General features: G+C 69.1%; 160 protein-coding genes and 1 riboswitch. Of the genes, 51 read left to right on the top strand and 109 right to left on the bottom strand.

The features are described 5' to 3' along the window. Nucleotides 1-282 precede the first annotated feature (282 nt). Nucleotides 283-753, bottom strand: coding sequence for a hypothetical protein (locus JL108_RS12280; RefSeq protein WP_205198555.1), 471 nt, complete (start codon nucleotides 751-753; stop codon nucleotides 283-285). A gap of 96 nt (nucleotides 754-849) precedes the next feature. Between JL108_RS12280 and JL108_RS12285 the strand changes: the two genes are divergently transcribed. From JL108_RS12285 to JL108_RS12300, 4 genes are all read left to right on the top strand, one after another. Next, nucleotides 850-1,674, top strand: a complete 825-nt coding sequence (locus JL108_RS12285) for an aldo/keto reductase (RefSeq protein WP_205198556.1) — start codon at nucleotides 850-852, stop codon at nucleotides 1,672-1,674. Nucleotides 1,675-1,757: 83 nt separating this feature from the next. Next, nucleotides 1,758-2,573 carry a hypothetical protein gene (locus JL108_RS12290; protein WP_205198557.1) on the top strand — a complete coding sequence of 272 codons (816 nt, stop codon included), beginning with the start codon at nucleotides 1,758-1,760 and terminating at the stop codon, nucleotides 2,571-2,573. A gap of 81 nt (nucleotides 2,574-2,654) precedes the next feature. Next, nucleotides 2,655-3,074, top strand: a complete 420-nt coding sequence (locus JL108_RS12295) for a MarR family winged helix-turn-helix transcriptional regulator (RefSeq protein WP_205198558.1) — start codon at nucleotides 2,655-2,657, stop codon at nucleotides 3,072-3,074. Next, the gene (locus JL108_RS12300) at nucleotides 3,061-4,356 is read left to right on the top strand and encodes an MFS transporter (RefSeq protein ID WP_205198559.1); all 1,296 of its coding nucleotides are present in this window, start codon (nucleotides 3,061-3,063) and stop codon (nucleotides 4,354-4,356) included. Before JL108_RS12295 ends, JL108_RS12300 begins: the two co-directional genes overlap by 14 nt. A 901-nt stretch (nucleotides 4,357-5,257) precedes the next feature. Here the strand turns inward: JL108_RS12300 and JL108_RS12305 are convergent. Further along, the gene (locus JL108_RS12305; RefSeq protein WP_205198560.1) at nucleotides 5,258-7,648 is read right to left on the bottom strand and encodes an immune inhibitor A domain-containing protein; all 2,391 of its coding nucleotides are present in this window, start codon (nucleotides 7,646-7,648) and stop codon (nucleotides 5,258-5,260) included. 416 nt (nucleotides 7,649-8,064) lie between these two features. Here JL108_RS12305 and JL108_RS12310 point away from each other — a divergent pair, with 416 nt between their 5' ends. Next, nucleotides 8,065-8,268 carry a cold-shock protein gene (locus JL108_RS12310; protein ID WP_143913213.1) on the top strand — a complete coding sequence of 68 codons (204 nt, stop codon included), beginning with the start codon at nucleotides 8,065-8,067 and terminating at the stop codon, nucleotides 8,266-8,268. A 241-nt stretch (nucleotides 8,269-8,509) separates the two neighbouring features. On the opposite strand, the gene JL108_RS12315 is transcribed toward JL108_RS12310, so the two are convergent. Beyond that, complete coding sequence (locus tag JL108_RS12315) at nucleotides 8,510-9,661, bottom strand: sorbosone dehydrogenase family protein (RefSeq protein ID WP_240191016.1); 1,152 nt, start codon at nucleotides 9,659-9,661, stop codon at nucleotides 8,510-8,512. Between the two features lie 243 nt (nucleotides 9,662-9,904). Between JL108_RS12315 and trxA the strand changes: the two genes are divergently transcribed. From trxA to JL108_RS12355, 8 genes are all read left to right on the top strand, one after another. Continuing rightward, a complete protein-coding gene (gene trxA / locus JL108_RS12320; RefSeq protein ID WP_205198561.1) occupies nucleotides 9,905-10,279 on the top strand; it encodes a thioredoxin in 375 nt (124 codons plus the stop codon). 61 nt (nucleotides 10,280-10,340) lie between these two features. Then, on the top strand, nucleotides 10,341-11,846 hold the full coding sequence (locus JL108_RS12325; protein ID WP_205198562.1) for an acetyl-CoA hydrolase/transferase family protein: 1,506 nt from the start codon (nucleotides 10,341-10,343) through the stop codon (nucleotides 11,844-11,846). Between the two features lie 53 nt (nucleotides 11,847-11,899). Continuing rightward, nucleotides 11,900-14,476, top strand: coding sequence for a DEAD/DEAH box helicase (locus JL108_RS12330; protein WP_205198563.1), 2,577 nt, complete (start codon nucleotides 11,900-11,902; stop codon nucleotides 14,474-14,476). Between the two features lie 36 nt (nucleotides 14,477-14,512). Further along, nucleotides 14,513-16,015: a molybdopterin-dependent oxidoreductase gene (locus tag JL108_RS12335; protein ID WP_205198564.1), complete on the top strand. Its 1,503-nt coding sequence runs from the start codon at nucleotides 14,513-14,515 to the stop codon at nucleotides 16,013-16,015. Nucleotides 16,016-16,244: 229 nt separating this feature from the next. Next, nucleotides 16,245-16,883: a fasciclin domain-containing protein gene (locus JL108_RS12340; RefSeq protein ID WP_205198565.1), complete on the top strand. Its 639-nt coding sequence runs from the start codon at nucleotides 16,245-16,247 to the stop codon at nucleotides 16,881-16,883. A gap of 21 nt (nucleotides 16,884-16,904) precedes the next feature. Next, entirely contained in the window at nucleotides 16,905-17,495 is a 591-nt protein-coding gene (gene sigK / locus JL108_RS12345) for an ECF RNA polymerase sigma factor SigK (protein WP_205198566.1), read from the top strand. A gap of 2 nt (nucleotides 17,496-17,497) precedes the next feature. Beyond that, a complete protein-coding gene (locus JL108_RS12350; protein ID WP_240191017.1) occupies nucleotides 17,498-18,196 on the top strand; it encodes an anti-sigma factor domain-containing protein in 699 nt (232 codons plus the stop codon). Nucleotides 18,197-18,377: 181 nt separating this feature from the next. After that, nucleotides 18,378-19,238 carry a ChuX/HutX family heme-like substrate-binding protein gene (locus JL108_RS12355; RefSeq protein ID WP_205198568.1) on the top strand — a complete coding sequence of 287 codons (861 nt, stop codon included), beginning with the start codon at nucleotides 18,378-18,380 and terminating at the stop codon, nucleotides 19,236-19,238. A gap of 169 nt (nucleotides 19,239-19,407) precedes the next feature. On the opposite strand, the gene JL108_RS12360 is transcribed toward JL108_RS12355, so the two are convergent. From JL108_RS12360 to JL108_RS12375, 4 genes are read right to left on the bottom strand one after another with little or no spacing between them, the layout of a single operon-like run. Further along, nucleotides 19,408-20,241: an ABC transporter ATP-binding protein gene (locus JL108_RS12360; RefSeq protein WP_205198569.1), complete on the bottom strand. Its 834-nt coding sequence runs from the start codon at nucleotides 20,239-20,241 to the stop codon at nucleotides 19,408-19,410. After that, the gene (locus JL108_RS12365; protein ID WP_307837255.1) at nucleotides 20,238-21,263 is read right to left on the bottom strand and encodes an iron chelate uptake ABC transporter family permease subunit; all 1,026 of its coding nucleotides are present in this window, start codon (nucleotides 21,261-21,263) and stop codon (nucleotides 20,238-20,240) included. Before JL108_RS12365 ends, JL108_RS12360 begins: the two co-directional genes overlap by 4 nt. Then, a complete protein-coding gene (locus JL108_RS12370; protein ID WP_307837256.1) occupies nucleotides 21,260-22,306 on the bottom strand; it encodes an iron ABC transporter permease in 1,047 nt (348 codons plus the stop codon). The genes JL108_RS12365 and JL108_RS12370 overlap by 4 nt, the downstream gene beginning before the upstream one ends. Next, entirely contained in the window at nucleotides 22,303-23,322 is a 1,020-nt protein-coding gene (locus JL108_RS12375) for an iron-siderophore ABC transporter substrate-binding protein (protein WP_205198570.1), read from the bottom strand. Before JL108_RS12375 ends, JL108_RS12370 begins: the two co-directional genes overlap by 4 nt. A 152-nt stretch (nucleotides 23,323-23,474) precedes the next feature. Between JL108_RS12375 and JL108_RS12380 the strand changes: the two genes are divergently transcribed. After that, the gene (locus JL108_RS12380; RefSeq protein WP_143913203.1) at nucleotides 23,475-23,798 is read left to right on the top strand and encodes a putative quinol monooxygenase; all 324 of its coding nucleotides are present in this window, start codon (nucleotides 23,475-23,477) and stop codon (nucleotides 23,796-23,798) included. Further along, nucleotides 23,795-24,724, top strand: a complete 930-nt coding sequence (locus tag JL108_RS12385) for an ADP-ribosylglycohydrolase family protein (protein ID WP_205198571.1) — start codon at nucleotides 23,795-23,797, stop codon at nucleotides 24,722-24,724. Before JL108_RS12380 ends, JL108_RS12385 begins: the two co-directional genes overlap by 4 nt. 16 nt (nucleotides 24,725-24,740) lie before the next feature. Here JL108_RS12385 and JL108_RS12390 read toward each other — a convergent pair whose 3' ends face one another. The 13 genes from JL108_RS12390 to JL108_RS12450 all read right to left on the bottom strand — a co-directional run bounded on the left by JL108_RS12390 (nucleotide 24,741) and on the right by JL108_RS12450 (nucleotide 40,132). Next, the gene (locus JL108_RS12390; protein ID WP_205198572.1) at nucleotides 24,741-25,031 is read right to left on the bottom strand and encodes a DUF2510 domain-containing protein; all 291 of its coding nucleotides are present in this window, start codon (nucleotides 25,029-25,031) and stop codon (nucleotides 24,741-24,743) included. Nucleotides 25,032-25,345: 314 nt separating this feature from the next. Beyond that, a complete protein-coding gene (locus JL108_RS12395; protein ID WP_205198573.1) occupies nucleotides 25,346-26,905 on the bottom strand; it encodes an NAD(P)/FAD-dependent oxidoreductase in 1,560 nt (519 codons plus the stop codon). 111 nt (nucleotides 26,906-27,016) lie between these two features. Next, complete coding sequence (gene pgm, locus JL108_RS12400) at nucleotides 27,017-28,651, bottom strand: phosphoglucomutase (alpha-D-glucose-1,6-bisphosphate-dependent) (protein WP_205198574.1); 1,635 nt, start codon at nucleotides 28,649-28,651, stop codon at nucleotides 27,017-27,019. Nucleotides 28,652-29,091: 440 nt separating this feature from the next. Beyond that, entirely contained in the window at nucleotides 29,092-30,822 is a 1,731-nt protein-coding gene (locus JL108_RS12405; protein ID WP_205198575.1) for a pyruvate dehydrogenase, read from the bottom strand. A gap of 98 nt (nucleotides 30,823-30,920) precedes the next feature. Beyond that, the gene (locus tag JL108_RS12410; RefSeq protein WP_205198576.1) at nucleotides 30,921-32,102 is read right to left on the bottom strand and encodes an NAD(P)/FAD-dependent oxidoreductase; all 1,182 of its coding nucleotides are present in this window, start codon (nucleotides 32,100-32,102) and stop codon (nucleotides 30,921-30,923) included. 46 nt (nucleotides 32,103-32,148) lie between these two features. Next, nucleotides 32,149-32,622 (bottom strand): DUF6328 family protein, encoded by a 474-nt coding sequence (locus JL108_RS12415; protein WP_205198577.1) that lies wholly within the window; start codon nucleotides 32,620-32,622, stop codon nucleotides 32,149-32,151. A 61-nt stretch (nucleotides 32,623-32,683) separates the two neighbouring features. Next, on the bottom strand, nucleotides 32,684-34,099 hold the full coding sequence (locus tag JL108_RS12420; protein ID WP_205198578.1) for an NAD(P)/FAD-dependent oxidoreductase: 1,416 nt from the start codon (nucleotides 34,097-34,099) through the stop codon (nucleotides 32,684-32,686). Between the two features lie 277 nt (nucleotides 34,100-34,376). Then, on the bottom strand, nucleotides 34,377-35,327 hold the full coding sequence (locus tag JL108_RS12425) for a zinc-binding dehydrogenase (RefSeq protein WP_205198579.1): 951 nt from the start codon (nucleotides 35,325-35,327) through the stop codon (nucleotides 34,377-34,379). A gap of 14 nt (nucleotides 35,328-35,341) precedes the next feature. After that, on the bottom strand, nucleotides 35,342-36,436 hold the full coding sequence (locus JL108_RS12430; RefSeq protein WP_205198580.1) for an alpha-hydroxy acid oxidase: 1,095 nt from the start codon (nucleotides 36,434-36,436) through the stop codon (nucleotides 35,342-35,344). Next, nucleotides 36,433-37,383 (bottom strand): dihydrodipicolinate synthase family protein, encoded by a 951-nt coding sequence (locus JL108_RS12435; RefSeq protein ID WP_205198581.1) that lies wholly within the window; start codon nucleotides 37,381-37,383, stop codon nucleotides 36,433-36,435. Before JL108_RS12435 ends, JL108_RS12430 begins: the two co-directional genes overlap by 4 nt. Before the next feature lie 37 nt (nucleotides 37,384-37,420). Beyond that, nucleotides 37,421-38,287 (bottom strand): ABC transporter permease, encoded by an 867-nt coding sequence (locus JL108_RS12440; protein WP_205198582.1) that lies wholly within the window; start codon nucleotides 38,285-38,287, stop codon nucleotides 37,421-37,423. 7 nt (nucleotides 38,288-38,294) lie between these two features. Then, nucleotides 38,295-39,314 (bottom strand): ABC transporter substrate-binding protein, encoded by a 1,020-nt coding sequence (locus JL108_RS12445; protein WP_205198583.1) that lies wholly within the window; start codon nucleotides 39,312-39,314, stop codon nucleotides 38,295-38,297. Beyond that, nucleotides 39,314-40,132, bottom strand: a complete 819-nt coding sequence (locus tag JL108_RS12450; RefSeq protein ID WP_205198584.1) for an ABC transporter ATP-binding protein — start codon at nucleotides 40,130-40,132, stop codon at nucleotides 39,314-39,316. Before JL108_RS12450 ends, JL108_RS12445 begins: the two co-directional genes overlap by 1 nt. 108 nt (nucleotides 40,133-40,240) lie before the next feature. Between JL108_RS12450 and JL108_RS12455 the strand changes: the two genes are divergently transcribed. After that, nucleotides 40,241-41,164 (top strand): LysR family transcriptional regulator, encoded by a 924-nt coding sequence (locus JL108_RS12455; RefSeq protein WP_205198585.1) that lies wholly within the window; start codon nucleotides 40,241-40,243, stop codon nucleotides 41,162-41,164. A 270-nt stretch (nucleotides 41,165-41,434) separates the two neighbouring features. Further along, complete coding sequence (locus JL108_RS12460) at nucleotides 41,435-42,436, top strand: NAD-dependent epimerase/dehydratase family protein (protein ID WP_205198586.1); 1,002 nt, start codon at nucleotides 41,435-41,437, stop codon at nucleotides 42,434-42,436. A 51-nt stretch (nucleotides 42,437-42,487) separates the two neighbouring features. Here JL108_RS12460 and JL108_RS12465 read toward each other — a convergent pair whose 3' ends face one another. Further along, nucleotides 42,488-43,675 carry an alcohol dehydrogenase catalytic domain-containing protein gene (locus JL108_RS12465; protein ID WP_205198587.1) on the bottom strand — a complete coding sequence of 396 codons (1,188 nt, stop codon included), beginning with the start codon at nucleotides 43,673-43,675 and terminating at the stop codon, nucleotides 42,488-42,490. Nucleotides 43,676-43,819: 144 nt separating this feature from the next. Here JL108_RS12465 and JL108_RS12470 point away from each other — a divergent pair, with 144 nt between their 5' ends. Further along, on the top strand, nucleotides 43,820-44,305 hold the full coding sequence (locus JL108_RS12470) for a hypothetical protein (RefSeq protein WP_205198588.1): 486 nt from the start codon (nucleotides 43,820-43,822) through the stop codon (nucleotides 44,303-44,305). Here JL108_RS12470 and JL108_RS12475 read toward each other — a convergent pair. After that, complete coding sequence (locus tag JL108_RS12475) at nucleotides 44,299-45,378, bottom strand: aromatic acid exporter family protein (protein ID WP_205198589.1); 1,080 nt, start codon at nucleotides 45,376-45,378, stop codon at nucleotides 44,299-44,301. The genes JL108_RS12470 and JL108_RS12475 overlap by 7 nt on opposite strands. 71 nt (nucleotides 45,379-45,449) lie before the next feature. Between JL108_RS12475 and JL108_RS12480 the strand changes: the two genes are divergently transcribed. Continuing rightward, a complete protein-coding gene (locus JL108_RS12480; RefSeq protein ID WP_205198590.1) occupies nucleotides 45,450-46,034 on the top strand; it encodes a flavodoxin family protein in 585 nt (194 codons plus the stop codon). An 87-nt stretch (nucleotides 46,035-46,121) separates the two neighbouring features. Here the strand turns inward: JL108_RS12480 and JL108_RS12485 are convergent, their stop codons facing one another. Together JL108_RS12485 and nrdR are read right to left on the bottom strand one after the other, a co-directional pair. Further along, nucleotides 46,122-49,034, bottom strand: coding sequence for a vitamin B12-dependent ribonucleotide reductase (locus JL108_RS12485; RefSeq protein WP_205198591.1), 2,913 nt, complete (start codon nucleotides 49,032-49,034; stop codon nucleotides 46,122-46,124). Between the two features lie 55 nt (nucleotides 49,035-49,089). Then, nucleotides 49,090-49,596 carry a transcriptional regulator NrdR gene (nrdR, locus tag JL108_RS12490; RefSeq protein ID WP_143913178.1) on the bottom strand — a complete coding sequence of 169 codons (507 nt, stop codon included), beginning with the start codon at nucleotides 49,594-49,596 and terminating at the stop codon, nucleotides 49,090-49,092. A gap of 350 nt (nucleotides 49,597-49,946) precedes the next feature. Between nrdR and JL108_RS12495 the strand changes: the two genes are divergently transcribed. Continuing rightward, on the top strand, nucleotides 49,947-51,137 hold the full coding sequence (locus JL108_RS12495; RefSeq protein ID WP_205198592.1) for an RNA polymerase sigma factor: 1,191 nt from the start codon (nucleotides 49,947-49,949) through the stop codon (nucleotides 51,135-51,137). 55 nt (nucleotides 51,138-51,192) lie between these two features. Here JL108_RS12495 and JL108_RS12500 read toward each other — a convergent pair whose 3' ends face one another. From JL108_RS12500 to JL108_RS12510, 3 genes are all read right to left on the bottom strand, one after another. Continuing rightward, nucleotides 51,193-51,588 (bottom strand): LysM domain-containing protein, encoded by a 396-nt coding sequence (locus tag JL108_RS12500; protein WP_205198593.1) that lies wholly within the window; start codon nucleotides 51,586-51,588, stop codon nucleotides 51,193-51,195. A 282-nt stretch (nucleotides 51,589-51,870) separates the two neighbouring features. Next, nucleotides 51,871-52,440, bottom strand: a complete 570-nt coding sequence (locus tag JL108_RS12505) for a molybdenum cofactor guanylyltransferase (RefSeq protein ID WP_205198594.1) — start codon at nucleotides 52,438-52,440, stop codon at nucleotides 51,871-51,873. 22 nt (nucleotides 52,441-52,462) lie between these two features. After that, a complete protein-coding gene (locus JL108_RS12510) occupies nucleotides 52,463-52,819 on the bottom strand; it encodes a cupin domain-containing protein (RefSeq protein ID WP_205198595.1) in 357 nt (118 codons plus the stop codon). 78 nt (nucleotides 52,820-52,897) lie between these two features. On the opposite strand from JL108_RS12510, the gene JL108_RS12515 reads away from it, so the two are divergent. Next, the gene (locus JL108_RS12515) at nucleotides 52,898-53,854 is read left to right on the top strand and encodes a YihY/virulence factor BrkB family protein (protein ID WP_205198596.1); all 957 of its coding nucleotides are present in this window, start codon (nucleotides 52,898-52,900) and stop codon (nucleotides 53,852-53,854) included. Between the two features lie 135 nt (nucleotides 53,855-53,989). Then, the gene (lexA, locus tag JL108_RS12520; protein ID WP_205198597.1) at nucleotides 53,990-54,700 is read left to right on the top strand and encodes a transcriptional repressor LexA; all 711 of its coding nucleotides are present in this window, start codon (nucleotides 53,990-53,992) and stop codon (nucleotides 54,698-54,700) included. Between the two features lie 124 nt (nucleotides 54,701-54,824). Here lexA and galE read toward each other — a convergent pair whose 3' ends face one another. The 5 genes from galE to miaA form a co-directional block, all read right to left on the bottom strand. Next, complete coding sequence (gene galE, locus JL108_RS12525) at nucleotides 54,825-55,781, bottom strand: UDP-glucose 4-epimerase GalE (protein ID WP_205198598.1); 957 nt, start codon at nucleotides 55,779-55,781, stop codon at nucleotides 54,825-54,827. Between the two features lie 25 nt (nucleotides 55,782-55,806). After that, the gene (locus JL108_RS12530) at nucleotides 55,807-57,744 is read right to left on the bottom strand and encodes an ATP-dependent DNA helicase (RefSeq protein ID WP_205198599.1); all 1,938 of its coding nucleotides are present in this window, start codon (nucleotides 57,742-57,744) and stop codon (nucleotides 55,807-55,809) included. Nucleotides 57,745-58,015: 271 nt separating this feature from the next. After that, nucleotides 58,016-59,428, bottom strand: a complete 1,413-nt coding sequence (gene hflX, locus JL108_RS12535; protein WP_205198600.1) for a GTPase HflX — start codon at nucleotides 59,426-59,428, stop codon at nucleotides 58,016-58,018. A 67-nt stretch (nucleotides 59,429-59,495) separates the two neighbouring features. Further along, nucleotides 59,496-60,320 carry a diaminopimelate epimerase gene (gene dapF / locus JL108_RS12540; protein WP_205198601.1) on the bottom strand — a complete coding sequence of 275 codons (825 nt, stop codon included), beginning with the start codon at nucleotides 60,318-60,320 and terminating at the stop codon, nucleotides 59,496-59,498. A gap of 12 nt (nucleotides 60,321-60,332) precedes the next feature. Further along, nucleotides 60,333-61,253 carry a tRNA (adenosine(37)-N6)-dimethylallyltransferase MiaA gene (miaA, locus tag JL108_RS12545; protein ID WP_205198602.1) on the bottom strand — a complete coding sequence of 307 codons (921 nt, stop codon included), beginning with the start codon at nucleotides 61,251-61,253 and terminating at the stop codon, nucleotides 60,333-60,335. A 61-nt stretch (nucleotides 61,254-61,314) separates the two neighbouring features. Here miaA and JL108_RS12550 point away from each other — a divergent pair, with 61 nt between their 5' ends. Both JL108_RS12550 and JL108_RS12555 read left to right on the top strand, forming a co-directional pair. After that, nucleotides 61,315-61,596 (top strand): antitoxin, encoded by a 282-nt coding sequence (locus JL108_RS12550; RefSeq protein WP_307837257.1) that lies wholly within the window; start codon nucleotides 61,315-61,317, stop codon nucleotides 61,594-61,596. 124 nt (nucleotides 61,597-61,720) lie between these two features. Next, nucleotides 61,721-62,542: a hypothetical protein gene (locus tag JL108_RS12555; RefSeq protein WP_205198603.1), complete on the top strand. Its 822-nt coding sequence runs from the start codon at nucleotides 61,721-61,723 to the stop codon at nucleotides 62,540-62,542. A 296-nt stretch (nucleotides 62,543-62,838) separates the two neighbouring features. On the opposite strand, the gene JL108_RS12560 is transcribed toward JL108_RS12555, so the two are convergent. From JL108_RS12560 to trpC, 5 genes are read right to left on the bottom strand one after another with little or no spacing between them, the layout of a single operon-like run. Beyond that, on the bottom strand, nucleotides 62,839-63,348 hold the full coding sequence (locus JL108_RS12560; protein ID WP_307837258.1) for a DinB family protein: 510 nt from the start codon (nucleotides 63,346-63,348) through the stop codon (nucleotides 62,839-62,841). Further along, complete coding sequence (lgt, locus tag JL108_RS12565; protein WP_205198604.1) at nucleotides 63,345-64,214, bottom strand: prolipoprotein diacylglyceryl transferase; 870 nt, start codon at nucleotides 64,212-64,214, stop codon at nucleotides 63,345-63,347. The genes JL108_RS12560 and lgt overlap by 4 nt, the downstream gene beginning before the upstream one ends. Then, a complete protein-coding gene (trpA, locus tag JL108_RS12570) occupies nucleotides 64,211-65,005 on the bottom strand; it encodes a tryptophan synthase subunit alpha (protein WP_205198605.1) in 795 nt (264 codons plus the stop codon). Before trpA ends, lgt begins: the two co-directional genes overlap by 4 nt. Next, the gene (gene trpB / locus JL108_RS12575) at nucleotides 65,002-66,237 is read right to left on the bottom strand and encodes a tryptophan synthase subunit beta (protein WP_143913163.1); all 1,236 of its coding nucleotides are present in this window, start codon (nucleotides 66,235-66,237) and stop codon (nucleotides 65,002-65,004) included. The genes trpA and trpB overlap by 4 nt, the downstream gene beginning before the upstream one ends. Before the next feature lie 40 nt (nucleotides 66,238-66,277). Beyond that, nucleotides 66,278-67,093, bottom strand: coding sequence for an indole-3-glycerol phosphate synthase TrpC (trpC, locus tag JL108_RS12580; protein ID WP_205198606.1), 816 nt, complete (start codon nucleotides 67,091-67,093; stop codon nucleotides 66,278-66,280). Nucleotides 67,094-67,236: 143 nt separating this feature from the next. On the opposite strand from trpC, the gene JL108_RS12585 reads away from it, so the two are divergent. Further along, nucleotides 67,237-67,656 (top strand): DUF4190 domain-containing protein, encoded by a 420-nt coding sequence (locus JL108_RS12585; RefSeq protein ID WP_185973071.1) that lies wholly within the window; start codon nucleotides 67,237-67,239, stop codon nucleotides 67,654-67,656. A gap of 56 nt (nucleotides 67,657-67,712) precedes the next feature. Here the strand turns inward: JL108_RS12585 and JL108_RS12590 are convergent, their stop codons facing one another. The 8 genes from JL108_RS12590 to hisF all read right to left on the bottom strand — a co-directional run bounded on the left by JL108_RS12590 (nucleotide 67,713) and on the right by hisF (nucleotide 74,669). After that, nucleotides 67,713-68,138 carry a DUF2752 domain-containing protein gene (locus tag JL108_RS12590; RefSeq protein WP_205198607.1) on the bottom strand — a complete coding sequence of 142 codons (426 nt, stop codon included), beginning with the start codon at nucleotides 68,136-68,138 and terminating at the stop codon, nucleotides 67,713-67,715. Nucleotides 68,139-68,299: 161 nt separating this feature from the next. Continuing rightward, nucleotides 68,300-68,791, bottom strand: coding sequence for an RDD family protein (locus JL108_RS12595; protein ID WP_205198608.1), 492 nt, complete (start codon nucleotides 68,789-68,791; stop codon nucleotides 68,300-68,302). Continuing rightward, on the bottom strand, nucleotides 68,791-68,991 hold the full coding sequence (locus JL108_RS12600; RefSeq protein WP_087623686.1) for an HGxxPAAW family protein: 201 nt from the start codon (nucleotides 68,989-68,991) through the stop codon (nucleotides 68,791-68,793). Before JL108_RS12600 ends, JL108_RS12595 begins: the two co-directional genes overlap by 1 nt. A gap of 41 nt (nucleotides 68,992-69,032) precedes the next feature. Then, nucleotides 69,033-69,605, bottom strand: a complete 573-nt coding sequence (locus tag JL108_RS12605; protein ID WP_205198609.1) for a Trp biosynthesis-associated membrane protein — start codon at nucleotides 69,603-69,605, stop codon at nucleotides 69,033-69,035. Continuing rightward, nucleotides 69,602-69,946 carry a phosphoribosyl-AMP cyclohydrolase gene (gene hisI, locus JL108_RS12610; RefSeq protein WP_374190850.1) on the bottom strand — a complete coding sequence of 115 codons (345 nt, stop codon included), beginning with the start codon at nucleotides 69,944-69,946 and terminating at the stop codon, nucleotides 69,602-69,604. The genes JL108_RS12605 and hisI overlap by 4 nt, the downstream gene beginning before the upstream one ends. Nucleotides 69,947-70,329: 383 nt before the next feature. Next, a complete protein-coding gene (locus JL108_RS12615; RefSeq protein WP_205198611.1) occupies nucleotides 70,330-72,102 on the bottom strand; it encodes an ABC transporter ATP-binding protein in 1,773 nt (590 codons plus the stop codon). Beyond that, nucleotides 72,095-73,918, bottom strand: a complete 1,824-nt coding sequence (locus JL108_RS12620; RefSeq protein WP_143913156.1) for an ABC transporter ATP-binding protein — start codon at nucleotides 73,916-73,918, stop codon at nucleotides 72,095-72,097. The genes JL108_RS12615 and JL108_RS12620 overlap by 8 nt, the downstream gene beginning before the upstream one ends. Beyond that, nucleotides 73,908-74,669, bottom strand: a complete 762-nt coding sequence (gene hisF, locus JL108_RS12625; protein WP_205198612.1) for an imidazole glycerol phosphate synthase subunit HisF — start codon at nucleotides 74,667-74,669, stop codon at nucleotides 73,908-73,910. The genes JL108_RS12620 and hisF overlap by 11 nt, the downstream gene beginning before the upstream one ends. 33 nt (nucleotides 74,670-74,702) lie before the next feature. On the opposite strand from hisF, the gene JL108_RS12630 reads away from it, so the two are divergent. Then, nucleotides 74,703-75,320: a hypothetical protein gene (locus JL108_RS12630; protein ID WP_143913154.1), complete on the top strand. Its 618-nt coding sequence runs from the start codon at nucleotides 74,703-74,705 to the stop codon at nucleotides 75,318-75,320. 116 nt (nucleotides 75,321-75,436) lie between these two features. On the opposite strand, the gene priA is transcribed toward JL108_RS12630, so the two are convergent. Then, complete coding sequence (gene priA, locus JL108_RS12635) at nucleotides 75,437-76,162, bottom strand: bifunctional 1-(5-phosphoribosyl)-5-((5-phosphoribosylamino)methylideneamino)imidazole-4-carboxamide isomerase/phosphoribosylanthranilate isomerase PriA (RefSeq protein WP_143913153.1); 726 nt, start codon at nucleotides 76,160-76,162, stop codon at nucleotides 75,437-75,439. A gap of 166 nt (nucleotides 76,163-76,328) precedes the next feature. Between priA and JL108_RS12640 the strand changes: the two genes are divergently transcribed. Then, nucleotides 76,329-76,973 (top strand): YitT family protein, encoded by a 645-nt coding sequence (locus JL108_RS12640; RefSeq protein ID WP_205198613.1) that lies wholly within the window; start codon nucleotides 76,329-76,331, stop codon nucleotides 76,971-76,973. A gap of 10 nt (nucleotides 76,974-76,983) precedes the next feature. Here JL108_RS12640 and hisH read toward each other — a convergent pair whose 3' ends face one another. The 4 genes from hisH to hisD form a co-directional block, all read right to left on the bottom strand. Next, nucleotides 76,984-77,625, bottom strand: coding sequence for an imidazole glycerol phosphate synthase subunit HisH (gene hisH, locus JL108_RS12645; RefSeq protein WP_205198614.1), 642 nt, complete (start codon nucleotides 77,623-77,625; stop codon nucleotides 76,984-76,986). A 212-nt stretch (nucleotides 77,626-77,837) separates the two neighbouring features. Further along, nucleotides 77,838-78,440: an imidazoleglycerol-phosphate dehydratase HisB gene (gene hisB, locus JL108_RS12650; protein ID WP_205198615.1), complete on the bottom strand. Its 603-nt coding sequence runs from the start codon at nucleotides 78,438-78,440 to the stop codon at nucleotides 77,838-77,840. Then, on the bottom strand, nucleotides 78,437-79,516 hold the full coding sequence (locus JL108_RS12655) for a histidinol-phosphate transaminase (RefSeq protein WP_205198616.1): 1,080 nt from the start codon (nucleotides 79,514-79,516) through the stop codon (nucleotides 78,437-78,439). The genes hisB and JL108_RS12655 overlap by 4 nt, the downstream gene beginning before the upstream one ends. 1 nt (nucleotide 79,517) lies before the next feature. Further along, nucleotides 79,518-80,825, bottom strand: a complete 1,308-nt coding sequence (gene hisD, locus JL108_RS12660) for a histidinol dehydrogenase (protein WP_205198617.1) — start codon at nucleotides 80,823-80,825, stop codon at nucleotides 79,518-79,520. Between the two features lie 294 nt (nucleotides 80,826-81,119). Between hisD and ybaK the strand changes: the two genes are divergently transcribed. Beyond that, nucleotides 81,120-81,608, top strand: a complete 489-nt coding sequence (gene ybaK, locus JL108_RS12665; RefSeq protein ID WP_205198618.1) for a Cys-tRNA(Pro) deacylase — start codon at nucleotides 81,120-81,122, stop codon at nucleotides 81,606-81,608. Here the strand turns inward: ybaK and JL108_RS12670 are convergent. From JL108_RS12670 to JL108_RS12705, 8 genes are all read right to left on the bottom strand, one after another. Further along, nucleotides 81,552-82,091, bottom strand: coding sequence for a hypothetical protein (locus JL108_RS12670; RefSeq protein ID WP_205198619.1), 540 nt, complete (start codon nucleotides 82,089-82,091; stop codon nucleotides 81,552-81,554). The two genes, ybaK and JL108_RS12670, sit on opposite strands and share 57 nt — an antisense overlap. Next, nucleotides 82,088-85,627: a DNA polymerase III subunit alpha gene (gene dnaE, locus JL108_RS12675; RefSeq protein WP_205198620.1), complete on the bottom strand. Its 3,540-nt coding sequence runs from the start codon at nucleotides 85,625-85,627 to the stop codon at nucleotides 82,088-82,090. The genes JL108_RS12670 and dnaE overlap by 4 nt, the downstream gene beginning before the upstream one ends. Before the next feature lie 128 nt (nucleotides 85,628-85,755). Next, entirely contained in the window at nucleotides 85,756-86,559 is an 804-nt protein-coding gene (locus JL108_RS12680) for an ABC transporter permease (protein WP_143913146.1), read from the bottom strand. Further along, a complete protein-coding gene (locus tag JL108_RS12685; protein ID WP_205198621.1) occupies nucleotides 86,556-87,539 on the bottom strand; it encodes an ATP-binding cassette domain-containing protein in 984 nt (327 codons plus the stop codon). The genes JL108_RS12680 and JL108_RS12685 overlap by 4 nt, the downstream gene beginning before the upstream one ends. A gap of 96 nt (nucleotides 87,540-87,635) precedes the next feature. Then, nucleotides 87,636-88,859, bottom strand: coding sequence for a pyridoxal phosphate-dependent aminotransferase (locus JL108_RS12690; protein ID WP_205198622.1), 1,224 nt, complete (start codon nucleotides 88,857-88,859; stop codon nucleotides 87,636-87,638). Nucleotides 88,860-88,968: 109 nt separating this feature from the next. Next, on the bottom strand, nucleotides 88,969-89,901 hold the full coding sequence (locus tag JL108_RS12695) for an RluA family pseudouridine synthase (RefSeq protein WP_205198623.1): 933 nt from the start codon (nucleotides 89,899-89,901) through the stop codon (nucleotides 88,969-88,971). Continuing rightward, the gene (locus tag JL108_RS12700) at nucleotides 89,898-90,371 is read right to left on the bottom strand and encodes a signal peptidase II (protein WP_240191022.1); all 474 of its coding nucleotides are present in this window, start codon (nucleotides 90,369-90,371) and stop codon (nucleotides 89,898-89,900) included. The genes JL108_RS12695 and JL108_RS12700 overlap by 4 nt, the downstream gene beginning before the upstream one ends. A 50-nt stretch (nucleotides 90,372-90,421) precedes the next feature. Further along, the gene (locus tag JL108_RS12705) at nucleotides 90,422-90,823 is read right to left on the bottom strand and encodes a TraR/DksA C4-type zinc finger protein (RefSeq protein WP_143913141.1); all 402 of its coding nucleotides are present in this window, start codon (nucleotides 90,821-90,823) and stop codon (nucleotides 90,422-90,424) included. Between the two features lie 61 nt (nucleotides 90,824-90,884). Between JL108_RS12705 and ileS the strand changes: the two genes are divergently transcribed. Further along, nucleotides 90,885-94,055: an isoleucine--tRNA ligase gene (ileS, locus tag JL108_RS12710; RefSeq protein WP_205198625.1), complete on the top strand. Its 3,171-nt coding sequence runs from the start codon at nucleotides 90,885-90,887 to the stop codon at nucleotides 94,053-94,055. Nucleotides 94,056-94,189: 134 nt separating this feature from the next. On the opposite strand, the gene JL108_RS20260 is transcribed toward ileS, so the two are convergent. The 23 genes from JL108_RS20260 to metF form a co-directional block, all read right to left on the bottom strand. Beyond that, on the bottom strand, nucleotides 94,190-94,987 hold the full coding sequence (locus tag JL108_RS20260; RefSeq protein WP_143913139.1) for a DivIVA domain-containing protein: 798 nt from the start codon (nucleotides 94,985-94,987) through the stop codon (nucleotides 94,190-94,192). 135 nt (nucleotides 94,988-95,122) lie between these two features. Further along, nucleotides 95,123-95,416 (bottom strand): YggT family protein, encoded by a 294-nt coding sequence (locus tag JL108_RS12720; RefSeq protein WP_143913138.1) that lies wholly within the window; start codon nucleotides 95,414-95,416, stop codon nucleotides 95,123-95,125. 3 nt (nucleotides 95,417-95,419) lie between these two features. Then, the gene (locus JL108_RS12725) at nucleotides 95,420-95,935 is read right to left on the bottom strand and encodes a cell division protein SepF (protein WP_143913137.1); all 516 of its coding nucleotides are present in this window, start codon (nucleotides 95,933-95,935) and stop codon (nucleotides 95,420-95,422) included. 43 nt (nucleotides 95,936-95,978) lie between these two features. Further along, on the bottom strand, nucleotides 95,979-96,707 hold the full coding sequence (locus tag JL108_RS12730; protein ID WP_307837259.1) for a YggS family pyridoxal phosphate-dependent enzyme: 729 nt from the start codon (nucleotides 96,705-96,707) through the stop codon (nucleotides 95,979-95,981). Further along, the gene (locus tag JL108_RS12735; protein WP_307837260.1) at nucleotides 96,704-97,372 is read right to left on the bottom strand and encodes a polyphenol oxidase family protein; all 669 of its coding nucleotides are present in this window, start codon (nucleotides 97,370-97,372) and stop codon (nucleotides 96,704-96,706) included. The genes JL108_RS12730 and JL108_RS12735 overlap by 4 nt, the downstream gene beginning before the upstream one ends. Before the next feature lie 2 nt (nucleotides 97,373-97,374). Further along, a complete protein-coding gene (gene ftsZ, locus JL108_RS12740; protein ID WP_143913134.1) occupies nucleotides 97,375-98,571 on the bottom strand; it encodes a cell division protein FtsZ in 1,197 nt (398 codons plus the stop codon). 370 nt (nucleotides 98,572-98,941) lie between these two features. Beyond that, nucleotides 98,942-99,658, bottom strand: a complete 717-nt coding sequence (locus JL108_RS12745) for an FtsQ-type POTRA domain-containing protein (protein ID WP_205198626.1) — start codon at nucleotides 99,656-99,658, stop codon at nucleotides 98,942-98,944. After that, nucleotides 99,655-101,055 carry a UDP-N-acetylmuramate--L-alanine ligase gene (gene murC / locus JL108_RS12750; RefSeq protein ID WP_205198627.1) on the bottom strand — a complete coding sequence of 467 codons (1,401 nt, stop codon included), beginning with the start codon at nucleotides 101,053-101,055 and terminating at the stop codon, nucleotides 99,655-99,657. The genes JL108_RS12745 and murC overlap by 4 nt, the downstream gene beginning before the upstream one ends. Beyond that, nucleotides 101,052-102,131 carry an undecaprenyldiphospho-muramoylpentapeptide beta-N-acetylglucosaminyltransferase gene (gene murG / locus JL108_RS12755; RefSeq protein WP_205198674.1) on the bottom strand — a complete coding sequence of 360 codons (1,080 nt, stop codon included), beginning with the start codon at nucleotides 102,129-102,131 and terminating at the stop codon, nucleotides 101,052-101,054. Before murG ends, murC begins: the two co-directional genes overlap by 4 nt. Nucleotides 102,132-102,133: 2 nt before the next feature. Continuing rightward, on the bottom strand, nucleotides 102,134-103,345 hold the full coding sequence (gene ftsW, locus JL108_RS12760) for a putative lipid II flippase FtsW (RefSeq protein ID WP_205198628.1): 1,212 nt from the start codon (nucleotides 103,343-103,345) through the stop codon (nucleotides 102,134-102,136). A gap of 55 nt (nucleotides 103,346-103,400) precedes the next feature. Next, nucleotides 103,401-104,852, bottom strand: coding sequence for a UDP-N-acetylmuramoyl-L-alanine--D-glutamate ligase (gene murD / locus JL108_RS12765; protein WP_307837261.1), 1,452 nt, complete (start codon nucleotides 104,850-104,852; stop codon nucleotides 103,401-103,403). Beyond that, nucleotides 104,849-105,913: a phospho-N-acetylmuramoyl-pentapeptide-transferase gene (gene mraY / locus JL108_RS12770; protein ID WP_205198629.1), complete on the bottom strand. Its 1,065-nt coding sequence runs from the start codon at nucleotides 105,911-105,913 to the stop codon at nucleotides 104,849-104,851. Before mraY ends, murD begins: the two co-directional genes overlap by 4 nt. Before the next feature lie 31 nt (nucleotides 105,914-105,944). Beyond that, a complete protein-coding gene (murF, locus tag JL108_RS12775) occupies nucleotides 105,945-107,336 on the bottom strand; it encodes a UDP-N-acetylmuramoyl-tripeptide--D-alanyl-D-alanine ligase (protein ID WP_307837262.1) in 1,392 nt (463 codons plus the stop codon). Next, nucleotides 107,315-108,751: a UDP-N-acetylmuramoyl-L-alanyl-D-glutamate--2,6-diaminopimelate ligase gene (locus JL108_RS12780; RefSeq protein WP_374190852.1), complete on the bottom strand. Its 1,437-nt coding sequence runs from the start codon at nucleotides 108,749-108,751 to the stop codon at nucleotides 107,315-107,317. The genes murF and JL108_RS12780 overlap by 22 nt, the downstream gene beginning before the upstream one ends. Nucleotides 108,752-108,884: 133 nt before the next feature. Then, nucleotides 108,885-110,627, bottom strand: a complete 1,743-nt coding sequence (locus JL108_RS12785) for a penicillin-binding protein 2 (RefSeq protein WP_205198630.1) — start codon at nucleotides 110,625-110,627, stop codon at nucleotides 108,885-108,887. Continuing rightward, on the bottom strand, nucleotides 110,627-111,043 hold the full coding sequence (locus JL108_RS12790) for a septum formation initiator family protein (protein WP_143913127.1): 417 nt from the start codon (nucleotides 111,041-111,043) through the stop codon (nucleotides 110,627-110,629). Before JL108_RS12790 ends, JL108_RS12785 begins: the two co-directional genes overlap by 1 nt. Before the next feature lie 75 nt (nucleotides 111,044-111,118). Further along, the gene (rsmH, locus tag JL108_RS12795) at nucleotides 111,119-112,078 is read right to left on the bottom strand and encodes a 16S rRNA (cytosine(1402)-N(4))-methyltransferase RsmH (RefSeq protein WP_205198631.1); all 960 of its coding nucleotides are present in this window, start codon (nucleotides 112,076-112,078) and stop codon (nucleotides 111,119-111,121) included. Continuing rightward, nucleotides 112,075-112,239, bottom strand: a complete 165-nt coding sequence (locus tag JL108_RS12800; protein WP_185973068.1) for a hypothetical protein — start codon at nucleotides 112,237-112,239, stop codon at nucleotides 112,075-112,077. Before JL108_RS12800 ends, rsmH begins: the two co-directional genes overlap by 4 nt. A gap of 53 nt (nucleotides 112,240-112,292) precedes the next feature. Continuing rightward, complete coding sequence (mraZ, locus tag JL108_RS12805; protein ID WP_143913126.1) at nucleotides 112,293-112,742, bottom strand: division/cell wall cluster transcriptional repressor MraZ; 450 nt, start codon at nucleotides 112,740-112,742, stop codon at nucleotides 112,293-112,295. 247 nt (nucleotides 112,743-112,989) lie between these two features. Then, nucleotides 112,990-113,379 carry a DUF3040 domain-containing protein gene (locus tag JL108_RS12810; RefSeq protein WP_185973067.1) on the bottom strand — a complete coding sequence of 130 codons (390 nt, stop codon included), beginning with the start codon at nucleotides 113,377-113,379 and terminating at the stop codon, nucleotides 112,990-112,992. Nucleotides 113,380-113,400: 21 nt separating this feature from the next. Next, complete coding sequence (locus JL108_RS12815) at nucleotides 113,401-114,132, bottom strand: bifunctional 2-polyprenyl-6-hydroxyphenol methylase/3-demethylubiquinol 3-O-methyltransferase UbiG (RefSeq protein WP_205198632.1); 732 nt, start codon at nucleotides 114,130-114,132, stop codon at nucleotides 113,401-113,403. A gap of 190 nt (nucleotides 114,133-114,322) precedes the next feature. Further along, nucleotides 114,323-115,588 carry an FAD-dependent oxidoreductase gene (locus JL108_RS12820; protein WP_205198633.1) on the bottom strand — a complete coding sequence of 422 codons (1,266 nt, stop codon included), beginning with the start codon at nucleotides 115,586-115,588 and terminating at the stop codon, nucleotides 114,323-114,325. A 102-nt stretch (nucleotides 115,589-115,690) separates the two neighbouring features. Beyond that, complete coding sequence (gene metF / locus JL108_RS12825) at nucleotides 115,691-116,584, bottom strand: methylenetetrahydrofolate reductase [NAD(P)H] (protein ID WP_307837264.1); 894 nt, start codon at nucleotides 116,582-116,584, stop codon at nucleotides 115,691-115,693. A gap of 23 nt (nucleotides 116,585-116,607) precedes the next feature. Between metF and JL108_RS12830 the strand changes: the two genes are divergently transcribed. Both JL108_RS12830 and pknB read left to right on the top strand, forming a co-directional pair. Further along, nucleotides 116,608-117,651, top strand: coding sequence for a polyprenyl synthetase family protein (locus JL108_RS12830; protein ID WP_205198635.1), 1,044 nt, complete (start codon nucleotides 116,608-116,610; stop codon nucleotides 117,649-117,651). A gap of 105 nt (nucleotides 117,652-117,756) precedes the next feature. After that, the gene (gene pknB, locus JL108_RS12835; protein ID WP_205198636.1) at nucleotides 117,757-119,727 is read left to right on the top strand and encodes a Stk1 family PASTA domain-containing Ser/Thr kinase; all 1,971 of its coding nucleotides are present in this window, start codon (nucleotides 117,757-117,759) and stop codon (nucleotides 119,725-119,727) included. A gap of 142 nt (nucleotides 119,728-119,869) precedes the next feature. Here pknB and JL108_RS12840 read toward each other — a convergent pair whose 3' ends face one another. Beyond that, nucleotides 119,870-121,228 (bottom strand): class II 3-deoxy-7-phosphoheptulonate synthase, encoded by a 1,359-nt coding sequence (locus JL108_RS12840; RefSeq protein ID WP_205198637.1) that lies wholly within the window; start codon nucleotides 121,226-121,228, stop codon nucleotides 119,870-119,872. Between the two features lie 23 nt (nucleotides 121,229-121,251). Continuing rightward, nucleotides 121,252-122,001: a 1-acyl-sn-glycerol-3-phosphate acyltransferase gene (locus JL108_RS12845; protein ID WP_205198638.1), complete on the bottom strand. Its 750-nt coding sequence runs from the start codon at nucleotides 121,999-122,001 to the stop codon at nucleotides 121,252-121,254. Between the two features lie 55 nt (nucleotides 122,002-122,056). Between JL108_RS12845 and JL108_RS12850 the strand changes: the two genes are divergently transcribed. Then, nucleotides 122,057-122,506, top strand: a complete 450-nt coding sequence (locus JL108_RS12850; protein ID WP_143913117.1) for a hypothetical protein — start codon at nucleotides 122,057-122,059, stop codon at nucleotides 122,504-122,506. Here JL108_RS12850 and JL108_RS12855 read toward each other — a convergent pair. Beyond that, nucleotides 122,394-123,449 (bottom strand): ROK family glucokinase, encoded by a 1,056-nt coding sequence (locus JL108_RS12855; RefSeq protein ID WP_205198639.1) that lies wholly within the window; start codon nucleotides 123,447-123,449, stop codon nucleotides 122,394-122,396. The genes JL108_RS12850 and JL108_RS12855 overlap by 113 nt on opposite strands. Continuing rightward, nucleotides 123,442-123,894, bottom strand: coding sequence for an SRPBCC family protein (locus tag JL108_RS12860; RefSeq protein ID WP_205198640.1), 453 nt, complete (start codon nucleotides 123,892-123,894; stop codon nucleotides 123,442-123,444). Before JL108_RS12860 ends, JL108_RS12855 begins: the two co-directional genes overlap by 8 nt. Before the next feature lie 104 nt (nucleotides 123,895-123,998). Between JL108_RS12860 and JL108_RS12865 the strand changes: the two genes are divergently transcribed. Next, the gene (locus tag JL108_RS12865; protein WP_205198641.1) at nucleotides 123,999-125,735 is read left to right on the top strand and encodes a long-chain fatty acid--CoA ligase; all 1,737 of its coding nucleotides are present in this window, start codon (nucleotides 123,999-124,001) and stop codon (nucleotides 125,733-125,735) included. Between the two features lie 142 nt (nucleotides 125,736-125,877). Here JL108_RS12865 and JL108_RS12870 read toward each other — a convergent pair whose 3' ends face one another. From JL108_RS12870 to JL108_RS12880, 3 genes are all read right to left on the bottom strand, one after another. Next, nucleotides 125,878-127,110: a hypothetical protein gene (locus JL108_RS12870; RefSeq protein ID WP_205198642.1), complete on the bottom strand. Its 1,233-nt coding sequence runs from the start codon at nucleotides 127,108-127,110 to the stop codon at nucleotides 125,878-125,880. 12 nt (nucleotides 127,111-127,122) lie between these two features. Continuing rightward, a complete protein-coding gene (locus JL108_RS12875; RefSeq protein ID WP_205198643.1) occupies nucleotides 127,123-128,103 on the bottom strand; it encodes an NlpC/P60 family protein in 981 nt (326 codons plus the stop codon). Between the two features lie 11 nt (nucleotides 128,104-128,114). Beyond that, a riboswitch (cyclic di-AMP (ydaO/yuaA leader) is annotated at nucleotides 128,115-128,258 on the bottom strand. Between the two features lie 65 nt (nucleotides 128,259-128,323). Beyond that, on the bottom strand, nucleotides 128,324-128,584 hold the full coding sequence (locus JL108_RS12880) for a hypothetical protein (RefSeq protein WP_240191025.1): 261 nt from the start codon (nucleotides 128,582-128,584) through the stop codon (nucleotides 128,324-128,326). A gap of 110 nt (nucleotides 128,585-128,694) precedes the next feature. Between JL108_RS12880 and JL108_RS12885 the strand changes: the two genes are divergently transcribed. Next, entirely contained in the window at nucleotides 128,695-130,371 is a 1,677-nt protein-coding gene (locus tag JL108_RS12885; protein WP_307837266.1) for a DEDD exonuclease domain-containing protein, read from the top strand. Further along, complete coding sequence (locus tag JL108_RS12890) at nucleotides 130,368-130,646, top strand: Lrp/AsnC family transcriptional regulator (RefSeq protein ID WP_087624002.1); 279 nt, start codon at nucleotides 130,368-130,370, stop codon at nucleotides 130,644-130,646. The genes JL108_RS12885 and JL108_RS12890 overlap by 4 nt, the downstream gene beginning before the upstream one ends. A 115-nt stretch (nucleotides 130,647-130,761) precedes the next feature. On the opposite strand, the gene trpD is transcribed toward JL108_RS12890, so the two are convergent. Both trpD and JL108_RS12900 read right to left on the bottom strand, forming a co-directional pair. Beyond that, the gene (trpD, locus tag JL108_RS12895) at nucleotides 130,762-131,802 is read right to left on the bottom strand and encodes an anthranilate phosphoribosyltransferase (RefSeq protein ID WP_205198645.1); all 1,041 of its coding nucleotides are present in this window, start codon (nucleotides 131,800-131,802) and stop codon (nucleotides 130,762-130,764) included. Beyond that, a complete protein-coding gene (locus JL108_RS12900; protein WP_374190851.1) occupies nucleotides 131,799-132,206 on the bottom strand; it encodes a hypothetical protein in 408 nt (135 codons plus the stop codon). The genes trpD and JL108_RS12900 overlap by 4 nt, the downstream gene beginning before the upstream one ends. 87 nt (nucleotides 132,207-132,293) lie before the next feature. Between JL108_RS12900 and JL108_RS12905 the strand changes: the two genes are divergently transcribed. The 4 genes from JL108_RS12905 to JL108_RS12920 all read left to right on the top strand — a co-directional run bounded on the left by JL108_RS12905 (nucleotide 132,294) and on the right by JL108_RS12920 (nucleotide 136,639). Continuing rightward, entirely contained in the window at nucleotides 132,294-132,869 is a 576-nt protein-coding gene (locus tag JL108_RS12905) for a heme-copper oxidase subunit III (protein WP_281281104.1), read from the top strand. A 77-nt stretch (nucleotides 132,870-132,946) separates the two neighbouring features. Next, nucleotides 132,947-133,789 carry a c-type cytochrome gene (locus JL108_RS12910; RefSeq protein WP_246065143.1) on the top strand — a complete coding sequence of 281 codons (843 nt, stop codon included), beginning with the start codon at nucleotides 132,947-132,949 and terminating at the stop codon, nucleotides 133,787-133,789. Between the two features lie 76 nt (nucleotides 133,790-133,865). Continuing rightward, nucleotides 133,866-134,939, top strand: a complete 1,074-nt coding sequence (locus JL108_RS12915) for a ubiquinol-cytochrome c reductase iron-sulfur subunit (RefSeq protein WP_143913106.1) — start codon at nucleotides 133,866-133,868, stop codon at nucleotides 134,937-134,939. Then, the gene (locus JL108_RS12920; RefSeq protein WP_143913105.1) at nucleotides 134,936-136,639 is read left to right on the top strand and encodes a cytochrome bc complex cytochrome b subunit; all 1,704 of its coding nucleotides are present in this window, start codon (nucleotides 134,936-134,938) and stop codon (nucleotides 136,637-136,639) included. The genes JL108_RS12915 and JL108_RS12920 overlap by 4 nt, the downstream gene beginning before the upstream one ends. A 179-nt stretch (nucleotides 136,640-136,818) precedes the next feature. On the opposite strand, the gene JL108_RS12925 is transcribed toward JL108_RS12920, so the two are convergent. Further along, complete coding sequence (locus JL108_RS12925; RefSeq protein WP_205198646.1) at nucleotides 136,819-137,535, bottom strand: MerR family transcriptional regulator; 717 nt, start codon at nucleotides 137,533-137,535, stop codon at nucleotides 136,819-136,821. 112 nt (nucleotides 137,536-137,647) lie between these two features. Between JL108_RS12925 and JL108_RS12930 the strand changes: the two genes are divergently transcribed. Next, nucleotides 137,648-138,283: a nucleotidyltransferase domain-containing protein gene (locus JL108_RS12930; protein ID WP_205198647.1), complete on the top strand. Its 636-nt coding sequence runs from the start codon at nucleotides 137,648-137,650 to the stop codon at nucleotides 138,281-138,283. 3 nt (nucleotides 138,284-138,286) lie between these two features. Here the strand turns inward: JL108_RS12930 and JL108_RS12935 are convergent, their stop codons facing one another. The 11 genes from JL108_RS12935 to JL108_RS12990 form a co-directional block, all read right to left on the bottom strand. Then, on the bottom strand, nucleotides 138,287-139,462 hold the full coding sequence (locus tag JL108_RS12935) for an Ig-like domain-containing protein (protein WP_307837267.1): 1,176 nt from the start codon (nucleotides 139,460-139,462) through the stop codon (nucleotides 138,287-138,289). A gap of 38 nt (nucleotides 139,463-139,500) precedes the next feature. Further along, nucleotides 139,501-139,896 (bottom strand): cytochrome c oxidase subunit 4, encoded by a 396-nt coding sequence (locus JL108_RS12940; protein WP_205198648.1) that lies wholly within the window; start codon nucleotides 139,894-139,896, stop codon nucleotides 139,501-139,503. Nucleotides 139,897-139,899: 3 nt separating this feature from the next. Next, nucleotides 139,900-141,585, bottom strand: a complete 1,686-nt coding sequence (gene ctaD, locus JL108_RS12945; RefSeq protein WP_240191052.1) for a cytochrome c oxidase subunit I — start codon at nucleotides 141,583-141,585, stop codon at nucleotides 139,900-139,902. 71 nt (nucleotides 141,586-141,656) lie between these two features. Further along, nucleotides 141,657-142,499 carry a cytochrome c oxidase subunit II gene (gene coxB / locus JL108_RS12950; RefSeq protein WP_246065212.1) on the bottom strand — a complete coding sequence of 281 codons (843 nt, stop codon included), beginning with the start codon at nucleotides 142,497-142,499 and terminating at the stop codon, nucleotides 141,657-141,659. A gap of 106 nt (nucleotides 142,500-142,605) precedes the next feature. Continuing rightward, nucleotides 142,606-143,598: a carbohydrate kinase family protein gene (locus tag JL108_RS12955; protein WP_205198650.1), complete on the bottom strand. Its 993-nt coding sequence runs from the start codon at nucleotides 143,596-143,598 to the stop codon at nucleotides 142,606-142,608. 370 nt (nucleotides 143,599-143,968) lie between these two features. Then, nucleotides 143,969-144,334: an iron-sulfur cluster assembly accessory protein gene (locus JL108_RS12965; protein ID WP_087623992.1), complete on the bottom strand. Its 366-nt coding sequence runs from the start codon at nucleotides 144,332-144,334 to the stop codon at nucleotides 143,969-143,971. 99 nt (nucleotides 144,335-144,433) lie between these two features. Next, a complete protein-coding gene (locus JL108_RS12970; RefSeq protein ID WP_205198651.1) occupies nucleotides 144,434-145,552 on the bottom strand; it encodes a glycerate kinase in 1,119 nt (372 codons plus the stop codon). A gap of 7 nt (nucleotides 145,553-145,559) precedes the next feature. Continuing rightward, nucleotides 145,560-146,813, bottom strand: coding sequence for an aminotransferase class I/II-fold pyridoxal phosphate-dependent enzyme (locus JL108_RS12975; RefSeq protein ID WP_205198680.1), 1,254 nt, complete (start codon nucleotides 146,811-146,813; stop codon nucleotides 145,560-145,562). Nucleotides 146,814-146,876: 63 nt separating this feature from the next. Continuing rightward, complete coding sequence (locus JL108_RS12980) at nucleotides 146,877-147,443, bottom strand: hypothetical protein (RefSeq protein WP_205198652.1); 567 nt, start codon at nucleotides 147,441-147,443, stop codon at nucleotides 146,877-146,879. A 1-nt stretch (nucleotide 147,444) separates the two neighbouring features. Next, nucleotides 147,445-148,293 (bottom strand): zinc metalloprotease HtpX, encoded by an 849-nt coding sequence (gene htpX / locus JL108_RS12985; RefSeq protein ID WP_240191026.1) that lies wholly within the window; start codon nucleotides 148,291-148,293, stop codon nucleotides 147,445-147,447. Between the two features lie 19 nt (nucleotides 148,294-148,312). Then, nucleotides 148,313-149,029 (bottom strand): PspA/IM30 family protein, encoded by a 717-nt coding sequence (locus JL108_RS12990; RefSeq protein WP_205198653.1) that lies wholly within the window; start codon nucleotides 149,027-149,029, stop codon nucleotides 148,313-148,315. Between the two features lie 91 nt (nucleotides 149,030-149,120). On the opposite strand from JL108_RS12990, the gene JL108_RS12995 reads away from it, so the two are divergent. Then, nucleotides 149,121-149,669 (top strand): DUF3043 domain-containing protein, encoded by a 549-nt coding sequence (locus JL108_RS12995; RefSeq protein WP_185973209.1) that lies wholly within the window; start codon nucleotides 149,121-149,123, stop codon nucleotides 149,667-149,669. Nucleotides 149,670-149,823: 154 nt separating this feature from the next. Here JL108_RS12995 and JL108_RS13000 read toward each other — a convergent pair whose 3' ends face one another. Together JL108_RS13000 and gcvT are read right to left on the bottom strand one after the other, a co-directional pair. Further along, a complete protein-coding gene (locus tag JL108_RS13000; RefSeq protein WP_143914688.1) occupies nucleotides 149,824-150,018 on the bottom strand; it encodes a hypothetical protein in 195 nt (64 codons plus the stop codon). 2 nt (nucleotides 150,019-150,020) lie between these two features. After that, nucleotides 150,021-151,121, bottom strand: coding sequence for a glycine cleavage system aminomethyltransferase GcvT (gene gcvT / locus JL108_RS13005; RefSeq protein ID WP_205198654.1), 1,101 nt, complete (start codon nucleotides 151,119-151,121; stop codon nucleotides 150,021-150,023). A gap of 32 nt (nucleotides 151,122-151,153) precedes the next feature. On the opposite strand from gcvT, the gene JL108_RS13010 reads away from it, so the two are divergent. Together JL108_RS13010 and JL108_RS13015 are read left to right on the top strand one after the other, a co-directional pair. Continuing rightward, complete coding sequence (locus tag JL108_RS13010) at nucleotides 151,154-152,590, top strand: leucyl aminopeptidase (protein WP_205198655.1); 1,437 nt, start codon at nucleotides 151,154-151,156, stop codon at nucleotides 152,588-152,590. Beyond that, complete coding sequence (locus JL108_RS13015; protein ID WP_205198656.1) at nucleotides 152,587-153,915, top strand: serine hydrolase; 1,329 nt, start codon at nucleotides 152,587-152,589, stop codon at nucleotides 153,913-153,915. Before JL108_RS13010 ends, JL108_RS13015 begins: the two co-directional genes overlap by 4 nt. On the opposite strand, the gene JL108_RS20610 is transcribed toward JL108_RS13015, so the two are convergent. Together JL108_RS20610 and JL108_RS20265 are read right to left on the bottom strand one after the other, a co-directional pair. After that, entirely contained in the window at nucleotides 153,912-154,214 is a 303-nt protein-coding gene (locus JL108_RS20610) for a DUF222 domain-containing protein (protein ID WP_374190853.1), read from the bottom strand. The genes JL108_RS13015 and JL108_RS20610 overlap by 4 nt on opposite strands. A 97-nt stretch (nucleotides 154,215-154,311) precedes the next feature. Next, nucleotides 154,312-154,884, bottom strand: coding sequence for a DUF222 domain-containing protein (locus tag JL108_RS20265; RefSeq protein ID WP_205198658.1), 573 nt, complete (start codon nucleotides 154,882-154,884; stop codon nucleotides 154,312-154,314). 381 nt (nucleotides 154,885-155,265) lie between these two features. On the opposite strand from JL108_RS20265, the gene JL108_RS13030 reads away from it, so the two are divergent. Continuing rightward, nucleotides 155,266-155,898 (top strand): Ltp family lipoprotein, encoded by a 633-nt coding sequence (locus tag JL108_RS13030; RefSeq protein WP_205198659.1) that lies wholly within the window; start codon nucleotides 155,266-155,268, stop codon nucleotides 155,896-155,898. 222 nt (nucleotides 155,899-156,120) lie between these two features. On the opposite strand, the gene JL108_RS13035 is transcribed toward JL108_RS13030, so the two are convergent. Further along, a complete protein-coding gene (locus tag JL108_RS13035; protein ID WP_205198660.1) occupies nucleotides 156,121-156,675 on the bottom strand; it encodes a hypothetical protein in 555 nt (184 codons plus the stop codon). Nucleotides 156,676-156,793: 118 nt separating this feature from the next. On the opposite strand from JL108_RS13035, the gene lpdA reads away from it, so the two are divergent. From lpdA to JL108_RS13050, 3 genes are read left to right on the top strand one after another with little or no spacing between them, the layout of a single operon-like run. Continuing rightward, a complete protein-coding gene (lpdA, locus tag JL108_RS13040; protein ID WP_205198661.1) occupies nucleotides 156,794-158,176 on the top strand; it encodes a dihydrolipoyl dehydrogenase in 1,383 nt (460 codons plus the stop codon). Nucleotides 158,177-158,193: 17 nt separating this feature from the next. Continuing rightward, the gene (gene sucB, locus JL108_RS13045; RefSeq protein WP_205198662.1) at nucleotides 158,194-159,993 is read left to right on the top strand and encodes a 2-oxoglutarate dehydrogenase, E2 component, dihydrolipoamide succinyltransferase; all 1,800 of its coding nucleotides are present in this window, start codon (nucleotides 158,194-158,196) and stop codon (nucleotides 159,991-159,993) included. A gap of 5 nt (nucleotides 159,994-159,998) precedes the next feature. After that, nucleotides 159,999-160,889, top strand: a complete 891-nt coding sequence (locus JL108_RS13050) for a TIGR01777 family oxidoreductase (protein ID WP_205198663.1) — start codon at nucleotides 159,999-160,001, stop codon at nucleotides 160,887-160,889. 131 nt (nucleotides 160,890-161,020) lie between these two features. Here the strand turns inward: JL108_RS13050 and JL108_RS13055 are convergent, their stop codons facing one another. Continuing rightward, complete coding sequence (locus tag JL108_RS13055; RefSeq protein ID WP_205198664.1) at nucleotides 161,021-161,434, bottom strand: hypothetical protein; 414 nt, start codon at nucleotides 161,432-161,434, stop codon at nucleotides 161,021-161,023. Nucleotides 161,435-161,514: 80 nt separating this feature from the next. On the opposite strand from JL108_RS13055, the gene lipB reads away from it, so the two are divergent. Genes lipB through JL108_RS13070 form a run of 3 tightly spaced genes read left to right on the top strand, consistent with a single transcriptional unit; the run spans nucleotide 161,515 to nucleotide 163,918 of the window. Beyond that, nucleotides 161,515-162,237, top strand: coding sequence for a lipoyl(octanoyl) transferase LipB (lipB, locus tag JL108_RS13060; RefSeq protein WP_205198665.1), 723 nt, complete (start codon nucleotides 161,515-161,517; stop codon nucleotides 162,235-162,237). An 11-nt stretch (nucleotides 162,238-162,248) separates the two neighbouring features. Beyond that, nucleotides 162,249-163,184, top strand: coding sequence for a lipoyl synthase (gene lipA, locus JL108_RS13065; RefSeq protein WP_205198666.1), 936 nt, complete (start codon nucleotides 162,249-162,251; stop codon nucleotides 163,182-163,184). A 29-nt stretch (nucleotides 163,185-163,213) separates the two neighbouring features. Continuing rightward, complete coding sequence (locus JL108_RS13070; protein ID WP_143914677.1) at nucleotides 163,214-163,918, top strand: DUF4191 domain-containing protein; 705 nt, start codon at nucleotides 163,214-163,216, stop codon at nucleotides 163,916-163,918. A gap of 112 nt (nucleotides 163,919-164,030) precedes the next feature. Here the strand turns inward: JL108_RS13070 and JL108_RS13075 are convergent, their stop codons facing one another. Next, nucleotides 164,031-164,417, bottom strand: a complete 387-nt coding sequence (locus JL108_RS13075; protein ID WP_143914676.1) for an RDD family protein — start codon at nucleotides 164,415-164,417, stop codon at nucleotides 164,031-164,033. A 192-nt stretch (nucleotides 164,418-164,609) separates the two neighbouring features. On the opposite strand from JL108_RS13075, the gene glnA reads away from it, so the two are divergent. Next, nucleotides 164,610-166,031 carry a type I glutamate--ammonia ligase gene (glnA, locus tag JL108_RS13080; RefSeq protein WP_205198681.1) on the top strand — a complete coding sequence of 474 codons (1,422 nt, stop codon included), beginning with the start codon at nucleotides 164,610-164,612 and terminating at the stop codon, nucleotides 166,029-166,031. Nucleotides 166,032-166,179: the final 148 nt, after the last annotated feature.

Here is a 166,179-nt window from a genome sequence, read left to right on the forward strand (position 1 = left end):
AACGCCCAGGACAGCCTGAACGCACGTCCCCGACCTACCCTTGACCTCGACACCCCAGCCACCCGGCTGAACAGGCTCCTCACCCAGGCAGCCTGACCACCCGTTGCTTCGACCACTAGAACCAGCCGCCGGTGAGAGGTGCCTAGGTCACCGCTCACGCAAGCGCGCACGGTGAGATGGCCTGGCAATGGACATGGTTGGCCCCTGACCGCCCCGTCCCTGGACACACGACCGCCCTTCACCGGCTGACCGGCGAAGGGCGGTGTGTGCCGTCGGACGGACTCAGTTGTCGTCGGCGGGCTTCTGACCGCTGAAGTCGGGGAGCTTCTCGCCCGTGGCGCGCGAGTCGAGCACGGCGCACACCGTCAGGACGATACCGGCCACGAACAGCAGCCAGCCCGACCATCCGGGGCCGATGTTGACGTCCAGGCCCGCCGGCACGCTGCCGCCGCCGGTCAAGGCGCGCAGGATGAGCAGGAAGGTGCCCACACCGGCCAGTACGGCGCCGACGAGGAACCAAGGCGCCACCGGCGGCAGGACCTGACCCGCGAACACCCGGACGGCGATCAGCGCGGTCGCGGCGATGACCAGCAGCATGCCGAGAGTGGCGAAGCTCGTCCACGCGTTGGTCCCCGCGGAGCCGAATCCCCCGGCCGACACCGTCACATAGCTATCGAACAGTGACAGGATGAAGGCCACGATGCCCGCACCGAGTGCGCCCAGGCTGAACGGGCTCACGTTCTTCAGATCCACAGTGGTACCTCTTCTTATCTTCTCTTAGCGCCTTCTCAGAATTGCTCGGCCTGAATGTACCGCAGCAGCGCTCAGATAGCGAAGTACCGTGGAGACATGACCCTTTCTCCCGTACTCGAGCTGAACGACGGACACCGGATGCCACAGCTGGGCTTCGGCACCTACTCGATCCACGATCCGGGAGTCTTCGATGCCGCCATCGACGTCGGCTACCGGCTGCTGGACACCGCCAAGCGTTACGAGAACGAGGAGTCTGTCGGACAAGGCATCACCGCGTCGTCCGTGCCGCGCGAGGAGCTCTTCGTCACCACAAAGGTGCCCGGGGACGACCAGGGATATGACTCGACGATCGCATCACTGGAGGGCTCACTGGAGCGTCTCGGGCTGGACTACGTCGATCTCTATCTCATCCACTGGCCGCTGCCGCGACTCGACCGCTATGTCGACACCTGGAAGGCCATGATCGAGCTGCGCGAGCGGGGTCTCACCCGGTCGATCGGCGTCTCGAACTTCCAGTCCGAGCATCTCGACCGGATCATCGCCGAGACCGGCGTGACCCCGGCGGTCAACCAGATCGAGCTGCACCCCTACTTCCCGCAGTCCCAGCAGCGGGAGATCGACGCGCGCCTGGGCATCGTGACCCAGTCGTGGAGCCCGCTCGGACGGGGCTCGGACCTGTTGGAGAACCCCACGATCACCGAGATCGCGGCAAAACACGATGTCGATGCCGGCCAGGTCGTCCTGCGCTGGCACGTACAGATCGGCGCCGCACCCATCCCCAAGTCGGCGACACCCGAGCGATTCGCCGGGAACCTGGCGATCTTCTCCTTCGAGCTCGACAACGAGGACCTGCAGCGGATCTCCGCGCTCGATCGCGACGGGCGCATCGGCGGCGACCCTGCCACCCACGAGGAGTTCTGACGCGCCCTCCGGGCTCGGATGACATCACGGCCTGATCTGTTCTAGATTGTGGTAGAGCAACGATCGACCGAGAGGACGAGCGCATGTCCGGCCACTATCCGCCGCCCGACGATCCCGGCGCGGAGCGCCCCGGGGACCAGCCGCCAGAGCCACCACCCGGCGGCTACCCGCCGCCTCCCGGCGGTGGTTATCCGCCCCATGACCCGGCCGCGGGCTACCCGCGCCCGTCCGGCAGCTACGAGGTCGGGGCCGCGTTCTCCTGGGCATGGGAGCGGTTCAAGCAGAATCTCGGCCCCCTGGTCATCAGCGTGTTGATCATCACCGCGATCTCCGGTGCGATCAGCGGGGCCACCACCCTGCCCACCCTGGGCCAGGACTCCTCGACGATGACGACGGGCGATGCTCTGCGCTTCAGCGCCGCCACCGGCGTCTGGAATATCGTGGGCGGCTTACTGACGGCGATCATCGTCGCGCCGCTCTCGCTGAACCTGGTGCGCATGTTCCTGGCGATCGCCGATGGGCACCGCGCCGATATCGGCGATCTGTTCAAGACCGATCTCATCGGTCCGGCCATCCTGCTCGGCCTGCTGACCTGGGTGCTGACGATGGTCGGTCTCGTTCTGTGCATCATCCCGGGGCTGATCTTCGTCTTCGGCGCGGCCTATGCGACCTACATGATGGCCGACCGCGGCCTCTCCCCGTGGGAGTCGATCAAGGCCAGTTTCGGCGTCTACCAGACCAACTTCGGCATGGCGCTGGTCGGCGTGCTGCTGGGCGGCATCATCGCGGGCGTCGGTGTGATCGCGTGTTTCATCGGCGTGCTGTTCACCGCCCCGATCGGCGGGCTGTTCATCACCTATGCCTTCCGCCGCCTCACCGGAGGTGTCGTCGCCGGCTGAGGTCCGCACCGTCGAGGCCCCCGTCGTCGTGGCGGGGGCCTCGCTCGGCTCATATATATAACTACGTGATATAATGACATTATGCGAAACGCTGGCAGCGAGATCGTTCTACGCCAGGTGGCCCATGCCATCGTGCGCCGGACACCCCGCGGCTCACTCAGTCGAGCCGCAGCCAGCAGCCTGGCGCGTCTCGACGACCACGGCCCGGAGAGGATCACCGCCCTCGCCGAGCGCGAGGCCGTGAGCCAGCCCGCCATGACGGCGCTCGTGCGCCGCCTGGAGAACGCGGGCCTGGTGACGCGCCACGCGGACGCCGAGGACGCGCGGGCGACCCGCATCAGCATCACCGAGCAAGGACGCGCGACCCTCCACGAGCGCCTCGCCCAGTACGACACGTTGATCGGCGAGGCGCTCGATCGACTCTCCGACGACGACCGGGCCTCGATCGCCGCCGCACTCCCCGCACTCGAGAACTTTGTCAGGACCTATGACTTCCACTGACCATTCCTTCACCGACATGTTCCGGCAGCCCCGGGCCGTGTATGCCGTCGCCTTCGCCTGCGTCGTGTCCTTCATGGGCATCGGCCTGGTCGACCCGATCCTCCCGGCGCTCAAGAGCCAGCTCGACGCGACTGAGAGCCAGGTGACGCTGCTCTTCACCAGCTATCTGGTCGTCACCGCCTTCGCGATGCTCGTCACCAATGCCGTCTCCAGTCGCCTCGGCGCCAAGAAGACGCTCATCACCGGGCTGATCATCATCGTGGTCTTCTCCGCCCTCGCCGGATCGGCATCGTCGATCGACGGCATCGTGGCCTTCCGCGCCGGCTGGGGACTCGGCAACGCCCTCTTCATCGCGACCTCGCTGTCGGCGATCGTGTCGAGCGCCCGGGGCGGATTCGCCGGCGCCATCATCCTGTACGAGGCCGCCCTGGGCCTGGGCATCGCCGCCGGCCCCCTCGTCGGCGGCTCCCTCGGCAGCATCAGCTGGCGCGGACCCTTCTACGGCGTCGCCGGACTGATGACGATCGCGCTCATCGCCATCGTGTTCCTGCTGCCGGCCACGCCTCGTCCCGATCACACCACGTCGCTGCTCGCCCCCATCAAGGCGCTCTCGCACCGTGGGTTGCTCACCGTCAGCATCGCCGCCCTGCTCTACAACTGGGGCTTCTTCACGATGCTCGGCTACGCCCCGTTCCCGCTCGAACTCGGCATCATGGAGCTCGGCTGGGTGTTCTTCGGCTGGGGACTGCTGGTCGCCTTCTTCTCGGTCGTGGGCGCACCGCGCCTGCAGGCGGCCTTCGGCACCGCGCCGACGCTGTACGCGGCCTTCGCGCTGTTCGCTGTCGACCTCGCCCTCATGGCGGCCTTCACCACGACGGCACCGGTCATGATCGCCTGCGTGGTCGCCTCCGGCATCTTCATCGGCATCATCAACACGCTCGTGACCCAGGCGGTCATGCTGGTCTCCCCCGTCGAACGCCCCGTGGCGTCGGCGGCCTACGGTTTCGTGCGTTTCATCGGCGGCGGCCTCGCCCCGTTCGCCGCCGGCCACCTCGCGGCGGCCTTCAGCGTGCACGTGCCCTTCGCGGTCGGTGCCGTGGCCGTCGTCCTCGCGATCGGCGTCCTGGCCAGCGCCCATCGGATCATCGCCGCGGCCGATGCCGGACTCGACGAGGACGGCCACGAGATCACCGAATCCGAGGACGAGATCGCGTCCGAGGTCGCCGACGAGTTCGGCGGCGCCCCCGGCGCGATCGACGAGGAACTGCACCTCCGCCGCTGACCCCGTCCCCCTGTCGCGACCACCGAGGATCCAGCCCGGTGGTTGAGTAGGAAGCTCGCTCAGCGAGCACGTGCCGTATCGAGATCACCTCCCCCAAGCGCGGCCTCGCTGAGCAACCTCCACTACTCGACCACCGACGGTCCGGCCCGGTGATCGAGTAGGAAGCTCGCTCAGCGAGCGACCGTATCGAAACCACCACCCCCAACGTGGCCTCGCTCCAGCGCGGCTACGCCCCTGGTGCGCTGGCTCCATTGCCGCGCCCGCAGAGCGGACGAGGCTACTCGACCACCGAGGGTCCGGCCCGGTGATCGAGTAGGCACGGCGAGCCCTGCGAGCACGTGACGATGGAGCCGTGACCCGAGGGGCATAGCCGTCACGTATCGAGATCAGCTTTCCGTAAGCGTGGCCTCGATACGCGTCGGCCGCGGACGGCCTTGGGCTACTCGACCACCGAGGTGAGGGATCGGTGATCGAGTAGGGACGGCGAGCGCAGCGAGCGCGTCACGTATCGAGATCACCTTTCCGTAAGCGTGGCCTCGATACGCTCCGGTCGCTGAGCGACCTCCACTACTCGACCACCGAGGGTCCGGCCCAGTGATCGAGTAGGCATGGCGAGCCCTGCGAGCACGTGCCCTATCGAGATCACCTTTCCGCAAGCGCGGCCTCGCTGAGCGACCTCCACTACTCGACCACCGAGGGTCCGGCCCGGTGGTTGAGTAGGCACCGCGAGCCCCGCGAGCACGTGCCCTATCGAGATCACCTCCCCCAAGCGCGGCCTCGCTGAGCGACCTCCACTACTCGACCACCGAGGGTCCGGCCCGGTGGTTGAGTAGGAAGTTCGAGAGCATGGCGAAGGGGGCGCGCTGTCCCCCCGGATGCGCGCCCCCTTCGGTCGGGTGGGTCAGTTGAACCTGACCTTCAACGAGGTGCCGTTCTCCTCCACCACCCGGGCCTTGAAGCCCGTGGCGGGAAGCTTGACCCCGTGATTCGGCAGCTCCTCGAAGAAGTGCTGCTTCGTGTCGTCGAACACCGGCTTGGCCGCCTGACCGCGGATATAACTGGGCTGACCGTCGGTGTGCAACGTCATCGAGTCGGACTTCCGCGTCGAGAACGGTGCATCGTACATCTGGATCCTGGCCCGCCACGGCTCACCGGTGACGATATTGATCATCGGCCGCGGGTTGGCGTCGACGATCAGATTGCGGCCCTCACCCGGGTGCTGGCTGACATTGTTGTCGGCCTGCGAGGTGTCCCAGTAGGAGACGAGCAGCCCCGTCTGGTAGGCGTAGTGCTCGACCCAGTCCGGCTTGGTGTCCATGAAGCCGAAGTTGTACGGGCCCGTCTTCAGGTACTGGTCGTAGCCGGTGTACGAACGATGGCCCATGACGTAGTAGTTGCTCGCCTGGGTCGTCGTGGTCTCGCCCACGATCGAGAAGCCGTCGAAGGTCCACGCCCCCGAATCGGTCTCCGCGTCATCGCTCAGGATCTCCGTGTCGCCCGCCGACACCACGATGTCGTCGAGGAAGAGGCCCGGCATCGTCAGGCCGCCGTCTGTGCGGTACAGCACCCGGAAGGAGATCTGCTGACCGTCGAACGCGTCGAGCGGCACCACCAGATCGGCCCAGTCCTCCTGTTCCCCGTCGATCGCCGGACGACCTGACGCATCGGTGCCGATCGGCTCACCGCCGACGGTGGCGTCCAGGTCGGTCCAGGACGTGCCATCCGCCGATGCCTGCAGGTAGGCGTAGTCGTAGCCTTCCTCGATCGAGAACCGGGCCTTCGCCGTCAACTGCGTCCCGGAAGCCTCGCCGAGGTCCAGCTCGGTCGTCATCGTGTTCGACAGGTCGTCTCCGGCACCGGAGAAGAACTGCTTCTCTCCCGAGGCCGGCGCCCCGTTGTCGTTGACGATCTCCTTCTTCGGCAGGACCACCACGGCACCCTGCGGCTTGTCGCTGTTGTACTCCTGGGGCCCGAGTTCGAGTGTTCGCTTCTCGGTGTGCGTCTGCGCCTCGTAGTCCAGCCAGCCCAGCTGGAGCTTCTCCCAGGCGCCGAGGTCGCCCGGGCGTGTGCCGAGGGGCTCTCCCTTCGCGTTCAAGCGGCTCTGAGCCATGAGCGTCCAGAACTCGTTGCTGTTGTCGCCGGCGCCTGTCGTGTCGTAGCCGTCCGGCAGGCCGAGATCGTGGCCGTACTCGTGCACGAAGACCGAGAGTCCGCCGTTCTCCGGCTGGACGGTGTAGTCGCCGACCCAGACGCCGGTGTCGCCGATCTCAGCACCGCCGAGGGGATTGTCCGCCGGGCCCGTCAGGCCGGCATCGGTGCCGAACGCATACCAACGGTGCGACCAGATCGCGTCCTCGCCGTAGGTCGGATCGCCGTCCTCCTCGCCACCGCCGGCGTGGACGATCTGGAAGTGGTCGATATAGCCGTCCGGCTCGTCGAAGACGCCGTCACCGTCGTAGTCGTACCGGTCCCACTGGTCGTACTCGGACAGCGTCTTGGCGATGTCCTCGTCGCTGCGCCCCTGGGCCTTCTGATCCTCGACCCACTGGTTGACAGCGTCCTGCACGAGATTCCAGGCGCCGGCGTCCTCGCGGCCGTACCGGGCCTGGTTGTACGGGACCTTGACCCAGTCGGACACCTGCCCGTCCACGGTGTACCGCCCGGACGACTGCGTCTCGTAGTAGGTCTTGACCGACTCGGTCTTCTGGCCGGTGGCGAAGTACATGTCGTCGTAGTGCTCGGGGCTGAAGTCCTCCTGCCAGACGGTGGAGTTGTCATTCGGTCCCGGTTCGGGGATCTGATTGTGCAGCGGCCCGTCGAAGCGCTCCGGGCCGGGTGTGTCGGGATCCGTGTCCTGATCGGGGTAGTCCGGGTGACGTTCGTCACCGAACTCCGCGAGGATGACGAAGACCTTGTCGGCGCGCTCCTGCTCCAGTTCGACGTACTGGTCCTGTTCGCCACTCGCTCGCGCCAGCCGCTGCTGGGTCTGCGGATGGCCGTTGGCCTCGGCGGCCGCCTGCGCCGGGGACGGCGCCTGGCCGACCTTGGCGACCGCACCGCCCTCGCGCTGCTCCGGCGTGAGCTCGCCGTCGATCACCTGGGAGACGGCTGCCTCACGCAGCTCGCGGCGCTTGTCCTCCAGCGGATGCGGGAAGTCGTCGGTGCGCGGCGCGGCGCCGTCCTGGCCCGGAGCGGCCGGTGGAGCCGGGTCAGCGCTCGTCGGTGCGGCGGCGACCAGCGAGCCGGTCGCCACGAGTCCGAGCCCGACCAGGCTCGTCATGATGCGTTTCACAATTCCTCCTCATGAGGATCCCCCCGATGGGTGGTGGATCTCCCGGATCAGGGGCCGGCTCCTGTCGCCGGCTCCACCAGCGCGCCGGCCTTGTGAGTCACCGCGCCTCCGGTCACGCTACGACCGTCCACACCCCGAACGGCAGTCTTGACTTCCTGGAGAAATAGTTATAGCGAACTAGTTCCATCGGGCTATCGGCACTGATTTCATCAGATGTTCACAGCTGTCGGCCGGTCGCGGTATCCACCGGCACCACCCGTGGCATAAGGTAGGAGGCAGTTGCACGACGTTGGACCAGATGAATGCAGTACCCGTCCTGATTCGGGGTGTGGTTCCTCTCGAGGTTGGATGTGCGTCGCGACCGTCGCCTCCGGCCGGAGGCGGCCTTCGCCAAGAAAGTTAATGAGGAGAACACCATGGCAACGGGAACCGTCAAGTGGTTCAACGCTGAAAAGGGCTTCGGATTCATCGCCCCCGACGACGGCAGCGAGGACGTCTTCGCCCACTACACGGCGATCCAGTCGTCCGGCTACCGCTCGCTGAACGAGGACCAGAAGGTCGAGTTCGACGTCGAGCAGGGTCAGAAGGGCCTCCAGGCCGCGAATATCCGCCCTCTCTGAGTGAGCAGCACAGCGCCCCCGTCCTTCGCGGACGGGGGCGCTGTCGCATCCTGCTGACGACGACGCCCCCGTCCGCGAAGGACGGGGGCGTCTTCAGCGCCGGGCGACGCCAGGAGGGAGCCGACGCCGTGACGCTACGGCGGCACATGTGGCCCATCGAGGGAGTGAGTGGGGCCACCTGGCATCGCCAGAACATGAGGATAGCCTCAGGTTCTTTCGGGCGCAAGCGCCCACGGCCTCCCTACTGCTGTGTCACGGTGAGCCGGAGCAGACGATCGTCGTCGCCGGCCGGATCGGCTCGACCGTCGGTATTGCTCGTCCCGATCCACAGCGACCCGTCCGGGGCCGCGGCGACGGCGCGGATCCGTCCGTACTCCTCGACGAGATGCGCCTTCGGCTCCCCCGTCTGCTCGCCGTCCAGCGGCACCGTCCAGAGTCGCTGACCGCGCAGGGCCCCGAGATAGGCGGTGTCGTCCACGATCGCCAGGCCCGAGGGCGACGCCTCGTCCGTCGGCCAGGTGACCTTCGGCGCCGCGAACCGCTCGTCGTCGCTCTCCCCCTCGACGACCGGCCAGCCGTAGTTGGCCCCGGCCTCGATGAGATTCAGCTCGTCGGCGCCCTTGTCGCCGAACTCGCTCGACCACAGCCGTCCGTCGTCGTCGAAGGCCAGTCCCTGGACATTGCGATGCCCGATCGACCAGACCTCGTTGTCGAACGGATTGCCGGGGGCGGGCTCGCCATCGGGGGTCACCCGCAGGATCTTGCCCTCCAGCGCCGAGGAATCCTGAGCGAGATCGGGCTGCAACGCGTCACCGGTCGCGACGAACAGGACATCGTCGGCGGGGTCGTACAGCAGGGCGCCGCCGTTGTGATTGTTCGCCTTGTCGATGCCGGTCAGCACCGGCTCCGCAGGACCGAGCGAATCGTCCTCCACCACCATCGAGACCACCCGATTGTCCTCGGCCGAGGTGAGATAGGCGTAGAGCGTCGAACCGTCCGGTGACAGCGCCAGGCCGAGCAGTCCCCCTTCGCCACCGGGCTGCACGCCCTCCACGACACCGAGATCGGTCACCGTGCCGTCGGGCTCCACCGCGAGGATCGACGCATCGTCCCGCTGCGCCACCAGGGCCGTGCCGTCCTCGTCGAAGACCATCCCCCAAGGGACGTTCACTTCCGTGACGATCTCGGCGTCGACGGTCGGCGGCACCGTGGTGGGCGCCGTGCTCTCGCTGGCGGTGGTCGGCGCCGGCGACGGTGCCGGGTCGTCCTCCTCGCCGGCGCTGCACGCGGCGAGGGCGATCACGAGGGACGACGCGGTGACCACGCCGGAAACCCTCATCCTCCGGTGCTCGCCCGCCGCTGACAGCCGATATTCCTCGATGCGCTCACCCATAGGTCGATGATGCCCGCCCGGCGGTGACACACCGAGGCCCCGGTGGCCGATGATGATGCGTTACGGCTGCCATGACCGCCGTAACGCATCGGCATCGGTTCGAACCGGCTTGGAACTCGATGCCTTCGGGTCGTCATAGCAACCGCGATGCATCATCATCCGTCCCCCACCGACGCGACCGACGGGGAATGTTGTGCCGAGCCCCGACGTTGTACCCATGAACGCTTCCGACGAGAGGTATCTATGAGCACCATCGACCTGACCAAGGAGACCTTCGAGTCGACCGTCACCGGCGAGGGCATCACGCTCGTCGACTGGTGGGCCTCGTGGTGCGGTCCGTGCAAGCAGTTCGCCCCGGTCTTCGAGGCCGCGAGCGAACAGCACCCCGACATCACCTTCGGCAAGATCGACACCGAGGCCGAGCAGGAACTCGCCGCCGCGGCGCAGATCAGCTCGATCCCCACCCTCATGGCCTTCCGCGACGGCATCCTGGTCTTCTCCCAGCCCGGCGCCCTGCCGGCCGAGTCGCTCGACCAGGTCGTCACCGCGGTCAAGGACCTGGACATGGACGACGTGCGGCGCCAGATCGCCGAACAGCAGGCGGCGACACCGGAGTGATCCGGCCGGCGTTCCGTCACCCTGGAACGCGCTGACCCACGGGGCAGGGCACGATCGTCACATGACGCGCGTGTCCTGCCCCGTTCTCCGTTCCCGCTTGACGACCGCCCACGAAGCCGCCACCCACATCGGTCCGGGCGACAACGTCGGCATGAGCGGCTTCACCGGAGCGGGTTATCCGAAGGCCGTTCCGGTGGCGCTCGCCGCGCGGATCCGGGCCGCGCACGAGCGTGGCGAGGACTTCCGGATCGGCCTGTGGACGGGTGCGTCGACGGCCCCGGACGCCGACGGCGTCCTCGCCCGCGCCCACGGCATCTCCACCCGACTGCCCTATAACTCCGATCCCACCCTGCGCGATCTCATCAACACCGGCGAGGTCGACTACGTCGACGCGCATCTGAGCCATACCGCGCAGCAGATGTGGTTCGGGTTCTACGGTCGGCTGAATGTCGCCGTAGTCGAGGTGACCGCCGCGCTGCCGGACGGTCTACTGGTGCCCAGCAGCTCGGTGGGCAACAACAAGACCTGGCTCGACCAAGCCGACCGGATCGTGCTCGAGGTCAACCGCTGGCAGCCCCGTGAGTTCGAGGGCTTCCACGATGTCTACTACGGCACCGCCCTGCCGCCGCATCGTCGTCCGCTGCAGCTCACCGGGCCGATGGAACGCATCGGCGAGCCCTATCTGAGGGTCGATCCCGAGCGGGTCGTCGCCGTCGTGGAGACCGACGCCCCGGACCGCAACTCCCCCTTCAGCCCGCCCGGGGAGGAGTCGCGGGCGATCGCGGATCATCTCCTGGACTTCCTGCGGCACGAGGTCCGAGCCGGGCGCATGCCCCCGGAGCTGCTCCCGCTGCAGTCCGGCGTCGGGAATGTCGCGAATGCGGTCCTCGCGGGACTGGACGACAGCGAGTTCACCGGACTCACGGCCTTCACCGAGGTGCTCCAAGATGCCATGCTCGACCTGCTCGACTCCGGGACCCTGCGCGCCGCGTCCGCCACCTCCTTCGGGCTCTCCGACGAGGGCGTCGCCCGCTTCATGGACCGCATCGACGCCTACAAGGGCCGCATCCTGTTGCGCAGCGAGGAGATCTCCAATCACCCCGAACTCATCCGGCGCCTCGGCGTCATCGCGATGAACGGGATGATCGAGGCCGATGTCTACGGTCATGTGAACTCGACCCATGTGATGGGCTCGGCGATCATGAACGGCATCGGCGGCAGCGGGGACTTCACCCGCAACGCCTACCTGAACTTCTTCCTCTCGCCCTCGACGGCCAAAGACGGCGCCATCTCCACCATCGTCCCGATGGCCAGCCACGTCGACCACACCGAACACGATGTCCACGTCATCGTGACCGAGCAGGGACTGGCCGACCTGCGCGGCCTCTCCCCGGCCGATCGCGCCGACCGCATCATCGAACGCTGCGCGCATCCGTCGTATCGCGAGGCGCTCCGCGACTACATCGGGCGCGCCAAGGCGGCCCGGCCCCAGGCCCGTCACACGCCGCACCTCCTGGACGAGGCTCTCAGCTGGCACCAGCGGTTCGTGGAGACCGGCCACATGTGAGATCACATCGACCTCGCGGCGGGAGTCTTGGGCCCATGCCCGACAATGGAGGGATGCCGACCCCCACGCAGCTGATGATCGTGCTGCGGCATCCCGTGCGCTTCGTGGCGCACGAGGACCCTGCCCTCTCGCGCTTCGTCTTCGACGCTCCGCAGGGCCCGATCGAGGCCACGGCCAATGAGGCCATCGGCCCGCTGTCGGGCGGAATTCGGGCGATGAACGCTCATGCATCCGTGCGCGCCTGGGCAGGACCGGCGATCATCGCGCTGCGCCTCATGGCGTCGGGCTCGCTCGCGCAGCCGTCCGATGGCGACCAGCAGCAGCTGCGGGCCGCCGCCGAGCAGCTCGACATGCCCGCGCGCGAAGCCCATGCCCTGATCGACGCGTTCCTCGCCGCACTCGCGGTCGACGCCCCCGCGGTGGCCACCACCCCGCAGCGTCGACACGGGCACGAGCCGGAGCAGCCGCGCCCGCGGATCGAGCCCCCACGCACCTTCGCGTACCGCTTGGTCGTCGCCTTCGAACGCGGCGAGGACACGATCGCCACCGCCTCCTTGCGGGTCCGCCCGACCGACCGCACCTGGGGTGAGGCCTCCGCCCACGAGATGTTCGCCCGCGAGGACCACCACTTCGGCGAGGGGTCCCGCACCGCGCTGCGTGCCATGCTCGAACGGCTGGGTGCGAGCTGGCCGCCCGCCGCGCGTCTGCTGCCCGGTGGCGACGCGGCTCCGGCCAGCATCGCGCTGACTGCCGACGAGCTCGGCGCTCTCGCCGCGGCGACCCTGGTGACCTCGCTCATGGCCAACCGGGTCGAGGTCTCCTGGCCGAGCGAGCTCGTCCGCGATGTCACCGCCACACCCGTCGTCAGCCGTGTCGACGGTTTCGGCGACCGGCCGCGCGCCTTCGGCCGCGACCAGCTCTTCCGCTTCGACTGGAGCGTGAGCGTCGGCGGTGAGCGGCTCACTCAGGACGAGCTCGACGAGCTCGCCGTGAGCCACAGCGGGCTGGTCCGGCTCCGCGACCGCTGGGTCTTCATTGAGCCGCGCCGCATCGACGAGCTCCTGCGCGGCGAAGGCCAGGAGCTCGACGCCTCCGAGGCTCTGCAGGCCGCGCTCACCGGCGAGCTCCAGATCGACGGACGACATGTCCGCGTCGACACCATCGGCTGGCTCGAGGACGTGCGCGACCGCCTCGCGAGCCTCGGCGAACGCTCGAGCGACATCTCCCAGCCCGATGAGCTCGACGGCGAGCTGCGCAGCTACCAGCTGGACGGCCTGCGCTGGATGAGCCAGCTGGTCGATCTCGGGCTCGGCGGCATCCTCGCCGACGACATGGGCCTCGGCAAGACCATCACCCTCATCTCGCTGCACCTGCACCGCGCGGCGGCCGCACCGACCCTCGTGGTCTGTCCCGCCTCGGTCCTGGCGACGTGGGAGCGAGAGATCGCGCGGTTCGCGCCAGGCGAGAACGTCCACCGATTCCACGGACCAGGGCGTAGCCTGCACGAGGCCAAGGACGGCTTCGTGGTGACCACCTACGCGACGATGCGGCAGAGCGTGGACGCGCTCGCCGAGCACGACTGGAGCATGGTCGTGGCCGACGAGGCCCAGCACGTCAAGAACGCCGGCTCGGGCGTCGCCCAGGCGCTGCGGCGCATCGAGGCCGATGCCCGGATGGCGCTCACCGGCACCCCTGTCGAGAACGCGCTCTCCGAGCTGTGGGCGATCCTCGACTGGACGACCCCCGGGCTCCTCGGCAATCGCGAGCAGTTCCGTCGCGACTGGTCGCGTCCGATCGAGCGCGACCGCGACGATGCGACGGCCGGCCGGCTCTCCACCCTCATCCGCCCCTTCGTGCTGCGGCGTCGCAAGAGCGATCCGGGCATCGCGCCCGAGCTCCCGCCCAAGATCGAGACCGACCATCATGTGCAGCTCACCCGCGAGCAGATCGGCCTGTACGAGGCCGTCGTCCGTCGCACGATGGCCGAGATCGAGGAGAGCCGTGGCATCCAGCGCCGCGGCCTGGTGGTCAAGCTGCTGACGCAGCTCAAGCAGATCTGCAACCATCCGGCCCAGTTCTTGCGGCAGGCCGAGGGCGAGCTCGAGCGTCGGTCGGGCAAGCTGGAGGTCTTCGACGACCTGCTCGAGGAGATCCTCGCCGAGGGCGGCCGGTCACTGGTCTTCACGCAGTACGCCCAGATGGGCCATCTGTTGTCACGGCATCTGACCGCGCAGGGCATCGACCACGCGTACCTGCACGGCGGCACCTCCGTTCGCACACGCGAGGAGATGGTCCGTCGCTTCGGGGAGGGCGATTTCGATGTCTTCATCCTCTCGCTCAAGGCGGCCGGCACCGGCCTGAACCTGACGCGCGCCGACCACGTGATCCACTACGACCGTTGGTGGAATCCCGCCGTCGAGGATCAGGCCACGGATCGTGCCCACCGCATCGGTCAGACCAAGACCGTCCAGGTGCACCGGCTCATCGCCGAGGGCACCATCGAGCAGTCGATCTCCGAGCTCATCTCAGCCAAGCGCGCCCTGGCCGATGCCGTCGTCGATTCCGGGGAGGCGGCGCTCACCGAGCTGAGCGATGCCGAGCTGGCGGCGCTGGTGCGTCTGCGGCGCTGACGCATCCGATTCGCCGTCGGCAACGAAGTACCGGGTATGACGGCACATCATCTCCCGCGCGATGCGACGGTCGGCGTCATCGCGGCGACCGCCGGTATCGGCATCGGCCACCTGGTCGCGGCCCTCACGGTTCCCGCCGCGTCACCGGTCCTGGCCATCGGATCGACGGTGATCGACGCGACTCCCACTCCGGTGAAGGAATGGGCCGTCGCCACCTTCGGCACCGCCGACAAGATCATCCTCATCGGGTCGGTCGCGCTCGGCACGCTCGTGCTCGCGGCGCTCGGCGGGATCGTCGCGGCGCGACGCTTCAGCATCGGCGCGCTGATACTCATCGCTCTCGTCGCCATGGCAGGTGCCGCAGCATTCACACGTCCGGCCGCGACGGTCGCGGATCTGCTTCCCGCTCTCGTCACCGGTGTCGCGGCACTCGCGGTGCTGTGGTGGCTCCTGCGGGCGCGCCCGGCTGCGGAGACCGCGACCGTCGGCCCGACCCGCCGCCGGATCCTGGTGGGCGGTGGGGCTGCTCTCGTCGCAGCAGCCCTCGCCGGTGCCGCCGGAGAGGCGATCATCCGCGGCGGTAGGCGCCTGGGGAATATCGTGCTGCCGCGGCCCGCCGACCCCCTTCCCCCGCTCGCCGACGGGCTCGATATCGAGGGGATCAGCCCGTTCCGCACTCCGACGGGGGACTTCTATCGCGTCGATGTCAACCTGAGCGTGCCGGTGGTCGATGTCGATGACTGGACCTTGACCATCGACGGCGATGTCGCGAATCCCTACACGATCACGTGGGACGAGCTGCTCGCGATGGACATGATCGAGCGGGACATCACGATGACCTGCGTCTCGAACGAGGTCGGCGGCGGCTATGTGGGAGCGACTCGCTGGCTGGGCGTGCCGCTGGCGGATCTGTTGGAGCGTGCTCGCGTCGGTTCGAGAGCCGACCAGATCCTGAGCACCGCTGTCGACGGCTTCACCATCAGCACACCCTTGGATGTCGCGACCGATGGCCGTGATGCGATGGTCGCGGTCGCCATGGACGGCGAGCCGCTGCCGCGTGAGCACGGCTTCCCGGCGCGGCTCATCACCCCGGGACTCTACGGCTATGTCGGTGCCACGAAATGGGTGGAGCGGTTGACCCTGACCACCTATGCCGAGGATCGGGCGTACTGGACCGAGCGCGACTGGGATATCGACGGTCCGATCAAGATCTCGACCCGCATCGACACGCCGCGGGGTCTCACGGAGCTCGATCCGGGTGATCTGGTGATCGCCGGTGTCGCCTGGGCGCAGCATCGAGGCGTCGAGGGCGTCCAGGTGCGCGTCGACGACGGCGACTGGACCGACGCCGAGCTCGGGCCGGATGCCGGCGTGGACTACTGGCGCCAGTGGTATCTGCCGTGGAAGGCGACCTCGGGTCGCCACACGGTGCAGGCGCGCTGCATCACCGACGACGGCGAGGTGCAGACGGCGGATCGCGCGAGCCCGTTCCCGAACGGGTCGAGCGGTATCCACGACATCGTGGTCCGGGTGGGCTGACGACCTCAAGGCCCTGTCCCGATCCTGGTGCGAGCCACGGGCCTTCGTCGGTGAGCTATCCCGCAGGAGGGCGCCTGACCTGCGGGATAGCCCACCGATCAGCGGCCCAGTGCGGGATGACCCACCGCCCCCGGCAGAGAGAGATCGAGAAGACGACCCATCCGGATCGCCGCCCACGCCGAATCACCGATGAACGTCACACAGAACGTCACCGAGGAAAGGCACCACCATGAAGAGCACGATCGTTCGCCGCGCCGGCCTCGCCTCTGCGGCCCTCACCCTGACGCTCGGACTCGCCGCATGCAGCGGGTCGGACGACTCCGACGAGCCCGCGGCATCCGAGCCCACCACCAGCGAGGAGTCCTCGGGCGCCGACGACATGGGCGATAGCGACATGGACATGATGGGCGCCTTCGGCCCCGGATGCTCCGCGATCCCGTCCGACGGCGCCGGATCGCTCGAAGGCATGGCCGAGGAGCCCGTCGCCACAGCGGCCAGCAGCAACCCGCTGCTGACGACGCTCGTCTCGGCGGTCACGGAGGCCGGTCTCGTCGACACCCTGAACTCCGAGGAGTCGCTGACCGTCTTCGCCCCGACCGATGACGCCTTCGACAAGATCCCGCAGGATCAGCTCGACGCGCTGCTCGCCGACACCGATCAGTTGACGACCGTGCTGACCCACCACGTGGTGGCCGGGGAGCTCGGTCCCGATGAGATCGCCGGCGAGCACGAGACCTTGGCGGGCGACACCATCACCGTCGAAGGCTCCGACGAGGACTTCACGGTCGGCGACGCGAGCGTGATCTGCGGCAATGTGCCCACAGCGAACGCCAAGGTGTATGTCGTCGACAGCGTGCTGATGCCCTGACCATCGGGAAGACTCAGTACCGTGACTCACCTGACACCCGTGCCCTCCGGCCCCGAGCCGGAGGGCACGGATCGGCTACCGGGGCTCCTCGCCCGCTGCGCGCGCAGCGACGAGGGAGCCTTCGCGGAGCTCTACGACCTCACCGCCTCTCGTGTCTTCGGACTCGTCCGACGTGTGGTGCGCGATCCCTCCCACGCGGAGGAGGTGACCCAGGAGGTCTACCTCGAGCTGTGGCGCCACGCGGCCCACTTCGATCCTTCACGTGCGAGCGCGATCTCCTGGATGTTCACCATCGCGCACCGCCGCGCCGTCGATCGCGTCCGCTCGGCCTCCGCAGCCAGCCGCCGAGATATCGCCTACGGCCATGGTCACCACGAGGTCGAGCACGATGCGACCAGCGAGCTCGTCGTGGACCGTCTCGAGGCGACCCGCGTCCGATCGGCCCTCGATCAGCTCACCACCACGCAGCGCGAGGCAGTCGATCTGGCCTTCTTCGGCGGCTACACCCACACGGAGGTCGCCGCCCTCCTGGACATCCCCCTCGGTACGGCCAAGACCCGTATCCGCGACGGTCTGATTCGACTGCGCGACGCGTTGGGAGTAGAACGATGACGATGCCCGATGACATCCACAGCCTCTCCGGGGCCTACGCGGTCGACGCGGTCGACGATATCGAGCGCGCCCAGTTCGAGAACCATCTCGAGCACTGCGCGGCATGCCGTGAGGAGGTCGCCTCCCTCCGGGCGGCAGCGGCCGAGCTGGGAGCGTTGACCGCCGAGGAACCGCCGCCGTCGTTGCGCGGCGACGTGCTCGACCTCGCCCGGACGATCCGCCCCGATCCGCCGCTGGTGAGCGAGCGATCGCGGCGCACGCGTCGGTGGGGGTGGGTGATCGCCGCGGCCGCGGCCGTCGTCGCGGTCATCGGGGTGGGCGTCACCCAACCCTGGGGCACCTCCCCCGAGCAGCTGACCGTCGCCGAACAGGTCGACCGGGCTCAGGACGCCGATCGTGTCGCGCTGTCCTTCGACGACGGCAGCGAGGCCACCGTGGTCCGCTCAGCCAGCGTCGGGCGGGCCGTGATCGAGACACGCGACATGGCTCCGCCGCCCGAAGGCCACCACTATGTGGTCTGGCTCCAGAGCCCGGACGGGGAGATGCACGCCGCCGGGGTCATGCCCGATGACGAGTCCGATGCCTCGATGGTGCTCCGCGGTGACGCCACGGAGTCGGTCGGGGCGGGCATCACCGTGGAATCCGATCCCGAGGTGACGGCTCCGACGAGCGAGCCGATCGCGCTGTTCCAATTCACCTGACGACGAGCACTTGACGAGACAGGTAAGCCTGACCTAAGTTAGGCGTACTGCCGCTCGTCGGTCGACCCACGGACGGCGGCAGTCCAGGCTCATACAGTGCCGTGTGGCCTGACCCCGGGCCTCGTCCACGCCACGGCGTGGCCCGGGGTAGCCCTGACCGTCCTTCGTCGATCGAGAGCCGATGACCGCTGAGCCCGCCTCCGTCTCCCCCGCCGAGCTGTGGAACGACGACCTCGCGGTCTTCGGGTCCCTCGTCGGCGCTCTCGACGACACCGCCCTGTGCGCCACCGCCAACGCCGGCGCCGCAGTCAGCGCCCCCGGTCGCTACGCGCGGATCGGCGCGCTGGGCGGACCGTGGCCCCAACATCACGCCGGCGAGGTCGTCCTGCGCCTCTGCCCCAGCGTGCTCGACGCCTTCGCCCTCGATGAGCAGGAGCGCACCCTTCGAGTGGTCAACCACCACGGCGACGTGGTGCACCGAGTCGCCCTCGGTGGACCTGCCGCCGTCCGGCGCTCCCGCTGCGGAACCACCCTCGGCACCAGCCCCTGGTCGGCCCACGGCGACGCTCCCTGCGCCGCGGGGGCCTTGCTCGATCTCAACACCCAGGCGCATCTCGACACCCTCGTGCACGACGCCGGTGTCCAGCGCCGACGTGCGCTGGAACAGCTCGGGGGACGCAACGAGGTCTCGGCGCTGTCGGCGCCGCTCGCGCTGCACGCCCTCGATCACCTCCACCGCGATCGCCTCGACGTGACGCTCGCCGTACCCACCGACGGCTGCGTGATGGCCGTCGGCGGAGCCGTCACCGGCTTGCGCGGCGCGGCGGACACCCTCTTCGTCCACCTCGAGGGCGGCACGGTCCGTATCGACACCTCCACGGTGCATGAGGGGTGGGTGGTGCGCCCACGCCACGGCTCGGCCACGCTCGAACTGTACGACCGCACCGGCCGTTGCGTTCTCGCGATCGCGCAGCCCGGTCGTCGCGAGCCGGTCGCCGCGGCCCGTTGGGAGCATCTGACCGCGATGCTCTCCATCAGCTAGACGCCCGGCACGCACGACGCGCCACTGACAGAGACATCCGGCGGCGGGGCCCACGCACGATGTGATTCCGTGGCTGCTGGGGCAACCTCGGAATCACATCCTCCGTCGGCCGCTCACGAAGCATGTGACTCGGTGGTCGCCATGGCAACCACCGAGTCACATCTTTCGTCTATCCCGCCTCAGTCGCGGTCGCCGGCTGGACCTGCCGCGCGTGGTACCGCCCGATCGGCAGCATCATCGGCTTGCCCGAGGTCGGATCGGCCACCACCTCGCTATCCAGCCCGAAAACCTCCCGCACCGTCGCGGCCGTCAGCACATCGGCAGGCGAACCCGCGGCGTGCAGCGCACCCCCGGCGACCGCGATGAGGTGATCGGCGTACCGAGCGGCCAGATTGAGATCGTGCAGGACCATGACGATGGTGGTGCCGCGCTGCCGATTGAGATCGGTCAGCAGATCCAGCACCTCGATCTGATGGGTCACGTCGAGGAAGGTCGTGGGCTCGTCGAGGAGCAGCAGATCCGTCTGCTGCGCGAGCGCCATCGCGATCCACACCCGCTGGCGCTGCCCTCCGGACAGCTCGTCGACCGAGCGATCGGCGAGCTCGGTGGTCCCGGTCGCCTCGAGCGCCGACAGCACCGCCGCCTCGTCCTCGCGGCTCCACCGTGCGAACACCTTCTGATGGGGATGCCGTCCACGGCCCACGAGATCGGCCACCGCGATGCCCTCAGGCGCGATGGGCGACTGCGGCAACAGCCCGAGTGTCCGCGCGACCTCCTTGGTCGGCAGCCGATGCAGGTCCTTGCCGTCCAGCACCACACGCCCGTTCCGGGGAGCGAGCAGCCTCGCCATCGCCCGCAGCAGGGTCGATTTGCCGCAGGCGTTCGCTCCGACGATCGTCGTGATCCGTCCCGTGGGGATCGTCAGATCGAGCGAGTCGACCACGACCCGATCCCCGTACCCCAGGCTCAGCTGCTCGGTATGCAGGGTATGTGCGTCGGTCATAGCGAACCTCCCGCGCGATTGGTGCGGATCAGCAGATAGACGAGATAGGGGGCGCCGAGGACGCCGGTGATGACCCCGACGGGGTAGCGCGTGCCGAAGGCGAACTGACCGAGGAGATCGGCGGTCAGCACCAGGAGGGCCCCGACCAGCGCCGCGGGCACCAGCACCGAACCCGTCGGCCCGACCAGCCGTGCGGCGATCGGTCCGGACAGGAACGCCACGAAGGCGATGGGGCCGGCGGCGGCGGTGGCGAAGGCGATCAGGCCGACCGCGGCCACGATGACCACGAGGCGGGTGCGCTCGACCCGCACGCCGAGGGCCGAGGCGGACTCGTCGCCCAGTTGGAGCAGTTCGAGCTGACGCGAGTGCGCGAGCAGGATCCCGCCCAGCACCACCACCGCGCACACCAGCGGCAGCGCCAACGACCAGCTGGCGCCGTTGATGCTCCCGGTGATCCACCGCATCGCCACCTGCAGGTCCCAGGTCGACGCCCGGATGAGGAGGTAGGACACGACGCTCTGCAACATCGCGGCGATACCGATGCCGATGAGGATGAGCCGGGTCCCGACAACACCGTCTCGGAAGGACAGCACGTAGATCGCCATCGCCGTCGCGAGCGAGGCCACGATCGCCACGAAGGAGACGGCCGCACCGGAGACCGTCAGCACCGTGATCGCGAAGACCGCCGCGGCGCTCGCCCCGTGCGAGATGCCGATGATGTCGGGGCTGGCCAACGGGTTGCGCAACATCGTCTGGAAGGTGGCACCGCCGAGGGCGAAGGCGATGCCGGTCAGGACCGCGAGGGTCGCCCGCGGGAGGCGCAAGTCCCCCACGGTGAACGAGGCGCCGGGCACGGTCTGCCCGGCGATGACCCGCGCGACATCGCCGGGAGAATAGAAGGTCTGGCCCACCATCAGCGTGACCGCGTACATGCCGATGACCGCCACGACGAGAGCACCGATGACGGTCCGGCGTTTCGCCAGGCGCCGTGACCTGCCCGCGGCGATGGCCCCGACGCTCACAGCGCGCGCACCTTCTGCCGGCGGACGACGTAGATAAAGAAGGGGGCGCCGATGATCGCCGTCACGATGCCGACGTCGATCTCCGACGGGCGGGCGACGATCCGGCCGACCACGTCGGCGACCGTCAGCAGAATGGCGCCCAGCAGCCCAGCCGAGGCGAGCAGCCAGCGATGGTCCACGCCGACGAGCAGCCGGCAGACGTGCGGCACCACGAGCCCGACGAAGGCGATCGGCCCGGCCACCGCCGTCGCGGCGCCACACAGCGTCACAGCACCGAGGAAGGCGACGATCCGTGTGACCATGACCCGCTCGCCGAGCCCACGCGCGAGATCGTCGCCGAGCGCCAGTGTGTTCAGGCCGCGGACGCACACCAGGCAGAGCAGCGCACCCACGACGAGGAACGGCAGCACCTGCCCGATCCTGCTGTAGGACGCGCCGCCGACACCGCCGACCTGCCAGAACCGGAAGACGTTCATGACATCGATGCGGGGCAGCAGGATCGCGCTGATGAGCGAGGTGAACGCAGCGGTGGTCGCGGCGCCGGACAGGGCGAGCTTCAGCGGCGTCGGTCCCCCGCGGCCGAGCGAACCGATGGTGTAGACGAAGGCCGAGGCTAACGCGGCTCCCACGATGGCGACCCAGATATAGCCCGTGGCCGTGCTGAGGCCGAAGAAGGCGATGCCCGAGACGACGGCCAGCGAGGCACCCGGCGTGATGCCGAGGATCATCGGATCGGCGAGCGGATTGCGCGTCAGTCCCTGAAGCACGGCTCCCGCCACGCCGAGCGAGGCTCCCACGAGCATCGCGAGCACCGTGCGGGGCACGCGTTGGCGTACCGCCGCCTCCGCGATGCCGTCCGCGCTCGTGGTGAAGGCGCTGACGATGTCCTGCCAGGCGACGATCCTGGTGCCGAAGGCGACCGACAGCGCAGCCGCCAAGACGAGCACGACCACGCCGGCGAGCAGGACGAGCAGACGCACCGGGACCGGGCGACGCATCATCGCGTCGTCCGGTCCCGGGCGCGTGAGGAGGGTGGCGCTCACTGCGCCTTGTCGGCGGCTTCGGCCAGCAGATCGAGGTACTGGTCGAGGCCCCACGGGATAGAGAGTGCCGAGGGGTTCCCCGCCGCCGCCAGCGGCGTGTTGTCCTCGAACATGACGATGGCGTCGTTCGCGATCGCCGGGATCTGGGAGATCAGCGGATCATCGCGCAGCGTCTGACGTAGTGCCTCGTCGCCGTAGGTGATGAAGATATCGGCGTCGTCGAAGGCATCGGCCTCCTCGGCGCTCTGCGTGAGGTAGAACTCCTCACTGGAACCGGAACCCTCTTCGACGATCGACGGGGTGCCGAGACCGAGGTCGGCGAAGAACTGGGCGCGAGGGTCGTGCGTCGTGTAGTAGCCGATCTCGCTGAGATCGGTGGGCTCGAGATAGCTGAACACGGCCGTCTTGCCGTCGAGCTGGGGGCGCTCGGCGACGCCGTCGGCGATCTGCTGCTCGAGGTCGGCGACGAGCTCCTTGCCCTCGTCCTCGCGCCCCAGCGCCTTGCTGTTCATCTCGATCGTCTCGCGCCAGCCGGTGGCCCAGGGCGTGTCGGGGTACGCGACGACGGGAGCGATCTTGCTGAGCGTCTCGTAGTCCTCCTCGGACATGCCCGAATAGGCGGCGAGGATGACGTCCGGCTGCGTGTCGGCGACGGCCTCGAAGTCGATGCCCTCGGTCTCGTCGAACAGCTCCGGCGTATCGGCGTCCAGCTCCTCGAGCCGGTCCTCGACCCAGGGCAGCACGCCGTCGCCGTCGTCATCGCCCCAGACGGCCTCGGACATGCCCACCGGGACGATGCCGAGCGCCAAGGGCACCTCGTGGTTCGACCAGGCGACCGTGGCAGCCCGCTCGGGCTCGGACTCGATGGTCGTCTCGCCGAAGGCGTGCTCGATGGTGACGGGGAAGTCACCGGATCCCCCGCCTCCGGAGGTGTCGTCCTGTGAGGACTCGCCGCAGGCGGCGAGGACGAGGGCGGCCGAGAGGCCGGTGACCGCCAGAAGACGCGAAGAACGCATGAAGACTCGACTTTCAGGATGAGCAGGTAAGGCTTGCCTAGCCTAGACCGTGACCCCCCATGCAGGGCAAGGCCTCCGACGATCGGACACATCACACCCGCCACCCGGTCCGGAGAACGGCGGGCGGCCGCGCCGGACGGCACACTGGAGGGATGATCTTCATCGCCGTCAAGTTCACCGTGAAGCCCGAATGGTCCGAGCGCTGGATCGAGCATGTCACCCCCTTCACCGAGGCCACCCGCGCCGAGCCCGGGAACCTGTGGTTCGACTGGTCTCGCAGCGTCGAGGACCCGAACGTCTTCGTCCTGCTCGAAGCCTTCGCCGACGGCGACGCCGGAAGTGAGCACGTGCAGTCCGAGCATTTCGCCCAGGCCATGCGCGATCTGCCCCCGGCCCTCGTGCGCACCCCGCAGATCATCAGCGAGCAGATCGAGGCCACCGACTGGAACCTCATGGGTGAGATGACGGTCGAGTGACCTCGCTGGCCGATCGCGCCCAGGGGCTCCTCATCGCCCAGGCGTGCGGCGACGCGCTCGGCGTCCCCTACGAGTTCGGTCCGCCCCTGCCGGAGAATGTCGTCCCGCAGATGGTCGGCGGCGGACCGGCCGAGCGGGCGCCGGGTGAGTACTCCGACGACACGGCGATGTCCGTGTGCGTCGCGGAGGCGCTGCGCGATCATCCCGGAGCCGAGGACCGCGCTCTCGATGCCGCCGCCGGCTCCTTCGTCGACTGGGTCAAGACCGCGCCCGATGCGGGCCGTCAGACCCGTCGCGTCCTCGACAGCGCATCGGCGCCCACCGCCGCCGCCGTCTACGAGGCGGCGCAGGCGACGTGGCGGGCCGAGCCCGAGGCGGCCGGCAACGGAGCGCTCATGCGGACCGCGGTCATCGCCCTCGCCCGCCCCTCCGACCGCCGGGCCGTAGCCCGGCTGGCACGCCGGTTCGCCGAATTGACCCATCCGCATCCGGACTGCGTCGAGTCGTGCGTGCTGTGGACCGAGGCGGTACGCCGGGCCCTGACCGGTGGTGGGCTCGACGTGCTCTCCGGTCTCGATCTGATCGACGAGGACCACCGGGACATCTGGCGCGATCGCCTCGATGCGGCGACAGGCGCTGATCCGCGTCGATTCGCCCCCAACGGGTACACCGTGACGGCGCTCCAGACGGCGTGGGCGGCGATCAGCTCGGCCCCCGGGGACGGCGCGGTCCAGCTGACGATCGCGCTGATGGCGGCCGTGCGCAGCGGCCATGACACCGATACCGTCGCCGCCATCACGGGCGGTCTCGTCGGCGCCCGATGGGGAGCCTCCGCCGTCCCCCGCGAATGGTCGCGACTGCTGCACGGATACGGCGGCTACGACGCCGAGGGCCTCGGCCGGCTCGCGACGTCGGTACTGCCCTAGGGGCTCAGCACCTGCGCTAGCCGGAGTGCACGACCGACAGAGGCGCCGAGGAGGTCGACGAGTCTGCCGGGATCTGGCCGAGCACGGCGAAGACGGCGACGACCACCACGACACCGACGGGGCCGAGGATGCGCTTCTTCTTGTACCAAGGGCGGTGGGTCTTCGCCTCGGCCAGCTGACGGCCGAGATCGAGCGGCGCCACATGCGTCGTCCAGGACTCGCCGTCCCAGTAACGCAAGGGCGCCTCGGACCGCGGATCGGGATACCAGTCAGGGATGGTGGGCCGGGCGGATACCGGATTCGTCATACAGACTCCTCGACGAAGCTTCTCCCTCGACGGTAGCGCGCCGGAGGGTCGATCGGTCAACCCCTGGTGAGAGATACGCGACATGGCGCGCCGACAACCGGGCGACGCTCAGGGCGGTGAGCAGTCAACCACCGCTGAGCATGCCGAGTGGTCGACAGGTCACCGCCCCAGCACCCGATGACGGTGTACCACCAACCACACGACAGCGGCTGGTGTTCAGCAGCCACCGATGACGCGCACGACGAGAAATTCGGTGCACGGTCGACCACCGACCCCACCGCTACCGAGCGCGGCGCCACCGGATGGTTGACAGCTCACCGCCCGAGACGGGCGTGGAAGAGCGCCGCCCTCGCCGCGTTGTCCCCCGGTGCGCCGTGGACGCCCCCGCCCGGATGCGCCGAGCTCGACGCCAGGTAGAGCCCGCGCACGAAGGTCTCGGGCCTGGCCAGGCCGGGGATCGGCCGGAAGACGAGCTGTTGATGCAGCTGCTGGGTGCCGCCGCCGATCGCTCCCCCGACGAGATTGGCATCGCGTGCCTCGAGCTCACGCGGACCGAGGACGCGCCGCGCCAGGACCCGTGTGCCGAAGCCGGGTGCCCGTGCCTCGATCCGCGCTTGCATCCGGTCGGCGAACCGTTCGAGCTCATCGTGGTCCCACCGTCCGGTCAGCTCGCCGGCCGCGTCCTCGTGCACCCGCTGCGGCACGTGCGTGTAGGCCCACATGGACTCGGTGCCCCGGGGTGAGCGGTCGGGGTCGGTGGTCGACATCTGACCGGCAAGCAGGAACGGGGACGCCGGCAGCACGCCCGCAGCGACCTGGGCGACCGAGGCGGTCATCTCCCCGGCGGAGTCGGCGACGTGCACCGTGCCCGGCGCCGCTGCCGGCATGGTGCTCCACGGCACGCCCCGGTCGAGAGCCCAGTCCACCTTGACCGTGCCCGGGTCCCACTGGAAGGTGGCCATGGCCCGGCGCACGCGCGGCGGCAGCGAGGAGGGCGGGAGCAGCCGGTCGTAGAGGGCGGGAGCGCTGACATCGGCCAGCACCCGGCGGGCGGCGATCCTGCTCCCATCGGCCAATCGCACGCCCGCGACCCGCCGCCCCTGCAGTTCGACGGCGGCCACGGCCGTCCCACGAACGATACGGCCGCCCGACGCCTCGAACCTGCGCGCCAGCGCCCGCGTCAGCTCTCCGGCGCCACCGGACGGCACGGGGTAGCCCACCGTCTGACCCAGCATCGTCATCAGGACACCCATGAGACCCGAGCCCGGGGCGTCCAGTGGGATATCGGCGTGCGCGGCGTTGCCCGCCAGGACGGCAGCCGGGCCGCGTCCACCGAAACAGGTCCGGGCGAGCTGCGTCACCGGCATCGCCAGCAGTCGCACCGACTCCGTGCCCCCGGCTCGCGGCAGCCGGCGCAGCAGGCCGAGTCCCTTCCGTACCGGCGGGAAGGAGGTGAACAGCGTGCCGATCAGGTCGTCACCCACCCGGTCCCAGAGATCGCACAGCCGGAGCCAGGCGTCGCCGTCGCCACGGTGCTCGTCGTCGAAGCGCTGCGCGGTCGCCTCCCGATCGCGTACCTGCATCGCCCAGCGTCCGTCGTCGAAACAGTGCCCGAGGACCGCCGGCGCATGTCTCCAGCGCAGACCCCAGCGCTCGAGCTCGAGGGCGCGCATGACCGGCGAGGCCGCCGCGAGCGGATAGAAGGAGCTGAAGGTGTCGTGGACGAAGCCCGGATGCACCGCGCTGTCATGGCGCACTGCGCCCCCGATCTCGGGCTGCTGCTCGATCACCAGCACCGACCAGCCGGCATCGGCCAGCCGGTTCGCTGCCACCAGCCCATTGGGCCCGGCGCCCACCACGATCGCGTCGTCCATGACCCCAGTCCACCAGATTCGGCCCTCCGAGCCCGGCTTTTGCCAGGTTCGGGCCCTCGACACGCCGCTACGAGGGGCCAGAACCCGGCGAAAGGCGGCCTGAGGCGGTGATCAGCCGAGGACGCCGTCGACCAGCGCCTGCGCCTCCTGCTGCACCTGGGCGAGGTGCTCGGCGCCGCGGAAGGACTCGGCGTAGATCTTGTAGACGTCCTCGGTCCCCGACGGCCGCGCGGCGAACCACGCCGAATCCGTGGTCACCTTGACGCCCCCGATCGCCGCGCCGTTGCCGGGCGCCTCGGTGAGCACGCCGGTGATCCTCTCCCCCGCCAGCTCGGTGGCCGTCACATCCGAGGCGGCGAGGCGGCCGAGCCGCGCCTTCTGCTCCCGGGAGGCCGGGGCGTCGAGCCGGGCATAGGCCGGGTCGCCATGGCGGCGCGTCAGCTCCGCGTAATGCTCGCTGGGCGTGCGACCGGTGACCGCGAGGATCTCCGCGGCCAGCAGGCAGGCGATGATGCCGTCCTTGTCGGTCGTCCACACGCTGCCGTCGCGACGGAGGAACGAGGCGCCGGCGGACTCCTCGCCCCCGAAGCCGAGGCTGCCGTCGACCAAGCCGTCGACGAACCACTTGAACCCGACCGGCACTTCCTCGACCCGTCGGCCGACCGCCGTGGCGACCCGGTCGATCATCGACGAGGACACGAGGGTCTTGCCGATCGCGGTGCCCTCGGGCCATCCGGGACGGGCGCCCCCGAACAGGTACTCGATCGCGACGGCCAGGTAGTGATTGGGATTCATGAGCCCGGCATCGGGGGTCACGATGCCGTGCCGGTCGGCATCGGCGTCGTTGCCGGTGGCCAGGTCGAAGCTGTCGCGCTGCCGCACGAGCGAGGCCATCGCGGCGGGACTGGAGCAGTCCATGCGGATCTTGCCGTCGCGGTCGAGGGTCATGAATCCGAACGTGCCGTCGACCCGGGGGTTGACGACCTCGAGTCGTAGCCCGTGCGTCTCGGCGATGCGCTGCCAGTAGGCCACGCTCGCGCCCCCGAGCGGATCGGCGCCGATATGCACACCGGCTCGGGCGATGGCCTCCAGATCGATCACCGAGGGGAGGTCGTCGACATAGGTGCCGAGGAAGTCATAGCTCTCGCAGGCGGCGCGTGCCGCCTCGAAGGGCACGCGCCGCACCCCGGTGAGGTCTCCGGCGACGAGCTCGTTGGCCCGACGGGCGATCCATCCCGTCGCGTCCGACCCGGCCGGGCCACCGTGCGGCGGGTTGTACTTGAAGCCTCCGTCGCGGGGCGGGTTGTGCGACGGCGTCACCACGATGCCGTCGGCGGTGCCGCCTCCCCGGTTGGCGCGCAGGATGGCGTGGGACACCGCGGGCGTCGGCGTGTAGCCGTCCTCGGCGTCGACGAGCACCGTGACGTCATTGGCCACCAGGACCTCGATCGCCGTCGTCCACGCGGGCTCGGACAAAGCGTGGGTGTCGCGCCCGAGGAAGAGCGGCCCGTCATAGCCCTGCTGTGCCCGGTACTCGCAGATCGCCTGGGTGATCGCCGCGATGTGCGCGTCGTTGAAGGCGCCGTCGAGGCTGCTGCCACGATGCCCGCTGGTGCCGAACACCACCTGCTGTGCCGGGTCTTCGGGGTCGGGGCGGCGCGTGTAGTAGGCGGTCACCAGGTGCGACAGATCGATGAGGTCCTCGGGGCGGGCGGGCTGTCCGGCCCGAGGGTGCGTGGCGCTCATGCCCCTATCGTGTCATTTCGTGGCCACCCCGGCAGCAGCCTGCGGACCCGATCCCCTCGCCCGGCGGCGGTAGCGTCCCGTGCGGCGGTGGCGGTACGTCATCAACCCTTCCCTCGGGGTCCGCGGTACGTCATCAACCCCATCGAGCACGAATAACGTTGACCGCCTACCGCCACGCCCGGGCCCAGCGGCACGCAGGTGGCGGTACGTCATCAACCCTTCCCTCGGGGTCCGCGGTACGTCATCAACCCCATCGAGCACGAATAACGTCGACCACCTACCCCCGCGCCCGGGCCCAGCGGCACGCAGGTAGCGGTACGTCATCAACCCCACCAGGCACGAATAACGTTGACCACCTACCGCCACGCGGAAGGAAACGTTGATGACCTACCTCCCTGCCCGAGGGAAGGGTTGATGGCCTACCGCCACGGGTGGGCGGGTTATCTCGGGATGTTGCGCAGGTTGCTGCGGGCGAGGTCGATCATCCGGCCCACTCCCCCGTCCAGCACGGTCCGCGTCGCGGCGAGCGCGAAGCCCTTCACCTGACCGCCGGTGATCGACGGAGGCAAGGACAGAGCGTTCGGGTCCGTGCGCACGTCGACGAGGGTCGGACCATCGTGGGCGAAGGCCTCGGTGAGCGCGCCACGGACCTCGCCGGGCTTCTCGACCGTCCAGGACGCGATCCCGGCACCCTTCGCGATCGTGGCGAAATCCGGCGAGGGGTGGTCGGTGCCGAAGTAGGGATACCCGGCCACGAGCATCTCCAGCCGCACCATGCCGAGCGAGCCGTTGTTGAACAGCACGACATTCAACGGCAGATCGTGCTCGCGCGCGGTCAGCAACTCGCCCAGCAGCATCGACAGCCCGCCGTCGCCGGACATCGAGACCACTTGACGGCCCGGGTACGCGGTCTGGGCCCCGATCGCGTGCGGCAGCGCATTGGCCATCGTGCCGTGACGGAACGAGCCGATGACCCGGCGGCGGCCGTTGGGCGTGATGTAGCGGGCGGCCCAGACATTGCACATACCGGTGTCGACCGTGAAGATCGCATCCTCGGCGGCCACGTCGTCGAGGATGGCCGCGACGTACTCGGGATGGATCGGCACGAGCTTCTCGGCCTTCTTGGTGTAGGCGTCGACCACCCGGGTCAAGGCCTTCTCGTGCCGACGCAGCATGTCGTCGAGGAAGCTCTCGTCGGTCTTGGGCGTGATCTTGCCCATGACCGCGCGCAGTGTCTCCCCCACGTCTCCCACGATCCCCAGCTCCAGCACGCTGCGGCGGCCGAGACGCTCGGGCGCGATGTCGATCTGCACCGTGTTCCTCTGTGGCAGGAAGTCGTCATAGGGGAAGTCGGTGCCGAGCAGGATCACCAGGTCCGCCTCGTGCAGGGCCTCGTGACACGCCCCATAGCCGAGCAGCCCGCTCATCCCGACGTCGAAGGGATTGTCGTACTGGATCCACTCCTTGCCACCGAGGGAGTGCCCCACCGGGGCCTTGACGAGTTCGGCGAACGAGACCACGGTGTCCCTGCTCCCGGCGACGCCCGCGCCGGCGAACAGCGCGATCTTCTCCGCATCGTCGATGAGGGCGGCGAGACGATCGACGCGTTCGGGGTCCGGAAGCACCGTGGCGGGCGGGACGGGGCCGTCGCTGATGGCCGTCGGATGTGCCGCGTCCTGCGAGCTCACGTCACCGGGCAGCACCATGACGGCCACCCCGCGCTGCCCGACCGCCGCCTGCATCGCGATACGCACGGCGCGGGGCATCTGCTCGGGACCGTTGACCATCTCGCACCAGTGACTGCACTCGACGAACAGCCGCTCGGGGTGCGTCTCCTGGAAGTAGGTCGTGCCGATCTGGGCCGACGGGATGTGCGAGGCGATGGCCAGGACGGGCGCGCCGGTGCGATGCGCGTCGAACAGGCCCTGGATCAGGTGCGTGTTGCCCGGGCCGCACGATGCCGCGCAGACGGCCAGTCGACCGGTGAGCTGTGCCTCGGCCGCCGCGGCGAAGGCCGCCGCCTCCTCGTTGTGGCAGTGCACCCACTCCATGTCGTCGTGATCGCGGATCGCGTCCGTGACGGGGTTGAGGCTGTCCCCGACGAGGCCGTAGATGTGACGGACCCCCGCGGCGTAGAGCGTGTCGATGAGTTGTTCGGCCACGGTCGGCATGGAGACTCCCTTCCAGAGGTTCTGCTCTCAGTCCACCATCGACACCGCCCCCGCGCAGGCCGAGAACGTGTCCGATGCGTCACGGAGCCGAACGGCTCTCAGCGCAGGTCGGTCAGCGTCGTCCGGTCGACCCGCGTGCCGATCATCGACCGCAGCTCGTCGTTGACGTCCCAGATGCCGACATTCATCGCGGCGGTCAGCCGGCCGTCCCCGTCGAGCCAGTAGGCGATGAACTCCTGCGTGTCGAGGTCGCCGCGGATCTCGACCTCGTCCTCGGGCGAGCCGTGCCCCACGTACTCCATCGAGAACTCGAACTGATCGGTGAAGAAATAGGGCGCCCAGTCGTAGGCGGCGGTACTGCCGAGGACGGTCTTGCCGACCAGTTCGCCCTGCCGCTGCGCATTGTCCCAGTGCTCCACTCGCAGCCGCGTCCCCAGCAGCGTGTTGTGGGCGTTGGCGAGATCGCCGATCGCGAAGACCCGATCGTCGCTGGTCCGCAGCCGCTCGTCCACCAGCACGCCGTCGTCGACGCGCAGGCCCGCGCCCTCCGCCAGACCGGTATTCGGCACGGCGCCGGCGGCGACCACGACGATATCGGCCGGGATCGTCTCATCTGCCGTCCGCACGCCGCTGGTCCGGCCGCCGTCGTAGAGCACCTCCTCGACCTCGGTCCGGGTCCGCAGATCCACGCCGTGTGAGAGGTGCAGCTCGCTCACGTGCCGTGCCAGCCGTTCCCCCAGCACGCGCAGCAATGGCAGCTCGCCCGCTTCGACGATCGTGACTTCCAGACCGGCGCCCCGTGCCGCCGCGGCGACCTCGAGGCCGATCCATCCGCCGCCGATCGTCACCAGGCTGCGGGCGTCCTCGAACGAGCGCTTGAGCCGTTCGGCGTCCTCGATCGTCCGCAGATAGTGGGCGCGCTCGCTGCCGGGGATGTCGAGCACTCGCGGCGCGGCGCCGGTGGCCAGCACGAGGGCGTCGAAGCCGAGCGTCTCGCCGGTGTCGAGCCCGATGCGCGAGGCCTCGAGGTCGAGGCGGCGTGCGGTCGCGCCGCTGCGCAGTCGTACGTCGTGCTCGAGGAACCAGTCGGCGCCGAACACGAAGGCGTCGTCGATCGGACTCTGCCCGGTGAGGAACTCCTTGGACAGCGGTGGCCGCTCGTAGGGGCGATGACGCTCCTCGCCGATCATCGTCAGTTCCCCGACGAAGCCCTCCTCGCGCAACGACTCCGCGGCCTTGGCTGCCGACAATCCCGCACCGATGATGACGATCTCGTCCATGTCCTCCATGCTGACCCGCTCGGCCCGGCGCGCAAGCCGAGCGGCCTCACGCTCGATGCGAGCGTCTGGTGAGCATCGGCATCGCCCACCACAGGACGACGGCGAGCAGGCCCATCAATCCGGCGACCACGAAGGCTTCGACCGTCCCCAGCACCACGTCGACGACGAGCCACGCGGCACCCACGTTGGCGACGGCGAGCAGTCCCAACCCGACGAGCGAGAGCCGGTTCGCCGCGGCCACGAGCCATGGCCGTTCGCCGCGGTGGAAGAGCCGGCGGTGCAGTGCGACCGGCGTCATCAGCAGCAGCATCGAGGTCATCGCCGAGACCAGCACCCCGACGTAGACGATCCGGCGGTCGTGGGTCAACGTCTCGAAGGCTGCCGAGAACGGCACCGTCAGCAGGAACGCGGTGAGGATCTGCACACCGGTCTGCGCGACGCGCAGCTCCTGCAGCAGCTCGTTCCAGTTGCGGTCCAGGAGCGCGCCTCTGGGGGTTCCTGGAGCGGTCGAACCCGACATCCTTCCATGCTCGCGTCAGCGAGACGAGCCGCAAGCCGAGCGGCGGCGCGATGCAGGAGGCTCAGCGCCCGAGCACCGTCAGTGCCCTTCTCGCCGCGAGGTGGCCCGCCATGCCATGCGCTCCGGCACCCGGAGGGGTGGCCGCCGAGCACAGGTACGTTCCTGGCGCTCCGGCGTCGTACGGATGGAGCGTCATCCGCGGGCGGAACACGAGCTGGCGCGGTGTGTTGGCGCCCGTCAGGATGTCGCCACCGGTGAAGTTCCGGTTGTCGGCGGCAATCCGTCGTGACGGGCGCACCGCGCTGGCCACGATCCGGTCGCGGAATCCTGGAGCGAACCGCTCGATCTGAGCGATGATCCGCTCAGTGGCGTCTCCGTCGTAGCCGAGCGGCACGTGGGCGTAGCAGTCGACCGGATGCACGTCGCCGACCGACCGGGAGGGGTCGGCCAGGTACTGCTGCCCCAGCAGAACGAAAGGGCGATCGGGCAGGTGTCCCCTCCAGACCGCCCGCTCGGCCTCGACGGTCTCCTCCAACGAACCGGAGAGGTGCACCGTCCCGGCGCGTGACGCCGGATCGTAGGCCCAGGGAATGCCTCCCTCGACCGCGAACGCCACCTGATAGGCCGCCGGCCCGTGCCGGAATCGCCGGTAGGCGCGAGCCACACCCGGTCGCTGGGTCCCGTTCAGGAGGGCGGCCGCCCCGACCGGGGAGGTGTCGAGCATCCGCAGGTCGTACTCGCCGAGCTCGGCCACGGAGGTGACCTCGACCCCCGTCTCCACTCTGCCGCCGTGGGCCTCCAACAGCGCGATCATCGCCGCGGCGATGGACGCCGATCCGCCGACCGCCACCGGCCAGCCGAAGCGATGGGCGGCAGTGCCGAGGGCCGTGCCGATCGCGGATGACATCGGCGATCCCAACGGCCGGAAGGCGTGCGCAGCGACGCCGCCCCATAGCGCTCTGGCCTCCTCGGTGCCGAACCGTCGCGCCACCCACGTGGCCGGTGCCGTCGCGTAGAGGCCGAACCGCCCGAGCGCCACCGGATGCCGAGGCGCATGCACGACGGGCTGGAGGAACTCCGTGGAGATGTCGTCGAAGTGTCTCGTCAGCGGGCCGAACATCCGCGTGTAGGCGCGGGCGTCGGATCCCAGGGCGGTGGCGGTGTCCCCGACCGAGCGCCACACTGCCGCGCCCCGGCCCGCGTCCAGCGGATGGGCGTACTGCACCTCGGGCCAGGCCCACTCGAGCCCTTGAGCGGTGAGGTCGAAGCGGCGGGTGAAGGCGGTGTCGAGCGCCAGCGGGTGAAAGCCGGAGCACTCGTCGTGCAGGAGACCGGGCAGCGTCGCCTCCACGGTGCGCGTGCCGCCGCCGGGCGCGTCGGACGCCTCCAGCACGGTCACGTCGACGCCCGCGTCCGCGAGGGTCACGGCGGCCGCGAGCCCGTTGGGACCGCTCCCGACGACGACAGCCTTGGTCATACGCTCACCCTAGGGCGTGTCTGACAATTCGTGGCCGTAGCGAGCGGCGTATCCGCGGGATGCCTCGCAATCCCCCAAGCACTCCGCTGCGCTCCGTGCAGGGAGGTACCCCCACGCCGGAACGAAGCCATACCGGGTGGGGGCACCTCCCGCTTGCGGGGGATTGTCTTGCGAGTGACGGCAACGTAGCGAGGCGCCCGCGGGACGTCGCGCAGTAGGTCGGGAATTGTCAGACATGCCCTAGGCGGTCTCCGTCGTCCGGGATCACACGGACAGGTCAGGGCACGAGGGCGATCTTCAGACGTCCCGGCGCCGGCGTGGCATAGCGACGGTACGCCTCGGCGGCGTCGGCGACCGGATAGACCTCCGTGATGTAGCCGGTCCGGAGCACCTCGTGCTCGAGCACGTGGCGCTCCGCCTCCGCGAGGTAGCGCTCCCAGTCCTGGGTCGCCCCGGCCCACAGCGTCAGGCTCTTGCGGAAGAAGGTGCGCATCGGGAACACATAGTGATCCTCCGGCAGACCGAAGACCAGGATCTCCCCGCCGAACCCGGCAGCCGTCACGGCATCGGCGACGATCTCCTGGCGGTGACCGATGGCGTCGATCACCAGCTCGGGCCGCTCATCCTCGCTCAGCGAGGAGGCCCACGCCCGCACCTCGCCGGTGACGACCTCGTCGATCCCGAAGACCGCACCCACGTCGGACCGGTCGACACGGTCCACGCCGGTGACGTGACGAGCTCCCCTGGCCTTCGCGATCTGAGCGAAGAGGATCCCGAGCGGGCCGAGTCCGAGCACGGCCACCGACCGTCCCGCCACGTCGCCGACATTCCCGAATGCGCTGAGCACCGTGGAGACCGGCTGCACGACCGTGGCCTCGACATCGCTCAACCGGTCGTCGAGGCGGTGCACGAAGCGCGCGGGGTTCACGACATATTCGGCGAGGCCGCGCGACTGGGCCACGATCCCCACGACGCGATCCCCCGGCGCGAAACGAGCGCTGGTGCTTGCCTCGACCCGCGCGACGAGCTCGTGCAGCGGCACGCCGGGCATGCCCGTGTACGGGTTGTCCGGGTCGAGGTGTCCCAGGAACTTCGGGATATCGCTCCCGCAGATCGCTCCGCAGGCGAAGCGCAGCAGCACCTCGTCCTCGCCGAGGTCCTCGGCTGTCGGCGCCGGCACCGACAGCCGGTCGAAGGCCGCCGGCCCGGGTTGTTGCAACTGCCACATCGTCGAGATTCCCTTCAGCCGTCCGTCGAGAGGAGGTCGGTATCGATATCGGTCACAGTGTTCACCCCGCACAGCGCCATCGCCATCGCCAGCTCGCGGCCCAGGATGTCGAGGACCGCGCGGACCCCGGAGGACCCCGCGACGGTCAGGCCCCACAGGATCGGACGTCCGACGAGGACGGCCGATGCGCCGAGCGCGAGTGCGATGAGCACATCGGTGCCGCGGCGGATCCCGCCGTCGAGGAGGATCGGCACCCTCCCGGCCACGCCTTCCACGACTCCCGGCAGGGCACGGACCGTGGACAGACCCGAGTCCAGGTTCCGCCCTCCGTGGTTGGAGACGATGACGGCCGACGCCCCCGCGTCGATCGCCGCCCGGGCGTCGTCGCCCCGCACGATCCCCTTGACCACGACCGGCACCGAGGACTCCTCGACGATCCTGGCGAGGTCGTCGAGGCCGAAGGACGCGTCGAGTCCCGTGCGATAGATGCCGCGGCCCGCCTCGGGACGCAGCTCCAGGCCGTCGAGCAAGGGGAAGCTGAGCCCCGGAGGCAGGGTGAGGCCGTCCCAGGTCTGGGACTCGCGAGCCCCGACCACCGGCGTATCGACCGTCACGACGAGCGCCGCGTGCCGTCCGGCGCGTTCGACGATCCGATCGAGCACCGCACGCACCGGCGGGACGTTGACCTGGAGCCACATCGAGCTCGTGTCGACCTCCAGATCGTCGGGATCGGTGGTGGAATACCCGCTCATGACGTATCCGCACCCGGCGTCGGCGGCTCCCCGCGCCGTCGCCTTCTCCCCTTCGGCATGGAAGAGCGCGTGCGATCCCGTGGGAGCCACGAGGATCGGACTCGCGAAGACGTGCCCGAGCAGCTCGGTGACCGTGGAGACCGCCGAGACGTCGCGCAGCACATGCGGAGCGATCCGATGGCGCTCGAAATCGCGTTCGTTCGCGACGACCGTGCGCTGATCGGCCGCGCCGGTCTCCAGATACTCGATCGTCAGCGGATCGAGCCGCGCGTGTGCCAGTTGGCGCATCCGGGCGAGCGTGACGCGGTCGGGCAGCTCCTCGGGGCGCGGCACCGCACGCGGCGGGACGGCCGTCATGCCGGCGGGGCGGTCACCGTCAGGCCGGCGTCGCGCAGGGCATCGGCGATCGCCGCCAGCGCAGTGGGGTCGTCCACCGGCAGCTTGGGCTCTCGCGGGTAGCCCGCCGGCTGGCCGAGGAGGTTCATGGCGGCCTTGAGGGTGGGTTGCATGCCACCGAAGGCCCAGTTGTAGCCGTCGACGCGATCGCCGAGCATGACCTCCATCAGGGCGTCGTAGCGGTCGGCGATGGCCGCGGCCTGCTCCGTCTCTCCCGCCCAGGCGTGCTCGAAGAAGCCGGGCATGTCGCGGCCGAGCAGCAACCCGCTGCCGAAGTGCCCGTCGCCTCCGTACCCCGAGGAGATGAGCGCGAGTCCGAGTCGTCCGAGCATGTGGCCGAACACGACGAGACGATCGCCGACGCGATCGATGGTGTCGAGCAGCGTCTGCGTGCCCGGGGCGCTCTGCTTGATGGCGACCACGTTGGGCAGATCCGCCAGCCGCTCGATCTCGTCGATGCCGATGAGGTGGCCGTTGTCCTGCGGGAAGTTGTAGAGCCAGCCCGGCAGGTCCGTCGCGGCGAAGACCGTCGAGTAGTAGGCGTGCAGTTCCGTGGCCGTCGGGCGCGCCATCGGCGGGGGTGAGGCCATGATCGAGGACGCACCGGCGTCGGCCGCGTGCCGCGCGAGCTCGACGGTGTCCGAGGCCCGCGTGCAGGTGACCCCGACGACCACCGGCACACGCCCGGCCGACTCCTTGACCGCGATCTCCGCGAGGCGGCGGCGCTCGTCGGTGGTCTGGCTGAACCACTCGCCCGTGCTCCCGTTGACCAGGATGCCGTGCACGCCCTCGTCGACGGCGATCTCGACGATCCGCGCGAAGGCGCCCTCGTCCAGCTCGCCCGTCGCGGTGAACGGCGTCACGACGGCCGTCCAGTAGCCCTTCCAGTCGACATCGTGTCGATCCATGTCTATTCAGTCTCCCTGTGTGAGGTGGGGTGGTCGGTCAGCGATCGGACCAGCGCAGGGCATCGGCGAAGACCCATTGCAGGAGGCGGTCGGTGACGTAGCCGAGAAGGCCGAGCGTGGCCATCGCGGCGATGACGTAGTCGAAGCGGAATTGGTTGTAGGAGTCGATCAGCACATAACCGACGCCCGACTTCGCTCCGAGGATCTCCGCGACGACCACGGTCGTCCAGGCGATGCCCGAGGCCACTCGCAGGCCGGTCACGAGGCTGGGCGAGGCCGCCGGGAGGACGATGTCGCGCACGGTGCGGGCCCGGCTGGCGCCGAGCATCGCGCTCGCCCGCAGCAGGCCGGCGTCCACCCGGCTCACGCCCGCGAAGGTGTTGACGTAGACCGGGAAGAAGGTCGCGAGGGCCGTCAGGAACACGGCCGGCTTGTCGCCGATGCCGAACACGATGAGCGCCAGCGGCACCCAGCCGGTCACCGAGATGGGACGGATCGCGTTGATGGTGGGATCGACCATCCGGCGCGCCACGGAGCTGACCCCGGCCAGGACACCGAAGGTGATCGCCAGCACCGCGCCGAGCACGAAGCCGGTCAGGACGCGCCCGACTGAGGCGCCCACATGGGTCAGCCAGGTGGCCGAGTAGACATTCGAGGCCACGAAGCCGTCGATCGGCAGCTGCCAGCCGGCGACCCAGTTCGCGAGCGCCGCGACACAGGAGCTGAGCGGTGGGAAGAGCCCGTTCGCGATCCAGTTCTGCCGCCCCGCGATCTCCCAGGCGATCGCGATGATCACCGGGAGCACGAGGGCCAGGCCGAGACCGCTCGCCGAGGTGCGCCACCGGCCGGTCAGGACCGACGGACGTGCGGAGCGGGTACGCGCCGAGGTCATGGTGTTCGTCATGGTCGCCTCACTCGTTCTTTCCGAGCTGCTCGGCCGACTCGTCGGTGATCGACTCGAGCAGCGAGTAGTCCAGGAGCTCGGCGAGCTGATCGCCCGTGTCCTGGTCGATGATGCCCATCTGGGAGAGCACCGCGGGGACGCTGACGATCTCGCTCATCGGCATGACCGTCTCGGCACGGATGTACTCGCGTTCCAGGGCGTTGGCGATGCCGGCGCCACTGCTGCCGGTCACCGCGGCGAACTCCTCTTCCCATCGCTGCGGGTCCGCGCGGAGGGTCTCCATCTGCCGGTAGTACGCGCCCAGCACGGTCTCGGCGTCGTCACGGCGCTGCTCCAGGAAGGTGTTGTTGGCGAGGATGCCGCTGGCCACCGAGAAGGAGCCGTCGTAGATCTCGCTCTGGATCTCCTCGACCGTCACACCCGAGCCGGCTTCCTCGGCCTCCCCCGACAGCGGCGGGAAGGTCACGATCGCGTCGACGTCCCCGCGATCGAGGGCCAGATTCAGGTCCGGGAATGCCTGCATGTTGACGTAGGTGGCATCGGTCTCGATATCCAGGCCGTGCGCCTTCATGCCGGTCGCGAGGTTGACGTACTGCGTCGAGCCACGTACCGAGCCGATCCGCTTGCCGCGCAGGTCCTCCCAGGACTGGATGCCGCTGTCGGGTCGCGCGAGGAAGACCGATCCGTTGCCGCTGATCCCGGACACGAAGGTCACCGGCGGGGTACCGGAGGTGAGGAGCGCGGCGACATTGTTGTACCCCACAGGGGCCATGTCGATCGATCCATTGGACAACGCGGTCAGCTCGTCATTGGAGCTCTTGAAGGGCACGAGCTCGACCGTGGTGCCGTCGGGGAGCTCCTGTTCGAGGGTCGCCCAGGGCACCCAGGAGGCCGCGGCCACCCAGCCGATGCGGATGCGGTTCTCATCGGTGGCCGAGTTCTGCGCTCCGTAGAGACGCCCGCTGGCCACCACGGCCACCATGAGGACGATGGCGATGACCGCCCGGGTCTTCCAGTCGCGCATCATCAGTGACCCGCCTTTCCGCCGGCGAGGCCCTCGAGCTGGTCGGCTCGGTGCGATTCGTCGCGCAGCTCCTCGAACAGCTCGTGGCGCAGCGACACATAGGCGGGGTCGGTGATCAGCTCGTGGCTGCGCGGGCGGGGCAGGTCCACGTCGATGGTGTGTCGGATCCGACCCGGCCGGGCGCTCATCACGACGACGCGATCGCTCAGGATCAGGGCCTCGTCGATGTCATGGGTCACGAAGAGCACCGTCTTGCGGTCCTTCTCCCACAGTTCGAGCAGCAGCTCCTGCATCGTGATGCGAGTCTGCGCGTCCAGAGCGCCGAAGGGCTCGTCCATCAGGAGGATCGGCGGATCGTTGATGAGCACCCGGGCCAGGCCCACGCGCTGGCGCATGCCGCCGGACAGCTCGTGCGGCAGATGATCGCCGAAGGCGCCCAGACCGACCCGCTCGATGTACTCGTCGACGAGCGCCTTGAGCTCTGCGCCGCCGGCCCCCTTGCTCACCTTGGGACCGAAGGCGACGTTCTCCCGCACCGTCATCCACGGGAAGATCGTGGCGTCCTGGAACACCACGCCGCGCTCGGGACCGGGGCGGCGCACCACCTCGCCGTCGACGGTGACGCTCCCGGAGGTCGGCTGGGTGAAGCCGGCGATGAGATTGAGCGCCGTGGACTTGCCGCAGCCGCTGGGCCCGAGCAGGCACATGAACTCCTGATCGCGGACCTCGAGGTTCAGATCCGCGAGCGCGTGCACGGTGGTCGCGGGGTCGCCCGGTTTCGGGAACTCGACCTCGACTCCGTCGAGGGTGATCGTGTGCATGGGTCTCCTCCGTGAGATCTGTGACACGGTGCCGTGAAGGTGGGTTCGACCTTAGGCGCGGAAAAGAATTGCTGTCCAATGCATCTTTACGGAAGACTGATACCCATCATGGCATCAGACTTCACCTTCCATCAGCTCCGCTCCTTCGTCGCCGTGGCCGAGGAGGGCAGCTATCGGCGTGCCGCCGAACGCCTCAACATCAGCCAGCCGCCGCTCTCGCGACAGGTCGGGTCGCTCGAGCGGAGTCTCGGGACGGAGCTCTTCGAGAGGACCGGCCGCGGCATCAGCCTCACGGCCGCCGGCGAGGTCTTCCTCATCGAGGCGTCGGCGCTCATCGCCTCGGCCGATCGAGCCCGGAATCTGGCCCGGGACGCCCACCTGGGACGGGTCGGTTCGATCCGGGTGGGCTACGCCGAGCCGGCGGCCTTCGATGTCCTGCCCCATGTGCTCGGCCGGTTCCGTGAGGCCTATCCGCGGGTCGACCTGGAGCTGCATGAGATGCACTCGCACGAGGCCGTCAGACAGCTCGAACAACGCACCATCGACGTCGCCTATCTACGTCCGCCGATCGACTCCCTACAGGTGGCTCTCACCATGCTCCACCCCGACCCGCTGATGGCTGTGGTCCCGCAGTTCTTCGAGCACGCCGAAACAGAGATTTTACTCAGCGAGCTGCGCGACCAGCCCTTCGTGACCTACGCCCCGGGGATGGGCGCGGGCATCAGCAGCTCGACCCTCCAGGCGTGCGCGGCCGCCGGCTTCTCCCCACGCATCAACCACACCGCGACGAGCACGCCGATGCTGATGAGCCTGGTCGCCGGCGGTGGTGGGGTGGCACTGGTCTCGCACCAGTTCTCGCAGATCCCCTATCTCGGCGTCAGGTTCATCGGCCTGCGCGATGATCGGGCAGAGAGCTATCTGGCCTTCGGCACACGCGTCGGTGAGACCCTCCCCTCGATCCGGCAGCTGCGCGAGATCTCTCTCGACGTCTCACGGGATCTCTACCCCGCCGCGCATCGCGAGGACGGCTGACGCCGGTCCTTGCGACCGCGCGTGGCCTCGGGCGTGCCGACCCGGACACGGCACGTCGGGCGTGGCGGACGCCCGCGCTAAGGGAGTTCGATGTCGAAGAGCATCCACGAGGGTGCTGGCACCCGGACCGTCACGTCACGGTTGAGGAGCCGATCGGCCCCCCTCGGCGATTCACCGAGCCCGCACGGGGCACCACCATGACATGAATCTGTCACAGCCCACCTCCGCAGCTCGCTGCCTCGACGATGCGGTCCTCGGACGGGAGCCACGATGAGGACGGCCGTCATCGGCGCCACCGGGAATGTCGGATCGGCGGTCGTTCGCGAGCTAGCCGCGCGCGGGCACGATGTCGTCGGTATCGCGCGTCGTCGCCCGGACGTTCCCGCCGGAGGCTCCGTCACATGGCGAGATGCGGATGTCTCACGTGACGATCTCGCTCCGCTCCTCGATGGAGCCGATGCCGTCGTCCACCTGGCGTGGATGTTCCAGCCCACCCATCGGCCCGAGATCACCTGGAGCGCGAATGCGGTCGGCACCCGGCGGGTGCTGGAGGCGGTCGCGCGGGCGGGCGTCGGACGCGTCGTCGTCGCCTCGTCGATCGCCGCCTACTCCCCCTACCGAGGTGATGAACTCGTCGACGAGCGATGGCGGACCGATGGCGCCTCCGCGGCCGCCTATGCTCGCGAGAAGGCCTATACCGAGCGAGTCCTGGACGCCTTCGAGGAGGCGCGACCCGACACGGCCGTGGTGCGACTGCGCCCTGCTTTCGTCTTCCAGCGGTCGGCGGGGAGCGAGCAGCGGCGCATCTTCGCCGGGCCGCTCGTCCGTCCTTGGCTCCTCGACTCGCGCTGGATCCCGGCGCTGCCGGTGCCGCGCGGCCTCCGGCTGCAGGCCGTCCACTCAGGTGATCTGGCACAGGCCTACGCCGAGGCCGTCGAGCGACCCGTCCGAGGTGCCTTCAACATCGCCGCCGACGATGTCGTCGACCGGGACGTCCTGGGACGCATCCTCGACGCTCGCACCGTCGACGTGCCGCCTCGGTCAGTCCGCGCCGTGCTCGACGCCGCCTGGCGCGCCCGCCTCGTGCGTGCACCCGGTGACCTCTTCGACGCCCTGATGTCGCTCCCGCTGATGTCCAGCGAGCGAGCGCTCCGCGAACTCGACTGGCAGCCACGGCACAGTGCCGCCCAGGCCGTCACCGAGATGCTCGAGGGAGCACGTGCCGGACACGGCACGGGAATGCCACCACTCCATCCGGACGGCACGCTCTGAGACGCGATCGGTCACCGGTGGGCCGGCGCTGTGCCGGCCCACCGGGCTCGCTCACTGACCGAAGGGATGGAACAACACCTTCACCGCGCCCTCAGCCTTGCGCTGGAAGATGTCGTACGCGTGTGGCGCCTGCGCGAGGTCGAGGTGGTGGGTCGCGAAGGACCCGAGCCCGAGCGGGTCGGCGGAGTCCTCGGCCAGCGGCAGGAGGTCATCGACCCAGCGGCGGACATTGGCCTGCCCCATCCGCACCGTGAGCTGCCGATCGAACATGGTCTGCAGCGACATCGGATCCATCGTGCCGGCGTAGACCCCTGAGAGCGAGACCGTGCCGCCGCGGCGCACGAGCGAGAGAGACAGATCGAGGGCACCCATCCGGTCCACGCTGACCCTCGTCATGGCGGCGCGCGCCACCGGGCCGGGCAGGTATCCCACAAGCTTCTGCGCGGTCTCCGCGATCGTGGAGCCGTGCGCCTCCATGCCGACGGCATCGATGACACCGTCGGCGCCGCGGCCTCCCGTGGCCGCCTGGACGATCTCGACAGGATCGGCGCGGTCGATATCGGCCACCTCGATCCCCCGGTCCCGCAGTCGAGCCAGCCGCTCGGGCACACGGTCGAAGCCGATCACCCGGATGCCCGCCTGGGTCGCCAGCCGGGCCGCCATGTCGCCGATCGGTCCCAGGCCCACGATGGCCAGCGTCTGATCGGCGCCGACCTCGGCGTACTGCACCGCCTGCCAGGCGGTGGGCATCACATCGGAGAGATACACATAGCGTTCGTCCTCAAGATCGCCCGAGACGACGATCGGCCCGTAGTCAGCATGCGGCACGCGCAGGTACTCAGCCTGCCCGCCGGGCACGCTGCCGTACAGCTGGCTGTAGCCGAAGAGCGCCGCCCCCATGCCCTGTTCGCGGACCTGGGTGACCTCGCACTGTGTCTGCAGACCGCGCTCGCACATGAAACAGTGCCCGCAGGCGATCTGGAAGGGCACCACCACCCGGTCGCCAAGCTCGACACCAGTCACGTCAGGGCTCTTCTCCACGACGACGCCCATCGTCTCGTGGCCGAGGACATCACCCGGTGTCATGAAGGGGCCGAGAACCTCGTACAGGTGCAGGTCCGAGCCGCACAGGCCCGTGGTCGTGACCTGCACGATGATCTCCCCCGCCCCACGCAGTGTCGGATCGGGGACCTCGTCCACGCGGACGTCGCGGCGTCCCTGCCAGGTGACGGCCCTCATCGGCGACCACCCTCGGGGCTCGTGCTGTCGATCGTGTCCATCGTCGACTCCTCTCGTAGGTTGAGGGGGACGTACCCAGTTCGGCACCGAACCATTCACCGGGCATCTCATGGGGTACACCACAGGAGTCGAGAGGAGACACCCGTGAATCCACTGAGCCACTATCTCCGTACGCATCTGGTGGGCGCCGCCGCCGGGATCGAGTTGGCCGCCCGCGGCCGTCAGCAGCTCGATCCGGCGGCCCGGGCGATGATGACCGAGCTGCGCGACGAGCTGGAGTCCGAACAGCGCGACTTGCGCGAATTCGCCCGACGCACCGACACCACCATCCCGAGCGTCGGAATGACCCTCGCCCAGGTGGGCGAGCGGCTCGGGAGGCTGAAGCCGAACGGGAGTCTCACCCGCCGCACGCCCCTGACCGATCTCGTCGACCTGGAGGCGATGCGCGATGCCGTCGCCGGGAAGATCGCCGGCTGGCAGGCCCTGATCGCCGCGGGTGACGAACGGCTCGACACGGCGCGCCTCGAAGAGCTGCTCGAGCTCGGTGAACGCCAGCACGACCGTCTCACCGAGGCACATGCCCGGGCGGCTCACCGGGCGTTGAGCCGGCGCCAGACACCTCCTCACTGATCGGAGGAACGGACACTCGCGCCGTCGAGATGCGCCCGGGCTGCCCGTACGATGTCCCGCAAGACCGTCACGACCATCCCAGCGATGAAGAGATCACCCGCCTCGTCCCGCATACCGAGCGTGCGTTCCTCCAGCTGCGCGACGGAACGCTCCGCGGTGTCCAGGAGAGTCGGGTCGGCATGCAGGGACTCGGCGCATCTCAGCAACTCGGCGCAGTCACCGAGCGCGTCGGCGACCAGGGGGCGCAGTGCGGGGCCGAGCGCACGCCGTGAGTGATCCTCGCACTGGCGCGCATCGACCACGAGCGGGAGGTCCTCGACGAGGAGCGACAGTCGTTGCAGCTCGGCGGCGTATTCCCTCTGCCGGTCCGTATCCCCGGTCCAGTGGCGCGCCCGCCAGTTTCCCCGGCGGGCGTCGTTCAGCTCCGTCACCAGCTGCCGGGCGTGCTGGCGACGCGGGTCCAAGGCGACCTCCGGCGGTGCGCTTTCCTCGTCCCCGGGGTCGGTCCGCAGGCGACCGGAGAGTCGTTCGAGTTGATCGGCCGTGGTGGTCCGCAGATCGTCGAGCGCGCGCCTGAGGGATCGCACCGGCAGGGGCGGGAAGGCGGCGTTCATCGCGATGCCGACGAATGCTCCGAGCGCCGTGAGGCCGGCATAGGAGGCGATGTAGTCGACTCGCGCCTCCTGATCGACGACGAGGACGAAGAGGGATGCGAGCGGCACCCACTGTCCGGCGGCACCCAACCACGGCACCGCGGAGAGGAGGACGCCGACGGCGATCACGATCGTCAGGACGATCACCCCTGGCCCGGGCAGAATCCACGCGACCGCCGCGGTGAGCGCGCTACCGATCAGGATCGCCGCCACCGTCTGGATCGACCGCCGTGAGGAGCGCGCCACGGTGGCCGACACCGCGATCACCGCGCCGAGCGGGGCGTAATAGCCGTAGTCCGGTCCCCCGGCCCCGAAGGGCAGCACGATCAGCCAGGCGAGTGAGGCCGCTGCCGCCGACTTGAACGCCATCGCCAGCCGGGGCAGCCACATCTGCCAGCGGTGACGCCACCTCGATTCCATGGGAAGTGCGTACCCGGACCAGCTGAGCCCGACGCAGTGTGAACGTCGCCCGCACGGGGTACGTCGACTCCATGAGAGCCGTATTCGTCAACTGCACGCTCAAGGCCTCGCCGGAAGCGTCGAACACCGCCGAACTGGCCGAGGTGGTGGCTTCCAGCCTGCGCGACCAAGGCGTCGAGATCACCGGGTTCCGCCTGGCCGACCTGCGCCTGGACCACGGCGTGGAGACACGGATGTCGAGCGAGGACGAGTGGCCGCGCGTGCACGACGCCATCGTGGACGCCCAGATTCTGGTCGTGGCCACCCCCACGTGGGTCGGGAGGCCTTCGTCCTATGCCCAGCAGCTGCTGGAGCGCCTCGACGCGATGATCGCCGAGACCGGAGCGGACGGTGAGCCGATCGCCTACGGCAAGGTCGCCGGCGTGGTGGTCACCGGCAATGAGGACGGCGCCCACCATGTCATCAGCGAGATCAGCGGCGCCCTCGTGGATATCGGCTTCACGATCCCCGGCCAGTCCTGGACCTACTGGAACCGCGGACCCGGCCCTGGGCCGGAGTACCACGAGACCGGCGAAGGGCACGAATGGTCGGCGCAGACCGGGCGGACGATGGCGACGCACCTCGCACACGTCGCCCACGCCCTCGGCGCCGACTGACCGCGAGCGGGAACGGGAACGGGAACGGGAACGGCCGGAGGGTGACTACCCTCCGGCCGTTCCCGTTCGCGGTTCTGCTGCGAGCGATCAGCTGCAGCCGCTGGTGCTGCCGCAGCCCTCGCACACGTGGCAGGAGCCGGCCGGCCGCATCTTGGTGCCGCAGGTCATGCAGAGCGGGCTGTCGATCGCCCCGCCGGTGATCTCCTCGAGGAGCTCGGCGGAGGTATGTGCCGAGCTCGGAGCCGGCTTGGCCGACTCGACCTGCACCTGCGCGGAGGCGCTGTCGACATCGGACTCGGCCGTGACCTCCTGTGCCACCTGGGCCTCGGCTGCGGGCCTGGCCGCGTTGACCAGTTCCGCGGCCGTGCTGCCGTCTCCCTCAGCGGGCTCGTACGAGCCGGTGTCGAGGTAGCGCTGACGCTCATCGGCCGAGTAGATGCCGAGCGCCGAACGCGTGTCGAAGTCCAGGTAGTCCAGCGCCAGACGACGGAAGACGTAGTCCATGATCGACTGCGCCATCCGGACATCGGAGTCGTCGGTCAGACCGGCGGGCTCGAACTTGAGGTTCGTGAACTTGCTGACGAAGGTCTCCAGCGGAACCCCGTACTGCAGGCCGATCGACACGGCGATGCTGAACGCGTCCATGACACCCGCGAGGGTCGAACCCTGCTTGCCGAGCTTGAGGAACAGCTCCCCGAGGTCACCGTTCTCGTGGGCACCGGAGGTCATGTACCCCTCGGCGCCGCCGACGCTGAAGCTCGTCGTGATCGACTGACGCTTCTTGGGCAGGCGACGACGGATCGGCTTCTCGACCACGACGGTCTTGACCTCGACCTCGGCCTGCGCGGACGCCGACGTCGCCTTGTCCTGCGCCTTCTGGCTGGACAGCGGCTGACCGACCTTGCAGTTGTCGCGGTAGACCGCCAGCGCCTTCAGACCGAGCTTCCAGCCCTGGAAGTAGATGTCCGCGATGTCCTCGACGGTCGCGGTCTCGGGCAGGTTGACGGTCTTGCTGATCGCACCGGACAGGAACGGCTGAGCCGCTGCCATCATCCGCACGTGGCCCATCGGCTTGATGGCCCGCTCACCGACGGCGCAGTCGAACACCTCGTAGTGCTCGGGGCGCAGGCCCGGAGCGTCGACGACGTGACCGTGCTCGGCGATGTACTCGACGATCGCCTCGATCGTCTCGCCGGTGTAGCCGAGACGCTTGAGCGCGACCGGGATGGTCTGGTTGACGACCTGCAACGAACCGCCGCCGACGAGCTTCTTGAACTTGACCAGCGAGAAGTCCGGCTCGATGCCCGTCGTGTCGCAGTCCATCATGAAGCCGATCGTGCCGGTGGGCGCGAGCACCGAGGCCTGGGCGTTACGCCAGCCGCTCTTCTCACCGATCTTGAGGTTGTCGGCCCACTGCTTGGTGGCCTCCTTCTGCACGGCGATGTCCATCGCGTGCTTGGTGCGGATGTCGTCATTGGCCGCGAGGTGCTTGCGCATGACGCGCTGGTGCGGCTCGGTGTTGGCCGCGTAGCCCTCGTAGGGGCCGACGATGCCCGCGAGCTCGGCGCTGCGGCGGTAGGAGGTGCCGGTCATCAGCGAGGTGATCGACGCGGCGAGCGCGCGCCCACCGTCGGAGTCGTAGGCCAGGCCCGAGGCCATCAGCAGCGCGCCGAGGTTGGCGTAGCCGATGCCGAGCTGGCGGAACTTGCGCGTGGTGTCGCCGATGGCCTCGGTCGGGAAGTCCGCGAAGGTGATCGAGATGTCCATCGCGGTGATGATCAGCTCGACGCTCTTGACGAACTCCGCGGTGGCGAAGGAACCGTCGTCGTTCAGGAACTTCAGCAGGTTCAGGCTCGCGAGGTTGCAGCTGGAGTTGTCCAGGTGCATGTACTCGCTGCACGGGTTGGAAGCGGTGATGCGCCCGGACTCCGGCGTGGTGTGCCAGTCGTTGATCGTGGAGTCGTACTGGATACCGGGGTCGGCGCAGGCCCACGCGGCCTTGGCGATCTTCTCCCACAGCTCGCGCGCGTCGATGCTCTCGATGACGTCGCCGCTGGTGCGGCTGGTCAGTCCGAAGGCCGTGCTGTTCTCGACGGCCTCCATGTACTCGTCGCTCACGCGCACCGAGTTGTTGGCGTTCTGGTACTGGACACTGGTGATGTCGCTGCCACCGAGGTCCATGTCGAAGCCCGCGTCACGGAGCACGCGGATCTTCTCCTCTTCGCGCTCCTTGGTCTCGACGAACTCGACGATGTCGGGGTGGTCGACGTCCAGCACGACCATCTTGGCCGCGCGACGCGTGGCACCACCGGACTTGATCGTGCCGGCCGAGGCGTCGGCGCCGCGCATGAACGAGACCGGGCCCGAGGCGGTGCCGCCCGAGGACCGCAGCAGCTCCTTGCTGGAGCGGATGCGCGAGAGGTTGAGGCCGGCACCGGATCCACCCTTGAAGATCAGGCCCTCCTCGCGGTACCAGTTGAGGATCGAGTCCATCGAGTCGTCGACGGCCAGGATGAAGCAGGCGCTGACCTGTTGCGGGCTGGACGTGCCCACGTTGAACCACACCGGGGAGTTGAAGCTGAAGATCTGGTGCAGGAGCATGTACGTGAGCTCGTGCTCGAAGATCTCGGCGTCGGCATCGGAGGCGAAGTAGCCGTTCTCCTTGCCGGCCTTGGCATAGGTGAGCACGACGCGGTCGAGCAGCTGCTTGAGGCTGGACTCGCGCTGCTCGGTGCCCACGGCGCCCCGGAAGTACTTGGTGGTGACGATCGTGGAGGCGTTGACACTCCAGAAGTCGGGGAACTCCACGCCCCGCTGCTCGAAGACGTTCTCGCCGGTCTTCCAGTTGGTCTGCACCACGTCGCGGCGCTCCCAGGTGACCTCGTCATAGGGGTGCACGCCCTCGGTGGTGTAGACCCGCTGCACCGTCAGGCCCTTGCTGGCCTGCTTGCGGGACCCGCCTCGTGCGGATCCTCGGCTGTTGCTGACCGTCTCCGTCATGCCTTGCGCTCCTGTTTCAACTGGTGGTGCTTCAACTGGTGTGGTGGGTGGTGTGTCAGTTCGTGGGGTCGACGCCGGGTGCCGACCGGGCCGCCTCCTCGGCGAGCTCGCCGTCGGTGGCGGCCGCGAGCAGAGTGGCGATCTCGGCGACGAAGTCGTCGGCGGAGTCGAAGGCCTTGTAGACGCTCGCGAACCGCAGATAGGCCACCTCGTCGAGGGCCCGTAACGGCTCCAGGACCGCGAGCCCGATCTCGTGGGCCGGGATCTCGGCCGAGCCGCTGGCGCGGAGGGCATCCTCGACCTGCTGGCCCAGACAGGCCAGATCGTCGGCGGAGACCGGGCGTCCCTTGCAGGCCTTGGCCACCCCCGCGACGGCTTTGTCGCGGGCGAAGGGCTCGGTGGCGCCGGACTTCTTGCGCACCGTCAGCTGCATCTGCTCCATCGTCGTGAAGCGCTTGTCGCAGGCCGAGCAGGCACGGCGCCGGCGGATGGCGCCACCATCATCGGAGACACGGCTGTCCAGGACCCGGGTGTCGTCGTTCTTGCAGAACGGGCAACGCATCGCAGGGCTCCTCTCACTGTGGACGACGTGGTGGACACGAGTGTGGAAAACAGGCGGATCTGTGGGAAACGCCGATCGACTTGTGGGTCTATATGTGGAGAACTACACGAGTGTAAGTACTACATCTAGTGTTTAGCCTACGTCGCCCGACGGGCTCATGCAAACAGCCTGACAGGCGGGTCTGACAGTCTGCGTTTACGCAGGTCAGCACACCTCGGCGTGCGGCTCCCCGGCGTGTCGGCCAAGATCGTGTCGACCACCTCGCCACCCCGGGCACGCCCCCGAAGCACCGAGAGGACTCGCATGAGCACCGCGTCACCCGAGCCCGCCCTCCAGGTCGACGCCATCGCATGACCACCCTCGCCGAACGACGGATCGTCCGGACGTTCCGCGGCGCCCACGCCGTGGCAGCGGCCGCGGTGCTGCACGACAGCGGCGACCTGGACCTCGTCGAGGCCGCCACCGATGCGGCCTTCGCGGAGGCCTCCGAGTCGTGGGACCGCGACGGCATCCCGGAGCAACCGGACCGCTGGGTCCTCGCCACCGCCCGTCGGGCGGCGCTCGATCGACTGCGCGGCGCCGATACGCCCCGGCCTCGAGCGCTGGCAGCACTGGTGGAGGACACCGCCGAAGATCATCGACTGGCCCTGGTGTTCACCTGCTGCCACCCCGCGCTGCACCTGCCGGCCCGTGTCGCCCTCGTCCTGCGCTTCTGTGCCGGCCTGTCCCTCACGGAGATCGCCCACGCCTTCGGCGTCGATGACGCCACGATGCGGCGCCGACTCGACCTGGCGAAGCGTCCGATCACCCGGGGCGACATCTCCTTCGCCGCACCGGCGGTCGCGGATCTCGACGACCGGCTGGATGCCGTGCTCGCCGTGCTCTATCTCATCTTCAACGAGGGCTATGTCGGCTCGCGCAGTGCGACGCTGACCGGTGACGATCTCTCCGAGGAGGCCATTGGGCTGACCCGTTCCCTGCTGTCGCAGCTGCCTGATCACGACGACATCCGCGGCCTGCTGGCTCTGATGCTCTTCATCCGCTCCCGCCGCCGGGCGCGCATCGGACTGCACGGCGATCTCATCGCGTTGTCGCATCAGGACCGCGGGCTGTGGGAGTCCGACACGATCGCCGAGGCCGGGTTCCTCCTTCGCCAGGGCCGGCGCTCCCCCAGGCTGTCGCGGTACACGGTCGAGGCCGAGATCCAGGCCCTCCATGCCGCGACGGCTGACGGAACGCCGGCCGACTGGCGTGCCGTCCTGGCGCACTACGACACCTTGCGCATCATCGCCCCGGGCCCGTCGGTCGACCTCAACCGGGCCGTGGCGCTCGCAGAGGTCGAGGGGCCCGCGATCGCGCTCGAGGTCGTCGACACCCTGCCGGCCGACTCCCATCTGTGGCACGCGGTGCGAGCCGAGCTGCTCGAACGGCTCGGACGTTTCGAGGAGGCCCAGCGTCAGTGGCAGGTGGGCTCCGCTCGCGCCGAGCCCGGGGCCGAGCAGGCCTATATGGCCACCCACGCGACTCGCCGCTCACTATGACGAACCCGCCGCCCGCCCTTCCCCGGGGCGTGACGGCGGGCTCGGCACCGAGGCGTCAGTCCGCGTAGACCGGAACGGCGAGCGAGGTGCCCATCTGCAGGCCGCTGGCATTGGGGAGCGCGTTGAGACGCACGATCTCATCGACCGTGGCCCGCACGTCGCCTCCCGGGTTGGCCTCGGCTGCGATGTGCCACAGGGTCTGCCCGGGCTGCACCTGCACCGTAGTGGTCGCGACCGGAGCCGAATCGCTCGTGGCGGCCACGGACGCACCCATGACGACCGCGCCGAGCGCCAGGATCAGGCTCACCGCGGCGAACACGACCACGCGACCACGACGGGTGAGCCGCACCGGTGCCGATCGGTCGGGTACGGCCGGAGACGGCACCGCCCGCAGATGACGCTGCGGACGCGGGGTGGTCAGGGTCAGGTCCTGGTAAGCGATAGCGCTCATGATGTCCTCCGTGGGGAAGCCGAGGTCAAGGTCTGGCGTGTCCGACCGAACCTCGTTCGGCGATGTCATTCGAGACGAACATCCGTTCGATCGAACACATGAGCGACTATACGCGAGCCCACTGACAAAACAAGTACCGATCGAACATCTGATCGAAAAAATCCTCGTGCCGCCCGCCCCGGCGGAGCGCCGAGTGGTGCATATCCGCCAGGTTTTCAGTGAATTAGAGGCGAAGATGCACCGCTCGCGATCGCGATCGCGTTCGCACCACTCGTCGAGCGGTCAGGGGCCCTCGAGATCGGCGGGGGTGTCGATATCGCGCACCAGATCATCGCCGACCACCACCCGGTCCGGTTCGAACACCCCCAGGACGCGTCGCAAAGCCTGATCGCGGTGATCCCCGGTCAACGAGCCGCGCAGCACCTCCGTGCGCCAGCGGGACGCGAGCCACTGATCGGCTCCCGAGCCGTCGACGAGCACGACACCGGTGCGCGGGCGCGGCAACGAGGCGAGCCGCCGCGCCACGCCGGCGGCGTTCCGCAGGTCGACGGCCATCAAGAGCACGTCCTCGGACCGGAGCCGCCCGAGCGCCGCGGCCAGCGCCGCCACAGGCCCGCCGTACGCGGGCTCCTCCCGCACCTGGACGATCTCCTCCCACCCCGCCCGGGGCGGACCGACCACGACCACCTCCCGGCATCCGGCCGAGCGGGCGCCGTCCACGGCCCGACGCAGCAGCGACTCTCCGTCGACCTCGATCGAGGCCTTGTCACGGCCGCCGAGCCGCGAGCCGCGGCCGCCGGCCAGGATCACCGCATCGAGCGTCCCGGCCGGATCCGTCCACGGCTCGCTCACGTCTCTTCGACGGCACACATGTTCAGGACTCCTCGGGCACGATCGTGGTCAACGGCACGATCGTGGTGAGCAGGACGGCGGCGTCCTCGAGTGCGTGAAGATCGTGGCGCTCGGCCGGGATGATCACCAGGTCTCCCGCCGATGCCTCGGTGGCCGAGTCGGCGCTGGAGAGGCGCACCCGGCCCCGCAGCACCTGCAAGGTGGCCTCCCCCGGAGCCTGATGCTCGCCGAGCGCGGTGCCCTCGACCATCGCGATGAGGGTCTGCCGCAGTTGATGCTGGCGGCCCGGATGCAACGCCTGGGCACTGCGGCCGTGATCGTGGCGCCTCGCCTCGGCGAGGTGGTCGTCGACGAGATCGGGCAAGCGAACGGCATCCATACGGTGACGCTACGCCACGAGAGGCTCATCACCCGTCCCCACCAGGCGGAGCACGGCCTTCACCGATAGTTTCGGGACATGCGTTCGACGATCGCCACCGCGAAGCTCGCCTGGCAGCAGGCGTCCTCCCATCAGGCGCCGCTCCTCGCCGCGGGTGTCGCCTTCTACACCTTCACCTCGCTGTTCCCGGCGGTGATCGCGGGCATCTCGCTCTACGCCCTGTTCGCCTCGCCCCAGACGATCGCCGGTCAGGTCGACCGCATCCAGGACGTGCTGCCAGCGGATGCCGCGTCGATCGTCACCGACCAGATCCAGCAGGTCGCCGAGACGTCCTCCGGGGCGCTCGGTGTCACCACCGTGATCGCGCTGGTCATCGCGCTCTACAGCGCATCCGGCGGTGTCAGCAACCTGCTCACCGCCGTCAACACCATGTACGGACTGGGCGATGACCGCAGCTTCGTCAAGCGCAAGGCGCTCGCCTACGGCATGACGGCCGCGGCGATCGCCTTCGCGATCGTCGCCGTGGCACTGGTGGCCGTGGCGCCCGCCCTGTTCTCGATCATCGACATCGTGCCGGGCGTGCGCATCGCGGCCGAGGTGGCGCGCTGGCTCATCCTGATCGGTCTCGTGATCGCCCTCATCGCGATGATGTATCGCGTCGCCCCCAACCGCCCGAGTCCACAGCGCTTCGTGACACGCGGGGTGCTCGCCGCCGCCGGGTTGTGGATCATCGCCTCGGTCGGCTTCTCGGTGTACGTCAACAACTTCGGCAGCTACGGCGAGACCTACGGTGCGCTCGCCGGCGTGGTGGTCCTGCTGCTGTGGCTGTGGGTGGGCCTCTACGCCGTGTTGTTCGGTGCCGCGCTCCAGGCCGTCGAGGAGAATGTCGTCAACCAGCGCACCCTCACCGAGGACCTGGACACCGCGCAGTCCCGCACCGATGCCGAACGTGCCCAGCTGCAGATCGAGGACGAGATCACCACCTTCATCAAGGTGATCGACGACACCCAGGGCCGCCGTCACGACACGCACTGACCCATTCGAACAGATGTTTGATATGGACGGTCGATCCCGCTACCGTGGCGGTATGAGCGAGCGCAGCGAGCGACCGAAGACAGTCACCTCATGCCGGCACCGGCCTACCCTGCTTCTCCTCCAGGCGGTGGCGGCATGAGCGAGCGCAGCGATGACGTCACCGAACTGCCCGACGGACCTCCCGATGCGAGTGGGCTGACCCCGCGTCAGCGCAAGGTGCTGGAGTTCCTGCGCAACAGCCTGCGCGATCGCGGCTACCCGCCCAGCATGCGTGAGGTCGGGGCTGCCGTCGGCCTCGCCAGCACGTCCTCGGTCTCGCACCAGTTGCGCATGCTCGAGCGGATGGGTTACATCAAGCGCGATCCCAACCGCCCGCGTGCGCTGGAGATCCATCTGCCGGAGGTGCACCGCTCGCTCGGCAGCACCGCCGAGGATCTCGCTGATGTCACCGATCTCGGCAACGAGCGTCCGGCGGCCACCTATGTGCCGGTGGTGGGACGGATCGCCGCCGGCGGTCCCATCCTCGCCGAGGAGCGGGTCGAGGAGGTCATGCCGCTGCCGAGCTCGCTGGTGGGCGACGGCACCCTGTTCCTCTTGGAGGTCAGCGGCGACTCGATGGTCGATGCGGCCATCTGCGATGGCGACTATGTGGTCATCCGCCAGCAGCCGGTCGCGGAGAACGGCGAGATCGTGGCAGCGCAGATCGACGGCGAGGCGACGGTCAAGACCTTCCAGCGCAAGGACGGCCAGGTCTGGCTGCTGCCTCATAACGACGCCTACGAGCCGATCGACGGCACCCACGCCACGATCCTCGGCAAGGTCACGGCGGTCCTGCGCCGCGTCTGACCGCCCCGCGCCCTCTCCCCATCGTGGGCGGTGAGTAGGCGTCCGTTCACACGATACGGCGGTGCATCAGCGTCCATCTCAGGTGACAGACGGACGCTGACTCACCGCCCGTCGAGGGGCGGTCTCACTCCCGGCCGGCCTGCCAGGCGCTCGTCACCATCTCGTCCAGGGTGTGCCGCATGGCCCACTGCAGGTCGCGCGCGGCCCGCTCCCCCGAGGCCACGATCCGCGCCGGGTCCCCGGGACGGCGATCGACGACCTGCGGCTCGAAGTCGATACCCGTCGCACGAGCCACCGCGGTCATGATCTGTCGTACCGAGACACCGTCGCCGCTGCCCAGGTTGTAGACCGGCTCGAGCGGCTCGCCGGCCAGCAGCTTCTGGGCGGCCACCACGTGCGCCTGTGCGAGATCGGCGACGTGAACGTAGTCCCTGACGCAGGTGCCGTCCGGGGTCGGGTAGTCCGCACCGAAGATCTTCGGCCGGTGACCCTCGCTGAGCGCGCGGATGACGAGCGGGAACAGATTGTGCGGGCTGGAGTCGTACAGGTCCGGTGTGCCCGAGCCCACCACGTTGAAGTACCGCAGCGAGGTGTGCCGCAGACCCGTCGCCCGGGCCTGATCGGCGATGACCCACTCCCCCACGAGCTTGCTCTCGCCATAGGGTGATTCGGGCGCCGTCGGCGTGTCCTCGGTCACGAGGGCGATATCGGGTGTGCCGTAGACCGCCGCGCTGGAGGAGAACACGATCGTGCCGATGCCGTGCTCGGCCATCGCCCGCAGCAGGCTGACCGTGCCCTGCACGTTCTGCTGGTAGGTGTGCAGCGGCCGCTCGACCGAGACACCGGCGTACTTGAAACCGGCGAGATGCACGACCGCCTCGATGTCGTACCGGCGCAGCGCCTCGGTGAGCTTCTTGGTGCGGGTGATGTTGAGATCGATGAAGGGCACGTCATCGGGCACGAACTCGCGGTGCCCGCTCGACAGGTCGTCGACCACCACCGAATCAAGTCCTGCCTCGCCGAAGGCACGCACGATATGCGCGCCGATGTAGCCGGCTCCGCCGGTCACCAAGATCGCCATGACCTCAGCGTACTGAGACCGTCGCTCAGGATGCGGCACGCTCCACGGCAGCTGCGTCGAGTCGTCCCAGCGCCGCCATCACGGTGGCGCGGTCGGTGGTGCGCCAGAGCGGCGGCATCGACGCCGCGAGGAAGCCTCCGTAGCGCGCCGTGACGATGCGGGGGTCGAGCATCGCGACCACGCCGCGGTCGTCCGCGCGCCGGATGAGACGGCCCGCTCCCTGCGCCAGCAGCAGCGCCGCGTGGTGGGCGGCGACCTGCATGAAGCCGTTACCGCCGCGTTTCTCCACCAGCCGCTGACGAGCGCTCATCAGAGGGTCGTCGGGGCGAGGGAAGGGGATGCGGTCGATGATCACGAGCGTGCAGGTGTCACCGGGAAGGTCGACTCCCTGCCAGAGGCTCAGCGTGCCGAACAGGCACGTGCTCGGCTCCTCGGCGAAACGGCGCGCGAGCTCGGGAAGCTGCGCGTCCCCCTGGCACAGCACCTCGATATCCGGTAGGGCCATGCGCACATACTCAGCGGCACGTTCGGCGCCTCGCCGCGAGGAGAACAGCCCGAGTGTTCGCCCACCGGCCGCCTTGACCAGGGCGGTGATCTCGCCGAGCTGATCCTCCTCCAGACCGTCCCGGCCGGGGGCGGGCAGGTGGCGAGCGACGTAGAGCATCCCCTGCTTGGCGTAGTCGAAGGGCGAGCCCACGTCCAGTCCGCGCCACTGCGCGTCCTCCCAGAGCCCGAGGGACCGCGCGACCGGATCGAAGGATCCGCCGAGCGCGAGGGTCGCACTGGTCAGGACGACGGTCTTCTCCCCGAAGAGCTTGTCGCGCAGCGCGCCGGACACGTCGATCGGCGCGATCCGCAGTTGCTGGCCGGTGCGCAGCTCGCCGAGCCACAGGACATCGGTGTCGCTGCCGCGTGCCATGCGCTCGGCTACCTGTCGCAGCTCGTCGACGGCACTGCGCGCCTGCTGGCGCGCGGGATCGGGCTCCTCGCCGCCTCGCTCCTTGCCGAAAGCCGAGAAGCAGGCGCGGGCGGTGTCGCGGACGAGGTCGAGCGCGGCGCGCAGCGGTTGGGGCGGCTCCTCGATGCGGCCGGGCGAGACATGGGTGAGTGTGTCAGCCAGCGCATCGGCGGCATCGCTCAGATCGTCGGCGGCCTCCGGATCGGTCAGGTGCGGACGGGCCCGGCGCGCCGCCCGCTCGATACCGGCGGGGTCCAGTTCCTGGGTGGCCGCCTGCGTGACCCGGGCGGCGAGCTCGTGTGCCTCGTCGATCACGACGGTTCCGAACTCCGGCAGCATCGGCACGCCGTCGATCGCGTCGATGGCGAGCATCGCGTGGTTGGTGACCACGATGTGGGCCTGCTGGGCGTCCTCGCGCGCCCGCTCGGCGAAGCATTCGAGGGCGTAGGGGCAGCGCTGGGCGCCCAGGCACTCCCGCGCGGTGACGCTGACCTGACGCCAGGCCCGCTCGTTGTGCGAGGGCGCCGCGTCCCGGTCGCCCACGTGACCGCCGTCGGCCTGCTGCTCGGCCCACTCACGCAGGGCGACGACCTCGGCACCCAGGGTTCCCTCCGGCACCTCGATGAGCGTGCCCTGGTCGTCCGGGGCGCCCTCGCGGACGCGATGCAGGCACGCGTAATTGCCGCGTCCCTTGACCACAGCGTGGTGCGGGACCTCGTCCAGCACCTCGCGGGCCGCCTCCTTGAGCGCGGGAATATCCCGCTCGACCAGCTGATGCTGCAGGTTGAGCGTGGCCGTGGCGATCACCACGCGCTGATCGTGGAGCAGGCTGGGCACGAGGTATCCCAGCGATTTCCCGGTGCCTGTGCCGGCCTGGACGAGCAGGTGCTGTTCGGTGTCGAAGGCCTGTTGGACGGCCTCGGCCATCGCGATCTGGCCGGGTCGTTCGGTGCCTCCCACCGCGTCCACCGCGGCCGACAGGACATCGCGCACGTCAGAGGCCATGGCCGCAGGCTACCGGGTCATCGCGCGCGGCTCGGCCGCGGTCCACAGGCACCCTTCCGGATCGAGCGGGGGCGGGCGGTGCGGCCTCACGCGCTCCTGGGAGAGGTGGGTTACGCACGTCTCGGACCGCGGGAGGGGTGCCTCGCTCACCTGCCACGCGCACGAGGGGTGCGTACGTCACCGCCCACGGTGAGGGCTGTCAGTTGGACCGGGCGCGACACAGGATGTGCGTGCGTGGTCGCTCCAGCAACCGCGCACGCACATCGATCGTCTACTCGACGAGATACGGAGCGAGCTCGGCCGCGAGACCGGCCCCGACGCGCGCGGCGACCCGGGTGCCGTCGGAACGGTGCTCCACCTCGTCGATCTCGCCGGACTCATGGATCCGATTGAGCAGGTCGCCGCGCTCGTACGGCAGCACGAGATCCACCGCGACCTCGGGCCGCGGCAGCTCGCTCTCGATGAGTCCGAGCAGCTCGTCGATCCCCTCGCCCGTGCGGGCGCTGACCACCACGGCGTGCGGCTCACGGGCGAGCACCTCGCGTACCACCGCGGGGTCGGCGGCATCGGCCTTGTTGACAACGATGACCTCGCGGACGCCCTCGGCGCCGATCTCGGCGAAGACCTCGCGCACCGCGGTGATCTGCCCGAGCGGGTCGGGATGCGAGCCGTCGACGACATGCACGATCAGGTCGGCATCGGCGACCTCCTCGAGGGTGGACCGGAAGGCTTCGACGAGCTGGTGCGGCAGATGCCGGACGAAGCCGACGGTGTCCGACAACGTGTACACACGGCCGTCGGAGGTCTGAGTGCGCCGGGTCGTGGGATCGAGGGTCGCGAACAGGGCGTCCTCGACCAGCACGCCGGCATGGGTGAGCCGGTTCAGCAGACTCGATTTGCCGGCATTCGTGTACCCCGCGATCGCCACCGAGGGGATCTGATGGCGTTGGCGATTGGCGCGCTTGGTGTCGCGCGTGGTCCGCAGCTCGGCCAGTTCGCGGCGCAGCTTGGCCGCGCGCGACTGGATCCGCCGACGATCGGTCTCGATCTTGGTCTCACCCGGTCCGCGACCGCCGATGCCCTCACCGCCGGCGGCACGGCCACCGGCCTGGCGGGACAGATTGCCGCCCCACCCGCGCAGTCGCTGGCTCTGGTACTGCAACTGGGCCAGCTCGACCTGCGCCTTGCCCTCCGCGCTCTTCGCATGCTGCGCGAAGATGTCGAGGATCAGGGCGACCCGGTCGACCACCTTGACCTTGACCCGATCCTCCAGATTGCGCAGCTGGCTGGGCGCGAGCTCGCCATCGCAGATGACCGTGTCGGCGCCGGTCGCCTCCACCGCCTCGCGCAGCTCGTCGACCTTGCCGCTGCCGATGAACGTGGCGGGGTCCGGACGCTGGCGTCGCTGCACCAGCGCGTCGAGGACCTCCGAGCCCGCCGTCTCGGCCAGCAGCTTCAACTCCGCCAGCGAGTTCTCGGCATCGGCCGCGGTGCCATCGGTCCAGACGCCGACGAGGACGACCCGTTCGAGCCGCAGCTGCCGATACTCGACCTCGGAGATGTCGGTGAGCTCGGTCGAGAGCCCCGCGACGCGGCGCAGCGAGGACCGCTCCTCCAGGTCAAGCGAGCCGGAGTCCACGATCTCCTCGTTCCGCTCAGTCAGCCCGTTGTTCCGCTCGCTCATGCCACCACCGCCTGAAAAAGACCACCATAGGCCGATGCCGGCATGAGCAGCCCATCTTTTCGCTCGCTCATGCCATCCACTCCATCTCGCCGCGGGCCACGATCTCGGCGGGTCCGGTGAGGACCACGTGGTCGTTCTCGTCCAGTGTCACGTGCACCGTGCCCCCTGGGACGTCGATCCGATACTCGGTCGGCCGCGCTGTGTCACCGTCGGCGAGCGCAGTGGCGATCCCGACGGCGCAGGCCCCGGTGCCGCACGAGCGCGTCTCCCCTGAGCCCCGCTCGTGCACCCGCATGCGCACGTGTCCGGGGCCACGACGGGCGACGAATTCGATGTTGACGCCCTCGGGATAGACCTCACGGTCGAAGTGCGGCTCGGTCAGCAGCGTTCCGGCTTCGTCGACATCGTCGACGAAGGCGACCGCGTGCGGATTGCCGGTGTGGACCTCGCGCGCGGTCACGGCGAGACCCTCGCTCGTGCGGACCTCGCTGTACCCGCCGATGCTGAAGGCGCCCATGTCGACGGCGATCTGCCCGTCCGCGCCGACGGAGACGAGCTTGTCGCCGTCGCGCGTGGCGACCGCGAAGCGATCGGTGTCGACCAGCTTCTCGTCCAGCAGATGGCGGGCGAAGACCCGCACGCCGTTGCCGCACATCTCGCTGATCGATCCATCGGCATTGCGATAGTCCATGAACCACTCGGCCTCGGACGTCACTCCCGCCGCGGACGATCGGATCACGCGCAGCACGCCATCGGCGCCGATCCCGCGGCGCCGATGACACAGGGCCGCCACGAAGCTCGGATCGAGGTCGCCGTGGACGGTGCCGTCGTGGTCGGGCAGCAGCACGAAGTCGTTCTCCGTACCGTGCCCCTTCTGCCAGGAGAAAGTCATGAGACGTCCAGTCTACGGTGCCTCCGCCAGGGCCACGGCGCGCTCGACCAGATCGGCGGCGTCATAGGGCAGCCACCGCACCCGCGGGTCCTTCCTGAACATGCGGTCCTGGCGACGCGCGAACCGGCGCGTGCCGGTGATCGTCTGCTCACGTGCCTCGTCCTCGCCGATCTCCCCCCGTCCGTGGGCGAGCAGCTGCTGATAGCCCAGCGCTCGGCTGGCGGTGAGCCCCTCCTCGATGCCCTCAGCTCGCAGCCTCTCGACCTCCTCGACGAGCCCGTCGTCCCACATCTGGTCGACCCGGCGCCTGATCCGGTCGTCGAGCACGTCACGCGGCACGTCGAGTCCGATCATCACGAGGTCGTCGTAGATCGACGTGAAGTCCGGCATCGTCGCTGTGAAGGGCGCGCCGGTGAGCTCCCCGACCTCGAGGGCCCGCACGATGCGGCGGCCGTTGGTGGGCAGGATCTGCTCGGCGGCTGCGGGATCGCGGCGGCGCAGCTCCGCGTGGAGAGCCTCCGCGCCGAGCTCGCTCAACCGCTGATCCCAGCGCGCCCGCACGTCCGGGTCGGTCCCCGGGAAGTCGAGCGGGTCGATCACGGCGCGCACATACAGTGACGAGCCGCCGACGAGCACCGGCAGCGCTCCACGACCACGGATCTCGTCGATGGCACGTCGCGCGGACCGCTGGAACACGGCGACATTGGCCTCTTCTCGCACGTCCAGCACATCGAGGAGGTGGTGCCGCACGCCGGCGCGCTCGGCCTCGGTGACCTTGGCGCTGCCGATGTCCATGCCGCGGAAGAGCTGGACCGCGTCGGCATTGACGACCTCGCCACCGAGACGCCGGCTCACGGCCACCGCGAGCGCCGACTTGCCCGATGCGGTCGGTCCGACCACGACGACGACTCGATCCTGACGCTGAACGGGCACGCGGCCAGTCTCGCAGGTACCGTGAGATCGCAGACGTCCGTGGTCACAGAGGAGACAGACCGTGAGCTTTCTCAGCAAAATGCTCGGCCGAGGCAAGATGGCCGGTGAGGATCTCAGCCAGAAGGCCCAGGACGCCAAGGAGCGTGCTGGCGAGGCTATGCAGGGCCGCGAGGACGATATCCATTCGGCCGTGGACAAGGTGCGCGATCTCGCCGACCAGGCGACGGGTGGCAAGTTCACCGGCAAGATCGACGAGGCGGCCGACCGTCTGAAGCAAGCCGCCGACGACATGGCCACCGATGACGGTGGCGAGAACGACCCGAAGGACGGCTCGGAGTCCTGACCCCTCCTGGGCGGTGAGTCAGCGTCCGTCCTGACGTCCGCCCGGTGACTCAGCGTCCATGGCGCCGCGTGAATGGACGCCTACTCACCGCTGACGGAGTGGCCGGCTGGTTAGGCTCGGGACCGTGACGACCCGATGGGCCTTCGTGCCGAGTGCGCCGCTGCTGGCCGTTTCCCACGATCGGCTGCTGGCCCCCGCCCGCGATGCCGCCCGGGCTGCGGTCGGCTGGCTCGTCGACGGGGCCGCCGAGGTGGTCGTCCTCGACGGGTCGGCATCGGATGTCGACGGTGACGAGCGAGCCGGCGGCAGCCTGCGCGGATTCGGACTCGATATCCGAGCTGGCGGCCCGCGCGAGGAACTCGGCCTCGCGCACACCCTGGGCGCCTGGTTGCTCGACGATGCCGGTTGGTCCGGCCCGCGCCGCTATACGTCATCCCTGGCCGACGTACCGCCGGCCCTCGTGGTCGTGGCCGACGGATACGCCTGCGTGAACGAGCTGTCCCCGCTGGGCTTCGATCCGCGAGGTCCGAAGGGCCAGGCGGAGATCGTCGGCGCCCTCGCTTCGGCCGATCCCGATGCTCTGCGCGTCCTCGACACGGAGTCCGCGCTCGATCTGGGCTGCTCGGGCGCGCCGACCCTCGCGCACGCCGCGAGCGCGGCCGCCGACCTCGACTGGCGAGGAACGGTGACCTACGACGATGCTCCCCTCGGCATCGGCTACTGGGTCGCGTCGTGGGAACTCAGCTCCGTGGGCGAGCACCCGCGTGGTTTCGATACGCGCCGGCCGCGAACGGCCTCACGCTACTCAACCACCGGGACATCGATACATGCCCAGCCACGGACGACGACCGGTTCCCGCCTGGGCCCCTCGGTGGTCGAGTGCGAGGGAGCGCCAGCGACCGAGCGTATCGAGACCACACTACGGAAACCTGATCTCGAAACATAACGGCCAACCCCACTCAACCACCGGAACATCGAGACCCGCCGGCCACGGACGACCACCGGCCCCCTCGCTGGTCGAGTGCGAGGGAGCGCCAGCGACCGAGCGTAGCGAGACCACACTACGGAAACCTGATCTCGAAACATAACGGCCAACCCCACTCAACCACCGGAACATCGAGACCCGCCGGCCACGGACGACCACCGGCCCCCTCGCTGGTCGAGTGCGAGGGAGCGCCAGCGACCGAGCGTAGCGAGACCACATTGCGGAACGTGATCTCGATACGTGACGGCTATCTCCGCTCAGTCACCGGCGGGGCCGAGATCGCGGCGAGCGATGAGCTGCTCCTTGAGGATGTCGCCGTGGCCGCAGTGCTGGGCCAGCTCGCGCAGCACATGCAGGTAGACCCAGCGCAGCGGCAAGGGCCCACGCCGGTTGCCGGTGAGCACATCGTCCATCGTCAGGCCCTCGACGGCCGAGCGTGACCTCGCGACGGTCGCGCGGTACGCCTCCGCTACCGAGACGATCGTGTCCTCGGGGCACAGGTCGAAGGACTCGTCGGGTTCTGCCTGAAGCCCCAGCTCGGATCGGGAGCGGCCCGTGACCGCCTCCTCGAACCAGACCCGCTCGACGAAGATCGCATGCTTGACGAGGCCGAGCAGGGTCGTCTTGGAGGGCACCAGCACAGTGCGCGCCTCGCGCTCGTCGACCCCGTCCAGCAATCCCGCGAGCATCTGCCGGTGCTGATCGACGAAGGCCGCCAGCTGCACCTCGAGGGGCGCGTCGAAGACCTCCGGGGCGTCCGGATTCACCGGTCGGACGAGGAGTCGTCGGCCACCTCATCGACAGCGGACGGATCGGTGCTGAGCACCTCGGGCGAGTCCTGGGCACGCCGACGGGCCCACAGGAACAGGACCAGGCCGCCGGCGAAGACCAGGATCGTCGTCCAGATGTTCAACCGGAAGGGGCCGATGTGGTTGACGGTGTCGATCCGCAGAGCCTCGGTGACGAGGCGGCCCATCGTGTACAGCATCACGTAGAGCGCGAAGGCACGTCCGTGGGTCAGTCGATAGCGACGATCGAGCCACACGATCAGGGCGGCGGCCAGCAGATTCCAGATCAGCTCGTAGAGGAAGGTCGGATGGAAGGTCGCGAACTCCAGATATCCCTCGGGACGGAACTGCGGCGCGATCTCCAGACCCCAGGGCAGATCGGTCGGCCGACCGAAGAGCTCCTGATTGGCGTAGTTGCCGAGACGCCCGACTCCCTGGGCGACCAGCAGGCCCGGCGCCAGCGCATCGGCCACCGGCCAGAACGCCACCTTGTAGCGACGGCAGGCGATCCAGGCGCCCAGAGCGCCGAGGGCGATGGCACCCCAGATGCCGAGCCCGCCGTTCCAGATCTTGAGGGCGTCGAGCGGATCGCGCCCCTCGCCGAAGTAGAGCTGCGGGTCGGTGGCGACGTGATAGAGCCGGCCGCCGATGATGCCGAAGGGCACCGCCCAGATGGCGATATCGCCGATGGTGCCGGGCTTGCCGCCCTTGGCCCGATAGCGCCGCTCACCGATCCAGATCGCGAGGATCGCGCCGAGGATGATCGCCAGGGCGTACGCCCGGATCGGCAGAGGGCCGAGGTGCCAGACGTTCTCCGCGGGGCTCGGGATCGAGGCGATGATCATCGCTCCACCCCCGCGCGCAGATCGGCCACCAGCGCGCGCAGCGCGGCGAGGGCATCATCGGGTTCGTCGTGGTCGAGCAGACAGCGCACCAGCGCGGAGCCCACGATGACCGCATCGGAGAAGGCCGCGACCTCGTGGGCCTGCGCGCCGTTGCTGACGCCCAGGCCGACGCCGACCGGCTTGTCGGTGACCTCGCGCAGGCGGGCGACCAGCTCCGGGGCCAGGTTGCTGGTCTGCTCGCGCTGCCCGGTGACGCCCATCACCGCCGTGGCGTACACGAACCCGCTCGCGGCCTCGGCAGTCATGGCCAGCCGCTCGTCGGTGGAGGACGGAGCGACCAGGAACACCCGGGACAGCTCATGCGCCGTGGAGGCGGTGATCCATTCCTCGGCCTCGTCAGGAGTCATGTCGGGGGTGATGAGCCCCGCTCCCCCGACCGCGGCGAGGTCAGCGGCGAAACGCTCCACGCCGTAGCGTTCGACTGGATTCCAGTAGGTCATCACCACGGTCGGCGCGCCGGTGGCGGCACTCGCCTTCACGACATCGAACACGTCGCCGATGCGCGTACCCCCGGCGAGCGCGACATCGGCTGCCGCCTGGATCGTGGGACCGTCCATGACCGGATCGCTATAGGGCAGCCCGACCTCGACCAGGTCGACACCCGCGTCGACCATCGTCTCGATCGCCCGGATCGACAGGTCCTTGGAGGGGAACCCCGCGGGCAGATAGCCGACGAGCGCCGCGCGGTTCTCCGAGCGGGTGCGCTCGAACAGCGCGTCGATCGAGCTCATTCCTCGGTCCCTTCGTCGAGCACGACCGGCTCCTCGATGAGGCCGAAATACTGCGCCGCGGTGTGGACATCCTTGTCCCCGCGGCCGGAGAGGTTGACCAGGATCGTGGCATCGGAGCCCATCTCCTCGGCCAGCTCGATCGCCCCCGCGAGCGCGTGAGCGGACTCGATCGCCGGGATGATCCCCTCCGTGCGGCACAGCAGCTCGAATGCGGACATCGCCTGCGCGTCCGTCGCCGGTCGGTACTCGGCACGCCCGGTGGCGGCGAGATGCGCGTGTTCTGGGCCAACGCCCGGGTAGTCCAGTCCGGCCGAGATGGAGTGCGAGTCGAGGGTCTGGCCGTCCTCGTCCTGGAGCAGGTACGAGCGCGCCCCGTGCAGCACGCCGATATCGCCGCCGGTGATGGTGGCGGCGTGACGTCCGGTCTCGATGCCGTCGCCCCCGGCCTCGATGCCGACGAGGCGGACCTGCTCATCGGCCACGAAGCCGGTGAACAGGCCGATCGCATTGGATCCGCCGCCCACGCAGGCGACGGCGACGTCCGGCAACCGACCCAGCAGCTCCAACGACTGGGCCCGGGCCTCGTCGCCGATGCCGCGGGTCAGATCACGCACCATCGCCGGGAAGGGATGCGGGCCGGCAGCGGTGCCGAAGAGGTAGTGGGTCGTGTCGACCGTGCTGACCCAGTCGCGCAGAGCCTCGTTGATCGCATCCTTGAGGGTGCGGCTGCCGGTGGTGACCGGCACCACCTCGGCACCCAGCATCCTCATGCGGGCGACGTTGAGCGCCTGGCGCTCGGTGTCGACCTCGCCCATGTAGACGGTGCAGTCGAGGTCGAGGTAGGCGCAGGCGGTCGCCGAGGCCACTCCGTGCTGACCCGCGCCGGTCTCCGCGATCGCACGCGGCTTGCCGAGACGTTTGGCCAGCAGCGCCTGGCCGATGACATTGCGGATCTTGTGGGCCCCGGTGTGATTGAGATCCTCGCGTTTGAGCAGGATACGAGCCCCGACCGCCTCGGAGAATCGATGTGCCTCGTACAGCGGGCTGGGAACATTGGCGTACTCGCGCAGCATCCGCGCCAGCTCGGCCGTGAACGTGGGGTCGGCCTTCGCGTCCTCCCACGCCTCGGTGATCTCGTCGAGCGGGGCGATGAGCGCCTCGGGCATGAAGCGGCCGCCGAAACGGCCGAAATGGCCTCGGGCGTCGGGTTGGGCAGGGGGCGAGACGGTCATGGGCGTGCCTTCGGTGCGACGTGGAGCGGGACGGGAGAGCTCAGGACACGTGCCATCGGTGCTGCAGCGCCGGATGCTGGCCGGCGGCCACGAGATCCGCGACCGACTGGCGTGGGTTCTCTCCGCGCACGAGCGTCTCGCCCACCAGCACGACATCGGCACCGAAGCGCGCGTACTCGATGACATCGTGCGGGCCTCGGACGCCGGACTCGGCGACCTTGACGACGGAGTCCGGGATCTTGGGAGCGACCCGCTCGAAGGTGCCGCGGTCGACCTCCAGGGTCTTGAGATCGCGGGCGTTGACACCGATCAGATCGGCATCGGCCGCGACGGCCCGTTTGACCTCGTCCTCGTCGTGCACCTCCACCAGTGGGGTGAGACCGATCGAGCGCGCCCGCTCGATCAAGCTCTCCAGTGCCGGCTGCTCGAGTGCCGCGACGATCAACAGGGCCATATCGGCACCGGCGGCGCGCGCCTCCCACAGCTGATAGGACGTGGTGATGAAGTCCTTGCGCAGGACGGGGACGTCCACCGCCGCGCGGACCGCCTTCAGGTCGGCGATCGAGCCGTTGAACCGGCGCTCCTCGGTGAGCACGCTGATCGTGTGGGCACCGCCGCGCGCATAGTCCGCGGCGAGCGCGGCGGGATCGGTGATCGGGGCGAGATCGCCCTTGCTCGGGCTCGCTCGCTTGACCTCGGCGATGACCGAGACTCCGTCGGCGCGGTAGGCGGGCATCGGGTCGAGGGCCGGGTTCTGGCGTCCGGCACGCTCCTTGAGTTCCTCGATGGAGACCTGTGCCTGGCGGGCCTCCAGGTCGATGGCGACTCCGGCGAGGATGTCGTCCAGTACGGTCACGTCCATCCCCTCCTTTCGCGTGGTGACACCGGGGCGGTCCTCACCAGGGTAAACCCGCGCGATCGGCCCGGTCAGCGCGCCCCGTCGCCACGCGCGATCACCCGACACCAGACAGCGGGGCGCTTTCGCCCTAGGCTCGTCCTATGAGCACTCAGTACCCGCCGCCGGGCGGCGACCAGAACCCCAACGAGCCCTCGTCCGATCTGCCGTCCTACGGTTCCACCGAAGGCACGTCCGGCGGGTACCCACCGCCACCGCCGGGAGGAGGCTACAACGCTCCCGGTGGCTACGCAGCGCCCCAGGGCAACAACACCAAGGCATTGTGGTCGATGATCCTGGGCATCGTCTCGATCGTCTGCTGCGGCCTCTTCGCGGGCATCCCCGCGTTCATCCTCGCCCAGATGGCGCGCAAGGAGATCGCTCAGACCGGCCAGGGCGGTAGCGGCATGGCGACCGCCGGCTGGTGGCTCGGCCTCATCAGCATCGTGCTCTCGGCGATCTCGCTGGTGCTCTACGCGACCGGCGTGCTCACGTTCGACTTCAACTCCAGCACCACCTACTGACGACGACCGCACGAGGCCGGGAGGACCGAACGGCGGTCCTCCCGGCCTCGCCATGTTCAGGGCGCGAACCAGGCTCCCGCGGGGGTGAGCCGGAAGATCCAGAACGCCACGGCGATCGCCAACACGACCCAGGCCCAGGTGGCCGTCGAGGGCAGCAGCGCGACATCGCGCCCACGGGCCCGTCGCACGAGCCACACGCCCCACGCGAGGATCGCCGCGGCCACCAGCCCCAGCGCGAAGACATTGCTCGACACCGCGGCGGTCCACTCGCCGTCCGTGGCGAGGTTGATCGCTCGCAGGCCACCACACCCCGGACACGGGATGCCGGTCAAGAAGAGGAAGGGGCAGGTGCCGTAGGAGCCCTGCTGATGGGGATCGCGCAGGTGGAGCACGGCGATGGCGGTCGCCCCGACGGCGCCGGTGAGGAGTGGACCGCGCACCAACTGCCACCGGCTGCGCTGCGTTGTCGTCACGGTGGCCATGCCGTTCACTCTAGTACCCGGCCCAGTACCCGCTGAGTGTGACGTTTGGACGGTGAATTCGTGGATCCCGCCGTCCGAACGTTCCCCAAGCACTCCGCGGAGCGGAGGGGGAAAGGGCGGGACCCCCACACTCAGCGGGTGCTGGGGTCGGGATAAGGGCGTCAGTCACGGACGACGAGGGATCCGGCGATCAGGTCGTGCCACGTGCGGCGACGAGGATCGATGATCGCCCAGAGATAGGTGAGGAGGCACAGGGAACCGAGGATCCCCGCCGCCAGCCACCGCAGGACCCCGCGTGCGGCCCCGATGGGCTCTCCGCTGCGCGGATCGACCGTCGCCAGCCCCAGCGTGGACTTCGCGATCGAACGTCCGGTGCGGCCTTGCCGCAGGCCCTGGTTCCACAGCGACACGAGCAGCTGGACGATCACGCCGACGCCCAGCAACAGCAGCCCGATCGCGGGCGCGGACTCCAGGGCGACGGTGCCGTCCGTCTGCTCGGCCCAGGTGCCGCGCGTTCCCACGATCCACAGACCGGGCAACCAGGCGATCGCACCGGCCAGCACGGCCACCGCGAGATCGAGGATCCACGCTCCGACCCGGGTGGCCAGCGGGGCGAGCGCGAGCGGGGGCGCCGCGGACGGGCCCCCGGACATCAGTGCTGCTTCTGGCGGTCGATGCCGAGACCGGCCATCGACATGATCTTGCCCAGCGGGGCGGCACCGACGGCGAGCACGCAGCCGATCGTGAAGATCGTCCAGTTCGGCTCGGGGATCAGGGCCACCGCGCCCACGGTGAAACCGACGAGGCTCGTGATGACGGCGGTCCAGGCGGCGGGCGACGATCCGTGCGACATGTGCTGGCTCCTCGAGATGGGGGTCTGACGTCGGGCACAGCCTACTCGGTCGGGTCCCTGCCATCGTCGAATGCCTTCCACATGTCCGTCTCGTCCTCCGTGGTAGCCCGACCGGCGGGAGACTCGTAACGCGATGACATGGTCGGCCAGGCCCCGGCGAAACGCGCGGTCGCCGCACCGCAAGCAAAGGCGAGCGCCAGTGCCGCCGCGGTGGCCCACCGCCACGGCGAGACCGCGACATCACCGGGCGCGTTGTCGCCGGTGAACGACGCCGATTCGCGCACCGCCGACAAGACCGCACCGCTCACGGCATCGCCCGAGCCGGCCACCACCCAGACGAGACATCCCGCCGCGACGAGCGCGACGAGCACCCCGAGCACCTGCCGCACCCGGCGGGAACCAGCGAGCACCGCGAGCCCGGAGGCCAGGAGGACGATGCCGAGCGCCGACACGACGGGCATCGCCTCCGACCCGGTCACGGCGATCTGGTCCTCGGGGAGCCCTTCGGCCCGCACGACCGTCTCACCCCACGTGCGCGTGAGGCTGGCGAAGACGCCGGCCCCGGCCAGGACGAGGCCGAGGACCACGGGTGCGTAGAGACGGCGGGGGTTCATCGCAGCCGGTCGGCGTCGAAGCAGGTCGTGGCACCGGTGTGGCAGGCGGGTCCGACCTGGTCGACGACGATCAGCAGGGTGTCGCCGTCGCAGTCCAGCCGGACCTCGCGCACCGTCTGCGTGTGGCCGGAGGTCTCACCCTTGACCCAGTACTCCTGGCGGCTGCGGCTCCAGAAGGTGGAACGCCCGGTGGTGAGCGTGCGATGCAGGGCCTCGTCATCCATCCAGCCGAGCATGAGCACCGCACGGCTGGTGGCGTCCTGGACGACGGCCGGCACCAGGCCGTTGTCGTCGCGCTTCAGCCGGGCGGAGACCTGAGGGTCGAGGGAGGTCGAGGACACGGCATCCATTGTCCACCCTCCTCCTGACCCACTCTGCCCTCGGTGGATGACGGACCCTGGTCCGTTGCGCGGACGGCCGGTGCCGGTGCCGGTGCCGGTGCCGGTGCCGGTGCCGACGAAGGATGTGCTTCTGTGGTCGCCCCGGCTGCCGTGGAAGCACATCCTGCGTGGATCGTGGACGAAGGATGTGCATTCACGGTCGCCCTAGCAACCGTGGAAGCACATCCTTCGTCACCTCACGGCTCATGGACCCCCAGAGCGACCGACGGTTGACGACCCACCGCGATGTGTCCGCACCCGAGTCCGGTGAGCAGTCAACCACTCCCGGCGACGGAGGTTGACCACTCACCGCCCTGCTGCGGACGGGGACGGATGCTGAACGGTCACCTGTCGAGGGAGGCCTGAGCGACCCAGCTCGCGTGCAGACGCGCGTACACGCCCCCGGCGGACACCAGCTCGCGATGCGTTCCGTCCTCGACGAGCCGTCCCCCGTCGAAGACCAGCACCCGGTCGGCGTTCTCGGCCGTCGAGAGCCGGTGGGCGATCGTCACACTCGTGCGTCCGGCGAGCAACCGGTCCAGCGCGCGCGTGGCGCGGAGCTCGGTCTGCGGGTCGACCGCGCTGGTCGCCTCGTCGAGCACCAGCAGGTCGGGGTCGGCGAGAGCCGAGCGCACGAGTGCGACCAGCTGCCGCTCGCCCGCCGACAACGACTCGCCGCGCTGCCCCACCGGGGTGTCGAGGCCGCGCGGCAGGCCCGCGTACCAATCGGCCAGGCCGAGGGCCGCGATCGCCTGCTCCAACTCCTCGTCGCCGGCCTCGAACCGGCCGTAGCGCAGGTTCTCACCGAGCGTGGCATCGAACAGGAACCCCTCCTGCGGCACCATCAGCACGTGACGGCGCAGGTCGGCGAACCCGACCCTGCTGATGTCGACCCCGCTGAGCAGCACCTGTCCGTGAGTGGGATCCATCAGCCTGGTCAGCAGCTTGGCGAACGTGGTCTTGCCCGATCCGGTCTCCCCCACCACCGCCACACGTTGTCGAGCGGGGATGGCGACCTCGATGTCACGGAGCACGGGAGGCCCACCCGGGTAGGCGAACTCGACCTGCTCGAAGCGGGCATCGAGTTCGCCATCGGGGAGCCGGGTGCCGGACGATCCGGGATCGACGACATCGGCCGGGGTCTCCAGCAGCTCGATCACCCGACGCCAGGAGGCGATCGCGTTCTGCGCATCGGCGATCACCTGCGTGGCCTGCTGGGCGGGACCGGTGAACAGGCCGACCAGGAAGATGAACGCCACCACTGTGCCCATCGTCAGCTGGTCGAGCATGCCCAGCCACAGCCCGACGCCGAGCACCGCGGCATTGGCGATGCCGCCGACGATGATGGCCGAGCCGAAGGTGCCCGCCGTGATCGTCTGAGCGCGGACGTTGTTGCGGTAGTTGGTCCGCACCGCGTCATCGATGCGCTCCTGGGTGCGGTCCTCGACCCCGTAGGACCGCACCACGGCCGCGCCGACGACGGGCTCGGCGATGACCGCGAGCATGTCCGCGATGCTGGCACGCACGCGATCGTAGGCGCGCGACATCGCCGAGGCGAAGAAGCGCAGAGCGAGCACCAGCGGCACGAAGGCGACCATCACGACGAGGGTCAGCTGCCAGGACAGCGCCGCCATGACGACGAGGGCGACCAGCATCTGACCGACGCTGGTGATCATCATCATGCCGGCGAACTGCAGGAACTGGGAGATCTGGTCGACATCGGAGGTCACCCGGGACACCAGCGCGCCACGGCGCTGAGTGTTCTGCGTGAGCGTGGAGAGATCGTGCACGTGCCGGAAGGCCGAGATCCGCAGCTCGGCGAGGCCGCGCTCGGTCGAGGTGAAGATCCGCACCTTCGACCACCAGCCGGTGACCATGATCGCGACGATCACCACGGCGGCGATGCTTACGGACCTGATGATCGCGTCGGTGTCGACGCCGCCGCCTCCGGCGAGGCCGTCGTCGATCGCCCGGCGGACCACGAGCGGGATGATCGCTCCCCCGGCGGTGCTGATCAGAGCCAGCACCATCGTCAGTCCCAGACCGTCGGTGATCGAGGGCGACATGGACAGGCCACGGCGGATGACCTTCAGCCCGCCCTCGCGCGACTCACTCATGGTCGACCTCCTCACGTGCCTGGTCGTAGGCGTCGACGATGTTGCGATAGGCGCGCGAGCGCTCGCGGAGCTCGGCATGGGTTCCGCGGTCGGCGATCTTGCCGTCCGCGAGGAAGATGACCTCGTCGGCGAGGCCGATCGTCGCCTTACGGTAGGCGACGACGAGCACGGACGGCCCAGATCCGGACTCGCTGCGCTCGGCGAGGGCACGCAGGATGCGCTGCTCGACATCGGGATCCAGGGCGCTCGTCGCGTCGTCCATGACCAGCAGGCGCGGCTCGCGTACGAGTGCGCGGGCCAGGGCGATGCGCTGTCGCTGACCGCCGGACAAGCTCGTGCCGCGCTCGCCCAACTGCGTGTCGAGACCCTGCGGGAGCTCGGAGACGAAGCGATCGGCCTGGACATCGCGGAGCACCGACCAGATCCGGTCCTCGGGCACCTCGCGATCGAGGACGATATTGGCCCGCACGCTGTCATCGAAGAGGAAGGTCGACTGGGCCACCAGGGCCGCCGTGCCGGTGAGCGCCGCCTGCGAGAACTCCTGGACCCCGACTCCGTCGTAGCGCACCGCGCCGGCATCGGCGTCGACGAGCCGGGTGACCAATGAGGCAAGCGTGCTCTTGCCGCTGCCGGTCGCTCCGACCACGGCCACCACCCGGCCCGCGGGCACGCTGAAGTCGACATCGCGTAGCACCACGGTGTCCGGCTCGTCGGGATGGGCGTAGTCGAGTCCGGTCACGTCGAGGCGCACCGCGCCGCTGCCGGGCAGGGCGTGCTCGCCGTAGGCCATGTGGTCGTCATCGTCCAACACGCGACGCACCCGCTGCCAGCCGATGACGGCGCGCGGCAGTTCCCCGAGCACCCAGCCGAAGGACCGCACCGGCATGGCGACGACGGTGAACAGGAAAGCCACCTGGACCACGTCACCGGGTGCCGCGGCACCGCTGGCGATCCGCTGGGCTCCGACGCCGATGACCAGCAGGACCCCGAGATTGGGCAAGGCCTCGATCACCGGGTCGAACACGGCGCGCACCCGGCCGACCGCGACATTGGCGTCGCGGAGCCGCTCGCTGATCCGTGCGAAACGAGCCGTCTCGTCGCCCTCGCGGCCCAACGACTTCACCACGAGGGCGCCGTCGAAGGACTCGTGGGCGACGGACGAGACATCCCCGCGCAGGCTCTGCGCGAGGGCGAGTCGCGGCCCCTGCCAGCGCTGGTACACCGCGTTCACGGCGAACAGCAGCGGAAAGACGACCAGGCCGATGAGCGTGAGCACCGGATCGGCGGCCGCCATCGTGCCGATCGCGGCGAGGAGCATCGCGATGACGCCGAGCGCCATCGGCAGCGGCATGAACACGCTCCACGTCGCCTCGACATCGGCATTGGCATTGCTGAGCAGCTGCCCCGCCGGATGTCGGTGATGCCAGCGCAGTGGGAGCTGGAGGTACTGACGCGTGACCCGCAGCCGGTCGTCGCGCACGAGACGGTAGAACACGACCCCGCCCGCGAGCCGGCGCCCGATGACGCCGATCATCCGCAGCAGCGCCGCGGCGATGAACAGGACGATGCCGGTGTTGAGCGCTCCCCGTGCCACCTCGCCGTCGGCGAAGGACGGGGTGATGACGTGGTCGGTGGCCCATCCCAGCACCCAGGCGTCCGCGACCGTCATGACGCCGAAGAGCAGCGAGAGGATCACGGCGAGCGTGAACATCCACGGCTCGCGCCGGATGCCGACGCCCATGACGCCGAAGCCCCGGCGGGTCAGCTGACGGGTGTCACCGCTGCCGAGGGAGTCCAGCGAGGCATCAGCGGACATCGTGACCCGCTGAGCGCAGCGCCTCCTTGACCTGACCGACGGTGAGCTCCCCGAAGTGGAAGACGCTGGCGGCGAGGACCGCGTCGGCACCGGCGTCGACCGCGGGCGCGAAGTGCTCAGCACGTCCGGCACCGCCGGAGGCGATGAGCGGAACGTGCGTGGCCTCGCGAGCCGCGCTGATCATCGCCAGGTCGAAGCCCTGCTTGGTGCCATCGGCATCCATCGAGTTCAACAAGATCTCCCCTGCCCCCAGTTCGGTCGCGCGGCGCACCCACTCCACCGCGTCGATACCGGCTGAGCGGCGGCCACCGTGTGTGGTCACCTCGTAGCCGCTGGGCTGGTCAGGGCTACGCCTGGCGTCAACGCTCAGCACGAGCACCTGATTCCCGAAGCGATGGGCGATCTCCGCGATGACCTCGGGGCGGGCGATCGCGGCGGTGTTGATGCCGACCTTGTCGGCGCCCGCGCGCAGGAGGCGATCGACGTCCTCGGCGGTGCGGACCCCGCCGCCCACGGTGAGCGGGATGAAGACCTGCTCGGCGGTCTGACCGACGATGTCGTAGGTGGTGGAACGGTCCGAGCTCGATGCCGTGATGTCGAGGAAGGTCAGCTCGTCGGCGCCCTCGGCGTCGTAGACCCGAGCCATCTCGACCGGGTCGCCCGCATCGCGCAGATCGACGAAGTTGACGCCCTTGACGACGCGGCCGGCGTCGACGTCCAGGCAGGGGATCACGCGGACGGCTAGGCTCACAGTCCGAGACTATCGGTGCGAGCAGGAGGAACGATGAGGAAGGTCATGGCCCTCGCGGCCGCGGCACTGGTCCTGGCGGCGTGCGGCGACGGCGGCGGGGACGACGATCCCACGCCGACCACCCCCGCCCCCACCACCTCGGAGCCGAGCGAGGAGCCCTCGCCCGAGCCCAGCGAGGACGTGCCCGAGGCCAGTGAACTGCTCATCGCTCCGGGGTCGATCGGTGACGCGCGGGTCGGGATGACGATCGATGAGGCGCTCGCGACGGGACTCTTCGTCGACGAGGGACCCGAGCGATGCGAGGACGCGCCCGATCAGGGCCTCGACTGGAAGCCGCCCTTGAACGACACCTTCGATGTCTATGTCGCCGACGGCCGCATCGCCTCGATGGGTGTCAGCGCGGCCGGCCCGACGAATGCCGAGGATCTCGGGATCGGCAACACCCTCCTGGACTTCCGGGGCGTGTACGAGACCGCGGAGATGCGCGAGGCCGGCTACGGGCAGACCGGGCTCTTCCTGAGCGATGGCGACAACTGGCTCGGCATCCTCTTCGACGCGCCACTGGACACCATCGAGGAGACCACCGAGGTCACGTTCATGGAGGTCACCGGCAGCGACAGCCGCCCGAGCCTGCAGCGCGACGGCTGCTGACCTCGGGCAAGGGCGGTAGACCATCAACCTCTCGCCCACGTGAGCGGTAGACCCTCAACGCCATCGTCGATCGATGAGGTTGATGGTCTACCGCTGAAGGGCGGGGCTTCGGTCGGTCAGGCCTCGGCGACGGCGGCGAGCGCCTCGGGCAGCGTGAAGGAGCCGGCGTAGAGCGCCTTGCCGACGATCGCTCCCTCGACGCCGATATTCGTGAGCGAGGCGATCTGGCGCAGGTCCTCGACGCTGGAGACGCCGCCGGAGGCGACGACGGGCTTGTCGGTGCGCTCGCACACCAGCTGCAGCAGCTCGAGATTGGGGCCGCGGAGCGTGCCGTCCTTGGTGACATCGGTGACGACGTAGCGGGCACAGCCGTCCTGCTCCAGCCGATCGAGGACCTCGAAGAGGTCCCCGCCCTCGCGCGTCCACCCGCGGGCGGCGAGCTGCGTGCCCCGCACGTCGAGGCCGACGGCGATCCGGTCGCCGTATTCGGCGATCGCGCTCCGGCACCAATCGGGGTTCTCCAAGGCGGCCGTGCCGAGGTTGACTCGGCGGCAGCCCGTGGCGAGGGCCGCTTCGAGGGAGGCGTCGTCGCGGATGCCCCCGGAGAGCTCGACCTTGATGTCGAGGCGCCCCACGACCTCCGCGAGCAGCTCGCGGTTGTCCCCCTTGCCGAAGGCGGCATCGAGATCGACCAGGTGGATCCACTCGGCGCCGTCGTTCTGCCATTGCAGCGCCGCATCGAGGGGGGCGCCATAGGCGGTCTCGCTGCCGAGCTCGCCTTGCACCAGCCGGACGGCCTGACCGTCGGCGACATCGACCGCGGGGAGAAGTTCGAGAGTCACGCGCTCGATCGTATCGCCTGACCCGCCTCCGCCAACTTTTGGCCACTTGTGGCCCTTCAAACGGCCTAGGAAGGGCCACAAGTGGTCAAAAGTCGGGCCCGGAGGGGTAACTGTCCGCGATACGAGACGGCGACATAGAGTAGGCCGGTCGCCCCGAGGAGGAACGGTGAAGGCACCGCGCCACGAGAACGCCCACGACGAGATCGAGCCCAGCGCCGTGACGCTGCCGCATACGCCCGTCGAGGACCTCCTCGGCGTGCTGACCGGGACCTTTCTGGCCGCCTTCGGGCTGCACCTGCTGCACACCGCCGAGGCGGTGACGGGTGGCACCGCGGGTCTGGCGCTGCTGGTCACCTATGCGACACCGCTGCCCTTCGCGATCGTGTACGCGCTCGTCAACGTGCCCTTCTTCGCCCTCGCCGCGTGGAAGAAGGGATGGATCTTCACCGCCAAGTCCATCGCGGCGGTCGCCCTCGTATCGGGATTCGCGGAGATGCACGCGCGCCTGCTGCCGCTGCCCGAGATCGGACTGGCCTATGCGGCCATCGCCGGCAACCTGCTCGCCGGTGTCGGACTCCTCATCCTCTTCCGGCACGGGGCGAGCCTCGGCGGATTCAACGTGCTGGCGCTCATCGCGCAGGAACGGTTGGGGCTGCGCGCGGGCTATGTGCAGATGGGGCTCGACACCGCTGTGGTGATCGCCGCCCTGGCGGTGGTGCCACTCGGCAATGTCGCGCTCTCCGCGGTCGGAGCGGTGGTCCTGAACATCGTGCTGGCCTTCAACCACCGGCCCGAGCGCTACAGGGCCTGATCGAGTCGGATCAGAGCGTCGCGATCCAGTTCTCGAGCAGACGGCGGCCCGCATCGGCGGACTTCTCCGGGTGGAACTGGGTCGCCCACAGCGGGCCGTGCTCGACCGCGGCCACGAATCGATCCGGCGGATAGGACGTCCAGGTGGCGCTCGGCGGCGCGAGGGGCCCGTCCGCGGTCACCTCCCACCGCCGCACGCCGTAGGAGTGCACGAAGTAGAACCGCTCGCTCTCGATGCCGGCGAACATCCGCGAGCCCTCGGGGGGCTCCACCGTGTTCCAGCCCATGTGCGGCACGATCTCGGCCTGAAGGCGCTCGACCGTTCCCGGCCACTCCCCACAGCCGCGGGTGCGTACCCCGTGCTCGATCCCCTCGGCGAAGAGGATCTGCATGCCCACGCAGATGCCCAGCACCGGGCGTCCCGCGATCAGTCGGCGTTCGATGATGCGCTCGCCGCCGACCGCTCGGAAACCCTCCATGCACGCGGCGAACGCCCCCACACCCGGCACGAGCAACCCGTCGGTCTGTTCGGCGATGGCCGGATCCGAGGTCAGCTCGACCTGGGCCCCCGCCCGCTCGACCGCGCGGACCGCCGACCGCAGATTGCCCGACCCGTAGTCGAGCACCGCGACGGTCGGCCCCCCCGATGTCACAGCACGCCTCCGGCGTTCCTCTGGGTGATCGAGTAGCCCCGTCCGCTCCGCGGGCGCGGCGTATCGAGATTCACAGCACGCCTCCGGCGTTCCTCTGGGTGATCGAGTAGCCGCGAGGCACGAGCGGCGTATCGAGATTCACAGCACGCCTCCGGCGTTCCTCTGGGTGATCGAGTAGCCCCGTCCGCTCCGCGGGCGCGGCGTATCGAGATTCACAGCGCGCCCTTCGTGCTGGGGACGCCGGTCTCGCGCGGGTCGAGGGCGATCGCCTCGCGCAGGGCACGCGCGAGGGCCTTGAACTGGGCCTCGGCGATGTGGTGCGGATCGCGCCCACCCAGCAGCGTCATGTGCAGGGTGATGCCGGCGTGGTGCGCGATCGACTCGAAGACGTGTGCGGTCAGCGAGCCGATGTACCGGTCGCCGATCACCGCGGTGATCTGACGCTCGGGTTCCCCGCTGTGCACGAAGTACGGGCGGCCCGACACGTCCACGACGCAGGCGGCGAGCGCCTCGTCGAGTGGGATCGTGGCATTGCCGTAGCGACGGATACCGGACTTGTCGCCCAATGCCTCGCGGAGCGCGTCGCCGATGACGATCGCCGTGTCCTCGACCGTGTGGTGCGCATCGATGTGCAGGTCGCCCTCGGTGCGGACCGTGAGGTCGATCAGTGAGTGCCGCGCCAGCGCCGTCAGCATGTGGTCGTAGAAGCCCACGCCCGTGCTGATGTCGGCGCGGCCGGTGCCGTCGAGGTCGAGCTGCACGGAGACGCGGCTCTCCGATGTCTGACGCTCGATAGTGGCGGTGCGATTGCTCACCGGGGATCGACCTCCGAAAGTGCGGTGTAGAAAGCGTTCATCTCCTCGGGCGTGCCGACCGAGACGCGCAGCCAACCCTCGGGACCAGTCTCCCGGATCAGCACGCCGCGGTCCACGAGACCCTGCCATACGGCGTGCCGGTCGGCGAAACGCCCGAACAGCACGAAGTTGGCATCGGACTCGGCGACCTCGTGTCCCCTGCCGCTCAGCCACGCGGACAGCTCGTCGCGAGCGGCGCGCAGGGCCTCGACCTGAGCCAGGAGCTCGTCGCGGTGGCGCAGGGCCGCGAGCGCCGTCGCCTGGGTCACGGCGGACAGGTGGTAGGGCAGGCGGACGATGCGCAGCGCGTCGATGATCGCCGCATCGGCGGCCGCGTAGCCGAGCCGGCCGCCCGCGAGCGCGAAGGCCTTGCTCATCGTGCGGCTGACGATCAGGCGCGGGTGGGCCGCCAGCAGCTCCAGCGCCGTCGGCGTGCCCTCGCGGCGGAACTCCGCGTACGCCTCGTCGACGACGACGACGCCGGGAGCGACGGCCAACACCGCCTCGACGGTCGACAACGGCAGCGCCGTCCCGGTCGGGTTGTTCGGCGAGGTGAGCAGCACGACATCGGGACGCTCGGCCTCGACGAAGGCCACCGCCCGATCGGGGTCGACGGTGAAGTCCTGCTCGCGCGGGGCGGTGATCCAGCGCGTGTGCGTGTCGCGCGCATACTCCGGATACATCGAGTACGTCGGCGCGAACGACACCGCGGTGCGGCCGGGTCCGCCGAAGGCCTGCAGGATCTGCAACATGACCTCATTGGAGCCGTTCGCCGCCCAGACCCGCTCGGCGCTGAGACCGTGACCGAGGTAGTCCGCGAGCGCTTCGCGCAGCGCCGTCGCTTCGCGGTCGGGGTAGCGATTCAGACCGAGAACGGCCTCACGCACCGCGGCTGCGATATCGTCCGCGATCGCCGCGCTCGGCGCGTACGGGTTCTCGTTGACATTGAGCATGATGACATCGGCGAGCTGCGGAGCTCCGTAGGGCTCGTAGGGGCGCAGATCGTCGCGGATCGGCACCCAGGAGGGCAGGGGCATGTCAGCGCTCCGTCCGGATCGAGACCGCGGCGCCGTGCGAGGGCAGGTCTTCGGCCTCGGCGAGGGTGACGACTTTGCCCCCCACCTCGTGGAGCGCCTCGGCGGAGTAGGTGACGACGTGCATGTTCTTGCAGAAGGCCCGCACGGAGAGCCCCGAGGAGTGGCAGGCGCAGCCCGCCGTCGGCAGCACGTGGTTCGAGCCGGCGGCGTAGTCGCCGAGCGAGACCGGCGTGAAGTCGCCGACGAAGACGGCGCCGGCGTTGACGATACGGGCCGCGACGGCAGAAGCGTCGCGGGTCTGGATCTCCAGGTGTTCAGCGGCATAGGCATTGGCGACGTCGATCGCCTGATCGACATCGCGCACCAGCACCGTCGCCGACTGCCGGCCCCCCAGAGCGGTGGAGATCCGCTCCTGGTGCTTGGCCTCCGGCACCTGCCGGGTCAGCTCGGCGTCGACGGCCTCCGCGAGGGCCTCGCTGTCGGTGATCAGCACGCTCGCGGCGAGCGGATCGTGCTCGGCCTGGCTGATCAGATCCGCCGCGACATAGGCGGCATCGGCGGAGTCGTCGGCGATGATCGCGATCTCCGTGGGACCGGCCTCGGAGTCGATCGCCACCGTCCCCTGCAGATAGCGCTTCGCCGCGGCCACGAAGATATTGCCCGGGCCGGTGACGAGGTCGACGCTCGGGCAGTCCTCGGTGCCGTAGGCGAACATGGCGAGCGCCTGCGCTCCCCCGGCGGCATAGACCTCGTCGATGCCCAGCAGGGCGCAGGCGGCGAGGATCGTGGGGTGCGGCAGGCCGCCGAAGTCGGCCTGCGGCGGGCTGGCCAGGGCGATGCCCGGAACGCCGGCGACCTGGGCGGGCACCGCGTTCATGATCACCGTGCTGACCAGCGGCGCCAATCCACCCGGAACGTACAGTCCGACGCGCTGCATCGGCACGATCCGGCGCTCGACGCGGGCGCCCGGCGCCACCTCGGTGGTGACGGACTCCTCCAGCTCAGCCTCACACGTCGTGCGGAGCCGGGTGATCGACTCCTCCAGCCCCGCGCGGATCCGCGGATCGAGCTCCGCGAGCGCCCGTTCCATCGTCTCGGCCGGGACACGGAGCCGGTCGGGGCGGACGCGATCGAATCGTTCGCCCGCCTCCAGGACGGCGACCGATCCGCGCTCGCGCACGTCGGCGCAGATCGGTGCGACGGCGGCCAGCGCATGCTCGACATCGACCTCCGCGCGCGGCACCGCGTGGCGGTACTCGGCCGGGGTCGAGGGGTCGGCGGAGCGCAGGTCCAGACGTCGAAGGTTCACGGCAGAAGTCTACGGAACGGCGGCACCGCCAGACCTCGCCCCGCCACCGGGCCCCGGGGGGGGGGGGGGGGGGGGGGGGGGGGGGGGGGGGGGGGGGGGGGGGGGGGGGGGGGGGGGGGGGGGGAGGCGGGGGGGGGGGGGGCGCGGCGGCGGCCCCCCCCCCCCGCCCCGCGCCCCCCCCCGGCCCGCCCCGCCCCCCCCCCCCCCCCCCCCCCCCCCCCCCCCCCCCCACCACTCGCGGGCACGATCGCACCACTCGCGGACGAGGTCAGCCGCGACGTCTACGGTGGGCGGATGGCCAAGAAGACGAGCCCGGAGAGCACGCCTGGTTTCCTCGCGCTGCGACGCGCTGGGGTGCGCGCCACCGCGCACTCCTATGAGCACGATCCGCGGGCGGAATCCTTCGGTCTCGAGGGGGCCCAAGCGCTCGGACTCGACCCGGCCCGCGTGTTCAAGACCCTGGTGATCGACCTCGGCGGGAGTCTCGCGGTGGCGGTGGTCCCCGTGTCTGCTCGACTGGACCTCAAAGCGACTGCGGCGGCACTGGGAGCGAAGCGCGCGACGATGGCCGACCCGGAGGCCGCGCAGCGAGCGACCGGCTACGTGGTCGGCGGAATCTCGCCCTTCGGCCAGCGCACGCGGCTGCGGACGGTGGTCGACGAGAGCGTCACCGGCTGGCCGACCGTCTTCGTGTCCGGCGGACGCCGCGGGCTCGAGGCCGAGGTGTCACCGAACGATCTGATCGGCGTCACCGACGCCGTCGTCGCTGCCATCGCCCGCTGAGTCGCGCGGGGCGGCGGGACGCACGTAGACCGAGGCGGCCAGCCCCAATAGCCCGCCGATGACCCACGACAACATCGGCGAGAAGGCATCGAGGGTGAAGCGCAGCGGGACACGGTCACCGACCTCGATGCCCGTGACACCGGCCGGGTCCGGCGGCCCGAAGGCCAGCCCGACGCGCGAGCAGAGCAGCCCGGCCACGAGACCCGCGACCACCACGAGTGGCACGAGGATCCAGCCGTCCTGCGTGCGCCACCGCTCGACCGCCCAGCCGCCGATCAGACCTGCGACTCCCCCGATCACCACGAACCAGGCGACGATCCCGAACTGGTGACCCGCCGCGGCCTCATCGAGCACCAGTCCTTGTTCGGTGTACAGCCACTGCGCCGGCTGGGCGATCAGCAACCACAAGAATCCGCTGGCGATCCCCGCCAACGCCGCGAGGACGACGACCAGCAAGGCAGCACTGAGCCGGGTCCTGGTCATCCGAGGCATCCGGGGCCGAGCAGCTCCTTGAGATCCGCGAACAGCGCCGAGCTGGTCGACACGCGTAACGAGGTGTCCAATCGCATGGTCTTGACGGTGTCACGGCCGGCCAAGCGCAGATGCACCTCCGTCACCCCCGGATGCGAGGCGAGCACGCTCTTGAACGAGGACACCGTCTCCGGTGTGCACAGCCCGACCGGCATCGTCACCGTCAGCGGAGCATCCGTCCGGCCCTGGGTCATGGAGGGACGGGTGATCTCCTGGGCCGAGAGGTCGATGCCGTCGTCACCGCGTCGTAGCCGTGCTTTGACCACCACGACCGAGTCCGGAACGAGCACCGGGGCCGCGAGATTGTAGGCCGCCGGGAAGACCATGACATCGACCGAGCCCTCGAGGTCCTCGATCGTGACCGATGCCCACGTATCGCCCTTCTTGGACAAGCGGCGCTGCACATTGGTGATGAGACCGCAGATCTTGACCGAGGTGCCGTCGGGGCGCTCGGTGTCCTCGATCAGGTCGCCGACCGAGACATCGCTGCTGGCCCGCAGGACGTGCTCGAGCCCCGCCAGCGGGTGATCGGACACATACAGCCCGAGCATGTCGCGTTCGAAGCTCAACAGCTGTGTCTTGTCCCACTCGCCGACATCGGGCAGGACGATACTGACGACCTTCTGATCGTCCTCCCCTCCACCGAACAGCGAGTCCTGGAACTCCGAGCCCTTCTTGAGCGCGGCGTAGCTGTCGACCGCCTCCTCGGCGACCGCGTTGAGCGCCCTTCGCCGGTGGTTCAGCGAGTCGAACGCCCCGGCCTTGATCAGCGAGTCGACGAGCCTCTTGTTGCAGACCTGCCCGGGCACCTTGTCCAGGAAGTCCGTGAAGCTCGTGTAGTGCCCCTTCTCCCCGCGCGTGCGCACCATCTCGTTGACGACATTGGTGCCGACATTGCGGACCGCCGTCAGACCGAAGCGGATATCGGTGCCGACGGTGGTGAAGTTCTGGAAGGACTCGTTGACATCGGGGGGCAGCACCTTGATGCCGAGCCGACGGCACTCGCCGAGATAGATGGCCGACTTGTCCTTATCGCCCTTGACGCTGGTGAGCAGCGCGGCCATGTACTCGGCCGGATAGTGCGCCTTCAGGTAGGCGGTCCAGTAGGACACCACGCCGTAGGCGGCCGAGTGGGCCTTGTTGAAGGCGTAGTCGGCGAAGGGGACGAGGATGTCCCAGAGCGTCTTGATGGCCTCCTTGGAGAAGCCCTTCTCCATCATGCCGCCCTCGAAGCCCACGAACTCCTTCTGCAGGACCTCGCGCTTCTTCTTGCCCATCGCGCGGCGCAGGTTGTCGGCTTGTCCGAGCGTGTAACCGGCCAGCTCCTGCGCGATACTCATGACCTGCTCCTGATACACGATCAGGCCGTAGGTGGTGCCGAGGATGGGCTTGAGCGCCTCGGTGAGTTCGGGGTGGATGTAGTCGATCTTCTGCCGGCCGGTCTTGCGCTTGGCGTAGTTGGTGTGGCTGTCCGCGCCCATCGGGCCGGGACGGTACAACGCGATGACGGCCGAGATGTCCTCGAAGTTGTCCGGCTGCATCATGCGCAGCAGCTGGCGCATGGGGCCGCCGTCGAGCTGGAAGACGCCGAGGGTGTCGCCGCGGCCGAGCAGCTTGTAGGTCTCGGGATCGTCGAAGGGGATGTCCTCGAGCACCAGTTCGTGCTCGCGGTTGGCCTTGATGTTCTCGACCGCGTCGTCGAGGACGGTCAGGTTGCGCAGGCCCAGGAAGTCCATCTTGACCAGCCCGAGCGACTCGCACATCGGGTAGTCGAACTGGGTGATGATCGCGCCGTCCTGCTCGCGCTTCATGATCGGCACGATGTCGAGCAGCGGCTCGCTGCTCATGATGACGCCGGCGGCGTGCACGCCCCACTGGCGGATCTGGCCCTCCAACCCGAGCGCGACCTCGAAGACCTTGCGGACATCGGGGTCGTTCTGGTGCAGCTCGCGGAAGTCCTTGCCGTCGCCGTATCGGCTGTGCTTCTCGTTGAACAGCTCCGACAGGGGCACCCCCTTGCCCATGACATCGGCCGGCAGCGCCTTGGTGATCTTCTCGCCCATCGCGAAGGGATAGTCGAGCACCCGCGAGGCGTCCTTGATCGCGGCCTTGGCCTTGAGCCGGCCGAAGGTGGCGATCTGCGCGACGCGATCGGAGCCGTACGCATCGGTGACGTACTGGATGACCTCGCCGCGCCGACGCTCGTCGAAGTCGATGTCGAAGTCGGGCATCGAGGGGCGTTCGGGGTTGAGGAAGCGCTCGAAGATCAACCCATGCCGCAAAGGGCACAGATCGGTGATGCGCAGCGCGTAGGCGGCGATCGATCCGGCACCCGAGCCACGGCCCGGCCCCACGCGGATGCCGTTGTCCTTGGCCCACTGGATGAAGTCGGCGACCACCAGGTAGTACCCGCAGTAGCCCTTGGTGCGGATGACCTCGAGCTCCTTCTCGGTGCGCTCGCGTACGTCATCGGAGAAGTCGTCTCCGTAGCGCGCCCGGATGCCGTTCCAGACCTCCTTGACGAACCAGGACTCCTCGGTCTCGCCCTCGGGGATCTTGGCGCGCGCCATGTAGCCGCCGGTGGACTCGGTGAAGTCGATATCGCAACGCTCGGCGATGAGGAGGGTGTTGTCGCACGCCTCCTTCATGTCGTAGGTGTCCTCCCAGATCTCGCGCATCTCGGCGGCCGACTTGATGTAGTAGCCGCCGCCGTCGAACTTGAGGCGCTTGGGATCGCTGAGCGTCTTGCCCGAGGCGATGCAGATCAGCGCATCGTGGGCCTGGGCATCGTCGGGCTGGGTGTAGTGCGAGTCATTGGTGGCCACCGGTGGGATGCCGAGCTCACGGCCCAGGCGGAGGAGATCGTCGCGGACCACCTTCTCGATCCCGAGGCCGTGATCCATCAGCTCCAGGAAGAAGTTCTCCTTGCCGAAGATCTCCTGGTACTCCCCCGCGGCGCGGCGGGCCTCCTCGTACTGCCCGAGCCGCAATCGGGTCTGGACCTCGCCGGACGGGCAGCCCGTCGTGGCGACGATGCCCGAGGCGTACTCCTGCAGCAGCTCGCGGTCGGCGCGCGGCTTGTAGTAGAAGCCTTCCTGGCTCGACCGCGAGGAGATGCGGAACAGGTTGTGCATGCCCTCGGTACTCGTCGCGAGCATGGTCATGTGCGTGTAGGCACCGCCGCCGGCGACGTCATTGCCGTTCTCCTCGGCGGTGTCTCCCTTGCCCCACCGGACCCGGCGGCGCTCGCCGCGATGCGTGCCCGGTGTGAGGTAGGCCTCCATGCCGATGATCGGCTTGACCCCGTGATCGCGGGCCTTGGACCAGAAGTCATAGGCACCGTGGACATTGCCGTGGTCGGTCATCGCGATGGCCGGCATCCCCAGCTCGGCGGTCCGTTCGAACAGCCCGTCGAGCAACGCGTGCCCGTCGAGCATCGAGTACTCGGTATGGACGTGCAGGTGCACAAAGCTCGAGTTGCTCGGCATCGCGGTGGTGGCCTCCAGACATGACGTGGCTCGGTGCCCACGGGGGCGGCGTCGGGGAAGGACTTCAGCCTACGCCCACGGACTCGGTGGATCGGCGAGGCGCTCCGGGCGCGGGCGGCGCGGAACGCTCACTTGCTGGTGCTGCGCTGGTATTGACGCACCGAGAGCGGCACGAAGACCAGCAGGATGAGGGCGATCCAGAGCAGCGTGTAGAGCACCGGATGCTGCATGGACCAGACATCGGGGACCTCCATGCCCTCGGGAACATTGCCGAAGAGTTCGCGGACTCCCTGGGTGATGGCCGAGACCGGGTTCCACTCCACGACATGGCGCAGACCCGATGGGAAGGACTCCAACGGCACGAAGGCGTTCGAGACGAAGGTCAGCGGCATGATGACCAGGAAGGAGGCGTTGTTGATCACATCGACACTCGGCACGATCAGGCCGATGAAGGCCATCACCCAGCTGATCGCATAGGCGAACACCAGCAGCAGAGCGAAGGCGGCGATCGTCTCGGCGATCGATCCGTGCGCCCGCCAGCCCACGAACAGCCCGGTGATCGCCATCACGGCGAGTGACACGATGTTGTAGACGACATCGGAAGTGGTACGCCCCACGAGCACCGCCGAACGGGACATCGGCAGGGAGCGGAACCGGTCGATGAAGCCCTTCTGCATGTCCTCGGCGAGGGCCGCGCCGGAGTAGGTCGCGCCGAAGACGACGGTCTGCGCGAAGATGCCGCCGATGAGGAACTCCTTGTAGTCCAGTCCGGGCCCGGCGTCGATCGCCCCGCCGAAGACATAGGCGAACAGCAGCACGAACATGATCGGCGACATGAGGACGAAGACCATGATCTCCGGCACACGCTTGATCTTGATCAGATTGCGCTTGGCGACGACCCAGCCGTCGGTGGCGACCCGCAGCGGGCTCATCGGGAGACCTCCTCGGTCGCGTCATCGGTCTGGGTGTCGTCCGCCTCGGCCACGTGACCGGTGAGCTCTAGGAAGACATCATCGAGAGTGGGTCGCCGCAGGCCGATGTCCAGCAGGGCGATATCGGCCTGCGCGAGACGGTCCAGCAAGGCGCGCAGCTGACCCGCGCCGTCCCCGCTCGCCGCGGCCGACAGACCGCGATCACGGCGGATGACGTCCCCCGCGGCGATCTCGGCCAGCAGCCGGGCGGCATCATCGGTCCGGGCCCCATCGGCGACGACCAGCTCGATCCGCTCTCCGCCGGTCTGCGACTTGAGCTCATCGGCCGTGCCCTCGGCGATGGCGCGGCCCTGGTCGATGACGATGATGTTGTCGGCGAGGAGGTCGGCCTCCTCGAGATACTGCGTCGTCAACAGGAGGGTCGCTCCCGAGCCGACGAGATCCCTGATGACGTCCCACATCTGCTGTCGGCTGCGGGGGTCCAGACCGGTGGTGGGCTCGTCCAGCACCAGCACCGGAGGCTCGGCGACCAGGGCGCCGGCCAGGTCCAGCCGGCGTCGCATGCCTCCCGAGTAGGTCTTGGAGGGGCGATCGGCCGCGTCGGTCAGTCCGAAGCGCTCGAGCAGCTCCTTGGCCCGCGCTCCGGCGCGTTTGGCGCTCATGCCGTAGAGGCGCCCCACCATCTGCAGGTTCTCGAAGCCGGTGAGGTACTCGTCGACAGCGGCGTACTGCCCCGACAGGCCGATCCGGCGGCGCACACCGTTCGGGTCCGCGATGACATCGACTCCGGCGACCTCGGCCTCCCCGTCATCGGGTTTGAGCAAGGTGGTCAGGATCCGGACGGCGGTGGTCTTGCCCGCTCCGTTCGGGCCCAGCAACCCCAGCACGGTGCCGCGCGGCACCGTGAGGTCGAGACCGGACAGTGCCTCGACCTCGCCATATCTCTTGACCAGGCCCCGAGCCTGGATCATCTCACCCATCGGGTCTCCTCATCGTGACCACGGCACCGCCGACCGACGACACCTCGCTCTGCACACGCTAGACCCGGCCGCCGACAGAATCGGTCGGTACGAGATTCAGCGCGGCTGGTAGCTCGACAGGAAGTTGCCCAGACGTTGGATGGCCTCGGCCAGGTCGCGCGCCCACGGCAGCGTCACGATGCGCAGATGGTCCGGCTGCGGCCAGTTGAACCCGGTCCCCTGCGTGATGAGGATCTTCTCGCTGACCAGCAGGTCGAAGGCCAGCTGCTGGTCGTCCTCGATCGGATAGATCTCGGGGTCCAGGCGTGGGAAGGCGTACAGGGCGCCGCGGGGGCGCACGACGCTCACACCGGGGATCTTCTCCAGCTCGTTGACGGCGGTGTCGCGCTGTTCCAGCAGCCGTCCGCCGGGCAGGATCAGCTCCTTGATGGACTGGTAGCCGCCGAGCGCGACCTGGATCGCGTTCTGGGCCGGGACATTGGGGCACAGCCGCATCGAGGCCAGCAGCGTGATGCCCTCCAGATAGTCGTGAGCGCGTTCGAGCGGACCGGTGACGACCAGCCAGGCCGAACGGTATCCGCACACGCGGTAGGCCTTCGAGAGGCCGTTGAAGGTCAGCGTGAGGACATCCGAGGCGATGCTCGCCATGGGAATGTGCACGGCATCGTCGTAGAGGATCTTGTCGTAGATCTCATCGGCCATCAGCACGAGATCGTGCCGCCGGGCCAGGTCGGCGATCCGCGTGAGGGTCTCGCGGCTGTAGACCGCTCCGGTCGGGTTGTTGGGGTTGATGACCACGATCGCCCGGGTGCGATCGGTGATCTTGGACTCCAGATCGTCGAGGTCGGGGTTCCAGCCGTTGTCCTCATCGCAGAGGTAGTGGACCGGTACGCCGCCGGCGAGATTGGTGACCGCGGTCCACAACGGATAGTCCGGGGCCGGGATCAGCACCTCGTCGCCGTTGTTGAGCAGCGCCTGCAGGGCGATCTGAATCAGCTCGGACACGCCGTTGCCGAGCCAGACATCGTCGATGTCGATCGCCGGGAAGCCCTCCTGCAGCTGATAGTGGTGCACGACGGCTCGGCGGGCGGGCTGAATGCCACGGGAGTCGGAGTAGCCGGCGGAGGTGGGCAGCGCGGCGATGACGTCCTGGAGGATCTCGCTCGGAGCGTCGAATCCGAAGGGCTGCGGGTTGCCGATGTTCAGTTTGAGGATGCGGTGGCCCTCCGCCTCCAAGGCCGCGGCGCGGGCGCTGACGGGCCCTCGGATGTCGTAGAGGACATCGCGCAACTTCTCGGACTGACGCACCACAGGACTCATGACCACATTCTGTCACCTCCCCCACCAGGCCCGGGAACCCGTTGAGCGTGGACGTTCCCCCTACTCGCTGCGCTCGTGGGAGGTGCCCCCACACTCAACGGGTTCGGGATCAGGAGAGGTCGCGGACGACGTCGAGGGCGTGCTGGAGGTCGGCGGGGTACGGAGACTCGAACTGCACGTATTCGCCCGAGCGGGGGTGATCGAAGCCCAGCCGCACCGCGTGCAGCCACTGCCGCTCCAGACCGACCTTCGCGGCAAGCGTCGGATCGGCACCGTACTGCAGATCACCGACGCACGGATGCTTCAAGGCGCTCATGTGCACGCGGATCTGGTGCGTACGCCCCGTCTCGAGCTTGATCGTCAGCAGCGAGGCATAACGATGCGCTTCGAGAGTGTCGTAGTGCGTGATACTCGGACGCCCGTCGCCGCGGACCGTGAACTTGAAATCGTGCTTGGGATGGCGGGCGATCGGCGCATCGATCGTGCCGGTGTGCGGATCCGGATGGCCCTGCACGAGCGAGTGATAGGTCTTGTCGACCGTCCGATCGCGGAAGGCCTGCTTCAGCACCGAGTACGCCTGCTCGGACTTCGCGACGACCATGAGCCCACTGGTGCCGACATCGAGGCGCTGCACGATGCCCTGGCGCTCCGGGGCACCGGAGGTAGAGATCCGCACCCCTGCCCCGGCGAGATGCCCAGAGACGGTCGGGCCCTCCCAGCCGACACTCGGATGGGCAGCGACCCCGATGGGCTTGTCGACCACCACGATGTCGTCGTCCTGGAAGACGATGTCCATGCCCTCGACGACCTCGGCCACCACCTCGGCGACACGTGCCGAGGGGATCTGCGCCTCCAGCAGCACGCCGGCGTCGACACGTTCGGACTTGACCGGGGCCACCCCGTCGAGGAGCACGAGACCCTCCGCGATCAGCTCACCCCCACGAGTGCGCGACAACCCGAACAGCCGTGAGAGCGCGACATCGACACGCTCCCCCGCCAGCCCCTCGGGCACATAGACCGACCTGCTCTCGTGCTCGCTCATCGCTTCGCCTCCTCCCGGGTGCCATCCAGACCGATGCCCTGGAAGGCGCGGATGACGATCATCACCGCAGCGATATTGAGGGAGAGGTCGGCGATATTGAACACGAACCAGTCGAACAGCTTCAGGAAGTCCACCACGTGCCCGTGCAGGGCCCCGGGGGCCCGGAAGATCCGATCGGTCAGGTTGCCCAGCGCTCCGGCGAGGAAGAAGCCGAAGGCCACCGCCCACCACCGGTCCCGCAGACGGCGGGCCATGAACAACAGCACCACGGTGGCGATGATCGCGATCACGCTGATGACGATGGTGAACTGCGCTCCGGTGCCGAAGGCGGCACCGGGGTTCCGCAAGAAGGACAGCCACAGCACACCGGGCACGACGGTGATGCTGTCGGCGCCCTCGAGATAGGCGACCGCGAGGATCTTGGAGATCTGGTCGATGCCCCAGACGACGGCAGCGACGATAGCGAACAAGCCGATGCGCGATCGGCGGGGACTCGGGGGCGTGGCGCTGGCTGCGTTACTCAGCGGCGCTCTTCTTTCCTCTTGCATTCCATGCACAGCGTAGCCCGTGGGAAGGCGAGGAGCCGCAACTTGCCGATCGGCTGGCCGCAGTTCTCGCAGATGCCGTAGGTGCCGTCGTCGAGTCGCTCGAGCGCCTTCTCGGTCTGGCTCAGCAGTTCCTGCTGGTTGGCGGCGAGGGACATCTCCGCATCGCGCTCGAGGCTGGTGGAGCCCACATCGGCCTGATCGTTACCGGCACCGTCGACTCCGGACGCGAGCAGATCGCGCAATTCCGCCGCGGAGGTCTTCAGCTCGGCGGCGAGTCGATCCAGGCCACCGAGAAGCTCGGCGCGGACCTGCTCGATCTCCTCATCGGTCCACGGATCCTCGTCGGCACGAACCGTCAATGACGTACTGGGCATGCGGGGACAGTAGACCGGAGCCGCCACCGAGGCAAGTCCACGGGTCCGTAGAATCGACCGTGTGACTTCGAACGCCGCGACCCCGCCCGATTCCGCCCGGAGCTACCAGCCCGTTCCGGCCCAGATCGACCTGCCGGGGGCCGAGCGCGAGATCCTCGACTTCTGGCGCCAGAACGGCACCTTCGCCGCCTCCCTCGACACTCCCCCGGATGCCCCGCGCTGGACCTTCTACGAGGGTCCCCCCACGGCCAACGGCACGCCGGGCACCCACCATGTCGAGGCGCGCGTCTTCAAGGACGTCTTCCCGCGGTTCAAGACGATGCAGGGCTATCACGTCGACCGCAAGGCCGGATGGGACTGCCACGGTCTCCCGGTCGAGATCGCCGTGGAGAAGGAACTGGGCTTCAACGGCAAGCCCGATATCGAGGCCTTCGGCATCGCCGAGTTCAACGCCCGCTGCCGCGAGGCGGTCCTGCGGAACGTGGACCAGTTCGAGGAGATGACCGACCGGATGGGCTACTGGGTCGATATGAGCGACCCGTACCGCACGATGGATCCCGAGTACGTCCAGAGCGTCTGGTGGGGGCTCAAGCGGATCTTCGACCAGGGCCTGCTCGTCGAGGACTACCGGATCGCCCCCTACTGCCCTCGCTGCGGGACGGCCCTGAGCGATCACGAGATCGCGCAGGGCTACGAGACCGTCACCGATCCATCCGTCTACGTGCGGCTGCCGTTGACCTCGGGCCCGCACGCCGGAGACGCCTCACTGCTGATCTGGACCACCACTCCGTGGACGCTGCCGAGCAACGCGCTGGTGGCGGCGCGGGCCGATGTCGAGTACGTCACCGCGACCGACGGCACCGAGACGGTCGTCGTCGCACGTGAGCTGCTGGAGGCCGTGCTCGGCGAAGGCTGGGAGGTCACCGATACCTTCACCGGCGCCGATATGGCCGGCTGGACCTACGAGCGTCCCTTCGGCATCGTCGAGTGGCCGGGCGAGGCGCACTTCGTCGTGACCGAGGACTACGTCACCACCGATGACGGCACCGGGCTGGTCCACCAGGCCACCGTCTTCGGCGAGGACGACTTCGCCTCGGTGCGCCGGCACGCCGTCGCGCTCGTCAACCCGATCACCACGGAGGGCCGGTTCGAGGACGGACTCGATCTCGTCGGCGGCATGTTCTTCAAGGACGCCGATCAGGTCATCATCGCCGACCTGCGCGAGCGCGGTCGGCTGTTCCGCTACCTCGACTACGAGCACTCCTACCCGCACTGCTGGCGCTGCCACACGCCGCTCATGTACTACGGGCTGCCCTCCTGGTACATCCGCACCACGCAGCGCAAGGATGATCTCCTCGCCGCCAACGAGTCCACCACCTGGTATCCCGAGCGGGTCAAGCACGGCCGCTACGGCGACTGGCTCGAGAACAATATCGACTGGGCGCTCTCACGCAATCGCTTCTGGGGCACGCCCCTGCCGATCTGGCGCAATGACGAGGATCCCGGCAAGCTCGTGTGCGTCGAGTCCCTCGCCGAGCTGTCCGAGCTGACCGGCCGAGACCTGTCCGAGCTCGACCCGCACCGTCCCTTCATCGACGAGGTCACCTTCACGGTCGACGGCGAGCCGGGCACCTACCGGCGTGTGCCCGAAGTCATCGATGCCTGGTTCGACTCGGGATCGATGCCCTTCGCTCAATGGGGTTACCCGCACGCCGAGGGGTCGAAGGAGCGCTTCGAGCGGGCCTTCCCCGCGCAGTACATCTGCGAGGCGATCGACCAGACTCGCGGCTGGTTCTACTCGCTCATGGCGGTCAGCACGCTCGTGTTCGGCCAGAACAGCTACGAGAACGTCGTCTGCCTGGGACACATCCTGGCCGAGGACGGCAAGAAGATGAGCAAGCACCTGGGCAACATCCTGCTGCCCATGCCGCTCATGGACGAGCACGGCGCCGATGCCGTGCGCTGGTTCATGGCCTGTTCCGGGTCGCCCTGGTCCGCTCGCCGGATCGGCAACGCGGCGCTGACCGAGATCGTTCGCAAGGTGCTGCTCACCTACTGGAACACCGTCGCCTTCCACGTGCTGTACGCCCGCGCCGAAGGCTGGGCTCCAGGGGCGTCGGAGGCGCCGCCGGTGTCCGAGCGCCCGGTGCTGGATCGCTGGCTGCTGTCGCAGACGCACCGGCTCATCGGCGATGTCACCGAGGCGCTGGAGGACTTCGACACCCAGACCGCCGGGCAGCGGCTCGCGGCCTTCGTCGACGATCTGTCGAACTGGTACGTGCGACGCTCACGCAAGCGCTTCTGGCGTGGCGACGCGGCCGCGCTGTCCACCCTGCACGAGGTGATCGACATCGTCACGCGGCTGCTCGCGCCGTTGGTGCCGTTCATCGCGGAGCGGGTGTGGCGTGATGTCATCGTCCCGGTCACCCCGGACGCGCCCGCGTCGGTTCACCTGGCCGACTGGCCGGTCGCCGACACCACGCTGATCGAGGAGGGACTGGCCGAGCGCGTCGACCTCGCCCGCCGGGTCACCGAGCTGGGCCGCGCCGCGCGCGCCGAGGCCAAGGTCCGCACGCGCCAGCCGCTGCGCCGCGCGCTGATCGGCTCGGCGCCGTACGAGGCCCTGAGCCCGGATCTGCGCGCCGAGGTGTGCGAGGAGCTCAACATCCGTGCCATCGAGTCCCTCGCGAGCGTGGGCGGCGATCTCGTCGACTACAGCGTGAAGGCGAACTTCCGCGCCCTCGGCAAGCGTTTCGGCAAGGGCACTCCCGCAGTCGCCGCGGCGGTCGCGAGCGCCGATCCCGCCTCATTCGCCGGACTCGGCGACGGCACGGTGACGGTCGAGGTGGAGGGCGAGAAGCTCGAGATCGGCGCCGACGACGTGATCATCACCGAACGTCCTCGCGAGGGCTGGGCCGTGGTCAACGAGCAGGGCGAGACCGTCGCGCTCGATCTCGAACTCGACGACGAGCTCCGGCGGGCCGGGCTGGCCCGCGAGATCGTGCGCGTGATCCAGGAGGCCCGCAAGAACTCGGGTCTGGAGATCACCGATCGTATCCAGGTGCGCTGGAATGCCGGCGAGACGGCGTCCGCCGCGATCGACGCGCACGCGGACTCCATCGCCGAGGAGGTGCTGGCCTCGTCCTTCGTCCAGGACCCGGCGGTGGACGATCAGGACTCGGCCGTGCGCGACGCCGACCTCTCCCTCACCTTCACCGTCATCCGCGCCTGAAGCCCGACTTGTGCCGGGTTGTGGCCCTCAACCGACGTGGAAAAGGGCCACAACCCGGCGAAAGTCGGCCCGGAGGGCATAACGCAGCAGGCCCCGCACCGATCGGTGCGGGGCCTGCTGCGTGATACCTGGTGTCAGCCCTTGTCGACGGGTGTCGAGGCGATGTCGTCGGCAGCGAGAATGCGGTTGCCGCCACGACGCACCTGCGAGGTGGGCTCGACATTCTCCTGCTCCGAGAGCTGCTTGAGCTGGTTCTCGAAGTAGGCCTTCAGACGCGCGCGGTACTCGCGCTCGTAGGCGCGCAGGTGGTCGACCTCGGTCTGCAGCTCCTGCCGCTGACGCTCGATATCGGCCAGGATCTGCTGACGACGCTGGTTGGTCTCTTCGTCGAGCTTGTGCGCGCGCATGCGGGCGACGGCCTCGACGCGCTCGGCCTTCTCCTTGGACTCGGTCTCGAGCCGCTCGGCCTCGCTGCGGGCATTGCCGAGCAGCTGGTCGGCCTCTTCCTTGGCCGAGTCCATGAGCTGATCGGCGTTGGTGGACGCGATCTCCAGCAGTCGGGCGGCGGCGACGGACGCCTCGCTGACCGTGGCGACCTTCTGCGGCTCCGGCGTGGGCTCCGCCTTGACCGGCTCCGGGGTGGGCTCCGGCTCGGGCTCGGGCTCCTTGACCGGCTCGGGCTTGGCGGGCTCGGGCTCCTTGACCGGCTCGGCCGGCTGCGCCACCTGCAGACGGGTCTGCTCGGCGGGTGCGGGAGCGGCACCGCCACCGGCCTCCAGCTTCGAGCGCAGCTCGGCGTTCTCGGCGAGGAGACGCTCGAGCTCGGCCTCCACCTCGTCGAGGAACTGGTCGACCTCGCCCATGTCATAGCCTTCACGCAGCCTCACGGCTGTGAAGCGCTTCTCGCGCACGTCTTCCGGCGTCAAGGGCATCGATTCACCTCTAGGTATGTATCCATCTCTGGGGCTCACCGGACGGGACCGGCGGTGTCACCCTCCACCGTACTCTGTGGCAGTGCAGGGCTGCTACGCACCTACCGCATCGGCGTCCAGTCAGCGCGATCCAGCCTAGTACATGAGGCCGCGCGCCACGCCCTGAGCGATGACCAGGACGATGATGAGGATCATCGGCGAGAGGTCCAGCATCACCTGCCCCAGTCGGATCGGGGGAATGACCTTGCGCAGGGCCCGCAACGGCGGGTCCGTCACGGTGTAGATCACCTCGCAGATCACTGCCACGAAGCCACTCGGTCGCCACTGGCGCGCCAACACCTGGATCCAGTCGACCACGAAGCGGGCGATGACCAGCCAGATGGCGACCTGCAGGATGATCCAGATGATCTGTGCGATCGTCGAGCCCATCGATCAGCTCTGGTTGTAGAAGCCGCCGGCCACGATGGCCTGCTTGTCCTCCTCGGACACCACGATGCTCTCCGGGGAGAGCAGGAAGACCTTGGCGGTGATGCGGTTCAGGGAGCCGTGCGAGGCGAAGACCAACCCGGCGGCGAAGTCGACGAGGCGCTTGGCGTCTTCGTCGCTGATATCCGACAGGTTCATGATCACCGGCACACCGGAACGGAAGTGCTCGCCGACCGTGCGGGCATCGTTGTAGGTGTGCGGGGTGACCGTCTCGATCCGGGAGAGGTCCGTCGGGCCGACGAAGTTGGCGGCGCGTCGCTCGTCGAGATCGGCGACCGGGCGTACCGAGGGCCGGAAGGTCTGCTGCTCGGGCTCGGCGACCTGCGCACGCGGCGCCTGGGCACGCGAGGTGCGGGCGGGAGCGTTCCGGACGGGCCCCGACTCCTCGAAGTCGACGTCGTCGTAGTCGGCCTGCTCGACGAGGCCGAGGTACTCTCCGACTTTCCGCATTGCGCCTGCCATGGCTTCTCCGTCAGTGTCGTGCGTTGGGTGGTCTAGTGCGAGGTTACTGCAATGAACGGCGTTCCCCGAGGATCGAACGACCGATCCGCAGGTGTGTCGCGCCGTGGGCGATCGCCGCGGCGAAGTCACCGCTCATGCCGGCCGACACGATGTCGGCCGCCGGATGGTCCTGACGCAGCCGATCGGCGATCCGCGCCAGGTGCTCGAAGCTCGGGGCAGGGTCCGCCCCGAGCGGTGCGACGGTCATCACACCGCGGAGCCGGAGGCCTGGCAGGTCGGCGATGGCGTCGGCGAGCCCGGGCACGTCGGCGGGCTCGGCACCGGCTCGCCCGGCGTCGTCGCCGCCGAAATCGACCTGCACGAGCACCTCGATCTCCCGCTCGGCGGACTCGGCCCCTCGCGAGAGCGATCGGGCGAGTTTGGCCCGGTCGACGCTCTGCACGACATCGGCGTACCGGGCGACCTGGCCGGCCTTGTTGGTCTGCAGCCCGCCGACGAAGTGGAGCCGGGGCATGGTCACGCCCTCAGGGAGGATCGTCTCGAGCTCTTCGCGCTTGTCCCTCGCCTCGGGATGCCGGTTCTCCCCTACGTCGGTGATCCCGAGCGCGGCGAGCGACGCCACGTCCGAGGCCGGATAGGTCTTGGTGATCGCCACGAGGGTGAGGTCCTCGCGGGAGCGCCCCGCGGCCGCACAGGCGGCCGCGATCTCGTCCTCGACGACACCGAGCTGCCGACGCAGCTGCTTGTCTCGCGTCGCGGATCGATCGGTCACCGGGCCTCCTCGTCGTGCATCGTCAGGAGCATGGCGAATCGTCCCGCCCGCTCGCCGTCGCGTCGGTAGGAGTGGAATCGCTCGTCTTCGAGCGTGCAGACATCGAGATCGGTGATCGCGACGCCCTCGGCGGTGAGCTGCGAGGCGACTGCCGCGCCGAGGTCGATCGACGGGGTGCCCCACGACGTCGTCGAGGACGCTCCGGGCACCCGCTCATCGACCTCTGCCGCCAACGCGGCGGGCACCTCGTAACAACGGCCGCAGACGTGCGGGCCGATCCATGCGTGCAGCGATGTGGCGCCGTCGGCCCGCAATCGGGCGACGGCGGCCGGGACGATGCCCTCGGCGGTGCCGGCTCGACCGGCGTGGACGACGGCCCCCAGCGGGAGGTGATCGTCGGCCAACACGATCGGCACGCAGTCGGCGACGCGGACGGCAGCCACCACACCCGGACCCTCGACGAGCAACGCGTCGGCGGCCGGCGCCGAGGCCGGGTCCGCGATGGCGATACCGACACCGTGTACCTGGCGCATCAGCGCTACCGGGACGCCGGCGAAGGCCTCGGAGACGCGTTCGAGGACACTCGGCTCGCCCGCACGCAGGTCGCTGCGGGCGTCCGTGACGGCGAACTCGGCCAGGCCGTGACGCTCGCGATGCCAGAACACCGTCAGCGCAGGAAGTCCGGGACGTCCAGGCCGTCGTTGAAGTCGCTCTGCGAGGCCGGCTCCGGCTCCGGTCGTGGAGCGGGCTCCGGGGAGGCCGCCGGGGGTGCCTGATGACGGGCCGGCTCCTGACGCGGCGCCGAGCCGCCCGGCTGCGAGGACGGCGCGGCGGGTGCCTGGCGCGGCTGCTCCGCTGGGGCGGGCTGCGTGGGCTCGCCCCGCAGGAGCGCGGGCTGCGAGGCATCGCGGGCCTTGGGCTCTCCGCCGTCGAAGCCGGCCGCGATGACGGTGACGCGCACCTCGTCCCCGAGCGAATCGTCGATGACCGCGCCGAAGATGATGTTGGCCTCGGGATGCACCGCATCGCTGACCAGGCCGGCAGCCTCGTTGATCTCGAACAGGCCGAGATCCGAGCCGCCCGCGATGGACAGCAGCACGCCCCGGGCACCCTCGATGGAGGCCTCCAGCAAAGGACTCGACACGGCCATCTCGGCCGCGACGGCCGCGCGCTGCTCGCCGCGAGCCGAGCCGATGCCCATCAGCGCGGAGCCGGCATCGCTCATGACCGACTTGACGTCGGCGAAGTCGAGGTTGATCAGACCCGGCGTGGTGATGAGGTCGGTGATGCCCGAGACGCCCTGGTAGAGCACCTGGTCGGCCTGGCGGAAGGAGTCGAGCAGGCTGACATTGGGGTCGCTGATCGAGAGCAGGCGGTCGTTCGGGATCACGATGAGGGTGTCGACCTCCTCGCGCAGCCGCTGGATCCCGTTGTCGGCCTGATTGGAACGGTTGCGTCCCTCGAACTTGAAGGGGCGCGTGACGACGCCGATCGTCAGGGCGCCGAGCGAGCGGGCGATCCGCGCGACGACGGGTGCGCCACCGGTGCCGGTGCCGCCGCCCTCGCCCGCGGTGACGAAGACCATGTCGGCGCCCTTGAGCGCGGCCTCGATCTCGTCGGCGTGGTCCTCGGCGGCCTTCTGACCGATCTCGGGATTGGCTCCGGCGCCGAGGCCGCGCGTGGAGTCGCGTCCGACATCGAGCTTGACATCGGCATCGCTCATGAGCAGTGCCTGGGCGTCGGTGTTGATGGCGATGAACTCGACACCCTTGAGACCGACCTCGATCATGCGGTTGACGGCGTTGACGCCGCCGCCCCCGATGCCGACCACCTTGATCACCGCGAGGTAGTTCTGAACCGCCATCTGCCTTGCCCTTCGTTCGCTGACTGCCCTGGAGTGAGACTGTGAACCTTAACCCTCAGGTCGAGGTTTATAGTTATGTCAACCTCTCGATGATGAAACTCTAGGTGTCGCCCCGCGGTCGATCCCGCCAACACGCCGGACGATCGGCGACATCTGCGATCGGGTCGAGTCCGGACGTGCCTCGCGTCACGCGCGTCGGCGGGTCACGTCACGCCGAGTGGTGCGATCCCGACCGCGAGTGGTGGGGGGGGGGGGGGGGCCCCGGCGGGGGGGGGGGGGGGGGGGCGGCCCCCCCCCCCCCCCGCCCGGCGCGGGGGGCCCCCCCCCCCCCCCCCCCGCGGAACGGGGACGACGCGGGTGACGGGGAGATTCACTCGCGCGTGGTGGGGCGGGTGGGGACGCTCACGTCGTACTCGCTCGCGGGGAGGTTCAGCAGCACCTTCAGCACCCGCAGCTTGGCCTTCGCCTCGCCGGCGCTCCCCCACATGATCATCCGGCCGTCGGCCAGCGCCAGCTCCACCGAATCCACCGTCTCGGCCCGCACCTGGGCCACGCCGTTCGCGAGTGCCGGGTCGATGCTCCGCACCTCGTCGGCGACCTGAGCCGCGGCGGCGAGGACATCCTCGTCATCGGTATCGACCTGGAGCTCCAGCAATCCCTCGGGCGGCGGATCGGCGGGCAGGAAGACCACGCCCTCGCCGTCGACGAGCCATGGACCGGCACCCTGCTGGACCCAGGCGACCGCCTCGCGCTCGGTGACCGAGACGCTCACGGCATCGGGCCATCCCCGGGAGACATCCACTGTCAGCGCCGGAGGCAGCGCATCGGTCACGCGCTCCTCGATAGCCTCGGTGTCGAGCCGGGCCAGCGGCGTGCCGAGCGGCACCTCGGCGGCCTGGACCACCTGCTCCTCGGTGAGCTGCTCCACACCGCTCACCCGGACCTTCTGCGCCACCAGCAGATCGGAGAACCAGATCGCCCACACGGCCGCCCCCACGAGGGCGACCACCAGCGCGGCCAGGAGTCCACGCTTCCAACGGCGGCGGCGCCGCTGGCGCATCCGCTCCTCGAAGGCTGTCCTCGTCACCGGCTCTCCAGCGACGCCAGCAACCGCGGCCCGACCTCCGTGATGTCACCGGCGCCGAGGGTGACCACGACGTCGCCGGGGCGCACGAGTGTCATGAGCCGATCGGCCGCTTCGCCGACCGGTCCGATCGCGTGCGCGGGCACACCGGTCACCGCATCGGCCACGAGTTGAGCCGTGACCTCCGGGTCCGGATCCTCGCGGGCCAGATAGATGTCGACCACCGCGACCTCGTCCGCTGCGGAGAGGGCCTGTCCCATCAGCGAGCCGAAGATCCGGGTCCGGCTCACCAGGTGGGGCTGGAACACCGCCACCAGACGCGCGCCATCGGCCACCTGCCGCGCCGCGGCCAGGTCCGCCACGAGTTCGGTCGGGTGATGCGCGTATGAGTCGTACACCCGCACTCCCCCGGCCTCGCCCTTGTACTCCATCCGTCGCGCGGCCCCGGCATAGGTGCCGAGACCGCGGGCCAGCGCGGACGGCTCGTGGCCGAGCACCGAGCCGGCGGCCAGGGCCAGCAGCGCGTCCTGGGCGTAGTGGCGTCCCGGCACCGCGAGCTCGAGCGGCACCGAGACACCGTCGACCATGGCGGTCAGCAGCGTGCTGCCCCCCTCGACCCGCAGGCCGTGCGCGGTGACATCGGCCGGGGTGTCGAGGCCGACCGTCACGACCCGCAGCCCGGCTGAACGGGCCACCTCGGCGAGCCGTTCGGCTCCTGGATCGTCGATCGCCAGCACCACCGCGGTCTCGACCGTCGCGATGAAGTCGGCGAAAGCCCGCTCGTACGCCTCGACGCTCCCCCACACGTCGAGGTGGTCGGCGTCGACATTCGTGACCAGTGCCACCTGCGGGTGGTAATGCAGGAACGCGCCGTCGCTCTCATCCGCCTCGACCACGAAGATGTCGTCAGCACCTGCGCGCGCATTGGTGCCGAGGGAGGGGATCTCGGCCCCGATCGCGAACGAGGGATCGGCGCCTGCGCCCTGCAGCGCGCAGGTCAGCATCGCCGTGGTGGTGGTCTTGCCGTGCGTGCCGGCCACGGCCACGGTGACCGCGGGCGGGGTCATCAGCGAGGCGAGGCCGGCCGAGCGCGGCCAGAGCCGCACGCCGGCCCGCTGAGCTTCGAGGATCTCCGGATTGTCCTCGCGGACCGCCGTGCTCGCGATGACCGTGTCGACACCGGCGAGGTGCTCGCCGTTCTGGCCGACGAAGCACTCGATGCCCTCGGCCCGCAACGACGCCAAGACATCCGAGTCACGCGCGTCCGATCCCTGCACCCGCAGGCCCCGCTGCGCCATGATCCGGGCGATGGCCGACAATCCGGCACCGCCGATGCCGATGAAGTGCACGGTGCCGAGCTCGGCGGCCGGCAGGACGTGCTCGGGGACCGGGATCCTCACCGGCGCTCCCCTCCGGCCAGGTGGATCAGCTCGGCGAGCCGCTCCGCGGCATCCGCGCGGACGATGTCCGATGCCGCCCTCGACATCTGATCGAGTGCGGACGGATCGGTCACCAGCGGGATGACGGCCTGCTCGACCCAGGCGGAGGTGAACGCGGCATCGTCGATGAGCACGCCGCCTCCGGCCTCGACGACGGGATGGGCGTTCAAGGCCTGCTCCCCGTTGCCGATCGGCAGCGGCACGAAGGCCGCGGGAAGCCCCACGGCGGCGACCTCCGTGACCGTGTTGGCACCCGACCGGCACACCGTGAAGTCGGCGGCGGCGTAGGCGAGGTCCATGCGCTCGATGAACGGGATGACCCGATAGGGCGGGGCGCCGGGCGCGGTCTCGACCGGCACCTCGTCGGGACGACCGGCGGCGTGCAGCACCTGCACGCCTGCCGCGGCGAGCGCGGGAGCGGCACCCGCCATCGCCTGATTGATGCGACGCGCGCCCTGGGATCCGCCCGTCACCAGGATGGTCGGACGGTCGGGGTCGAGCTCGAAGAATCGCCGCGCCTCGGAGCGCTCGGCATGCCGGTCGAGGGACGCGATCTCACGGCGGATCGGCAAGCCGAGGTACTGGGCGTGCGGCAGCACCGTGTCGGGGAAGCTCGTGGCCACGTGCTGGGTGAACCGGGCGCCCAGCTTGTTGGCGATCCCCGGCAGCGCGTTGCCCTCGTGGACGACGATCGGCAGTTTGCGGCGGCGCGCCGCGAGATAGGCCGGCACCGAGACATAGCCCCCGAAGCCCACCACGACGTCCGGGGAGAACCGGTCCATCACGTCGAGGGTCGCCTTGACCGTGCGCCGTAGCCGGACGGGCACCTTGACGAGATCCGGGCCCGGGCGGCGTGGGAGCGGCACCGGCGGCACCAGCTCGAGCTCGTAGCCGGCGGCCGGAACGAGCTCGACCTCGAGACCACGCGGAGTGCCGAGGCACACCAGGTCGTCGCCGGCGGCGCTCAGGACGGCCGCGGTCGCGAGCAGCGGTGAGGTGTGTCCGGCGGTCCCCCCGCCGGCGAGCAGCACGCGCATCGTCACACCGCCGCCTTACGACGACGGCTGGTGGCCAGCGCACGCGCGGCCCCGGGTTCGGTGGTGGCGCACTTGGCGAGGAAGCCGAGTCCGACGAGTGTGGCGAGCAGGCTGGACCCTCCGTACGAGATGAGCGGCAACGGGATGCCGATGACCGGCAGCAGACCGACCACCATGCCGACGTTGATGATCGCCTGCGACAACAGCCAGATCGTGATGCCCGCCGCCGTGTACCGCGCGAAGCGGTCGCGGGCGCGCATGGCGATCCGGAAGCCGACGAAGCCCAGCATGACGAAAAGCGCCAAGAGCACGAGGGTTCCGGCCAGGCCGAGCTCCTCGCCGATGACGGCGAGGATGAAGTCATTGTGCGCCTCGGGGAGCGCGCCCCACTTCTGCCGGCTCTGCCCGAGCCCGACCCCGCCGAAGCCGCCTCGCGCGAAGGCCATCATCGCCTTGATCGACTGGTGACCGGCTCCCTCGGGGTCCGCGGTCGGGTCCAGGAAGCTCAGCATGCGCGTCACACGGTGCGGAGCCGTCGCGACGAAGAACACCGAGACGACACCGATCGCCAGCCCCAGGAACCACATGTACCGGGCAGGCAGGCCGGCCACCCACAGCATGCCCACGATCACCGCGAAGAGCACGAGCGCGGTGCCGAGGTCGTCCTGGGCGACGACCATCGCCGAGACCGCGCCGGCCACGGGGAGCATCGGCGTGAGGATGTAGCGCGGTGTGCCGAGGTACTTGTGCCGCCGGTCGTACAGGTCCGCGATCCACAGCACCAGCACGAGCTTGGCGAGCTCGGACGGCTGCAGGTTGAATCCGCCGAACAGCGGCAGCCAGTTGCGGTTGCCGTTGACCTCCAGGCCGAGAGGCGTGAACGTCAAGACGATGAGCACGACGACGATCAGCAGCACGGGGCGGATCAGCATCCGCAGCTTGTCCATCGGCATCCGCAGCACGATCAGGAAGCCCACCACGCCGAGCCCGGCGAAGATCACCTGGCGCGTCACGATGTAGAAGGAGTCTCCGTAGGTGCGCAGCGCGAACACCGAGCTGGCGCTCAGCACCATGATGAGGCCGAGCCCCAGCAGGATCGCGGTGAGGCCGAGGACGAGCTGATAGGAGGCGAGCGGGCGTGCCAGCACCTGGCGCACCGATTCCATCGCCGCGGACGCGCGGCGGGGTCGAGTGCTCGTACGAGACTCACTCATGGGTAAATCCTTCAACGAGGCGGGGAAGATCGGGGAAGGAGAAAGCTGGTCGGGACTACGTGCGCTCGGCGAGACGTCGGACCGCCTCGGCGAACAACTCGCCACGTTGCGCGTAGTCGGTGAACTGGTCCATGGAGGCGCAGGCGGGTGCAAGGAGCACCGTGTCACCGTCGACGGCGAACGACGACGCGACCTCGACCACACGATCCATGAGGTCATCCTCGCCCGTCTCGACCTCGACCACCGGCACCTCGGGCGCGTGTCGCGCCAGCGCTTCGGCGATCAGGGACCGGTCCCGGCCGATCAGGACGACCGCCCGCAGGCGGTCGCGGGCACCCTCGACCAGCCCGTCGAAGGTCGCGCCTTTGGCGAGCCCACCGGCGATCCAGACCGCGCTCTCGACCGCGGACAGCGCAGCGCCGGCCGCGTGCGGGTTGGTGGCCTTGGAGTCGTCGACATAGCGGATGCCGCCGATCCGGCCGACCTCCGCGACCCGGTGCGGTCCCGGGCGGAAGGCACGCAGTCCCGCACGGACGGCGGCGGGCTCGACGCCGTGGGCCCGAGCGAGCGCGGCGGCGGCGAGGGCGTTCTCGATCACATGGGGCGCGTCGGCATAGAGATCGTCGAGCGATCCCAGCTCGGCCGCCTGCTCGGCACGGTTCTCCACGAAGGCGCGGTCGGCCAGCAGATCGTCGACGACCCCGAGCTCGCTGAGTCCGGGGACACCGCGGGTGAAGCCGATCGCCCGCGCGCCCTCGATCACGTCCGCCTCCTCCACGAGCCGTCGCGTCACCGGATCGGCCACGTTGTAGACGCAGGCGCGCTGCACGTTCTCGTACACGCGGCCCTTGGCAGCCGCGTAGGCGTCCGCTCCCCCGTGCCAGTCGTAGTGGTCGGGAGCGATATTGAGGACGGCCGCCGCCTCGGCGGACATCGAGGAGGTCCAGTGCAGCTGGAAGCTGGAGAGCTCGACCGCGAGCACGTCGTAGCCCTCGGGATCCATGACGGCCTCGAGGACAGGCGTGCCGACATTACCGACGGCCCGTGCTCGCAGTCCCGCCGCGAGCAGGATCTGCTCCAGCATCTGGACCGTGGTGGTCTTGCCGTTGGTGCCGGTCACGACGAGCCACGGCGCGGCGTCGGGACCGCGCAGCCGCCAGGCGAGCTCGACCTCGCCCCAAATCGGGATGCCGCGCTCCGCTGCCTCCGCCAGCAGCGGGGTGTCGGGGCGCCAACCCGGCGAGGTCACGACGATGTCGATGTCGTCGGGCAGGGCGTCGGTGGCCCCAGGGCCCAGACGGACATCGGCTCCCAGGATCCGCAGGAGCGTGGCCTGCTCCCGCCGCGCGGCGTCGCCCTCCGAGGAGTCGACCGCGATGACCGAGGCACCGAGATGCGTGAGGGTGTCGGCCGCGGCGAAACCGCTCACACCGAATCCCGTGACGAGGGCACGCACGCCCTCCCAGGAGTCGTCCCGTCCGAGCGCGTCCACGTCGATCCCGCTCACTGGCGGCTGATCCAATCCCAGTAGAAGACCGCGACTCCGGCGAGGACGCACAGCCCGCAGATGATCCAGAACCGGACCACGATGGTGATCTCGGCCCAGCCCTTGAGCTCGAAGTGGTGCTGCAACGGCGCCATGCGGAAGACCCGCTTGCCACCGGAGATCTTGAAGTAGCCCACCTGGATGATCACCGAGAGCGTGATGATGACGAACAGTCCGCCCAGCAGCACGAGGAGCAACTCGGTGCGCGTCATCAACGCGAGTCCGGCGATCGCGCCGCCGAGCGAGAGCGAGCCGGTGTCGCCCATGAAGATCTTGGCCGGCGACGTGTTCCACCACAGGAATCCGAAGCAGGCGCCGGTGAGCGCCGCGGCGATCGTGGCGAGATCCATCGGATCGCGGACCTCGTAACAGCCGGCCGCCAGGTCGTAGGCGCAGTTCTGGTTGTACTGCCAGACGTTGATGACGACATAGGCCCCGAACACCATGACCGAGGCCCCGGTCGCGAGGCCGTCGAGACCGTCGGTGAGGTTGACGCCATTGGACGTGGCCGCGATGAGCAGCAGCACCCACACGATGAGCGCCACCGTCGGCAGTGTCCACCCCGGGATGTCACGCGCGAAGGAGATCGCATGGGTGATCGGCGTCTGCCCGCGGTCGTCCTCCCAGCCGATGGCGAGCACGGCGAAGATGAGGCCGACCGAGACCTGCCCGATCATCTTGGCCTTGCTGCGCAGGCCGAGGGAACGTTGCTTGGAGATCTTGATGTAGTCGTCGAGGAAGCCGATCAGGCCGAGACCGACGAACAGGAACAGCAGCAGCCACCCCGAGGGGCTCGGCCAGAAACCGGTGGCCAGCTTGGCCACCGCGTAGGCGAGCACCACCGAGAAGATGATGACGATGCCGCCCATCGTGGGCGTGCCGCGCTTGGTGTGGTGCGAGGTCGGACCGTCGTCGCGGATGAGCTGCCCGTATCCCTTGGCGACGAGCACGGAGATCGCCCACTTGGTCCCGACGAGCGTGCCCAGGAGTCCGAGGGCACCGGCGATCAGGACAGCAAGCACGGGGCGGTTTCCTTTCGAAGACAGGTCGTCGTCATCGGTCAGCGGCGAGCAACGCGTCGGCGACACGCTCGAGCCGTTCGCCCCTCGATGCTTTCACGAGCACCACGTGACCGGGCCGCAGGCTCCTGTCGAGTGTACGGATGGCGTCCGCGGGCGTCGCGGCGACCTCGGCGATCGCTCCCGCCCCGCGCGCGATGTCCTCGGCGTGGTCGCCGACAGCGACCACACGTCCGATGCCCAGGCTCGCCGCCAGGGCGCCGACCGCCTCGTGGTCCTCGCGCGCCCGCTCTCCGAGCTCCAGCATGCTGCCCAGGACCGCGACCGAGCGGGCGGTATCGGCCAGGCCGGCCAGGGCGCGCAGCGCGGCCTCCATCGACTCCGGATTCGCGTTGTAGGCGTCGTTGACGACGACGACCCCGTCGGCGCGCTCGTGGCGTTCCATCCGCATGGGCGACCGCGGCCCGGCGGTCGCCAGCGAGGCGACGGCCGCCTCGGTCGCGATGCCCGCGGCCCGGGCGGCGGCGAGCGCCGCTGCCGCGTTGAGCACCTGGTGCGGTCCCAGCTGCGCGACCGTCAGATCGCGATCGGCTCCCTCGACGCGGGCCAGGACATGCGGATGGCCAGCGGCGTCCGTGGTCACCTCTCCGGTCAATCGGACGTCCTCGCCGGCGAAGCCGAAGGTGGCGACATGTGCCGCGGTGCGCGAGGCCATGGCGGCGACGCGGTGATCATCGGCATTGAGGACGGCGACTCCCCCACTGCCGACGGCCTCGACCAGTTCGCCCTTGGCCAGCGCCGTGATCTCCGGTGTGCCGAACTCTCCGAGGTGGGCGGAGCCGACATTGAGGACCACGCCGATGTCCGGCGGCGCGATCCCGCACAGATACGCGATGTGGCCGATGCCACGAGCCCCCATCTCCACGACCAGGTACCTGGTGTCCGCATCGGCTCGCAGGACGGTGAGGGGCACACCCAGCTCGTTGTTGAACGAGCCGCGCGGGGCGACCGTCGGGGCCTGGTCGCCGAGGACGCCCGCCAGCATGTCCTTGACGCTCGTCTTGCCGTGCGAACCGGTGATCGCGATCACGGTGATCTCACCCCGCTCGCGTAGTACCTCCAGACTGTGCCGGGCGAGCGCCGCCATGGCGGCGGGAACGTCGTCGACCACCACCGCCGGTCCTTCGACCTCTGCGGTGACGAGCGCCAGTGCGGCACCGTCGGCGAGCGCTCCCGGCACGAAGCGATGTCCGTCGGCGTGATCGCCGGCCATCGCGGCGAAGATCGCCCCCGGTGCCGTCTCCCGCGAGTCGATGACGACCGGTCCGGGCACCGCGAGGCCGGGATCGGCGCGCAGAGCGCCGCCGGTGATCTCGGCGATATCGGCCGCGGTGAGTCCGGCGATCATCGCAGCGACTCCAGACACTCGCGGACGACATCGCGATCGTCGAAGGGGTGGACGACGCCGTCGATCTCCTGCCCGCGCTCGTGCCCCTTGCCCGCGACGACGACCGTGTCCCCGGCCCGCGCCATCGAGAGGGCCTCGGCGATCGCCGCCCGCCGGCCGGCGACCTCGACGACCTCGGCTCGGGCATCGCGCGCCCCCTCGATCACCGCGGCCCGGATGTGCGCCGGGTTCTCCGAGCGCGGGTTGTCATCGGTGACCACGAGGATGTCCGCACGCTCGGCCGCGGCGGCGCCCATGACGGAGCGCTTGCCGCGGTCACGGTCGCCCCCGGCGCCGAGCACGATGATGAGACGCCCCTCCGTCACCGGTCGCAGGGCCTCCAGCACGGCCACGATCGCGTCCGGCTTGTGCGCGTAGTCGACCACCACGGTCACGTCTCGCCCGGAGTCGATCCGTTCCATCCGGCCGGGTACACCGGGGCTCCGCGCGATTCCTGCCGCGGCTGCGCGCGGATCGCGTCCGGAGACGGCGAGGGCGGCCACGACGGCGGCCGCGTTGGCCACATTGAACGCACCGGGCAGCGGCACCACGAGCTCGATCTCATCGCCGTCGGGGGTCCGGAGCACGGCACGCGACCCGAGCGGCTGTGCCTCGAGCTCGGCGATCCGCCAGTCGGCGGGCTCCTCTCCCGTCGAGACCGTGGTGATGGGGATCTCGGCCTCGGCGGCGAGGCGGCGGCCGTAGTGATCGTCGACCAGGACGACCCCGGCCCGGGCGTGCTCGGGCGCGAACAGTCGCGCCTTGGCCTGGAAGTAGTCCTCCATGTCGGCATGGAAGTCCAGGTGGTCGCGACCGAGGTTCAAGAAGACGCCGACATCGAAGGCGAACCCGTCGACCCGGCCCTTGACGAGGGCGTGGCTCGAGACCTCCATCGCACAGGCGGTGACCTCCTCCTCGCGCATGACCGCGAAGAGCGCTTGCAACGCGGGCGCCTCGGGGGTCGTCAGCGTCGACGCCGCCGGCACGCCGGCGATCCGGGTGCCGATCGTGCCGATGACCGCGGGCCGCTCGCCGCTGAGCGCCGCCTCCGCCAGATAGGTGCTGGTGGTCTTGCCCTGGGTGCCGGTGATGCCGATCGTGGTGAACGCCTCACTGGGATGGTCGTACACGTCCGCCGCGAGATCGGCGAGGACCCGGCGTGGGTCCTCCACCACGAGATACGGCAGTCCGTCGGGGACGCACTGCAATCCCCGCGCATCGGTCAGCACCGCCACCGCGCCCGAGGCCGCGGCCCGGTCGGCGAAGCGCGCACCGTGCGTGCTCGCGCCCGGCAGCGCCGCGTAGAGATCTCCGGGCCGCACCTCCGCGGTGTTCAAGCTCAACCCTGTCACCTCGGCCTCGCCGTGCGGACGGACGCCGAGCCGATGCGCCAGCGAACGCAGCGAACGATGCGGGGGCTCGGTCGGGCGTACCCGCATGGACTCCTCAACCACGCCTCCGACACTAGTGCCCCGCACTAGTCCCCCGCGCGAGGGCGACGAGCGGCCTCGTCACGTGTCATCGTCCTCACCAGTACTGCGCGACCTCGGGCGACGGCGAGCCCGTGGGCATGACGCCGAATCGCTCGAGTGCCATCGACATGATGTCGTGGAAGATCGGGGCGGCCAACGAGCCACCACCGGCGCCGCCCGGCGCCTTGTCGATGACGATGTAGGTCACGAAACGCGGCTTGTCCGCGGGAGCGAAGCCGACGAAGGACACCAGGTTCTGACCCCGCAGATAGCGTCCCGTGTCCGGATCGACGCGCCACGCCGTACCGGTCTTGCCCGCCACACGGTAGCCGTCGACCTGGGCCAGCGGCGCCGTTCCGTCGTCGGCGGTGACCGCCTCCATCATCCGGGTGACCTGTGCAGCCGCCTCGGGTGACACCACACGCTCCGGCTCGTCCTGCTCGATCTTCTTCTCGGTGCCGTCCGGCGCGATCGTCGACTCGACCACCGTCGGATCGCAGCCCATGCCGTCATTGGCGATGACGCCGATCGCGCGCAGCATCTGCACGCCGGTCACCGAGATGCCCTGCCCGAAGGCGGTCGTGGCGTGCTTGGCCCGGGTCCAGCTGTCGGCATCCTCGACGATGCCCGCGGACTCGCCCGGCAGGCCGACACCGGTCTGCTCGCCGAAGCCGAACTTGCGCAGGTAGTCGTAGAAGGTCTGATCGTCCATCTGCTGAGCCGCGACGATCGTGCCGAGGTTCGAGGACTGGGCGATGACTCCGGCCGCGGTCATCTGCAGCACGCCGTGGTCCCAGTGGTCGCCGATCCGGAAGCCGTCGATGGTCATGCTCTCGGGCACCCGCACCTTGGAATCGGCGTTGATGAGCCCCTGATCGGCCAGCGCCGCCATCGTCACGGGCTTCATGACCGATCCCGGCTCGTACACCGTCTGTGTGGCACGCGAGACCGTGTTCTGGTCGGTGATGCCCTGGCGGGTGTCGGGATTGAAGGTCGGTGCCTGCGACATCTGGAGGATCTGGCAGGTCTTGACGTCCATCGTGATCGCGAGCCCCCAGGCCGAGCCGGTCGACGACACGACCTCGGAGAGCCGCTGGTCGGCGAACCACTGCAGGTCGCGGTCGATCGTGGTCTTCACCGCGGTGCCGGGCACCATCTCCTCGACGGTGTTGTCGGCCATCGGGATGCGCTGTCCGGTCGAGGAGACCTCGTAGGTGCTCGACCCGTCGGTGCCGGTCAGCTGGTCGTCGAACATCTGCTCGATGCCCTGGACGCCCTTGCCGGAGTTGTCGGTGAAGCCGAGGAGATTCGCCGCGAGCGACCCGCCCGGGTAGCTGCGTAGATTCTCCTTCTCGGTGAAGACACCGGTGTACTTCGCGTCGCGCACGGCCTTGACCGCATCGGAGGCCTCGGAGGCGGGGATGTCGCGGACGACGTAGACGAAGCGCGAGTCCGGGGTCCGGAGCTTCTCGATCGTGTCGAAGTAGTCGATCTCGCCGGGCAGCTGCTCATAGAGGATGCGGGCGATCTGCGGGGCGTGCTCGGACGTCATGCTCGGATCGGCCGTGACGGTGAGTCCATCGGTATTGGAGGCGAGCTCCACGCCGTTACGGTCGACGATCGCGCCGCGCGGTGCGGGCACCGTGGTCGTCGCGGTGCCGTTCTGCACAGCCATCGCCGCATAGGCCTTGGCATCGACGCCCTGGATCTGGAACAGGCGCAGGCCGAACACGAGGAAGACCGCCAGCGCGAGCACGAGACACACCCGCACCCGGCGCCGGGTCATCGCGGTGATCATCACTGACCTCCCTCTCCGGCGGGAATCGGCTGGCCGATCACCGTGCCGTCGGCCAGCCGCAGGAACACGGGATTGGCCGGAGGCACCATGCCGGCATTGGTCGCCTTGTCCGCGAGCGACTGCGGCGACTGCAGGTCCTGCAGCTCGCGGGCAAGTCCCTCACGCTCGATGCCCAGGCTCTCGTTCTCGCGGGTCAGGTCGGACAGTACGAAAGACTGGCTCTGCATGATCGTGCTCATGATGATGAGGCCGACGAGACCCACGCCGAGCACCGTGAGCAGCACGACGACGAAGGGCGCGCGCTTGGCCCGCTGCCGCACCGGCGCGACGAGCCGCAGACCGGCCGAGCGGACCTCGTGTCCTCGCGCGACGAGCGCGCGGCCGGCCTGACTGGCGACCGCGCTCCCCCGGCTCACCGGCACCGCCCGGAGGGACGCGTGCCGGACGGACGCGGCAACGGACGTTCGATCGCCAGCGATCGGCGGGGATAACTAGCCCTGATCATGAGCGATCCTTTCGACGGCACGCAAGCGGACGGGGGTGGCGCGGGGGTTCTCAGCGATCTCGGACTCCGAGGCGCGTTCCGCGCCCCGGGTGACGAGCCGGAACCGTGGCTCGTGTTCGGGGAGCACGACCGGGAGACCGGGCGGAGCGGTGCTCGTGGTGGCAGCAGCGAAGGTCCGCTTGGTGATCCGGTCCTCCAGGGAGTGATAGGACAACACCACGACGCGACCGCCGAGCTCCGTGAGGTCGAGAGCCGCCGGAAGAGCGCGTCCGTAGGCGCCGAGCTCGTCGTTGACCTCGATCCGCAGGGCCTGGAACGTGCGCTTCGCCGGATTGCCGCCGGTGCGGCGCGCGGGCGCGGGGATCGCGTCGCGGACCAGCTCGACCAGCCGCGCGCTGCGCTCGAAGGGCTCGCGCTCGCGCTCGCGCACGATGGTGCGGGCGATCTTGCGCGCGAACTTCTCCTCGCCGTAGTCGCGCAGCACATGGGTGAGCGCGTTCTCGTCGTAGCTGTTGAGCACCTCGGCCGCCGTGAGCGGGTCGTCGGGGTTCATGCGCATGTCCAGCGGAGCGTCCTGGGCGTAGGCGAACCCGCGTTCGGCCTGGTCGAGCTGCATCGAGGACACACCGAGGTCGAAGAGCACGCCGGTCACCCGATCGGCACCGGCACCGCGGACGGCATCGGCGATCTCGTCGTAGACGGCATGGACCGGCGTGAAGCGGTCGCCGAAGGGCTCCAGGCGCGCGCTCGCGCGGCGCAGGGCGTCTCCGTCGCGGTCGATGCCGATCACCCTCGCCTCGCCGAAACGCTCCAGCATCGCCTCGCTGTGTCCACCGAGGCCGAGGGTCGTGTCGACCAGGACCGGGGCAGCGGCGGCGAGCACGGCGGGTTCCAGCAGGTCCAGCACACGGTCGGCGACCACCGGGACGTGCCGCGGCGCCGTCACCACGCCCCCAGGACGGCGGAGAGGACGAACACCACCACGGTGCTCGCACCGAGCGACACCGCCATGACGGCGAGGCGCTCGGCGACCTGCACGCGGATACGCGGATCAGGCTTCGGATCGGTGCTCGCGAGCGCCGATCCCCGCCCGCATGGTTCTGACACCGGGGAAGGGATGTCAGATCCACCCAGGCGGGCATCGCCACCCGCGAGACCGGTCAGAAGATGCCCGGCATCACCTCGTCGGACATGTCCGCGAACTCGTCCTCCTGCTCGGAGGAGAACTCCTCCCAGCGCCGCGAGTCCCAGATCTCGATGCGATCCATCGCGCCGACGACCGTGCACTCGCGCTCGAGGCTCGCCCATTCGCGCAGCACCGGAGGAACCGAGATCCGCCCCTGCTTGTCCGGGGTCTCCGAGGAGGCGCCGGAGAAGAGCATGCGCAGGAAGTTGCGTGCCTGCCGATTGGTGAAGGGCGTGTTGCGCACCCGATCGGTGAACTCGTTGAACGACTCGGTCGTCCAGCCGTAGATGCAGTGCTCCTGGCCGCGCGTGAGGATCACGCCCTGCTCCAGCCGCGGCCGGAACTTCGCCGGCAGGAAGAGCCTCCCCTTGTCGTCCAGCCGTGGGGTGTAGGTGCCGAAGAAGTTGGTGACGTCGGGATTCACCACGGCCCTCCTCACCTCGCGTCTCGAGCCACATGGGCGGCTGCTCCTTCACTAGCTCCTCCATTTTGCACCACTCTAACCCACTATGCACCACCTTTCTCCTCAGCGTGGGACGATACGCACCGTGTCGCCCCCAGGACATGACAAAGGCCCCACCGGCGAAATGCCTGTGGGGCCAATGAAAAAGCCGCCCTCACCTCACGGTGGGGCGGCTGGTGGTGGAGAGTGGTGCGTCAGTGGAGCGACATCATCGTCCGTCGTCCTGTCGACGGTTCCAGCGCTCCTCCATCCGATCGACGAAGGAACCGGACTGCGGCTTGCCGCCGCGAGGACCACCGGATCCGGCGGGAGCCTCGTCGCCGCCGATCATGCCCTGGCGCCATGTGCGGATGAAGGCGTACGACGCGCCCACCATCACCACGAAGCCGGCTGCGCCGAGCCAGGTGGAGGCGGTCACGGCGCCGCCCAGCAGCAGACCCATGCCGATGACGAAGGCCACGGCCGCGAGCGCGACGATCTTGCGGTGGCGGGCGGCCAGCTTCGATCCCCGCAGGGTCGAGGCGAAGTCGGGATCTTCCTCAGCCAGCGACTGCTCCAGCTGGGCCAGCAGGCGGGCCTCTTCGTCTGAAAGCGGCACGATGGACTCCTTGCTCGGTGGTTAGGACAATTCTAGGCAGGCGATCTGCTGGAGACCACCCGAGCAGGCTGCGAATTCGTGACGCTCCCGCGCGGCGCTCTCGAGCGCGAACAGCGATTCGCGCGCACCGGGCTCCACATCGACGACCGCACTCGGAACGAGATCGGCGAAAACCCGCAGCCCGCGGGTCGCCGCCGGACGGAACCCCGCCGCGGCGAGCAGGGCGTCGAGCTCCTCGCTGAAATAGCGCCTCGGCCCGTGCTCATCAGGAGTCCAGTGAGCGACCGGACGCTCCACCAGCGCCTGGGCCGCCGCGAAGTCACCCGCGACGGCACGCGCGATCGCCGCGCTCACCCGACCGGGCACCACGATGCTCAAGCGACCGGACGGAGCGAGGGTGCGAGCCACCTCGCGCAGAGCGGTGACGGGGTCGTCGACGTGCTCGACCACGCCGTGGCACAGCACGAGATCGATCGAGGCGGGCTCGAGGTGATCGGCGAGATCCCCGGTGTCCCCGAGCACCTGGGAGATGGCGACGCCCGCGTCGTCGGCCCGGCGGGCCAGAGCGGCCAGGGCGTCCGGACTCGGATCGACCACGACGACCTCATGTCCTTCGGCGGCCACCCGGACGGCGTCGCCGCCCGTGCCTCCCCCGATATCGAGGACCCGCAGCGGCCGGGCCTCGTCGGGGGCTGCTGCCTCGAGCGCATCGCGCACTGCCTGCCACATGACCTCCGCACGCACCGGTCCCATAGGACCACCCTAGAGGCTCCCCCGGCCCCCGCGCCCCGTCGCCCACGGTGCCGTGGGCGGTGAGTCATCACGCACCCGCCCCGCGCACCCCGCCACGAGCGGTGAGTCATCACGCAGTTCGACGTGGAAAGTGCGGGACAGCTCACCGCCCGCGGCACGAATGCGGGATGGCTCACCACCGAGGGAGATGTCAGCGGCGCGGGACCTCGCCGAGGTGGCTCGCGATCGCGGCCGTCGCCAGGCCGATCAACTCCAGCGAAGCTCCGGGATGCGCGTGCGCCCCGCCGAAGAAGAGACCGTCGCGGGCATGCGCTCCAGGACGCTCCACCGCGGCATGCCATCCACGCCAGGCCCACCCGTCGTGCCCGAGCAAGACCAGCTCCCGCGGGGCCAGGTCACGGCGGGACTCGACCAGATCGTGCCAGCGGAGTCCTCCTTCGGCGAGCGCGTCGAGCGCGTCACCGCCCGCCCGGTTCTCGATGACCCAGTGCGACGGCCCCGACCTCCACACCCGCAACGGGCGCTCGGCGTGGAGCACGACATCGTCCGGGACACCGGGGTCGTCGGAGAGCCGCAGCAGCGTCCGCGGCGCCGGGATGCGCCGCACCAGGGCTGGTTCGGGCGTGGAGGCCGGAAGATCCGGCGCACACCAGACCACGACATCGGCCTCCACCGGCCCGGCATCGGTCTCGACGCCCGTGATCCAGCCGGCTGGGCTGCGACACACGTCCGTCGCCGTCGTCGCCGGCCGCACATCGACCTTCCGCTCCCCCATCCGCCGGGTCAGCGCATCGGCGAGGGCGGGCATGCCTCCGTCGAAGCTCCACCGGCCGAAGTTCCGTTCGACGTAGTGCCAGACGGCCGTGACGCCCGGGGTGTGCATCGGATCGTCGCCCTCGAGCCGGGCGGCATCGAGCACCATCGATCGCAGTCGACGATCGCGCAGCTCACGCCGGGCGACCCGCCGCAAGGACCGCCTCGGCCGGATCTGCCGCCGGTATCCCGGTTCGAGGATGCCGTCGTAGACCTCGTCGAGGACCCGCCTTCGCAGGGCATCCCACCGCGGGGCGAGCGAGTCCACCCAGGGCGACCACTGGTCGGTGCCGAGGACCTGTTCGACGGCGGCGCTCTGGTCGCCGCGCATGCCGAAGGGCAGATCGAGCACCTCACGCCGGCGTCCGCGCACGAAGACATGCCGCCGCGGGGGCGCGGGAACCAGATCGAGCACCCGGTCCAGCTGACGCCCGGACTTGCGGAAGAGATCGCGGAAGACCCCCGGGAGCGTCACGGTCTCCGGATACAGCTGCCAGGCATGGTCGTCCCACCAGAAGCCGCGCAGCCGTCCCCCGAGCTCGTCGCCCCGTTCGACCAGCGTGACCTCGTGACGGAGCTTGGCGAGTCTCGCGGCCGCACTCAGACCGGCGAAGCCTCCACCGACGACCACGACGCGCGCCATGGGCCGCAGCTTACGGCGTCACCGCGGGCGGTGAGTCATCACGCACCCGAGCGCCGGAAGTGCGTGATAGCTCACCGCCCGCGGGCCGATGGGGAGCCTGGGTCAGATGAGACCTTCGTCGCGCAGCGACTGGAAGATCTCACGGGTGGCCTTCGAGCGGTTCAGCGTCATGAAGTGCAGACCGGGCGCACCCGCGGCGAGCACGTCGCGACACAGCTGGGTCGCGAGCTCGATCCCCTTCGCCCGCACGGCCGCGCGATCATCGGCGAGCGGCTCGATCTGCTCGAGCACCTCAGGCGGCAGCGCGGCACCGGACAACTCGGCCATGCGCGAGACCTGCGCGAAGTTGAGGATCGGCATGATCCCCGGGATGACGGGGAGGTCACATCCACGAGCGTCGAGTCGTCGCACGAGGTCGACATAGTCGCTCGCGCGGAAGAACAGCTGGGTGATCGCGAACTCCGCGCCGGCCTCGGCCTTCGAGACCAGCACGTCGGCGCACGCATCGCGATCCGCGGCATCGGGATGTCCCTCGGGAAAGGCCGCGACGCCGACGGTGAGGCCGCCGAGGCGCGCGGCGAGCTCGACCAGCTCCAGCGCGTGGTCCATGCCCTCGGGATGCCGCTCCCACGGTGCACGGGGCCCGCCCTGCGGATCGCCGCGCAGCACCAGGACGTGGTCGACACCGGCGGCGAGGTACTGCTTGAGCACGTTCTCGATCTCGGCGGTGCTCTGCCCCACGAGGGTCAGGTGACCCACCGGCTTCATCGAGGACTCCCGGGCGATCCGCTCCGTGACCCGGATCGTGCGGTCCTGATGCGTACCACCCGCGCCGTAGGTCACGGAGACGAAGGTCGGATCGAGGGGTTCGAGCTCGGCAATCGTCTGCCACAGCTGTGCCTCGCCTTCATCGTCCTTCGGGGGAAAGAACTCGAAGGACGTGGTCGGGCGGTCGCTGCGGAGGGCGTCGACGAGAGAGCGGTCGGGTGCAGGCACGGCACCACGGTATCGTCGTCGGCGTGACGAGCCCCCTCGACGATCCCACATTCCGAGAGAGCGTGGGCCGCGAGCTCGTGCGCTTCGCGGATCTGCAGCGCCGTCGTCTCGCCGAGGTCGACGACGAGGTCGCCGGGCTCGTGGACGCCGCGGCGGACTTCGTCGGCGGCGGCAAGCTCCTGCGCCCGCTGTTCTGCTACGCCGGCTGGCTCATCGGTGGCGGCGCCCCCGATGACGCCCGGATCGCCCGCGCGGCCTCGGCCTTCGAGTGGCTCCAGGGCAGCGCCCTCGTGCACGACGACCTGATGGACGGCTCGGACACCCGTCGTGGACGCCCCAGCGTCCATCGCGCCTTCGAGCAGACCCATCGAAGCGAAGGCCGCGTGGGCGATCCCGAACGCTTCGGCGAACAGGTCGCGGTCCTGCTCGGCGACCTCCTGCTCAGCTGGGCCGATGACGTGATCCGCTCGGTGCCGCAGGACGCGGACTGGCACCTCACCGACGCTCTCGCGTACTGGAATCTGGCGAAATCCGAGGTCATCGCGGGACAGTACCTCGACATCGTGGCGCAGACCCGCGATCGGCTCGACGCGGACGACGCGCTGCGGGTCGTCCGGTTCAAGTCTGCGAAGTACACCGTGGAACGCCCCCTGCACATCGGCGCCGCGCTGGCCGGCGCGGCGCCCGAGCTCATCGAGGGATTGTCGGCCGTCGCCCTCCCCCTCGGCGAGGCGTTCCAGCTGCGTGACGACGTCCTCGGCGTGTTCGGCGACCCGGCGACCACGGGCAAGCCGGCCGGCGACGATCTTCGCGAGGGCAAACGCACCGTGCTCATCGCTCGTGCGGCCGAGCGGAGCGACGCCCGCCGGCTCTTCTCGCTGCTAGGGCGCGACGACACGGTCGAGGAGCTGACCGCGCTCATCGACGAGAGCGGAGCGCGCGCCGATGTCGAGGCGGAGATCGGCCGGCTGGAGGCACGGTCCGATGCGGCGCTGGCGGCCCTCGGCGACCACGCCGTCGCAATACTCGGCCCGCTCGCCCGGGCCACGACACGCCGCGTACGCTGACCCCGGGCACGCCATCACGGGGCAGATCAGCCGTCCTCTCCGTGCGGTTCTCTACACTCGAAGGGGCTCTGGACGAGCCCCTTTCCCAGGTTCAGGAGGACTGACGTGAGCGTCGCCGGAGATCAGGCGCTCGTCGGGCATACGCTCGACGGGCGTTACGTGATCCATGAGCGCATCGCTCGCGGAGGCATGGCCAGCGTCTTCCGGGCCACGGATCTACGGCTCGATCGCGTCGTGGCAGTCAAGATCATGCACGCCGATCTCGGGGACGCGGACGACTTCCGGCAGCGCTTCGTCGCCGAGGCCAAGGCCGCGGCCAAGCTGAACCATCGCCACGTCGTGGCGGTGTTCGATCAGGGCACCGACGGCGACATCACCTATCTGGTCATGGAGTACGTGCCGGGGCGCACGCTGCGCGATGTCGTCCGCGACACCGCACCGATGTCTCCGCAGCAGGCGCTCGCCTTCCTCGACCCGATCCTGCAGGCCCTGTCCGAGGCCCATGCCGCCCGGCTGATCCACCGCGACGTCAAGCCCGAGAACGTCCTCATCACGCCGGCCGGCGATGTGAAGGTCGCCGACTTCGGCCTCGCCCGCGCGGTCAGCACCTCCACCACGCACTCCGGCGGCGGCGCCCTGATCGGCACGGTCTCCTATCTGGCGCCCGAGGTCGTCCTGCACCGCGGCGCCGATCCGCGCGCCGATGTCTACGCCTGCGGGGCGATGCTCTTCGAGATGCTCACGGGCGACAAGCCGCACGCGGCCGACACCCCGATCCAGGTCGCCTATCTGCACGTCAACGAGGATGTCGCCCCGCCGTCGACCCTCGTGCCCGAGCTCCCCGACTATGTCGACGCGCTGGTCGCGCGGGCCACCGCCCGCGATCCTGAACGGCGATCGCCCGATGCCCGCGCTCTCCTGCACCAGGTGCGCCAGGTCCGGCACGCCCTCGCCGCCGGCCTGCCCGATGACCCGGAGCTGGCCGCCGACCTGCGCCCCTCCCGTCGCCCCGATGCCGCCGACGAGCCCACGCAGCAGGTGGATCTCACCGGCTATCCCCTGAGCGCCGACGAGCACGCGACCGTGGCCACGCGCGCCGCCCTCCCCGAGCACACCATGGCCTGGACTCCGGCGGCGGTGGGCGCAGTCGAGGAGGAGCAGGCCGAGGAGGCACCCGCACCGCGTCGGCGTCCGCGCCGCGGTGCGGTCCTGCTGCTGGCCGCTCTGGTCGCCCTCGCCGTGGTCGCATTCGCCGGCTGGTATCTCGCGGACGGCCGCTACACCGACGCCCCCGATCTCACCAGCATGAGCCGCGAGGACGCCGTCTCGGCAGCGGAGTCGGCGGGCTTCGAGGTGGAGTTCGCCCCGGACGCCTTCGACGAGGAGATCCCGGCCGACCACGTGATCTCGACCGATCCCGAACCCGGGGAGCGCGTGCTGCCCGGGACGCTCATCTCGATCACGGTCTCCAAGGGACAGGAACGCTATGAGATCCCCGACCTCGCCGGCAAGACCCTCGACGAGGCCCGCACGATCATCGGCTCGCTGAATCTGCAGATCGGCGAGACCCCCGAGGAGTTCCACGAGGAGATTCCCGAGGGCAGCGTCATCCGCATCGCCGACCACGAGGTCGGCGAGCAGGTCAAGCGCGACACCTCGCTCGACCTCGTCATCAGCAAGGGCCGCGAACCGATCGCCATCACCGACTTCACCGGCAAGACGGCCGACGAGGCACAGGCCGGTCTGCAGGAGGCCGGATTCCTCGTCAATGTCGAGGAGCAGTTCAGCGACGAGGTCGACGAGGGCGTCGTGATCTCGCAGAACCCGCAGGGCGGCAGCGCCTTCCGCGGCGACACGGTGACCATCGTGGTCTCGCAGGGCCCGGAGATCATCGAGGTGCCGGACCTGTCGGGCATGACTGAGGACGAGGCGCGCAAGGCGTTGGAGGATCTCGGCCTGGAGATCAACGCGACGCGCAATCCGCTCGCCGGCGACGATCCGAAGGTGCGCTTCCAGAGCCCCAGCGCCGGATCCGAGCGCGAGCGCGGTGACACCGTCACCGTCTTCTTCAGCTAGCCGCCCCGCTGGGCGGTGACCTACGCACCCCTCCCACGGAAGGGCGGTGACGTACGCACGTCTCGGGCCTGGCGAGAGGTGCGTGGATCACCGCTCCCCGCCCGTGAGGGGTGCGTAGGTCACCGCCCAGCGGCAGGAGGGGTCAGTTGTGGCCGAGCATCTCCGCGACGAGGAAGGCCAGCTCGAGCGACTGCGCCCGGTTGAGGCGCGGATCGCACAGCGTCTCGTAGCGGGTCTCCAGGTCGGCGGCCGAGAGCCGCGAACCGCCGCCGACGCACTCGGTGACGTCGTCGCCGGTCAGTTCGACGTGCAGGCCTCCGGGCCAGGTGCCGAGCGAACGGTGCACCTCGAAGAACCCACGGACCTCGTCGATGACCGCGTCGAAGTCGCGGGTCTTGTAGCCGTTGTCGGTGGCGAAGGTGTTGCCGTGCATCGGATCGGTCACCCACGCGACCTCGACACCGGCCGCGCCGACCTTCTCGATGAGCTGCGGCAGCAGGTCGCGGATCTTCTCCGCGCCGAAGCGGGTGATGAAGGTGACCTTGCCGGGGGTGCGCTCGGGATTGAGCTTCTCGTACAGCGCGATCGCGTCATCGGCGGTCGACGTGGGGCCGAGCTTGACGCCGATCGGATTGGCGATATGGCTGAGGAGCTCCACGTGCGCGCCGTCGAGCTGGCGGGTGCGCTCACCGATCCACACGAAATGGCCCGAGACATCGTACGGTCGCTCCGTGCGCGAGTCGATGCGCGTGAGGGCGTGCTCGTACTCCAGCACCAGCGCCTCGTGCGAGGAGTAGAAGTCGACCGTGTGCAGCTCGGCCGGGTCGGACCCGATCGCGGACATGAAGGCCAGGGCGCGGTCGATCTCCGCGCCGACGCGCTCGTAGCGCTCGCCGACCGGGCTGCTGCGCACGAAGTCGGTGTTCCACTCGTGCATCTGGCGCAGGTCGGCGTAGCCGCCGGTGGTGAAGGCGCGGATGAGGTTCAGCGTGGAGCTCGATGCGTGGTAGACGTCCAGCAGACGCTGGGGGTCGTGGCGGCGGGCCTCGGGGGTGAACTCGAAGCCGTTCACGGCATCGCCGCGGTACGCGGGCAGCGTGACACCGTCGCGCGTCTCGGCATCGCTCGAGCGCGGCTTGGCGAACTGTCCGGCCAGGCGTCCGACCTTCACCACCGGCACGCTCGCGGCGTAGGTGAGGACGACGGCCATCGACAACAGCACCCGCAGCTTGTTACGGGTGTTCTCGGCCGTCACGCCCTCGAAGGTCTCGGCGCAATCCCCGCCCTGCAGCAGGAAGGCCTCGCCGCGGGCGACGGCGGCCATCTTGTCGCGCAGGGCATCGCACTCGCCCGCAAAGACCAGCGGCGGCATCTTCCGCAGCGTGTCGACCGTGCGGTCACGGTCGATCGAATCGGCGTAGGTCGGCTGCTGTGCGGCGCCGATCGCGCGCAGGTCGTCAAGGCTGGGAATGCTCACCGCACCAGGATACGCGGTCGCCATCGGCGGCCGGATCGTGGTTTCGCCTACTCGGCGATCTCGTCCCAGACCTCGTCGGCCGCCGCCTTCTCCTCGGCCTTGCGCTCGGCATCGGCGCGCTCCTTGTCACGCTTCTTGGCATCCTGCGCGTAGAGGTCGACGTACTCCTGTCCGGAGAGGTTCATGATCTCGTACATGATCTCGTCGGTCACCGCGCGCAGGATGAAGCGATCGCCCTCGAGCCCTTCGTAGCGGCTGAAATCGAGGGGCTCACCGAAGCGGACACCGGGCTTGGCGAAGCGCCCGAAGACCTTGCCGGGAGGGGCGATCACGTCGGTATTGATGACCGCTACCGGGATGACCGGCACCTTGGCCTCCAGCGCGACCCGGGCGACACCCGTGCGCCCGCGATAGAGCTTGCCGTCGTGGGAGCGCGTGCCCTCGGGGAAGATGCCGCACACCTCTCCCTCGGACAACAGCCGCAGCTGCGTCTTGAGCGCCCCGGCGGCGGAGGATCCGCTCGTGCGATCGATGGGGACCTGGCCGGTGCCGCCGAAGAACTTCTTCTGCAGCCAGCCCTTGACGCCCGGCGCCTCGAAGTACTCGGCCTTCGCCACGAAGGTCACTCGACGCGGCATCACCAGCGGCATGAACAGCCAGTCGCTGTAAGAGAGGTGATTGACGGCCAGGATGACCGGGCCCTCGGACGGCACGTTCTCGAGCCCCTCGGCGAACGGACGGAAGATGACGCGCAGCAGCGGGCCCAACGCCAGGTACTTCAAGAACCAGTAGAGCACGACGGAACCATACCTCCCCTGGCCCGCGCGGCCCCACTGGTGCGAGGATGTCGCCATGGACGAGCGCGACGAGCGCGACGCATTCGATCGGATCGTCGAGGGGCTGGATCTGGATCTCAGCGATCTGCCCGACCTCGACGAGGCCGCCGAACGTCATGCCCGCGAACGTGAGTCGGAGGATGTCGTGCCCGCCGGTCCGGCCGACCTCGACGATGATCTCCCGCCGGAGCTGCGCGATGACGATGGCGACGACGAGGTGCCGTTCTACCGCCAGGTCCCTCCGGCACGCGTCCGCCCGGCTCCGGGCACCGGGCTGGCCTGGGTCGGCGTGCTCGCGGCACCCGTCGTGCTGATCGCATCGTTCCTGTTCGACTTCTGGGTCGCCAGCTGGCTCATTGCTCTGCTGACGGTCGCCTCGATCGTCTCGGTGGCCTGGCTGTTCTGGCGGCTCCCCGAACGCGGACCCTCGCACCGGGACTGGCCAGACGACGGCGCCGAGCTGTGATCCTGGCCATGTCGGCGGCGCCGATGAGGCCGGCCTCGGGGCCCAGGTGCGCTCCGACGATGCGCGCCTCAGCGCGATAGCCGCGACCGGTCAGGCTCCGACCGAAGGCCGCCCGCGCCGGCCCCAGCAGCAGATCGCCGTTCGCGCTCACCCCTCCGCCCACGACGAACACCGCCGGATCGAGGGCGGCCGCGACATTGGCCAGTCCGACACCGAGCCAGTCGCCGACCTCCGTCAGCCAGGCGACCGCCTCCTCCTCGCCCTGTGCGGCGAAGCGGCCGACCAGCGTGCCGTCGACCCGCGCGCGGTTCCCGTCCGCCGCGGCGAGCAGCGCGGCTCCGAAGGACGTCCCCTCCTCGACCGCCGCCTGTGCTCGCCGCTGGAGCACACGGCCGCTGGCGTACTGCTCCCAGCAGCCGCTGTTGCCGCACTCGCAGGGCCGGCCGTCGGGGACGACCTGCATGTGACCGAACTCCCCGGCGATGCCGAAGTGGCCTCGATAGGGCTGGCCGTCGATGACGATCGCCCCGCCGATGCCGGTCCCGAGGGTCACCATCACCAGATCGGCCTCGTTCTGCGCCGCGCCGAACCGCCACTCGGCCCAGCCGCTCGCGTTCGCATCGTTGTCGACGAGCACCGGTAGCCGCGTCCGCCGGGCGATGGCATCGCGCAGCGGCTCGTGGCGCCACGCCAGGTGCGGAGAGAACACGACCGTGGACTGCGAGGCGTCGACATAGCCGGCAGCCCCGACGCCGAGGGCCCGCACGGGCCAGTCCTCGCGGAACTCCGCGGTGATCTCGGCGATCGCGTCGACCATCGCGACGGGATCGGTGGTGGGCGTCTCGCGCCGGCTCTGCGCCAGCAGGCGCCCGTCCTCGTCGACGACTCCCGCGGCGATCTTGGTCCCGCCGATGTCGATGCCGATCGCGAGCCGGTCAGCCATCGCTCGCCCCGGCGATCGCCTCGACACGCTTCTTCAATCCCTTGAGCGCCGTGTCGACGATGACCTTCTCCGCCTTGCGCTTCAGCATGCCCAGCAGCGGCACCTTGACATCGACGCGCAGTTGATAGGTCACCTCGGTGCCGGTGTCGACCGGACGCAGCAGATAGGCGCCGTCCATCGCGGTGAGCATCGAGGCATCGCCGTGGAGGCTCCAAGAGACTCCGCGATCGCCGTCCCAGTCGTAACGCAAGGTGAACTCGTCGCTGATCGGCGCCGCGGCGAGCACGAATCGTACGTCGAGGGCGCGACCGTCCGGCCCCTCGGCGAGGATCTCGGCCTCCTGCATGCCGGTGGCCCATTGCGGATAGCGCTCGAAGTCGGCGATCACCGCCATGACATCGGCCGCCGGCGCGGTCACGACGATGCTGCTCTCGGTGCGCGCCATCGAAATCTCCTGGGTCAGTGGTGAACGGCCGGGAACATCGCTCCCCGTACAGCCTAGCGAGGGGCGGCGGTGCGCAGCGGGCACCGGAGGTAGGGTGGCGGACTGTGAGTACCGCAGCGCCTGCCAGTGATCTCGGCAACCTCTCGCACGACCTGCTGGACCGCGTCGTCGAGGCGCCCGACGAGGTCGCACTGCGCCGGCGGGTCGACGGTGCCTGGCGCGAGGTCACCACACGCGAGTTCCATGCCCAGGTGGTGGCCGCCGCGAAGGGCCTGGTGGCTGAGGGCGTGCAGGCCGGCGACCGGGTCGCGATCGTCGCCAAGACCCGCTACGAGTGGACGGTGCTCGACTACGCGATCTGGTGGGCGGGTGCCGTCAGCGTGCCGGTCTACGAGACCTCCTCGGCCTCGCAGATCGCCTGGATCCTCTCCGACTCGGGGGCCACCCACGTCTTCGTCGAGACCGAGGAGCATCGCGACCGCGTCGAAGAGGCGCGGTCCGAGGCCCCGGCAGTCGGCAGGGTCCGGGCCATCGAGGACGTCCTGACCGCGCTGCCCGCCGCGGGCGAGGATGTCGACGACGCCACCATCGACGAGCGTCTCGCGACGCTGTCCTCGGAGTCGATCGCCACGCTCATCTACACCTCGGGGACCACCGGGCGGCCCAAGGGTTGTGAGCTGACCCACGGGAACTTCCGCGCCGAGCTGGGCGGTGCCATCGACGTGCTGCCGGAGATGTTCGCCGAGCCCGAGGCCTCGACGCTCCTCTTCCTGCCCCTCGCCCACGTCTTCGCGCGGATCATCCAGATCGGCGCGATCCGCTCGGGCGCCGTGCTCGGGCACACCGCCGACATCCCCGATCTCGTGGAGCATCTCGGCGAGTTCCAGCCCACCTTCGTGCTCGGCGTGCCACGCGTGTTCGAGAAGGTCTTCAACTCCGCCAGCGCCAAGGCCTACGCGGAGGGCAAGGGCAAGATCTTCGACCGCGCCGCTCAGGCGGCGATCGCCTACAGCCGCGCCACCGAGGACGGTGGTCGCGCGGGCCTCGGACTGCGCCTTCGTCACTCGCTCTTCGACCGGCTCGTGTACGGCAAGCTGCGCGACGCGCTCGGCGGCAAGGCACGGTATGCGATCTCGGGAGGCGCTCCCCTGGGCGATCGCCTCGGCCACTTCTACCGCGGCATCGGCGTCATCGTGCTGGAGGGCTACGGCCTCACCGAGACCACCGCGGCCCTCGCGGCCAACCGGGTCGAGCGGCAGCGCATGGGCACCGTCGGTCTGCCCTTCCCCGACACCGAGGTACGGGTCGCCGAGGACGGCGAGCTGCTCTTTCGTGGTCCGCAGGTCTTCGGCGGCTACTGGAACAACCCGGAGGCGACCGCGCAGGTGCTCACGGAGGACGGCTGGTTCCACACCGGCGACCTGGGTGAGATCGATGACGACGGCTTCATTCGGATCACCGGGCGCAAGAAGGAGATCATCGTCACGGCGGGCGGCAAGAACGTCTCGCCCAGCGTGCTGGAAGACCGCGTGCGGGCCCACCCGTATGTGAGCCAGTGCCTCGTGGTGGGCGATGGCAAGCCGTTCATCGGCGCACTCGTGACGATCGACCAGGAGCACTGGGAGGGGTCGCTCGACGACGAGGAGCTACGCGACGCGGTCCAGGGCGCCATCGACGAGGCCAACACCCAGGTGTCCCGGGCGGAGTCGATCCGCAAGTTCGTGATCCTCGACGAGGACTGGACCGAGGGCAACGGCTATCTGACCCCCTCGTTCAAGGTGAAGCGGCCGGTCGTGCTGCGCGACTTCCACGACCTGGTCGAGTCCCTGTACGTCCGCTGAGCGCCCTCACCCGGTGGCGGTAGCCATCAACCCTACGTCGCCGGCGGCGGTAGGCCATCAACCTCACCCTGCCGGCAGAGGTAGAGCATCAACCGTATGCGGGACCGGTAGGGGTGATGGCGTACCGCTACCAGCCGGTTCCTCAGGACGCGAGCGCGACCAGGTAGTCCTGCCATCGCGCCGTCACGGACGCCAGATCGGTGCCGAGCATCTCGCGCAGGGCCACGTCCACCTCAGCTCCGTCGACGACGGCATCATAGAACTCCCGCACCCGCTCGTCGCCGTACTCCTCGACGAGCATCCGGATCGCCAGCCAGGCCGACTCGTACACCGCGGTGACGCGTTCGGCATCGCCGAAGTCCTGAGGCCCGGGTAGCGCCGCCGGCGGACCCTCGCGACGCACCTCCGCCAGGATGCGCCCCGCGCTCGTCTCCAGCCCCGCGGCGTCCCCGCGCAGAGCGATCTCATCGGCGTAGCCCTCGGCCACCCACATCTCGACCCGCGACCCGACGACCCGGGTCAGCTGGTGCACGGCTTCATGGACCAGGACGATGCGACGACCCCGCTCGTCCATCCCGGCGAAGACCGCCGGATTCAGCGCGACGACCGCCCCCGCGTCCGATGTCGCGTCCAGACGAGTGGTGACCGCGGCGATGGCGGCAGCCTCATCGGGAGCACGGCCGGCGAGCCGTCCGAGCGCGGCGTCGGTCGGCGGCACGACCAGGACGAATCGGTCGGCGGCCGTCTCGCCCAGTTCCTCACGCGCTCGCTGGGCAGCCGCGGTGGCGATGGGCGCGAGCTCGGCCATGTCGTCACTCGCATCCTCGAGGGCGACGACCACGGCATCGGCGTCGGCGTCGACAGCGATCTCGCCGGCCAGCCACAACGGAAGGGGCTCGCCCCCGCGGTGATCCGTGCCGGCCCAGGCGAATCGATCCCCGTCGGGACGCATCACCAGCTGGACCTCGCTGGCACGTTCCGCTGCGGGAAGCACAGAGCCGTCCGTCTGCCAGGTGACGCGGACGGTGACGGTCGTCGAGCCGTCGTCGCGGGTGGGGGCCTGTCCCCCGTCGACATAGCCGAAGCGAACCTTCTGGCCGCCGAGGAGATCGAGCGCAGCCGCGGCGGTCCTAGCGGTCTCGGTGCCGCCGGCCGCGGTGACGAGCTCCTCTCCGGTCGCGTCGCTCATCGCCCGCAGCTGCTGATCGATGACGCGCGCGGGGTCATCGGGATAGGACACATCGTCCACCGACGACGATGGGCGCCAGGGCTGCTGCCATAGCAGCACCCCGGCGCCCATCACGATCAGCGCGGCGAGGGCGAGCAGATTGGCTCGCACCACCCGCGAAGGGCCCGCCGTGGGCCCCTCAGGCATGGTGTCGGTCGATCAGCCGACGCGGGCGGCGACGTCGAACCCGCCGAGGCCGACGATCTCGACGGTCTTGCCCGGACGCGGAGCGTGGATGACCTGGCCGTTGCCGATGTACATGCCGATATGCGACATGCTCGAGTACGCCACGAGGTCGCCCGGCTGGACCTCGCTGAGCGGGATCCGCGTGCCGGCATCGATCTGCGGGCCCACGACGCGCGGTAGCGAGACGCCCGCAGCCGCCCAGGCGGCCTGGGTCAGACCCGAGCAGTCCCAGCTGTCGGGTCCGGTGCCGCCGTAGACATAGGGGTCGCCGAGCTGGGCGAGGGCGAACTCGATCGCCGCCTGTGCATTGCCGCTGCCCGGGGGGATCTCGACATCGGGCGCCTCGGTCTCGCCGGGAGCGTTGATCTCCTCCTGCTGCGCGGCATCGAGACGATCGAGATCGGCCTTGGCCTGCTCGTAGGCGCTCTGAACCTCGGCCTGCTTCTCCTCGGCCTCGGCCACCGCGGCCTCGAGCTTGGCGCGATGCTGCTCGAGCTGCTTCTGGCGGTTCTGCAGGTCGCGGTTGGTGTCGGAGAACGCGTCGAGGGCCTCCGAACGCGAGGTGTTGAGCGCGTCGACGGCGCTCAGCCCGTCCAAGAAGACCTGGGCGTCCTTGCTCGCGATGAGGTTCACCGTCGGGCCGAGCGGAGCATCCAGGTGCTGCTGCACGATGGCGGACTCGAGCTCGGTGCGCTGCGAGTCGTACTGCGCCTGGACCTGCTCGATCTCCTGCGTGAGCGCGTCGATGCGGCGCTGCAGCGTCTCTTGATCCTCGGTGAGCTGGTTGACCTCCTCATTGGCCGCCTCGGCGGCGTGGAAGGCCTGCTCGACGTCGTCGGCGGTGACCTGCGGGTCAGCCTGTGCCGACGTCAGACTCATGACGGCCGCGAGGCCCAATGACGTCGTTCCGACGGCGAACGCGCGAAGGCGCGTCGTGCGATGCGTGCGTGGCACGGATCAACTCCTGCTCGATACCTCGACGCCTACCGGGTGAGCTGACGGATTCGGGCTCAAGGCTGCCCTACCCCGACGGACATGGTCCGGCGAGGATTCACCCCACACTGATTGGTTCCCCGGTCCGCCCGAAGGCGATTCGGCGGTGCCATCGCCCCCATCGGTCGATGGAGTTCATCGATGACACAAGGCATCACTCTAGGCAACGAGCGGGGTTGATTCAACTCGCGTCTCGGTGCGTCGGTGGATTGTCGAGGGTCATCAACCGAAGTGGGGGGACGAGTCCGGAATCAGCGAGGGCATCGAGGGCGGAACGCTCGGCGTCATCGAGGGCGACGACATCCTGCGGCGGCCCCAGCAGCACGCTGACGACACAGTCGCCGCAGGCCCCGGGGCTGCGGACGACGCAGCTGTCGCAGTCGACGACGAGCGGGTCCGCGCCCGGGACGGGAAGCGGTGTGGCAAAGCTCATGTCCTTCATGTGCTCGACGCTAGGGAGACCCACTGACACTTTCGCTCCGGCGTGTCACGAGCCGCGCACTGTGCGCGGCTCGGGCGGAAATGACAGTGGCCGTCCCTAGGGTGATCGGCGTGTTCCAACCCAGCTTCGAGGACCTCGGCCGCCCCCTGCACGACACCACGTTCTGCGTCGTCGACCTGGAGACCACCGGAGGCTCCCCCGCCAAGGGCTCCAAGATCACCGAGGTCGGCGCGGTCAAGGTCCGCGGCGGGGACGTGCTCGGAGAGTTCCAGACGCTCGTCAACCCCGATGAGTCGATCCCGGCGTTCATCACCGTGCTCACCGGCATCACCGACCAGATGGTCATCGACGCGCCGCGCATCGCCGAGGTCCTGCCGAGCTTCCTGGAGTTCGCGCAGGGCACCGTGCTCGTCGCCCACAACGCCCCCTTCGACACCGGCTTCCTCAAGCACGCCGCCGCGGAGTTGGAGCTGCCCTGGCCGCGCTTCGAGGTCCTGGACACCGCGGTGATCGCCCGTCGCGCTCTCCTGCGCGACGAGGTCCCCAATGTCAAACTCGCCACGCTCGCGGCACGCTTCTCCGATGTCGTCCCCGATCATCGTGCACTCACCGACGCACGGGCCACCGTCGACGTCCTGCACACGCTGTTCGAGAGGCTCGGCTCCCTCGGCGTGGACACACTCGAGGAGGTTCGCGACCTCACGGCAGCCGTCGCGCCGGCGCAGCGGCGGCGCCGCCATCTCGCCGACGGGCTGCCCGACGGTCCGGGCGTCTATCTCTTCCGCGATCGCGACGAGCGGGTCCTCTATGTCGGCACCTCCCGGTCCCTCCGCAAACGGGTGCGTTCCTATTTCACGCGGTCCGAGACCCGCTCGCGCATGGGCGAGATGCTCGCGATCGCCGAGCGCGTCGACACCGTGTCGTGCAGCACCGCCCTCGAGGCCGGGGTTCGCGAGCTACGGCTGATCGACGCGCATCGCCCGCCCTACAACCGGCGTTCCAAATTCCCCGAGCGCCAGTCGTGGATCAAGCTCACGCGGGAACCGTGGCCGCGGCTCTCGATCGTGACCCGGGTCAGCGACGATGCCGACTACATCGGGCCCTTCCGTCGAGCCGCGGCGGAGGCGGCCGTGGCCGCATTGCACGAGACCTTCCAAGTGCGCCAGTGCACCACGCGATTCGGCAAGGAGCCACGCCGATCACCGTGTGCTCTCGCCGACCTCGGTCGCTGCCTCTCCCCCTGTGACGGCTCGGTCGACGCCGCGGCGTACGCCGTCGAGGTGGAGCGTCTGCGAGATGCCCTGCGTGGAGACCGACACGGCGCCGTCGTGGAGCGGATCGATGCCAAGATGCGCGAGCAGGCCGAGCGGGAGCGATACGAGCAAGCCGGTGTCTGGCGCGATCGGCTCACCGCCTTCCTGCGCGGCAGCCGGCGTGCTCAGCGGATCGCCGGGCTCGCCGGGGCTCCGCAGCTGATCGCGGCATCTCCCCACCCCGACGGCTGGGAAGTCCACATCGTCCGCCACGGCCGGTTGGCGGCTGCGGGAATCCTCCCCCGGCGTGCGGCGACCTGGCCCTGGATCGAGGCCCTCGTGGCCACCGCCGAGTCGGTGGCCGCACCCACCGGGCCGGCGCCGGCGGCCCTCGTCGAGGAGACCGAGGCGGTGCTCCGCTGGCTCGAGCAGCCCGGGGTGCGGCTCATCGAAGGGACGTGGGCGTCTCCGCGGTGGAGCACCGCACGCCACCTCGACCGCTATGAGGTCGATCGATCTATGCTCACTGTGTGATCACCGCGATTGTCTTCATCGAGGCCGAGGTCTCGCAGATCTCCGAGATCGCCCAGCAGATCGCCGAGATCTCCGGGGTCAGCGAGGTCTACTCCGTGACCGGCGAGCTGGATCTCATCGCCATGGTGCGCGTGCGCTCTCACGACGAGATCGCCCGCGTCGTCCCCGACCGCATCAACAAGGTGCCCGGCGTGCTCAGCACCCAGACGCAGATCGCCTATCGTGCCTTCAGCCGCCACGACCTCGAGGACGCCTTCTCCATCGGCCTCGACTGACGCCCGACCCGCCCGGACCCGGGCCCAAGTTCCCCAGATTTGGCCAGTTGTGGCCCGTTTTCCAGGCGTGAACCGGGCCACAACTGGCCAAATCTGGGAATGGGGCCGAGCTCGGTCAGCCGGCGAGGCGCTGAGTGATCTGGCTCCAGCGGTCCAGCGTGGCGCGCGCGGCACCGGAGTCGATCGACTCGGCGGCCCGCCGCACGCCGTCGGCGAGTCGCTCGGTGAAGGTGCCCGGCGCTGCCGCATGCGCGGCGATCCCGGCACCGGCGTTGAGCAGCACGGCGTCGCGTACCGGACCAGACTCCCCGTCGATGACACGAGCGAAGACATCGGCGTTGAACTCCGGGTCGCCGCCGCGCAGGGCCTCGGAGGCTGCGAGCTCGAAGCCCAGCTCACGCGGATCGAAGGTCTCGGCGACGATCCGCCCGTCGTGACCGGGGAGCCACACCTGCGTGGTGGCGGACACCGTGATCTCGTCGAGCCCATCATCGCCGCGGAAGACGAAGGCATCGGCGCCACGACTCGCCATCACACCGGCCATCAGCGGAGCCATCCGGGCGTCCGCGCAGCCGATCGCCGCCGCGGAGGCGTGGGCGGGGTTGGTCAACGGCCCGAGGAAGTTGAAGATCGTGGGGATGCCCAGCTCCCGGCGCACCGGCCCGGCGAATCGCAGTGCGGGGTGGAACACCGGCGCGAAGCAGAAGGTGATGCCCGCCTCGGCATAGACATCGGCGATCCGCTCGGCCGGCAGATCGAGGCGCACCCCGAGGCGCTCGAACACGTCCGCCGTCCCCGACTGGCTCGACGCGGCGCGGTTGCCGTGCTTGACGACGCCCACACCCGCCCCGGCGATGGTGACCGCCGACATCGAGGAGATGTTGACCGTCTTGGCCATGTCGCCGCCGGTGCCGACGATGTCGACGACCCGATCGTCGATCCGCAGGGTGGTGGCCTCGGCGTACATCGCCGCCACGAGACCCTCGACCTCCGGCAGCGTCTCCTGCTTCTGGCGCAGCGCGACCGCGAAGCCGGCGATCTGCGCGGCGGACGCCTCACCGGAGAGGATCTGCCCCATCGCCCACCGCGCGGTATCGGCGTCCAGATCGGTGCCGGCGACGAGCGATGCCAGCACCCGCGGCCAGGTGTGGCTCATCGCGGAGCGGCGGCGAGGCCGCGCGCGACCTCGCAGAACACATCGGCCATGCGCAGTGGATCGATCGGCTGAGGCACGGCCGCCTCCGCTCGCGACCAGGTCGCCAGCCAGGCGTCCTGCTCGCGGGCGGTCAGGACGATCACCGGAGGGGCGTGGAAGATCTCGTCCTTGATCTGGCGGGCGATGCCCATGCCGCCCGCGGGGACCGACTCGCCGTCGAGGATGACGAGGTCGATGCCCCCTTCGTCGAGACGCTGGTGCACCACCGGCTCGGTGGCGACCTCGACGAATTCGACGCTCGGGAGATCGGGGTGCGGACGCTCCCCGATGGCGGTTTTGACCGCCATCCGAACGTCGCGATCATCGCTGTACAGAAGGACCCGCAGGGTGTCGTGACCGGTCACAATCGAATCGTACATAATGAGGGTGTGGCGACTACTTCTGCGATCCCCGCGTCCCGGCTTCACGGCGTCGAAGGACGGCCGTCGTATGTGACGGTCGGAACGATCGTCTGGCTCTCCAGCGAGCTGATGTTCTTCGCGGCGCTGTTCGCTGCGTACTTCACCGTGCGCAGCGCCGCCCCGGAGCTCTGGGCGCAGGAGACCGCACTCCTCAACCTGCAGTTCGCGACCGCCAACACCACGATCCTGGTGTTGTCGTCGTTCACGTGCCAGTTCGGCGTCTTCGCCGCGGTGCGTGGCCGCGCCGGCCGTGAGGGCTCACTGCTGCAGATCGGCAAGTGGGGCATGCGCGAGTGGTTCATCCTCAGCTACATCATGGGTGCCATCTTCATCGGCGGTCAGGCGTTCGAGTACGCCGAGCTCGTCGAGCACGGCGTGACCATCCAGAGCTCGGCCTACGGCAGCCTCTTCTACCTGGCGACCGGCTTCCACGGCATCCACGTCGTCGGCGGCCTGCTGGCCTTCCTCCTGGTGATCGGGCGCACCTATGTGGCCCGCAAGTTCACTCACGAACAAGCCGTCTCGGCGGTCGTCGTGTCGTACTACTGGCACTTCGTCGATGTCGTCTGGGTCGCGCTGTTCGCGGCCATCTACCTGATCCAGTGAGCAAGGCTCACCTAACCGTCACATCCCCGCGTTATCACCGATACGCTGACGAAAATCGTTGAGGAATGAGGTTCTCGGTGCGCACATTGTCGACCAGACGCCGCCACCCCCTGGCCGGCCTGTTAGTTCTCGCGGTGGGCCTGCTCATCACGGGTGGCCTGTACGCCGCGGTGGCCCCCAAGGCGGCGACGGCCGAGACGACGTCGATCGACGACATCGAGGCGGGGCGTCAGCTCTTCCTGGTCGGTTGCGCGAGCTGCCACGGCGTCAACGCGCAGGGCGTCGCGACGGAGGGCACCGGTGACAACCCGGGCAACTACGGCCCCTCGCTGATCGGCGTCGGCGCCGCCTCGGTCGACTTCCAGATGGGCACCGGCCGCATGCCGATGGCACAGACCGCGCCGCAGGCCCCCCGCAAGAAGGTCGAGTACTCCGAGGAGGAGATCTCGCAGGTCGCCGCGTACGTCGCCTCACTGGCCCCCGGGCCGCAGATTCCCGACGAGCGCTACTTGGACTACGAGAGCCTCTCCGATGAGGAGATCGCCCAGGGCGGCGAGTTCTTCCGCACCAACTGCACCGCCTGCCACAACTCCGTCGGCGCCGGTGGCGCGCTGCCCAACGGGCGCTACGCGCCCAGCCTGCACGGCGTCGAGGCCAAGCACATCTACGAGGCCATGCAGACCGGTCCCCAGCAGATGCCCGTCTTCTCCGATGACGTCATCACGCCTGAGGAGAAGCTCGCGGTCATCGGCTATGTCCGCGCCATGAGCACCGAGCCCGACTACGGCGGATTCAGCGGCGGCAACTTCGGTCCGGTCAGCGACGGCGTGTTCGTCTGGGTGCTCGGCATCGGCGGCCTGGTCGGATTCGCCACCTGGATCGGCTGGCACGGCACGAGAACGAAGAAGAAGAGGGCATGAACGAGCGAAGCGAGAGAACGATGAGGCATCTCATGCCGGCACCGGCATACTCTGTCCTCTTCTCGGCGGTGACGGCATGAGCAGCGATATCGAAGAGCGCACCCCCGCCGGCGACCCGATCGCCGATCCGGGCCTGCCGGCGCACCAGTACCGCCCCCAGGACGTCGATCCGGCGCAGGAGAAGCGCACGGAGCGTCAGATCGCCGGCATGTTCGGCATCGCCACGCTGCTGCTGATCGGCTTCTGCGTCGCGTACTTCACGATCGGCCAGGACCAGCTGATCGTCATCCCGGGCACCAACTGGTCGGCCCTCAACTTCACGCTCGGCATCACCCTCGCCGGTGCCCTGCTGCTCATCGGCATCGGCATCATCCAGTGGGCCAAGAAGCTCATGGGCGATCACGAGATGATCGAGATGCGTCACCCGGCGGCCTCCTCGGTCGAGGATCGCACCGCGACCATGACGGCGGTCAACGACGGCATCGAGGAGTCCGGCATCGGTCGCCGTCCGCTGATCCGCAACAGCCTGCTCGGCGCTCTCGGTGCCATGGGCCTCCCGGCGATCGTCATGCTGCGCGACATGGGTCCGCTGCCCGGCGACACGCTCGCGCACACCGTGTGGGAGCCCGGCATGCGGGTCGTCAACGACGTCTCGGGACAGCCCCTGCGGCCTTCCGATATCGAGGTCGGGCAGCTGGTCAACGGCCAGCCGGCGATCTTCTACGAGACCGACGACGACGGTCACGCGGTCATGCACGGTCACGATGTCCTCAATGCCAAGGCCAAGGCCGCCGTCATCCTGGTGCGGATGCGCCCGGAGGACATCACGCCGGCCGAGGGTCGCGAGAACTGGGGCATCGACGGCATCCTCTGCTATTCCAAGATCTGCACCCACGTCGGCTGCCCGATCAGCCTGTGGGAACAGCAGACCCACCACCTGCTGTGCCCCTGCCACCAGTCGACCTTCGACCTCGCCGACAACGGCAAGGTCGTGTTCGGCCCGGCATACCGGCCGCTCCCCCAGCTCCCGCTGGCGGTGGACGACGAAGGCTACCTGATCGCGGTGAGCGACTTCCCCGAGATCGTCGGTCCCTCGTACTCCTTCCTCGACCGGGATCAGAAGCGTCTTGATGAGGAGAACGCCTCATGAGCTCCACCTACACCCCCGTCGAGGACACCAAGACGGGCAAGAAGCTCGCCGGTCCGGTCGGCTGGCTCGACGAGCGCCTCGGCCTGGCCGCCCTCGGCAAGAAGAACCTGCGCAAGGTCTTCCCTGAGCACTGGTCGTTCATGCTCGGCGAGATCGCTCTCTGGTCCTTCGTCGTGCTGCTCATCACGGGTGTCTTCCTGACCCTCTGGTTCGACCCCAGCATGGCCGAGACCGTCTACACGGGCTCGTACCGTCCGCTCAACGGCGTCGAGATGTCGGTGGCCTATGCCTCGGCCTTGGACATCAGCTTCGATGTCCGCGGCGGCCTGCTGCTGCGCCAGATGCATCACTGGGCGGCGCACCTGTTCATCGCCGCGATGATGGTGCACATGCTGCGCGTGTTCTTCACCGGCGCGTACCGCAAGCCTCGTGAGATCAACTGGCTTATCGGCCTGGGCCTGCTGACCCTCGGCATCCTGGCCGGCTTCAGCGGCTACTCGCTGCCCGACGATCTGCTGTCGGGTACCGGCCTTCGCATCGCCGACGGCATGATCAAGTCGATCCCGCTGGTGGGCACGCACGTCTCCTTCTTCCTCTTCGGCGGCGAGTTCCCGGGCGATCAGATCATCCCCCGTCTCTATATGGCGCACATCCTGTTGATCCCGGCGTTGTTGTTGGGATTGATCGCGGCGCACATGCTGCTGCTCGTCTACCACAAGCACACGCAGTTCCCGGGTGCCGGACGCACCAACGAGAACGTGGTCGGCTACCCGATGCTCCCCGTGTACGCGGCCAAGGCCGGTGGCTTCTTCTTCATCGTCTTCGGTGTGATCGCGTTCCTGTCGGCGACCTTCACGGTCAACGGCATCTGGATCTACGGCCCGTACAACCCGGCCGAGGTCACCGCGGGCTCTCAGCCGGACTGGTACATGGGCTTCGCGGAGGGTGCGTTGCGTATCTTCCCGCCGCTGGAGTTCGACATCTTCGGCAGCACCTGGCCACTGAGCGTGCTGATCCCTGGCCTCGGCGCCCTGGGCATCCTGTTCACGCTGCTCGGTGCCTGGCCCTTCGTCGAGCGGTGGATCACCGGGGACGACCGTGAGCATCACCTGCTCGACCGTCCGCGCAACGCTCCGACGCGTACCGCGCTGGGCGTCGCCGGCATGACGGCCTTCGGTCTGCTCTGGATCGGTGGCGGCAACGATGTCATCGCGCTGCGTTTCGGCCTGGACCTGAACTCGATCACCTACTTCCTGCGGGTGATGTTCTTCCTCGGTCCGATCATCGCGTTCATCGTCACACGACGGATCTGCATCAGCCTGCAGCGCAAGGATCACGAAGTGCTGACCCACGGCTTCGAGACCGGCGTCATCGATCGCTCGCCCGACGGCGGGTACTCCGAGCGCCACGCTCCCCTGTCGGTGGACAAGCAGTATGCGCTCACCAGCGCGAAGCCCGCACCTGCGGCCCTCGAGGCCCCGGAGCTCGTCGATGCCAACGGTGTGGACGCGCCGAACGGTCGCAAGGCCAAGCTGCGCGCACGGCTGCGCCGCTGGTACTACGCCGGCGCGTTCGACAAGCCGACGGTCGAGGAGATGCAGCACGCCGAGGAGCATCTGCGCGATGCCGATCAGCATCCGGTCGACCTGGGCGAGGACTTCCAGGGCGTCTCGGAGACGGGCGTCCCGCGGGTCCACTGACCGGCAGTCGTACGACGAAGGAGGGCTGCTCCCCATGTGGGGAGCAGCCCTCCTTCGTTGTTCCCGCCCGGGTGGCGGTAGACCATCAACCCCATGACCCCACGATGACGTTGAGGACCTACCTCTAGGCAACGTCGCTCGCGGGCGAAAGGTTGATGACCTACCGCCGCAGGTGGCGATCAGCGCTGGGCCGCGGTGATGAAGTCCAGCTGGGCCTGGGAAGGACCGGACCACTCGTCCTCGATCGTCGGCTGGTTCTCCTCGTACATGCGGAACAGGGAGTTCTTCAGCCCCTCGTCGCCACCGTGGAACTGCTCCAGCAGAGCGCTCCACTCCCCCGCCAGGGCACGGCCCTCTTCGCTCCCCGGGTCGGTCCCCTGGGCGATCGCGGCATCCACCCGGGCCATCAGCTCGGGCCAGGCGTTCTCGACCTCCGCGATCCGCTGCTCGCCGATCTCGGCACGCCTCCGCTGCAGCTGGGCGATCTGGTCGGCGTCGAAGTACTGCTCGAATGTGTTGGACATGACAACCTCCTTGATGAGTGCCAGGAGATCGAGCTCGCCACCCGCGCGCTGCGCATGCACCACTCGGTCCCGCGCACGGGTCAACGCCACGATCTGCGCGTCGAGGGCAGCCCGTTGGTGCTCGAGCGTCTCAGCGACCGTCAGAGCCCCACTGACGACCTCCCCGATGCGATCGAGGGAGAGACCCATCTCTCGCAGCCCGACGACCACATAGAGCCGTTCGAGATCGGCCGCATCGTACAGCCGGTGTCCGCCGGCCGTGCGGGCGCTCGGCCGGACCAACCCGAGACGGTCATAGTGGTGCAGCGCGCGCACCGTCAGTCCCGAGCGCGTGGCCACCTCACCGACGCGCAGGTCCGTGTCGCTGCTCATTTGCTCGTCCTCCTGTACCGCGCCGGTCGGCGCGACCGCACCGACGCTAGAGCCTCACGTTACGTCGGGTTCAAGTCTCAATAGAATCGGTCAGCGAACTATCATCCGATCCATGCCGTCTGATGACAAGAACGTCCGTCTCTACGGTCCGTGGGCGGGCCGCAGGCCCCAGGACGCGGCGGCGCTCCTGGAGGACTACCCCGGGCCGTGGTGGATCGCCGGCGGCTGGGCGATCGAGGCGTTCACCGGTGTGCCCCGCCCCCACGGTGACCTCGATATCGGTATCCCGCGCACTGATGTCCCCCTGCTGCTGGCCCATCTACAGGGGCGACTGCACGTCTGGGCGGCCGCCGGCAGCCTCACGCCGCTCACCACGGCCGCCGCGACGGTCGCGAACGGCTGCGGGAATCTCTGGCTCCGGGCGAGCGGCGCGGATCCCTGGGAGTACGACGTCCTGCTGGAGCATGTCGAGGGCTCGACCTGGACCTACAAGCGCGATCCACGCATCAGGCGTCCACTCGACGAGGCACTCTGGCGACGAGACGGACTCGTCTATCTCCGTCCTGAGGTGCAGCTCCTCCTCAAGGCCGTACACACACGTGAGAAGGACAACCGCGACCTCGCCAGCTGTCTGCCCGTGATGGACCAGACGAGCAAACGATGGCTCGCGGAAACCCTGAGCCGGGCGCACCCCGAGCACCCCTGGCTGCGCCGGTTGCCAGCGCCACGGCGAGAAGATCTGCGCTGACTGCTACGCCCCGGCCAGTGCCGAACCGGACTGCCAGGTCTCCCAGTCGACATTCCAATCGGTCCAGCCGTTCTGTGGCTCGAGGGCGCGGGTGCTTCCCACGAAGTTGACCACGTCACCGCGCTTGGAGTTCTGGTAGAGCCAGCCGGCGTCCTCGGTTCCCATGCCCACACAGCCATGGCTGACGTTCGCGCGTCCGTGGGAGCCGGCGGACCACGGCGCGGCGTGGATGAACTCACCGGAATTGGTGAGCCGCATCGCCCACTTGACGCCCTTCATGTTGTAGTAGTTCGGATCAGACGAGTCCACCCCGGTGGTCGCGGCGTCCATGTCGATCGTGTCGAACTTCTCCATGACGATCTTGGTGCCCTCGCGGCTGGCCCACTGTGGCGCACCGCTGGAGACCGGGATGGTGCGTGCCGTCTGGCCGTCGATGTCGACCGTGAGCGTGTGGGCGTTGACATCGACCGTGGAGACGACGGACGAACCGACCTCGAAGTCCACCACCTGGTTCTGCTGGCCGTAGATGCCCTGCCCGGCCGGCAGGCTGTTCAGCTGCAGATCGACGTGGACCTTGGTGCCGGCCGGCCAGTACTCCTTGGGCCGCCAGTGCACCACCCGGTCGCTGATCCAGTTCCAGGCGCCCTCGACCTGCGGTTCGGAGGTGACCGCCATGTGCTGCTCGAACGTGGCCCGGTCCTCGACGGGGAGGTCGAAGTTGACGATGACGGGCATGCCGACGCCGACGGTCTCCCCCTGGAGTGGCGCCACGGAGGGATAGGTCTGCTCGTCGAGGGTCAGCGACTGGCTCGTGAACCCGGTCTCCAGCTCCGTCTGCTGCCCGTCGGTCCCTGAGGCCGTCGCTTGCAGCGTGTAGTCGACCGCGGGCTCGAGGCGCTCGGCCGCCGTCCAGCGCGCGCCGTCGACCGTCCCCTCGATCACGGCATCGTCCTCACCGCCACGTACGACGACCTCACCGAGCTCGCCGTCCTCGACGTCGACGGTCACGATCGTCTCGACCGGCACATCGGTCTGTCCATCGGTGACATTGGCGGTGAGCACCGGCTCGGGCCCGGCCGCGGCCGAGGGCTCGGTATCGGAGGCACCGGAGTCACTGCAGCCCACCAACACCATCGCCGCCACAGCGGCGACGACAACGCGCGAAAACGACGAGATCACCGTGACAGTCTAGTCACGGTGATCTCGTATCGTGGCACTCAGTGCGCGTGAACGCCTCGGTAGTACTCGAAGACCCAACCGATCACGACGATCGCGCCGAACGGCAGGGCCAGCAGGAAGAGCCACCAGCCCACGACGATGCCCAGCATCAACGTGCCGAACACCAGCGCGCACCACAGCGGCCACCAGCTGAAGGGCGGGAAGAAGCCCAGCTCACCGGCGCCGTCGATGATGTCGCCGTCCTTGCTGTCCTCCGGGCGGGGATTGACCTGCTGGGCGACGAAACCGAGGTACAGCGCCAGCATGAAGCACAGCAGGAGCGTCATGACGAGGGCGGTGGTGCCCGTCGGGTCGCCCGAGAGCACCCAGTAGACCGGCGCGACGAAGACGAAGAACACGCCGACGCCGAGCATCATCCAGAATTCGGCCTTCATCGATCACTCACCGTCCTTGCGATGCCCGAGGGCCTCTTCGCGATTGTCCACATTCGGCGCATCGGCGACCGCGGCCTTCTCATCGGGGTTCTGCTTCAGCTCCAGCGCAGCGAGCTCGGGGTGATGCAGATCGAAGGCCGGGCTCTCCGAGCGGATGCGCGGCAGCCGTACGAAGTTGTGCCGCGGCGGCGGGGACGAGGTCGCCCACTCCAGCGTTCGGCCCCAGCCCCACGGGTCGTCGAGTCCGACCAGCGGCGCCTTGCGTGACTTCCAGACGTTGTACAGGAACGGGATCGTCGAGGCGCCGAGCAGGAAGGCACCGATTGTGGAGATCTCGTTGAGCGTCGTGAAGCCGTCGTTCGGCCCGTAGTCGGCGTAACGACGCGGCATGCCCGCCACACCCAGCCAGTGCTGGACCAGGAAGGTCAGATGGAAGCCGATGAACAGCAGCCAGAAGTGGATCTTGCCCAGCTTCTCGTCGAGCATCCGGCCGGTCATCTTCGGCCACCAGTAGTAGAACCCGGCGAACATCGCGAACACCACGGTGCCGAACACCACGTAGTGGAAGTGCGCCACCACGAAGTAACTGTCCGAGAGATGGAAGTCCAGGGCCGGCGAGGCCAGGATGATGCCGGTCAGACCGCCGAAGAGGAAGGTCGTCAGGAAGCCGAGCGCGAACATCATCGGCGAGTCGAAGGTGACGGACCCGCCCCACATCGTGCCGATCCAGTTGAAGAATTTCACACCGGTCGGCACGCCGATCAACAACGTCATGAACGAGAAGAAGGCGAGGTTGACCGCGCCGGTCACGAACATGTGGTGCGCCCACACCGCGGCCGAGAGCGCGGCGATCGCGAGGGTCGCGAAGACCAGGCCGACGTAGCCGAACACGGGTTTGCGGCTGAACACCGAGAGGACTTCGGTGATGATGCCGAAGAAGGGCAAGGCGATGATATACACCTCTGGGTGCCCGAAGAACCAGAATAAGTGTTGATACAATATTGGCCCGCCGGTCGCCGCGTCGAAGACGTGGGCCCCGAGCATTCGATCGGCCGCGACCGCCAGCAGCGCGGCGCCGAAGACCGGGAAGACGATGATGACCAGCAGGCTGGTGACCAGCGAGTTCCAGACCATGATCGGCATGCGGAACATCGTCATGCCGGGCGCGCGCATCGTGAAGATCGTGGTGATGAAGTTGACGCCACCGAGGATCGTGCCGAGGCCGGACATGTACAGGCCCATGACCCACAGGTCACCGCCCATGCCGGGCGAGTGGATCGAATCGCTCAGCGGCATGTAGGCGAACCAGCCGAAGCTCGCCGCGCCGCCGGGCACGATGAAGCCCGAGACGGCGATGAGGCTGCCGAACAGGTACATCCAGTAGCTGAACATGTTCAGGCGCGGGAACGCGACATCCGGGGCACCGATCATGATCGGCACCACGAGATTGGAGAACCCGAAGAACAGCGGGGTCGCGAACATCAGCAGCATCACGGTGCCGTGCATCGTGAAGAGCTGGTTGAAGGTCTCGTCGCCGACGACCTGGGTGCCCGGACGCGCGAGCTCGGCGCGCATGATGAGCGCCATCACGCCGCCGATCAGGAAGAACGCGAACGACGTGAAGAGATACATCTTGCCGATCAGCTTGTGATCGGTCGTGGTCAAGACCGTGGCGATCTTCTGACCCATGCTCCGCTCACGCTGGATGCGTGCCGACGTGGCGTGGGCTCCGCCCTCGTCGAACGCTGCGGTGGTGGCCATCAGCCCTCTCCTCCGTGGTCACCGAGGCCGGTGACGGTCGTAGCATCGGAGGCTCCCTGCGGGCGGCCGATCTGGCCCTCCTGCTGAAGCTCCTCGAGGTGAGCGTCGTACTCGGCGCGCGAGACGACGTGGACGTTGAACAGCATCCGCGTGTGGTAGACGCCGCACAGCTCGGCACAGCGGCCGGTGAACGTCCCCTCACGCGTCGGCGTCATCTGGAAGCGGTTGTCCTGAGGTCCCTCGCCGGGGATGACGTCCATCTTGAAGTAGAACTCGGGGATCCAGAACGAGTGGATGACATCGGGCGAGAAGAGCTGGAACTCGACCGTCTCGTCGACGGGCAGGTAGAGATCCGGCAGGTTCTCGGTGTCGCCCTGGTCGTAGACCGGCTCACCGCCCGTGGCCTCGGAGTCCAGGTAGTTGAACGTCCACTGCCACTTGCTGCCGACGACCTCGATGGTGTGATCGGGCGTCTCGGAGTCGTCGAGCATCGAGTTCTGCGCCTGCACCGTATGGAAGAAGAACGCTGCCACGACGACTAGCGGCGCGATCGTGTAGAGCGCCTCGATCGGCAGGTTGTAGCGGATCTGGGAGGGGGCCGCGGTCTGGCCCGCGCGCCGGCGGTAGCGGATCGGCGCGTACAGGATGAGCGCGAAGACCAGCACGAACACGACGAGGACCGCGATCCACGTGCCGAGCCACAGATGCCACATCGGCTCGGAGCGATCCGAGCCCGCGATGGGCAGCGCGAGGCGCTTGAGCTCCGACTCGTCAACAGGGGAACAGCCGCTGAGTAGCAGCGCGGCTGCGGCGATGACCGCCGCCAACTTCTTCCGACCCACGGGGCGCCTTTCTGAAACCTGGACCATCACCTGGATGTCACCCTGACCCTAACGCAGGCCACTGCCCGGGCGACGGTCAGGTCAGCCTGTGTTGATCGTTCCGATGTCATGCTACGCCGCCGAGGGACAACGCCTTGTGAATTTCGGTACGAGCCTCGCTGCCGTACTGCCGTTCCAGCCGGCTCAGGAAGGTGTCGGCGTCCACGGTGTACTCCTGGGTGCCGATGGTCTCGACGACGCAGGCGGCGATGGTGCAGCCCACCTGGACGCTGCGCTCGGCGCCGAGACCCGCCGCGACACCGGCGAGATAGCCGGCCCGGAAGCTGTCGCCCACACCGGTCGGGTCGACGGCGGTGATGCCGTCGATCGCGGCGACCTCGATCAGCTCGCCATCGGCCGTGTGCACGACCGCTCCGTCCTTGCCGTGGGTCACGACCCGGGTGCCCACGTGGCGGCGCAGGTCGTCATCGTTCCAGCCGGTCTTCTTCTCGATCAGCGCGGCCTCGTACTCATTGCAGAACAGGTACGCGGCACCGTCGATGAGGTCGGCGATGAGTTCGCCATCGGCCCACGCCAGCTGCTGGGAGGGATCGGCGGCGAAGGGGATGCCGAGCTCACGGGCCGTGTGAGTGTGCCTCAGCATGCCGGTGGGATCGTCGGGACCGATGAGCAGCAGATCGATCGGGCGCTCGGAGTGGAGCGTCGCGACGTCGATCTCGCGGGCCTCGGCCATCGCGCCGGGGTAGAAGGTCACGATCTGCGCGTGCGCGTCATCTGTGGTGATGGTGCACAGGGCCGTGTGCCGCGTGTCGGAGACCCGCAGCCGCGAGCAGTCGACGCCCGCGGAATCGAGCCACTTCTCGTATCCCTGGGACACGAAGTCCTGTCCCACGGCGGCGACGAGTAGCGGCCGGTGTCCCAGCTGAGCGAGCCCGAAGCTGATATTGGCGGCGCAGCCTCCCCGGCGGACGTCGAGGTCCTCGACCAGGAACGACACGGAGATCTTGTCGAGCTGGTCAGGGACGAGGGAGTCCGAGAAGCGGCCTGAGAACGTCTGGAGGTGGTCGGTGGCGACCGACCCGGCAATCGCAAGATGCACCGAACCAGCATACGTTCGATGCCCTTGGTCGCCACCGCCCCGGCCCCCTCACCCCACCACGCGGCCGTGCTAGGCCCCGTGACGGTGGGGACCAAGAGCGGTGATTTACGCACCTCTCGCACGCGGGAGCGGTGAGCTACGCACCTCTCGAGCGTCGTGAGAGGTGCGTAGCTCACCGCCTTCGAGGACGGGAGCGGCGGAGGACACCGGCCCCACTCGACGCGAACGGCGCCCCTCGCGGTAGTCGCGAGGGGCGCCGTTCGTCAGGAAGGACTCAGTAAAAGGAGTCGCCGCAGGCGCACGAACCCGTGGCCATGGGGTTGTCGATCGTGAAGCCCTGCTTCTCCATCGAGTGCTGTGACGAAGTCGATCAGTGGAAGGAGTCGCCGCAGGCGCACGAACCCGTGGCCATGGGGTTGTCGATCGTGAAGCCCTGCTTCTCGATGGTGTCGACGAAGTCGATGGTGGCACCGTGCAGGTACGGCAGGCTCATCCGGTCGACGACGACGTGGACGCCGTCGAACTCGCGGATCTCATCGCCGTCGAGCGAGCGCTCGTCGAAGAACAGCTGGTAGCGCAGGCCGGAGCAGCCGCCGGGCTGCACGGCGATACGCAGCGACAGATCGTCGCGGCCCTCCTGATCGAGCAGGCTCTTGACCTTCGACGCCGCGCCGGAGGTCAAGGTGATCCCGTCGGCCGAGGTCTCGGTGGCCGGGGTCTGGTCGGTCGTGGTCATCTCTGCTCCTGCCGTGGACTGCTGGTGTCGAGGTCAACGCGCTCGCTCACGATTCCATTCCTCATCGTACGCGCCGGAGACGACGAAATCGATGCGCGGTCATTCCCAGCGGGCCGACCAGGTCCGGGCGACGCGCGCGGCCAGCGCCGACAGCTGCTCGGCAGGTGCCCTGAGGGCGGCCTCCTCGCCGACATAGTCGACCATCCCGTAGGCCGACTCGATCCCCAAGGCCCGCATCTCGCGTGATCCGACATCGACGCGCCCTGCGAGCACCAGACACGGCAGAGCCGAGCGCTGCGCGATCTGCGCGACACCGTGGACCACCTTCCCGGCACGGGAGGAGTAGTCGAAGGCTCCCTCTCCGGTGACCACGAGATCGTGGGTCGCCGCCGCGTCGGGGAGCCCCACGGCCTCGGCGACGAGCTCGATCCCCGACCGGACGGAGGCCCCGAGCACCAGCAGCGCGAAGCCGAGACCTCCGGCGGCTCCCGCGCCCGGCTCGTCGGCGACCCGGCGCTCGGCAGGGGTGGCGCCGCACACGGCGTCGACATATCTGTCCAGGATCCGGTCGACCGCGAGGATGTCCTCGTCGCTCAGACCCTTCTGCGGTCCGAACACCTTGGTCGCGCCGAACATGCCGAGCAGCGGCGTCTGCACGTCCGCCGCGGCCACGAACTCGACTCCGCTCACCCGCTCCCTCACCGCATCGAGGGCGACCGAGGTCACGCCCTCCAGGCCTCGGGGCCCGGCCTCCAGCGCCGCATCCGCAGTGGCGCCCAGCGCGGCGAGAAGACCCGCTCCCCCGTCGGCGGTGGCGCTGCCGCCGAGACCGACCACGATGCGCCGGGCCCCGGCGTCGATGGCCGCGCCGATCGCCTGGCCCACCCCGAAGGTGCTCGCCGTCCACGGCGAACGAGCGTCTTCCGCGAGCAGGTGCAGCCCACAGGCCTGTGCCGACTCCACATAGGCGGTGGTGCCGTCGAGCAGGAGCGTGGCAGGCACCGGATCACCGAGCGGGCCACGGACGGTCACCGCCTGCAGCCGTCCGACCCCCGATGCGGACAGCACGTCGATGAATCCCGGTCCGCCGTCGGCCATCGCCGCGACGGTCACCGTGTCGCCGGGTGCGGTGCGTCGCCATCCTTCGGCGATCGCGCGGCCGGCCTCGGCCGCGCTCAGCGTGCCGGCGAACTTGTCGGTCGCTACGAGGACGCGCATGGTGGCGTCAGCCGACGGCCTTCTCCGCCGCCGCGAGCAGCACGCAGGTGCACAATCCCTCCATCGCGGCCCGCAGCTCCTCCAAGGGCGGGAACGACGGCGCGATCCGGATCTGCCGATCGCGCGGATCCTTGCCGTAGGGGAAGGCCGCTCCCGCGGGAGTCAGGGCGATGCCCGCCTCCTTGGCCAACTGCACGACACGGGTCGCGGTGCCGTCCGGCACCTCCAGGCTGACGAAGTAGCCGCCCTTCGGCTGGGTCCACTCGGCGATGCCGAGACCGCCGAGCCGGTCGCTCAGGATCTCCTGGACGGCCGCGAACTTCGGGGCGAGGATCGCGCGGTGCCGGTCCATGTGCGCCAAGACCCCGTCCGCGTCGCCCAGGAACTCCGCGTGGCGCAGCTGGTTGACCTTGTCGGGGCCGATCGCGCGCACGGCGGCATGCTTCAGATACCAGGCGACATTCTCCGGCGAGCCGCCGAAGAAGCTGACGCCCGCGCCCGCGAAGGTGATCTTGGACGTGCTGGCGAACACCAGCGGGCGGTTGGGGTGGCCGCTGGCGGAGGCGAGGCCGAGGATATCGGCGGACTTGACCCGCTCCTCGGTGAGGTGGTGGACGGCGTAGGCGTTGTCCCAGAAGACCCGGAAGTCCGGTGCGGCGGTCTCCATCGCCGCGAGCTCGGCCGCGACCGCCTCGCTCACGACCGCCCCAATCGGGTTGGCATAGGTGGGCACGAGCCACATGCCCTTGACGAGGGGGTCCTTGACGAGCTCGCGCACGGCGTCCAGGTCGGGACCGTCCTCGAGCATGTCCACGGCGATCATCTCGATCCCGTAGTGCTCGCAGATCGTGAAGTGCCGGTCGTAACCGGGCGAGGGGCAGATGAAGCGCACCTTCTCCTCGGCCGACCAGGGGCGTGGCGAGTCGGGAGTGCCGTGCAGGAGCGACCACACGATCGTGTCGTGCATCATCGACAGGCTGGCGTTGTCGCCGGCCAGCAGCTGGTCGGCGGGCACGCCCACCAGATCGGCGAAGATCTCACGGATGGCCGGCAGCCCGGTGCCCCCGCCGTAGTTTCGGGTGTCGACTCCCCCGGCCCGATAGTCGTCGCGGCCGGGAAGGGCGAGCAGCTCGTTGGAGAGGTCGAGTTGCTCGGCCGACGGCTTGCCGCGGGTGATGTCGAGTGCGAGACCGGCCTTCTGGAGCGTCTCGTACGCGTGTCGTTGCTGGTCGTGGAATTGCTGGAGGTCGTCGCGGGACATGCTCTCGATCGTCACATAGACAATCTATCGTGGCCGCGACCCGCTTCCCGCGTGACCGGGGTCTCAGCCCAGGCCGGGCGCTCCCCAGATCGCCAGCCAGCGGGTCAGGTCCGATTCGATCGGCACGTCCCCCTCGACGATCCCGCGCATCTGCAGCTCCAGCGCATTGTCGCGGCGCTGGCCGCCCGCCGGCACGAAGGGATAGAACGTGCCGCGTTTGAACAGGTAGACCAGTCCCACCGGACGGCCGTCGTGCTCGAAGACGAAGGTCGAGCACAGCAGAGCGGTGTCGAAGCCGTGATCGGCGAGCGAGGAGTTGACGGCGTGCAGGTCCGCGGCGATGGCCGAGGCATCGCCGTCGGCGCGCTCGATGCTGATCCAGGTGAAGCCGTAGTCGTCCTGGGTCTTGTCCAGGGTGACATCGCCGTCGATGGCCACGACCTGCTTGACCTCGGCGATGACGGCATCGTCCGCGGCACCCTCGGTGTCGCGATAGCAGACCGCTCCCCCGCCGGTGAAGCTGAAACCCTGCACCTCCAGCGAGAGCGCCGCCTGCGGCACGGAGAAGAGCACCTCCAGATCGGCCTTTGGCGGTGTCGTGCGGCCGAAGAGCGCGTCGAGAAAGCCCATCTCAGCCTCGTTCGGAGAGGTCGGCGCTGATCTGGGCGAGCTGCGCGAGCCGCCGGTCCAGCGGCGGGTGAGTCGACATGACCGCCTCGATCGACTGCCGGTTGAGCGCCGGCGCGATGAAGAAGGCGTTCATGCTCTCGACCTCGCGCAGGTCCTTGGTGGGGATGCGGGCCATGTCGCCGGAGATCTTGGTGAGCGCCGAGGCCAGCTTCGACGGGCGGCCGGTGAGATAGGCGCCCGACCGGTCCGCGCTCAGCTCCCGGTACCGCGACAGGGCACGCGTGAGCAGGAAGCTGACGAAGTAGACGATCATGCTGACCAGGAAGACCACCAGGAACGCCGGTCCGCTGTTGCGATTGCGTCCTCCGCCGCCGAAGAACATGCCCCAGCGGGTCATGAAGCCGGCCAGCAGGCCGAGGGACGAGGCGACGGTCATGACCGAGACATCGCGATTGGCCACGTGCGCCAGCTCGTGCGCCAGGACGCCTTCGAGCTCGTCGGCGTCCAGGCGGTTGAGGATGCCCGTGGTCACGCACACGGCCGAGTGGTTGGGCGTGCGCCCCGTGGCGAAGGCATTCGGCACGTCGGTCTGCGCGATGGCGACCCGCGGCTTGGGCATGTCGGCGAGGGCGACGAGCCGGTCGATCATGGCGTGCAGCTCCGGTGCCTGCTGCGGGGAGACGACCTTGGCCCCCATGGACTTCAGCGCCAGCGAGTCCGAGAAGAACCACTGGCCCCACGCCATCCCCAGGACGATGACGAGGCCGAGGATCGCTGAACCGGAGAAGTAGATGAGGACGACGCCGAAGGCGACGTAGAGCGCGCCGAGGCCGAGGCCCACGCTGCCCATCCGCCAGGACAGTCCCCGATCACGACGAAATCTGGTTCGGGCCATCGTCTCCCTTGCTTTCCTCGATCTGGGTCTCGGCGAGCGCGGCGTCGATCTGCCGGCGCAACGCCTCGTCGGGGTCCTCGCCGGCTCGGGCGATCACGCCTTCGCTGGCGAGCTCGTCGACGGCATCGGCAGTGGCTTCCAGCTCACGGGTGTGACGTTCGGCCTCGTCCATCGCCTGGCCGATCTGGCTGGTGGCCGAGGCGATGCCGGTGGTGGCGTCGTTGATCTCGGACCGGGCGCTGGCCGCGGAGTACCGCGCGGTGAGCGTGTCCTTGCGCATCCGGAAGTCCTCGATCTGGCGCTCGACCTTCTCGGCGGCGCGTTCGAGCGACTCCTCCTCGCCGGCGAGGGAGCGGTGGCGCTCGGTCAGCTCCTCAAGGGCCTTCTCGAGCATGACCTTGCGTCCGAGCGCGTCGCGGGCGGCGTCATCGTCGCCGCGGTTCACCGCCTCGCGGGCCTGCGCGTCGAAGGACTCGACCTGCTCGCGCTGCCGCGCCATCTGCACCTCGACGCGACGGCGGCTGGTACGGACATCGGCGACGCCTCGGCGCACGGTGGTGAGCATCGCGAGCTGGTCGCGATAGGTCTCATCGAGCTTGCCGCGCAGCCGCTCCGGATCCTCGACGTCTCGCGTGGCCGCACGCGACCGCCACCAGCGGCCGATCCGTGCGGTGATGCCGTCCCCTGCCATGGGCCAAGCCTAGGGCGTGCGGCCCAAGACCGGGTGTCACCGCTCACCGGCGCTGTCGGGCGTCTTGCCGCGGCCCGGTAAGGTTTCGCGCGTGACCGACGACGCACCGCAGCCAGGCAAGGGCCGGCCGACCCGTTCCCGCAAAGAGGCCGAGGCTGCCCGCAAGCAGGTCATGAAGCGTCCCCTGACCCGCCGCGAGCAGATGCGCCGGGAGCGCGAGCGCCGCTCGAAGACGCGCGAGAAGCAGATCGCGGCCCTCGACGGCCGCGGCGACGAGGCCTACCTGCCGGCGCGTGACCGCGGGCCGGTGCGCGCGCTCGTGCGCGACTACGTCGACCGTCGCCGCTCGGTGGCCGAATACATGCTGCCGATCCTCGTGGTGATCCTGGTGCTGAGCTTCATCCAGAACCCCACGGCGGTCACCGTCGTCTTCTTCCTGTGGACGATCACGATCCTGTCGACGGTGCTCGACGAGATCTGGCTCGTCATGGGGCTCAAGCGCGAGCTGAAGAAGCGCTTCGAGCCGGGTCAGGCGAAGGGCGCCACGACCTATGCGGTCCTGCGCAGCACGCAGTTGCGTCGTACGCGGCGTCCGCGTCCGGTCATCGAGCGCGGTCAGCCGCTCGCCGACCGCTACTGACCCCGGCCTCCCCGGGGCCCACCTCGGGCAGTGAGTCGTCAACCACCGCAAGGAGCGGTGGGCGATCAACCGCCGACCGGCCTCCCGGCCGCGATGGCGACGCACCCGGTGGTTGACCCTCACCGCCCCCGCGACCGCCTCCCCACGGCGCGGCTCAGTCCGCGTGCAGGCTCATCGGGCCGTAGACCTCGGTGTCGCCCTCGAACAGGCGCACCTGATCGATACCGCGACCGAGCAGTTCCTCGAACTCCATGCCGATGAACGTCTCGGCATCACTGCGCGACGGGAAGTCGTGCGAGGTGCCGAGCTCTCCGCCGTCGGCGTTCTCGTAGGTCCAGCGCCAGTTCATCGTCAGCTCTCCTTCACCTGGGTGGTCACGAACGGTGGCGTCACCACCGTGAACGATTGCGCGCGGCCCCGCACGTCGACGGACACCGTGTCCCCCACAGCGATCGAGCGGTCGAGCAGCGCCAAGGCGATCCCTTCGCGCAGCGTGGGGCTGAAGGTCCCCGAGGTCACCTCGCCCACCGACTCCCCCGTCGTCGAGGACACGCGCATGCCCGGACGGGGAATGGCGCGCCCTTCGGCCTTGAGACCGCGGATGAGGCTCACGGTCTTCTCCGCGCGCTGCCGCTCCAGTGCCTCCTTGCCCCAGAACTCGGGCTTGTCCCAGCCGACGGCCCATCCGGCGCGCGCCATGACCGGGGTGATCTCCGGGGAGAGCTCGTGGCCGTGCAGCGGGTAGCCCATCTCGGTGCGCAGCGTGTCTCGGGCGCCGAGACCGCACGGCCGGATCCCCTGCGGCTCGCCTGCGGCGAGCACCGCGTCCCACACATCGGCGGCGTCCTCAGAATCCACGACGAGCTCGTACCCGCGCTCGCCGGTGTAACCGGTGCGGCACACCGTCAGCTCCCGGCCGGCGATCGTGCCGGTGACGAAGGACATGTACGGGTGATCGGCCGGAACATCGAGGGCCTGGAGCACGTCGGCGCTGGCGGGGCCCTGCAGGGCGAGCACGGCGTAGCGGCGGTGCAGGTCGGCCACCTCGATGCCCTCGGGGGCCTCGTCCCGCAGACGCTGGACCACCTCGGCCGTGTTGGCCGCGTTGGGCATGAGGAAGACCTCGAAGTCGCTGCGCAGATAGGCGATGAGGTCGTCGACGGTGCCGCCGTCGTCGGCGCAGCACAGCGTGTATTGCGCCTGCCCCACGCCGATCTTGGCGAGGTCATTGGTGAAGCAGCGGTTGACGTAGTCGGCGGCTCCGGCTCCCCGGACAACCGCCTTGCCCAGGTGGCTGACATCGAACAGTCCGACGCTCTCGCGTACGGCGGCATGCTCGGCCAGTACTCCACCGCCGGAGTACTCCACCGGCATGTCCCATCCGCCGAACTCGGCGAACTTGGCGCCGAGGGCGACGTGGCGATCGTGCAGCGGCGAGTGCAGCAGGTCCATGCGATCAACCTACCCGTGGATACAGTGGCGCCATGGTCTCGGTATCACTGCGCCCCACTGCCCCGTCGAGCGATGTCGTGCTCCGCGCGATCCGCGCTTCGGACCCCCTCGACGAGGACCTGGTCCCGTTCACCGCCCTGGGCTTCCGCCAGGAGGCGGGGCAGACCCTGGTCGTGCCGAGTCCGGCAGGGATCAAGGCGCCCGTCACGGTCTTCGTCGCGATCGACGACGAGCCGTCGCTGGAGGATCTGCGCCGCGCTGTCGCCAAGGGCCTGCGCGCTGCGCCGGCGGCACGCCACATCGTCGTCGACTTCGGTGATCTCACCGATGACCAGGTCGCCGCGCTGGCCGAGGGTGCGCTGCTGACGGCGTATCGCTTCGACGACTACAAGGGTGAGAAGGCCCGCCAGAAGGCGGACGAGAAGCCGCGTCTCGATGAGGTCACCCTGGTCGCCTCCGATGCCAAGAAGCGCGAGCTGAAGAAGGCCGTCGACCGTGGCGTGGCCATCGCCGAGGCGGTCTGCCAGGCGCGCGACTGGGTCAACACGCCTCCGGGGGATCTGCGTCCGCCGGACTTCGCCGCGGCGATCGAGTCGTCGGCCGCGAAGGGTGTCTCGGTGACGGTGTGGGACGAGAAGCGTCTCGCCAAGGAGAAGTGCGGTGGAATCCTCTCGGTGGGCCGTGGCTCGGAGGCTCCGCCGCGTCTGGTGACGCTCTCCTACTCCCCCTCCAAGGCGAAGGCGCACCTGGCGCTCGTCGGCAAAGGCATCACCTTCGACTCCGGCGGCCTGTCGATCAAGCCCGGCGCGAGCATGCAGACGATGAAGATGGACATGGGCGGGGCGGCGGCGATCGTGGCGGCGGTCAACGCGATCGCGACGCTCGGGCTGCCGATCAAGGTGACCGGTTACGCCTGTCTGGCCGAGAACATGCCGAGCGGCTCGGCCACCCGGCCGGGCGATGTCATCACGATGCGCAGCGGCAGCACGGTGGAGGTGCTCAACACCGATGCCGAGGGCCGCATGGTGCTCGGTGACGGTCTCGCGATCGCGGCGGAGCAGCAGCCTGATCACATCGTCGATGTCGCGACGCTCACGGGTGCGGCGATGACCGCGCTCGGCGCCAAGACGGCGGCGATCCTCGGCAATGACGAGTACTTCGAGGAGCGCGTCTTCGCCGCCTCGCAGGAGGCCGGCGAGGCGATGTGGCGCCTGCCCATCACCGAGGAGGTCACCTCCTCGCTCAAGTCCTCCAAGATCGCCGATCTGCGCCAAATCGGCACCAAGCCGCACGGTGGGACGCTGTTCGCGGCGGCCTTCCTGCGTGAGTTCACCGCGGACATCCCGTGGGCGCATCTGGACATCGCCGGTCCGGCGTTCAACGAGGGCGGCGCCGACGACTACATCCCGTGGGGTGGCACCGGCGTGGGCGTGCGCACGCTCGTTCAGGTGGCGACTCAGCTTACGTGAGCGCGTACGACGACCGGCTCGTCCGCGAGCTGGAGGAACGGCGGCTGCCCTCGGTGGCGGCCGCCGTGGTCGCTGGCGGGCAGGTCGCCTGGTGCGGCACCGCGGGGACTCTCGACGGCTCGGACGGGACCGCCGCTGTCACGCCGGATACGCAGTACCGCATCGGCTCGATCACCAAGACCTTCGTCGCGGTGGAGATCCTGCGGCTGCACGAGAAGGGTCGGCTGCGGATCGATCAGCGGGTCCGTGAGGTCCTCGACGATGTGGACGGGCAGTCCTTCGCCGATGTCACGATCGCTCAGCTGCTCACGCACACCTCCGGGCTGCAGTCCGAGACGAACGGACCGTGGTGGGAGCGTGCGCCGGGTACGGACTGGGCCGAGCTCCGTGACAGCGACCTGCGTCTCGTGCTGATCCCGGGGACCCGCTTCCATTATTCGAACGCGGGGTATGCGCTGCTCGGGCGGATCCTGGAGGTGGCGCACGGTCGTCCGTGGTTCGAGGTGGTTCGCGACGGACTGCTGGTGCCGCTGGGCATGACCCGCACGACGCTGCGGCCGGCGGGTGAATGCGCCGCGGGGATCGCGGTTCATCCGAGTGAGGATCTGCGACACGCTGAGCCGGAGTTCGATGCTGGGGCGATGGCCCCGGCCGGGCAGTTGTGGGCCAGCGTCGAGGATCTCGCCCGATGGGCGGTGTTCGCTGCCGGGGACGGTGAGGGGCTGGTGAGCCGTTCCACGATGGAGCTCATGCGGGTGCCGCTGGCGGTCAATGACCGTTGGGAACTGGAGTGGGCGTCGGCACAGGGGCTCGGCTGGCAGGTCTGGCACGACGGGCCACGTCGGTATGTCGGACATGGCGGCTCGATGCCGGGATTCCTGGCGTCGCTGAAGGTCGAGCCGGCGACCGGGGTCGGTGTCGTGGTGCTCACCAACACGACTTCGGGTCTCGGCTCGGTCGGCGACGATCTGCTGACGATGGCTCGCGAGGAGCTGGCCACGCCCGCTTCCGCCGAGGTCGCGACGCCGAGCGAGCGCGTCGCTGCGCTCGCGGGCACGTGGTACTGGGGCCCGGCACCGTTCACGATCGAGCCGACCGGCGGTGAGGGCTTCATCCTGCACGCGCCGAACGGTGGGCGTAGTTCGCGATTCATGCGCGACGGCGATCGGGACCGGTGGATCGGCATGGACAGCTATTACGCTGGCGAGCATCTCGCGCTTCGCGAGGACGGCGCGCTCGATCTGGCCACCTTCGTGTTCACCCGCGAGCCCTACGACCCAGGGCACGCGTACCCGGGCGACCTCGATCCCACCGGCTGGCATTAGGTCGATCCTCGGGGTCGCCATCGGTGGTTGCGTTTCCATTGCCGGGTGCCGGGTTTGCGGAATTCGGGGATCCCGTCGTGTGGGTTGATACGGCATTCGAGATAGCCGCCGTCTCTGTTGGCGATCGCGATGCGTTGATATCGGGTGAAGAGACGTTCCTCGCGGCCAAGATCGAGGGGAACAGATTCCCCACCGAACACCTGTGGGAGCAATCTGGCATCGCAGGCCAGGCGTCTGACTTCGCCGGGACTCATCCGGGTTCCGTCGGTGGTGATGATTCCTGGCGCCGCGTCCTCGATCGGCTATTCCAAATCTTCGAGGTTCATATTCACCGTGACGAGGACGTTGTTCCCGCCGTGGTTCGGCAACCGATCAGTCGGAACCCGCTCGATGAGTTCACAGAACCCCTGACCGACGCGGGTGGTGTAGTTCGTCGGTACGTTCACGCCCAAGCGTCGACGCACGACATGGCGACGCATACGCATCCAACACCGTCTTCAACATCGCAGCTTGGGCGTCGGGGATCATGAACCGGCCACTGGTGGTGCCGTCACCATTCGCCCACATGCTCAGGCGCGTGGAGTCCCAGGCGCGTTGTTCCCGTTCGACCAACAATGAGGATTCGTGCCGATCCACGTCCTTCTTGGTAGCCCATTGGTCGGCGATCCGATCCGCCCGCGCCCGCAGGTCCTTCGGCGTTAAGATTCCCGAGTCGGCGATCAGTGTCCGCTCCGCAACCGTTCGCTGCTCAGGCGTGGTCTCGGTGGGGAAGTTCTTGAGCCCGTCAGAGATAATCCGGGCCTGAGCCAGTGTCAGGTCCCCGGCTGAGAGTGCTTGGTCGGTGAGCGATTCTTCCGGGACATCCTTGGCTGCGGCGAGGAGCCGGTTCCCGGCGGTGCGGTCGTTGCCCAGGTCCCTGCCGAGCAGGTCACCGGTGGAGGCGGCGCCTGCATCGAACTGGTGTTCCATACGGTTCCCATCCTCGAGGAGTGCCCCGACACTTTCCGGCTTCATCCACACCCACCCCACGCGGAGTCCGTGCGTGCTAGAAAAGTGATGCCGAAACCACCAGACACCGTGCGTTTGCGCAGGTCAGCAAGTGCGCTCCCCGCAAGCGGGGATGATCCCGCCGGTCACAACTTCCCGGAGAAGTGCCCCTTGACGAGGGCTTCAGCGGAAGTGACTCTCCGAAGTAGTGAAGGACCCGCACGCGCCGACTCGTCGGATCACGGAAAACGAGAGCGGCGCGCTCCGTCATACACACGCCCGGCTAGCACGGCTGAAATGAGCGGCCGATCAGTCTCGGGAAACGTGAGACAGACAGCATTACTGGCCAGTAAGATTCCGCATATGAGCGATCAGAAGCCGAATGCTGGTTACTATCCGGCCCCTGACGGGTCAGGCCAGAATTGGTACTGGGACGGTGAGCGGTGGATCGACCCTGCTCAGACTCAGCCCGCAATGGCAGGTAACGCCCCCGAGCCTGAGCGGCCGTGGTTCAAGAAGAAGCGCATCGTGATCCCCGGTGCGCTCGTTGCGCTGATCATCTTCGGTGCCGCGTTGAGCGGCGGAGAGGGCGATGCCGATTCGCCTGCCGCATCGAGCACGCCTGCTGCCACCGAAACCGCAGATGCCGAGACCGTCGTCGCCGAGGAGCCGGAACCGGAAGCGGAAGCGGAGCCTGAAGAGTCGATGACCGCCGGCCAGAGGAATGCAGTGAGTTCGGCAGAGGATTACCTCAGGTTCACCGCATTCTCGCGTTCAGGACTCATCACTCAGCTCGAATTCGAGGGCTACACAACCGAGGACGCGACCTTCGCCGTGGATCACCTTCAGCCCGACTGGAACGAGCAAGCTGCCAAGTCCGCGCAGGAGTACCTCGACTTCACCTCTTTCTCCCGTGTCGGTCTCATCGAGCAACTGCAGTTTGATGGCTTCTCGCCAGAAGAGGCCACCTACGGCGTCGACCAAGCTGGTCTCTAGCGTCAGGATCGATGTCGGACACACCTGGGCAACGGAAGAGGCAGTGTCTCCGCCGCCGTCCGGTATCGAGTTGCCACCTCATGAACTAGACATGTGATTCTGCGGTCGCTATAGCTACCGCGGAATCACATCCTTCGTGCACCTTAGGACGAAGGATGTGCTTCCGCGGTTGTCATGGCAACCACGGAGTCACATCTTCCGTCGGGCAAGCCCGGAATGGACTCAGTGCAGGCCGAGGGTGCGGGCGGCCTCTTCGACCTTGTCCCACTGGGTGCGGTCGCCACCACGGCGATCGGGATGCGCGGCGTTCCGCGCCCGCTTCCAGACCCGCTCGATCTCCTCGGGGGCCGGTTCCTTGCCGAGCGGCTCGGCACCGGCGATCGACTCCAGCACCATCAGCGCTTTGAACCGGTCCGGACTCAGCGAGGCGCGCTGCGGAGACGAGGTCGTCGCGCGCTTCGCGGAAGACCGCTGGTTGTAGTCCCGCATGCGCTGCGGGTAGCCGACCCGGTTCGCGTCGTAGAGGGGGATGCCCTGCTTGCGAGCGAAGTCGGAGGCCACCTTGGGCGAGGCGATGCGCTTGCGCGTCCACTCACCGTCGCTGGCGACCAGCAGCACCGTGGTCTGCGTGACCGAGGTGGCCGGCTCGACGAAGGCCTCGACCCCGCGTCGCGACTCCACGAACTCACGTAAAGCCGCGAGATCGGCGCGCGTCGCGTCACGATCGGAGACCACAGCACCGCCGTCGGTGCGCTTGCGTTTGGAGAACCAACCCACGGCCCTAGTGTGCCCGATGGCGACCAGACGGAAGTTACCGACGCGTCGGCGACCCCACTGGGCGCAGGGGTGCCCGAAGTGACAAGATGGACGCCAGACATCCGACGGGAGGGAAGCTGTGGCCGACGCCGAACCCGGCAGCGAGTTCGACATCGTCGTTCTCGGAGCGGGCAGCGGAGGCTATGCGTGCGCGCTGCGCGCCGCACAGCTCGGTCTGACCGTCGCCCTGGTGGAGAAGAAGAAGCTCGGCGGCACCTGCCTGCACGAGGGCTGCATCCCCACCAAGGCCCTCCTGCACGCCGCCGAAGTCGCCGAGACTGCCCGCCATGCCGCCGATGTCGGCATCCAGGCCAGCTTCGACGGCGTCGACATGCCCTCGGTCAACCGCTATCGCCAGGGCGTGGTCGATCGTCTCTACAAGGGCCTCACCGGACTCATCGGCTCCGCCGACGCGATCACCGTCATCGAGGGCGAGGGTCGCCTCATCGACGCTCACACCGTCGAGGTCGACGGCACCCGGCACACCGGTCGTCACGTCGTCCTCGCCACCGGCTCGGTCCCCCGCACCCTCGGGGTCGAGATCGGCGGCAGGGTCGTCACCAGCGAGCAGGCGCTGACCCTCGACGAGGTCCCTCAGCGTGTCGTGGTGATCGGCGGCAGCGTCATCGGCGTCGAGTTCGCCTCCGTGTGGAACTCGCTCGGGGCCGAGGTCACGATCGTCGAGGCCCTCGACCGGCTCGTCCCGCTCGAGGATCCTGTACTCAGCAAGGGTCTCGAGCGCGCCTTCCGCAAGCGCAAGATCGCCTTCCGGACCGGGGTCAAGTTCACCGGCGTCGAACAGGACGACTCCGGCGCGCGTGTCAGCCTCGAGGACGGCACGCAACTCGACGCCGACCTGGTGCTCGTGGCCGTCGGCCGCGGCCCCAACTCGGGCGGGATGGGCTTCGAGGACGCGGGTCTCTCGCTGGAACGCGGCTGGGTCCCCACCGACGAGCGCCTGCACACGAATCTCGACGGCGTCTACGCCGTCGGCGACCTCGTACCGGGCCTGCAGCTCGCGCACCGTGGCTTCGCCCACGGCATCTTCGTCGCCGAGGACATCGCCGGCCTGAACCCCGCCCCCGTCGTCGACTCCGGCATCCCGCGCGTCACCTACTGCGAGCCCGAGCTGGCCTCGGTCGGCCTGACCGAGCAGCAGGCGCGCGAGCAGTACGGCGAGGTCGAGACCGTCGAGTACAACCTCGGCGGCAATGGCAAGAGCCAGATCCTGCAGACCGCGGGTCTCGTCAAGCTCGTACGCCAAGCCGACGGGCCCATCGTCGGCGTCCACATGATCGGTGCCCGGATGGGCGAGCAGGTCGGCGAAGCGTCTCTCCTGGTCAACTGGGAGGCCTATCCCGATGACGTCGCTCCGTTGATCCACGCCCATCCCACCCAGAACGAATCCCTCGGCGAGGCCGCACTGGCCCTCGCCGGCAAGCCGCTGCACTCACACGCCTGAATCGGACAGAGGAACCCATGGCAGAGAACGTCACCCTTCCCGCCCTCGGTGAGAGCGTCACCGAAGGCACCGTCACCCAGTGGCTCAAGCAGGTCGGCGACACCGTCGAGGTCGACGAGCCCCTGCTGGAGATCTCCACCGACAAGGTCGACACCGAGATCCCCTCGCCCGTCGCGGGCGTGCTGCTCGAGATCAAGTTCGACGAGGACGACACCGTCGAGGTCGGCGAGGTGCTCGCCGTCATCGGCGAGGAGGGTGAGTCCGCCGGTGAGTCCGGCAGCGATGACTCCACGTCGAGCGAGGCCGAGGAGAAGCCCACCGCGGACGAGCCCGAGGCTGAGGAGCCCGCCGAGCAGGAGTCCGAGGAGCCGGCCGCCGAGCCCGACGAATCCGCTCCCGCGCCGCAGGCCGAGAGCAAGCCCGCCGGTGGTTCCGGTGGCGAGGCCGTGACGCTGCCCGCGCTCGGTGAGAGCGTCACCGAGGGCACCGTCACCCAGTGGCTCAAGCAGGTCGGCGACACCGTCGAGGTCGACGAGCCCCTGCTGGAGATCTCCACCGACAAGGTCGACACCGAGATCCCCTCCCCCATCGCCGGCACGCTGCTGGAGATCAAGGTCGACGAGGACGAGACGGTCGAGGTCGGCGCCGAGCTCGCCGTCATCGGCTCGGGCGACGCCGCTCCGGGCGAGTCGTCGGAGGAGAGCGAGTCCTCCGAGCCCGCCGACGAGCCGGAGCCTGACGAGGAGCCCGAGGAGCAGCCGGAGAAGAACCCGGAGCCCGAGGCCAAGCCGCAGCCCGAGCCCGAGCTCGAGGCGAAGCCCGAGGCCGAGGAGCCGAAGCCGGCCCAGGAGCAGCCCAAGGCCGAGGAGTCCTCCAGCTCGTCGTCGGGTGACGAGGGCTATGTGACCCCGATCGTGCGCAAGCTCGCCAAGCAGCACGGCGTCGATCTGACGTCGCTGACCGGCAGCGGCGTCGGCGGACGCATCCGCAAGCAGGACGTGCTCGATGCGGCCAAGAAGGCCGAGCAGCCCGAGCCCGCCGCTGCGTCCTCGGCTCCGTCGAGCAGCGCACCGGCTCCGAGCACCGAGGTCTCGGCCCTGCGTGGCAAGACCGAGAAGGTCTCGCGACTGCGCAAGACGATCGCCAAGCGCCTCACCGAGTCGCTGGAGGTCTCCGCGCAGCTCACGCAGGTGCACGAGGTCGACGTCACCGAGGTCGTGCGGCTGCGCAACCAGCACAAGAACGCGTTCGGTGAGCGTGAAGGCGTCAAGCTGACCTTCCTGCCGTTCTTCGCCAAGGCGGCGGTCGAGGCGCTCAAGCAGTACCCGCAGATCAACGCCTCGCTCGATCTCGAGGGCGGCACGATCACCTACCCGGCGGGCGAGCACCTCGGTGTCGCGGTCGACACAGAGCGCGGCCTGATCGTGCCGGTGATCAAGGACGCCGGCGATCTGTCGATCGCGGGTCTGGCCCGCAAGATCGCCGATGTCGCCGATCGCACCCGCACCAACAAGATCGCTCCCGATGAGCTCAGCGGCGGCACGTTCTCGCTGACCAATCTCGGCAGCAACGGTGCGCTGTTCGACACGCCGATCATCAACCAGCCGCAGTCGGCGATCCTCGGTGTCGGCGCGATCGTCCGTCGTCCGGTGGTCATGACCGATGAGCACGGCAACGACAGCATCGCGGTCCGCAGCATGGCGTACCTGGCGCTGACCTACGACCACCGCATCATCGACGGCGCTGACGCCGGCCGCTTCCTGACGGCCGTCAAGCAGCGCCTGGAGAGCGCGGCGTTCGAAGGCGAACTAGGCTGACGCGTATGCGTATCGTCGTCGGAGGGGCATCGGGTTTTCTCGGTGCCCCTCTGGTGTCTTCTCTGCGCGAGGCGGGCCACGACGTGACCCGCCTCGTCCGCGGTGAGGACACCTCCGCAGATGCTTCCCGTTGGGATCCCGCGAACGGCGAGGTCGACACCGCCCTCATCGGCGATGCCGATGTGGTGGTGAACCTCTCCGGTGCGCCGATCTCGCAGTGGCCTCGCACCAAGGGGCGCGAGGTGGAGATCCTCAACTCGCGGGTCAGCGCCACCGACACCCTCGCGCGGGCCATCGCGGCCGCATCCACTCCCCCGGCCTTCCTGTCCGGATCGGGCATGTCCTGGTACGGCGTCGATCGCGGCGAGACCGTGCTGCCCGAGGGTTCGGGCTCGACCGGTGAAGGCTTCCTCGCGGAGGTCTCGCAGGCGTGGGAGGCGGCCGCGGCGCCCGCACGCGATGCCGGTGCCCGGGTGGCGTTCCTGCGCACCTCGATCGTCTTGGACGATGCCGGCGGGGCGCTCAAGCTGATGAAGGTGCCGTTCTCGCTCGGCCTGGGCGCGCGGCTCGGTTCCGGTGAACAGTTCTTCTCGTGCATCAGCCGTCGCGACTGGGTGGAGGCAGTGCACTTCGTCGCCGAGAACGACGTGAGCGGCCCGGTGAACCTGGCGGCTCCTTCTCCGCCGACGAATGCCGAGTTCACCAAGGCGCTCGGCCGCGCGCTGAATCGTCCGGCGCCGTTCGTCGCTCCCGCGTTCGCGGTCAAAGCGGCCCTCGGCGGACTCGCCGAGGATCTGCTCGGTTCGCTGCGTCTGGAGCCGGAAACCCTCCTCCGGGCCGGCTACACGTTCGAGCACACCTCGATCGACGACATCCTCCACGCCGCTCTCGCCTGAGCAGGCCAGCCAGTCGGTGGTTGTGTAGGCCCTGGGGGCACCTCCCGCTTGCGGGGGAGGAACGAGGGCCGTATCGAAACCACGTCACCGTGTGGTGGTTTCGATATGCTCCGCGCGCAGAGCGCACTTCGCTACTCAACCACCGGGTCCCGCACGGAGGCGATGCGCCAGCGGCCGTGCTCGACCACCAGCTGTACCTCGCGCTCCTGCCACGGCTCCCGCGGCAACGCCTGTCGCTCTCCGTCCGGCAGCACCGCGACAGCCGGGCCGAGGCGCTCGATGACGTGGAGGCGCCCGTCGGCCTCCTCGCAGGATTGCCGCTCGACACGCCCGCCCTCGATGCGCACGCCACGTCGGCGATAGTCCTCGGCCGTCGCGATGTCGTCGGTCTGCGCCCGCTCGGCGTACTGCGCGGTGACTCCGTCGGGGTCGAGGCGCGCGTAAGCGACCGCACGGTGGAGGTCGAGTCCGTCGAGCACTCGGCAGGGATCGCCCGCCCCCGAGCGGGGTAACAGCACCAGGATCGCGGCCAGAAGATCGTCCATGAGCCGATCGTGCCGTGAAAGCTACTCACGGGTCGGGCGCTGTCCACAACCTCGTCTGGTGGGGAGCGTAGGCTGGTCGTGTGAGTCTTCGGATCCTCGACTCGTGGTATGGCGAGCAGGCGATCGAATATCTCGATGCCTGGGAGCTGCAGCGTCAACTGCACGCGCAGCGCGTGGCCGATCAGATCGAGGACACCGCGCTGTTCCTGGAGCATCCCCCGGTCTACACGGCGGGCAAGCGCACGGAGCAGTTCGAGCGTCCGCAGGACGGCACGCCGGTGGTCGATGTCGACCGCGGCGGCAAGATCACCTTCCACGGTCCGGGCCAGCTCGTCGGGTATCCGATCACCAAGCTGCCCTCGCATGTGCTGGTGGTCGACTATGTGCGGCGCGTCGAAGAAGCCCTGATCCGGTCTCTCGCGGAGTTCGGCCTCGCCACCGGACGGGTGCAGGGCCGGTCCGGTGTGTGGCTGCCGGAGGCCCCCGGACGCGGTGAGCGCAAGATCGCCGCCATCGGCATCCGCGTCTCGCGCGGCGTCACGATGCACGGGTTCAGCCTGAACTGCGATGTCGACCTCGGCTGGTACGACCGCTTCATCCCTTGCGGCATCGCCGATGCCGGGGTCACGACCCTGAGCGCAGAACTCGGCCGCGATGTGACCGTGCTGGAGGCGGCACCGACCGTGGCCCACCACCTCGCCGAGCTGCTGACGTGGAAGCCCTACGATCCCTCCCCCGACATCGATCGCGTGGACCACCCGAGCCTCGCGATCGGAACCGTCCAACCCCCGACACCCAGGTAGGTCTGGAAGAGATGACTATCGCACCCGACGGTCGCAAGATGCTGCGCCTCGAAGTCCGCAATGCGGAGACTCCCATCGAGAAGAAGCCGCCGTGGATCAAGACCCGCGCGAAGATGGGCCCGGAGTACAACGAGCTCATGAACCTCGTGAAGGGCGAGGGTCTGCACACGGTCTGTCAGGAGGCCGGCTGCCCCAATATCTTCGAGTGCTGGGAGGACCGCGAGGCCACCTTCCTCATCGGCGGTGAGCAGTGCACGCGGCGGTGCGACTTCTGCCAGATCGACACCGGCAAGCCCTCGGCCCTCGACCGCGACGAGCCGCGCCGAGTGGCCGAGAGCGTGCAGAAGATGCAGCTGCGCTACTCGACCATCACCGGTGTGGCCCGCGACGACCTGCCCGATGGCGGCGCCTGGCTGTACGCGGAGACGGTGCGGCAGATCCACGAACTCAACCCGGATACGGGTGTCGAGAACCTGATCCCGGACTTCAACGGCATCCCCGAGCTGCTGACCGAGGTCTTCGAGTCGCGGCCCGAGGTGCTGGCGCACAATGTCGAGACGGTGCCGCGCATCTTCAAGCGCATCCGCCCGGCCTTCCGCTATGAGCGCTCGCTCGACGTGATCACGCAGGCCCGCGATTTCGGCCTGGTGACCAAGTCGAACCTGATCCTCGGCATGGGTGAGACCCGTGAGGAGGTCTCGGAGGCGCTGCGGGATCTGCATGCCGCGGGCTGCGATCTCATCACGATCACGCAGTACCTGCGTCCGTCGGCGCGGCACCATCCGGTCGAGCGGTGGGTCAAGCCCGAGGAGTTCGTGGAGCTGTCCGATGAGGCCCGCGAGATCGGCTTCGCCGGGGTCATGTCCGGACCGTTGGTCCGCTCGTCGTACCGCGCCGGCCGCCTGTACCAGCAGGCGCTCGAGGCGAGGGACCAGGCCCGCGCCTGAGCCTGTGCCGCTGACGTAGAATCGACCGTATGTCCAACCCCGCAGCCGTGCCCCAGGGCCGCATCGCGCAGATGCGGCAGGCCTATCGCAATACCAAGCAGACCGATCCTCGCCTCGGGTGGATCCTGCTGGCGATCTGGGTCGTGGCCGCGGCGATCACCGCGACGCTGAGCACGCTGCTGGTCGGTACCGGTTGGTTCAGCATCATCCTGACGGTCTTCCTGTCGATCGCGGTGGCCTCGCTGGCCACGATCACGGTCTTCGGCCGTCGTGCCGAGAAGTCGATGTACCAGCAGGCCGAGGGCCAGCTGGGCGCCGGCGGTGCGGCGTTGACGATGCTCCGTCGTGGGTGGACGGTCAAGCAGGCGGTCGGCTTCAACAAGCAGCAGGACGTGGTGCACCGGGTGATCGGCCGTCCCGGTGTGATCCTGGTGGGCGAGGGCAGCCCCGGACGCACCAAGAATCTGCTGACGAGCGAGGCCAAGAAGCACGCGCGGATCGTCGGTGAGGACGTGCCGATCACGATGCTGATGGTCGGTCGCGGCGAGGGCGAGGTGCCCCTGCCCAAGCTGGTCAAGAAGGTCCGCAAGCTGCCCAAGAAGATCAAGGCGGCGCAGCAGACCGAGGTGCTCTACAAGGTCAAGGCGCTGGACTCGATGCGCCCAGCCGCCCCCATGCCGCGCGGCCCGATGCCCACGAGCATGAAGGGCGCCCGCAAGATGATGCGCGGCTGACCCAGCCGACTCGGTGATTGAGTAGCCAAAGATCACAGCCGGCTCGGTGATTGAGTGGCGACGGCGAGCGAAGCGAGCGCGTCGCGTATCGAAATCACCTACGGCGACGAGATCACTTCCCCACGCGGACGACCTTGCTGCCGACGGCGAGGTCGTGGAGTCCTCGTCCGTCGCGCTGGATGATCGCGGGGATGACGAGGCTGAGGAGGGCGGTGCGCACGAGCCCGCGCCACCAGCCGATCGGGCGGCCGTTGACGTCGACGACGGCGAGGCGCACGAGCCGCTTGCCGAGGGAGACTCCGAGGAAGCCGATGGTCAGGCCGGTGATGACGACGAAGACGCCCTGGACGATGAAGCTCTCCCCCGGCGTCTGGGGCGGAAAACCGGTACCGAAGGCGGCCCAGGCGAAGGCCATCGCGAGGGTCCAGTCGATGACGAGGGCGAGGAGTCGGCGGCCGGGCGACGCGTCGTACAGGTCGGGTGAGGGCTCGTTCGGCACGTCGCGAGCCTACCGTTCGCTCCCCTGCCGCCCGTTTCGCGATCGGCGACTGAGCCTCGGTCTTTGTAACATCGATGAAACAAACCAGTGATGGTGGAGTAATCACGCCCGCCTAGGCTCACTGGTGACGCTGATGAAGCGTCGCTGTCGATGTATCACAATGACCCGCCCCCGGCGGTCGAGGAGGCCCAGATGTTCGGCAATGCCGACGAGCTGTTCAGATTCATCAAGGACGAGGGTGTCGAGTTCGTCGATGTCCGGTTCACCGACGTGCCGGGTATCCAGCAGCACTTCACCGTGCCGGTCTCCTCGTTCGACGAGGGCATCCTCGACAGCGGCCTGGCCTTCGACGGATCGTCGGTGCGCGGCTTCCAAAGCATCGACCAGTCCGACATGGCGCTGTTCCCGGACGTCAAGACCGCGTATGTCGATCCCTTCCGGGCGCGCAAGACGCTGGTCATGGACTTCTTCGTGCACGACCCGATCACCGGCGAGGCGTACTCGCGCGACCCGCGCAATATCGCCCGCAAGGCCGAGGCGTACCTGAAGACCACGGGCATCGGCGATACCGCGTTCTTCGCGCCCGAGGCCGAGTTCTACATCTTCGACCGGGTCAGCTTCGGCACGAGCGCCAACAAGTCGTACTACGAGATCCAGTCGGCGGCCGGTGCTTGGTCGACCGGTGACGACATCGTCGACAACCGCGGCTACAAGGTGCGCTACAAGGGCGGCTACTTCCCCGTCGCGCCCACCGACCACTTCACCGATCTGCGCGACGACATGATGTCGAACCTGGAGACGGTGGGTCTTACGGTCGAGCGTGGTCACCACGAGGTCGGCACCGCCGGTCAGGCCGAGATCAACTACAACTTCGACACGCTGCTGAAGTCGGCCGACGATGTCATGAAGTTCAAGTACATCATCCGCAACACGGCGTGGGCCGCGGACAAGACCGTGACCTTCATGCCGAAGCCGATCTTCGGCGACAACGGCTCGGGCATGCACTGCCACCAGTCGATCTGGAACAACGGCGAGCCGCTGTTCTACGACGAGGCCGGCTACGGCGGACTGTCGGACATGGCGCGCCACTACGTGGGCGGCATCCTGCGCCACGCGCCGAGCCTGCTGGCGTTCACGAACCCGACGGTGAACTCCTACCACCGTCTGGTGCCGGGCTACGAGGCCCCGATCGCGCTCGTCTACTCGGCGCGTAACCGGTCGGCGTGTGTGCGCGTGCCGATCACGGGCAACAACCCGAAGGCCAAGCGCATCGAGTTCCGCTGCCCCGATCCGTCGGCCAACCCGTACCTGGCGTTCTCGGCGCTGCTGCTGGCCGGCCTCGACGGCATCAAGAACAAGATCGAGCCGCCCGCGCCGGTCGACAAGAACATCTACGAGCTCCCGCCGGAGGAGTACGCGGAGATCGACCACGTGCCGACCTCGCTCGACGCCGTCCTCGACTCCCTCGAGGCCGACCACGAGTTCCTCACCGCCGGTGACGTGTTCACGCCCGACCTGATCGAGACGTGGATCGACTACAAGCGCACCGAGGAGATCGCCCCGGTCCAGCTCCGCCCCCACCCGCACGAGTTCGAGCTGTACTACGACATCTGATTCGAGGGGCTGAGTAGGCCGCGAGGAACGAGCGACCGTATCGAAACCACCCTCTGTCAGTAGTCTCCGGAAACGGGGGGGGGGGGGGGGGGGCCCCCCCCCCCCCCCCACGAGAGACCCCCCGCGGGCTGGGGGGGGGGGTTGGGGG

Source organism: Aeromicrobium sp. YIM 150415, from assembly GCF_016918125.1.
GTDB lineage: Bacteria > Actinomycetota > Actinomycetes > Propionibacteriales > Nocardioidaceae > Aeromicrobium > Aeromicrobium piscarium.

Coding starts and splice junctions, on each gene's coding strand:
- JL108_RS12285 (WP_205198556.1), top strand. CDS start 850: ATGACCCTTTCTCCCGTACTCGAGCTGAACGACGGACACCGGATGCCA.
- JL108_RS12290 (WP_205198557.1), top strand. CDS start 1,758: ATGTCCGGCCACTATCCGCCGCCCGACGATCCCGGCGCGGAGCGCCCC.
- JL108_RS12295 (WP_205198558.1), top strand. CDS start 2,655: ATGCGAAACGCTGGCAGCGAGATCGTTCTACGCCAGGTGGCCCATGCC.
- JL108_RS12300 (WP_205198559.1), top strand. CDS start 3,061: ATGACTTCCACTGACCATTCCTTCACCGACATGTTCCGGCAGCCCCGG.
- JL108_RS12310 (WP_143913213.1), top strand. CDS start 8,065: ATGGCAACGGGAACCGTCAAGTGGTTCAACGCTGAAAAGGGCTTCGGA.
- JL108_RS12315 (WP_240191016.1), bottom strand. CDS start 9,661: ATGGGTGAGCGCATCGAGGAATATCGGCTGTCAGCGGCGGGCGAGCAC.
- trxA (WP_205198561.1), top strand. CDS start 9,905: ATGAGCACCATCGACCTGACCAAGGAGACCTTCGAGTCGACCGTCACC.
- JL108_RS12325 (WP_205198562.1), top strand. CDS start 10,341: ATGACGCGCGTGTCCTGCCCCGTTCTCCGTTCCCGCTTGACGACCGCC.
- JL108_RS12330 (WP_205198563.1), top strand. CDS start 11,900: ATGCCGACCCCCACGCAGCTGATGATCGTGCTGCGGCATCCCGTGCGC.
- JL108_RS12335 (WP_205198564.1), top strand. CDS start 14,513: ATGACGGCACATCATCTCCCGCGCGATGCGACGGTCGGCGTCATCGCG.
- JL108_RS12340 (WP_205198565.1), top strand. CDS start 16,245: ATGAAGAGCACGATCGTTCGCCGCGCCGGCCTCGCCTCTGCGGCCCTC.
- JL108_RS12350 (WP_240191017.1), top strand. CDS start 17,498: ATGCCCGATGACATCCACAGCCTCTCCGGGGCCTACGCGGTCGACGCG.
- JL108_RS12355 (WP_205198568.1), top strand. CDS start 18,378: ATGACCGCTGAGCCCGCCTCCGTCTCCCCCGCCGAGCTGTGGAACGAC.
- JL108_RS12360 (WP_205198569.1), bottom strand. CDS start 20,241: ATGACCGACGCACATACCCTGCATACCGAGCAGCTGAGCCTGGGGTAC.
- JL108_RS12375 (WP_205198570.1), bottom strand. CDS start 23,322: ATGCGTTCTTCGCGTCTTCTGGCGGTCACCGGCCTCTCGGCCGCCCTC.
- JL108_RS12380 (WP_143913203.1), top strand. CDS start 23,475: ATGATCTTCATCGCCGTCAAGTTCACCGTGAAGCCCGAATGGTCCGAG.
- JL108_RS12390 (WP_205198572.1), bottom strand. CDS start 25,031: ATGACGAATCCGGTATCCGCCCGGCCCACCATCCCTGACTGGTATCCC.
- JL108_RS12395 (WP_205198573.1), bottom strand. CDS start 26,905: ATGGACGACGCGATCGTGGTGGGCGCCGGGCCCAATGGGCTGGTGGCA.
- pgm (WP_205198574.1), bottom strand. CDS start 28,651: ATGAGCGCCACGCACCCTCGGGCCGGACAGCCCGCCCGCCCCGAGGAC.
- JL108_RS12405 (WP_205198575.1), bottom strand. CDS start 30,822: ATGCCGACCGTGGCCGAACAACTCATCGACACGCTCTACGCCGCGGGG.
- JL108_RS12410 (WP_205198576.1), bottom strand. CDS start 32,102: ATGGACGAGATCGTCATCATCGGTGCGGGATTGTCGGCAGCCAAGGCC.
- JL108_RS12415 (WP_205198577.1), bottom strand. CDS start 32,622: ATGTCGGGTTCGACCGCTCCAGGAACCCCCAGAGGCGCGCTCCTGGAC.
- JL108_RS12420 (WP_205198578.1), bottom strand. CDS start 34,099: ATGACCAAGGCTGTCGTCGTCGGGAGCGGTCCCAACGGGCTCGCGGCC.
- JL108_RS12425 (WP_205198579.1), bottom strand. CDS start 35,327: ATGTGGCAGTTGCAACAACCCGGGCCGGCGGCCTTCGACCGGCTGTCG.
- JL108_RS12430 (WP_205198580.1), bottom strand. CDS start 36,436: ATGACGGCCGTCCCGCCGCGTGCGGTGCCGCGCCCCGAGGAGCTGCCC.
- JL108_RS12435 (WP_205198581.1), bottom strand. CDS start 37,383: ATGGATCGACACGATGTCGACTGGAAGGGCTACTGGACGGCCGTCGTG.
- JL108_RS12440 (WP_205198582.1), bottom strand. CDS start 38,287: ATGACGAACACCATGACCTCGGCGCGTACCCGCTCCGCACGTCCGTCG.
- JL108_RS12445 (WP_205198583.1), bottom strand. CDS start 39,314: ATGATGCGCGACTGGAAGACCCGGGCGGTCATCGCCATCGTCCTCATG.
- JL108_RS12450 (WP_205198584.1), bottom strand. CDS start 40,132: ATGCACACGATCACCCTCGACGGAGTCGAGGTCGAGTTCCCGAAACCG.
- JL108_RS12455 (WP_205198585.1), top strand. CDS start 40,241: ATGGCATCAGACTTCACCTTCCATCAGCTCCGCTCCTTCGTCGCCGTG.
- JL108_RS12460 (WP_205198586.1), top strand. CDS start 41,435: ATGAGGACGGCCGTCATCGGCGCCACCGGGAATGTCGGATCGGCGGTC.
- JL108_RS12465 (WP_205198587.1), bottom strand. CDS start 43,675: ATGAGGGCCGTCACCTGGCAGGGACGCCGCGACGTCCGCGTGGACGAG.
- JL108_RS12475 (WP_205198589.1), bottom strand. CDS start 45,378: ATGGAATCGAGGTGGCGTCACCGCTGGCAGATGTGGCTGCCCCGGCTG.
- JL108_RS12480 (WP_205198590.1), top strand. CDS start 45,450: ATGAGAGCCGTATTCGTCAACTGCACGCTCAAGGCCTCGCCGGAAGCG.
- JL108_RS12485 (WP_205198591.1), bottom strand. CDS start 49,034: ATGACGGAGACGGTCAGCAACAGCCGAGGATCCGCACGAGGCGGGTCC.
- nrdR (WP_143913178.1), bottom strand. CDS start 49,596: ATGCGTTGCCCGTTCTGCAAGAACGACGACACCCGGGTCCTGGACAGC.
- JL108_RS12495 (WP_205198592.1), top strand. CDS start 49,947: ATGACCACCCTCGCCGAACGACGGATCGTCCGGACGTTCCGCGGCGCC.
- JL108_RS12500 (WP_205198593.1), bottom strand. CDS start 51,588: ATGAGCGCTATCGCTTACCAGGACCTGACCCTGACCACCCCGCGTCCG.
- JL108_RS12510 (WP_205198595.1), bottom strand. CDS start 52,819: ATGGATGCCGTTCGCTTGCCCGATCTCGTCGACGACCACCTCGCCGAG.
- JL108_RS12515 (WP_205198596.1), top strand. CDS start 52,898: ATGCGTTCGACGATCGCCACCGCGAAGCTCGCCTGGCAGCAGGCGTCC.
- lexA (WP_205198597.1), top strand. CDS start 53,990: ATGAGCGAGCGCAGCGATGACGTCACCGAACTGCCCGACGGACCTCCC.
- galE (WP_205198598.1), bottom strand. CDS start 55,781: ATGGCGATCTTGGTGACCGGCGGAGCCGGCTACATCGGCGCGCATATC.
- JL108_RS12530 (WP_205198599.1), bottom strand. CDS start 57,744: ATGGCCTCTGACGTGCGCGATGTCCTGTCGGCCGCGGTGGACGCGGTG.
- hflX (WP_205198600.1), bottom strand. CDS start 59,428: ATGAGCGAGCGGAACAACGGGCTGACTGAGCGGAACGAGGAGATCGTG.
- dapF (WP_205198601.1), bottom strand. CDS start 60,320: ATGACTTTCTCCTGGCAGAAGGGGCACGGTACGGAGAACGACTTCGTG.
- lgt (WP_205198604.1), bottom strand. CDS start 64,214: ATGATCATCGCCTCGATCCCGAGCCCCGCGGAGAACGTCTGGCACCTC.
- trpA (WP_205198605.1), bottom strand. CDS start 65,005: ATGAGCTCGATCGACGCGCTGTTCGAGCGCACCCGCTCGGAGAACCGC.
- trpB (WP_143913163.1), bottom strand. CDS start 66,237: ATGACCGTCTCGCCCCCTGCCCAACCCGACGCCCGAGGCCATTTCGGC.
- JL108_RS12585 (WP_185973071.1), top strand. CDS start 67,237: ATGAGCACTCAGTACCCGCCGCCGGGCGGCGACCAGAACCCCAACGAG.
- JL108_RS12590 (WP_205198607.1), bottom strand. CDS start 68,138: ATGGCCACCGTGACGACAACGCAGCGCAGCCGGTGGCAGTTGGTGCGC.
- JL108_RS12595 (WP_205198608.1), bottom strand. CDS start 68,791: ATGTCCGGGGGCCCGTCCGCGGCGCCCCCGCTCGCGCTCGCCCCGCTG.
- JL108_RS12600 (WP_087623686.1), bottom strand. CDS start 68,991: ATGTCGCACGGATCGTCGCCCGCCGCCTGGACCGCCGTCATCACGAGC.
- JL108_RS12605 (WP_205198609.1), bottom strand. CDS start 69,605: ATGAACCCCCGCCGTCTCTACGCACCCGTGGTCCTCGGCCTCGTCCTG.
- JL108_RS12615 (WP_205198611.1), bottom strand. CDS start 72,102: ATGAGTGAGTCGCGCGAGGGCGGGCTGAAGGTCATCCGCCGTGGCCTG.
- JL108_RS12620 (WP_143913156.1), bottom strand. CDS start 73,918: ATGTCCGCTGATGCCTCGCTGGACTCCCTCGGCAGCGGTGACACCCGT.
- JL108_RS12630 (WP_143913154.1), top strand. CDS start 74,703: ATGAGGAAGGTCATGGCCCTCGCGGCCGCGGCACTGGTCCTGGCGGCG.
- JL108_RS12655 (WP_205198616.1), bottom strand. CDS start 79,516: ATGCCCCTGCCCTCCTGGGTGCCGATCCGCGACGATCTGCGCCCCTAC.
- ybaK (WP_205198618.1), top strand. CDS start 81,120: ATGGCCAAGAAGACGAGCCCGGAGAGCACGCCTGGTTTCCTCGCGCTG.
- JL108_RS12670 (WP_205198619.1), bottom strand. CDS start 82,091: ATGACCAGGACCCGGCTCAGTGCTGCCTTGCTGGTCGTCGTCCTCGCG.
- dnaE (WP_205198620.1), bottom strand. CDS start 85,627: ATGCCGAGCAACTCGAGCTTTGTGCACCTGCACGTCCATACCGAGTAC.
- JL108_RS12680 (WP_143913146.1), bottom strand. CDS start 86,559: ATGAGCCCGCTGCGGGTCGCCACCGACGGCTGGGTCGTCGCCAAGCGC.
- JL108_RS12685 (WP_205198621.1), bottom strand. CDS start 87,539: ATGGGTGAGATGATCCAGGCTCGGGGCCTGGTCAAGAGATATGGCGAG.
- JL108_RS12690 (WP_205198622.1), bottom strand. CDS start 88,859: ATGAGTCCTGTGGTGCGTCAGTCCGAGAAGTTGCGCGATGTCCTCTAC.
- JL108_RS12695 (WP_205198623.1), bottom strand. CDS start 89,901: ATGAGCGAGCACGAGAGCAGGTCGGTCTATGTGCCCGAGGGGCTGGCG.
- JL108_RS12705 (WP_143913141.1), bottom strand. CDS start 90,823: ATGCCCAGTACGTCATTGACGGTTCGTGCCGACGAGGATCCGTGGACC.
- JL108_RS20260 (WP_143913139.1), bottom strand. CDS start 94,987: ATGCCCTTGACGCCGGAAGACGTGCGCGAGAAGCGCTTCACAGCCGTG.
- JL108_RS12720 (WP_143913138.1), bottom strand. CDS start 95,416: ATGGGCTCGACGATCGCACAGATCATCTGGATCATCCTGCAGGTCGCC.
- JL108_RS12725 (WP_143913137.1), bottom strand. CDS start 95,935: ATGGCAGGCGCAATGCGGAAAGTCGGAGAGTACCTCGGCCTCGTCGAG.
- ftsZ (WP_143913134.1), bottom strand. CDS start 98,571: ATGGCGGTTCAGAACTACCTCGCGGTGATCAAGGTGGTCGGCATCGGG.
- murG (WP_205198674.1), bottom strand. CDS start 102,131: ATGCGCGTGCTGCTCGCCGGCGGGGGGACCGCCGGACACACCTCACCG.
- ftsW (WP_205198628.1), bottom strand. CDS start 103,345: ATGAGTGAGTCTCGTACGAGCACTCGACCCCGCCGCGCGTCCGCGGCG.
- JL108_RS12785 (WP_205198630.1), bottom strand. CDS start 110,627: ATGATCACCGCGATGACCCGGCGCCGGGTGCGGGTGTGTCTCGTGCTC.
- JL108_RS12815 (WP_205198632.1), bottom strand. CDS start 114,132: ATGGGACCGGTGCGTGCGGAGGTCATGTGGCAGGCAGTGCGCGATGCG.
- JL108_RS12820 (WP_205198633.1), bottom strand. CDS start 115,588: ATGGCGCGCGTCGTGGTCGTCGGTGGAGGCTTCGCCGGTCTGAGTGCG.
- JL108_RS12840 (WP_205198637.1), bottom strand. CDS start 121,228: ATGGCGACCGCGTATCCTGGTGCGGTGAGCATTCCCAGCCTTGACGAC.
- JL108_RS12850 (WP_143913117.1), top strand. CDS start 122,057: ATGGACGAGCGCGACGAGCGCGACGCATTCGATCGGATCGTCGAGGGG.
- JL108_RS12855 (WP_205198639.1), bottom strand. CDS start 123,449: ATGGCTGACCGGCTCGCGATCGGCATCGACATCGGCGGGACCAAGATC.
- JL108_RS12860 (WP_205198640.1), bottom strand. CDS start 123,894: ATGGCGCGCACCGAGAGCAGCATCGTCGTGACCGCGCCGGCGGCCGAT.
- JL108_RS12870 (WP_205198642.1), bottom strand. CDS start 127,110: ATGCCTGAGGGGCCCACGGCGGGCCCTTCGCGGGTGGTGCGAGCCAAT.
- JL108_RS12880 (WP_240191025.1), bottom strand. CDS start 128,584: ATGAAGGACATGAGCTTTGCCACACCGCTTCCCGTCCCGGGCGCGGAC.
- trpD (WP_205198645.1), bottom strand. CDS start 131,802: ATGAGCCACACCTGGCCGCGGGTGCTGGCATCGCTCGTCGCCGGCACC.
- JL108_RS12915 (WP_143913106.1), top strand. CDS start 133,866: ATGAGCAGCGATATCGAAGAGCGCACCCCCGCCGGCGACCCGATCGCC.
- JL108_RS12920 (WP_143913105.1), top strand. CDS start 134,936: ATGAGCTCCACCTACACCCCCGTCGAGGACACCAAGACGGGCAAGAAG.
- JL108_RS12925 (WP_205198646.1), bottom strand. CDS start 137,535: ATGAGCAGCGACACGGACCTGCGCGTCGGTGAGGTGGCCACGCGCTCG.
- JL108_RS12930 (WP_205198647.1), top strand. CDS start 137,648: ATGCCGTCTGATGACAAGAACGTCCGTCTCTACGGTCCGTGGGCGGGC.
- JL108_RS12940 (WP_205198648.1), bottom strand. CDS start 139,896: ATGAAGGCCGAATTCTGGATGATGCTCGGCGTCGGCGTGTTCTTCGTC.
- ctaD (WP_240191052.1), bottom strand. CDS start 141,585: ATGGGTCAGAAGATCGCCACGGTCTTGACCACGACCGATCACAAGCTG.
- JL108_RS12965 (WP_087623992.1), bottom strand. CDS start 144,334: ATGACCACGACCGACCAGACCCCGGCCACCGAGACCTCGGCCGACGGG.
- JL108_RS12970 (WP_205198651.1), bottom strand. CDS start 145,552: ATGCGCGTCCTCGTAGCGACCGACAAGTTCGCCGGCACGCTGAGCGCG.
- JL108_RS12975 (WP_205198680.1), bottom strand. CDS start 146,813: ATGTCCCGCGACGACCTCCAGCAATTCCACGACCAGCAACGACACGCG.
- JL108_RS12980 (WP_205198652.1), bottom strand. CDS start 147,443: ATGGGCTTTCTCGACGCGCTCTTCGGCCGCACGACACCGCCAAAGGCC.
- htpX (WP_240191026.1), bottom strand. CDS start 148,293: ATGGGCAGCGTGGGCCTCGGCCTCGGCGCGCTCTACGTCGCCTTCGGC.
- JL108_RS12990 (WP_205198653.1), bottom strand. CDS start 149,029: ATGGCAGGGGACGGCATCACCGCACGGATCGGCCGCTGGTGGCGGTCG.
- JL108_RS13000 (WP_143914688.1), bottom strand. CDS start 150,018: ATGAACTGGCGCTGGACCTACGAGAACGCCGACGGCGGAGAGCTCGGC.
- gcvT (WP_205198654.1), bottom strand. CDS start 151,121: ATGGACCTGCTGCACTCGCCGCTGCACGATCGCCACGTCGCCCTCGGC.
- JL108_RS13010 (WP_205198655.1), top strand. CDS start 151,154: ATGGTCTCGGTATCACTGCGCCCCACTGCCCCGTCGAGCGATGTCGTG.
- JL108_RS20265 (WP_205198658.1), bottom strand. CDS start 154,884: ATGGAACACCAGTTCGATGCAGGCGCCGCCTCCACCGGTGACCTGCTC.
- JL108_RS13030 (WP_205198659.1), top strand. CDS start 155,266: ATGAGCGATCAGAAGCCGAATGCTGGTTACTATCCGGCCCCTGACGGG.
- sucB (WP_205198662.1), top strand. CDS start 158,194: ATGGCAGAGAACGTCACCCTTCCCGCCCTCGGTGAGAGCGTCACCGAA.
- JL108_RS13050 (WP_205198663.1), top strand. CDS start 159,999: ATGCGTATCGTCGTCGGAGGGGCATCGGGTTTTCTCGGTGCCCCTCTG.
- JL108_RS13055 (WP_205198664.1), bottom strand. CDS start 161,434: ATGGACGATCTTCTGGCCGCGATCCTGGTGCTGTTACCCCGCTCGGGG.
- lipA (WP_205198666.1), top strand. CDS start 162,249: ATGACTATCGCACCCGACGGTCGCAAGATGCTGCGCCTCGAAGTCCGC.
- JL108_RS13070 (WP_143914677.1), top strand. CDS start 163,214: ATGTCCAACCCCGCAGCCGTGCCCCAGGGCCGCATCGCGCAGATGCGG.
- glnA (WP_205198681.1), top strand. CDS start 164,610: ATGTTCGGCAATGCCGACGAGCTGTTCAGATTCATCAAGGACGAGGGT.